The sequence below is a fragment of the Cedecea neteri genome, from assembly GCF_000758305.1.
GTDB classification, from domain to species: domain Bacteria; phylum Pseudomonadota; class Gammaproteobacteria; order Enterobacterales; family Enterobacteriaceae; genus Cedecea; species Cedecea neteri_C.
Genome location: NZ_CP009458.1, coordinates 2,064,024 through 2,294,709 on the forward strand (window position 1 = coordinate 2,064,024; position 230,686 = coordinate 2,294,709).

Consider the following 230,686-nt stretch of genomic DNA (forward strand, 5'->3'; position numbering starts at 1 on the left):
AACACAGCTGTGCGATCTCCTTGCTGGAATAGCCCTGAATAAGCTGCTCCAGTATCTCTTTTTCCCGCGTGGTAAGCGTGGCCAGCTTTTCCTGCAGCGGCAGCCATTGCTGCCGGGCTTCAACCTTCGCTTTTTGTTGTTCCATTGCCGCGCCGACAACCTCGAACAGCAGATCGGCATCAACCGGCTTGGTCAGAAACTCAAAGGCACCGTTCTTAAAAGCCCGGCGGCACAGATCGATGTTGCCGTGCCCGGTCATGATTATCACCGGCAGCGCCAGGCCTTGCTGCGTCCACTCCTCCAGCAGCGTCAGCCCTGTTTTCCCGGGCATGCGGATATCGAGCAGCATGCAGCCGTCGAGCTGGCTGATGTCTCCGACACTGTGCTGAAACGCCTGGGCGCTGTCAAAAGCCTGGGTTTGCCAGCCGACGGTGGCGAGCAGCAGACTCAGCGAGTCGCGAATGGCGGCGTCATCGTCAATCAGCCAGATACACGGGGCCATTATTTCTCCTCATCCTTGAGCGGGAACCACAGGCGGAAGCAGGCCCCGCCCACTGATGTGTTGCTGGCCTCAATGGTGCCGTTCAGGCGCTGTACCAGCGTGTCCGCGAGCGCCATCCCCAGCCCGACGCCCTGCGCGCGGGTGGTAAAGAACGGGATAAAGACTTGTTCCAGCGCCTCAGGAGAAAGCCCCGGCCCGCCGTCGGTCAGCGTCAGCGTGATGCCGCTATTGTCCGAATTGGCCTCCAGGTGTATCCAGCCCGGGCTGTTGGTCTGGGCCTGAATCGCGTTGCTGGCGATGTTATGCAGGATCTGCTCCACCCACAGCGGCGGGGCATACAGCGGCGGTAGATCATCGGCAAAATGGCTGGTGGCGCGAATTTTGCCGCTGCTCAGTTCGTTATCCAGCAGTTTGCACACGCGCTGCCAGAGCGGCGGGAGATCGACCCGCTGGTACTCGGCGCGTTCGCTGGTGAGCTTCTGGCGGAACTGGCTGAGCAGGGCGTCGATGCGCTTTATCTGCAGCACGGCGGCGTCCAGCAGTTCTGGTACCTGGGACGGATTTTGCTGTTTGATAAGCCGTACGGCTGCCTGGTTGTAGCTCATGATGGCGCTCAGCGGCTGGTTCAGCTCGTGCACCATGCCGGCCGCCAGTTCTCCCATAGTATTGAGGCGCGTCAATTCGGCATAGCGGGCGCGCAGGTCGGCAATGTCCCGGCGGCGTTTGTTGGCCTGATATTGTGTCAGCAAGTAGATAACCAGCGCCCAAAACAGTGCCGGGGACGCTATCAGCCACCAGGGCAGTTTCGCCCATGCCGGGCTGTCGCTGACCGAAACTAAAAACGGCTGCGTCGGGCTGGCCACGGTTTTATCCCATTGCCAGTAACCCTTGTTGGCGCTGCCCTGTTCGCAAAGAATGGTGTTATTCCAGCTGATGCTGAGGTGTTGAAACGTCTTTTTCTCCCCCAGCGTGTCGAGCAGCGTCGGGAGATCGATCAGCAGCGAGAGGTTAGGGCGATTCAGCCAGTAGCGGCCATTGGCTTCCGGCACAATCGCCAGGCGAGGCTCCGGGTTATCATGCCGCCGCCACTCGACTACCTGCGGCAGAATGTGCTGCACCTCAATCGTGTTTTGGCTGACGGGTAGCAGGGGAATGATGGCATCGTGCTGGGACAGCTTGACCGTGATTTCGCGGTAAAGAATGCGGAAGTCGGCGGATTTGTCTTCGTACTGCTGTTGCAAAAACCACGCACCAAGTCCCGCACAGCTAAGCAGCGTGAGCAGGAGCCAGCTGATTATCCTTAACATGTGAAGTCCTTGCTTTGGCGTTGGCTGAAATGTGGCCTAAGTATGGGGGAACTTTGGGGCAAAAAAAAGCGGGCACCGTAGCGCCCGCCTTATTATCAGTATTCACTGAAATCAATGCTTGTTACAGCCCGCGCACTGTTTGTTCTGGATCTGCTGGAAGAAGTCGTTGCCTTTGTCATCCACCAGGATAAACGCCGGGAAGTCTTCCACCTCAATTTTCCAGATGGCTTCCATACCCAGCTCAGGGTACTCCACCAGTTCAAGGCTCTTGATGCTGTTTTGCGCCAGCACCGCCGCCGGGCCGCCGATGCTGCCGAGGTAGAAGCCGCCGTGTTTGTGGCAGGCGTCGGTCACCTGTTGGCTGCGGTTGCCTTTGGCCAGCATGATCATGCTGCCGCCGTTGGCCTGCAGCTGATCCACGTAGGAATCCATGCGGCCTGCGGTGGTTGGGCCGAGGGAACCGGAGGCGTAACCTTCCGGGGTTTTAGCCGGGCCAGCGTAGTAGATCGGGTGATCTTTCACGTACTGCGGCAACGCTTCGCCGTTATCGAGGCGTTCTTTCAGTTTCGCGTGGGCGATGTCGCGGGCCACGATGATGGTGCCGCTTAGCGACAGACGAGTGGACACCGGGAAGTCGGACAGCTGAGAAAGGATCTCTTTCATCGGGCGGTTCAGGTTCACTTTCACCGCTTCGCCTTCCCCGGCCTGGCGCAGCTCTTCCGGGATGTATTTGCCCGGATTGCTTTCCAGCTTCTCAATCCAGATGCCGTCTTTGTTGATTTTCGCCTTGATGTTGCGGTCGGCGGAGCAGGAAACACCCATGCCGATTGGGCAGGAGGCGCCGTGGCGCGGCAGACGAACGACGCGGATATCGTGCGCAAAGTATTTGCCGCCGAACTGCGCGCCCAGGCCAAGCTTCTGCGCTTCTTCCAGCAGTTCTTGCTCAAGCTGGACGTCGCGGAACGCCTGGCCGTGCTCGTTGCCTTCGGTTGGCAGGCCGTCGTAGTAATGGGTCGACGCCAGCTTCACGGTTTTCAGCGTGGATTCAGCGGAAGTGCCGCCAATCACAAACGCGACGTGGTACGGCGGGCAGGCTGCGGTCCCTAAGGTGCGCATTTTCTCAACCAGGTAATTTTTCAGCTTCGCCGGGGTGATCAGCGCTTTGGTTTCCTGGTACAGATAAGTTTTGTTGGCGGAGCCGCCGCCTTTGGCAACGCACAGGAATTTGTATTCGTCGCCGTCCACGCTGTAGAGATCAATCTGCGCTGGCAGGTTGGTACCCGTGTTCACCTCTTTGTACATATCCAGCGCGGCGTTCTGGGAATAGCGCAGGTTGTCTTCGATGTAGGTGTTGTACACGCCCTGAGACAGCGCCGCTTCATCGCCGCCGCCGGTCCAGACGCGCTGGCCTTTTTTACCCATGATGATGGCGGTGCCGGTGTCCTGGCAGGTCGGCAGAATGCCCTTGGCGGCAATGTCTGAGTTACGCAGGAACTGCAGCGCGACGTATTTGTCGTTCTCGCTGGCTTCCGGGTCGCTCAGGATATCCGCCACCTGCTGCTGGTGTGCCGGGCGCAGCATAAACGCCGCATCGTGAAACGCCTGCTGAGCGAGCAGGGTCAGCGCCTGTGGCTCAACTTTAAGAATGGACTGGCCTTCAAATTCGCTGACGGAAACGTGGTCGCGGGTTAACAGATAGTATTCGGTATCGTCATGCGCCAATGGGAAGGGATTTTGGTAAACAAAAGGTTTGTTCGACATAGCTCGTTACTCCATAAAAATAAACCGCCGGAGGTTGCCCTCCAGCGGCTTTAAATCAGAACATCAGGGACATCCACGGATAACCAATCACCAGCAGCGCGGCCAGGAACAGGCCACCGAAGATGGTGCCCAGGCGCCAGTAGTCTTTGGTTGGCAGGTAGCCGCTACCGTAGTAGATAGGGCTTGGGCCGGTGCCGTATGGGGTGATGATGCCCATGATACCCAGCGAGGTCACCATCAGCAGACAGAACACTTCCATATTCATGCCTGGAATAGTGGAGGCGATGGTCAGCATCGCCGGCAGCAGCGCGGTAGTATGCGCGGTGGTGCTCGCAAACAGGTAGTGCAGAAGGTAGAACGCCAGCAGCAGGACAATGGTCGCGGTGCCTGGGGCGATGCCGGTCATCAGCGCGCCGCCTTCTTTACCCAGCCAGGAGATGAAGCCGGTAGAAGAGAGGCCATCGGCCAGGGCAACCAGGGTGGCGAACCAGACGAAGGTGTTCCACGCCGCTTTGTTATTTGTGATGTCGTTCCAGTTCAGAACGCCGGTCCACAGCATCAGCACGATAACCAGCAGAGCCGCGAGCGCAGGTTCAATCCAGCTTGCCGCGAAGATCCACATCACCAGCGCGGAGCAGACGAACACCAGCAGCAGGATTTCGTTGCGGGACAGTTTGCCCAGTTTTTCTAATTCACGGCTCGCCCATTTTGGCACTTCGTCGTTCACTTTCACTTCAGGCGGGTAGAGCCAGTAAGCCAGCAGCGGCATGGTCAGCAGTAACAGCAGGCCCAGCGGCAGGAAGGCGAGGAACCACATCCCCCAGGAGATGTTGATGCCGACGATGCTTTTCACCAGCGCCAGCGCCAGCAGGTTAGGGGCCAGTGCAGAAAGGAACATTGAGCTGGTGATACAGGCTGCGGTGATAGCCACCCACATCAGGTAAGAACCGATTTTACGCGCGCTTGGGTCGTTAGGTTTTGAGCCGTACAGCGGCGGCAGGTTAGCGATAATCGGGTAGATTGTCCCGCCGCTACGAGCGGTGTTGGACGGGGTAAACGGCGCCAGCAGCAGGTCGGCGAAGGCAATGGCGTAGCCCAGCGTCAGGCTGCGACGGCCAAGGTATTTCACCAGAATCAGCGCCAGGCGGCGGCCAAACTGGGTCTTATCGTAACCGGCAGCAAACATAAATGCGCCGAAGATAAGCCAGACGGTGGAGTTGCCGAAGCCGCTGACCGCCCATTTAAAGGAGGCTCCCGCCAGCTTGAATTTCGGGGCGGCCATTTGCTCCGGGCTGAACAGCAGCCACTGGCTACCGAGCGAAATGACGACGATCCCGGTCAGGCCGATAACGGCGCCCGGCAGAGGTTCGAAGATAAGCCCGACGATGACGCCGACGAAGACAGCGAAGAAGTGCCAGGCGTACGGCGGCAGGCCGTCCGGAACCGGAACCAGCATCAGCAACAGCGCCACAATGATGGGCAGAGCCATCATCAGCCAACGTTTGTTGCTGCCTGCTTTTTTAGAGCTCTCTTTGAGCGGCGGTAGATTGGTGGTTATTACACTCATAATGACACCGTTATAAGGAGTTAAGGATTCGTTTTATATTTCCGCTTACTTTAGTTTTTAAACTTACTTTATTAATTAAATGTTCTTGGTTAGCGGTTGCGGAAATAGATATTCATCGCTTTTTATCGGCGGTGAATTAAATTTTATGGATAGTTATATATTGCGCTTTCGGGGTATATGACAATTGATCGAGATCAAAAAAATAGATTCTGGTGATTCTTTTCGTAAAAAATAATAGTTCGCATTTCAGCAGGGTTATTTACGGCCAAAAGTTATCAGTTTGATCATTAAAAATGCGGTTCTCAGCCTCTTTTTTATGATTTTTGCTGACTCGATTCCGCTTCGCGCAAGGCCTGGCGTGTGTTTGCGTGCTGCATCTGTTAGGTAACCAAAATGTTATATTAATTTAATAAGCTGTTATCTTTTATATTTTAATTAATAACACGTTGTGGGTAATTGTGTTATTACGGTTCTTCAATAGTTTTTAAACTAACGTAAATAGTTTGGTAACTAAAAATAGTCTTATATTGTTGATATGCGAAATGGCCAATAACCAGAACGAAAATAGTGCCAGCAACCGAATTCTCAGTTTTAAATTTTAAAGTTTGGAGTCGACATTATGAGCACCGACAAAAACATGTTAAGCCCATTTACTTTACCTAACGGTACGGCGTTAAAAAATCGCCTATTAATGGCACCGATGACCACCTGTACCGGGTATTTTGATGGCACCGTGACCGAAGAGCTGGTGGAGTACTACCGCGTCCGCGCCGGGAGCATCGGCACCATCGTGGTGGAATGCTGCTTTATCGACGATTTAGGCCTGGCCTTCCCTGGCGCTATCGGCATAGACACCGACGAAAAAATTGCTGGCCTGGCGAAAATCGCTAACGCGATCAAAGCCGAAGGCTCCAGAGCCCTGCTGCAGATTTACCACGGCGGCCGCATGGTCGACCCTAAACTCATCGGTGGCCGCACGCCGGTTGGCCCGAGCGCGCTGGCCGCACCACGCGACGGTGCGGCAACGCCGCGTGCCCTGACCACAGAAGAAGTGGCGGGCATGGTGACTAAATTTGGTGAGGCCGTGCGCCGCGCCATTCAGGCTGGTTTTGACGGCGTGGAAATCCACGGCGCGAACACCTACCTGATTCAACAGTTCTACTCCCCGAACTCAAACCAGCGTGACGATGAATGGGGCGGCAGCCGCGACAATCGCGCTAAGTTCCCGCTTGCCGTGCTGGATATCACCCATCAGATGGTGCGCCAGTACGCCGACGATGCCTTCATCATCGGATACCGTTTCTCCCCGGAAGAGCTGGAAGTGCCTGGGATTCGTTTCGACGACACCATGTACCTGCTGGAAAAACTGGCCGCGCGCGGCCTGGACTACCTGCACTTCTCGCTGGGTTACTCGCTGCGTCCGTCCATTAACGACACTACCGACCCGACGCCGCTTATCAACAAATACTGTGCAATGCGTTCCGACGCGCTGGCGCAGATCCCGGTGATGGGCGTGGGCGGCATCGTGAATGCTTCCGACGTGGAAACCGCGCTGGAGCACGGTTATGACCTGGTGGCCGTAGGCCGCGCCTGCATCGCCTACCCGGACTGGACTGCCCGCATCGCCAACGGCGAAGTGCTGGATCTGTTTATCGACAGCACCAAGCGCGAAGAGTTGACCATCCCTGAGCCGCTGTGGCGCTTCTCACTGGTCGAGGCGATGATCCGTGACATGAGCATGGGCGGTGCCTCTAAATTTAAACCGGGGATCTTCGAAGAAACCGTCAGCGACGACGTTAACCAACTGGTGATTAACGTCAGCCTTGACAGCGATCGCATCGCTGATATCGCGCTGGCCGCTGGCCCGCAGGACGACGTGGAGTTCACCACTAACTTCGAAGAAATTCGTACCCGTATCCTGACCGCCAACTCACCGTTTGTGGACGCCATTTCAGGTGCGACTTCCCAGAGCGAAGCGGTGAAAAAAGCCGTTTCTAAAGCGATGGTGAAATCCAGCAAACAGCAGGCCTTTGAAGAGAGCGGCGGCGTTAGCGCCCCGCAGAGCTACGACGTAGTTGTGGTCGGCAGCGGCGGTGCCGGTCTGGCGGCGGCGATTCAGGCCCATGACGAAGGTGCCAGCGTCCTCATCGTTGAGAAAATGCCGTCCATCGGCGGGAACACCGTTAAGGCATCTGCTGGCATGAACGCGGCGGAGACTCGCTTCCAGCGCGTCAAAGGCATCTTCGACAGCAAAGAGCTGTTCTATGCCGAAACCCTGAAAGGCGGCTACAACAAAAACAACCCAGAGCTGCTGCACCGCTTTGTGGAAAACGCCCCGCAGGCCATTGAGTGGCTGGCGGATCGCGGCATCATGCTGAACGACATCACCACCACCGGCGGGATGAGCATTGACCGTACCCACCGCCCACGTGATGGATCGGCGGTCGGCGGCTACCTGATCAGCGGCCTGCTGCGTAACATCAACAAGCGCAGCATCGACGTGCTGATGGAGACGGCAGTAACGGAAATCCTGTTTGACCAGGGCGCGGTGAGCGGCGTGGCGCTGCTGACGGACGAAAACGAAGCGCTGACCATCCATGCGAAAAGCGTGATCGTGGCAACCGGCGGCTTCAGCGCCAACAGCTCGATGGTGGTGAAATATCGCCCGGATCTGGAAGGCTTTGTCACCACTAACCACAAAGGCGCCACGGGTGGCGGTATAGCGCTGCTGGAAAAACTGGGCGCAGGCACCGTGGATATGGGCGAAATTCAGATTCACCCAACCGTGGAGCAAACTACCTCGTACCTGATTTCCGAATCCATTCGCGGCGGCGGTGCCATCCTTGTGAATCAAAAAGGCAGCCGCTTCTTCAACGAAATGGAAACCCGCGATAAAGTGTCGGCGCAGATTATCGCGCTGCCGGAGAAATACGCTTACATCGTGTTCGACGAGAACGTTCGCACCAAAAACAAAGCGGCGGATGAGTACATCGCCAAAGGCTTTGTGGTCAGCGCCGAAGGGCCTCGCGAACTGGCGGAGAAACTGGGGATGGATTACCACACCTTCCTCGCCACGCTTGAGCGTTACAACGGCTTCGTGGACAATCAGTACGACGAAGATTTTGGCCGTAAAACCGCGCTGCGTAACCCGATTAAAGATGGCCCGTTCCACGCCATCCGCATCGCCCCTGGGGTGCACCACACCATGGGCGGCGTGACCATCAACGCCGAAACCGAAGTGCTGGATAAACAGCATCAGGTTATCCCAGGCGCATTCGCGGCGGGTGAAGTGGCCGGGGGTATTCACGGCGGCAACCGCATCGGCGGTAACGCAGTGGCGGATATTATTGTCTTCGGTACCCTGGCGGGCCATCAGGCGGCAAGCTGGGCAAAACGCTAAGCCCAACTGCGCTCCGGCCTTTGCCGGGGCGCAACCTTTTCAGCAAAAGGAGCCCGCTATGTCACAACCCGAAGGTGTTTATGGCTACTCCGCCGTTTTAATGGGCTCGCCCATTCTCCTCAAGCTTTTCGAACCCAATGAAACCCTCGCCTCTCAGGTATTCCGCCTGATCAAACAATACGAAGATTTGCTCACCGTGAACCGGGCCGAATCCCAGGTGATGAGCATTAATCACGCCGCGGGCAAGCATCCGGTTGCCGTCAGTCGCCCGGTGTTTGAGCTGATCAAGTGCGCCAAAGCCGCCAGCCAGTTTCCCGACAGTATTTTTAATCTCGCCATTGGCCCGCTGGTGAAGCGCTGGAAGATTGGTTTCAAGGGCGACAGCGTGCCTCCGGCAGAGGACATTGCCGCGCTATTGCCGCGCACGCAGCCGCATCAGGTGGTGCTGGACGAAGCCGAAGGCAGCGTTTACCTGGCACATAGCGGGATGGAAATCGACCTGGGCGCGATAGCCAAGGGCTACATTGCAGACCGGGTTCGTGATTTTCTCCAGCGGCAGGGCGTGGCGCAGGGGCTGATTAACCTCGGCGGCAACGTGCAGACGCTTGGCTCGCCGGAAGGCGGCTGGTCTATCGGGCTGAAAAAGCCGTTTAGCGGCCCGGAAGAGATGCTGGGCGTGATTGAGGTGGCGAACAAATCGGTGGTGACGTCCGGCGTTTACGAGCGCTATTTCGAGCTGGACGGCAAACGCTATCACCATATTCTCGACCCGCGCACGGGCTACCCGCTGGATAACGACCTGGATAGCGTGACAATAGTCTCGACTGATTCGCTGGACGGGGACATCTGGACGACGTTGATTTACGGGATGGGCATCGAAAAGGGCTGTGCCGTGCTGGCGAATCGCCCCGATATCGAGGCGATTTTTGTCACCAAACAGCGAGAGATTATCCTCTCTTCTGCCAGCCAGTTCCGCTTTACGTTACTGGATGACAGCTACCAATTGATTACTGGCAGTACTGCTTGAGCAGGCCAAGCTGTTCGGCCTGCAGGCGATAGCGGTACACCGGGCGGCCGGTCATGCCGTAATGAATGCTGGTGAACAGAATATTAATCTGCGCCAGCCAGATCAGATACTTACGGCAAGAAACGCGAGAAATATTCACCGCCGCCGCCAGTTCGTCGGTGGAGAATTCTTCCGTCGGATGGGTGTCGATCCACTGGCAAATGGTGCGCAGGGTTTGCGGCGTCAGCCCCTTCGGCAGGCGCTTGGCGTCCGCCACCACCGGCGAGCCACCGTGCAGCAGCCGGTCAACGTCCGCCTGCTCGTAGTATTTATGGGTGCCCATCAGGTTTTTCTTTTCGCGCCAGTTGGTTAACGCTTCTTCAAAGCGCGGGAACTGGAACGGTTTGATCAGGTAATCCACCACGCCGTAGTGCATCGACTTCTGGATAGTCGCCGCGTCCGCCGCCGAAGAGATAACGATCACATCGATGGTTTTTCCCGCTTCACGCAGCGTCGGCAGCAGATCCAGGCCGTTGTCCTGCTGCATATACACATCCAGCAGGATCAGATCTATTTTTAACTCCGGGTTGCTAACCATCTCCCGCGCCTGTTTCAGCGTAGAGGCGGAACCGCAGCAGCTAAAGCCCGGGATTTGGCTGACGTAGGCGCGGTTAAGCTCCGCGACCATCGCATCATCATCAACAATTAAGACATTAATCACGCATTGTTCCTTTCACTATCCCAGGGTAACTGCACAAAGAATTGGGTGAAGACGCCGGGTTCTGACTCCACCTGAATGCTGCCGCCAAGGCGCTCAAGCTGCTGCCTCGCAAGGAACAGCCCCACGCCACGCTGCTCGCCTTTGGTGGAGAAGCCTTTGTCAAAAATAGACTGAATGTGGTCCGGCTCGATGCCCGGCCCGTCGTCGCTGACCTCGACGCTCAGCACGCCGTTCTGGTAGTGCAGCAGCACGCCCACTTCACCATCAGGCTGGTCGCCCATCGCGTCCAGCGCGTTTTCTATCAGGTTGCCCAGCGCGGTAATCAGCGCCATCACCTGAAGCTCGTTCGGGTTGTCCGGCAGTTGGCATTCATCGGCAAGCGCCAGATGGTGGCCCGCTTCCCGCGCGCGGTTAATCTTGCCAATCAGGAACCCGGCAATCACCGGCGACTTAATTTTGCTCTGCAGCGTGCCAATTTCCGTCTGGTAATTGCTGGCGGTTTGCAGAATGTACTCTTCAAGCTTGTCGTAATGTTTAAGCTGCAGCAGGCCAAGAATGACGTGCAGCTTATTCATGAATTCGTGTGAGCGCTCGCGTAGCGCGTCGACATAATTCACCATGCCGTCTACACGCTGGGTCAACAAATTGATTTCAGTTTTGTCGCGGAAGGTACTGATGGCGCCTATCACCTGATTATTTATACGAATTGGCACCGCATTACACAAGACCAGGCGCCCATAGCTGATGATTTGTCGGTCCTGAATCGGCGTGCCGGTGTGCAGCACTTCGCACAGCGTGGCCACCAGCGGCCCCGGTGGCACGGTTTTGCCGAGGCGGAAATCGTCGGGGGAGAGCAGCATTTTGCGCGCCGCGTGGTTGATGAGCGTTACCCGGCCTTCGCGGTCGACGGCAATTATGCCTTCTTTAACGGACTGCAGCATCGCCTGGCGCTGCTCGAACAGCGCGGAGATTTCATAGGGCTCGAAGCCGAACAGAATGCGTTTCAGCACCCGCACCAGCACCCAGGTGCCGAGCGAACCAAACAGGGCGCTGAACAACACCGTCCAGAGCACGCTCCAGCGGCTCTTGCTGATTTGCTCATCCACCTTGCTCAGCGAAATGCCGATGGCGACCACGCCTATCTGCTTGTGCTGTTCGTTATAGACCGGCGTAAAGACGCGCAGGGCTTCCGCCAGCACGCCGTGGTTGATAGACACATTCTCTTTGCCCTCCAGCGCCGGGAAAATGTCGTCGCCAATAAAATGCGAGCCAATATTGCCGGGTTGTGGATGCGAATAGCGAATGCCGTTCATGTCGGTCACTACCACGAACAGCAAGTCATTACGATCCTGCACGCGGGTGGCTACCGGCGGAATAATGTCTTTGCTGTGGGACTGCGTCAGGCCGTATTTGATCGTCGGATCGTCGGCCAGGGTTCTCGCTACCGCCAGCGCGGTGTCTTTCAGGCCGCTGCGGGTAGCGTTGCTGATCTGGATAAAGTACAGCGCGTAAACCACAAGCAGCACCGAGCCGATAACGGCGCATAGCATCAGCGTCACCGAGGTGCTGAGTTTCATCGGGCGTTTGGCCGTCGTTTGCGGGGGCTTTGTTTCGCTCATGGTTGTTCCGGTCCGGGGCGCAAACGGTGATTATCGCCGATGGAACCGGATTGTAAAAGCCGTGTCAGAGATAGCGGCCAATATACCTCTGTGGGGAAACGCCGAGCTTTTTCCGGAACATAGCGATAAACGCGCTACTGCTGGCGTAGCCGAGCGTGCTGGAAAGATTGCTGATGGTGGTGCCGCGCGCAAGGTGGCAGACGGCTTCCACCAGATGCATTTGTTGCCGCCATTCGGTAAAGCTGAGCTGCGTCTCTTCCCGGAACAGCCTCGCCAGGGTTCTTTCGCTCGCGCCGACCTGTTTGCCCCACCAGGCCAGGGTTTCCCGCTGGGAAAGGTCGCTGCACAGCGCATCGCAAAGCTGGCGAATACGCCTGTCGTGCGGGAGGGTGATATGGCACAGGGCAATATCCTGCAGGCGCAGCAGCTCATTGTGCAGCAGGTCGTGCAATAACTGACTTCGCTGCGGGTCGCCGGGTTTTTCAAGACCGGCGACGGTCAGGGACTGAAACAGCGGCGTGACGGCCAGGCTGCGGCTGTGGCGGTTGAACGCGTTTGAGGCAGCGGGTGTCATATACAGGTTGTGGGTCACCACTTTACCGATAGCCTCTAAGCCGTGAGGCAGGCGTCCTGGCAGCCAAAGCGCGTGGCCAGGGGCGACCACCCAGACGTTTTGCTCGCTGCGGATTTTTGCCACGCCGCTGACCGGGTAAATCAGCTGGCCTTGTTCGTGGGCGTGAAACGGTTCCTGGCTTCCTGCGCTATAATGGAGTTCTCGTACTTCCAGAAACGCTTCCTGCGGACTCTGCTGTGTGAATTGCTTTATCATTTGTTGCCTGCCGTTCGTCCGATTCTCGCCATTTCATGATGCAGTAGCGCGTAAAGACAATCTCTGTCCGCTTTACGATATCTCCCCATCCGATCGCGCTATTCTGCCACGGGTGCTCTTCTCTTTTAAAGGTGAATAATTATCATTTCGATCCTCTTCTTATAACATGATACGGTCGATATGAAACAGGGCGGATGGGTAAACGGGAACATGCCTTTAAAGGCGTTAAGTTGTGCGGTCTTTGCGGCGTGCGCGGGCTTTGCCCATGCAGCGGACAAACCGGCGGCACAGGACAGCACGATGGTTGTCACGGCCACGGCACCTTCTTCTTCCGGGCAGGAAGATGAAACCAATGTGGTGGCGCATGAGGCAGTTGCTGGCACGAAATCCAGCTCGCTGATTAGCCGCACGCCGCAGAGTATTTCGGTGGTGACCCAGGCGCAAATCGCGGCCATGGCGGCAAAAAATATTCCCCAGACGCTGCGCTACGTCGCGGGCGTCTCCTCGGAAGATGCCGGCCCGGATACCCGCTTTGACACCATCATGGTGCGCGGCTTTGAAGCCGACGAATATCTGGACGGCCTGCGCCTGCCACGCGAAGCTTGGTGGAGCCGCCCGGCGTGGGACCCGTTCCTGCTTTCCCGCATTGAAGTGGTCAAAGGCCCGGCTTCGGTGCTCTACGGCCAGGCCAACCCTGGTGGCGTGGTGAACCTTGTCAGCAAAACGCCGCAGGCCCAGCCGGGTGGCCAGGTTTATGTCAGCGCCGGAAATAACAGCCAGTTTGGCACCGGGTTTGACGTCACCGGCCCGCTGACCGACAGCAAAGAGTGGCTTGGCCGCGTGGCGGGCACCTTCTTCGACACCAAAACGCAGGTCGATCACACCCGCTACCAGCACTACGACATTGCGCCGTCCGTGACCTGGCAGCCAAACGATCGCACCAGCCTGACGCTGCTGGCCCAGCTACGCCAGGATCCTGACACCGGTTTCTACAACATGCTGCCGGTCAAAGGCACGCTGGTGAACAACCCGAACGGCAACATCGGCACCCATTTCTATGGTGGCCAGCCGGGCTTTGATACCTACACCCGCAGGCAGGGCAGCATCGGCTATCAGTTCCGTACCGAGCTGAACGATAACATTACGCTGCGCCAGAACGTGCGCTACATCAGCAGCAGCGCCGATTACCGCATGGTGTACCCGTTCGGGACGTACCCAACCCAGCCGCTGGTTGACCGTTATTCCATGAACCTCACCGAGACGATGAGCAACTTTGCGGCGGATAACCAGGGCGAGTTCCGCTTTGATACCGGCCCGGTGTCGCACACCGCGCTGCTGGGTGTGGACGTGATGCACTCCTCGGTGCGCAGCCAGGCGGGCTACGGCGACGCTTCACCGCTGAACTATCTCAACCCGGACTACAGCACCCCGGTGGAGATCCCGGCGTTTACCAGTAACAGCCATTCGACGATGGATCAAACGGGGCTGTACCTGCAGGATCAGCTGGCGCTGGACAACTGGGTGATGAGTCTCGCCGGGCGCTATGACAGCGCGCAGACCAAAGCCACCAACCTGCTGGACGGTACTCACCAGACGCGCAACGACTACGCCACTACCGGCCGCGCGGGGCTGCTGTACCACTTTGATAACGGCATTGCGCCGTACATCAGCTACTCTACCTCGTTTGTGCCAAGTGCCGGCACCGACTTTAACGGCAATGCGTTTAAGCCAACCAAAGGTAAGCAGACCGAAGTTGGGCTGAAGTACGATCCGGTCGGGATGGACGCGCTGTTTACCCTGGCATTGTTCGATCTGCGTCAAACCAACGTCGCCACGCCGGATCCCGATCATGTGAACTACAGCGTGCAAACCGGGGAGATCCGTTCCCGAGGGATCGAACTGGAAGGCAAAGTGAACGTCACGCCAGCCTGGCAGATCCTCGCGTCTTACTCGCTGACTGACCCGGAAGTACTGAAGGCGAACGACGGCAGCGAAGGCAAACACCCGACGGGCATTTCTCGCAACCTGGCTAAGCTCTGGAGCCAGTACGCGTTCAGCGGCCCGCTGGATGGTTTCTCCCTCGGCGGCGGCGTGCGCTATGTCGGCCCAAGCTATGCGACAACGGATAACTCGCTGCAGGTGCCGGGTGCCACGGTGTATGACGCCCGCATCGGCTGGCAGTATCGCCAGTGGCAGGTCGCCCTTAACGCCGCCAACCTGACGAACAAAACCTACCTCGCAGCCTGCCAGAACAACGGCTGTGAGTACGCGGTTAAACGTCAGTACGTGGCTACCTTAAGTTACCAGTGGTAAGCGAATGCTCTCACGCAGACGTTTACTGACCTTTGCGCTGGCCGCCCCGTTTATCGGGGCGGCTGGTGCCGTTTCCGGGCCACCGCAGCGCCTGGCGGTATTGGACTGGGGGCTGACCGAGCTGATTCTGGCGCTTGGCGTGACGCCGCAGTCGGTATCGGCCCCCGACTGGTATCGCAAGCTGATAGGCACGCCGGAACTGCCCGCCAGCGTGGTGGATATCGGCCTGCTGTTTCAGCCAAACCTCGAAACCCTGTATGCGCTGAAGCCCGATCTGATCGTTATCACGCCGGGGCATATGCTGCTTAAGCCGCAACTGGAGCGCATTGCGCCCACGCTGACGCTGCCGACCGGCAGCCTCGCCGAATGGCAAATTTCCCTCGATAAGCTGGCGGCTATACTCCAGCGGCAGGCGCAGGCTCGTGCGGTCACGGCGGCTTTTGAGCTGGCCGCGCTTCGTGCCAGGGAATCTGCCTCGACTTATCAACGCCCGCTATTTATCGCCACGCCGGTAGATGCGCTGCATATGCGGCTTTACGGCGCGGGCAGCCTCGCCGGAGATGTGCTGTCTCGCTGTGGTTTCAGCAATGCCTGGCGCGGTGGCGTTAACGCGCAGGGCGAGGCGATGGTCGAGCTGACGCGCATTGGCGCAGACAATGCCGGGCTGATTCTTTTGCCGGAGGACGGGCAATTGCCGCAGATCCAACGCTGGCAGAGTTCACTACTTTGGCAGCGCCTGCCGCTTACTTTTCAGACTCAGTTGGCTTTCCCGGCGCAAAAATTTAATTCCGGCGGCGCGCTGGTGACGGCCACGCGTATTGCCGAAGCATTGGGGCAAATCGTGGCGGGGTGGCAGCATGGCTGAGACGGGAAAAACGACGGCTGCCTGGCTGCTGATAGCCGTGCTTTGGCTGGCGAGCATCGTCATGGCGCTGCAAAACGTGGCGCAGCACGACGGGCTTCTGCACGGCCTGAGCGTGCTGTTTAGCTCGCAAATGTCTGACGCGCAGGCGGTGATCCTGCACTCCATGTGGTTCCCGCGCCAGGTGATGGCCATGCTCGGCGGCGCCGTGCTGGCCCTTTGCGGCTGGCTGATGCAGCGGGCGCTACGCAATCCGCTGGCGGAGCCCATTACCCTTGGAATGACTTCCGGCGCAACGCTGGCTTTGGGCGTGGCGTCGATGTGGTTCCCGGCCACGCTGCTGTCGGCGAGAACCGGGGTAGTGATTGCCGGGGAAGTTGTCGCTTTGCTGCTGGTGTTGCTGCTTTCCTGGCGGCAGCGCCTTTCGCCGCTGGTGATGATTCAGGCGGGGATGCTGGTCAACCTGTGGTGCGGCTCGCTGACGATGATCATGGCGGTGATCAACGACCGTTTTCTGCTGTCGGTGCTGATGTGGGGCGGCGGTTCGCTGGCGCAGCAGGACTGGGGCGGCGTGACGGCGATTCTGCCCTGGCTTGGCCTGTGCGGCCTGGTTTTGCTGCTGTTGCTGCGTCCGCTGGCGCTGCTCAGGCTGCCGGAGGCGATGGTGAGCAGCCTGGGTGCATCTCCGCTGCTGATCCGTTCGGCGGCGATGGCGCTGGCGCTGGTGATGAGCGCTTTAATCATCAACAGCGTCGGGGTGATTGGTTTTATCGGCCTGGCCGCCCCGCACCTGGCACGCTTAGGCGGGGCACGCACCACACGGCAAATGCTCTGCCACTCGCTGCTTATCGGGGCAGGTTTGCTGTGGTTCACCGACCTGTGCGTCAGCCGTATCACGCTGCTGGACGGGCAACTGCTGCCGGTGGGGATGTTAACTGCCCTGACCGGCGGACCGCTGCTGATCCTGCTGGCGGGCAAGGCCCGGTATCAGGTACTGGACACCACGCCTTCGGCTTATGAAGGCGAAGCGGGCGGCGTGCGCTTCCCGGCGGGCATGGCTTTTGCGCTGCTGCTGGTGGCTGTGGTGCTGTCGCTGTTTGTCGGCCAGGGGCTGCACGGCTGGCACTGGACGACCCTCGCGGAACAACCCGCTCTGCTGCCGATGCGCCTGCCGCGCCTGCTGGCGGCCTTGAGCGCCGGAGCTTTGCTGGCGGCGGCGGGCGTGTTGATGCAGCGCGTCAGCGGCAACCCGCTGGCAAGCCCGGAGATCCTCGGCATCGGCGGCGGGGCGGCGATGGGCGTGACGGCATTTCTGCTGCTGTTCCCGATGGGCGGGACGGGGCTGATGATCCTCAGCAGCGCCGCCGGGGCACTGATCAGCCTGCTGATAACGCTGTGGAGCAGCCGCCAGAGCGCTTTTAACCCGCAGCGGGTGCTGCTGAACGGTCTGGCGCTGAACGCGCTGTTCCAGGCCATCGCCAGCATCGTGATGCTGAATAGCCGCCAGGCCAGTTCGATGCTGCTGCAGCTGATGACCGGCAGCACCTACTACGTCAATAACGGCATCGCCATCGGCGTGTTCTTCGCCATGTTGCTGCTGCTGGCGGTTTCTCCGCTGTGCAAACGTTGGCTACTGCTGCTGCCGCTCGGGCAGGTGAGCGGCTCGCTGGGCGTGAATGTCGCCAGGGCGAGGATTAGCGTACTGGCGCTGGCCGCACTGATGACCGGACTGGCCACGCTGATCGTCGGGCCGGTGTCGTTTGTCGGGCTGCTGGGGCCGCACCTGGCGCGAAAAGCCGGCGCGAAACGCCCGATGGCGCAGTTGTTTACCGCCGCGCTGCTGTCCGCGTTGATTATGGTGCTGGCGGACTGGATGGGCCGCAATTTTCTGTATCCGCGTCAGCTGCCCGTAGGGCTGGTGGCGTCGCTGGTCGGCGTACCGCTGCTGGTATGGCCGCTGATCCGTAGCCGGGCGCATACACATCAACAATAGCGCCGGCAGAGTAATGTCGAAAAGGAAGTAACAATGTCTCTGTTAATGATGCTGTTCCGCCTGGTAGGCGGCTGGCTGGTGCTGGCGGCGTTTGCCAGCGTGGTCAGCGGGCTAAGCAACGCCTCGCTGCTGGCGGTGATCAACCATAGCCTGACGCTGCCGCCCGGCGGGCTGGCCGATGTGGCACTGAAGTTTGTGCTGCTGGCCGCGTTAATGCTGGGCACCCGCGTGCTGGCCGAAACGCTCTTTATGTGGCTCGGGCAAAAAGTGAAGGCCACGCTGCGCAAAGACGTGGTGGATCACGTCAGCGAAACCGCCTGGGCGCAGCTGGAGAAAACCGGTATGGCAAAGGCGGTGTCCATTCTGACCCAGGATCTCGACACGCTGGTGGTCTTTTTCGTCAGCCTGCCGGGGTTGCTTATCTACGGGGCGGCGATTGTCGGCTGCCTGATTTACCTCGGCACGCTATCGTGGCAGGTCCTGCTGCTGGCGCTGCTGGTGCTTGGCCTGGGGGCGATGGGCTACCGCGCCGCCCACGGCAAAGCGCTGGGGCTGCTGCGTAGTTCCCGGCAGCGGGAAGATACGCTGATTGCCCAGTGTAAAAAACTGTTCGATGGTGGGCGCGAGTTCCGCCTGAATCCGCTGCGCAGACGGCACTTTGTCGATGGGCCGCTGAGCGAGAACATCGAGGCGGTGCGCATCGAACGCACTCGCGGGTATGTATTTTACGGCCTGGCGAAGAGCTGGGGCAGCGTGCTGTTCTTCGCGTTTATCGGCGTGGTGCTTTACTGGCTGCGAGAGTCACTGGCGCTCAGCTCGGCGGTGATGACCGGCTACACGATGATTTTTCTGTACATGATTGTGCCGGTGGAAGGCGTTTTGTCGGCGCTGCCGACCGTGACCAGCGCCCGCATCGCACTCCAGCGAATCGCCCAGCTTAAAACCGACCTGCCGCAGGAAAAACTGCTGCCGCTGAAAAGCCTGCCCCGTTTTGACAGCCTCGAGCTGGCCGATATTCGCTACGAATATCAGGGTGAAGAGGGGGAACGTTTTACCCTCGGGCCGCTAAATCTTCGTTTCACCCAGGGCGAGCTGGTCTTTCTGGTGGGCGGCAACGGCAGCGGGAAAACCACGCTGGCCAATTTGCTGGTGGGCCTTTACCCGCCGGACAGCGGCGAGCTTCGGCTTAACGGCAGGCTGATAACGCCCGAGCAGCGGGAGATCTACCGCCAGCATTTCGCCGTGGTATTTAATGATTTCTTCCTGTTTGATGACGTGGATAACGTCCACGAGCGCACGGCGGACCAGGTGAACAAGCTGCTGCATCTGCTGAAGCTCGACCACAAAGTAGCCTTCCGGGATGGGCGTTTTTCAACCACCGCGCTTTCTCAGGGGCAGCGTAAACGGCTCGCGCTGCTGCAGGCGTGGCTGGAGAATCGGCCTTTTTATCTGTTTGACGAATGGGCGGCGGATCAGGATCCCGGCTTTAAAGAGGTGTTCTACAAAGTGCTGCTGCCGATGCTGAAAGCGGAAGGCAAAACGGTGCTCGCCATTACCCACGACGACCGCTATTTCCCGCTGGCGGACAGGCTGATTAAGCTGGAGTCCGGGCAGGTGGTGGCAGACAGCGTACTCAGGCCGCTGTCTGCCTGAATTGCAGAGTTACACCAAATGACACGCGACGCGGTGAGCATCGCCCACTTCCCGCAGCGCCGGGACTTCCTGGCGGCAGCGGTCGGTGACCTGCGGGCAGCGCGAAGAGAAACGGCAGCCGGAGGGCGGGCGAGAAGGATCGGGGATTTCGCCCTGAATGGCTGCCACCGGCTCGCTGTCTGGATCCAGCGTCGGGACCGCGGCTAGCAGCGCCTGCGTATAAGGGTGCAGTGGTTGGCTGAAAAGCGTGTCGCGGCTGGCGGTTTCCACCAGTTGACCGAGATACATCACCGCGACGTCGTCACAGAGGTGTTCGACCACGCCGAGATCGTGCGAGATAAACAGAAACGTCACGCCGCGTTCGTCGCGCAGATCGGAAAACAGATTGATGATCTGCGCCTGAATGGAGACGTCGAGCGCGGAGATCGGTTCGTCCGCAATAATAAAATCGGGGTTAAGGATCAGCGCGCGAGCGATACCAATGCGCTGGCGCTGGCCGCCGGAAAACTCATGCGGGAAGCGGTTGTAATGCTGCGGTGCCAGCCCGCAAATCTTCATCACTTCCAGCACCTTGTCACGCAGCTCGGCGCGGGTGCACAGCTTGTGCTCCAGCATCGCTTCGCCGATGGCGTCTCCTACGCGGATGCGCGGGTTTAGCGAGCTGTAAGGATCCTGAAAAACGAGCTGGATTTTGGGGCGCAGCGCCCGCGACTCTCTGGCGCTCAGCTCACTCAGTTCTTTGCCGCGATACTTCACGCTACCGGCGGTTTTGTCGTACAGGCCAAGCAGGGTACGGCCGACGGTGGTTTTCCCGCTGCCGGACTCGCCCACGAGGCCGAAAATGGTGCCCTGGCGAATGTTAAAGCTGACGCCGTCGACCGCGCGCAGTTCGCCGGTTTGCTGGCCGAAAAGCCCGTCGCGCAGCGGGAAGTGTTTTTTGAGCCCTTCGACTTCAATAACGTACTGAGTGTTCACGATGCGGACTCCGCTAACTCACTGTAAAAACAGGCGGCCTGTCGCTGCTGGCCGAGAAGCGCCGGAATGCCCTGACGGCAGCGCTCGGTGGCGCGTTCGCAGCGATCGGTAAAGGCGCAGTAAGGCGGCAGGGCAGCTAAATCAGGCACCTGGCCGGGGATCGAATAGAGCCTGCGGCGGCGCTCGCCTGGGATTGGCCGGGAAGCGATCAGCCCTTTGGTGTACGGGTGCAGCGGATGGCGGAGCACCTCCGCCGTTGGCCCCTGCTCGACGATGCGCCCGGCATACATCACCACGACGTGTTCCGCCATCTGGGCGATGACGCCTAGATCGTGGGTGATCAGCATCAGCGCCATACGGTGCTGGCGCGCCTGATCCCGTAATAGACGCAGGATCTGCGCCTGAACGGTGACGTCCAACGCCGTTGTCGGCTCATCGGCGATCAGCAGCTTTGGCCGGCAGCTCAGCGCCATGGCGATCATCACCCGCTGTAACATTCCGCCGGAAAGCTGGTGCGGGTAGCTGGCCATCAGACTTTCCGCTCGCGCCAGCCCGACGTCGGTCAGCATTTGCGTCGCCAGCAGCCAGGCTGCTTTGGGCGTTTCCCCCCGGTGGCGGATCAGCGGCTCGCAAAGCTGGTCGCCGATAGTCAGCACCGGGTTCAGGGCGGTCATCGGCTCCTGGAAAATCATCGCCAGTTCGTTGCCGCGCAAATCTGCCATTTGCGCAGGCTTCAGCCCCAGCAGGTTTTTCCCCTGAAACCGAATTTCCCCACCGTCGATACGCGCCGCCTGCGGAGGCAGCAGCCCCATCAGCGACATGGCGGTCACGCTTTTGCCGCAGCCGGACTCGCCGACGACGCCGACGGTTTGCCCGGCGTGAACGGTAAACGACACGTCCTGCACGGCGCGCACGCGCCCCTGCTCTCCGGCAAAGGAGAGGGAAAGGTTGTTGAACTCAATCAGCGCTTCGTTCATTTCGCGCCTCGCTTCATTTTCGGATCCAGCGCATCGCGCAGGCCGTCGCCCAGCACGTTTATCGCGATCACGGTGATAAAAATGGCGATGCCCGGTGGCATCCACAGCCACGGGCGACGCTGGAAGTCGATCAGGCTGTTGGCGCTGTCCATCATGTTGCCCCACGAAGGCGTGGGCGGCACGACGCCGAGGCCGAGGTAGCTCAGCGCCGATTCCATCAGGATTGCATTGGCTACAGCCATCGTTGCCATCACCACCAGAATCGGAATGGTGTTCGGCAGCAGGTGCCCGAACAGGCGGCGGCGGGCGGAAAGGCCTAATACGCGGGTTGCCAGCATAAAGTCGCGCTCGCGCAGGGAGAGGATTTGCCCGCGCACCAGACGTGCCAGCTTCGGCCACTCCAGCAGGCTCAGCATGATAACCACCATGTAAATGCGCGAGTCCGGCGAGAAGTCGAGCTCTGACAGCATCGCGCCCGCGACAATCAGCAGCGGCAGGCTGGGAATGGTCATTACCAGATCTGCCAGGCGCATAATCAGTTTGTCGGTCCAGCCGCCGAGATAACCGGAAACCGCCCCGAGCAGGTAGCCGAGGGTGACCGAGAGCAGCATGGTCAGCAGGCCGATAATGAGCGAGATGCGCCCGGCCAGCAGCAGGCGGGTGTAGACATCACGCCCGAGGAAGTCGGTGCCCAGCCAGTGGATTTCGCCCGGCGGCTTGTTGATCATCAGGGCGTCGGTGGCGTCGTCCTTCCACGGCGACCAGAGCGGCCCCAGGGCGCACCACACCGCCATCACGATCAGCAGAATCAGGCAGAACATCGCCAGGCGGTTGCGCCTCAGCGCCTGCCAGGCCTGATGCCACGGGGAAGGCGTCACCTGTGCCAGCGCCGGAATTTCGGCTTTGCGCAGGCGGCGGTTAGTAGAAAACAGAGAACTGAGCATCACGACCTCACCCGAATGCGCGGGTCGGCCCACGCGTAAAGCACGTCGGCAATCAGGTTGCCGAGGATTGTCAGTACCGCCAGAAACAGCGTGAAGCCCATCAGAACCGGGTAATCGCGGGCGGCGAGGGAATCAATATGAATGTGGCCGGCGCCCGGCCAGTTAAAGACTTTTTCGGTAATGATTGCCCCGGAGAACAGCCCCGGCAGCTCAAAGCCGAGCAAAGTGATGATCGGCAGCAGCGCATTGCGAAGGGCGTGTTTAAGAATAACGGTGCGTTCGCGTAGCCCTTTGGCGCGGGCGGTGCGGATAAAGTCCATCTTCACCACGTCCAGCATGCTGGCGCGGAAGTAGCGCGTCAGGCTGCCCGCCTGCAGCATCACCAGCGCGAGTACGGGTAGCACAAGGTGGGCGGCAACCTGGACGACGTAGGCCCAGCCGGTGGCGTCGCTGCCGGTGTTGGTCATGCCGCCGACCGGCAACCAGTGCAGATCCACCGCGAACCATTTGATCAGCAGCAGGCAGAGGAAAAAGGTCGGGAAAGACATGGCGGCGAACACCAGCACGCTCACCAGATGGTCAAACAGCGAATTCGGCCTCATGGCCGAAACAATCCCCACCGCCAGACCAATCCCCCAGTAGAACACCAGCGCGATGGAGGCCAGCAGGAAAGAGTTCCAGATGTACTGGTTCAGCAATTGGCTAACGGGAATTTGGTACTGCAGAGAGAAGCCTAAATCTCCCGTCAGCAATTGCCCGAGCCAGTGGAGATAGCGGGTGAACAGCGGCTGGTCGAGGCCGTAAATTGCTTTGAGCTCGGCGGCGCGGGCGGCGGTCAGCGTAATATTGCCGTCGATAAAGTCACCGGGCGTTTTCGCGAACAGCATAAAGATAATAAACGAGGCGAGCAGCAGCATCGGCAGGGTTTGCAGCAGGCGGCGCAGAATAAAATTTTTCATCACGTTCTCACTGCCGCCGCCCCGGCGAAAGGGCGACGGCAAGGGTTACTGCGTTACTTAACGATTTTCACATCCGGCAGGCTGCCGGTCAGGCCGTTGTAGATGTCTGGCTTAAAGCCGGTGACGCGGGCGCTGCTGGCGGACAGGATCTTGCGGTTGCCGAGCAGAATCGCCGGGGGATCTGCCGCCAGCACTTTATACAGCTCGTGGTAGATAGCCTTACGCTTCTCTTCGTCGAGGGTCGCGTTGCCTTCGTTAATCAGCTTGTCCACCTGCGGATTGTTATAGCCGGACTCTTTGGCTTCGGTGCTGTAGTAATCCCACACGCCGTCGTGCGGATCGTTCAGCGTGCTGGTGCTGAAGGAGGCCAGGTCGTAGTTGCCCGCTTTGCGCTGCGCCATCAGGGCATTGAAGTCGACAACCTGCGGCTTCAGCTGCACGCCGATCTGCTGCCAGTTCTCTTTGGCGATAGGGATCAGCGCGTCGTTCAGCACTTTTTTGCTGACCAGCAGCGTCAGCTCCAGGCGTTTGCCGTCCTTCACGCGGATGCCGTCCGGGCCAGGCTTCCAGCCCGCTTCATCCAGCAGTTTTTTCGCCTGTGCCTGATCGAATTTGTACGGGTTCACGCCCTCCGGGTTATAGGCCCAGGAGATCGGCGAGATTGGCTCGTTGGCGACCGTGCCGTAGCCCTGGTAGACCACGTCGATCAGCTTCTGGCGATCCAGGCCGTAGATCAGCGCCTGGCGAACTTTTACGTCCTGCAGCGCCGGGCGGCGAACGTTGAATTCAACCTTGCTATAGTCGCTGGAGCCGTAAAGGTTGATATTGGCGAAGCCCAGCAGTTTTAGCTGCTCGATATCGTCCGGGCGGGAGGTAAAGGAATCGTAATCCGTCTCGCCGGTCTGGAACAGCTGGAAGTTGGTGGACGGATTAGTCACGCGGTAAATAAAGCGTGGCGTTGGCGGCGTGCCGCGATAGAAATGGGTGTTGGCGTGGAAACGAATTTCCTGGCCTGGAATGTATTTCTCATACACATACGGGCCGTTGCCCAGCGGTTTGCCGTGCAGGGTACGCAGGTAATCCAGGTTGCCGCGCTGGTAGTCTTTGCCGTAGTACGCCTTCGACAGCACCGGGCCGCCGATCTTGCCCAGCGTGGTCGCGCCCGGCTGGGTGGTTGTGACCTGCAGCGTGAGCGGATCAATCACCTTCAGGCCGCTGACGCTGTCGGCTTTCCCTGCTTTGTATTCGGCACCGCCCGCGATGTTGGCAAGCGTGATGTCGGTATCGCCGTCATATTTCGGGTCATACAGCACGGTGAGCGTGAACGCGACATCTTCGGCGGTCAGCGGGGAACCGTCGCTAAAGGTCAGGCCAGGGCGCAGTTTGATGGTATAGACTTTGCCGTCCGGGCTGACCGTCCAGCTTTCGGCGAGGCCAGGGACCAGATTGCCGTGGCTGTCCCAGTCAATCAGGCGTGAGAAAATGACGTTGGTGACATTTTCATCCCAGCCGTTAACGAAGAAGTAAGGGTTGAAGATGCCCTGAGGTTCAGAAATCCCGGCGACCACGGTGTCTTTGCGCAGCTTGGCCGTGGCCGGGATTTGGCTGGCATCGGTGGCCGGCGTGATGCCCTCTTTTAAGATGTCATCGGCCGCCGCCGCGCCGGAGAAAACCACCACGCTGCTAATCAGGGCTGCCTGTAAGGCCAGGCGAAAGCGCGTGGGTTTTGTTTGTAATGCGTCAAGTAACCTGGCCAATAGCATTCCCTCAAGATTTTTTGCTGTAAAATTTACAAATCATGACGAAAGATAAAAGCCCAGATCTTGCCTGTCTAACAACGAAAAGCTATGCCTTATAGCGATTTATTCCTTTGCCCCTACAAAGCATATTAGTTGTGCTGGAGTAGATCCCAGCGGTTGCCATAGAGATCCTCAAAGACTGCAACGGTGCCGTACTCTTCCTCTCGTGGAACTTCGCAGAAATGTACGCCGTTGGCGGTCATCATGGCGTGATCGCGCCAAAAATCATCGGTATGAAGGAAAAGGAAAACTCTGCCGCCGCACTGATCGCCAATAGCGGCCTGCTGGCGCTCGTTGGTGGCTTTGGCCAATAGAAGATGGCAATCACTTTCCGGGTTTGGCGTGACCACAACCCAGCGTTTTCCCTCTTGTGGGATGTCTTCTACAAGCGTGAAGCCCAGCTTTTGGGTGTAGTATTCAATCGCTTTGTCGTAATCATCCACGACGATAGCCACGCAGCCCAGCGCGCGTTTTTGCGTTTTCAATGCCTGCTCCTTTCCTCTGGTGATAAACGGGCATGAGCATAACATTCACCAGGGATTATTTCCGAAGTGTAACCATTCCTTGCCACTCTTAGCTTCAGGTGTTAAAAGGTGCCCCTTTGACAAATCACAAAGGAGCAGGGCGTGAAAAACACGTCAGTCGCCTCTGAGCCACAGGGCCAGGGTGCGGGGCCGGAGGATGGCCATCAATTACAGCGCGGCTTGCAGAACCGCCATATTCAGCTGATTGCGCTGGGCGGTGCGATTGGCACCGGACTCTTTCTCGGCATTGGTCCGGCGATCCAAATGGCGGGGCCTGCCGTCCTGCTGGGCTACGGCGTGGCGGGGATCATCGCATTTCTGATCATGCGCCAGCTCGGTGAGATGGTTGTTGAAGAGCCGGTTTCCGGTTCGTTTTCCCATTTTGCCTATAAATATTGGGGGCCGTTTGCTGGCTTCCTGTCCGGCTGGAACTACTGGGTGATGTTCGTGCTGGTCGGCATGGCGGAGCTGACCGCCGGCGGCATTTATATGCAGTACTGGTTCCCCGAGGTGCCGACCTGGACCTGGGTGGCGTTGTTCTTCGTGGTGATCAACGCTGCGAACCTCGTGAACGTGCGCCTATACGGCGAAATGGAGTTCTGGTTTGCGCTGATTAAGGTGCTGGCGATTGTCGGCATGATCGGCTTCGGCATCTGGCTGCTGGCTTCCGGACACGGCGGTGAGCGGGCGGGCGTGAGCAACCTCTGGCAGCATGGTGGCTTCCTCGCCACGGGTTGGCACGGGCTGATTTTGTCCCTCGCGGTGATCATGTTCTCGTTCGGCGGGCTGGAGCTTATCGGCATTACGGCTGCTGAGGCGCGTTCGCCGCAAACCACCATTCCGAAGGCGGTTAACCAGGTGGTGTATCGCATTCTGCTGTTTTATATCGGCTCGCTGGTGGTGCTGCTTTCGCTCTACCCGTGGCTGGAGATCAAGTCCAACAGCAGCCCGTTTGTGATGATTTTCCACGAGCTGAACAGCAATGTGGTTGCCTCGGCGCTCAACTTCGTGATTCTGGTGGCTTCGCTGTCCGTTTATAACAGCGGCGTGTATTCCAACAGTCGCATGCTGTTCGGCCTCTCCGTGCAGCGCAATGCGCCAAAATTCCTGGCGAAAGTCAGCCGTGGCGGCGTGCCGGTGAATTCACTGCTGCTGTCTGGCGCGATAACTTCGCTGGTTGTTGTCCTCAACTACGTGCTGCCGCATGACGCCTTTGGCCTGCTGATGGCGCTGGTGGTGGCGACGCTGCTGCTGAACTGGATCATGATCTCGCTGGCGCACATCAAGTTCCGCCGCGCTATGCGCAGTCAGGGGCATGAAACCAGCTTTAAGGCACTGCTTTACCCGTTCGGCAACTACCTGTGCATCGCTTTTATGATGATGGTGCTGGGGCTGATGTGTACCATCGACGGGATGCGCGTGTCGGCCATGCTGCTGCCGGCCTGGATAGTATTCCTCTTTATTGCCTTTAAGCTGCTGCGCCGTAAAACCCACTAAAGTCCTCCTCAAATAACGCCAGCTGCTTTTAATAGAGTTGGTGTTATTTATTTCTAATTAAGTTTCAATTAGGTTTTTATTTATTGGTGAGTATACTCGCCAATGGCGATTTTTTTCAGAGCTTGAAAGGCTAAATATCAACGAAGAGGTTATGTTTCATTAGTTATTATATTTAAGGATGTGAGGTCTGGGTAATATAATTCTGATGAATGAAATAAGTGGCTGTATAAATTAAATCTCATCCATCAAACAAGGAGTGTAAAGCGATGAGCAAGCGGAGTGATATAAAGGGCGGAGCGAGAATTGATGAAGTTACCTATGGCTTAGTTTATACCGAGGTGCTGGGGTGGGTTGATTTAGGCCATGCGCAGGGGACGGATATACGGAAGTTGTTGAGTGACATTGACTCGGGTGAAAGGCTGGGGAAAGAATATTACGATGTGAGCTACTCACAGTCTATGACCAGCCCGGGCCGACTGATTAAAATGGGCAAATTTATTAAATGGCGAATTAAACGTGGCCGCACCCTGCTTGAGCGCAGAAGTATTGCGCTGGCAATGATGATGTCATTGGCGCGCAAGTTCGAAGGGCTGCAGGCGTCATTCCCCGTTAGCCTGGTGACGGACAGTGGATTCAGCGGCGAGGATTTGGTGTCAGATTTGCTGGGGTTTTATCGGGTTGTTTCGATCCGTGAGCCTTTTCGTATGCTACGAGTAGTTAGCCGAGAAAAAGCCCTTAAACGTTGGGATCATTACGGTAAAATAGGCGGCTGGAAAAACGAGTCATTCCGGCCACTGTTGTTTCCCGATCCCGATATCTTCCCCAACACCAGGCCCTATAAAGGCAATTTGCCAAATTTTATGCAAACCGTCAGGCCGTGGAGTGATTTCCACTCAGGTATTGTCAGGGTTGCCAGCGCCGATGGCTCATATCTTGATAATGGAAGAGATGGGGTACTACCTTATGCGTAACTCTTTAAAAATTTTCACCGCGGTCGTTGTGGTGATTACCGCCGGGCTGGTGTGGGCGTGGCCTTATATAACAATGGAGTTCGCGGGTAGCGCCCACTATACCGAGCAGGACAAGCGGGAATATGAATATTATACCCCCGATATCCTGCGAGAAATGCCGCGTATTTCACCCCGCTACGACTTTGATTATGTGAACGTTACCGGGCCAGGGGCATTTATTCACGCAGTCAGCTTCTATGATATTGATGATTCCAGTCGGGTTGATGCCTATCTGGAGATAAAGGGATATACAAAACAAAAAGAGTGCCATATTAAAGCTGTATGCTGGCAGGGGAGCGATTCCGAGGAGACGATTACGGTAAGCAACCTGAAAGAAGAAAAAATTATCCAGGTCGCCATCATTTATGACTACTGATAGCCGCTGATTATGCTGCGGCGGACGTTGGCAACCGCATTGTCCGGCACCTTATCCTCCCGAATTTACGCTATCATACTGCCCTTAAGAAACGGGCGTTAAAAGGGCAGGGGAATGAGCGTTAGTCGGAAAGGGATGCTGTATGTGTTGTTTGCGGCGGTGCTGTGGGGAAGCTCCGGGGTTTGTGCGCAGTACATTATGGAGCAAAGCCATATTTCCTCGGCATCGCTGACCATGCTACGGCTGCTGTTCTCCGGTCTTATCCTGCTAATGCTGTCGTTCATGCACGGGGACAAAATCTTCGCCGTGTTTAAGCAACGAAACGACCTGATTTCTCTGCTGATTTTTACCCTCTGTGGCGCGTTGACGGTGCAACTGACCTTCCTGCTGACCATCGAACAGTCCAACGCCGCGACCGCGACGGTGCTGCAATTCCTTTCGCCGACCATTATCGTGGCCTGGTTTGCCTTTGTGCGGAAAAAGCGTTCCGGCAAACTGGTCTATGCCGCGATTGGCACCTCGCTAATCGGGACGTTTGTGCTGGTGACCCACGGTAATCCTGCGTCGATTACCATATCCGGCAGCGCGTTGTTCTGGGGCATCGCTTCCGCGTTTGCCGCTGCGTTCTACACGACCTATCCCTCGAAGCTGATTGCGCGCTACGGCACACTGCCTGTCGTGGGCTGGAGTATGCTGCTGGGCGGCGCGGCATTGCTGCCGTTTTACGCCAGCCGGATCGGCAGTTTCAGCGCCACTGGCGGCACGTTGCTGGCCTTCTTCTACCTGGTGATCGTCGGCACGGCGATCACTTTCAGCCTCTACCTGACCGGGGCGCAAATGATTGGCGGGCCAAAGGCCAGCATTCTTAGCTGCGCGGAGCCGCTGAGCAGCGCATTACTGTCGGTACTGCTGCTGGGCATTAGCTTTACGCTGCCGGACTGGCTGGGGTCTCTGTTGATTATCTCTTCGGTGGTGCTTATCTCTCTGGATTCCCGGGGCAAGCTGCATTCACACTAAGCCGCTACATTTTGCAAGGTTTAATTACCGGCAGAAATATCATATTTTGAGGGGTAGAAGTTGCCGTTGTGATACGGTAAAAAGTGCGCTTCCCGGCGCAAGTCTGCACCTCCGATAAAGGTATTTCAGTGTGATGATTGATAATCTAATTGAGCGTATCTCTTCCGCCTTAGACGCCGAATACACCCTGGAAGGTTTGGTCAGACAGCTGCTGGAAATGCTGGAGCTGGTGACCAACATGGAATCCACCTATCTGACCCGCATCGACGCGGAGGGCAGCCAGCAGCATATTGTTTTCTCCCGTAATACCAAGGCGATGAATATCCCGGAAGGTCTCTCCGTCCCGTGGGAAGATACACTTTGCAAACGCGCTTTAGACGAGGGCCGCCGCTATACCTGCGATGTCGCAAGCGTTTGGGGTGACTCCGAAGCGGCAAAGGCGCTGGGGATTGTGACCTACGTGAGCACACCCGTCACCCTTGCCGATGGCTCGCTCTACGGCACGCTGTGTGCCGCCAGCTCCGAGCAGCGCGTGCTAACCGATCACAGCGAACAGGTTTTACAGCTGTTCTCTCAGCTGATTGCTCAGCAGATCCAAAATGAGCAACTGATGAAGAAGCTGCAGCAGGCCAACGTCGCGCTGACGACCGCCAGCTACACCGATGAATTAACCGGATTGCCTAACCGCCGCGCGGTCTTCGATCAGCTGCCTCGTCTGTTCTCCCGCGCCAAAGATGACGCCCGCTACGTGCTGGTGGCCTTTGCCGATTTGGACGGCTTTAAGCAGATAAACGACCTGCACGGCCACGAAACCGGAGATGATTTCCTTTGCGCTATCGGCCAGCGGCTGAAAGAGGGCGTGAGGGGGGACGAAATATTAGGCCGGCTTGGCGGCGATGAATTTATTGTTGCCGGGGCGGGGCCAACGGAATACAGCGAAGCCCTGCGAGCAACCACCGCTTTTCGCGCCAGGCTGTCAGAGCTGCTGAGCGGAGAGTATGAGCTGAAGTCCTGCGTGATTGATTATGCGGGGCCCAGCATTGGGGCTATCGCCGTCAACCCGGCGACAACCACGCCGGACGACGCCCTGCGCGAGGCGGACACCCTTATGTATGTGGATAAGAAGCGCCGTAAAAATGGCGCGGCGGTCAGCTAAACGCCGCGCGCAATTTTCAGGATGCTGGGGTTTCTGCTGCCTTATTGCCGCTGAGTTCAGTCACCAGATCGTTCACGCCGTCGCTCATGTTGACGAAGCGGGTTAGCGGCGAGCGCGTAACCACCACAAAAACGCCCACGTTATTCTGCGGCACCATCGCCATGTAGGTGATAAAGCCGCCGCCGCCGCCGGTTTTCTGAATAATACCCGGGCGGCCCTCTTTCGGTGACATCCAGACCCAGCCCATGCCCAGCGCGTCGGCTTTCCCCGGCACATCCATGCCAATGACCTTATGCAGCTGGCTGCGCTGATAAATCAGGGTTTGCATTCTGTCTGCCTGGCTGCCGCGATGATGGAAGTCGGATGAGAGGAATTGCTGCATCCAGCGCATCATGTCGCCGGGCGTCGAATAGACGCCGCCGCTGCCCACCGCCGCCAGCGTATTATCGCAAGGGCTGGCACCTTTCTCGGCGACCATCAGGCGTTTGCACTGGTCTGGCGAAGGGGTAAAGGTGGTGTCTTTCATGCCCAGCGGGCGGGCGATTTGCTCGTCGAACAGGTCGGCATACGGCCTGCCGGTTGCGCGCGACAGGGCATCGGCCAGCAGGTCAAATGCCAGGTTTGAATAAGCGGCCACTGTGCCTGGGGCGGCTTTCAGCGTAGCCTGCGAGAGCCAGTTCCAGCGCTGATCCCGCGTCGGCCAGGTAAACACGGTGCGGTGCGCTGCGCCGCCGGGCTGTTCGCGCGGCAGGGAGCTGGTGTGAGTAGCCAGGTTAATTAAAGTGATTGGCTGGCCGTTAAAGGTCGGTACCCTTGCGCCGGGAGGCGCATATTTGCTGAGCGGATCGTTGAGCTGGACTTTGCCCTGATCGAGCATTTTTACCAGCATTTCGCTGGTCATCAGCTTCGTCAGTGAGGCGATGCGGATCACCGAATCCAGCTGCGGGCGGACGTTATTGCCCGGTCTGGTGTCACCGAAGCTGCGAAATACCCGCTGGTTACCGTCGATAACCACGATGGCCATGCCGGTGGCTCCGCTGCCGTAATAAATATGGTTGGCATAGCGATCGACTACGTCGGCGGCAAATTCAGGTGCCGGAGACGGTTGCGCAAAACTAAGCGCCGGCAGCAGCGCAGCGGCCAGCAAAAGAAGACGAGGAAGACGAGTTTTCAACGCAAAAATCCAGTTTAAAAAATAAGGCGGTATTGCAGGTATTTATACTACTCTGCGCCCTTATGCAAAGCGTCAATTCAGCCTTTACGGCCTGAAAAGCGTAACCGTGCGTTACATCACCAGATGGCGCACAAAAGTTTGTCAGTTGCGGCTTAATAAAGCATTTTTTGCCTGTTTTTACACTTCGGCTGGCGCTGTTGCCCGGTGGTTGCAAAGAAAGATCTTAAATAAGATTAAAGACCGATGATTTCGCTACGCTGCTTTAGCAAAAAGTGCGTATTATCCTGCTCGTTATTAACGGTCTGAGTGCAACTATTACTGAACCCTGGAATCTTAGTAACGGCTTAAGGCGTACCGCGATTGATTCAATTCTTTATGCGATACATCATCCTCTCGCATCAAAGAAGTGAATATGTCTAGTAAACCGCTGTTTTATAAGTGTCTCTTGCACCCTCGCTATTGGCTGACCTGGTTTGGGCTCGGCGTGCTTTGGCTGTGGGTTCAGCTTCCTTACCCGGTATTGATGAAAATGGGCGACCTGATTGGCCGTTTCTCGATGCATTTTCTCAAGCGTCGGGTCACCATTGCCCGCCAGAATCTTCACCTTTGCTTCCCGCACTACAGCGAAGAGCAGATTGAGGCCATCGTTCAGCAAAACTTTGCCTCCCTCGGCATGGGGTTGATTGAAACCGGCATGGCCTGGTTCTGGCCGGATGCGAGAGTGCGCAAATGGTTTGACGTGCGCGGCCTGGAGCACATCAATGCCGCCTGCGACAAAGGCAAAGGCGTAATGGTTATCGGCGTGCATTTTATGTCGCTGGAGCTGGGCGGGCGCGTAATGGGGTTATGCCGCCCAATGATGGCGATGTACCGGCCGCACAACAACAAAGTCATGGAATACGTGCAAACCCGTGGGCGCTCGCGTTCCAACAAAGCGATGCTCGACAGGCGCAACCTGAAGGGAATGGTGAAAGCGTTGAAAACCGGTGAGGCGGTGTGGTTCGCCCCGGATCAGGACTATGGTCCGAAAGGCAGTTCCTTTGCGCCTTTCTTCGCGGTCCAGCAGGCTGCAACAACCAACGGGACCTTTACCATTGCCCGCCTGGCAAAACCCGCCATTCTGACCACGGTTTTGATCCGCAAACCCTGCGGGACGGGCTACCAGCTGGTCATCGAGCCGGAGTTCTGTGATTATCCCGGCGAAGACGAACAGGCCGCCGCAGCCTATATGAACCGTAAGATTGAGCACGAAATTATGCGCGCGCCGGAGCAGTATCTGTGGCTGCACCGCCGTTTTAAAACCCGGCCTTTTGGCCACGCCAGGCTTTACACGATTTAATCTTCAGGCAGGTGTGCTACGCTTTTTTCTTCTTATTTGAGGAGAGTTAGCATGCCTGCATCGCGCATTGTGATGGTCATCGATATGCAAAACGGTGTCCTGGAGTCCCCCCGCCACGCCCGCGAACAAACTGCCGCCAGAATTAATCAACTCATTGATGCCGCCGATAAAGTCATTTTTATTCAGCATAATGAGGCGGAACTGCAGCCGGGCAGCGATGCCTTCGACATTATTCCTGAACTTCATCGCCCGGAAGGGGCGCTGTATGTGACCAAAACGGCGTGCGACGCGTTTTACCGCACCGAACTGGACTCGCTGTTAAAACAACATGGGATAAATGCGCTGGTCGTATGTGGCTGCGCCACGGATTACTGCGTGGATACCACCATTAAAAATGGCGTCAGTCGGGGCTATGCGATGACGGTTGCCAGCGATGCCCATACCACGGCTGACCGTGCATCGGTGAGCGCCGAAGCGCTGATTAATCACCACAACGAGGTTTGGGCTAACCTGTCGATTCCGGGCAATACGCTGGCGGTGAAAACCACCGAGGCTATTCTCGACGGCTGGCGCTAAGTTATGTAAGCCTCTCTCACTCCTTGATACAACATTCTGCAAGCATTATCGTAGAACGTTCGCTATAACCGGCAGATATAACAACAAAAAGTCGTATCAGGAGTGTTGTCATGTTCAAATCTTTTTTCCCGTCGCCGAAGCTGTTTTTTCTTTCGGCGGCAATATGGGGACTACTCGCAGTCATATTCTGGCAGGCCGGTGGCGGCCTTTGGTTAGAAAACCTTGTGGGAGCCAGCCAGCAAATACCGATTAGCGCGGCACGTTTCTGGACGTTAAAAGCATTTGTTTTTTATGCTTTTTATGCTGTTTGTGTGGGTCTTTTTGCCGGTGTCTGGGCGCTGATTAGCCCTCATCCGTGGCAGCGCTGGTCGATTCTCGGCTCCTCGCTTATCGTCTTTGTGACCTGGTTTATGGTCGAGCTGGGCGTGGCGATCAACGCCTGGTACGCGCCGTTCTTTGATCTTATCCAAACCGCGTTAGCGTCCCCGAATAAAGTCCCGCTGCAGCGATTCTATAGCGAAACCGGCGTGTTTCTTGGTATCGCGCTGATTTATGTCACCGTCGGCGTGCTGAACAGCTTCTTTATCAGCCACTACGTATTCCGCTGGCGCACGGCGATGAACGACTACTATATGGAGCACTGGCAGAAGCTGCGTCATATCGAAGGGGCGGCTCAGCGTGTGCAGGAAGACACCATGCGCTTTGCTTCTACGCTTGAGGACATGGGCGTGAGCCTGCTGCAGTCGGTGATGACTTTGATAGCCTTCCTGCCGATTCTTGTCGCACTGTCTCCACACGTGAAAGAACTGCCGATTGTCGGGGCGGTGCCTTATGGCCTGGTGATTGCGGCGATTATCTGGTCGCTGATGGGAACCGGCCTGCTGGCCGCGGTCGGGATAAAGCTGCCGGGGCTGCAGTTTAATAACCAAAAAGTTGAGGCCGCCTACCGTAAGGAACTGGTTTATGGGGAAGATGACGGCAGCCGTGCTACCCCGCCAACGGTAAAAGCGCTGTTTGGCGACGTGCGGCATAACTATTTCCGCCTCTACTTCCATTACACCTATTTTAATATTGTGCGCATTCTCTATCTGCAGATAGACAATGTGTTTGGTCTTTTCCTGCTGTTCCCTTCTATTGCCGCAGGCGCGATTACCCTGGGGCTGATGCAGCAGATCACCAACGCTTTTGGCCAGGTGCGCGGCTCGTTCCAGTACCTGATCAGTTCCTGGACCACGCTGGTTGAGCTGATGTCTATCTACAAACGTCTGCGCAGCTTCGAGCGAACGCTGCAGGATGTGCCGGTGCCGGGCACCGAAGAAGCCGTCTGAGGCTAAAAGAAAAGGGATGGCGTAATGCCATCCCTTTTTGATCAATGCCCTGCGGAAGGGGCACCCGGCGCGCCGGCGCGCACAAACGGCGGACGGGCAAACCAAATCACCACAATCAGGGCCATAAAGCCCCAGCCCAGCAGCCAGAAGTAGTCGATAGTCGACATCATATAGGCCTGCTGCTCAATGGTTTTATCCACCACGGCAAGATGCTGCTGCGTGGCGCCGCCCATCTTGTGCAGGTAATCCACCGCCGACGGATTGTAGGCTGAGACGCTCTCCGTCAGGTTGGCATGGTGATAAACCTCGCGGCGCGACCAAATCCAGGTGGTCAGCGACGAGGCAAACGACCCGCCGAGCACACGGAAGAAGGTGGCCAGGCCAGAGCCTTCCGCGACCTCAACGCCGTGCAGGTTCGACAGCACAATGGTGGTGATCGGCATGAAGAAGAACGCCACACCAATCCCCATAAACAGCTGCACTTCGGCGATGGTGCGGAAATCCACGTTGGTATTGAACTGCGCCCGCAGCAGGCACGAAGCGCCCATAGTCAGGAACGACAGCGTGGCCAGCAGGCGCATATCAACCTTGTTGGCGTAGCGCCCGACAATCGGCGTCAGCAGCAGCGGTAGCACACCCATTGGAGCGGCGGCCAGCCCGGCCCAGATGGCGGTGTAGCCCATCTGGGTTTGCAGCCACTGCGGCAGAATAATGTTGATGGCGAAGAACGCCGCGTAACCCAGCGTCAGCGATAGCGTCCCGATGGCGAAGTTGCGGTCGGCGAACAGCCGCAGGTTAACTATCGGGTGGCGTTCGCCCAGTTCCCAAATGACAAACGACACCAGCGAAACCGCAGAGATAACCGACATGGTGATGATCTCTGGCGAGGCGAACCAGTCGAGATCGTTCCCCTTATCCAGCACCACCTGCAGCAGCCCGACGCCCAGCACCAGCAGCGCAATCCCGATGTAATCGATAGGGGCGATGGTGGTCGTTTCTTCACGCTCGCGTAGCTGTGTCCAGACCACGATGGCGGCAAATATCCCGATCGGCACGTTGATGTAGAAGATCCACGGCCAGGAATAGTTATCGGTGATCCAGCCGCCGGTGATTGGCCCGACAATCGGCGCGACAACCGTCACCATCGACAGCAGCGCCAACGCCATACTTCGCTTGCTGGACGGGAAGATAATCAGTAACAGCGTCTGGCACATCGGGAACATGGGGCCGGCGAAAAAGCCCTGCAGCGCGCGGAAGATAATCAGCTCGGTCATGCTGTGGGCAAAGCCGCACAGGAACGAGGTGAGGGTGAACAGCGCCACGGAGCCGACGAACAGCTTGAGCTGCCCGAACCGGCGGGTAAACCAGCCGGTCAGCGGCAAGGCAATGGCGTTACACACCGCGAACGAGGTGATAACCCAGGTGCCCTGGTCAGCGCTGACGCCGAGGTTTCCGGCGATCGTCGGCAGCGCCACGTTAGCGATGGTGGAATCCAGCACCTGCATAAACGTCGCCAGCGATAGCGCGATCGTCGCCAGCAGCAGGCTGGGAGGCGTAAACGCCGCCTTATCTTGCATAACGTCTCTCTTAGCGGTTGGCTGACGCTACCGGCTGGCTATTGTCATGAAGGATTTTGGTGACCAGTTTGTCGGCTTCGTCCAGCGCGTTCTGGTAAACGTCGGTGGTGAAGCGCGGCGCGGCGACGGTTTTTTGCGGCAGCAGGTGGCCGTCTGCATTGCGAATATCAACGCGAGCGAACATCGACAGGCCAACCCGTAGCGGGTGTTTCTGCATGTCGTGCGGGTCAAGCGTAATGCGGACCGGCAGGCGCTGAACGATTTTGATCCAGTTGCCGCTGGCGTTCTGGGCCGGTAACAGCGAGAAGGCGCTGCCGGTGCCGATGCCAAGGCTTTCAATGGTGCCGTGATACTCCACATCGTCCCCGTAGAGATCGGCGGTGAGCGTCACTTTCTGGCCCAGGCGCATGTCCTGCATCTGGCTCTCTTTGAAGTTGGCGTCTACCCAGACCTGGTCCAGCGGCACAATCGCCAGCAGGGTGGTGCCGGAATCAACACGCATCCCCAACTGAACGGCGCGTTTAGCGACAAAGCCGCTCACCGGCGCAACGATAGTGCTGCGGGCGTTGTCGAGGAAACGCTGGCGCAGCGTGGCAACGGCGCTTTTAATTTCCGGGTGGCTGTCGATAACCGTGTCATCCACCATCGCTAAATTAGTGCGCAATGCCTGCTGGGCGGCGACTAAATCACTTTGTGCGCTGGTGACGGCATCGCGATAGTGGGACAGGTCTTCAGCGGCAATGGCGCCGGTGGCAAAAATCTTCTGGCGGCGAGCGTAGTCGCTTTGTGCCGTTTGCAGCGCAACTTGCTTCGCGGCGACCTGGGCCCGGTAGTTATCCGCGGTGCTGTAAAGCCCACGTACCTGACGCACGGTATTCGCGAGGTTAGCTTCCGCCTGCTGGAGCGCGATTTCGGTGTCGCTTGGGTCGAGCTGCACCAGCGGCTGCCCTTTTTCGACGTAGTCCCCTTCATCGACGCTGACCTGCGTTACCGTGCCGCCGATTTGCGGCGTCAGCGTGACCTGGTTGCCGTTGACGTAGGCGTCGTCGGTGGTTTCGTAGTAGCGCGCGTAAAGCATGTACCACGCCACGCAGCCTGCGCCGATCAGCAGCAGGATAATGAGAAAAATGGCGAAGTTACGCTTGCGCTTGCTCGGCGCGCGTTCAACCTGCTCGGTAGAGGTTTGCATTTTTATGTGGCCTTAATTAGAAAGCTTAGAGGTGGCGCTCGGTGATCTCATCCGGCAGCATTTTGATCAGCAGTTCATTGAGCTGCTTCGCTTCTTTAGGCGTCAGGCGTTCGGTAAGGGTGCCGATAATCGACGCCAGTGCGTCGTTCTGAAAAGCCTCGCACAGTTCTTGCCCTTTCTCGGTCAGCGCCAGAATGACCTGGCGTTTATCTTCGGGATTCACGTTTCGCACGATCAGATCTCGCTTCACCATTCGTTCAAGCATGCGGCTCATGGCGCCGGTATCCATCACCAGATTTTTGCTGACTTCTACCGGGCTGTTAAAGCCCTTAAAGATGCTTATCAAGACTTTGAATTGCGCACCGGTAATGCCCATCGGCGAAAAGTACTGGGTGATGAGCTGGTCTTTGAACTGGTTCGACAGGTGAATCAGCAGGCCAAGGTGCAGTTTGGAATAGGGATTACCCGTAGTGTTACTCATGGTATTTGCCTGGTCAGTAGTTGCAAATGAAATTACTGACCAGGCATCTAGTTGTCAATCGGTGATTTCCAGTAGCGCACAAACTGAAAAACAGGCAGGGTGGTGCGGTTGATGATGAAAGGGAAAGGAAATTAACATGGTGGGTTCTCTCTCTCCGGCCCGGCGGCTTGCCGTGCCGGGGCTGCTGGCGCTGCTTGTACTGGCCGGCTGTACAACCAAAACCACAACGCCGGGCACCACGACAACGGCGGCAAAACCAGTGGACATCGAAACCCTGGCCCAGCGCAAAATCCCTGATGGGGTGAAGGACCGCGCGGGGCTGGCAAAAGATCTGCTGACAACCCTGAAAAGCCAAAATCTTGAGCAGAGCGAAGAGAATATCTGTTCGGTGCTGGCGGTGGCGCTGCAGGAGTCTAATTTGCAGGCCGATCCGGCGGTGCCGGGGTTGAACAAAATTGCCTGGAAAGAGATCGACCGTAGGGCGGAGAAAATGCACATTCCGCCGCTGCTGGTGCACACCGCGCTGCGCATTAACTCCCCTAACGGCAAAAGCTACAGCGAGCGGCTGGATAACGTCAAAACCGAAGGGCAGCTCAGCGCTATTTTCGATGATTTCCTGACGATGGTGCCGATGGGACAAAAGCTGTTCGGCAGCTTTAACCCGGTACGTACCGGCGGCACGATGCAGGTCAGCGTGGCCTTTGCCGAGAAACATACCGATGGTTACCCGTGGAAAATAGAAGGGACGGTGCGGCAGGAAGTATTCACCCGCCGCGGTGGACTTTGGTTCGGGACCTACCATTTGCTGAATTACCCGGCTAACTACACAAAACCTCTTTATCGCTTCGCCGACTACAACGCGGGCTGGTACGCCAGCCGCAATGCGGCTTTCCAGAGCGCCGTGAGTAAGGCGGCGGGCGTGAAGCTGGCGCTGGATGGCGACCTGATTCTGTACACCAGCGATAAACCAAGCAGCACCGAAATGGCGGTACGTAAGCTCTCTAAGCAGTTGGATATGAGCGACAGTGAAATCCGTCGGGCGCTGCAAAAAGGCGACAGCATTGGATTCGAAAAAACCAGCCTTTACAAACAGGTCTTTGCGCTGGCGGAGAAAAAAGCGGGGCAGCCGCTGGCCAGAGAAATCCTGCCGGGGATCGTGCTTGAAAGCCCTAAAATCACCCGTAATTTGACCACGGCCTGGTTTGCAAAACGCGTGGACGACAGGCGGGCAAGCTGTATGCAGAGGTGACGATAGTGGGCGGAAGCGCTAAAGCTTCCGCCTTTTTGATCAGTAATACCAGGCGGAGTGGCGGCGGTTTCTCAGGCGTATCGTCAGGGCGACAATGCCGATGGCGACAGCGCCAAGCAGGAAGGGAATCAGCCCGAACACGGTGCTGACCGCCAGGCCCATCTCAATGCGTGGGCGGCTGGCATCGTTGCCTTGCGCCAGATACTCCAGTAGCCCGGGCGCCTGCACAATAAGATTCAGCATTTGGGTGGCAACCCAAAAACAAAAGAGAACGAACAGCGCATAGGCAATATTGCCCGGCACCGATCTTTCTGATTTTGCTGTCATTATGACCCGAGTAGCCGGAATAACGGCTTTCGACAATGAAATATCAGGCATCACGACCTCCCGTAAACGCAATTTGAACCCAATGTGTGGCATCTTATAGCGCGAATTTTGGCAGGTGATAGGCGTTGTCAATATCAGATTGCTGGTAATTTGAAGGCCAGAATCCTCCTGGATTTGCATTTTTTGCTCAAGTTCACATTTTGGTAACTTAAGGTAAATCTCGTTAACATTATGCTAGCGGAGTGCGTGGCAATCGCGCGTTTCTCTGCCGCCGATGTGCGACAATGCCTGTAGGCTTATTTTTGAATGCGTGAGGCGGCTATGTTAACCCTGAAAATGCGTCGGGACTGGCATTACTATGCGGTGGCGATTGGGCTGATTTTTATTCTGAATGGCGTGGTCGGTCTGCTGGGCCTGGAAACGAAGGGCTGGCAGAGCTATGCGGTAGGGCTGGTGACCTGGGCGATCGGTTTCTGGCTCGCGGGCTTTATTATCCGCCGTCCCCGGGAAGAGTCGGACACGGCGGAGTCTTAAGCATTAAGACGTGATTGAGCTCTTCAGCGCGCAGTCCTGCTGGTGGCGCTCAAGGGCCAGCTCGATAAGGCGTGTAATCAACTCCTGATAGCTGATACCGCTGGCCTGCCACAGCTTGGGATACATGCTGATGTTGGTAAAGCCCGGCAGCGTGTTGATCTCGTTGATGATGACATCGTTATTTTCCGTCAGGAACACGTCAACGCGGGCCATGCCGCTGCATTCCAGCGCCTGATAGGCACGAACGGCGATTTTACGGATTTTGTCGTTAACGTCGGCGTCGAGCGCCGCCGGGACGACAACCTGCGCCGCCTGCTCATCAATGTACTTGGTGTCGTAAGAATAGAACTCGCTGTTCACCACGATCTCGCCGCAGGTGCTGGCCTGCGGGTAATCATTCCCCAGCACGGCGCACTCAATTTCACGGCCTTTAATGCCGGTTTCAACCACCACTTTATGGTCAAACTCAAAGGCTAACGCCACCGCCGCGTGATATTGCTCTTCGGTGCTGGCTTTGCTGACGCCGACGGAGGAGCCCTGGTTGGCTGGCTTCACAAACAGCGGCAGACCCAGCTGTTTTTCGATCTCGGCGAAGCTGATTTTGGCGCGGTTAGCGCGAGTTAGCGTGATGAACGGAGCAACGTTCAGGCCCGCGTCGCGCAGCAGGCGTTTGGCTACGTCTTTATCCATGCTGACCGCTGAGCCCAGTACGCCGGAGCCGACAAACGGCAGATTGGCAACGCGGAGCATGCCCTGCAGGGAACCGTCTTCGCCCAGCGTGCCGTGCACAATTGGGAAAATCACGTCGATTTGGGAAAGCTGCTCTGCGGTGCTGGTTTCAATCAGCTGGTGTTCGGTCTGGCCAGGGACCAGCGCCACGTTTTTCTCTGACCGGTTCAGGGCAATAAGCGCCGGGTTATTGGCGTTCAGCAGGTAGCTGGACGCATCGTTGATATGCCACTGGCCCTGTTTATCAATGCCCAGCAGCACAACATCAAACTTCGACTTATCAATGGCGTCGACGATATTTTTTGCCGACTGCAGCGACACCTCGTGTTCTGCCGACTTTCCACCAAACACGATACCAACCCGCAGTTTTGCCATGCCTTTAATCCACCCATAAACTTTACGAAAGGGGACAACATAGCACGCTCATTCCGGGGATTCATGTGGTTCCTGCAACTACCTGTCCGGTCGGGCAGGATATGTGCTTTAGTAAGCAATCATGTCTGGATCGTAATGACAATGCCTGGGCGCTGACGGCAATATTCATTAGTGTGATAAGCTTTCCAGAAATCGTTCTGTTCTGGTTGCATCCCCTTTGAAAAAGCGCGCTATGGAGTCCTGGAAGGTCAATCTCATTTCGGTCTGGTTCGGCTGTTTTTTTACCGGCCTTGCGATCAGCCAAATTTTGCCTTTTCTTCCGCTCTATGTTGAGCAGCTTGGCGTCACTTCCCACGAAGCCCTTTCCCTTTGGTCCGGCCTGACGTTCAGCGTCACGTTTTTGGTTTCGGCCATTGTTTCTCCGATGTGGGGCAGTCTGGCTGACCGCAAAGGGCGTAAGCTGATGCTGCTTCGCGCTTCGTTTGGCATGGCGGTGGCGATTCTTCTCCAGGCTTTTGCGACCAACGTCTGGCAGCTGTTCCTGCTTCGCGCGGTGATGGGTTTAACCTCGGGCTATATTCCTAATGCGATGGCGCTGGTGGCCTCTCAGGTGCCACGCGAACGCAGCGGCTGGGCTATCAGTACGCTTTCAACCGGGCAAATCAGCGGCGTGATTGTGGGCCCGCTGCTCGGCGGCTTTATGGCGGATCATCTTGGGCTAAGGCCGGTTTTCTTTGCCACCGCCGGGCTGCTGATGGTCAGTTTCCTGGTAACGCTGCTGCTGATTAAAGAGGGCGCTCGCCCGAAAATCAGTAAAGATGAGCGCCTGACAGGGAAAGAAGTTTTCGCCACGCTGCCTTATCCCTGGCTGATCCTCAGTCTGTTTATCACCACGCTGGTGATCCAGCTCTGTAATGGCTCGATTGGCCCGATTCTGGCGCTGTTTATCAAACAACTGGCCCCGGACAGCAACAATATTGCGTTTATGAGCGGATTTATCGCCGCCTTGCCGGGCATTTCCGCGCTCTTTGCCGCGCCTAAATTGGGCAAACTGGGCGACAGGATTGGCACTGAACGTATTTTGATGGCGACGCTGTGCTGCGCGGTGGTGTTATTCCTGGCCATGTCTTTTGTCACTTCGCCGGTGCAGCTTGGCATTTTGCGCTTTTTGCTGGGCTTTGCTGACGGGGCAATGTTACCGGCGGTGCAAACGCTGTTGCTCAAGTACTGCAGTGACCAGGTCACCGGGCGCATCTTTGGTTATAACCAGTCGTTTATGTATTTGGGGAATGTCGCCGGGCCTTTAATGGGGGCCGGAGTTTCCGCAATGGCCGGTTTTCGTTACGTTTTTGCAGCAACCGCCGTGGTTGTGCTGCTCAATGTCTGGCAGTTGGCGGTGGCTCTTAAACGCAAAAATGCCCGTCAGGCGCTGGCCGGCAAAAGCGCTTAGCCACTGGTCAGTTTCTCTGCGTGGGATATTATTGAGCGAAATATGAAGATTGATTTCGACTTATTATTCATTTAGTCCACCACGACAGATTTAGAGAATAATATTCCATTATTCTTTTTTTGTGGTGCAAAAAATTCGTTGTCGGGATTATTATCAGACGGAATCATTTTAATATTGCCGCTATTTGATTTGATGCACATATTTAACCTGGGATATTGCTCTCAGGTGGATCTGAGTGTTAACGTCATGCCTTAACCCCGCAGGGACTGAGAAAATGAAAAATCTTATTGCTGAGTTATTGGTTAAGCTCGCCGAAAAGGAAGAAGAATCGAAAGAGCTGGTTGCTCAGGTTGAAGCGCTGGAAATAGTGGTCACAGCCTTATTGAGACGCCTTGAACAGGGAGAACGTTCGGCACTGGTTGCCAGCATTGAAGGGGCGTTAGATGATGCCTCCCCAAAGACGGCAGTGCCGGTACAGGATACCGAATTACTCCGACAATATTTAAAAAAGCTCCTTATCCATCCCCGTAGTTGAATCAAATTTTACTGTCATATTAGTGTCATAAGTCATTTTTATACTCGCTCTGTTTTTATTTATATTCAGTAGTTACTACATGGAGAAAATAAAGTGAAACAGAGCGTAATTATCGCCAGCCTGCTGCCTTTGCTGCTTGTCAGCGCCCCATCAAAATCACAAGAAACATCCTCTTCCCCTCTGGAAAATCGCGCCGCTCAGGGAGATTTAACTCAGCCGGGTGGTGCTCGCCGTATTACTGGCGATCAAACTGAAGCGATCCGTGCCTCGCTCAACAATAAAACAGCGAAGAACATTATTCTGCTGATTGGTGACGGTATGGGTGATTCGGAAATTACCGCCGCCAGAAACTATGCCGAAGGGGCAGGTGGTTTCTTTAAAGGGATTGATGCTTTACCGCTGACCGGACAATACACCCATTATTCTTTAGACAAGAAAACGAAAAAGCCGGATTACGTCACCGATTCTGCTGCTTCTGCCACGGCGTGGAGTACCGGGGTGAAAACCTACAACGGCGCGCTGGGCGTGGACGTTGACGGGAAAGATCATGTAACCATCCTCGAACTAGCGAAAGCGGCCGGAAAGGCGACGGGCAACGTTTCCACGGCAGAAATTCAAGATGCCACGCCAGCGGCGCTGGTTTCCCACGTGACGGGGCGTAAATGCTATGGCCCAAGCGCGACCAGCGAAAAATGTGCCACTAACGCGCTGGAAAACGGGGGCAAAGGCTCCATTACCGAGCAACTGCTGAATACTCGCGCCGACGTGACGCTTGGCGGTGGGGCAAAAACCTTTAGCGAAACGGCAAAAGCCGGTGAATGGAACGGGAAAACGCTGCGCGAGCAGGCTGATGCCCGTGGCTATCAGTGGGTGGATAACGCCGCTGGCCTTGCGGCGGTGACAGAAGCTAACCAGCAGAAACCGCTGATCGGTATGTTCGCCGACGGCAATATGCCTGTGCGCTGGGAAGGGCCGAAGGCCACTTACCACGGGAATATCGATCAGCCAGCCGTGACCTGTACGCCTAATCCGAAGCGTGACAGCAGTGTGCCGACCCTGGCGCAGATGACCGAAAAAGCTATCGACCTGCTGAAAGGCAACGAGAAAGGCTTCTTCCTGCAGGTCGAAGGCGCTTCTATTGATAAACAAGATCACGCCGCTAACCCTTGTGGGCAGATTGGCGAGACGGTCGATCTCGATGAAGCCGTGCAAAAAGCGCTGGAGTTTGCCCGTAAAGACGGCAATACCCTGGTTATTGTTACCGCAGACCACGCCCATTCCAGCCAGATTGTGGCGCCGGACACCAAAGCTCCAGGCCTGACTCAGGCGCTGAACACCAAAGACGGCGCAGTGATGGTCATCAGCTACGGCAACTCCGAGGGGGAATCTCAGGAGCACACCGGCACCCAGCTACGCGTGGCAGCCTATGGCCCACATGCAGCCAATGTGGTGGGGCTGACCGATCAGACCGACCTGTTCTACACCATGAAATCGGCGATGGCGCTGGAGTAAAGGCGCGCATACGTAACAGGTAAGAAAAAAATGCGGCGGAAACGTCGCATTTTTTTTGCCTTAGGCCAGGCTTTAAACGTCACAATAAAAAAGGAATAAGGTATGAAATTTTCATTATTAGCGGTGTTACTGGTAGGGCTGGTTGGGTCAGCAACGGCGGCGGATAAAACGATGACGCCGCAGCAGCAGCGGATGACCACCTGTAATCAGCAGGCGGCTTCACAGTCCCTGAAAGGGGACCAGCGTAAGAGCTACATGAGTAGCTGCCTGAAAGGAGAAGCGCCTGCCGCAGCGGGGAAAACCCTGACGCCTCAGCAGCAAAAAATGAAGGACTGTAATGCGGATGCCGGGAAGCAATCGCTGAAGGGCGACGCCAGAAAAACCTTTATGAGCAATTGCCTGAAGAAAAAGTAAGTTGTTTTGAATGACCCTAACCCCGGCCCTCTCCCTGAGAGGGAGAGGGGGAAATCGAAGATTTATGCTCGATTCAGAGCCCTCTCCCCGTCGGCAGAGGGCTTTTATTTTGGGTTTTGATGAAGGAATTTATGCTCAGTCTAATCCCCTCTCCCCGTGGGGAGAGGGTTAGGGTGAGGGGCTTTGTCAAAATCAGGACTTCCCGAGCAGCTCCGACTTCGCCATACACTTCACCATCGCTTCCATCACTGCGGCGCGGAAACCTTTCTCTTCCAGCACTTTGACCGCTTCAATGGTGGTGCCACCAGGGGAGCAGACCATGTCTTTCAGCTCGCCCGGATGGGTACCGGTTTCCAGCACCATCTTCGCCGAGCCCATCACCGCCTGAGCGGCAAACTGATAGGCCTGTTTGCGCGGCATACCGCCCAGCACGGCGGCATCGGCCATAGCTTCGATAAACATAAAGACGTAGGCTGGGGCAGAACCGCTGACGCCCACGACAGGGTGGATCATCGCTTCGCTTACCACTTCGGCCTGGCCAAAGCTGCGGAAAATGCTCACCGCATCGGCAATGTCTTCCGGCGTGACAAGGGCGTTTGGCGTGACTGACGTCATGCCCGCGTTCACCAGTGCCGGGGTATTCGGCATCGCACGGATAATTTTCCGGTCATGGCCCAATACTTTAGCCAGGGTTTCCAGCGTGATACCCGCGGCAATAGAGATAATCACGGTGTCTTTGTTCAGGTCGGAGTTAACTTCGCTCAGCACCTTAAGCATGATGTTTGGCTTCACGGCGCCAAAGACGATGTCGGCTATCTGCGCGACTTCCTGCGCGCTCTGCGCCGGGTTAATGCCGTATTCTTCGCACAAAGCCTGAACTTTGTCCGGCGACGGGGTGTAGATCCAGATATTGCCGGCAGGCACAAGGCCGCTGGAAATCAGGCCGCCGAGGATGGCTTTGCCCATGTTACCGCAGCCAATAAACCCTATTTTCTTGTCCATAGCATGACTCCATGGTGATGTGTTTTGTTATTTGATGGTCATAGCTTAACGCGCTTTTTACCGCTTAGGCTATGTTTGCACTCAACGGCGAGCGGAGCGGGGTGGAAACAGATAAATTTTGCCATTCGGCAAAAGCACGGCAAAATCGCCCCCATTCCCACCGAAAGTCAGGAGCCATAATGCAAATTTGGGTGGATGCCGATGCGTGTCCAAAAGTCATCAAAGAGGTGCTGTTTCGCGCGGCAGATCGTGCTCAGGTTATGGTCACGCTGGTGGCCAATCAGGGGATGAAAACGCCGCCGTCGCGGTTTATTCGCAGCCTGCAGGTTGCCTCTGGATTTGACGTGGCGGATAACGAAATTGTGCGTCGCTGCGAGAAAGACGACTTGGTTATCACCGCAGATATTCCACTGGCGGCGGATGTGCTGGAGAAAGGGGCTGTGGCGCTGAATCCCCGGGGCGAGCTATACACTCCCGCAACCATTCGTGAACGCCTGACGATGCGTGACTTTATGGATACCCTGCGCGCCAGCGGCGTACAAACCGGCGGGCCGGACAGCCTGAGCCAGCGCGACCGCCAGCAGTTTGCCAATGAGCTGGAAAAGTGGCTGCTGAAGGTCGCGCGGGCACAAAAGCCTTAAATGAAGCTGTCGTCGTCGTCGCCGTAATCGTCGCCGCCAAAATCATCGTTACCGTAATCGGTATTGTCCTGGGACTGCCAGCCGCCCTGGTTCAGGAACTGACGATCGTCGACCTGGTTGTAGTCGTTGACCGAGTCGAATGAACTGTTGTCGAAGGTTGGCGCCGGTTCATTGATAATATTGACGATCTCTTCCGGCTGGCTGCGGTGGAACATGCTGGTCAGCATTTCTGCCACCACAACACCACCGGCTACGCCCGCTGCGGTTTGCAGCGCGCCAGATAAGAACCCGCCTCCGGCACGCGGAGCGCTGGCTGGGGCAGCCTGCTGCTGCGGTGCGCCATACCCGGCAGGAGCGCCGTATCCGCCCTGTTGTGGCGCGCTGTAGCCTGGCGCAGAAGAGGTGCCATAGTTCTGGCTACCCGGAATCGGATCGGAGCCGCGAGCAGTATTATTACTGTTGCTGCCGCCGCCACCGAACAATCCGGCAAGGAAACCGCCGCTGCTTTGCTGCTGGCGAGATTTCTGCTCCAGCTCGCTCACCTGTGCTTCCAGGGCCTGAATTTTGCCATTCAACTGCTTCATGGCCGCTTCCTGAATAAGGATCGTCTGCGTCATGTAGTAGGCGGCACCTGGCTGCTGGCTGAGGTGTTGCGCAATCCGCTGTTCGGCGGCCGCATCGCGGGTGGCACTTTGGCTTTCGGCCTGTTTCAGACGGTCAAAAAGCCCGTCAATAAGACGCTGCTCTTCAGATTGCATGGTTCATACCTCTGTCATGATGAAATCTTAAAACGAGTCTGGATCACATTCAGCGTAGGTGAAACGCCTTAATCGTAAAGCTAACCATAAATGTGTTACCGAATCTCAGATTAAGGGTTGTCATTGGCCTGGCGTTTAAAGTATTGTGGCGCAGTTAGCAGGTGGTGGATTTAGTTTACACTTGTTACGTGTCAGTTAATGCCGTTATAGCTGGGTTTTTAGCGATAGATTTTATTTTTGTAATTATAAGTTTACACTTGTCGCGTACTAGTTTAATGGTATTATCGCACTCTGTTTTCCTGCTTTTGCCCCTTGTGGCCTCAGGCCCGCATTTCCGAGGATTATCTTTGATGACTCAACCCCTATTCTTAGTCGGCGCGCGCGGCTGTGGTAAGACGACCGTTGGTCACGCATTGGCGAGAAAGCTGGGTTACGCCTTTGTCGATACCGACAGTTTCCTGCTGAACCACACCGGCAAGAGCGTGGCGGAGATTGTGGCCGAAGAGGGCTGGGAAGGGTTTCGTGCTCGTGAATCCGATGCGCTGCAACGCGTAACGGCTCCGGCGACGGTTGTGGCGACCGGTGGCGGGATGGTGCTGGCTGAGGGCAACCGCCAGTTTATGCAGGAAAATGGTATCCCGGTTTGGTTACATGCCCCGGCTCAGATTCTGGCTTCGCGCCTGAGCGCTTCTCCAGAAGAAGGGCAGCGCCCAACGCTGACCGGTAAAGGCATTACCGACGAAATTGTCGATGTTCTAGCCGCTCGCGAAGGGCTCTACCGGCAGGTTGCCCGTCATATTGTGGACGCTACCCGCTCTCCTGATGCGGTAGTGGAATCTATCCTCAGCGCATTACAAATGGCCCGCGCCAGTTAGCCTATACTTAACGCTCATCCATAAGAAATTAAGGACGAGCGATGGCCATTTCACCGCTTTCCTTCAAGATCCTGACGGGTCTTTTAAGGCGTACGCCATGCGTGCGACCTCCTTCATAAGAGAAACTTTTATCTCATTCATTTAGCTAAAATATATTCTATTAGAGATGTTGCTCAGTAGTTGATGTTTCGTTAAGGATTTCGATATCGCTCAGGTTGTATGCTGCAGATTGTGGCGATCAAAAAACGATCGACCCCGGCGAGTTATTTCATAGCGGATGTGGAGCAGTGCAGCGAAGAGGGTGGTAACTGAGTAATAGCGGAGCGAAGCATGAAACCAACTGTAGCCATTCTCACCGTCGGCAAAGTGTCAGTCAGTGAGGTTTTACCTTTTTTAACTGAACATATCTCTGAACAACAAATCTCCCAGGTCAGCCTGTTGGGCAATCTCTCTCCCGATGAGGTTCGCCGTCAGTTTTCCCCGTCTCCCGGCGAAGAGACGCTGCTTACGCTGTTAGCGGATAATACCATTACGCCAGTCGGGCGGGACAAAATCTCCATTGCGATGCAGGGCATCATTGAACAGCTGGATAATCAAGGCTACGAAGTTATCCTGCTGATGAGCACGATGCCGCTGACGGGTTTAAGCGCCCGCAATGCCATCCTGCTGGAGCCTGAGCGTATTATTCCGCCGCTGGTGGCGTCGATTGTGGATGGCCATCAGGTAGGGATCATTCTGCCGGTTGCCGACATGATTAAGTTCCAGGAGCTGAAATGGCGCAAGCTGACCCATCCGCCGCTTTACGCGCTCGCGAATCCGGTACACGGCAGCGAAGCCGAACTGCTGGAGGCTGGCAGAAAACTGATGGCGGAAGGGGCGGATGTTCTGGTCCTCGACTGTCTTGGTTACCATCAAAAACACCGGGATTTACTGCAAAAGCAGCTGGATGTACCGGTGCTGTTATCCAACGTGCTGGTGGCCCGATTAGCTGCGGAATTGCTTATCTGAACGGAATTAACAATTTGCGTGACAGGCCGGAGAGTTCGCCTCTATAGTGGTTTTTTCACTAATGTCGATAAAGGGCCTGTCCATGCTTCAGAGTAACGAGTACTTCTCCGGGAAAGTAAAATCCATCGGTTTTACCAGCAGCAGCACTGGCCGTGCGAGCGTTGGGGTGATGGCGGAGGGGGAATACACCTTCGGGACCGCCCAGCCGGAAGAAATGACCGTAGTGAGCGGCGCTTTGCACGTTTTGCTGCCGGGGGAAACAGAGTGGAAAACCTATGCTGCGGGCGAAGTTTTTAACGTTCCAGGCCACAGCGAGTTTCATCTGCAGGTTGCCGAGCCAACGTCCTACCTTTGCCGCTACCTGGCCGATAAATAACTGACTTTCAGGCCCCTCGTTTCACCGCGAGGGGCTTTTTTATGCGTCAGCCACGGCAATTAGCGCTGTGCTTCCCCGCCGAGGGCTTCTACCAGGTTAGTAATCAGCGCCGACAGCTCGCCGGTCATCAGAATAAAATCGGCGTCGAAACGCCCGCCAAAATCTTCCCGGTCGATATCGTCGTTTTGCTCACGCAGGATATCAGCAAATTTCAGGCGCTTGACCGAGCCATCGTCCGCCAGCACGAACTGAATGCGTTCCTGCCAGTCCAGCGCCAGCTTGGTGACCACTTTGCCAGTTTCAATATGGGCGGCAATTTCATCGCATACCAGCTCTTGCTGCTTGCAGCGGATCACGCCGCCGCCTTCAAGGATCGCCTTGAGTTCAGCTTCGTCCATCAGCGCAAAGCCTGCCGGGACATCGCCTGAACGCACCCACTCGGTCAGCGTCAGTTCGATAGGGTTTTCCAGCGCCAGCGGGACCACCGGCAGAGAACCCAGGCTTTTACGCAGCAGGGCCAGCGTATCTTCCGCTTTTTTGGCGCTGGCGCAGTCAACCATGATCAGGCCGTTGACGGTGTCTATCCACATCATTGTCTGGCTAAAGCGGCTGAAAGCACGCGGCAGCAGGGAGTGCAGCACTTCGTCTTTCAGGGAATCTTTCTCGGTCTTTTTCAGCTTGCGGGCCTGTTCCGCTTCCAGCTTATTGATTTTGGCTTCAAGAGCCTGTTTGATGACCGGAGCGGGCAGAATTTTTTCTTCTTTACGGGCGCAAATCACAATCTGGCCGTTGGCAACATGGGTTAATGCATCGCTGTGCGAGCCCATCGGCGACACCCAGCCGGTTTTGGCCATGTCCTGGCTGCCGCAAGGGGTGAAGGTGAAGGCGGCTAACTGTTTTTCCATTGCATCCGCCGTCAGCGTGATGTCACGGCTTAAACGATAAACCATTAAATTTTTAAACCACAGCATGATTCTGTCCCAGGTTGTCAGTTAAACGCAGCGGGCATGATAACGAATTGACGGCCTCGTTTCATTGTCTTTGCTTGGCCTGCATTTTAGGTAGTTGATAATTATCACCAAATGAGGAAGTTCTTGTGCGCATAGGTATCGATCTCGGTGGGACTAAAACAGAAGTGATCGCGCTGGCAGACGACGGTAAACAGCTTTATCGCCACCGTTTGCCCACGCCTAAAAACGACTACCAGGCTACCATCAAAAACATTGTTGAACTGGTGCGGCTGGCGGAAGAAGCCACGGGCGAGACCGGTACGGTAGGGCTTGGGATCCCGGGATCGATCTCCCCTTATACCCGGGTGGTGAAAAATGCGAACTCAACCTGGCTGAACGGGCAGCCGTTTGACAAGGATCTTAGCGTGGCGCTCAAGCGCGAAGTCAGGCTGGCGAACGATGCTAACTGCCTGGCGGTGTCGGAAGCTATCGATGGTGCTGCCGCAGGGGCGCCGATCGTCTTCGCGGTGATCATCGGCACCGGCTGCGGCGCGGGCGTGGCGATCAATGGCCGGAGCCTGATCGGTGGCAACGGCACCGCGGGCGAGTGGGGGCATAACCCGTTGCCCTGGATGGATGAAGACGAACTGCGTTTCCGGGAAGAAGTGCCGTGCTACTGCGGCAAGCAGGGCTGCATTGAGACTTTTATTTCCGGCACCGGTTTCGGCACGGACTACCAGCGCCTGAGCGGAAAAACGCTGAAAGGGCATGAGATCATCAGCCTGGCAGAACAGCAGGATCCGCTGGCGGAGCTGGCTATCAGCCGCTATGAGACGCGTCTGGCGAAGTCGCTGGCGCATATCGTCAACATTCTGGATCCAGATGTGATCGTGCTGGGTGGCGGAATGAGCAACGTGGAGCGTTTATACCGGACGGTGCCGCAGCTGATCAAACCGTGGGTGTTCGGCGGCGAATGTGAAACGCCCGTTCGCAAAGCAGTGCACGGAGATTCCAGCGGCGTTCGCGGTGCGGCGTGGCTGTGGCCGATAGAGAAGTAAATCGCCCCTCACCCCGGCCCTCTCCCCGAAGGGGCGAGGGAGAAAACAACAGGTCAGAACGGCAGGCAATCTATTCGCTCTCCCCGAAGGGGCGAGGGGGAAAAAGCTGGCGGAGAGCATTGTCTATTCCCTCTCCCCATGGGGAGAGGGAAAAAACAACAGGTCAGAATGGCAGGCAATCTATTCCCTCTCCCCAAAGGGGCGAGGGGGAAACAGGTGACGGAGAGCACTGTTTATCCCCTCTCCCTTTTAGGGAGAGGGTTAGGGTGAGGGTCAATCGACCGCAAAAGCCTTATCCAGACGGCTTACACCTAACCCGTTAATCTTCTTCACTTTAATCTGCACCGGGATCCGCTCCTTCATCGCCTCAACGTGGCTGATCACGCCGATGGTTTTGCCACTGGCGTTCAGCGTATCCAGCGCGTCGAGTGCGGTATCCAGCGTCTGCGCGTCCAGGGTGCCAAAACCTTCATCCAGGAACAGGGAATCAATGCGGGTTTTATGGCTGACCAGGTCGGATAACGCCAGCGCCAGCGCCAGGCTCACCAGGAAGCTTTCGCCGCCGGAAAGCGTGCGGGTATCACGTACCGCATCGGCCTGCCAGGTATCGACCACCTGTAATTCAAGCGCTTCGCTGTCTTTACGTTGCAGCAGGTAGCGCCCGTGCAGGCGGTTGAGCTGGTTGTTTGCCAGCCAGACGAGGTTATCCAGCGTCAGACCTTGCGCAAACTTACGGAACCTATCCCCTTCTTTAGAGCCGATAAGCGCGTTGAGGTAGCCCCAGTCTTCCGCCTGCGCTTCACAGGCTTTTATTTCCTGCATCAGCATTTGCTGGCGAACCCGGTTTTCCTCGTCGTGCCGCAGCTGCTGGGTAATTTGACCCTGTTGTGAAGCATTCTCGCGCAGCTGGAGGGCAAGCGCTGAAATTTGTGCCTCCAGTGCGCCAGGGGCTGTTTCTTCATGCAGATTTTCTGGCCGCGTCGATAAGTGCTGAGCCAGCGCATTTTCAACCTGTTCCAGCAGAGTGACCTGCTGCTGATGCTGGCGCTCCAGAAGCTGTTTACGCTGTTCCAGCTCAAGGCGTTCGGTTTCTTCCAGCAGGGCGCTGCGGAAATCGGCTTCATCGCTGAACTGGCTGGCAGAAAGCGCATTCCTGAACTGCATCTGCGCCGCAGTACTTTCTTCTTCGCTTTGCTTCAGTTGCTGTTGCAGGGACTGGCGCTGCCCTTCAAGCAGGTTGCAATCGTTATGCAGCGCTTGCCAGTTTTGCAGCGCGGCCTGGTGCTCGTGCTCATCCAGCGGCAGTGGGTTGGATCCATCGTCTGCAAGGGTTGAGAGCAACATGTCGAGCGCGGAGAGCTGCTGGCGAAGCTGCGGCAGTTTCTCCTGCTGCTGCTGCCATTGCTGAGACTCCTTGTGGCGAGCCTCAAGCCAGGTTTGCTCTGCGCCCGGCTCAGGGCGCTGAAGACCGGCCTGCTCCAGCCCCGCTTGTAGCGAAGCGCGCTGTGCCACAAAATCTGCGAGCAGTTTTTCATGCTGCTGACTGTCGCGCTGGTATTGCGTCTCCAGCGCCTGCCGATCGCCAAGCTGGCGCAGCTGCAGCTCGCGCTGTTCCTGCTCGTCAAGCCAGGCGCTGAGATCGTCCTGAGGCGTTAAAGCGATAGCGAGTTCCGCGCACTGCTGCTGCCAGCGGGCTGATAGTGCAGTTTTTTCAGCTTCAATGGCGGTGCTGGCCTGCGCCAGTTTTTCGCGCTGCTGGCGCTGAGTATCAAGCTGGCCTTTAAGGGCAAAGCCAAGCTCTGCGAGTTTAGCCACTTCTTGCTTAAGGGCGGCCAGGCGCTGTTGGTTCTCCCCTGGTTCGAGAGCCTTATACGTCTCTACAGCCGGGTGTTGGGTTGAGCCGCAAAGCGGACACGGCGAATCAGGCTGCAGGCGTGCGCGCTCGGCTTCAAGACTTTGGATGCGCTTTTCCTGCTCAACGACTTTTTCCAGGTCCGCTTCGTGCTGGCGTTTGTCTTTGTATTGCTGGCGCTTTTGCCCCAGTTCAACGTCACGCTCGGCGATCTGTTTATCCAGTTCGATAAGCTCGCGCTGTTGCTCGGTTTTGCGTTTCTCCAGCGTGGCAAACTGTGGCTGCAAAGTGGCCAATAGCTGGCGGGCAGGCCGGGTTGCCTGCAGTCGCTGTAAGTGATCGCTCACTTCATCAGGAGAAAGGCTAAGCTTTGGTTCCGGCAGCGCCTGCAGTTTTTGCCGACTGGCCTCGAACGCCTGCTTTAGCTCAGTCAGCTGTTTTTCGTCGCGTTGCTGCTGCGTGAACGCCATGCGCCAGCCCGTCAGTTCGGCAGACCAAAGTCGATAACGGTCATTCGCCGCGAGCCAGTCTTCGACCTGCTGAGCTTCATTCTTCAGCCGCTGGGCCTGTTCGGCGGCCAGCATTCGGGTTTGCTGTCGGCGGACGGAAAGCTGCTGTAAGCGGGTATTCACTTTCTCCGCCGCCTCGCTGTTTTGCTTCAGCGACTGCTGCTTTTCCTGCAGCCGCTGCCAGTCAGGGCGAAGTTTTTCGGCAGGCAAGGCTCGGGTCAGTTTCGCCAGCATCGGCTCTGCGTCTTTGAGCGACTGATTGGCTGCGTTCAGCGCCTGCTGCTTTTGGGTTTTGTCGGCAGAAAGTCGGGCTAGCTGAGTGAGCCACTGCTGGTGTTGCTGCTGTTGTTGGTGCTCTGCGGACAGCTTTTTCTCTTCAACAGTGAGTACCTGCAAACTCTCGGCAAGTTGCTGTTGCTGCTCTGCGGTTAATAGTGCGACGCCGGAGGCCTGAGCCAGCAGGTTTTCAAGGCGGCTTTTGATTTGCTTATGATTTTCAAACACCGCGGCGGAAACGGTGCCGTAAATCTCCGTGCCGGTCAGCTCTTCAAGCAGCGAGGCGCGGTCGTTGGCATCTGCGTTTAAAAAGGCGGCAAACTGCCCCTGGGAGAGCATCATCGAGCGGGTGAAGCGGTCGTAGTCCAGGCCGGTGAGGGAGGCGATAATCTCCAGCTTGTCTTTGATTTTATCGGCGAGAATTTTGCCATCTTCGATTTGAGCCAGCTCCACGCGCGGTGCCTGGAGATTGCCGTTCGCCGCGTTGCGGGCGCGATTCTGGCTCCAGAAAGCGCGGTAGCCCGTGCCTTTTACCTCAAACTCGACTTCGGCCAGGCATTCTGCAGTGTCCCGGGTCATTAGGTCGTTTTGCGACTGCGACACGGTGTTGAGGCGCGGGGTCTTGTGGTACAGCGCCAGGCAAATGGCATCCAGCAGGGTGGTTTTGCCCGCGCCCGTGGGGCCGGTGATAGCAAACAGCCCGTTGCTGGCGAAAGGCTCCTGGGTGAAATCAATCTTCCACTCGCCTTTCAGGGAGTTGATGTTTTTTAACCGCAGGCTGAGGATCTTCATGCCTGTTCCTCCTGCTGGTGCAAATCTGAAAGGGTTTGGGCAAACAGCGTTCTTAGCCTGGCGGCGCGTTCCTCGCTGGTTTCTTCCTGACTCAACCGGCGCTCAAAAACCTCTTCAACGCTTAACTCGCTCAGCGTCTCTTTATGCTGGCTGGCAATCACCCGTTCGCGCTGTTCGCGGCTGCGGCGCAGCAGAACGACTTCAACCGGTAAATCGTCGGTCAGCGCCTGTACCTGGCGCTGCATGTCATGCAGATATTCGTCGGTGGCGATTTCGATATCCAGCCAGACTTTGGGTTCAGCAGGCGCGTTTCGCCACTGTTCTAGCTGCTGTTCGATTTCGCGCAGCGACCCTTTCACGATGGCCAGCGGCTGGCTGATGGGGACTTCCAGAGGCTCGACGGTGGTTAGCGCTCCGCCGTTGAATGTCACCAGAAAAACGGTTTTGGCTTTGCCGGTTTCGTCGAAGCTCAGCGGAATCGGTGAGCCGCTGTAGCGAATATGCTCCGTGCCGCCAATTTTTTGCGCGCGATGAATATGCCCGAGCGCAATGTAGTCAGCGGGCGGGAAGTGCTGCGCCGGGAAAGCGTCCAGCGTGCCAATATAAATGTCACGCACCGCATCGGATTTCGTCACGCCCACCGTGGTCAGGTGCCCGGTGGCGATAATCGGTAGTGGCTGGTCACCGCGAAGCGCCACGGCGGCGGCATAACATTGCTGATAATGTTCGCTGATGGCTTCCATTAAAGAACGCTGTTTTTCATGGCCGGACAGCCCCGCCTGGCTGCTTTGAATATCGCGAGGGCGCAGGAAAGGAATAGGGCAGAGAATCGCCCCCGGCGTGCCGTCTTTTTGGTTGAGCACCAGCGCCTGTTCATCTTTGTTATGGCGAGCGCTGGCAATCACTCGGGTATTCAGGCAGGCCAGCAGTTCGCGGGATTCGTTCAGGGTGGCTACGGAATCGTGATTCCCCGCCAGCACCACGAGCTGGCAGCCGGTGCTCTGTAGCTGCACGACAAAACGGTTATACATTTCACGGGCGTAGCTCGGCGGCGAGCCGGTATCAAAGATATCTCCCGCGACGAGGATCGCATCCACCTGATGTTCGACTGCGGCGTTTAACAACCAGTCGAGAAAGGCCTGATGTTCAGAAGCCCGGCTTTTGGTATAGAAGTTTTGGCCGAGGTGCCAGTCTGATGTGTGGAGAATGCGCATAACCTGTCCCATGGCAAAGAGGCGAATTACCGATTATAAGCTATTGAGCTGGCAGCGTAACCGTCAGTAAAAATCCGTGGCTGTCATAATTCAAAAAGGTGAAATATCTGGCCGTCATCTTTTTCATAAATCTGTCACAAATCTGACGCATACTGGCGCACAATTAATAAGAGATGGTCTCTTTTCAACAGGGTAAATCATGGCGAGACGCATTTTAGTCGTAGAAGATGAAGCTCCGATTCGTGAAATGGTGAGCTTTGTGCTCGAGCAAAATGGCTTCCAGTCGGTAGAGGCGGAAGATTATGACAGCGCGGTTAACCTGCTGATTGAACCTTTCCCCGACCTGATCCTGCTGGACTGGATGTTGCCAGGCGGTTCTGGGATCCAGTTTATCAAGCACCTGAAGCGCGAAGCGCTGACCCGCGAAATCCCGGTGATGATGCTGACCGCGCGTGGCGAAGAAGAAGATCGCGTGCGTGGCCTTGAAGTCGGTGCCGATGATTACATCACTAAGCCATTCTCTCCTAAAGAGCTGGTGGCGCGTATTAAAGCGGTGATGCGTCGTATTTCCCCGATGGCGGTGGAAGAAGTGATTGAGATGCAGGGGCTGAGCCTTGACCCGTCCTCACACCGCGTGATGACCGGCGAAGATCCGCTCGACATGGGGCCAACTGAATTTAAGCTGTTACACTTCTTTATGACCCACCCGGAGCGCGTTTACAGCCGTGAACAGCTGCTTAATAACGTGTGGGGAACGAACGTTTACGTTGAAGACCGTACCGTAGACGTGCATATTCGTCGCCTGCGTAAAGCGTTGGAAACAAGTGGTCATGACAAAATGGTGCAAACAGTTCGCGGCACGGGTTATCGTTTTTCAACCCGTTTTTAATATGCTGACAGGAGCGTGACGCGTGCTGGAACGGCTGTCATGGAAAAGGCTGGTACTGGAGCTGGTGCTCTGTTGTATGCCAGCGGCAATTCTCGGATTGATTTTTGGCCACCTGCCGTGGTTTTTACTGGCGGCAGTGACCGCCCTGCTAAGCTGGCATTTCTGGAATTTACTTCGTCTCTCCTGGTGGCTGTGGGTTGACCGCAGCATGACCCCGCCGCCCGGGCGGGGAAGCTGGGAACCTCTGCTCTACGGGCTGCACCAGATGCAGCTACGTAATAAAAAGCGCCGCAAAGAGTTAGGCAACCTGATCAAACGCTTCCGAAGCGGGGCAGAATCTCTGCCCGATGCGGTCGTGCTGACCACCGAAGAAGGCACCATTTTTTGGTGTAACGGCCTGGCACAGCAGCTGCTTGGCCTACGCTGGCCGGACGACAGCGGCCAAAATATCCTCAACCTGCTGCGTTACCCTGAATTCTCGCAATACGTGGCGAAGCAGCAGTTTGGTCGCCCGCTGACTCTGGTGCTGAACAATGGCCGTCATCTTGAGTTCCGCGTGATGCCTTACGCCGACGGGCAGTGGTTGATGGTGGCGCGTGACGTCACGCAGATGCACCAGCTTGAAGGCGCTCGCCGCAACTTCTTTGCCAACGTCAGCCATGAGCTACGCACGCCGCTGACCGTGTTACAGGGTTATCTGGAGATGATGCAGGATCAGGCTCTGGAAGGGCCGCTGCGGGACAAAGCGCTGCATACCATGCGCGAGCAAACCTCTCGCATGGAAGGGCTGGTGAGGCAACTTCTAACGCTGTCGCGCATTGAAGCCGCCCCCACGCTGTCGATGAATGAGAAAATCGACGTGCCGCTGATGCTGCGCGTGGTGGAACGCGAGGCGCAGACGCTAAGCCAGCAGAAGCAAACGCTCACTTTTAACGTTGAGCCAGGGCTTCAGGTTTACGGCAACGAAGAACAGCTGCGTAGCGCGATCTCAAACCTCGTGTATAACGCGGTGAATCACACGCCAGCCGGGACGCACATCACTGTCACCTGGCGCAGGCTGCCTCACGGCGTCGCGTTCAGCGTGAAGGATACCGGGCCGGGGATCTCCGCCGAGCACATTCCGCGCCTGACGGAGCGTTTCTACCGCGTAGACAAAGCGCGCTCCCGGCAGACCGGGGGCAGCGGGCTTGGGCTGGCTATCGTGAAGCATGCCCTTAGCCATCATGATGCACGGCTTGATATCGAAAGCGTGCCGGGGCAGGGATCGACGTTTTCGTTCATTCTGCCCGAGCGCTTAATCGCCCATGAGTCAGCGGTGGCTGCACATTAATTCACCGCAACCGTCAAGTTCGCTTTCCACAGGCCAGTTTTCTGGCCTTTTTGTTTGTATTTTCATCACTCGTTAAGTGATGAATATCGAATTGATGCTTTTTTGTCCGAATGATAAGCCATAACAAAAGCGTATAATCAACTTTATTCACTGCTTATGCGTATTTTTAAAGGATATATTTCTGGTTTCCCGATCCCTTCTTGTCTTCAAACGCTATAAGCGTTTTAATTGCCCCCCTGTTATTACCAGACCGACTGAAATTGCGTGGTAATTCGACTAACTATTCTTCGCCACCGATCCGGAGAAGCATATTCCGCTGTCGTTACCGGTAATAACCGCGTTTTTACCGAACGTTATTTGGACTTAACGTCGGTTTAAAAATTTGAGTATTTTCAACACCACACATCCACAGGCTGCTTTATTTTATGACCTATCATTTGAAATCTCGTGACATCATCGCTCTGGGCTTTATGACCTTTGCGCTGTTTGTGGGCGCGGGCAACATCATTTTCCCTCCTATGGTTGGCTTACAGGCTGGCGAGCACGTCTGGACGGCGGCGCTTGGCTTCCTGGTCACGGCGGTAGGTTTACCCGTTCTGACTATCGTGGCGATTGCCCGCGTGGGCGGCGGTATTGACAGCCTTAGCTCGCCGATTGGCCGCCGCGCCGGTATTTTGCTGGCGACCGTCTGCTATCTGGCCGTAGGGCCGCTGTTTGCCACGCCGCGTACCACCACCGTTTCCTTTGAAGTGGGGATTGCCCCGCTGACCGGCATGGGCGATATGCCGCTGTTTATCTACAGCCTGGTGTACTTCGCGCTGGTGATCGGTATTTCTCTTTATCCTGGCAAACTGTTGGATACCGTGGGCCACGTGCTGGCACCGGTGAAAATCATCGCGCTGCTTATCCTGGCGGCCGGGGCGGTGCTGTGGCCAGCCGGTGGCCTGAGCACGGCGACCGAAGCCTACCAGAACGCGGCGTTTTCTAACGGCTTCGTGAACGGCTACCTGACGATGGATACGCTGGCGTCGCTGGTGTTCGGGATTGTTATCGTGAATGCCGCGCGCTCTCGCGGTGTGACCGAATCACGCCTGCTGACCCGCTACACTATCTGGGCTGGCCTGATTGCCGGTATCGGCTTGACGGTTATCTACCTGGCACTGTTCCACCTCGGTTCCGACAGCGCGAATCTGGTCGATCAGAAAGCTAACGGCGCGGCAATCCTGCACGCTTATGTGGCACATACCTTTGGTGGCGCCGGTAGCTTCTTCCTGGCGGCGCTGATTTTCCTGGCCTGCCTGGTGACCGCCGTTGGCCTGACCTGTGCCTGCGCGGAGTTCTTTAGCCAGTATTTGCCGCTCTCTTACCGTTCGCTGGTGTTTATCCTGGGTCTGTTCTCGATGGTGGTGTCCAACCTGGGCCTGAGCCACCTGATTCAGATTTCGATCCCGGTGCTGACGGCAATTTATCCGCCTTGTATTGCCCTGGTGGTGCTGAGCTTTACTCGTCCGTGGTGGAACAACTCCACCCGCGTTATCGCCCCGGCGATGCTGATAAGCCTGCTGTTTGGTATCATTGATGGCATTAAGGCATCGGCCATCAGCGACATGCTGCCTGGCTGGGCGGCGAAACTGCCGCTGGCGGATCAGGGACTTGCCTGGCTGCTGCCGACCGTTGCGATGGTGGTGATCACCGCCATCTGGGACAAAGCAGCAGGGCGCCAGGTCACCTCCGCCGCCCACTAAGTTTTTGATTGCTAACTAACCACGGAGTCGTCCTCCGTGGTTTTTTTATTGTAAAGCGTGGTACTTGGATTCATGGAAAACACCAACAAGCTCAAGCGCGGTTTGAGCACCCGGCACATTCGATTTATGGCGCTGGGGTCGGCGATTGGCACAGGGCTGTTTTACGGTTCGGCGGACGCTATCAAAATGGCGGGGCCGAGCGTTCTGCTGGCGTATATCATCGGCGGCGTGGCGGCGTATATCATCATGCGCGCGCTGGGCGAAATGTCGGTGCACAACCCCGCTGCCAGCTCGTTTTCCCGCTATGCACAGGACAACCTTGGTCCGCTGGCGGGCTACATTACCGGCTGGACCTACTGCTTTGAGATTCTGATAGTCGCCATTGCCGACGTCACCGCGTTCGGGATCTACATGGGTATCTGGTTCCCGGCGGTGCCGCACTGGGTCTGGGTGCTGAGCGTGGTACTGATTATCTGCGCCATTAACTTGATGAGCGTGAAGGTGTTCGGCGAGCTGGAGTTCTGGTTCTCGTTCTTTAAAGTAGCCACCATCATCATCATGATTATTGCCGGGATCGGCATTATCGTGTGGGGGATTGGCAACGGCGGCCAGGCGACCGGCATCCATAACCTGTGGAGCAACGGCGGTTTCTTCAGCAACGGCTGGCTGGGCATGATCATGTCCCTGCAGATGGTGATGTTTGCCTACGGCGGGATTGAGATTATTGGCATCACCGCAGGTGAAGCGAAAGATCCGCAGAAATCCATTCCACGCGCCATTAACTCCGTGCCGCTGCGTATTCTGGTGTTCTACGTGGGGACGCTGTTCGTCATCATGTCCATCTATCCGTGGAACCAGGTGGGTACCGAAGGCAGTCCGTTTGTGATGACCTTCCAGCATATGGGCATCACCGCCGCAGCCGGTATTCTGAACTTTGTGGTTATCACGGCTTCGCTCTCGGCGATTAACAGCGATGTATTTGGCGTGGGCCGCATGTTGCACGGCATGGCCGAGCAGGGTAGTGCGCCTAAAATCTTCGCTAAAACCTCCCGTAACGGTATTCCGTGGGTCACTGTTGTGGTGATGGCCTGCGCGCTGCTGCTGGCGGTGTACCTGAACTACATCATGCCGGAGAACGTCTTCCTGGTGATTGCGTCGCTGGCAACCTTCGCCACCGTTTGGGTGTGGATAATGATCCTGCTGTCGCAGATTGCCTTCCGCCGCCGCCTGTCGCCGGAAGAGGCGAAAGCGCTGAAATTCCCGATCCCTGGTGGCGTGGCGACGACCGTGGTGGGTCTGGTGTTCCTGGTGTTTATTATCGGGCTGATTGGCTACCACCCGGATACCCGTATTTCGCTGTACGTGGGCTGTGGCTGGATTGTGCTGCTGCTTATAGGCTGGGTTGTTAAGCGCCGGCTGAAGGCGCAGTCAGTGCCAGTTTAGTGGCTGATTCGGCTAGAACGTCGTGTCTGGTTTTTACCCTCACCCTAACCCTCTCCCTGGCAGGGAGAGGGGATAAATAGAGTTCTCCGCTGCTTCTTTTTCCTTTTGCCTGGAAGGGAGAGGGGATAAATAGCGTTCTCCTCACTCGTTTTTTCCCCTCGCCCCTCTGGGGAGAGGGTCGGGGTGAGGGGAATAATTTCTCCCCTCTCCACCCCTCCTGTCCTCCCCCAAATTAACCCGGAATGATGAGTGATAAAGCCTTATGCTGTGGCAAGGTGGCGTCATTTTTAAGCGATGGGAAAGTTACTATGTTGAATGCCTGGCACCTGCCGGTGGCACCGTTTATCCAGAAGCGGGAACGCAGCCTTGTCATCACCCTGTGGCTGGCGGGGGACGACCTGCCGGAAAAAGTGATTCTGCGCGGCGAAAAAGATAACGAAGAGATTTCTCTGGTCATGGTGCGCCAGAAACTCGCTCCCCTTGAGGGCGTAGTCGCCTGGAAAGTCACTCTTGATACCGCTGAAGGACAACCACGCCGTCGCTACAGCTTTAAGCTGCTCTGGCAGAACAGGCAGCGCTGGTACACGCCTCAGGGTTTCCAGAAAACGCCGCCGGCCCGGCTGGAACAGTTCGCCTTCGATACGCCGGATGAGGGGCCGGACTGGGTGCAGGATCAGGTGTTCTATCAGATCTTCCCGGATCGTTTTGCGCGCGGGGCTAATCGCCAGCCGGAGCAGGATAACGTCTATTTTCATCATGCGGCCGGGCGGGAGATCGTCCGCCGGAAGTGGGATGAGCCTTTAACCGGGGAAGCCGGAGGATCGACCTTTTACGGCGGCGATCTGGACGGCATCAGCGAAAAACTGCCGTACCTGAAAAAGCTCGGCGTGACGGCGCTTTACCTGAACCCGATTTTTACCGCACCCAGCGTGCATAAGTACGACACTCAGGATTACCGGCAGGTGGACGAGCAGTTTGGCGGTAACACCGCTTTCCTGCGGCTGAGGGAAAATACGCGCAAACAGGGCATGAAGCTGATGCTGGATGGCGTTTTTAACCACAGCGGCGATACCCACGGCTGGTTTGACCGGCATCAGCACGGTGAGAACGGCGCCTGCCATAACCCGCAGTCGCCGTGGCGCGACTGGTACAGTTTTTCTGATGAAGGGCTGGCACTGGACTGGTTGGGCTACTCCAGCCTGCCTAAGCTGGATTATCGCTCGGCCACGCTGGTGGACGAGATCTATCGCGGTGAGCAAAGCATTGTGCGGCACTGGCTGCGGGAGCCCTGGGGCATTGACGGCTGGCGGCTGGACGTGGTGCATATGCTGGGCGAAGGTGGTGGAGCGAAAAATAACCTGCTGCACGTCAGCGGTATTACCCGGGCGGCAAAAGAAACCAAACGGGAGGCGTACGTCCTGGGTGAGCATTTCGGCGATGCCCGGCAGTGGCTACAGGCCGATGCAGAAGATGCCGCCATGAACTATCGCGGGTTTACTTTCCCGCTGTGGGGGTTTTTGGCAAACACCGATATCTCCTACGAGCCACAGGATATTGACGCTCAAACCTGTATGGCATGGATGGAAGAGTATCGCTCGGCGCTTTCCCATCAGCAGCAGCTGCGGATGTTTAACCAGCTCGACAGCCACGATACCGCCCGCTTTAAATCGATTCTTGGGAAAGACGTTGCCCGCTTGCCGCTGGCCGTCATCTGGCTGTACGCCTGGCCCGGCGTGCCTTGTATTTATTACGGCGATGAGGTGGGGCTGGATGGCAACAACGATCCTTTCTGCCGCAAGCCTTTCCCGTGGAATAAGCGAGATCAGGATTCAGATCTGCTGGCGCTTTATCAGCGGCTCGGCAAGCTGCGTAAGCAAAGCCGGGCGTTGCGTCAGGGCGGTTGCCGGGTCATCTACGCTGAGCAGGACGTGGTGGTGTTTGTGCGGGCTTATCAAAACGAACGTGTTCTGGTGGCAATCAACCGTGGCAATGCAGCTCAGGTCACCCTTCCGTGGGATGCCTTGCTAAGCGGCAGAGCCTGGACGCAGCTCGAAGGCGAGGCGGCGCTAAATAACCGCGAGCTGAACTTGCCTGCCGTCAGCGCCGCTGTCTGGCGCAGTCTTTAGGTCGTCTACCCGGCGGGGAGAGGTTTAGCTCTCCGTCGGGGGCTGATAAAGGGCATTGACCAAATCCCCTTCAATGATCTTTTCTCGCCACCAGCGTGCGGCCAGGCCTTCGCCCCGGTTATGCCAGCCGATGTAGGTCACGTCCGTCTGGCGGAACGACACAACCGGTTTTTCAATCAGTTTGCCGCTGTTCAGGAGTGGTTGGGCGATGTGGCGGGGTAAAAATCCACAGGCCAGGCCTGAAACCAAAATAGCGACCTTGCTTGGGAAGTCGTACACCACCACGCGTTCTTGCTCTTCAATGTAATTGGTGTTGATTGGCTGGCAGTAACGCGCCGTATCGCCAATGATGGCCGCACGATGGCGGCAAACTTCGTCGCTGGAAAGCACATGTTCCACTTTTGCCAGCGAGTGATTGGGGGAGACGACAAACACGTTGTCCAGCGTGCCGAGCATCTTGTAGGAGTACTCGGATGACGTCGGCGGCTCGTTAATCGCGCCGAGAATGATATTCGCGCCGTTGTGGGTCAACTCTTCCCAGGCACCCGCCAGCGTATGGTGGGTAAAATTAAGCGTGGTCTGCTGGTCGAGAGCGTAGAACTCGTTCATCAGCGGTAGTAGGAGGTGGAAGGGAAATGAACCGTCCAGCGCAATGGTCAGTGTTTTTTCCCAGCCGGAGGTGGAGCGCAAAGCCTGGCTTTCCAGATCCTTCGCGGCGCTGAGCACCATCCGCCCTTTTTCCAGCACAATCCTGCCGGTATCGGTGAATTTGGCCCGATGGCCCGAGCGATCCAGCAGTTTAATATTCAGATCGTTTTCCAGCTTCTGCACCATATAACTCAGCGCGGCTGGCGTTTTAAACAGCGATTCAGCGGCGGCGGCAAAACTGCCGTGCTTGTCTAAGGCATCAAGAATAAGCAGCACATCTAAATTCACGCGCATAGTAATAGTCCGTTCGGGGCTTTGTCCTTGCAAAAGTCTATCACCAAAAAATTAAATAAGACGTTAGAAAATTCCGGCTATCAACCCTGCGGGAGTATGCAGAAAATAAAGGCGTCATCCAGAGATGGATACCTTAATAACTCATTGATAGCTGAGGGAATAAAATGTCTATTCGTGAACTGATCGACCCAACTAACTCCGCCCTTATTTTTATCGATCACCAGCCGCAAATGGCTTTCGGCGTGGCGAATATCGACCGCCAGATCCTGAAAAATAACACTGTGGCGCTGGCAAAGGCGGGCAAAATATTTAAGGTGCCGACGATTTATACCTCCGTCGAAACCAAAAGCTTCAGCGGCTATATCTGGCCTGAATTATTAGCCGTTTATCCTGAAATTAAGCCCATTGAGCGTACTTCCATGAACTCCTGGGAAGATAAAGCCTTTGTTGAGGCGGTGAAGGCGACGGGCCGTAAAAAACTGATTATTTCAGCGCTGTGGACCGAAGTGTGCCTGACCTTCCCGGCGCTGATGGCGCTGGAAGAAGGCTTTGAAGTGTATGTGGTGACCGACACTTCCGGCGGGACTTCTGCGGATGCCCACGAACGCGCCATTGACCGGATGGTGCAGGCCGGTGCCGTGCCGGTGACCTGGCAGCAGGTTCTGCTGGAGTACCAGCGCGACTGGTCACGCAAAGAAACTTACGACGCGGTGATGAACCTGGTTCGTGAGCACAGCGGGGCTTACGGCATGGGCGTCGACTACGCTTATACGATGGTTCACGGCGCGCCCGAACGTAAAGCCTGATGGATCACACTCGGGGCGGGTTCGCCGCTCCGTTTTCCTCCCCATTCTGACTCAGGAATTGCGGCATGGCCGACAACAATACCGTTACGCTGGTGATCACCCACGCAATCCGGCCCGGCGAGGCCGCTCGCTATGAGCAATGGCTGGAAAAGATTATGCCGACCGCCGCTCGGTTCCCTGGTCACCTTGGCGTCCATGTGATTCGCCCCACGGCCGGGAACGACACCTATAACGTGGTGATTCGCTTCGACACGCTCGAACATCTCAATGCCTGGACTGATTCCCCCGAGCGCCATCGCCTTGTGGCAGAGATCAAATCTTCGCTTGCCGACGATGACAAAGTGCAGGTGCACACCGAAACGGCCTTCTGGTTTACGCCGGAAAGCGCCACGGTGAAACGTCCGCCGCAGTGGAAGCAGTTCCTGATCACGCTGCTGGTTATTTTCCCCAGTACCAACCTCGTGCCGTGGCTGACGGGTATGTTGTTCCCTGGTTTACGCGGCACGCTTCCCGGGCACTTGCTTAACGATGCCTGCGTGGTGGCGCTGGTGGTCTGGCTCTGGATGCCGATGGTGACGAAGCTATTTGCCGGTTGGCTTAAAAAAGCATGATTTCTCAGGAGTCCCTGATTATGTCTCAACATGCCTCACTGATTTTGACTCATGGCCAGTTTCACACGCTGGATAAAGAGAATCCGCTGGCCGAAGCGGTAGCGATTAAAGACGGTAAAATTCTGGCGGCAGGCAGCACCGCTTATGTGATGAGCTTTGCCGGAGAAGGTACTCAGGTCGTCGATTTGAAAGGCCATACAGTAATCCCGGGCCTGAACGATTCGCACCTGCACCTGATTCGCGGTGGACTGAACTATAACCTTGAGCTGCGCTGGGAAGGTGTGCCTTCGCTGGCCGATGCTCTACGCATGCTAAAAGAACAGGCGCTGCGTACGCCGTCCCCGCAGTGGGTTCGCGTGGTAGGTGGCTGGACAGAGTTCCAGTTTGCCGAACGGCGCAGGCCTACCATCGAAGAGCTAAACGAAGCTGCGCCTGATACGCCGGTATTTGTTCTGCACTTGTATGACAGAGCCTTGCTCAACCGGGCCGCGTTGAAAGCGGTGGGCTACACCAAAGAGACGCCGAACCCGCCGGGCGGCGAGATTGTCCGTGACGGCAACGGAAATCCAACCGGAATGCTGGTGGCGAAGCCTAACGCGATGATCCTTTATTCCACGCTGGCAAAAGGACCAAAGCTGCCGCTGGAGATGCAGGTGAACTCAACTCGGCAGTTTATGCGTGAGCTGAACCGCCTGGGCGTGACCAGCGCGATCGATGCGGGTGGTGGTTTCCAGAACTACCCAGAGGATTACCAGGTTATCGACGAGCTGCACAGCAAAAAGCAGATGACGGTGCGCATTGCCTATAACCTGTTTACCCAGCGCCCTCAGCATGAGCTGGAAGATTTTGAAAAATGGACCGATATGCTGACGCCGGGGCAGGGGACCGACTTCTATCGCGCCAACGGGGCTGGCGAAATGCTGGTGTTCTCGGCAGCAGACTTTGAAGACTTCCTGCAGCCACGCCCGGATTTGCCGGACGGTATGGAGCAGGAGCTGGAGCGCGTGGTACGCCACCTGGTTGAACACCGCTGGCCGTTCCGATTACATGCCACCTACAACGAGTCCATCAGCCGTATGCTGGACGTGTTCGAAAAGGTCAATCGCGATATTCCGTTCAACGGTCTGCACTGGCTGTTTGACCACGCGGAGACGATTACCGAACGCAACATCGACCGGGTTAAGGCGCTGGGCGGTGGGATTGCAGTTCAGCACCGCATGGCTTTCCAGGGTGAATACTATGCGGAGCGCTACGGGATTGAAGCGGTGAAACAAACGCCGCCGGTGGCGAAAATGCTCGCGGCGGGCGTACCCGTGGGGTTAGGCACTGATGCCACGCGCGTGGCCAGCTACAACCCTTGGACGGCGCTTTACTGGCTGGTGTCCGGGCGCACGGTGGGTGGGATGCAGATGTACGACGAGAATAACCGTATGTCCCGCGATGTCGCCCTTGAGCTTTGGACTGCGGGCAGCGCCTGGTTCTCTAACGAGCAGGGCAAGAAAGGGCGGATTCAGGCCGGGCAACTGGCTGACCTGGTCGTGCTGTCTCAGGACTACTTCAGTGTGCCGGAAGAGGCTATCAAAGGGATTGAATCGGTGATGACCGTGGTGGATGGAAAAGTGGTTTATGCCACTGGTGCGTTCACTCCTCTGGCTCCGCCTGCCATTCCCGTTTTGCCAGACTGGTCGCCTGTGGTGAACGTGCCGGGGCATTACCGTTCCGCGCCGCCTGCAGCGGCAAAAGTGGGGATGATGGCAACGGTACATCAGTGCTGTGGCAGCTGTAACGTCCACGGGCATCAGCATGACGTGGCGCGTAAATCCTCGATTCCCGTCGGCGATGAGACGGCGTTCTGGGGCGTGATGGGCTGTTCCTGCTTTGCCTTCTGACAAAAACAAAAAAGGCCGCAATCGCGGCCTTTTCTTCGAGCTTGCTTAGCGATTACAGCTTAGCAACGTTCTCGCTCAGGTACTTAGCAACGCCGTCCGGAGACGCGTTCATGCCTTCTTTCCCTTTTTCCCACTGAGCCGGGCACACTTCGCCGTGCTCTTCGTGGAACTGCAGCGCGTCAACCATACGCAGCATTTCGTCGATGTTACGACCCAGCGGCAGATCGTTCACAACCTGGTGGCGAACGATACCGGCTTTGTCGATCAGGAAGGAGCCGCGCAGCGCAACGCCCGCTTCCGGGTGTTCGATGCCGTAGGCTTGCTGGATTTCACGTTTGATGTCAGCAACCATCGCGTATTTCACTTCGCCGATACCGCCTTTATCAACAGGGGTTTTACGCCATGCGTTGTGTACGAACTCGGAGTCAAAAGATACACCAACGACTTCTACGCCACGTTTCTGGAATTCTTCGTAACGCTTGTCGAACGCGATCAGTTCAGACGGGCAAACGAAGGTGAAGTCCATCGGCCAGAAGAACACAACGGTGGCTTTACCGTTGGTGTGTTTTTTGAAGTTGAAGTTTTCAACGATTTCGCCATTGCCCAGAACGGCAGCAGCGGTAAAGTCAGGGGCTGGACGAGTAACCAGGACCATATGTACTCCTGTTAATTTTGTTAAAGTGAATGTTAACGCAACGGGGGGAGTATAGGGGCTCCATTCCATGTAGCTCAATGGCATCTTGCCAATCAATCAGATAGGTTTTGGCTATCAAAAAGACGCTTATGTTGATGCCGGTAACCAAGATAGCCCTTTTTCTAAAAAGGGCAAGTTGTTCTAACGTGAACCGCGAACGATCACAAACTTTTTTGTTCCGCCATCGCCATCATGCGCGGGTAGAACTGCCAGAACAACTCCTCCAACTGGTCATAATGGGCGTCGAGATCGTGCCAGGAATCTCGCAGGGCATCGAGTTTTGGTCTACGGCTTGCCATCCCATTGAGAACGTTAGCAATAAAGTCCATATCCTGGTAACGCTCCAGCCAGCGTTCGCGCCACAAATAGTTATTGAGATTAATGAAACGCGGCGGCGTGTCGTCAAGCTTTGGCACAATCTGGCCGCGAGCATAGGCGACAAAATCTTCAAGCTCGATATCGGGGCAGACTTTATCCCAGTGGCGCGACAGGAAGTGGTCCCACATCACGTCCAGCGAAATAGGCGACACGCGACGCGTTTTAGGGCCAAACCAGCCTCGCGCAAGAGCCACTTCCGGCAGCCCGTCCGTCAGGACATCGACTCTGCGGTGCATATAAATTCCGGCCACGACCTCGGGCGAAAAGCTGTCGTCCGGGCTGCCGCGCACGAAATCCGCCAGCAAATTTCCCAGCAGTGAACTTTGGGCCAGATGTGCCAGATGCAGGTGGGCGAGAAAATTCATCGAATAGTTATTCCATTTATGGCGTTAAAACGGCCTGAGCGGGGTAAACGTGTTGCAGGGAAAGCCCCCTGCCACTAGACTAAGCCGCCTGTTTTTAAGTCTGAGTGCTATACCATGCGCGTTGCTGATTTTTCCTTTGAACTGCCTGAATCCCTGATTGCTCATTATCCGCAAGCCGAGCGCAGCAGCTGCCGCTTGCTGTCGCTGGACGGGCCGACGGGCGCATTGGCGCATGGCACTTTCACCGATTTGCTCGACAAGCTCAACCCCGGCGACCTGCTGGTGTTCAATAACACCCGCGTTATTCCGGCTCGTCTGTTTGGCCGTAAAGCCAGCGGCGGGAAAATTGAAGTGCTGGTCGAACGAATGCTGGATGATAAACGCATTCTGGCACACATTCGCGCTTCTAAAGCGCCAAAACCCGGTGCCGAGCTGCTGCTGGGTGATGATGAAAGCGTACACGCCACCATGGTTGCGCGCCACGATGCGCTGTTTGAAGTCGAGTTTAACGACGAGCGCGCCGTACTGGATATTCTGAATAACATCGGCCACATGCCGCTGCCGCCGTACATCGACCGCCCGGATGAAGAAGCAGACCGCGAGCTTTATCAAACGGTTTACAGCCAGAAGCCAGGGGCCGTTGCTGCGCCGACAGCGGGTCTGCACTTTGACGAGCCGTTGCTGGAAAAACTGCGTAATAAAGGTGTTGATATGGCGTTCGTCACGCTGCACGTTGGGGCGGGGACGTTCCAGCCGGTGCGCGTGGACAGCATTGAAGACCACATCATGCACTCTGAGTATGCCGAAGTGCCTCAGGACGTTGTGGACGCAGTGCTGGCCTGTAAAGCGCGGGGCAACCGCGTTATTGCGGTAGGAACCACGTCGGTACGTTCGCTGGAAAGTGCCGCTCAGGCCGCAAAAAACGACCTGATCGAGCCGTTCTTCGGCGATACCCAAATCTTCATCTACCCGGGCTATCAGTACAAAGTGATCGACGCGCTGGTGACGAACTTCCACCTGCCAGAGTCTACGCTGATTATGCTGGTCTCCGCGTTTGCCGGTTATAAAAATACAATGCACGCTTACCACGAAGCGGTGAAAGCGGAATATCGCTTCTTTAGCTACGGCGACGCGATGTTCATTACTTGTAATCCGCAGGCGATAAACGAACGCCCAGGGGCGTGATTGCCCCTCACCCTAACCAGGTCTTCTTTTCCCCCTCTCCCTTCCAGGGAGAGGGCCGGGGTGAGGGTAACCCACCCCAGCTTATTCCGCCGTGAGCACCGCCCACGGCGTTAATTGACTCACCAGACTGTTTCTCTGGTGCTGGAGGAAATGTGAAATTTGAATTAGATACCACCGACGGCCGCGCACGACGCGGTCGCCTGGTCTTTGAACGTGGCACCGTCGAAACCCCGGCTTTCATGCCGGTGGGCACTTACGGCACCGTAAAAGGGATGACGCCGGAAGAAGTTGAAGCCACGGGCGCGCAGATTATCCTGGGCAATACCTTCCATTTATGGCTGCGTCCAGGCCAGGAAATCATGAAACTGCACGGCGACCTGCATGATTTTATGCAGTGGAAAGGCCCAATCCTGACGGACTCCGGTGGTTTCCAGGTGTTCAGCCTGGGCGACATCCGTAAGATCACCGAAGCGGGCGTGCATTTCCGCAACCCGATCAACGGCGATCCTATTTTCCTCGATCCTGAAAAATCCATGGAAATTCAGTACGATCTGGGTTCCGATATCGTGATGATCTTCGACGAATGTACGCCGTACCCGGCGGACTGGGATTACGCGAAACGCTCCATGGAAATGTCCCTGCGTTGGGCGCAGCGTAGCCGCGATCGTTTTGATTCCCTTGGGAATAAAAATGCGCTGTTCGGCATTATTCAGGGCAGCGTTTACGAAGATTTACGAGATATCTCGGTAAAAGGTCTGGTAGAGATTGGCTTTGATGGCTACGCTGTCGGCGGCCTGGCGGTAGGTGAGCCGAAGGAAGACATGCACCGTATTCTGGAGCACGTCTGCCCGCAAATCCCTGCCGACAAACCACGTTACCTGATGGGCGTAGGTAAACCGGAAGACCTGGTTGAAGGGGTACGCCGCGGGATCGACATGTTCGACTGCGTCATGCCAACTCGTAATGCGCGTAACGGTCACCTGTTCGTGACGGATGGCGTAGTGAAAATCCGTAATGCTAAGCATAAAGATGACACCGCCCCGCTCGATGCCGAGTGTGATTGCTATACGTGTCGCAATTATTCACGTGCCTACTTGCATCATCTCGACCGTTGCAACGAAATACTGGGCGCGCGTCTCAATACCATTCATAACCTGCGCTATTACCAGCGTTTAATGGCTGGTTTACGTCAGGCCATTGAAGAGGGTAAATTAGACCACTTCGTGACGGATTTTTACGAGCGGACAGGTAAGCCGGTTCCACCTTTGAACGTTGATTAATTTAATAATGAGGGAATTTTAATGAGCTTTTTCATTTCTGATGCGGTAGCTGCAACAGGTGCTCCATCGCAGGGTAGCCCGTACTCTTTGATTCTTATGCTGGTGGTGTTCGGCCTGATTTTCTATTTTATGATCCTGCGTCCGCAGCAAAAGCGTACCAAAGAGCATAAAAAACTGATGGACTCCATCTCCAAGGGTGATGAAGTGCTGACCAACGGTGGTCTGGTTGGCCGCGTAACCAAAGTAGCTGAAACTGGCTACATTGCTATCGCGCTGAACGATACCACCGAAGTGGTTATCAAACGTGATTTCGTAGCTGCCGTTCTGCCGAAAGGCACCATGAAGGCGCTGTAATTTTCGTTTTCCCTAAGGGAACTACACGTGTTAAACCGTTATCCTTTGTGGAAGTACATCATGCTGATCGCCGTACTGGCGATTGGCCTGCTGTATGCGCTTCCCAACCTGTATGGTGAGGATCCGGCAGTTCAGTTAACTGGCGTGCGCGGTGCCGCCGCCAGTGAACAAACGCTGATCCAGGTCGAAAACACCTTAAAACAAGAAAATATCACCGCTAAGTCTGTGGCGCTGGAAGAGGGCGCTATTCTCGCTCGCTTCGACTCTACCGATACCCAGCTCCGTGCGCGTGAAGCGCTGATGAGCGTAATGGGCGACAACTATGTCGTGGCGCTTAACCTTGCTCCTGCTACCCCTCGCTGGATGTCGACTATCGGTGCGAACCCGATGAAGCTCGGTCTTGACCTGCGCGGCGGCGTCCACTTCCTGATGGAAGTCGATATGGACACAGCGCTGGGCAAGCTCCAGGAACAAAATATCGATGGCCTGCGCAGCGACCTGCGTGACAAGGGCATTGCTTATACCAACGTGCGTAAAGCCGACAATTACGGCGTAGACATCGTATTCCGTGATTCAAGCGCGCGCGACTCTGCAAGAGATTACCTCTCCTCCCGCCATCGCGATCTGGTGTTCTCCAACCAGGGTAGCAATACGCTGCGTGCGGTGATGAGCGATGCTCGCCTGAGCGAAGCGCGTGAGTACGCGGTTCAGCAGAACATCAACATCCTGCGTAACCGTGTGAACCAGCTTGGCGTCGCCGAACCGCTGGTGCAGCGTCAGGGTGCTGACCGCATCGTGGTTGAATTGCCGGGTATTCAGGACACCGCGCGTGCGAAAGAAATCCTGGGCGCAACCGCTACGCTGGAATTCCGCCTGGTAAATACCAACGTGGATGCCTCTGCGGCAGCGTCTGGCCGCGTGCCGGGTGACTCCGAAGTGAAGCAGACTCGCGAAGGCCAGCCGGTCGTGCTGTACAAGCGCGTGATTCTGACCGGGGACCATATCACTGACTCCACGTCCAGCATGGATGAATACAACCAGCCACAGGTAAACATCTCCCTGGACAGCGCTGGCGGTAACATCATGTCTAACTTCACCAAAGACAACATCGGCAAGCCGATGGCGACCCTCTTTGTGGAGTACAAGGACAGCGGTAAGAAAGACGCGAATGGCCGTTCCGTCCTGATGAAAGAAGAAGAAGTTATCAACGTGGCGAACATTCAGTCTCGCCTGGGTAACAGCTTCCGTATCACCGGGATCAGCAATCCGAATGAAGCTCGCCAGCTCTCTCTGCTGCTGCGCGCGGGTGCGCTGATTGCGCCGATTCAGATTGTTGAAGAACGTACCATCGGCCCAACGCTGGGTCTGGAAAACATCAAGCAGGGCCTGGAAGCGTGTCTGGCAGGTCTGGTGGTCTCTATCATCTTTATGGTCTTCTTCTATAAGAAGTTTGGCCTGATTGCGACCTCTGCGCTGCTGGCTAACCTGGTGCTGATTGTGGGGATCATGTCCCTGCTGCCAGGGGCGACGCTGACCATGCCGGGTATTGCGGGTGTCGTCTTAACCCTTGCGGTAGCGGTGGATGCCAACGTACTGATTAACGAACGTATCAAAGAAGAACTGCGAAACGGGCGTTCGGTACAGCAGGCCATTGATGAAGGCTACAAAGGCGCGTTCAGCTCCATTTTCGATGCCAACATCACCACGCTTATCAAAGTTATCATCCTGTATGCCGTGGGCACCGGGGCGATCAAAGGGTTTGCTATTACCACCGGTATTGGCGTTGCGACCTCGATGTTTACCGCAATCGTCGGCACCCGTGCCATCGTGAACCTGTTGTACGGCGGCAAACGCATCAACAAGCTGTCTATCTAAGGAGTGCGTTGTGGCACAGGAATATACTGTTGAACAATTGAACCACGGCCGTAAAGTCTATGACTTTATGCGCTGGGACAACTGGGCCTTCGGCATCTCCGGCATTCTGCTGATCCTTTCCGTCGCGATTATCGGCGTGAAAGGCTTCAACTGGGGCCTGGACTTTACCGGCGGTACGGTAATCGAAATCGGGCTGGAAAAACCAGCCGAGCTGGACACCATGCGCGCCGCGCTGCAGAAGGCGGGCTTTGAAGAGCCGCTGGTGCAGAACTTCGGCAGCAGCCGTGACATCATGGTGCGCATGCCGCCTGCTAAAGGCGAAACCGGCGGCCAGGTGCTCGGCAGCAAGGTTGTGAGCGTGATTAACGAAGCAACCAGCCAGAATGCGGCAGTGAAACGTATTGAGTTTGTCGGCCCAAGCGTGGGTGCGGATCTGGCTCAAAACGGTGCGATGGCGCTGCTCGTCGCGCTGCTGTCTATTCTGGTGTACGTAGGGTTCCGCTTCGAGTGGCGTCTGGCTGCCGGTGTGGTTATCAAGCTGGCGCACGACGTGGTGATTACCATGGGTGTGCTGTCGCTGTTCCACATTGAAATTGACCTGACCATCGTCGCGTCGTTGATGTCGGTTATCGGCTACTCGCTGAACGACAGCATCGTGGTTTCGGACCGTATTCGTGAAAACTTCCGCAAGATCCGCCGCGGGACGCCTTACGAGATCTTTAACGTCTCCCTGACCCAGACGCTGCAAAGGACCTTGATCACTTCCGGTACCACCTTAGTGGTTATCCTGATGCTGTATCTGTTCGGTGGGGCGCTGCTGAAAGGCTTCTCCCTGACGATGCTTATCGGTGTCACTATCGGTACCGTGTCTTCTATCTACGTCGCCTCTGCGCTGGCGTTGAAGCTGGGCATGAAGCGCGAGCATATGCTGCAGCAAAAGGTAGAGAAAGAAGGGGCGGATCAGCCGTCCATTCTGCCGTAATAGCGTTAAGCGTTTGATAAAACCGCAGCCTTAGAGCTGCGGTTTTTTTTCGCCCGGTGTTTTTCTCCTGACAGTATGGTGTCAGGAGGGGGTCAGTAGACTCGTGGTTACTGACAACACTGGAGAAACACAATGAGCACACTCATCAACTGGTTTGAGATCCCCGTTACCGATATGGCGCGAGCGGTCGCTTTTTACCAACGTGTACTGAACGCTGAATTTCGTCGCGAAACGATAGCTGGCGTGGAGAATGCGGTATTTTCGTATAACCAACCTGCCACCGGCGGCTCTTTGGTGAAGGGGGAGCGGTTTGTGCCTTCAGAGACAGGCGCGGTGATTTATCTTTATACGCCCGATATCGTTAAAGCATTACAGCAGGTAGAAGTGGCGGGAGGCCGGCTGGATTTTGGTCCGCAGGTGTTGCCCTATGATATCGGCACGATTGCGTTAATGATCGACAGCGAGGGCAATCGCATCGGGTTGCATCAGCCGGTTTAAGTCTTAATACTGACGCTAAAGCCTGCCGCCCGGGCAGGCCTTATTTTCCCGGAACGCCCATGAGCCGAAGAGCCGATCGATTATTTCAGATAGTGCAAATCCTTCGCGGCAGGCGGCTGACGACGGCTGCACAGCTTGCCGAACGGCTGGAGGTCTCGGAGCGAACTATCTACCGCGACATTCAGGATCTCTCCCTCTCCGGCGTGCCGATAGAAGGGGAGGCGGGCTGTGGCTATCGCCTGCTGGCAGGGTACGATCTTCCTCCGCTGATGCTGACGACCGGAGAAGTTGAGGCGGTGATTGCGGCGCTAAGAATGGTGCAAACCTGGAGCGGGGAATCGCTGGCCAAATCTGCCGAGTCCGTGCATGAAAAACTCCTCGCTGTGCTCACCCCGGAAAAGCGCCGGGTTGCCGAACGTAGTCGTATAATTTCGCCTAATTTTAATAAGTTTCCGCAGGTGAAAGCCCGGTTCGATCTGTTTCATGCCGCCATCGACAAATTCCAGGTTGTTCATCTTCTTTATGAGGATGAAAAAGGGGAATTGACGGAGCGGGATATTCACCCTCTGGGGCTGTCATTTTGGGGAGAGGTCTGGCTGCTGGTGGCCTGGTGCGAGGCTCGGAATGATTATCGTAGCTTCAGGCTGGATCGCTGCCGGGATATTCATTTAACCGGGCGGGTGTTTCAGGAGCGCCACGATCGTTCTCTGCAGGCTTTTATTGCGCTTCAGAAGGCCAAAGGCTATCTGCCTGAGAAATAAAAAAACCGGCCAGTTGGCCGGTTTTTTACAGGTGGCGGCGATTAGAAGTTGTAACCTACCACGAAGTAGCCGCCCCAGCCGGTTGCGCGAACGGTTTCAGTCATCCAGTTCAGCTGGGTGCCGTCGTTCCACTGGCCGCCGTTATGGAAGTAACGGGCCACGATGGAGTAGTGCAGGTGATCGTAGTTCAGCGACAGGATGTGGCTGGAAGCGATGGAGTTGCTGGTACGCTGCTTCAGACCGTTAGTGCCGTAGCCGCTGTCTTTGCCCAGATCTGAACCCCAGTCAAAGTTGGTGAAACCGATATAGCTCAGGTTACCGCCCCACAGGGAGGTAATCGGCACGAAGTATTTCACCTTGAAACGGTAGCCGTCCCACTCGTTTTCGTTGCTCGCTTTATAGTTCTGCCACTGGTATTTGGCATACACGTTCATCGACAGGCTCATCGGCAGGCCGGTATCGATGTCGGTACCCAGACCCATGTACCAGGTGCTTTGGCGACCCGTCGCGTTACGGCCCATATCGTAAATGTAGTTGTTCGCGAAGTACCACTCTTTGAACGGACCAAAGCTCAGGTCGGTCCCGGTCAGCTTATCGATGGAGAAGCGAGGTTCGATTTCCATAAACAGTGGGGAACCGTGGTTCCAGATCCCTTTCGCCTGGGTGTTACCGCCGAAGAAGACTGGCGCATCCACGTAGCCGTAGAAATCGAACCAGTCTTTTTTGGCGAATGCTTCATATTCCAGGTAGGTATCGTTGCGCAGCTGAGGCCCGAAACGGGTGTGATAGCTGCCGACAACGTTAACGCTCTGGTGCCACCAGTCGGAGAGGTATTCGCTGTTTTTTGCTTCTTCTGCGCTGGCAGAGAAAGAGCTGGAAAGCGCCAGAACGGTGCCGGCTGCCAGAATAATTTTTTTCATATTTTTAGCCACTGTTTACGTAATTTTGGTGCGATGCGGATGTGAGATGTCATCCCTGGCCGCCGGTCTCAGGGGAAGGACCTTTGCAGCGCGACTATTATAGAAATCCCTGCTCACAAAAATATGTTCTATTTCACATTCTTCTCATATGCGTAATCGATTGCGTTCACGTTTGCGCACATTAAAAACGGCGTGATTGTACCTGCTTCGTCAAATTACGCAAACGTATGCCGGGTTGTTACATCTAAATGTGATGTGGATCACTCTAAGGGCGAAGTGATAATAGTGGGGCTGCTTCACATATTGTGCGGGGCGTGTGAAAGAGTGTGACAAGCTCTCTCGTCGAAAAATGTCTCTTAGTCATCTTTTTGTTTCATCGCTTTCGGGAGTACGGGGTGGCTTCGACCCTCACCCCGGCCCTCTCCCAGAGGGAGAGGGGGAAAACCGCCGATGATTGATTTCCTCTCCCAGAAGAAGAGGGGGGGAAACCGACGATGATCTCTTCCCTCTCCCAGAGAGGTTGAGGGAAAACCAGCGGCGGGGGATTTTTATTCCCTCTCCCAGAGGGGGAAAACCAGCGATGGGGGATTTTTATTCCCTCTCCCTTTTAGGGAGAGGGCCAGGGTGAGGGTAAGAAGCGAATCTGTGGTTGAAGCGAGCGTTGGGCAAGGAGCGAAAAACTTATTGCGCGGCCATTGGCTGTGCGGCAGAAACTGGCTGAATATCGTGTACGCGCACAAACCCTAATTGATCGGGCGTGATACCGGACAGGCGAAGCGGAATCGACACGTCACTCGGGGCGAGGATGCTGGCCGGAGCGTCTATAGATTGTGTTTGCACGTTAACTTCCTGGAAGTTGTCCGTGGTCCCCTGGATCTGCCCCCATTCCACTTTGCCGCTGAAGGCCGGCAGCGGATCGTTCGATTCCCCCTGAATCAGCAACGTGGCGCGGGTGCCGTTGGCTTCAGCCGCAACGTTAGTCAGCGACATTTTCAGGTTACCAATCTGGCTGTTAAGGCGTGCAGCCGTGTTTGAACCCGGCAGAAGGTAAACGCCGCTGGTCGACTTCGCGTTCAGAGCATTCTGCTGGGTCAGCTTCACCGTTTGCTGGCTAAGTTTGGTCATTTCCTGATTTAAGGAACCAATTTGACTGCGCATCTGACGTACTTCAGTTTGCTGGGCGCAAGCGGTCAGGCTCATCAGACTTGAAACCAGGATAATTCTTAAGTAAGTCTTTGTCATGGTTGGTTTTTCCTCGTTAAGGTTCGCTGATTTAAGCGTAGTTCTTCGTATTTGGAAAGTCATATTTGACGTCGCAGCGTCGGCGCTGTCTTTGTACTCCCGCAACTTCGCGGTAAACTATTGTTCATCTTTATAATCCCAGCAGGAAACGCTATGCATTGCCCATTCTGTTTCGCCGTGGACACCAAAGTTATCGACTCTCGCCTGGTGGGTGAAGGTTCCTCCGTACGCCGTCGGCGCCAGTGCCTGGTTTGTCACGAACGCTTCACGACTTTCGAGGTTGCGGAGCTGGTGATGCCGAGAGTGGTGAAGAGCAATGAGGTGCGCGAGCCGTTTAACGAAGACAAACTGCGCAGCGGCATCCTGAAAGCGCTGGAAAAACGTCCGGTCAATTCTGACGACGTGGAAATGGCTATCAGCCATATTAAGTCGCACCTTCGAGCAACCGGCGAACGCGAAATCCCGAGTAAACTCATCGGTAACCTGGTGATGGAGCAGCTCAAGAAGCTGGATAAAGTCGCCTATATTCGCTTTGCTTCGGTTTACCGTAGCTTTGAAGATATCAAAGAATTTGGTGAAGAAATCGCCCGTTTACAGGATTAATGCCGATGTCCCTTGATGAACAGTTTATGGCTCGAGCGCTTGAGCTGGCTAAGCGCGGGCGTTTTACCACTGCACCGAACCCGAATGTCGGCTGCGTGATAGTTAAAGACGGCAAGATTGTGGGGGAAGGGTTCCACTTTCGTGCCGGGGAACCTCATGCGGAAGTTCACGCTTTGCGCATGGCAGGCGAGGAGGCCCGGGGCGCAACGGCTTACGTTACGCTCGAACCCTGTAGCCACCATGGCCGCACGCCACCGTGCTGCGATGCCCTGATTGCCGCAGGCGTTTCTCGAGTGGTTGCCGCCATGCAGGATCCTAATCCGCAGGTTGCCGGTCGGGGCCTCTACCGTTTGCAGCAGGCGGGCATTGAAGTTAGCCACGACCTGATGATGAACGAAGCCGAAGCGCTGAACCGCGGGTTCCTCAAGCGTATGCGTACCGGATTCCCGTACATTCAGCTTAAGTTAGGTGCCTCGCTGGACGGCCGTACCGCGATGGCAAGCGGAGAAAGTAAATGGATTACCTCTCCCCAGGCGCGTCGCGACGTGCAGCGCCATCGCGCGCAAAGTGCCGCTATTCTTTCCAGTGACGCAACTGTATTGGCAGATAACCCGTCATTAACTGTCCGCTGGGATGAACTGGATAGTGCCAGCCAGGCAATTTATGCCGAACAGGATTTGCGCCAGCCGATTCGTATTGTGCTGGATCGTCAAAACCAGGTAACACCGCAGCACCAAATTATTGCCAATCCGGGGCAAACCTGGCTTGCCCGCAGCCAGGCGGATGAACAACCCTGGCCTGAGGGCGTTGAGCAACTGCTGGTGCCTGAACATAACGGCCATCTTGATTTGGTCGTGTTAATGATGCAGCTTGGCAAACGCCAGGTGAATTCTGTCTGGGTGGAGGCAGGGGCAACGCTTGCCGGGGCGCTGTTGCAGGCGGGCCTGGTAGATGAACTGATTGTCTACGTCGCGCCAAAATTATTAGGCAATGATGCCCGCGGTTTGTGCGAGCTTCCAGGCCTTGAAAAACTTGCTGATGTGCCGGAGTTCCGCTTTAGCGAAGTCCGCCAGGTCGGCCCCGATTTGTGCCTGCATTTGACGCCCATTTACGGACGCCAGTAAAACGTAAGCAGTCACGAAAAGATTATGATAAAATCCGCCCCCCTGCGGGGCTAAACAGAACCCGTAAAGGAAGATTATGAACATTATTGAAGCTGCTGTTGCTACTCCTGACGCTCGCGTCGCCATCACCATCGCGCGTTTTAACAACTTCATCAATGACAGCCTGCTGGAAGGTGCTATCGACGCCCTGAAACGCATTGGTCAGGTGAAAGACAAAAACATCACCGTAGTTTGGGTGCCGGGCGCTTACGAGCTGCCGCTGGCCGCTGATGCTCTGGCAAAAACCGGTAAATACGATGCTGTTATCGCGCTGGGTACCGTGATTCGCGGAGGCACTGCACACTTCGAATACGTTGCCGGCGGTGCCAGCAACGGTCTGTTAAGCGTAGGCCAGGACAGCGGTATTCCCGTTGCCTTCGGCGTGCTGACCACCGAAAGCATTGAACAAGCCATCGAACGCGCTGGCACCAAAGCCGGTAACAAAGGTGCAGAAGCTGCACTGACCGCGCTTGAAATGATTAATGTATTGAAAGCCATCAAGGCCTGATTTTTGTAAGGGGAAATCCGTGAAACCTGCTGCTCGTCGCCGCGCCCGTGAGTGTGCCGTCCAGGCGCTCTACTCCTGGCAGTTGTCTAAAAACGACATCTCTGATGTCGAATACCAGTTCCTGGCGGAACAGGACGTCAAAGACGTTGACGTTGTCTACTTCCGCGAGCTGCTGAGCGGCGTGGCTACTAACAGCGCGTATCTGGATGGGCTGATGAAGCCTTACCTGTCCCGTCTGCTTGAAGAGCTGGGCCAGGTGGAAAAAGCGGTACTGCGCATTGCGCTGTTTGAATTGTCCAAACGTGATGATGTGCCGTACAAAGTGGCCATCAACGAAGCGATTGAGCTGGCGAAAACCTTCGGCGCCGAAGATAGCCACAAATTCGTTAACGGCGTTCTCGACAAAGCCGCTCCAGCTATCCGTCCCCACAAGAAGTAATCTCCTGGCCGGGTTTTCCCGGCCTTCTTTTTTCCTGCAACTGACATTCCTGAGGTATCACGCATGGCATGCGGTGAGTTTTCCCTGATTGCCCGTTACTTCGATCGCGTTACAAGTTCTCGTCGTGATGTGGAAGCCGGTATTGGCGACGACTGTGCGTTGCTGTCGGTACCTGAAAAACAACTGCTGGCAATCAGCACCGATACGTTAGTGAGCGGTAATCACTTCCTGCCGGATATCGATCCGCGGGATTTGGGTTACAAGGCGCTGGCGGTGAATTTAAGCGATCTGGCCGCAATGGGCGCAGATCCGGCCTGGTTAACGCTTGCGATAACGCTCCCGGAAGTGGATGAAGCGTGGCTGGAGGCATTCAGCGACAGCCTGTTCGAACAGCTGGATTATTACGATATGCAGCTGATTGGCGGCGACACAACCCGCGGTCCACTTTCCCTGACGTTGGGCATCCACGGCATGATCCCTGCCGGACGAGCGCTCAAGCGCAGCGGTGCCAAAGCCGGGGACTGGATCTATGTCACCGGCACGCCGGGCGACAGCGCGGCGGGTCTGGCAATTCTGCAGCAGCGTCTGCAGGTTGCGAATGCACAGCATGCGGATTACCTGCTTAAGCGACATCTGCGCCCAACGCCGCGCGTTTTACACGGTCAGGCGCTGCGCGATCTGGCCAATAGCGCCATCGATCTTTCTGACGGTCTGATTTCCGACCTCGGCCATATCCTGAAGGCCAGCGAGTGCGGGGCGCGTATCGATCTCGATTTGCTGCCGTATTCCGAAGCGTTGCGCGAGCATGTTGAACCAGAGCAGGCGCTGAAATGGGCGATGTCCGGCGGCGAAGACTATGAGCTGTGCTTCACCGTGCCGGAGCTAAACCGTGGCGCACTGGACGTGGCTATCGGCAATCTGGGCGTGCCTTATACCTGTATCGGGCAGATTGTTTCTGCGTCGGAAGGGTTACAGTTTACCCGCGAAGGGAAGCCGGTGACGCTGGAGATGAAGGGTTACGATCACTTTTCGTAGTGGATGACCCTCACCCCAACCCTCTCCCTAAAAGGGAGAGGGAGCCAAAACAATAAAGTCTCCTCTCGGTCTTCAAGATAAGGGGACTTAAAGGCGGGAACGGTTTCCCCCCTCTCCCTATGGGAGAGGGCCGGGGTGAGGGTAATTATTTATATCCCGCCACCGGATGCCGCTGATACGGCGTCTCCAGCTCGGCAATTTCCTCAGACTTCAACGTTAAATCTACCGCACCAAGCAGGTCGTCCAGTTGCTCCAGGCGTGAAGGCCCGACAACCGGCGCGGCGATTCCCGGTTTGCTTAGCAGCCAGGCCAGTGCTACCTGTGCGCGTGAAACGCCCTTATCCGCGGCGATGTTTGCCAACCGCTCGGCGATAAGCGCGTCGTTTTCGTTATTGGTCTGGTACAGCGATTTTCCCACTTCATCCGAGACTGATCGCGCCGTGGTGTCTCCCCAGGGGCGAGTCAGCTTGCCGCGTGCGAGCGGGCTCCAGGGGATCACCGCAATTTTTTCTTTGTAGCACAGCGGGAACATCTCCAGCTCTTCTTCACGGTAAATCAGGTTGTAGTGATCCTGCATGGTGACAAACCGCGCCCAGCCTGCCTGAGACTGCAGGGCGAGAGCCTGAGCAAACTGATCGCTGCGCATTGAAGAGGCGCCGATATAGCGTGCTTTCCCGGCCTTAACCACGTCGTTAAGTGCCTCTAGCGTCTCTTCAATGGGCGTGTTGTAGTCCCAGCGGTGGATTTGCAGCAAATCGACGTAGTCGGTACCGAGCCGCTTCAGACTATCGTCAATCGAACGCAGGATCTGTGGGCGGGAGAGTCCCTGAGGCAGATCGCCAACTTTGTTGTAAACCTTCGTGGCAACCACAACGTCCTGGCGGCGAGCGAAGTCGCGCAGCGCGCGGCCTAAAATCTCTTCGCTGCTGCCGTCGGAGTAGTTATTTGAGGTGTCGAAGAAGTTGATCCCTTTTTCCAGCGCGTGGCGGATTATTTCCCGGCTGCTCTCTTCGGGAAGTGTCCAGGCATGGCTGCCGCGGTCCGGTTCGCCAAAGGTCATACAGCCGAGGCAAAGGCGGGAGACGTTAAGGTCGGTGGTACCTAAAGGATTGTATTGCACGATATCGCTCCTGCTTATGTAGGAATATCTATTAAGCATAGCAGGAGCAATAAGAGGGATTAGTTGAGCCAGCTCCGGATCTTAGCTTCGATCCCGGCCGCATCAAGGCCGATTTCCGCGCGCGCTTCTTCCTGAGTGCCCTGAGGAATGAAGAAATCAGGCAGGCCGAGGTTAAGCACGGGAACCGGTTTGCGATGTGCCATCAGCACTTCGTTCACGCCGCTACCGGCCCCGCCCATAATGGCGTTCTCTTCAATCGTTACCAAAGAGTCGTGGCTGGCGGCAAGTTCGAGAATCAGGGCTTCATCCAGTGGCTTAACAAAACGCATATCGACCAGCGTGGCATTCAGCGCTTCGGCTGCCGCGGCGGCTTCCGGCAGCAGAGTACCGAAGTTGAGCAGCGCAATTTTTTCGCCTTCGCGTTTCACAACGCCTTTACCTATTGGCAGCTCCGCGAGCGGTTCCAGCTCAGCGCCGGTTCCGGTTCCGCGCGGGTAACGCACGGCGCTTGGACCTGCGCTGTAGTGGTAACCCGTATGCAGCATCTGGCGGCATTCGTTTTCGTCGCTTGGGGTCATGATAACCATGTCCGGAATGCAGCGCAGGAACGAAATATCAAAAGCGCCCTGGTGCGTCTGGCCGTCTGCTCCGACAATGCCTGCGCGATCGATGGCAAACATCACCGGCAGCTTCTGAATCGCTACGTCGTGAATCACCTGGTCGTAAGCGCGCTGCAGGAAGGTGGAGTAGATCGCAACCACTGGCTTATAGCCGCCAATCGCCAGGCCCGCTGCGAAGGTCACCGCGTGCTGCTCGGCAATCGCCACATCAAAGTACTGGTCAGGATACTGGCGCGAAAATTCCACCATGCCGGAGCCTTCACGCATGGCAGGCGTAATGGCCATCAGTTTGTCATCGTGGGCTGCGGTTTCGCACAGCCAGTTGCCGAAAATCTTCGAATAGCTCGGCAGGCCGCCGGTGCTTTTCGGCAGCGTGCCGCTCTGAGGATCGAACTTCGGTACCGCGTGGAAGCTGATCGGATCTTTTTCCGCTGGCGCGTAGCCGCGCCCCTTTTTGGTCATGATATGCAGGAACTGCGGGCCTTTCAGGCTGCGCATATTCTTCAGCGTATTGACCAGGCCAATCACATCGTGGCCGTCGATAGGCCCGATATAGTTAAAGCCGAGTTCTTCAAACAGCGTGCCTGGCACCACCATGCCTTTGATGTGCTCTTCGGTGCGCTTCAGTAGCTCTTTAATCGGCGGTACGCCGGAGAAGACTTTCTTGCCGCCTTCGCGCAGCGTGGAGTAAAGCTTGCCGGAAAGCAGCTGCGCCAGATGATTGTTCAGCGCACCGACGTTCTCGGAAATCGACATTTCGTTGTCGTTCAGTACGACCAGCATGTCCGGGCGAATATCGCCGGCATGGTTCATCGCTTCGAAAGCCATCCCGGCGGTGATAGCGCCATCGCCAATCACACAGACGGTTTTACGGTCTTTTCCTTCCTTTTCAGCGGCAACGGCAATCCCGATACCTGCGCTAATGGAGGTGGAAGAGTGGCCCACGCTCAGCACGTCATACTCGCTTTCCGCGCGCCACGGGAACGGATGCAGGCCACCTTTTTGGCGAATAGTGCCAATTTTGTCGCGGCGACCGGTCAGAATTTTGTGCGGATAGGCCTGGTGGCCAACGTCCCAGATGAGTTGATCAAAAGGTGTGTTATAGACGTAGTGCAGCGCCACGGTCAGTTCGACCGTGCCGAGACCGGAGGCAAAGTGCCCGCTGGAGCGGCTTACGCTGTCGAGCAGATAACGGCGTAGCTCATCGCAAAGCTTAGGCAAGCTCTCTTTAGGCAGCACTCGCAGGTCCGGGCTGGCATCCACCAGAGCGAGGGTCGGGTATTTGGCGATATCAAAACTCATCAGAAATCTAAACTCATCGTTGTTATACGTTATTTATCACGGTGGATAATGTAGTTTGCTAACGCTTCCAGTGCCGCTGTGTTCAGCGACAGCTCAGAAAGTTCGGCCAGAGCCTGCAATGCTTCCTGATAGAGATCCTGCGCTTTTGCCTGCGCCTGTTCAAGCCCCAGCAGCGCCGGATAGGTACTTTTGCCCAGTTGCTGATCGGCGCCCTGGCGTTTTCCTATCGTGGCGGTATCGCCGACAACGTCCAGAATGTCATCCTGAACCTGGAAAGCCAGGCCGATGCTTGCAGCATAGCGGTCCAGAATCGGCAGGGCTTTTCGGCCTGCTTCACCGGCACTCAGCGCGCCCAGGCGAACAGCGGCGCGAATCAATGCCCCGGTTTTATGGCGGTGAATACGCTCCAGGGAAGCCAGGTCAACTTGCTTGCCTTCAGCTTCTAAATCCAGCGCCTGGCCGCCACACATGCCTGCCACGCCGCTGGCGGTGGCGAGTTCTGAAACCATAGCTAAGCGATCGGCAATATCAACGCCGGGCATCGGCGCATCACTCAGTATAGAAAACGCCAGCGTTTGCAGGGCATCTCCGGCCAGAATGGCATTTTCTTCGCCAAATTTAATGTGGCAGGTCGGCTGGCCACGACGTAAATCGTCGTTATCCATGGCCGGTAAGTCATCATGAATCAGCGAATAGGCGTGAATGCATTCCACTGCCGCGGCAGGGGCATCGAGTGCTTCATCGGCGACGCCAAACATTTCACCGGTAGCGTACACCAGGAACGGACGCAGGCGTTTACCGCCCAATAGTGCGCCATAGTGCATCGCTTCAACCAGTGGACTGTTCTGAAACGGCAGCGGCGCCAGAAAGCGCGCAATAGCGTCGTTAACCCGTACAACGTGGGCCTGAAGCTGTTGGTTAAAATCCATATTACTCGGCGTCCGGGGTAAAGGGAGTCAGAGGGGCGTCTTCGCTGTCGCTCAGTAAAATCTGTACGCGTTGCTCAGCCTGCTGGAGTTTCACTTGCCCCTGGCGAGCCAGCTGCACGCCGCGCTCAAATTCGTTTAACGCCTCTTCAAGGGCGAGATCGCCGCTTTCCAGACGAGTAACTATTTGCTCCAGTTCGACCAGTGCGGTTTCGAAGCTGGCCGGAGATTCGGTTTTTTTCGGCATGGTGAATGTCTGACTCTGTTTTAATTCGACGCCGACATGGTAGCGGAGTCAATGTGATTATCAAGCTAGCTCGTACAAGTCGGTTAAGGTGCGCAGTCTTTGTGGGATGGTGATATACTTGCGCGCCTCGGATGCAGGTGGCATGACGCCGCTGCAAGTACTTCTTTCTACGCCCGCGTGCTGCGCAGCCAGCCCGGCTGACTAAACGAACCCTTACCGCCATGAAGTTTATCATTAAATTGTTCCCGGAAATCACCATCAAGAGCCAATCTGTGCGCATACGCTTTATTAAGATGCTCACCGGGAATATTCGTAACGTTTTAAAACACTACGATGAGAGCCTGGCGGTTGTTCGCCACTGGGACAACATTGAAGTTCGCGCCAAAGATGAAAACCAGCGTATCGCCATTCGTGAAGCGCTGACCCGCATTCCGGGTATCCACCACATTCTTGAAGTTGAAGATGTGCCGTACACCGACATGCACAATATCTTTGAGCAGGCGTTAGAGCTGTACCGCGACAAACTGGAAGGTAAAAGTTTCTGCGTGCGCGTAAAACGCCGTGGCAAACACGAATTTAGCTCCATTGAAGTTGAGCGCTACGTTGGGGGCGGCCTGAATCAGCACATCGAATCCGCTCGCGTTAAGCTCAACGATCCGGATGTGACAGTTAATCTTGAGATTGAAAACGATCGCCTGCTGCTGGTTAAAGGCCGCTACGAAGGCATCGGCGGTTTCCCGATCGGGACTCAGGAAGACGTGCTGTCGCTGATTTCCGGCGGCTTCGACTCCGGCGTGTCCAGCTACATGCTGATGCGTCGCGGCTGTCGCGTGCATTATTGCTTCTTCAACCTGGGCGGGGCTGCTCATGAAATCGGCGTGAAGCAGGTGGCGCATTATCTGTGGAACCGCTTCGGCAGCTCTCACCGCGTGCGTTTTGTTGCCATTAACTTTGAGCCAGTGGTCGGCGAGATCCTGGAGAAAGTGGAAGACGGGCAGATGGGCGTGGTGCTGAAACGTATGTTTGTGCGTGCCGCCTCTCAGGTTGCCGAGCGCTACGGCGTTCAGGCTCTGGTGACCGGCGAAGCGTTAGGCCAGGTGTCCAGCCAGACGCTGACCAACCTACGCCTGATCGACAATGTTTCCGATACGCTGATCCTGCGCCCGCTGATCTCCCACGACAAAGAGCACATTATCGATCTGGCCCGTGAAATCGGTACCGCTGATTTCGCTCGTACCATGCCAGAATACTGCGGCGTGATCTCGAAAAGCCCGACCGTGAAAGCGGTGAAGGCGAAGATTGAGGAAGAAGAGCAGAAGTTTGACTTCTCGATTCTGGATCGCGTGGTTGCCGAGGCGACCAATATCGATATCCGCGATATTGCGACCCAGACGAAGCAGGACGTTGTGGAAGTCGAAACGGTTAATGCGTTTGGCGCCAACGAGGTATTGCTGGACATTCGCTCCAACGACGAAGTCGATGAGAAACCTTTTGCGCTGGAAGGCGTTGAGGTTGTGGCGCTGCCGTTCTACAAGCTGAGCACCAAGTTCGGCGATCTCGACCAGAGTAAAACTTACCTGCTGTGGTGCGAGCGTGGCGTGATGAGCCGCCTGCAGGCGCTGTATTTGAGCGAGCAGGGCTTTAAGAATATTAAGGTTTACCGTCCGTAAAGGACTGACCCTCACCCCGGCCCTCTCCCTAAAAGGGAGAGGGAGAATTCAGGGGGAGTGCTCTCTTCCTAAAAGGGAGAGGGAGAATTCAGGGGGAGTGCTCTCTTCCTAAAAGGGAGAGGGAGAATTCAGGGGGAGTGCTCTCTTCCTAAAAGGGAGAGGGAGAATTCAGGGGGAGTGCTCTCTTCCTAAAAGGGAGAGGGAGAATTCAGGGGGGAGTGCTCTCTCCCTAAAAGGGAGGGGGAGAATTCAGGTGAAGTGCTCTCTTCCTAAAAGGGAGAGGGAGAATTCAGGGGAAGTGCTCTCTTCCTAAAAGGGAGAGGGAGAATTCAGGGGAGAGCGCTCTCTTCCAAAAGGGAGAGAGTTCTGGTTAGCTCGATTTCTCGAAAGAAGAGGGAGTACACCGTTTTGGTTCCCTCGCCCCTTTGGGGAGAGGGTTAGGGTGAGGGACCCTTACTGGTAATCCCTGAAGCTATAAATCCCCGCCGCCAGCACCAACTGCTGCGACACTTCATGAGCCTTTTCGCGGCTCACCAGCAAATCAATAATCTTCAGTGCAAAATCAATCGCGGTTCCTGGCCCCTGGCTGGTGAGCAGGTTAACTCGCGGATCCCAGACAACGCGTTTATCCTGCCATTGCCCTTCGGGAATAGTGTCCTTCAGGCCTGGGAAACCGGTCATGTTACCTATCGGGAACAGCTCGTGCGGGACCAGAACAGTGCCCGCCGCCGCGCAAATGGCAGCCACGATTCTGCCCGACAGATGAAACTGACGCACGGTCTCGACCAACAGCGGGCTGTCGCGGAAGCATTCGGCACCTTTCAGGCCGCCGGGGAGCACCACGATGTCAAAATCGCCGTCGGCCACTTCAACCAGTGGTGCATCCGCCAGTAATTTCACGCCGCGTGAGCAAACAATTTTCAGGTCTCCGTCGGGGGCAACGCTCGCCGTTGTCACCTTGATCCCGGCGCGGACCAGCAAATCGATAGTGGTAACTGCTTCGGTCTCTTCAGTGCCAGGTGCCAGGCAGACCAGCGCTTGTGCGCTCATATTCATTCTCCTTACGTTTAACCTGCTCATAGAGCCGGGCATTCACCGGCACAGGGACGCCGTGAGCTCTCGCTCTGCGCAGCAGGTAGCCGGTGATATAGTCAATTTCCGTGTGGCGCTCCAGGCGGATGTCCTGCAGCATCGATGAGGTATTTTCAGCCGTGCTTTCAATCACCTGTCCGACATAATCCAGCAGGCTTTCGGGTGAGGTATGGTGACCCTCGCGCGTCATCACCTGGGCCACTTCCTCACAAATGCTGGCCACCTCATCGGGATGATGCTTCAGCTCGCCGTTAGTGCAGTTGTACAGCGCGGTCAGCGGGTTTATCACGCAGTTTACCGCGAGTTTGTTCCAGCTCGCCGGCTGAATATTGTTGTGCCAGGCCACATCGGGCAGCGCGGCATGGAGTGTATCTGCAAGGTAGCTGAAGTCGCTGGCTTTAGCGTTCCCCGGGCCAACGTGAGTTATGCCGGAAGCGACGTGCACAATCACGTTTCCGTCTCTTTTCGCGGCCTGAGTGGTTAGCCCGAGTAACAAAGGCTGAGGCAGGCCGTTTAGCTCATCCAGCGTGCCCATTCCGTTATGCAGCAGCAATATCGGGCAGCTCGAAGGCAGTTGGGCTGCCAAAGTGCGCACGGCATCGGAAACCTGCCACGCTTTGAGCGTCACGAGCAGGAGATCGCTGGTGGCGAGAAATTCGGGATCGTTAGCCGTGAAGGACTCGTTAAAGACGCTGCCATCGGTGTTATCGAGCAGATTGACGTAGCAATACGGCTGCGGCACCCGCAGCCAGCCCTGAAGCTCATGCCCTTGCTTGTGAAGTGCGGTCAACCAGAGCTGACCCAGCGCACCGCAACCCAGCACGGTGATTTTCATTATTGCCTCCCCATTCGCACACTACGCGAATGCTAAACTTACTTTCTATTATAGCGTTATCGGCTTTCCGGCTCTTTAACAGGTTGTTTTGCGCAGCCCAGCGGGTATTATGCAACGCAAACCAGAGAGGGAGAAAACACATGCCATCTTTTGATATCGTTTCTGAAATCGACCTGCAGGAAGTGAACAACGCGGTAGAGAACGCCGAGCGCGAGCTGGCGACCCGTTTTGACTTCCGTAACGTACCGGCAAGCTTTGAGCTGAATGAAAAAAATCAGACCATCAAAGTTGCCAGCGAATCCGACTTCCAGGTAAATCAGTTGCTGGATATCCTGCGCGCTAAGCTGCTTAAGCGCGGCATCGAAGGCAGCTCTATTGATGTGCCTGAAGAGTTTGTTCACAGCGGCAAAACCTGGAGCGTGGAAGCTAAGCTGAAACAGGGTATTGAAGCAAGCGTTGCTAAGAAAATCATTAAGCTGATTAAAGACAGCAAGCTGAAGGTTCAGACCCAGATTCAGGGCGAAGAGATCCGCGTGACGGGTAAAGCTCGCGATGATTTACAGGCTGTAATGGCGCTGATTCGTGGCGGCAATCTGGGGCAACCGTTCCAGTTTAAGAATTTCCGCGACTGATCTATGCCCTTTCCTTAAAAAGAGAGGGGACGCTGCTTAATCCCTCACCGCATCAGGTGAGGGATGTTCTACCCTTTAACCACCTGCTCAATCTCATATCTGTTCGTCAGCTTGCTGTCGATTTTCACATACGCGCTGCGTTCTTCCGGAATGATGTTCGCTTCACTCACGCCCGGCTGAGCCAGTAGCCTTTCACGCAAATGCTCGTCGTTCGCGCTGCTTTCTGGCAGTTCAATACGCAGGCTGCTGACGTAAGGTGGCTCCTGCATTGTCCAACTGACGAACAGCCAGACCATCGCCAGCACCGCGCCTGCCAGGAAGACGGTTTGCGAATCAAACAGCCCGTTCAGCCAGCCGCCAAGCGACCCACCGATGGCCACGCCAATAAACTGGCTGGTGGAGTAGATGCCCATAGCGGTGCCTTTGTAGCCTGCTGGGGATTCTTTGCTGATAAGTGAAGGCAGAATCGCTTCCATCAGGTTAAAGGCGAGGAAGAAAAGCTGCACGCCAATCACCAGATCCCAGAAGTGTGGGCCCGCGCCCCAGAGCACGATCTCGGCAATCAAAAGCACCGCTACGCAGCCTACAAAGACGTGCTTCATGCGGCGTTTAACTTCGGCATAAATAATGAAAGGTACGACCGAAACAAACGAAATCAGCATGGTACAGAGATAGACTTTCCAGTGCTGAGCCGCCGGGAAGCCCGCTTGTTCAAGCTGGCCCGGCAGGGCGACAAAGGTGGACATCAGCATGATATGCAGACACATGATGCCGAAATTCAGCTTAAGCAGCTTCGGCTCCATCATCACTTTGCGGAAGCAGCCTTTGACCATCCCCGACTCGCGGTTAAGCACATGCGTTTTGGTATTAGGTACTACCCAAAGAGTGATCAGAATGCCGCAGGTGGCTAAGACGGCAATCATCCAGAACAGCGCCTGCAGGCCAAGTGCCTGAGTAATGATCGGGCCGAGCACCATCGCGATGGCGAAGGTTACCCCGAAACTGACGCCGATAAACGCCATCGCTTTCGTTCGGTTCTGTTCACGGGTTAGATCGGAGAGTAGCGCCATGACAGCGGCGGCGATTGCGCCAGAACCCTGCAGCGCACGGCCTAAAATGACGCCCCAAATGGAGTCGCTCAGAGCGGCAATCACGCTGCCGAGTACAAAGATGGCCAGCCCGCCAACGATAAGCGGCTTGCGGCCAATACGGTCAGAAAGCAGGCCGAAAGGGATCTGGAAGACAGCCTGCGCCAGGCCATAAATCCCGATTGCCAGGCCAATGAGCGCTTCGCTTGCGCCCTGCAGCGCCATACCCCAGGTGGTAAGAACCGGCAATACCATAAACATACCCAGCATACGCAGGGAAAATACAGTGCCTAAACCCCACGTCGCACGCAGCTCGACGGGCGTCATTTTGTAATCGTTCATTACCACCTCAGATAAAAAGTCGGCCTTAGTGTAGTGCGAGGGCAGGGGAGGGTAAATCGTTAGTTATTTAGCAGATATTACAGGGCAGGTGCTTTGATGATACTGATAAAAAAGGGCACCGAGGTGCCCTTTTATGCTTTTCGCGACTTACCAGACGTAAGTCAGCAGATTATGTGAGTCTGGCACCATAAAATCGACCGACATCATAACGCTCAGCGAGGTAATGGCCACGATAGAGAAGATGAACAGCTTGCGCGCCCAGACCTTATCGTCTTCCACTTTATAGCCCCGCAGCGCCATGCCCAGCCACCAGACGCTGACCGCCGCGGCGACGATCAGGTATTTGTATCCGGCATAGCCGCCAAGAGAAAGCATCAGCGTTGCCACCGCAAAAGCGATGATGTACAGCGTGATGTGGTTCTTGGCGACGGAAATGCCTTTTACCACCGGCAGAACCGGAATATTAGCGGCCTGGTAATCTTTAAAGCGGAAGATGGCAATCGCGTAGGAGTGCGGCATCTGCCACAGGCTAAAGATAGCCAGCAGGATAGCGGCGCCGGTGTCAAACTCGTTGGTCACGGCGCAGTAGCCGATAACCGGAGGAGCCGCACCGGACAGGCTGCCAATGAGCGTGCCGTAGACCGAGTGGCGTTTCATGTAGAGGCTATATACCCCGACATACACCACGAAGCCCATCACGGCCAGCCACATCGCCAGCGGATTAGCACCAAACCACAGCAGCATGAAGCCAGCAATACCCAACACGGTGGCGTACACCAGCGAAATTTTCGGTGAAATCAGGCCTTTAACCAGCACCCGATTTTTCGTTCTCTCCATCTTCTGGTCGATATCGCGGTCGATAAAGTTGTTGTAAACACAACCTGATGCGACCACCAGTGACACGCCAACCAGCGTATAGAGGAACAGTGGGTAATTAATGCTGCCCTTCGAGGCCAGTAAAAATCCCCCAATGACAGAAATTAAATTACCGAAAATAATTCCTGGTTTCGTTACTTGCAGGTATTGCTTAATCATACATGCCGCTCTTAGTGAACCATCATGTTCAGGTTGAGGTTCCACATAATCCAGATCGAGCCAATCACCAGAATGGCAATAATCAGCACCGTAAAGGCGAAGGCCACCAGGTTCCAGCGCTCACTCGAAGAGGTGTTCAGATGCAGGAAGCACACGAGGTGCACCAGAATCTGGACGACTGCAGTCACCAGGATCACGGCCAGCATAGTGCCGTGAGAGGCCGTGCCTTCCATTACAATCCAGAACGGGATAGCCGTCAGGATGATAGACAGGATAAAACCTGTCATGTAGGTCTTCACGCTACCGTGGTGGGCGCCGCTATGTTCAGTTGAATGACTCATTACATTGCCCCCATCAGATAGACTACAGAGAATACGCAGATCCAAACCACGTCAAGGAAGTGCCAGAACAGGCTCAGACACATCAGACGCGCACGGTTGGTGCTGGTCAGGCCGCGACGGGAAACATGAATCATCATGAATGCCATCCACACCAGACCGGAAGTTACGTGCAGACCGTGGGTACCGACCAGCGCGAAGAACGCTGACAGGAAGCCGCTGCGATCCGGGCCGAAGCCTTCTTTGATCAGGTGATGGAATTCATAGATTTCCATCCCAACGAAGCCTGCACCGCACAGGAAGGTCAGCGCCAGCCAGGAGATAACCTGGCTTTTGTTGCCTTTGTTCATGGCAATGATCGCCATGCCGTAGGTGATGGAGCTCACCAGCAGCAGGGCAGTTTCAACGGCCACGAACGGCAGTTCAAAGATGTCTTTCCCTGCCGGGCCACCTGCGGTGCCGTTCACCAGAACGGCATAGGTCGCGAACAAGCAACAGAACAGAATGCAGTCGCTCATCAGGTAGATCCAGAAACCAAAGACCTTATTGGTTCCCGCATCGTGGTGCCCGTGCTCCGCGGCGTGGGCGTTATTTACAGTCTCAGTTGCCATTTTTCAGCCCTGCTTTGGTGAGTTCTTCGAAATGCTGATTTTCCAGTTTTTCGACTTCAGCCACCGGAACATAGTAATCCACATCTTCGTCGAAGCTTTTCGCAATCCAGGTGATAACAATGCCGGCAAAGCCAACAATCGCCAGCCACCAGATGTGCCAGATCATGGCAAAGCCAAACACGGTGCTGAATGCAGCGATGATGATACCGGCTGCGCTGTTGCGCGGCATATGAATCTCTTCATAGTGCGCAGGCTGCTTGTACGCTTCACCTTTCTCTTTCATCTCCCAGAATGCATCACGCTCGTGAACGTGCGGCAGGTGGGCGAAGTTATAGAACGGAGGTGGGGAAGAAGTTGCCCACTCCAGCGTACGACCGCCCCATGGGTCACCGGTCAGATCGCGGTTCTGCTCGCGGTCACGGATAGAAACGTAGAACTGAATCAGCTGGCACAGAATGCCCAGAGCGATCAGCGCCGCACCACAGGCTGCAACAACCAGCAGGGTGTGGAACTGTGGATCGATCTGCTGGCTCAGACGACGGGTCATGCCCATGAAGCCCAGCACGTACAGCGGCATAAATGCCACGAAGAAACCGATAATCCAGAACCAGAAGGCGCGTTTGCCCCAGGTTTCGTTCAGCGTGAAGCCGAACGCTTTTGGCCACCAGTAGGTCAGACCTGCGAAGCAACCGAAGACCACGCCGCCGATGATAACGTTGTGGAAGTGTGCAATCAGGAACAGGCTGTTGTGCAGCACGAAGTCCGCGCCCGGTACCGCCAGCAGAACACCGGTCATCCCACCGATAGAGAAGGTGACGATAAAGCCAATGGTCCACAGCATCGCGGAGTTAAAGACGATACGGCCCTGATACATGGTGAACAGCCAGTTGAAGATCTTCACCCCGGTCGGGATGGCGATAATCATAGTGGCAATACCGAAGAAGGCGTTTACGTTCGCCCCGCTGCCCATGGTGAAGAAGTGGTGCAGCCAAACGATGAACGACAGAACGGTAATCGCGATGGTCGCCCACACCAGAGAGGTGTAACCGAACAGACGCTTTTTAGAGAAGGTTGCAACCACCTCAGAGAACACACCAAACACCGGCAGCACCAGGATATAAACTTCCGGGTGGCCCCATGCCCAGATGAGGTTGATGTACATCATCATGTTGCCACCCATATCGTTGGTAAAGAAATGGGTGCCAAGGTAGCGGTCAAGGGTCAGCAGCGCGACGGTCACGGTGAAGATTGGGAACGCGGCGATAATCAGTACGTTAGTACACAGCGAAGCCCAGGTAAACACCGGCATTTTGAACATAGTCATACCTGGGGTACGCATGTTCAGAATGGTCACGAAGAAGTTAATACCGGTCAGTGTCGTACCGATACCGGATAGCTGGAGACTCCAGATCCAGTAATCGACCCCGACGCCCGGACTGTACTCAATCCCCGATAGCGGAGGATAAGCCACCCAGCCGGTCTGAGCGAATTCGCCCACCCCAAGGGAGATGTTAACCAGCACCACGCCGACAACGGTGAACCAGAAGCTCAGGTTGTTCAGGAACGGGAAGGCAACGTCACGCGCGCCAATCTGTAAAGGCACAACGATGTTCATCAGGCCGATAACAAAAGGCATCGCCACGAAGAAGATCATGATAACGCCGTGGGCGGTAAAGATCTGATCGTAGTGGTGAGGCGGCAGGAAGCCTGCTTCGCCGGCCGAGGCCAGCACCTGCTGGCTACGCATCATTACTGCATCGGCAAAGCCGCGCAGCAGCATGACGATAGCAAGAATAACGTACATCACGCCGAGGCGTTTGTGGTCAACGGAGGTTAGCCACTCTTTCCATAAATATTCCCACTTACCGAAGTAAGTGATAGCCGCAAGCAGCGCCAGTCCCCCGACGATGATTGCCGCAACCGTAACCATGACAATTGGCTCATGGTACGGGATTGCATCCAGTGTAAGTTTTCCGAACATCGTATTATTCCTCGGCCCCTTAGTGAGAGGTTTCCGCGTGACTCATGTCCATGCCTTCCATACCTTCCATGCCTTTCATATCGTCATGGGAAGCCTGTTCACCTTCCGGCTTGGCCATGTGCATGCTCCCGTGTCCCATAAATTTGTTAATAACGTCTTTAAACAAATCAGGTTTAACACTGGAGAAGTATTCGACTTTGTTGTATTCGCTTGGCGCGGCCAGTTTCTCGTAGGTCGCCATATCGTTCATGACTTCTGGAGACTGTTTCGCTTTAGCCACCCATTGGTTAAAGGTGTCCATGTCCGGCGTGGCGATAGCCTTGAACTTCATGCCGGAGAAACCTTTACCGCTGTAGTTTGACGAAATACCGTCGTAGGTGCCGGCTTCATCTGCAATCAGGTGCAGTTTGGTCTGCATACCTGCCATTGCGTAGATTTGGCTACCCAGGCGCGGAATAAAGAAGGAGTTCATCACCGAGTTAGAGGTGATTTTGAATTCCACTGGGGTATTGGCCGGGAAGGCGATTTCATTCACCGTAGCGATACCCTGCTCCGGATAGATGAAGAACCATTTCCAGTCCATAGCGATAACTTCGATGGTCACCGGCTTCGCTTCATGTTCCAGCGGGCGGCTAGGTTCAAGCGAGTGGGTGGTTTTCCAGGTCAGTACCGCGAGGAAGATAACGATAAGGATAGGAATCGTCCAGACTACAGCTTCCACTTTGTTCGAGTGCGACCAGTTAGGGCTGTATTTGGCGTCCTTGTTAGATGCCCGATATTTCCAGGCAAAACCGATAGCCATTGCAATTGCAGGGATAACGACAATCAACATCAGGCCGATGGCCGTCAGTATCAGTGAACGTTGTTCCAGTCCGATCTGTCCTTTGGGATCCAGGAGTGCAGAATCACAGCCACTGAGTAAAAAAGCGCCTGCGATTAATGACAACCATCCCAAACTTTTATTGTATTTCCTGAGTCTCATTTAACGACCTCAATTCCAGGGAGCTCTATTGTCGTTTAAAGTGTGCCGGCATTTTACGGGAAGGTTACATTACTGTAAACATGAATGGCTCAGTGTCAGTAGGGTGTTACCGGGTTCTGCCGACGATGTCACACAGAATGCAACAAACTGTAAAATCTAGCGTTGGTGCGCGGGGCCGTAGGTTATAACGAAAACCTATGTTGGCGGAAATAGTCCGGGAAAATGAGTATAACCAGTCAAATTAAAATACATTTAATTAACAATGCGGCAGCATTTGTCACATGTTTCCAACAAATATTAATTTCGCACCGGGCTGAATCGTTAAGGATAATCTTTTAATGCTTATTGAACAAAGTAATTAAAGAAAACTGTATTTAATTACGATAAATAGTCCTCGGTGGTAACACTTAACGACCTGGGTAATTAATAGACAATAAAAGTAACTGCCCGGTATTAATTACTTCATCTTAATGAAAAACATTGATGCATTCGGCGGGTTTAAACCCGTTGAATATCCATCACACTTCTCAGGGATAAGGCAATGACAGGACACACATCACCCATTATTGGCATCGATCTCGGCACGTCCAATAGCGCCGTGGCCTGGTTTAGTGACGCGGGAGCTGAGTTAATCCTGGGCCGTAACGGTGAGCGTTTAACGCCTTCCGTGGTCGGGCTGGATGACGAAGGGCACCTGCTGGTTGGCGAGGCAGCAAAGGCCCGACTGGTTAGCCATCCTCATCTAACGGTCGCCAGTTTCAAGCGCTATATGGGTACCGATAAAGTTTTCACCCTGGGCCAGCAGTCATTTCGTGCTGAAGAGCTTTCCGCGTTAGTGCTGAGAAAATTAAAAGCGGATGCCGAAGTCGCGCTTGGCTGCAGCGTCACGCGCGCGGCCATTACCGTGCCGGCTTATTTCAACGATACCCAACGCAAAGCGGTGAAAGCCGCAGGGCAGCTGGCCGGGCTGGAGGTTGAGCGTCTTCTTAATGAGCCCACGGCAGCTGCGCTGGCCTACGGGCTTGCCGACAGCCGTGAGCAGAAATTTCTGGTCTTCGACTTAGGCGGTGGGACGTTTGATGTCTCTATCGTCGATATGTTCGAAGGGGTGATTGAAGTCCGGGCCAGCAGCGGTGATGCCTGGCTGGGCGGCGATGATTTTACCGAGGCCCTGCGTCAGTGGATGCTGAGCCATTATTCTCAACTCACGCTTGATGATCCAGCGTTTGCCGCAGAACTGACCCGCCAGGCCGAATCGCTAAAACAACAGCTCAGCAGTCAGGAAAAAGCCACTGCGAAGCTGGAGTACGGCAGTGAGGCATATGAATGGGAGCTGACCGAAGAGGCCTTCCAGATGTGCTGCAGTGCGCTGCTATCCCGGCTGAAAAAACCAGTGGTTCAGGCGTTACAGGATGCACAGTTTGACGTTGCGCAACTCGATCACGTTATTCTGGTTGGCGGCGCAACGAGAATGCCGCTGGTTCGCCAACTGGTGACCCGTATGTTTGGGCGCTTCCCGCGCAACGAACTGAATCCTGACGAAGTGGTGGCGCTCGGCGCTGGCGTTCAGGCCGGGCTTATCGCGGAAGATAAAGCGCTGGACGATGTGGTGCTCACCGATGTGATGCCTTATTCACTGGGGATCGAAGTCGCCCGCAGTCATGGGGACAAAATAGAAGCAGGTTTTTTCTCGCCGCTGATTGAACGCAACGCCTTCGTACCGGTTAGTGTGATGCAGACTTTCAGCACCGTAAATGATAACCAGCGGAAGATCGATATTGAGGTCTACCAGGGGGAGTCGCGCAAAGTGAGCGACAACCTGTTGCTGGATAGCATGTCGATAAATATCCCGGCCCGTAAAGCGGGTGAGGTTAGCGTGGATGTGCGTTTCACCTATACCCTCGACGGCATTCTGGAAGTGGAATGTAAGGTAAGCGGCGAGCAAACCGCGTCGACAATGGTGATTGAAAAAGCGCCGGGAACCCTCAGTGCTGAAGATATTGCAAACCGCTTAAAACAGCTGGACGCCCTCAAACAGCATCCCAGGGATGTGCCAGAAAATCGCCAGCTGGCTGCCGAAGCGGCAAAACGCTATGAGCAAACCTTGGGTGAAAGACGCCAGATTATCGATCATTACGCTACGCAGTTTGAACAGGCGCTGGATCGCCAGGACCTGCGTGTTATTGCTGCCGCGCGGGATGAACTGCGCCGGGTGTTAGACCAGCTTAACGACGGACTGTAAACATGGCGACAATATGGGATGTGCTGGGCATTGAGCCTACAACTGATGAAAGCGAAATCCGCCGGGCTTATGCCCGCGAGTTAAAGTTGCGGCGTCCGGACAAAGATCCGAAGGGCTTTCAGGCGTTGCGCGAGGCGTTTGATAGCGCCAAACGCTATGCCAGTTCGGCGGTCATTCTGAACGACGAAGATGAGAGTCTCCCGGATAAACCCGAGCCTACGCCTATGGTGGATTATGTTCGACAACTGATGCAGGAGCAGACACCTCAGCCACAAACACTCTGGAGCAAAAATGAACTCTGGGAACAGGCGCAGTCAATTTCGACCTTGTTAATCAAGGATGAGCTTGAGGGACTGGGGGCACTGCACCGTTACCTTGATAATGAAATCCCCGATGCGCTTGAAGCCAGACATGCGTTTAGCCTGATGCTCGCTGAAGCGCTAAGCGAGCAGAAGTGGCTCAACCGCAGCCTGTTAAATGAAGTTTCAGCGGTGATGGACTGGCAAATTGACAGCTATCGCTCATCTCAGCTACCCGACTGGCTAATGCATGCCCTCGAGCAGCAGATTGACATAACGAATCGGGAAAACTACTGGCAGTATCTGGCTCGGCAATATGGCGGCAGTCGTTATGGGCAGTTGAAATGGCGCTTGCTGACGGAAAAGGGGATGGTGATTTCATGGTGGGTGAGGCTGATACCCGATCTGCTGTCGCAACTTGCGAAGCAAGTAGGGGAGTTACGCCAGCAGTCGCCCGCATTGTTGGAGCGCCTTAATCCTTCACTCCTTGATGTGCTGCAAAAACCAACCCTGGCACTAAGCTGGGGAGCCATCATCGCCGTACTTTTCTGGGGATACACAGCCTGGTTAGTGGGCCATGAGTCACCGAAAGCCGCGCTTCAGTCTGGCGTCATGCTGGGCGTCGTGGCGACTTTTCTCTGGGGATATCCATTTCTTGAGCGTCGGTTTGAACCCGGAGGAGCGGCAAGCAAATGCGTGCATACTTTTTTCTGGCTGGCGTCGGGACTGCTTCTTGCGATAGCGTTTTATAGCGTCTGGCGTGGGGCGAGCGCATGGCAGGGCAAAGATGCTATAACGATGCGGGCGCTGGTTATCCTGCTCTTCCTTGTTATCCCGGTAGGATGGGCGCTTTGGCAAAGGCGTGGCGATTGGCGTAACTTGCCTATCAGGATTGTGGTTGTTGTCCTGATGTTCCCGGTTTTATTTATTCGCCAGCTTCCTCCCCTGGTGAATCTATTGGGCATGATGTTGCTGCCCATGCTTTACGGCATCATTATCCAAATGGTCTACTTCATAAAATAAAAAAGCCCCCGGTTTATGCCGGGGGCTTTCGCATCAAACGTTGTGCATCAGAACATCAGTACCATCCACGGGTAGCTGATAAGCATCAATGAACAAAGGAAGATGGCGCCAAAAATGGTACCCATTCGCCAGTAATCTTTGGTTGGCAGGTAGCCGCTGCCGTAGTAAATCGGGCTTGGGCCAGTGCCGTACGGGGTGATGATCCCCATCACGCCGAGCGAGGTCACCATCATCAGGCAGAAGACCGGCATATTAATACCCGGAATGGATGCGGCGATGGTCAGTGTGGCCGGCAGCAGGGCGGTGGTGTGCGCCGTGGTGCTGGCAAACAGATAGTGCAGCAGGTAGAACGCCACCAGCAGCATCACCGCCGACACCTGCGGGTCGAAGCCGTGCAGCAGCGCGGCACCTTCTTTACCCAGCCAGGCAATAAAGCCCACGCGCGCCAGGCCATCGGCCAGCGCCACCAGGGTGGCAAACCAGGCGAAGGTATTCCAGGCTGGTTTATTGCTGATGATATCGTTCCAGTTCAGAACCCCGGTCCACAGCATCAACACGATAACCAGCAGGGCGGCCATCGCAGGTTCAATCCACGCCGCGGCAAAAATCCACATCAACAGGGCGCTACACACGAACAGCAGCAGCAGGATTTCGTTGCGCGACAGTTTGCCCAGCTTTTCCAGCTCTGCGGCGGCCCATTTCGGCACTTCGTCATTCACCTTCACTTCCGGCGGATAGAACCAGTAGGCCAGCAGCGGCATGGTCAGGATCAACAGCACGCCCAGCGGCAGGAAGGCAAGGAACCACATGCCCCAGGAGATCTCAAAGCCGATGATGCTTTTCACCAGCGCCAGCGCCAGCAGGTTTGGTGCCAGTGCGGAGAGGAACATCGAGCTGGTGATACAGGCGGCGCTGATCGCCACCCACATCAGGTAAGAGCCAATTCTGCGCGAGCTTGGGTCATTGGGCAGAGAGCCATACAGCGGCGGCAGGTTAGCAATAATCGGGTAAATGGTGCCCCCGCTGCGCGCTGTGTTAGACGGAGTGAACGGGGCGAGCAGCAGGTCGGCGAAGGTGATCGCGTAGCCCAGCGTCAGGCTGCGTCGACCCAGGTACTTCACCAGAATCAGCGCCAGACGGCGGCCAAACTGCGTTTTGTCGTAGCCGGCGGCAAACATAAAGGCGCCGAAGATCAGCCACACGGTGGAGTTGCTAAAGCCGCTGACCGCCCACTGGAAGGACTGGCTCGCCAGCTTAAATTTAGGATCTGCCAGCTCGGCCGGGCTAAACAATAGCCACTGGCTGAACAGCGCGATAACCACGATGCCCGTCAGCCCGATAACGGCCCCTGGTAAGGGTTCGAAGATCAGCCCGACAATCACGCCGACGAAGATGGCGAAGAAGTGCCATGCGTAGGGCTCTAATCCGGCCGGAACCGGAAGCAGTAATATAATGATGCTGATAAGGATAGGTAAAAATAGCAATATCAAGCGCTTTTTATTCCCCGCATCCGGGGGCGATGCTTTCGCTGTCGCGCTTATTGGTGAGGTGTTAGTCATAGCCTGTGCCTTAAAGTTATCATGATGAATTCGATTAATATTCCCTGCAAAACCTGTTTCCCGACTTTTATTTCCACCTCATCTTTTATAGGCAGAATTTTATGCATTCATGATAGTTTTTTTAACCGGTGCAAATCTGACCGCTCATCGCACCCGCTCCCTGTCTCCCTTTAACCTCATATTTATTGAGTGATAAGCGATTGTTTCTTGAATCCTTCATCATACTGAAACAATGGGAGATTATCCCTTTTTTTGCGCTCCTGCTGGCCGTGCCAGGTATTTGATTTTGGTTTCTGAATAGCAAAAAGCCAACGATTTTATTTAGCTGTAAAATTCGCTTCATTTATATCCATAGTCTTTAGGTGGTTAAAGATCAAATCGTAACCTGATGTAAATAAGCCGCTTCGCTGATTGCCACCGACTATTCAGTAGAAGCAAAGTGATATAAAACCTTTTGTTATTTATGGTTATTATTTGTATTTGCTTTTTTTAAGGCGTTGACTAACATTCGAAAAATATATTCCGCAAAATTGCCGTTTCTGTTCCCTAATTCAAATTACGTTACTCCTGATAATTGTGTTGCCTGCCGGGGCTATTCATTGAGTGCCGGACAATGTCGACCTCACCTGCTGGAATGATAAAGAATGAACTCCAAAACTCCGATCCTGAAGCCACTCACCTTGCCCAACGGCGCGGTGCTAAAAAACCGCCTGATCATGGCGCCGATGACCACCTGTACCGGTTTTTACGACGGTAGCGTGCCGAGCGATTTGGTTGAGTATTACCGCGAACGCGCCGGCACGATCGGCACCGTTATCGTCGAATGCTGCTTTATCGATCCTAAAGGTCCGGCTTTCCCTGGCGCGCTGGCTATCGACAGTGACAACAAAATTCCTGGCCTCGCGCGCATTGCCAGCGCGATTAAATCCCGTGGCTCTAAAGCAATCCTCCAGATTTATCACGGTGGCCGAATGGTTGAGCCGGAGCTGATTGGCGGCAAGAAGCCCGTCGCGCCAAGCGCCATTGCCGCGCCGCGTGAAGGGGCCACCACGCCAGAAGCCCTGACAGCCGAAGAAGTGGAGGTGATGATCACCAAGTTTGGCGATGCCGTTAACCGTGCCATCAAAGCTGGTTTCGACGGCGTGGAGATTCATGGCGCAAACACTTACCTGATCCAGCAGTTCTATTCACCAAACTCCAACCAGCGTGACGATAAGTGGGGCGGTAGCCGCGACAACCGGGCTCGCTTCCCGCTGGAAGTGCTGGAAATCACCCACAAAATGGCCAGCCGCTTCGCCGATGCTTCCTTTATTATCGGCTACCGTTTCTCGCCGGAAGAGATTGAGGTGCCGGGCATTCGCTTTGACGACACCATGTACCTGCTGGAAAAGCTGGCGGAAAGGGGCGTGGATTACCTTCACTTCTCCGTGGGTTATTTCAAGCGTGCTTCGATCGTCGATACCAAAGACCCGACCATGCTGATCAACAAGTATCTGGCAATGCGCTCTGAAACGCTGGCGAAAGTGCCGGTTATCGGGGTAGGCGGAGTTGTTAACCGCCGCGATGCCGAAGAAGCGCTGGGCCTGGGTTACGACCTGATTGCCGTCGGTAAAGCCTGTATTGCTTATCCGGACTGGGCCGATCGCGTACTGAAAAATGAAACTCTCGATCTGTTCATCGACAGCACCAAGCGCGAAGAGCTGCTGATCCCCGAGCCGCTGTGGCGCTTCTCGTTGGTCGATGCCATGATCCGCGACACCAGTACGTCTGGCCGCAAATACAAAGCCGGGGTCTTCCAGGAGAAAGTGGAGGCCGAGGCGCTCAAACTCAAAATCAGCGTTACGCTCGACACGGACCGTATCACCGACATTACTCTGGTGCAGGACGATTCGGTGGATGTCGACTTCACCCCAAGTTTCGAAATTTTGCGCTCGCGTATGCTGGTGGCCAACAGCCCGTATGTTGATGCGGTGACCGGGGCAACGGCGCAAAGTGAGGCCCTGAAGAAAGCGGTCTCCCGCGCGATGACCACGTCTAGTAAAGAACACGTTATTGAAGAAGGCGGCAATCCGGATGCGCCTCAAAGCTACGACGTGGCGGTAATCGGCAGCGGGGGCGCTGGTCTGGCGGCGGCTATTCGTGCTTCTGACGCCGGTGCCCGCGTGGTGATCATCGAGAAGATGCCAACCATCGGCGGGAACACCATCAAAGCCTCCGTGGGCATGAACGCCGCGGAAACGCGTTTCCAGGCGATGAAGGGCATTAAAGACAGCAAAGAGCTGTTCTACGATGAGACGCTGAAAGGCGGTAAATTCAGAAACAATACCGAACTTCTGAAAGAGTTCGTTGAGCGCGCGCCGGGTGCCATTGACTGGCTGGCAAGTCTGGACATCGTCCTGAACGATATAACCATCACCGGCGGGATGAGCATTGACCGTACGCACCGCCCGGCAGACCGCTCGGCTGTCGGTGGCTTCCTGATAAGCGGCCTGGTCAACAACGTCAACCAGCGCAGCATCGACGTTCTGCTGGATACCACCGTGGAAGAGATCCTGCATGAAAACGGCGTGGTAACTGGAGTTAAGGTTGCTAACGAATATAACGAGCACCATATTCTGCTGGCGAAAAGCGTGGTGGTAGCCACCGGTGGCTTCAGCGCCAACCGTAAAATGGTGGTTCACTACCGCCCGGAACTGAAAGGTTTTGTGACCACCAACCATAAAGGGGCGACCGGGAGCGGTATTGCTCTGCTGGAGAAAATCGGCGCTGGCACGGTAGACATGGATCAGATCCAGATCCACCCGACCGTGGAGCAAACCACCTCTTATCTGATCTCCGAGTCCATTCGCGGCGGCGGGGCTATCCTGGTCAGTCAGGAAGGGCAGCGCTTCTTCAATGAGCTGGAAACCCGTGACAAGGTTTCCGCAGAGATTATCGCCCTGCCGGAAAAAAGTGCCTGGATCCTGTTTGATGAGCAGGTACGGCAGAACAACAAAGCGGCGGATGAATACATTGCCCGTGGGTTTGTGATCAGCGCCCCAACGGCGGAAGAGCTGGCGGTGAAGCTGAATATGGATGCGCACGCGCTGCAGCAAACGCTGGACCGCTACAACGGCTTTGTGAAGCAGAAAAAGGACGAGGACTTTGGGCGTACCACCGGGATGCGTTTCCCGCTGGACACCGGGCCATACTATGCGATCCGCATTGCGCCGGGGGTTCACCACACGATGGGCGGTGTCACTATTAACACCAGCGCAGAAGTAGTGACTGAGCAGCATCAGGTGATTCAGGGCGTCTGGGCTGCGGGTGAAGTGGTGGGCGGCATTCACGGTGCCAACCGTATCGGCGGCAACGCCGTCGCCGATATCATCATCTTCGGTACGCTCGCCGGGCAAAACGCAGCGGCACACGCGCTGGCTTAAGGCGATAAAAAAGCCGGCAGGAATAACCTTGCCGGCTCTCTCAGGCCGGGCGGTCATCCGCCCGGTTTTTTATTCTTATCAGATAAGTGCTGTTTTGCGCAGGGCGAGGAAGTCCAGCAGGCCACCAAACAGAATCCCGCCGATGGCAAACAAAGCGCCCCATTCCAGCAGCTGTAACCCAAACGTCCATTCGGTCAGCCCCAGCGCATTGCAGATAATCACCAGCAGCCACGCCGCCAGCAGCAGGCAGCCAAAGCCCAGTATACGCAGCGCCAGGCGGTAAGCCGGGGCAAATTCGCTACGTGACATGAAGGTTTCGTTTTGCTGGGTGAATTCCAGAGTGCGCTTACAGACTAGCAATAACAGGATCCCCGGTACTGCTGCGACGACAGAGAACAGGTAGAACGTCGGCCAGCCGTGGGCTTCCACGAACCAGCCCGCAATCGGGCCGACATACACGCGGCCCACGGCGGAAAGCGCGGAAAGCAGCGCGAACTGGGTGGCTGAAAATGACTTATTGCACAGCGTCATCAGCAGCGCCACGAAGGCCGCAGTGCCCATGCCGCCGCAGAGGTTCTCGAAGAACACCGCGCTCGCCATGGTCATCATGTCTTTATCCGTTACCGACAGCAGCCAGTAGCCGGCATTGGACACGCCCTGCAAAATGCCGAAGATCAGCAAGGCGCGGAACAGCGTCAGCTTTTGCATCAGCATCCCGCCAAGTAGCGCACCGAAAATAGTGGCGCACAGCCCCAAAGTTTTATTCACCACGCCGACTTCACCGGCATCAAAGCCAACGCCGCGGATCAGGAACGTGGTGGTCAGGCTCATGGCAAAGGCATCACCCAGCTTATAAAGCACAATCAGCAGTAAAATTAGCCAGGCATTGTTGCGGCCAAAGAAGTCACGCAGCGGCTCAACGACGGCGCGCTCCAGGCTTTTAGGGACGGGAACTGCATCGGTAGGCTCTGGCGCTAACAGCGTAGCGATAATACAGGGCACGAGCAGGGCAGCCATCAGCCAGTAAGTAGCCTGCCAGCCCAAATAGCGGTCCGCCAGCCAGAGCGCAAGGCCGCCGGAAACCAGCATTGCCAGGCGATATCCCAGCACGCTGATGGCGGCACCGGTCCCGCGCTCCTCGGCAGACAGAACGTCGGTTTTCCAGGCATCAAAAACAATGTCCTGAGAGGCAGAACAGAAGGCGATAATCACCGCCAGGGCAGCCATCCAGCGCAGCTGCGAGGAGGGTTCAAGGAATCCCATGGCGGCAATTGCCACCAACAACAGAATTTGCGTAATCAATAGCCAGCCACGACGACGCCCAAGCAGTGGCGGGGTGTAGCGGTCCATTACCGGCGACCAAAGAAACTTAAAGACGTAGGCCTGGCCCACAAGCGAGAAGAAACCGATGGTTTTCAGGTCGATGTTTTCGACGGTCATCCAGGCCTGAAGCGTCCCTGAAGTCAGGGCTAAAGGCAGGCCGGAGGCAAAGCCCAGAATCAGCAAAATGGCTGATTTCGGCTGCTGAAAGATGCGCAGATAATGATTGGACATAGGGGAATTGTACAAACTCTGTTGTTGGCCCGCGTGAGCAGGCCAACGGGGTAAAAATTAACGAGCGTTCTGCTTAATGAAGTCGTGAACGCTGGTGTCCTGAGCCATATCCGCAATGGTATCGGTCAGCACGGAGTTAACCGCGGCAGCGATATTTTTATTGGTGGCCTGGAACGCACCTTCAACGTTATAGCTGGAGCGGTAGTTCTTGGTCATCTTGTTACCGTTCTTCGCGGTAGCAATGATGGAGATATCCGCTTTGGTCGCGATGTTGTAGCGCACGTTACCCTGGGAAACGTCGGCATACAGTTGGTTAACGATGATCTGCAGGTCAACCGGACTGTTTGGCCCGATCATATAGCCGCGAGCGGTCATCTGCTTCTCCAGCACTTCCTGCAGCAGGAAGCGCAGATCGCGGGATGGCGTCAGCGTGACGAGCTGATTGTCGCGGGTCACTTTCGCCAGCGCCTGGCTGGTACGCTGATCGGCACCGTTGATGCTTAGCGTAACGCCCATCAGGCTTGGATCCTGTTGTGGCAGGGTGATCTTTGGCGACACTTCAATGGTGGTTGGCGGTGTTGCGCAGCTGGCCAGCATAAACATGGCAACCAGCGGGAAAAGTAATTTTTTTAACATGTTCGCTTTCTCAATGTACTCAAAGGGCAGGCTGATAAAAAATCACGCCATCATAACACTGCGGTCGTGCAGGGGAAGTGCTTAACGCACGGAATTTCATCGCGTTGCCATTTTTCCGGGCTTCAGCAAAACCTTCTGACACTTTTCATTCGGTTTAGTGCCTTAACCCTATGAACGTTCTGATAACCGGGTGAAGAATGGCCCACGAAAGTTAAATTTTTGTTGTGTTCAAAGCAAAATCTGGCTAAAAGCGGCTAACATTTAAAGGGATGAGTGGCATCTCTACGTTGTCGAGGAGAAAGTTCATGCTGATACGCGAGCAGATAGAAGAGAAGTTAAAAGCCGCCTTTACCCCCGCGTACCTGGAAGTCGTGGATGAAAGCTATCGTCACAATGTCCCGGCGGGTTCCGAAAGCCATTTCAAGGTCGTGCTGGTTAGCGATCGTTTTACCGGCGAACGCTTTTTAAACCGCCATCGCATGATTTATGGCACATTAAGCGAGGAACTGGCAGGCCCGGTACACGCGCTGGCGCTGCATACTTACACCGTCAAAGAGTGGGAAGGACTGCAGGATACCGTGTTCGCCTCCCCGAACTGCCGTGGCGCGGGCAGCATTGCCTGATTAACCGCTAAGCGTTTGCAACTAAGGGAACTTTTCCGTTATGTTGCGGTATGTATACTGCGTTTCCAAAAACGGCCTGCGGGCCGTTTTGTTTTGTCTGCCTCTTTAAGGGCGCTGGCAAAAAAGAATAAATGACAAAGAAGTGTGAAAAAGGCCGCAGCCGAGCGCTATTGCCGTTCTCGACTCACCCCAGCGATGCCGCTATAATGCTGCGTCTTATTTTTTGAATGTCTTCGGGATGATTCTGACGACAGGGAATGTGTTTCTGATTCAGAGAACATCCTGGTTCTGTGAAGCCAACAGGGCTTCCAGAGTTGACCGAGCACTGTGATTTTTTGAGGTAACAAGATGCAAGTTTCAGTTGAAACCACTCAGGGCCTTGGCCGCCGTCTCACGCTTACCATCGCTGCAGACAGCATCGAAACCGCTGTAAAAAGCGAGCTGGTCAACGTGGCTAAAAAAGTACGTATCGACGGCTTCCGTAAGGGTAAAGTGCCGATGACCGTAGTTGCTCAGCGTTATGGCGCATCTGTACGCCAGGACGTGCTGGGTGAACTGATGAGCCGCAACTTTATTGATGCGATCATCAAAGAGAAGATCAATCCGGCTGGCGCACCTAACTATGTGCCGGGCGAATACAAACTGGGCGAAGACTTCACCTACGCGGTAGAGTTCGAAGTGTACCCAGAAGTTGAGCTGCAGGGTCTGGAAGCCATCGAAGTTGAAAAACCGGTTGTTGAAGTGACCGACGAAGACGTTGATGCGATGCTGGACACCCTGCGCAAGCAGCAGGCAACCTGGAAAGACAGCGACGCTGCAGCGACCGCAGAAGATCGCGTTACCATCGATTTCACCGGTTCCGTTGACGGCGAAGTGTTCGAAGGCGGCAAAGCCTCTGACTTCGTGCTGGCAATGGGTCAGGGCCGTATGATCCCTGGCTTCGAAGACGGTATCGTTGGCCACAAAGCGGGCGAAGAGTTCACTATCGAAGTGACCTTCCCGGAAGAATATCACGCTGAAAACCTGAAAGGGAAAGCGGCGAAGTTCGACATCGTGCTGAAGAAAGTTGAAGCACGTGAGCTGCCAGAATTCACCGAAGAGTTCATCAAGCGTTTCGGCGTGGAAGATGGTTCCGTGGCTGGTCTGCGTACCGAAGTGCGTAAAAACATGGATCGCGAACTGAAAGGCGCCGTGCGTAACCGCATCAAATCTCAGGCAATCGACGGTCTGGTTAACGCCAACAACATCGACGTGCCAGCTGCGCTGATCGACGGCGAAATCGACGTTCTGCGTCGTCAGGCTGCACAGCGTTTCGGTGGCAACGAGAAACAGGCTCTGGAACTGCCACGTGAACTGTTCGAAGAGCAGGCTAAACGTCGCGTAGTTGTTGGTCTGCTGCTGGGCGAAGTGATTCGTACCCACGAGCTGAAAGCTGACGAAGAGCGTGTGAAAGGTCTGATCGAAGAAATGGCTTCTGCCTACGAAGATCCGACTGAAGTCATCGAGTTCTACGGTAAAAACAAAGAGCTGATGGACAACATGCGCAACGTTGCGCTGGAAGAACAGGCTGTTGAAGCTGTTCTGGCTAAAGCGAAAGTGTCCGAAAAAGCGACCACTTTCAGCGAGCTGATGAACCAGCAGGCATAAGTGCTTTTTGGCTAATTAGCCAAAAACTGCAGCATCAGGCCCGTCACCTTTTGGTGGCGGGCTTTTTTTATTGCTAAATCACACGATAAGCCATCAATAAATCCCCATTTCAGGGTTAGCGTAACAACAAAAGGTTGTTATGCTTGAAACAGGGCAAATCATCCCCATTATTCGGGTGAGGTTCCATTAACAATCCCTGACTGACTCCGTCCAGAATCGGCGCAAGGAACATAGTCAATATCCTGCGTCTCAAGTAGAATCAGTACAGTAGGCTTAATTACTCCAGGAGACGGACATGTCATACAGTGGCGAACGAGATCAATTAGCACCCCATATGGCCCTGGTGCCGATGGTTGTTGAACAAACATCCCGCGGCGAACGTTCATACGATATCTATTCTCGTCTGCTTAAGGAGCGCGTCATCTTCCTGACCGGTCAGGTAGAAGATCATATGGCTAACCTGATTGTGGCGCAGATGCTGTTTCTGGAAGCAGAAAACCCGGAAAAAGATATCTATCTTTACATCAACTCTCCGGGTGGCGTAATTACGGCCGGGATGTCGATTTACGACACCATGAAGTTTATTAAGCCGGACGTCAGCACCATTTGTATGGGCCAGGCTTGCTCTATGGGTGCATTCCTGCTGACCGCTGGGGCAAAAGGTAAGCGTTTCTGCCTGCCGAACTCCCGCGTCATGATTCACCAGCCGCTGGGCGGCTATCAGGGCCAGGCGACGGATATCGAAATCCACGCTAAAGAGATCCTGAAAGTGAAAGCACGTATGAACGAGCTGATGGCGGAACATACGGGCAAATCGCTTGAACAAATCGAGAAAGACACCGAGCGCGATCGTTTCCTCTCCGCAAGCGAAGCGGTAGAGTACGGTTTAGTCGATTCGATCCTGACTCACCGTAACTAATGCCCGAAGCTTTAGGCCGCTATACTATAGTCAAAGTCGCGGCCTGACTTAACGCTTCACTATCGGCTGCGCCGTAGAATGGCACTTGTGCTACCGGTGGTAGCACACAGAAAAGAGAAGAGGTTTTACTGATGACAGATAAGCGCAAAGACGGTTCAGGCAAACTGCTGTACTGCTCTTTTTGCGGCAAAAGCCAGCATGAAGTGCGCAAGCTGATTGCCGGGCCGTCAGTGTATATCTGCGATGAGTGTGTCGATTTATGTAACGACATCATTCGCGAAGAGATTAAAGAAGTTGCGCCGCACCGTGAACGCAGCGCGCTGCCAACGCCGCACGAAATTCGCCACCATCTTGACGATTATGTTATCGGTCAGGAGCAGGCTAAAAAAGTGTTGGCGGTTGCGGTTTACAACCACTACAAACGTCTGCGTAACAGCGACACGTCCAACGGCGTTGAACTGGGTAAAAGTAACATCCTGCTGATCGGCCCAACCGGTAGCGGTAAAACGCTGCTGGCAGAAACGCTGGCTCGCCTGCTGGATGTGCCATTTACCATGGCCGATGCAACCACGCTGACCGAAGCAGGTTACGTTGGCGAAGACGTTGAAAACATTATTCAAAAGCTGCTGCAGAAATGCGACTACGACGTACAGAAAGCCCAGCGCGGCATCGTGTACATCGATGAGATCGATAAAATCTCCCGCAAATCTGATAACCCGTCCATCACCCGTGACGTGTCCGGTGAAGGCGTGCAGCAGGCGCTGCTGAAACTGATTGAAGGCACCGTGGCTGCCGTTCCACCTCAGGGTGGCCGTAAGCATCCACAGCAGGAGTTCCTGCAGGTTGATACCTCCAAGATTCTGTTTATCTGCGGTGGTGCATTTGCAGGCCTGGATAAAGTTATCGCTAACCGCGTGGAAACGGGTTCTGGTATCGGCTTCGGCGCAACGGTAAAAGCGAAGTCTGAGAAAGCCAGCGAAGGCCAGCTGCTCGGCCAGGTTGAACCAGAAGATCTGATCAAATTCGGTCTGATCCCTGAATTCATCGGTCGTCTGCCGGTTGTCGCAACCTTAAGCGAACTGAGCGAAGACGCGCTGATCCAGATCCTGAAAGAACCGAAAAATGCCCTGACCAAACAGTATCAGGCATTGTTCAATCTGGAAGGCGTAGAGCTGGAATTCCGTGATGAAGCGCTCGACGCGATTGCGAAGAAAGCGATGATCCGTAAAACCGGTGCTCGTGGCCTGCGTTCCATCGTGGAAGGCGCGCTGCTGGACACCATGTACGATCTGCCATCTCTGGATGACGTGGAAAAAGTGGTGATTGACGAGTCCGTCATCGCTGGCCAGTCCAAGCCGCTATTAATTTATGGTAAGCCGGAAGCGCAACAGGCATCCGGTGAATAATTCGCCAGAATAACCAGTCAGTTAATAAGAAAATGGGGGATTTTATCCCCCATTTATTTTTCCTGCATTCCCACAGTTGAATGTCCAGGAAACAGCCCCATATACTGATTTACTTGTTGGTGGAGCGAGAAGCGTTCACCAAATCACCTGGCGGACATTAAACTAAGAGAGAGCTCTATGAATCCTGAGCGTTCTGAACGCATTGAAATCCCCGTATTGCCATTGCGCGATGTGGTGGTTTATCCGCACATGGTTATTCCACTGTTTGTCGGGCGTGAAAAATCCATTCGCTGCCTGGAAGCTGCAATGGACCATGATAAGAAAATCATGCTGGTGGCGCAGAAAGAGGCTTCGACGGATGAGCCAGGTGTTAACGACCTGTTCACTGTAGGTACCGTTGCTTCAATTCTGCAGATGCTGAAACTGCCTGACGGTACGGTAAAAGTACTGGTAGAAGGGCTTCAGCGCGCACGTATCACCACGCTGTCTGACAACGGCGACCATTTCTCTGCGCAGGCGGAGTACCTGAACTCGCCGGCGATTGAAGAGCGCGAGCAGGAAGTCCTGGTTCGCACCGCAATCAATCAGTTTGAAGGCTACATCAAACTGAACAAAAAAATTCCACCAGAGGTACTGACGTCGCTGAATAGCATCGACGATCCTGCACGTCTGGCCGATACCATTGCCGCCCATATGCCGCTTAAGCTGTCGGACAAGCAATCTGTGCTTGAGATGTCCGATATCAACGAGCGTCTTGAATACCTGATGGCGATGATGGAGTCGGAAATCGATCTGCTGCAGGTTGAGAAACGCATTCGCAACCGCGTTAAAAAGCAGATGGAAAAAAGCCAGCGCGAGTACTATCTGAATGAGCAAATGAAGGCGATTCAGAAAGAACTGGGCGAAATGGACGATGCGCCTGATGAAAATGAAGCGCTGAAGCGCAAAATTGACGCGGCGAAAATGCCGAAAGAAGCGCGCGAGAAAACCGAAGCCGAGCTGCAGAAGCTGAAAATGATGTCGCCGATGTCTGCGGAAGCCACCGTGGTTCGCGGCTACATCGACTGGATGGTGCAGGTTCCGTGGAACGCCCGCAGCAAGGTCAAAAAAGATCTGCGTCAGGCGCAGGAAATCCTCGATACCGACCATTACGGTCTGGAACGTGTGAAAGATCGCATTCTGGAATACCTCGCAGTCCAGAGCCGCGTGAACAAGCTGAAAGGGCCAATTCTGTGCCTGGTTGGGCCGCCGGGGGTAGGTAAAACCTCTCTGGGTCAGTCCATCGCTAAAGCCACGGGTCGTAAATACGTGCGTATGGCGCTGGGCGGCGTGCGTGATGAAGCGGAAATCCGTGGTCACCGCCGGACTTACATTGGCTCTATGCCGGGTAAACTGATTCAGAAGATGGCCAAAGTCGGGGTAAAAAACCCGCTGTTCCTGCTGGATGAAATCGACAAGATGTCTTCCGACATGCGCGGCGATCCTGCATCTGCGCTGCTGGAAGTGCTTGATCCAGAACAGAACGTGACGTTTAACGATCACTACCTGGAAGTGGACTACGATCTCAGTGACGTGATGTTTGTGGCGACCTCTAACTCCATGAACATCCCGGCGCCATTGCTGGATCGTATGGAAGTGATTCGCCTGTCCGGCTATACCGAAGACGAAAAGCTGAACATTGCCAAACAGCACCTGCTGCCGAAGCAAATTGAGCGCAATGCCTTGAAAAAAGGCGAGCTGAAAGTGGATGACAGCGCCATTGTGGGCATTATCCGCTACTACACTCGCGAAGCGGGCGTCCGTAGCCTGGAGCGTGAAATCTCCAAGCTGTGCCGTAAAGCGGTTAAACAGCTGCTGCTGGACAAATCACTCAAGCACATCGAAATCAACGGCGACAACCTGAAGGATTACCTTGGGGTGCAGCGCTTTGATTACGGCCGTGCCGACAGTGAAAACCGCGTAGGGCAGGTGACCGGGTTGGCGTGGACGGAAGTGGGCGGCGACTTGCTGACCATCGAAACCGCCTGCGTGCCGGGTAAAGGCAAGCTGACTTATACCGGTTCCCTCGGTGAAGTTATGCAGGAGTCTATCCAGGCGGCGCTGACCGTCGTTCGTGCTCGTGCGGAAAAACTGGGTATTAACGGTGATTTCTACGAGAAACGTGATATTCACGTTCACGTGCCAGAAGGGGCGACGCCGAAAGACGGCCCAAGCGCCGGTATCGCAATGTGTACCGCGCTGGTGTCCTGCCTGACGGGGAACCCGGTTCGTGCCGATGTGGCAATGACAGGTGAAATTACCCTGCGTGGCCAGGTGTTGCCGATTGGTGGCCTGAAAGAGAAACTGCTGGCAGCGCACCGTGGCGGCATCAAAACCGTGCTAATCCCGGACGACAATAAGCGCGATCTGGAGGAAATTCCGGACAACGTGATTGCAGACCTGACTATTCATCCTGTGAAGCGTATTGAGGAAGTTCTGGCCCTCGCGCTGCAGAATGAGCCTTCTGGCATGCAGGTTGTCACCGCAAAATAGTGACCTGACGCAAATACAGTCAATAAAATTAGGGCTGGTAAGTGAATTGTCACTTGCCAGCTTTTTTTTGTGTCGCTAATTTAGTTGCTGGCTGAGCTTATCGTCCACAACTCCTGTTGTAAGGGCATGACGAGCCTGTTATAACTGCTGCGCGGTCGCGCCTGAGGGATATCAGGTGCGATATAAATTATAAAGAGAGGAAGAGAAGAGTGAATAAATCTCAACTGATAGACAAAATTGCCGCAGGTGCTGATATTTCTAAAGCCGCGGCTGGACGTGCGTTAGATGCTGTTATTGCTTCTGTTACTGAATCTCTGCAGTCCGGGGAAGACGTAGCACTGGTAGGTTTTGGTACCTTTGCTGTTAAAGAGCGTGCTGCCCGTACCGGCCGCAACCCTCAAACCGGTAAAGAAATCACCATCGCCGCAGCAAAAGTACCAGGCTTCCGTGCTGGTAAAGCGCTGAAAGACGCTGTTAACTGATTTATTAGCCCCGACTGACTGGGGTAGATGGTGTCAGGTATCGCAGGGGCGCATCGTTTGATGTGCCTTTTTTATTGCCTGAAGCCGAATTTTACGCAGGTGTTGATGATTTGCAGCGGGTTTCTTGTCACAATACGCCCTTGCGCGCAGCACAGGGCAGCTTGAGTCATTAGGGATGCCAGCTTAGCGCCTGCGCAGGTTTACCAAGTCATACTACAGCGGAGTGTTGTTACACCATGATGGACAATTTACGAGCGGCGGCTAACCATGTCGTGCTCAAGATCATTCTGGGTTTGATTATCTTGTCATTCGTTCTGACTGGCGTGGGTAGCTACCTGACTGGCGGTAACAATAATTATGCCGCAAAAGTAAATGGCCAGGAGATTGGTCGTGGTCAGTTCGAAAATGCCGTAGCGAACGAACGTAATCGCCAGCAGCAGCAACTGGGCGATCAGTTCTCCGTTCTCGCCGGTAACGAAGGCTACATGAAGCAAATGCGTCAGCAGGTGCTCAACCAGCTGATTGATGAAGCGCTGCTTGACCAGTACGCCAAACATCTGGGCCTCGGCATCAGCGACGAGCAGGTGAAAATGGCTATCTTCAGCCAGCCTGCCTTCCAGAATAACGGTAAATTCGATAACGCTCGCTATAACGCCATCATCGGCAACATGGGATTAACTGCCGACCAATATGCACAGGCGCTGCGTAATCAGCTCACCACCGACCAGTTGATCAAAGCCGTGGTCGGCACCGACTTTATGCTCACTGGTGAAACCGACGAGCTGGCAGCATTGGTCTCTCAGCAGCGCGTCGTGCGTGAAGCCACTATCGATGTGAAAGCGCTGGCCGCGAAGCAAGACGCTTCCGAGCAGGAAATTAACGCCAACTACGAGCAGAACAAAAACCGCTACATCACCCCTGAACAGTTTAAAGTCAGCTACATCAAGCTGGACGCTGCTTCCATGCAGGAAGAGGCCAGTGATGCAGACGTTCAGGCTTACTACGATCAGCACAAAGATGAATTCACCCAGCCGCAGCGCAACCGCTACAGCGTGATTCAGACCAAAACCGAAGACGAAGCGAAAGCGATTCTCGACGAGCTGAACAAGGGCGGCGATTTTGCCGCGCTGGCGAAGGCCAAATCGGCTGATATTATCTCTGCCCGCAACGGTGGTGACATGGGCTGGCTGGAAGCCTCCACCACGCCTGACGAACTAAAAAATGCCGGCCTGAAAGAAAAAGGCCAGCTGTCCGGCGTCGTGAAATCTTCCGTTGGTTTCCTGATTGTTCGTCTGGATGATATCCAGCCAGCCGTTGTGAAGCCGCTGGCGGAAGTCCGCGACGGCATCGTGGCGAAAGTGAAGCAGGAAAAAGCCGTTGATGCTTACTATGCGCTGCAGCAGAAAGTCAGCGATGCCGCGAGCAACGACAACGAATCTCTGGCAAGCGCCGAGAAAGTCGCGGGCGTTAAAGCGGTTGAAACCGGTTGGTTTGGTCACGACAACCTGCCTGAAGAGCTGAACTTCAAACCAGTTGCCGATGCTATCTTCAGCGGCGGTCTGGTGGGTGAGAACGGTTCGCCGGGCAGCAACTCAGACATTATCACCGTTGATGGCGATCGCGCTTTCGTACTGCGTGTTTCCGAGCACAAAGCCGAAGCAGTTAAACCTCTCTCTGAAGTGCGTGACCAGGTGATTGCTGCCGTGAAGCAGCAAAAAGCTGAGCAGCAGGCGAAGCTGGATGCCGACAAGCTGCTGAATGCGCTGAAACTGGGCAAAGGCAGTGACGACATGAAAGCCGCTGGCCTGAGCTTCGGTGAAGCGAAAACCCTGAGCCGTACCGGGCAGGATCCGATCAGCCAGGCCGCCTTTGGGCTGCCTTTACCGGCGAAAGACAAGCCGAGCTATGGCGTCGCCAATGATATGCTGGGCAACGTAGTGCTGCTGTCTCTGGATGAAGTGAAAGCAGGCTCAATGCCGGACGAGCAGAAAAAAGCGATGGTGCAGGGGATCACCCAGAACAATGCCCAGATTGCTTTTGAAGCGCTGATGTCCAACCTGCGTAAAGAAGCGAAGATTAAACTGGGCGATATCATCGACCAACAGCAGTAATCCTCGCAAATATTTGCAACGCAGTGTAATACCTGAAGGCCGCTTTCGCGGCCTTTTCCACATTTTAAATCCGGTGTTTGTTCCTGATTTTTATCCTCGCTATGGTGACCGGGCTGTCAACATACATGGAGGACACAGCATGACATCAGGCATCAAAGCATTTTCACTTTCACTCGTTCTGGCCGGTTTACTTGGCTGCGCCCCGGCGCATGCCGCCGCAGAAAAAGCGGGTTCGGCTCCGGCCAGCACGGCAGCAACGCAGCCTAAAACTGCCCCTGCCAAAACGGCGGAGCAAGGTGAGGGGCTGGTGAGTATCAATAGCGCCCCGGCGGAAGAACTTGCCCAGAAAATGAACGGTGTGGGATTGAAAAAGGCACAGGCCATCGTCAACTACCGTGACGAATTCGGCCCGTTTAAAACGCTCGATCAGCTGCAGGAGGTCCCGGGCATTGGCGCATCGCTGGTGGAACGTAACCTGGCTCGCATAAAACTTTGAGTTTACGTGCTCAGGCTTCCACCTGAAGAAGAAAGTTTGCTACGCTGAGTTAGAGGTCATACCAGTTTCTGGGGTATGACCTCGCTTACCTTCACCCGATGACAACAAAAACAGAACAAGGGCTTCGCGCTATGCAGACACATATCAAAGTTCGTGGATACCACATGGATGTCTACCAACACGTTAACAACGCTCGTTATCTCGAGTTTCTCGAGGAGGCCCGTTGGGAAGGGCTGGAAAAAACGACAGGCTTCCAGTGGATGACGGAACACAACATCGCTTTTATCGTAGTGAACATCAATATTAGCTACCGCCGTCCGGCGGTGCTTGGGGACCTGCTGCGCATTGACAGCAAACTCCAGCAGATTAACGGTAAAAGCGGTGTGTTGAGCCAGGTGGTAACGCTGGAGCCTGAAGGCGAAGCCGTGGCCGATGCTCTGCTGACCTTCGTCTGTATTGATTTAAAGACGCAAAAGGCCGTTCCGCTGGAAGGTGAACTGCGTGAGAAACTGGAACAGATGATGAGTGCCTAAAATTGCTGACAAAGAGGGAAAAAGCGTGGTTTTTCCCTCTTTGTGATTATCAGCCGAAAATCAATAAATTGATTTTCCTGTCTTTTTTACAAACCGTCAGGTATTTCTTCTATCGACAGAGGCTTGTGACCACGCCGTTATGTTTTATTTGAGGCCAGTTTTTTGCTTCATTGCAGCCATGACTGCGGGTTTGTTGGCCAGATAGTGATTCAGGCCATTAGCTCGCAGGTTGCAGGCGGCGCATTCGCCACAGCCGTCACCCTGGATGCCGTTGTAGCAGGTCAGTGTTTCCTGACGGACCGTTTCCAGGCTCTGCCAGTAATCGGCCAGTGCCCAGGTTTCCGCTTTGTCCAGCCACATCAGCGGCGTTTCAAAGCGGATATCTCTTGCCATCCCGAGGCTAACCGCGTGGTTCAACGCTTTGACGAACTCGTCGCGGCAGTCAGGGTAGCCAGAGAAATCCGTTTCGCAGACGCCAGTTATCACGGATTCCGCTTCAACCTGGTAAGCGTAAATCGCCGCCAGAGTCAGGAACAGGATGTTGCGGCCCGGTACGAACGTGCTTGGGATGCCTTTATCCTCTGGGTTGTAACCCGGCACCGGAATGCTGTCTCGCGTCAGGCTGCTCACCGCCAGTTCGTTCAGCAGGGTAACGTCCAGGACTTTATGCGCACGGGCGCCAAGCTTTAACGACAGCTTTTGGGCCACATCAATTTCTGCCCGATGGCGCTGGCCATAATCAAAGGTCACGCAGTGGACTTCGTCGTACTGCTGTAAGGCCTGAATCAGGCAGGTGGTGGAGTCCTGTCCGCCGCTGAAAACCACGACTGTACGTTTCATTCTCTATCCTGTCGTTCATAAGGGTGTCTGGAAAAGGGTATGGTAACGCCCTGCCAGGGTGTGAGCCAGCTTCTTCACGCCATTCCCGGCGGCGGGAGCCAGGCTTCACAAAAATCAAACCAGCCCCAGGCGTTCAGTTCAATGCCATTCACGCCGGGTGGGGCGCTTATCTGGTAGCGATAATTAAACAGCGGCGTGACCACGGCCTCCCGCATCAGGCCATGAAAAACTTCTTTCAGAGCTTCATTACGTGTATGGGAAGGAGGGGACGCCTGCACGGCATCCAGCGTGGCCTGCAGGTGCGCGTAATGCCCGGCGCTTAATAAATTGGGCCACAGTACATCGCTGCGCAGCCATTGCTCAAGGGTGTATTCCGGGGCCTCACCAATCAACCTGTCGCCCATCACGATATCTGCCTGGACTAAATCTTCGCAGCCAGCCCAGGTTTTGGCGTCATGAAAAATCACCGTCAGTTCGCAGCCGCGCTCTGCCAGATAGTGCCTCAGCTGAAGAGCCATCGCATGAAGCTCGACCGGCAAATGGTAAACCAGCGTCAGTTTTTTCGGTAACGTGACGGCTGTGTGCGTATCCCAGCCGGGAATCTGCCAGCCAGGGATCATCTCCCGATTAGGCGTGATCAGCTCACTGTTAAGCGGCAGCGTAGCGATCATCTCCGGCTCCCGGACAATCTGCATGATTGTTCTGGCCTGCTCTGCGCTGAGCCTTCCCTGTGGCCTGATCCCCAGATAGCAAAAACCCAGGCTGATGCTATTACTAACCGGGCGCAGGTTCTCCAGCTCATCCTGCTGGCCGATGGCGATTTGCACCGGATGCAGGCAGCTTGTGCCGAGCGTGGTTTCGAAGAGCTGTGGGGTGATCCAGTATTCGATGGCTTTCAGCAGCGGGTGTTTCAGATGATAGCTTTCAAAGCTTTCCAGTCGCACCAGGTTCGGCTTGAAGCTGACAATGCGGAATGGGCCGCAGCCCAGCTGTGTATCCTGCGGGTGGGCCAGGCGGCTGCAGTAGCTCGCCAGACGATGCGCGAGCCAATAGTCCGGCCGATGCAAAATAAAGCGCAGGCACTGCGCGTGAGGGATCTCAATACGTTTGACGCTGATAAACAGCCGCCGCAGGGTGGGCAGCTCCAGCAACATCATCAGTCGCTGTTGAAGCTGATGGGTTTCTACGGGCTCGCCGTTGTGCCAGTGCAGGGTCGAGCGAATAAAAAAGTCCCAGCAAAGACCATTGTTGGATATTTGCCAGTGATGGGCGAGGTCAGGCTGGGGCTCCGGGCTTTCACGGGTAAAACGCGTGAGGCCGGAAAACACCTGCCCGGCGAGATGCTGCTCGGCCCGACCCGGCAGAAAACCAGGGGCGACGGGATCGAGAGGGCGGTAATAAGGAATACGCAGCGTCGGGACATCGTTTTGCCACTGGCCGCCAAGGAACGGCTGTAATAGCTGGCGAAGCTGTTCCGGCGCAAGCTGGGCCAGCTCCAGCGCGTTCTGATGCTGGCCCTTATCCAGAACTTGCTCCATCATGCCGGAACGGACATTTTCCGGTGAAACCAGAAACGTCAGGTCACCGCGTTTGCCGCGGCCAGACTGTGCGCGCCAGCGCAGCCAGCCCGCGTCTTCAAGCTGATTAAGCAGCGTCCTGACGTGACGATCGCTACAAAAGCAGCGCTCGGCAAGCTCAGCAACGGTCACCTGCTGCGGTTCCCCGCCGGAAGGCTGCCATAAACGCTGGAACTGATTGAGCCGATTCAGAAGTCGCATAATAAACCCGGAACATTTTTTCCCAAGTATTCACTATTAGTTCCGTATATTCCAGAGGATACTTTTGCCTGTCACGATCACTTCTGGAGTAACCATGGCTCGTCTGGCTGCATTTGATATGGACGGCACGCTGCTGCTGCCCGACCATCACCTTGGGGAAGCAACCCTGAATACGCTGAAGCGCCTGCGTGAAGAGCGCCAGATAACCCTCGCTTTTGCAACCGGCCGCCACGAGCTGGAGATGCGCCATATCCTCGGCAAGATCGATCTGGACGCTTTCCTGATCACCGGCAACGGCACACGTATTCACAGCATGGAAGGTGAGTTAATGCACCGCAACGATCTCTCGCCGTGGGCGGTAGAGACAGTGCTGCACGGACATTGGGACACGGAAGCGAGCATGCATGCCTTTAACGATTCAGGTTGGTTAACCAGCCATGAAATCCCGGAAATGCTTCACGCACACGTATACAGCGGTTTCCGGCCACATATCGTCGATCTTCGTACTTTACCGGCGCACGAAGTCACCAAGATCTGCTTCTGCGGCGATCACGACGATTTGTGCCGCCTGCGCATTCAGCTCAATGAAGCGCTGGGCGATCGCGCATTTCTTTGCTTCTCGGCCATGGACTGCCTGGAAGTGCTGCCGGTGGGCAGCAACAAAGGCGCAGCGCTTGGCGTACTGAGCACCCACTTAGGTTTGACTCTGCAGGATTGCATGGCATTTGGCGACGCGATGAACGACCGCGAAATGCTCTCGGCGGTTGGGCACGGCCTGATTATGGGCAACGCCATGCCGCAGCTGAAAGCGGATTTACCCCATCTGCCGGTTATCGGCCACTGCCGTAACCAGGCGGTCTCGCACTATTTGACGCACTGGCTGGACACTCCACATCTCACCTATTCCCCCGAATATTGAGACCTTACAGCACCGGGCATTTAGCCCGGTTTTTTTATTTAATCAAACAGCCAATCTCAGCCTTAAACGGAGAAAGATCGCCAATATGATCGTTGACCCAGGCTGAATTGTAGTAGGACTCAAGGTAGCGTTCGCCGCTGTCGCAAAGCAGCGTCACAATTGAACCGCTCCGGCCTTCCTCACGCATTCTCGCGGCAAGCTGCAGCACGCCCCACATATTGGTGCCGGTTGAGGCGCCCACTTTACGGCCAAGCTGGGATTCCAGCCATTGCATAGTGGCGACGCTGGCGGCGTCCGGTACGCGCATCATCTCGTCAATCACATCAGGAATAAACGAAGGCTCGCAGCGCGGGCGTCCAATACCTTCGATTTTACTGCCGACATCGCTTTTCAGGCCGCAGTCGCGCTGCTGCCAGTAATCAAGAAATACTGAATTCTGGGGGTCGACGACCACCAACTTTGTGTTGTGGCCCTGGAAGCGAAGATAACGACCAATGGTGGCGGAGGTGCCGCCGGTCCCCGCGCTCATCACGATGTAATCCGGTACCGGATGCGGCTCATGGGTCATCTGGCGGAAAATACTGTCGGCGATATTGTTGTTTCCGCGCCAGTCGGTTGCCCGCTCGGCGTAAGTGAACTGATCCATATAATGGCCGTTCAGCTCACGGGCAAGCATTTCAGAAGCGGCGTAAATTTCGCAGGCGCTGTCTACAAAGTGGCAGCGGCCGCCGTAGAATTCGATTTGTTCAATTTTGCGTTTTGCTGTGCTGGCGGGCATCACGGCAATAAACGGCAAGCCAAGCAGGCGAGCAAAATAGGCTTCTGACACCGCCGTTGAACCAGAGGAGGCTTCGATAATAGTAGTGCCTTCTTTAATCCAGCCGTTACACAGCCCGTACAGGAACAGAGAGCGCGCGAGACGGTGCTTCAGGCTGCCGGTCGGGTGGGTGCTCTCATCCTTCAGATACAGCTGAATACCCGGAAAAGCGGGCAAAGCCAGACGGATAAGATGCGTATCCGCAGAGCGTTGATAGTCGGCGTTGATCTCGCTGATGGCGTTGGTTACCCAGGTGCTGGTCATGGAAAATTCTCATTTATCAATTTGTGCTTAGCGTAATCCAAAGTCCGGATAAAAAAGTTGCCATTTTGCCTGTTTAGCGTTTCCATTAGAGAAAATATTTCTCTCTGGTGGTCTCATGATAGATAAAATTGACCAAAAGCTGCTGGCGATGCTGCAGCAGGACTGTACCCTGTCTTTGCAGGCGCTGGCGGATGCCGTTAATCTGACCACCACCCCGTGCTGGAAACGCTTAAAACGCCTGGAAGACGAAGGCTATATTCGCGGCAAAGTGGCGCTGCTGGACCCGGAAAAACTTGGCCTGGGCCTGACGGCTTTTGTGCTGATTAAAACCCAGCAGCACAGCAGCGAGTGGTACTGCAAATTTGTCTCGGTGGTGGAAGCCATGCCCGAAGTACTGGGGTTCTGGCGCATGGCTGGCGAATACGACTATCTGATTCGGGTTCAGGTGGCCGACATGAAGCGGTACGACGACTTTTATAAGCGGCTGGTGAACGGCATCCCGGGATTAAGCGATGTCACTTCGAGTTTTGCCATGGAACAGATAAAATACACCACAGCATTACCTCTAACTTCCTGATTCCGCACTGGCGGAACAGTAGCCTTCACTCTTTTGCCCTGGCCGGCAGGCAGCATTTCAGGATCTAAACTTCGTGCGATTATTTGCTCAATTAAGCTGGTACTTCACCCGCGAGTGGCGACGCTACCTCGGCGCGGTGGCATTGCTTATTATCATCGCTATTTTACAGCTCGTGCCGCCAAAAGTGGTGGGCGTGATTGTGGATGGCGTCGTGCAGCAGCGTCTCTCCTCTCAGCAGGTGCTGATGTGGATTGGCCTGATGCTGCTTATTGCCGTAGTGGTTTATCTGGTGCGCTATGTCTGGCGTGTTCTGCTGTTCGGGGCGTCTTACCAGCTTGCGGTTGAGCTGCGGGAAAACTATTACCGCCAGCTAAGCCGCCACCACCCTGAGTTTTATCTCCGCCACCGTACCGGCGACCTGATGGCGCGCGCGACTAACGATGTCGATCGCGTGGTATTCGCCGCGGGGGAAGGGGTGCTAACGCTGGTAGACTCGCTGGTCATGGGGCTGGCGGTGCTGATCGTCATGTCCACTCAAATCAGCTGGCAGCTCACTCTGCTGGCGCTTTTGCCAATGCCGATCATGGCCGTGGTGATCAAACGCGACGGTGCCCGTTTGCACGATCGCTTCAAAGTGGCGCAGGCTGCGTTCTCAGCCTTAAACGATCGTACTCAAGAAAGCATGACCAGCATCCGCATGATCAAGGCGTTCGGCCTTGAAGACAGGCAGTCGGCGCTGTTTGCCGCCGAAGCTCAGGATGCCGGGGCGAAGAACATGCGCGTTGCGCGTATTGATGCCCGTTTTGATCCCACCATTTATGTGGCGATTGGGGCCGCAAACCTTTTAGCCATCGGCGGCGGAAGCTGGATGGTTATCGACGGCGCGCTTACCCTGGGGCAGCTCACAAGCTTTGTGATGTACCTCGGTCTGATGATCTGGCCAATGCTGGCGCTGGCCTGGATGTTCAATATTGTCGAACGAGGAAGTGCGGCCTACAGCCGTATCCGCGCGATGCTGGAAGAAGAGCCGGGCGTGGTCGACGGTGATAAAACGCTGCCGGAAGGGCGGGCTGAACTGGTGGCTGCGATTCGACAGTTCCACTACCCGCAGACAGCTCAGCCGACGCTGCAAAACGTCAACTTCACCCTTAAACCGGGTGAAATGCTTGGCCTGTGCGGGCCAACGGGGTCCGGTAAAAGCACGATTCTCGCGCTGATCCAGCGTCATTTCGACGTGGAAGAGGGCGATATTCGCTACCACGATATTCCGCTCACGGCGCTGAAAATTGACGGCTGGAGAAGCCGCCTGGCTATCGTGAACCAGACGCCATTCCTGTTCTCTGACACCGTAGCCAGCAACATTGCGCTGGGTAAGCCGGGTGCAACGCAGGAGGAGATTGAGCATGTCGCTCGCCTGGCCAGCGTCCATGAAGATATCCTGCGCTTGCCGCAAGGGTACGACACCGAAGTGGGTGAGCGTGGGGTCATGCTTTCCGGCGGGCAAAAACAGCGCATTTCTATTGCCAGGGCGCTGCTGCTTGATGCCGAAATCCTGATCCTGGATGACGCGCTTTCCGCAGTAGATGGCCGCACCGAGCACCAAATTCTGCACAACCTGCGCGAGTGGGGCGAACATCGCACGGTTATTATCAGTGCCCACCGCCTGTCGGCATTAACGGAAGCCAGCGAGATCCTGGTGATGCAGCACGGACATATTGCCCAGCGCGGCAGCCATGACGCGCTGGCGTCTCAGTCGGGCTGGTATCGGGATATGTACCGTTACCAACAGCTGGAGGCCGCGCTGGACGAAGCGCCGGAGCAGGAAGAAGTCAGGGAGAACGCCAATGAGTCGTAAACAACAGTGGCCTACCATTAAGCGCCTGCTGGCTTACGGATCGCCGTGGCGCAAACCGCTGGGCGGAGCGATGCTCATGCTTTGGGTCGCGGCTGCCGCTGAGGTTTGCGGCCCGGTATTGGTGAGCTATTTCATTGATAACCTGGTGGCGAAAAACCAAATGCCGCTTGGCCTCGCGGCCGGACTGGCGGTGGCTTATATCCTGCTGTCAATCAGCGCCGCAGGACTGCACTATCTTCAGGCGCTGCTGTTTAACCGGGCGGCGGTGGGCGTGGTGCAAAAACTGCGTACCGATGTCATGGACGCTGCACTGCGTCAGCCGCTGAGCGCGTTTGACACGCAGCCGGTAGGGCAACTGATCTCGCGCGTAACAAACGACACCGAAGTAATTCGCGATCTGTATGTCACCGTTGTGGCAACGGTACTGCGCAGCGCGGCGCTGATTGGCGCTATGCTGGTGGCGATGTTCACGCTTGACTGGCGCATGGCGCTGGTGGCGATAACTATCTTCCCGGCGGTGATCGCCGTGATGTTTATCTACCAGCGCTACAGCACGCCGATTGTGCGCCGGGTCCGCGGCTATCTGGCGGACATTAACGACGGGTTTAACGAAGTTATCAACGGCATGAGCGTGATTCAGCAGTTTCGCCAGCAGGCCCGCTTCGGCGAACGCATGGGGCAGGCAAGCCGTTCTCATTATCTCGCACGCATGCAAACCCTTCGGCTCGACGGCTGGCTTCTGCGGCCGCTGCTGAGCCTGTTTTCGGCGATGATTCTGTGCGGCCTGCTGATGCTGTTCGGCTTCACCTCGCGCGGCACCATCGAAGTTGGCGTACTGTATGCCTTTATTAACTATCTTGGCCGCCTGAACGAACCGCTGATCGAGCTGACTACCCAGCAGTCCATTCTGCAGCAGGCGGTGGTGGCCGGGGAGCGCGTGTTTGAGCTGATGGACGGCAAACGACAGGATTACGGCAATGACAATCGGCCCCTCGCCAGCGGCGCTATCAGCGTCGATAACGTCTCATTTGCCTACCGGGGCGATCGCCTGGTGCTGCAGGACATTAATCTGGAAGTGCCTTCGCGCAGCTTTATTGCCCTGGTCGGGCATACCGGCAGCGGGAAAAGCACCCTGGCCAACCTGCTGATGGGCTATTACCCGTTAACGAAGGGTGAAATACGCCTCGATTGCCGGCCGCTGGACTCCCTCAGCCATGAAACGCTGCGTCGCGGCGTGGCGATGGTGCAGCAGGATCCGGTGGTGATGGCCGATTCGTTCTTTGCCAACGTAACCCTGGGACGGGATATTAGCGAAGAAATGGTCTGGCAGGCACTGGAGACGGTTCAGCTTGCCGAACTGGCGCGTGCACTGCCGGAAGGCATTCATACCCGCCTGGGTGAGCAGGGGAACAATCTCTCCGTTGGTCAGAAGCAGCTGCTTGCTCTGGCGCGCGTGCTGGTTGAAGCGCCGCAGATCCTGATTCTTGATGAGGCTACGGCAAACATCGACTCCGGGACCGAGCAGGCGATCCAGCGGGCGCTGGCGGCGGTACGTCAGCACACAACCCTGGTGGTGATTGCCCATCGTTTGTCCACTATTACCGACGCCGACACGATTCTGGTGCTGCATCGCGGTCAGGCCGTGGAACGCGGCACGCACAGCGAACTGCTGGCGCAGCAGGGCCGCTACTGGCAAATGTATCAGCTTCAGTTAGCGGGCGAGGAACTAGCCGCCTCTGCACAGGAAGAATCGCTCACGGCCTGATGCACCACAACCATGCAATGGGCCGCATAAAAACCTTCGCTTCTCCGCGTTGGTGCAAAATGAAAACGCATCCTGCACTGCAGTGGTGCGTTTTTTCTTTTCAGACTAATCCCGCCCGATCTCACTCCCTGACCCGGCTTTCCTGTAACCCGCCTGAAGCCTGAAAACGTGCTGAATCACCCTGATTTTCTATTCCTGGCATGGGCTTTGCTTTGCTCTCTACGTGCAGGTAACGACCTAATTCTGAGTGGAGAGAATTTATGAAGCTGGTAACCGTGGTAATCAAACCGTTCAAGCTTGAAGACGTGCGTGAAGCGCTCTCTTCAATCGGTATTCAGGGGCTTACCGTGACCGAAGTTAAAGGTTTCGGCCGCCAGAAAGGCCATGCGGAGCTTTACCGTGGTGCCGAGTACAGCGTCAACTTTCTGCCGAAAGTAAAAATCGATGTTGCTATTGCTGACGACCAGCTCGATGAAGTTATCGACGTGATCAGCAAAGCCGCCTACACCGGCAAAATCGGTGATGGGAAAATCTTCGTTGCAGAACTGCAACGCGTTATTCGTATTCGTACCGGCGAAGCCGACGAAGCCGCTCTGTAACTGCTGGCAAGCCTTGATTGGGATGGGAAAAATGAAAAAATTAGCTGCACTCCTTGGTTTAGGCGCCCTGGCTTTATTGCCGACGCTCGCCTTCGCTGCGGACGCGCCTGCGGTCGCGGACAAAGCCGACAACGCCTTTATGATGATATGCACCGCGCTGGTGCTGTTTATGACCATCCCAGGCCTTGCGCTTTTTTACGGCGGTCTGATTCGCTCTAAAAACGTGCTGTCGATGCTGACGCAAATCTCCGTCACCTTCGCCCTGGTTTGCGTGCTGTGGGTCGTGTACGGCTACAGCCTGGCGTTTGGTACCGGCAACAACTTCTTCGGCAGCTTTGACTGGGTGATGCTGAAAAACATCCAGTTGAAAGCGCTGATGGGCACTTTCTATCAGTACATTCATGTGGCGTTCCAGGGCTCCTTCGCCTGTATTACCGTTGGACTGGTGGTAGGGTCGCTCTCCGAACGCGTGCGCTTCTCTGCGGTAGTGATTTTTGCTGCCGTCTGGCTGACGCTCTCTTATGTGCCAATTGCGCACATGGTCTGGGGCGGCGGTATTCTGGCTACGCACGGCGCGCTGGACTTCGCGGGCGGTACCGTGGTGCACATTAACGCCGCTGTTGCTGGCTTAGTAGGTGCTTACCTGGTGGGTAAACGCGTTGGCTTCGGCAAAGAAGCATTCAAGCCGCACAACCTGCCAATGGTGTTTATCGGTACTGCAATCCTGTACTTCGGCTGGTTTGGCTTTAACGCCGGTTCCGCAAGCGCGGCAAACGAAATTGCAGCTCTGGCGTTCGTGAATACCGTTGTTGCCACTGCTGCGGCGATTCTCTCCTGGGTCTTCGGCGAGTGGGCACTGCGCGGTAAACCTTCTCTGCTGGGCGCCTGTTCAGGTGCTATCGCAGGTCTGGTCGGTATTACCCCTGCGTGTGGCTATGTTGGCGTGGGCGGCGCGTTGCTGATTGGCCTGGTTGTTGGTCTGGCTGGCCTGTGGGGCGTGACGACGCTGAAAAAATGGCTGAACGTGGATGACCCATGTGATGTGTTCGGTGTGCACGGCGTCTGCGGCATCATCGGCTGCATCATGACCGGTATCTTCGCGGCAACTTCTCTGGGCGGTGTGGGTTATGCAGAAGGCGTGACTATGGGGCATCAGCTTCTGGTTCAGCTTGAAAGCGTGGCTATCACCATTGTCTGGTCTGGCGTGGTGGCGTTCATCGCGTTCAAGATTGCTGACCTGACCGTAGGTCTGCGCGTACCAGAAGAGCAAGAGCGCGAAGGCCTGGACGTGAACAGCCACGGCGAAAACGCGTACAACAACTGATTCGTTATCAAAACCTCGCCCGGTTGGGCGAGGTTTTACTTCTCTCTGAATGCCACCTGTTATGCAGGTGGTTTTTTTATTTCAGCGTTAACTACCCGCGATGGCGCATGACGCCTTCCTGAACCGTCGATGCGACCAGTACGCCATCCTGCGTATAAAACTCCCCACGAACAAAGCCGCGAGCGCTTGACGCGGAGGTGCTTTCCACGCTGTACAGCAGCCACTCGTTCATGTCGAACGGACGGTGGAACCACATGGAATGATCGATAGTCGCGACCTGCATCCCCGGTTCGAGGAAACCGACGCCATGCGGCTGTAAGGCAACCGGCAGGAAATTGAAGTCGGACGCATAGCCGAGCAGATACTGATGCACACGCAGATCCTGTGGCATGCTGCCGTTAGCGCGGATCCAGACCTGGCGAGCCGGTTGATCGACATGACCTTTCAGCGGGTTATGGAACACGACCGGGCGAATCTCCAGCGGCTTTTCACTCAGAAACTTCTCTTTCGCCTGCTGCGGCAGGAATTTTTCCAGCGAGCGCGCAATCTCTGTCTCGGATGGAAGCGCATCCGGTTTCGGTGCCGCAGGCATCTCTTTTTGGTGCTCATAACCAGGTTCAGGTGCCTGGAATGAAGCAGTCATGTAGAAGATAGGTTTGCCGTTTTGCACCGCAGCAACGCGGCGAGCGCTAAAACTGTTGCCGTCGCGCAGGGTTTCTACGTCATAAACAATGGGTTTTTGGCTGTCGCCCGGACGTAAAAAATAGCTATGGAAAGAGTGAACAAGGCGGTCTTCAGGCACGGTTTCTTTTGCCGCGTAAAGCGCCTGGCCGACCACTTGCCCGCCAAACACCTGGCGCAGGCCTAAATCCTCGCTTTGGCCACGGAACAATCCCTCTTCAATTTTTTCCAGGTTAAGTAACGCCAATAAATTGCTGAGCGCCTGACTCATAAAATGTCCTCAATAAAAGGGAATGTGGCAAATTTCATCGATTATAACATGCCCGTAAACGGCGTATTTGATGAGCTGATGCTGGGAACATTCCTGGTTTTGAGCAGAATTCAGTGATCTGTGCCACACTTAAGCCGTTAAGCGCGTTTTTCAGCGGGGTTCGTCCCCGGCGCTACATTGATAATAAGGAGAAAAAATCAATGAAACTTGTGCCTATGTTAAGTGCTTTGGCCATCGCGGTTGCTGTTGCAGGTTGTTCACATAAGAGTGCTGATGTGCCGACTCCTGCGCCGAGTGCCTCCGCCGGGGCCGCATCTGCCCAGCAATCTAACATCGCAATGCCTAACGTCTCCGGTACGGCATGGATCCGTCAGCGGGTTGCTCTGCCGCCAGATGCGGTGCTGACCGTTACCGTTTCCGATGCTTCACTGGCCGATGCCCCTTCTAAAGTCATTGCCCAGAAAGTCACGCGTACCGAAGGTAAACAGGCGCCTTTCAGCTTCGTGATCCCGTTCAATCCGGCTGACATTCAGCCGAACGCACGTATCCTGCTAAGTGCCGCCATCACCGTGGACGGTAAGCTGATGTTTATCACCGATACCTTCCAGCCGGTGATCAACCAGGGCGGGACGAAGGCCGACCTGACGCTGGTGCCGGTACAAAATACGGCGATTCCGCTTCAGCAAGGCGGCGGGGCGGCAACAACGGTGCCATCCACCTCGCCAACTCAGGTGACGCCATCTTCGGCGGTGCCTGCGCCAACAACGTACTAAAGCGAAACGCCCCCGAATGGGGGCGTTTTAATATTTCCAGCGGTAACGCAGCATATCGATATGCCCGTCGCCTGACACCATCACCCCTTCAGAAAGCAGCGCCTGGCGCTGACGCTGGAGATCGGGGCCCGTCAGTGAAATCACACCCTGCCGGTTCACCACCCGATGCCACGGTAAACGGCTGCCTTCGGGCAGTCGCTTGAGCACGCCACCCACCTGGCGGGCAGCCCGGGGCGACCCGGCCAGCGCGGCAATTTCGCCGTAGGTGGTAACGTAACCTTCGGGAATGGCGGCAACAATTTGGTAAACTCGCTGAGGAAAGGAATCGTGCTTATCCATAGAGAACTCCTGGCAAAATCGCCCCTAAGGATAATCGGCGATGGAGAAAGCACCAAGTTAAACCGTTGATGCGCAATAAACCAACACCTGACAGCCGCTGGCTTGCAATTCGCGGGGGGGATGTGGATAATGCGCCAGCGCGTTGGATAACAACGCTCTCAATGGGGGCCCTGTTGGTTCTCCCGCAACACTAACTTGTGAACTCGGTCAGGTCCGGAAGGAAGCAGCCGCAGCAGGCGACGTGTGTGCCGGGATGTAGCTGGCAGGGCCCCCACCCATTTCAGGCTACCCCTTAGCCAGTACTGTTTTAGCTCTACGCTTTTCTCCCCAGCCTAAATTGATCCCTGCCGCAGCCAGCAAAATCATTGCGCCGCCGAAAAACTGAATCGGGCTCAGGCTGTGATGAAAGACAAAGCGATCCACGATCACCGCCACGATCGGGTAGATAAAAGAGAGTGAGGCGGTAATTGACGTCGGCAGCTTTTGAATCGCGCCGTACAGCAACTGGTACATCATGCCGGTATGGAGTATGCCCAGCGTGGCTACAATTCCCCAATGCGTGAACGTCATGCGCTGCTGGAAATCGACCAGCGGCAGCAGCATCAGCGTGCCGACGACTACCTGGACAAGGGCAATTTGCTGTGCGGGCACGCCTTTTAGCTGGCGAATAATCAGCGCCGTCAGGGCATAAAAGAACGCGGCACCCAGCGCCATCGCAATCCCGGTAAGCCAGCCGTTGCTGCCGCCATGGTTAAACCCGCTAGAAAACACAAGCAGCATGCCGGTAAAGGACGCGCCCAGCCAAAGCCACTTGCTGCGGCTGACTTTCTCTTTCAGGATAAAAACGCCCATCCCGACCAGCATCAGCGGCTGCGTATTGTAGAGCACAGTGGCAAGGCCAATGGATGTTCGTGAATAGGCGGCGAACAACAGCAGCCAGTTGATGACTAACGCCACGCCGCTCAGGGCGGCAATCAAAACAACCCTGCTGTTCAAATGGCTGCGCCAGTTACCACTCATCAGGCCCAGGATGAACAGCGTGACAGCGGCAAAGATGCAGCGCCAAAACACGACGTTGGTAACAGGTTGCTGAGAAAGCACCACCAGTGCGCCGATAGTGCCGGAGATGAGCATCGCCGCAATCATTTGCAGGCTGCCGGTTCTTATCTCACGAGTCATTTTGTTTCTCCAGAATAAAGAGCTTTATTCTGGGCACTGTGGCCGGGACGTTGAAGTGGTAAAATTAGCTCATTCCATTCTTTTGCCTTTATAAATGAGATAAAAATGAGTCATTCCCTTCTCGATGAAATAGACAGGCATATCCTGACTGTTCTTACGGCCGATGCCCGTATTTCGTTGAAAGTGCTGAGCGGAAAAATCGGGCTTTCCTCACCGAGTACGGCAGAAAGAGTGAAACGCCTCGAGGAACGCGGTGTGATCAACGGCTACACCACGAATGCCAACTTGCAGGCCCTGGGCTACACCATGCAGGCGCTGGTTCGCATGAAGCCTCTGCCGGGGATGCTGCAGAAAGTAGAGAAGATGATTCAGGCCATTCCAGAATGTATCGAATGCGACAACATTACCGGAGAAGACTGCTTTATTATTCGCCTGGCGCTTCGTTCGGTGGGGCAACTGGATGATATTCTTAATGGGCTGACTGAATTCGCCCAGTGCAATACGTCAATCGTCAAAAGCATGCCGGTGAAGCGAAGGCTACCGCCTTTGTAAAGAAATAAACCAGATATATTTTCCGGTTATTTGAATTATGACAGAAATATTAAATTTATCGCACTGGCTGGATCTTATTTATTCTCTATAGTATTAAACACAAACCTCTGTTTAAGCACTAAGGATTTGCAATGACGACGGCTACGTTGAACGTAAAAATAAGCATCGAGTTAAAAGAGAAGATTCGTCACTATGCGGAAGAGAATAGTGAAACCCTGGCAAGCGTAACGGAGCGACTTCTGTCCAAAGCCTTTGACGATCTCGACAGCGACGTGGGGGTCGATGAAGATGATGTGGACAGCCAGCATACTTCTGAAGCTCGCGTGACGCCACTAAACGATCGCGAGATCAAGGCATTGCGTAAACTGCTGAAGAAGAAAAAATGAACGCCGGTACGGACAGTACCGCCTACGACTATCAGCAAGCCTGTGAATTATTGCGTTCAGGCTACCTGAAAAAAGTGAAACTGGGCTGGAATATTGGCAGCGATGAGTTTTTCCGCATCGCTTCAGACTGGTGTGATACCGGGGCCAGTATTAAAAAAGAGGGTGAATATTTCACCATCACCCTAAAAGGGTTTGCCATTCCTCGAATTTCACAGCATTAATTTTTAGCACCGACTTATTGCTATCCTTACAGAATAATATTTCCCTCTTTTATTTTAGAGGGAAATATTTCGCTTTCTAAAATACCATTCCCCGCAGACTTTCATTTCTTGTTGCCGCCAGATGTTGCCAGAGCGGCTGCAGCCGCTGCAGGGCAAGCTGCATCTCTGCGGGTTCAAGGCTGAAGGGAAGGCGTAAAAAGCGCTCAAAAGCCCCTTCGACCCCAAACCGAGGCCCGGCCCCTATCCGAATTCCCTGACTCTCGGCGGCGGCGGCAAAAATCGTGGCCAGCGGCTTGGGTAACTCCACCCACCACGACAGCCCGCCTTCCGGGGGCGACGTTTGCCAGTCCGGGAACAACGTTTGCATGGTGGCAAAGCTGGTTTCGCAGCGTTGACGAAGCATCTCTCTACGCTGAGGCAAGAACTGCGCCGCGTCGTTAAACAATTGCGTGGCGGCCAGCTGCTCCAGCAAAGGCGTCCCTAAATCAAAGGTATTACGGATTTGTATCAGCGAATTGATGGTTTTGCCTGAGGCCCTTATCCAGCCCAGCCGCAGCCCACCCCAGAAACTTTTCCCTGCGGAGCCGAGCGAGATGGTGTGTTCTTCCGGGCCAAAAGCGGCCAGGGGAGGCGGCGGCGGTGCGTCAAACCAGAGATCCGCCATCGTCTCATCCACAACCAGCGTGGTGTGGCTACGGGCGGCAATCTCGTTCACTCTTTGGCGCGTGGCGGTATCCATACAGCGGCCTGTGGGATTATGAAAGTCGGGAATTAAGTAGGCCAGGCGGGGAGATGTCTGGGCGATAGTCGCCGCTAAACCGTCAACATCCCAGCCGCTCTCGGGCAGACTGACCGGCACGGGGCGGCAGGAGGCTCCGCGAATAGCCGCCAACGCCATCGGGTAAGTAGGATGGTCAACGACCACGCGATCGCCCGGGCCGGTGAACAGTCTAAGTATCAGGCCCAGGCCGCTGACGGCACCGTTGACCACCATGATTTGGTCAGGCGTGGTGGGTAACCCTCGTGATGCATAATGCCGCGCAATCGCTTCTCTCAGCTCCGGCAAGCCCTGGCTGTCATAACCGGTTGAGGACAAATGCTCCGGCAGAAAAGTGAGCGCGGTGGAATAGGCCCGATGAATTTCCGGCCCGGCGCTGAGGGCGGCGGTAGAGAGATCCAACACCGGGGCATTGCCGGGTAACGGGGAGATGGCCGGGCTGCTCTCGGGCAGCATGGTGACAGAGCCTGAACCCTGCCTGCTCAGCAGATAGCCTTCTTCCCGGAGCAGCGTCAGCGCGGAGGCCACCGTGGTACGGCTCACGCTCAGGGCGCCAGAAAGCTCTCTTTCTCCCGGCAGCCTGCTGTCGAGCGGTAGGCGGCCATCAAGGATCAGCAGCCGCAGCCCGTCCGCCAGTTGACGATAGACCGGCGAACGGGATGACGCCTGATGCCAGTGGCCAAGCAGGCGGGTTAAAGATGAAATTCCAATTCTGCGCAGCGTCATAGCAGTCCACTTTCTGATAACTGGACCTTAATACTAAGTCCATTTTGCGAGAGGGTATAGCCATAAAAACACAATGAGGATCTTTGTCATGATGGCTCGTCGCCTGCTGCAGCTTTATACCGGCCTGGTCTTTTACGGCATTTCAACTGCCATGTTCGTTCGTGCCGATTTGGGCGCGGACCCGTGGAACGTTTTCCACCTCGGCGTGGCGAGGCTTTTCTCGCTCAACCTTGGGCTGGTGATGATTATTGTAGGGGCGCTGGTGTTGCTGCTGTGGATCCCGCTGCGCCAGCGGCCAGGGCTTGGCACCATCAGCAACGTGATTGTGTTAGGTCTGGCGGCGGATGCCACGCTGGCGCTAATGCCGCCGCTGGAATCGCTTCTTGCGCGTTCCGTTTTGCTGGTCGGCGCTTTGGTGGTTAACGCCCTGGCGACGGGGATGTATATCGGCGCAGGCTTTGGTGCCGGGCCTCGAGATGGCCTGATGACCGGGATCCATGCCAGAACAGGCTGGTCGGTGCGCAGCGTGCGTACCGCCATCGAGGTGACCGTACTGATCTCCGGCTGGTTGATGGGCGGCAGTTTTGGCGTGGGGACCGTGCTTTATGCGTTAGCTATCGGGCCTCTAATTCAGCTTTGCCTGCCATGGTTCCGCGTTAAGCCGTTGAATAACACAGCGACCGCTGCACCGGAAGCTACATCATGACCCCGTAACTGTGCTAAACAGTCTCTTCCGGAGAATAATATTCGCTTAAAACGGGAGAGAGCATGCGGCACGAGATTGCGAGTAAACCAGCTCTAAACTGGAACAGCTTTCAGCTGGCAGAGATATTAACCCACTGTTTTGAACAGTACGTGGTGCCTTTTCGTCTGGAAGGCGAAACCTTCGGCTGGCGTTTTGTCTCTGAAGATTTTTTCCCAGGCGACAGCCCTATCTGGCTTTACCGTGGGGAACCCAAAGCGATGGCGCTGATTACCCGACGCGGGCAAACCTGCCGCCTGGCCGCGTTTGCGATTCGCCCGGAACTGCGAGGGCAGGGATTAGGCAAGATCTTCATTCAGCAGCTCATTGATGCCGCGCGCGCACGTGGGGATAAGCAATTTTATCTGGAAGTGATTTTAGGCAACGAAGGCGGACTGGCGCTCTACGAGCGAATGGGCTTTGTGCCCCAGCAAACGCTGGTGGGCTTCCAGTCCTCCGGCGTGCCTGAAGGTGAAGTTGACGGCGAGCTGCTGGAAATCGATCCACTACAAATGACCCGAAGAATGATAGCCGCTAACGATGGACCGCTGCCGTGGCTTTGCGCGGCCGAAACGCTGTATAAGCTGCCCGGTAAGGCTTTTGTACTGGATGAAGTGGCTTACGCGATGGTCGTTCCCGGCGAAATACCGAAGCTCAGAGGGCTGTTTGTTGAGCCGCATGCGCGACGTTCGGGGAAGGCAAAAAAACTGCTGACGTTGTTGCAGCATCGTTTCCCGGGCTTATCCACTATTGCCAGTTTGCCTGAAACTGTTTCGCCGGTATTTTTAAGCAGCGGCTTTACCCTGGATAAGATCCGACAGTACGAGATGAAGCTTACCTTGTAGACAGAGAAGGTGAGGGCGAATGCCCTCACCCTGCAAGTTACAGCACGCCCTGAGCCAGCATCGCGTCCGCAACTTTTACAAACCCGGCGATGTTTGCGCCGCGAACGTACTGGGTTTGTTTTCCTTCGCCACCGTAATCCACGCAGGCCTGATGAATATCAAGCATGATGTGGTGCAGGCGAATATCCACTTTTTCGGCCTTCCAGCCCAGACGGGCCGCATTCTGCGCCATTTCCAGCCCGGATGTTGCCACGCCGCCTGCGTTTGCCGCTTTGCCTGGTGCAAACAGCACGCCAGCCTCCACAAACAGATCCGTCGCAGCAATTGTGGTTGGCATATTTGCCCCTTCGGCGACTGCCTTCACGCCGTTGTTAATAAGCGTTTGAGCAGCATCGATGTCCAGTTCGTTCTGTGTTGCACAAGGCAGAGCGATATCGACCGGCACGCTCCACGGCTGCTGGCCTTCCAGATAAGTCAGGCCAAATTCTCGGGCATAGTCGGCGACGCGGCCATCGCGGCTGGCTTTGATTTCGCACAGGCGGGCCAGTTTCTCTGCGTTAAAGCCTGCTTCATCTACCACGGTGCCGTTGGAGTCAGACGCCGTGACCACGCGAGCGCCGAGCGACATGGCTTTTTCAATCGCATACTGAGCGACGTTGCCGGAGCCGGAAACCGCCACGCGCATGCCTTCAAAGCCCAGTCCGTGGCGCTGCAGCATGGCATCGGTGAAGTAGATCAGACCGTAGCCGGTCGCTTCCGGGCGGATCAGACTGCCGCCGAACGACAGCCCTTTGCCGGTAAACACGCAGGCAGTGTTGTTGGAGAGTTTTTTCATCATCCCCGCCATGTAGCCGACTTCGCGACCGCCAACACCAATATCCCCCGCCGGGACATCGGTATCCGGGCCAAGGTGGCGATAAAGCTCCAGCATCAGCGCCTGGCAAAAGCGCATGATTTCGCCTTCGCTTTTGCCCTTCGGATTAAAGTCGCTGCCGCCTTTGCCGCCGCCCATCGGCAGCGTGGTGAGGGCGTTTTTAAAGGTCTGCTCAAAGCCGAGGAATTTGAGGATCGACAGATTAACGGAAGGGTGGAAGCGCATTCCACCTTTGAACGGGCCAATGGCTGAGTTGAACTGCACGCGCCAGGCCCGGTTCACCTGCACCTGATTGTTATCATCCACCCAGGCGACGCGGAACTGAATCACGCGCTCCGGCTCGACCAGACGTTCGAGCAGCGACTGCTGGCGGTATTGCGGATTGTTTTCCAGAAACGGCCACAGGGTGCTCATCACTTCGCGAACCGCCTGAGCGAATTCTACCTGGTGCGGATCGCGGGACTGTACTGAGGTTAAAAAGTCTTCGAGAGAGAATGTTTGAGCCATCAGAGGTAACTCCTTGTTGAAGATTGTGTTGTCGGTCTTTTTTTGGGTTATTTTTCGACTATAACATTTTCTTATGAACGGGCATCAAGCGATTTTTTCACCGGGAAGGCAATAAAGAAGGGAAGCGTTTAGTCGGGCTATTAACCCTAAAAAAATCTAAATTTCGGTCTAATAACAGACAATAAATTGTTTTCTCTGTTTTTCGGCGGTTGGCGATCAATTTGGGAGGCTTATTAGCCTCCCAAACAGAGCTTAGAAGTGCGTGTTGATGCTCATATAGTACGTGCGGCCAGACTCGTTGTAAGTCTCCGCGCCAGCGCCGTACATGTAGGACTTGGTGGTGTCATTCCCGGTGGTCTGGGCGTTACCCGCGCGCCAGTGGCGCTTATCCAGCAGGTTGTCGATCCCGGCGGTGAAGCTGACGTTTTTGGTCGCATCCCAGGTCGCGCTCATGCCAAGGATGCTATAAGGGCTGACCTCGTTGGTATCGCTGCCGGTGACAGGATCTCCCTTATAGTTGTACTTCTTCGGTGCCTGTTTGCCGTACCACGTCAGGGTGCTTTGCAGCGAAATGTCCGGGCGAACCTGCCAGCTCAGCGTGGAGTTAAGCGTGTATTCAGGGATGATCGACAGGCGATCGCCCGTTTCCTTGTTTTTGCTTTGCAACATGTAAGTCAGGTTGTTATTCCAGCTTACGGTCTCCGTCAGCGGCAGATTAATCGTGCCTTCAAGACCTTCCACCACCGCTTTAGGCACGTTGCCCCACTGGTAGATGTCGGTTTTCTTGCTGTTAGAGGCAATAGGCGAATAGCCGGATTCAATTTTGTTGCGATAGTCGTTCCGGAACCAGGTAATCCCAGCCTGATAGCCGTCGCGCTTGAACTCCAGGCCAATTTCTTTGTTGACGCTGGTTTCGGCTTTTAGATCCTCATTCCCCATCAGGTAACACGCCCCGGCGCTGGCCGCGCAGCCCTGACCGCGGCTGTAAAGAATGTAGTTCGGGTTGGTCTGATACAGACTTGGCGCTTTATAAGCCCGGGCAATACCGAGTTTCAGCGTCAAGTCTTCCACCAACTCCTGGCTCAGATTCAGCGACGGGCTCCAGTTATCCCCCACGATGGAGTGATGATCGAAGCGTAGCCCCGGCGTCAGCATGGTGCTGCTGGTTAGCTCCATATTGTTTTCGGCAAACAGAGAGAAGATCTCTGCTTTGGAATAAGGGCTTCGGCCGGTGGATGAGAGCCCCGGAATCGGCCCGCCTTCACTTAACGACTGGGTGTTGGACGTACCGTCTTTCATGCGCTGCTGATTCCATTCGCTACCGACGGTGAGGTTTTGATTCACCAACAGGGTAAACGGAATGCTTGCTTCGCTGTGCAGCATGACATCGCTGAGATCGATATCTGAGAACTGGTTGTTGGAGAAAATCCCCTCCGTGCCGCCAGCCAGGCCTTCATTTATGCGCGAGTTACGGGTGTGTTCGTATTGTGCATAGGTGTTGGTGGTGACGCCGTTGTCCCAGCCGCCGGTCCAGGTGACGGCATAGGTCTGGCGGTAGAGGCGGTTGGTCTCTTTGCCGTAGTTATCCTTCACCAGCTGGCTGGTATTTGTATTTTGTGTATCACCTGAGTAAAGGTTGCCCTGGCGGCTGTAGCCGGTTTCAAACTCCAGGGCTTGCATCGGGGCGAATTCCCAGCGAATCATCCCGTTCAGGTCTTTATGGATAACGCCTTCGCGGCCCGCAGGCAGCGTGTTAGCGTAAGAGCCGGTGCGCAGCGACTGGTGCCCCTGGTTGATGTCCCAGGCGTCCGCCTGCGTTTTATCGAGGTTGCCGTAGAGGCGGAAACTCACGTCGTCACCGAGCGGCCCGGTCAGGCTGAAGTTGGTGCGCTTCGTTGCGCCTTCATCTTTATGCTCCGGGGCATTGAAATAGGTATTCCAGCTGCCGTGGAACTCGTTGCTGCTGCGTTTGGTGATGATATTCACCACGCCGCCTGCAGCCCCGTTGCCGTAGCGGGCCGCTGCCGGGCCACGCAGGACCTCAATGCGTTCGATCATTTCCGGTGGAACCCAGGAGGCATCGCCGCGGGTATCACGCTCGCCGCGCCAGCCCAGTCGCACTGAATTACGGCTGGTAACCGGTTTCCCATCAACCAGAATCAGCGTGTTTTCTGGCCCCATGCCGCGAATGTCGATCTGGCGACCGTTGCCGCGCTGCCCGCTGGTGGAGTTGCCGGTCAGGTTAACCCCCGGCATGGTGCGAATGATCTCTGAGACATCTCGCGCGACCGGGTGCTTCTTTAGTTCGTCGGAAGTAATCACCGACACGCCGGGCGCCTGCAGCGTTTGCTGGGCTGCGGTGACGACTAGCGTATCTTCGTTTTCAGCGGGGGTTGCCTCTGCTGCTGCCGCTGAAAAAGCGGTGCCGTAGAGGCCCAGACTCACCAGTGTGGCGAGGGAGTACGATAATGTATTATTCATTATTTATCCTGAGTGTCACCGCCTGCGTCCCTGAAGCTCCTTTCCCAAACGAGGAAGGACGCGGCAAAAGTGCCTGGAGTTGAAAGTGCGGAAACACGCTATTGCAAATGAAAACAATTATCAATATCTTTCTCGATTGACATTTAAAACCAATTAATTCCGCTAATTAATCATCCATGGTTATCAATCTCCGCGTTAACCATTCACCAACCTGATACTCCACAATTGACCTGCCGACTTTACGGTTGCGATACATATTTAGGTGATCTCATTAACAAACTGAGGTAAATGCCCCGCGTTTTGCCCCCTTCCGATTGTGAGAACCGCTATTCCAGGCTAGATACAAAATGTAACAACTCTCGGTATCCACTTAGAAAACGGACAAAATTGATGGATAGATTTGGGAAACACCTCGTCTGGGTCGTGCTTGCTTTGATAGGCGCATTCGCCCTCGGCTATATCGCACTGAATCGCGGTGAACAGATAAATGCGCTGTGGATTGTTATTGCCTCAGTTTGTATCTACCTGATTGCCTATCGTTACTACGGTTTGTTTATCGCTAAACGCGTGCTGACGGTGGATGCCACGCGCATGACGCCGGCCGTGCGAAACAATGACGGTCTTGACTACGTCCCAACGGATAAAAAAGTGCTGTTCGGCCACCATTTTGCCGCTATAGCCGGGGCTGGCCCGCTGGTGGGACCGGTGCTTGCCGCACAAATGGGTTATCTGCCGGGGATGCTTTGGTTGCTGGCTGGCGTGGTGCTGGCGGGCGCCGTGCAGGACTTTATGGTGTTGTTTGTCTCCACGCGTCGCAACGGGCGTTCTCTGGGTGAGTTAGTAAAAGAAGAAATGGGCAATACAGCGGGAGTTATCGCGCTGGTCGCTTGTTTTATGATTATGGTGATTATCCTCGCCGTGTTGGCAATGATCGTGGTGAAGGCGCTAACCCACAGCCCGTGGGGGACTTACACCGTGGCCTTTACCATCCCGCTGGCGCTGTTTATGGGCGTTTACATTCGCTATTTGCGCCCGGGGCGTATCGGTGAAGTGTCGGTGATTGGCCTGGTGATGCTGGTGTTTGCCATTATTTCCGGCGGTTGGGTGGCGGAGAGCCCAACCTGGGCACCGTACTTTGACTTTACGGGCGTGCAGCTCACCTGGATGCTGGTAGGGTACGGTTTTGTGGCCTCGGTGCTGCCGGTGTGGCTGCTGCTGGCCCCGCGTGATTATCTCTCCACATTCCTGAAAATCGGTACCATCATCGGGCTGGCGATCGGCATTTTGATCATGCGCCCGACGTTGCAAATGCCATCATTAACAAAATTCATCGATGGTACCGGCCCGGTCTGGAGCGGCGATCTGTTCCCGTTCCTGTTTATCACCATCGCCTGCGGGGCCGTTTCCGGTTTCCACGCGCTGATTGCTTCCGGCACCACGCCGAAAATGCTGGCGAACGAAAATCAGGCCTGTTTCATTGGCTATGGCGGCATGTTGATGGAGTCCTTCGTGGCGATCATGGCGCTGGTGGCGGCCTGCGTTATCGACCCAGGCGTCTACTTTGCGATGAACAGCCCAATGGCGGTATTGGCGCCTGCTGGTACGGCGGATGTTGTGGCTTCTGCCGCGCAAGTGGTGAGCGGCTGGGGCTTCCATATCACCCCGGAAACGCTGACCAACATCGCTAACGAAGTGGGCGAACAGAGCATCATCTCCCGCGCCGGTGGGGCACCAACGCTGGCCGTTGGTATGGCGTATATTCTGCACGGCGCGCTCGGTGGGTTGATGGACGTCTCGTTCTGGTACCACTTTGCCATCCTGTTTGAGGCGCTGTTTATTCTGACGGCGGTGGATGCCGGGACTCGTGCGGCGCGCTTTATGCTGCAGGACCTGCTGGGCGTGATCTCTCCGGGGCTGAAACGGACGGACTCACTGCCGGCCAACCTGCTTGCCACCGGGCTTTGTGTACTCGCCTGGGGTTACTTCCTGCACCAGGGCGTGGTCGATCCGCTCGGCGGCATTAACACGCTGTGGCCGCTGTTCGGTATCGCCAACCAGATGCTGGCGGGTATGGCGCTGATGCTGTGTGCCGTGGTGCTGTTCAAAATGAAGAAGCAGCGCTATGCCTGGGTTGCGCTGATGCCGACCGCCTGGCTGCTGGTGTGCACTTTAACTGCGGGCTGGCAGAAAGCGTTCAGCTCGGATGCAAAAGTGGGCTTCCTCGCCATTGCCAATAAGTTCCAGTCGATGATCGACAGCGGCAATATTCCGGCGCAGTACACGCAATCGCAGCTCAGTCAGCTGGTGTTTAACAACCGCCTGGATGCGGGGCTGACGATCTTCTTTATGGTGGTGGTTGTGGTGCTTGGCTGGTTCTCGCTGAAAACTGCGCTTAAGGCGCTGAAGTCTGAGCAACCGACGTCGAGCGAAACGCCGTATGAGCCGATGCCGGAAAATTATCAGGCGATTGTGGCGCAGGCGAAGAGCGTGCACTGATTTTTACCCTCACCCTAGCCCTCTCCCTGGAAGGGAGAGGGGACTGAATCAGAACGTGGCGCAGGCGAAGAGCGTGCACTGATTTTTACCCTCACCCTAGCCCTCTCCCTGGAAGGGAGAGGGGACTGAATCAGATCGTAGTGCAGGCGAAGAGCGTGCACTGATTTTTATCCTCACCGTGGCCCTCTCCCTGGAAGGGAAAGGGGATAAGTCGAGCTTTTTTATTTCCCCCCTCTCCCCTTTGGGGAAAGGGCCGGGGTGAGGGGCAACCCACTGGAGGCACCATGTTCGACACTCTGTCGAAAGCCGGAAAATACCTTGGCCAGGCCGCAAAACTGATGATTGGCGTACCCGACTACGACAATTACGTACAACACATGCGCCTGACTCATCCTGAGCAGACGCCAATGACCTATGAAGAATTTTTCCGCGAGCGGCAGGATGCACGCTACAGCGGTAAAAGCGGCGGACGCTGCTGCTAAAACTTTGCATTTAACAAAAATGTGACATTTAGCTCGTTTTTTAGCGGACAGAAAAAATCCTGTTGTGCGAAACCGGCGAGTATGATTTTATCAATATCGACTTTTAACCTTGATTCAGGAAACCCATGACTCATTCCCTGCAGACTTCGACCCTACTAGTTACCGCGCTACCAGCCGCGGTGGTCGTCGTGCGTGTGGTGGTGGTCGTCGGCAATGCGCCGTAGGGACTGAATCAACGCATCGATTCCAAACCCCGCCGGCGCAAACCGGGCGGGGTTTCTTGTTTTAAGTGCCTGCCCAGAAGCGAACCGGCTAATTAGAAGGACTGGAGCATGGCAATTTCGGACACACCCTCACAACGCATCACAGGCGCCCAGCTGATTGTAAAAATGCTGGAACATCATGGAATTACAACGGTTAGTGGCATTCCCGGTGGCACCGTTCTGCCGCTCTACAATGCCTTGAGCCAAAGCCCCCGCATTCGCCACGTACTGGCTCGCCACGAGCAGGGCGCGGGATTTATGGCGCAGGGCATGGCGCGTACTAGCGGCAAACCAGCAGTCTGCATCGCCTGCAGCGGGCCGGGTGCCACAAACCTTGTCACTGCTATTGCCGACGCGCGGCTCGATTCCATTCCCCTGGTTTGTATTACCGGCCAGGTACCGACTTCAATGATTGGCGCCGATGCTTTCCAGGAAGTGGACACCTACGGTATTTCGATTCCTATCACCAAACATAACTACCTGGTGCGCAGTATTGACGAGCTGCCACGGGTGATTACTGACGCGTTCCGTATCGCGCAGTCCGGCCGCCCTGGACCGGTTTGGATCGATATTCCTAAAGATATTCAGACCGCTGAAATCGACATCGCCGAACTGCCGGAGGTAGCTGCGCCTTCCGCTGCCCCTGCTTTTGACCACCAGGATATCGCCCGTGCGGCGGCGATGATCAACGAAGCCAAACGCCCGGTGCTTTATCTGGGCGGCGGCATTATCAGCGCTGGAGCAGCGGAACAGGCGCGCGAACTGGCGGAACGTGCCGGGCTGCCGACAACCATGACGCTGATGGCGCTGGGGACGATCCCCGCCCGGCACCCACTTTCTTTGGGAATGCTGGGAATGCACGGCGCGCGGAGCACCAACTTTATCCTGCATGAAGCAGATCTTCTGATCGTGCTTGGCGCTCGCTTTGACGATCGCGCCATTGGTAAAACGGAAGAGTTTTGCCCGAATGCCAAAATTATCCACGTTGATATCGATCGCGCCGAGCTGGGCAAAATTAAGCAGGCGAATGTGGCGATTCGCGGTGACGTGCGGGAAGTGCTGAGCCAGCTTATTCCGCAGACCAAAAACGCCCAACGCAGTGAGTGGCTGCAAACGGTAGGCGATTTGCAGCGCGAGTTCCCGTTTGCCACGCCGGGGGCGGATAACCCGCTGATGCCTTACGGGCTAATCAAAGCCGCTGCGGCCTGCGTAGACGATGAGGCTATTGTTACCACCGACGTAGGCCAGCACCAGATGTGGGTGGCTCAGGCTTATCCGCTCAACCGTCCGCGCCAGTGGCTGACGTCCGGCGGCCTGGGCACCATGGGTTTTGGCTTACCGGCAGCGGTTGGTGCGGCGCTGGCCGAACCAGGCCGTAAAGTCCTGTGCTTCTCCGGCGACGGCAGCCTGATGATGAATATCCAGGAGATGGCGACGGCGGCGGAAAACAATCTGGATGTAAAAATCATCCTGATGAACAACCAGGCGCTGGGGCTGGTACATCAGCAGCAAACGCTGTTCTACCAGCAGAATATTTTCGCCGCGACTTACCCTGGCATGACGGATTTCCTGACCATTGCCCGTGGCTTTGGCCTGGCAACCTGTGACCTTAATCAGGCAGAAGATCCGCAGGCTGCACTTCAGGAAGCGATTTCTCGCCCCGGGCCTTGCCTGATTCACGTTCGTATCGACGCCGATGAAAAAGTCTATCCAATGGTACCGCCGGGTGCCGCCAATACTCAGATGATTGGAGAGTAAGTTATGCAGCAATCTATCACTAAACAACCAACCGTCATTCTGGAGTTAACGGTGCGCAACCACCCGGGCGTGATGTCACATATCTGCGGCCTGTTTGCCCGCCGCGCATTTAACGTGGAAGGTATCCTTTGTTTACCTTTGCCTGAAGGCGATCAGAGCCGCATCTGGTTGCAGGTAGCGGACGATCAGCGGCTGGAGCAGATGGTCAGCCAGGTCGATAAGCTTGAGGATGTGGTGCAGATCATTCGCCACGCCGATGACCCGGGCATCTTTAACCGCCTGACCGCATTTGTGCAGTAAATAAACCAGGGGCTTTCACGCATATTTTTGAAAGCCCCGCATTCGAATGCATAACTCCCCGGAAGCCGTGTCGTAAACCCCGCATATCAAAGAACGATTTCAACCAACCTCAAGTAAGAATCCGTTAGCCTGCCCTGAGAAAAATAAGCGCGATTAAATTTTGTTCGTGCTTGTCTGTTGCTTTAAAGCTACAATTAGGGGGCAAGGATGAACATGATTACGTTCTTCAAAACGAAAGAAGGAAAAACGCCGTTCAAAGCCTGGCTAGAGGCGTTAAAAGATGCGAGAGCAAAAACCAAAATAGTCATGAGGATTGACCGACTTTCCTTTGGTAACCCTGGCGATCATAAACCCTGTGGACAGGGCGTATGGGAAATGCGTATCGATGAAGGGCCAGGCTATAGGGTGTACTACGCCCAGGACGGCAAAGCAGTCTGGCTGCTGCTGGCGGGGGGAGATAAACGCAACCAACAGGCGGATATCGAACGTGCAAAAGAATGGTGGCTTGAACATCAAGGGAGAAAAAATGAAATTTAGCGAATTTGATCAAACGGTTATTGATATGCTCCGCGACGATCGTGCCTTCGCCGTGGAGTACCTGAAAGAAGCTTTTATTGGGCTGGACTGTGACGACGGCGAGGCGGTGTTTCTTATTGCCATGCGCCGGCTGGTGGAAGCCAGAGGGGGTTTTGCGGAGATTGCCAGAGCGGCAAACCTAAACCGAGAAACGCTGTACCGCACGCTGTCCGAGCGTGGAAACCCCACCATCAAAACCACCAAAAAGGTTCTGCACGCGGTGGGGATTCATTTTTCAGAGATTGCGGGCTAACCGCACGTTATAAACCCTGGCGAACCAGCAGCTCAGGTGTGATTTCGGCAATCGATTTTGCACCGGTGAGCGTCATCGCCACGCGCATCTCTTTCTCCATTAAATTCAGTAGATTGCTGACGCCAGCTTCGCCGTGAGTGGCGAGCGCATAAAGGAAAGCGCGCCCCAGCAACACCGTGTCCGCGCCAAGTGCAATCATACGCACCACGTCCAGGCCGTTACGGATGCCGCTGTCCGCCAGAATGGTAATATCGCCTTTTACCGCATCGGCAATGGCGGGCAGGGCGCGGGCGGAAGAGAGCACGCCGTCCAGCTGGCGGCCGCCGTGGTTAGACACTACGATCCCGTCGGCGCCAAAGCGCACCGCATCACGCGCATCTTCCGGGTCGAGGATACCTTTAATCACCATCGGGCCATCCCAGAATTCTCGAATCCACTCCAGGTCTTTCCAGGAAATGGACGGGTCGAAGTTATTGGCCAGCCAGCCAATATAATCCTCCAGCCCGGTCGGTTTGCCGAGATAGGTGGAGATATTGCCCAAATCGTGAGGGCGGCCGTTTAAGCCAACATCCCATGCCCACTGCGGGTGCGTCACCGCCTGGAGATAACGTCGCATCGCGGCATTAGGGCCGCTCATACCTGAATGTGCATCCCGATAGCGCGCGCCGGGCGTCGGCATATCGACGGTAAATACCAGCGTGGAGCATCCGGCGGCTTTGGCTCGCTCCAGCGCGTTGCGCATAAAGCCGCGATCCTTCAGCACATAAAGCTGGAACCACATCGGGCGGTTAATCGCCGGTGCGACTTCCTCAATCGGGCAAACGGACACCGTAGAGAGGGTGAATGGAATGCCTTTTGCTGCGGCCGCTTTTGCGGCCTGAACTTCCCCCCGGCGGGCGTACATCCCACAAAGGCCCACGGGGCCAAGGGCTACGGGCATGGAGAGCGTTTCATTGAATAGCCGGGTTTCCAGACTCAGCGCCGACATGTTTTTCAGGACGCGCTGCTTGAGCGCCACCTGGGCCAGATCTTCCACGTTGCGCTTCAGCGTATGTTCGGCATAGGCTCCGCCGTCAATGTAGTGGAATAAAAAGGGCGGCAGAATGCGCTCGGCGGCGGCACGGTAGTCGGTTGCTGCGGAAATAATCATCGTTTCTTTTCCCTTATTTCATCACTTGCTTCGTCCGGGAGGCGGGTAATACGTGCCTGACGGGCTTCGTCTTCCTGCAGAGTTTTGATGGTGGCGTGGACGTAGCCGAGATGCGACTGAGCGGCTCGCCTTGCGCGCTCGGCGTCTCCGGCCAGAATCGCCTGCAATAATTCGTCGTGCTGCTCTGTCAGCCCGGCAAAAATGGCCGGGACGGTGTACATGCGTTGGCGGCTATGCAGCACCGAAGATTGCAGCAGGTCGAAGAACCCGCGCATGGTCTGCAGCAGCACGATATTGTGGGAGGCTTCGGCAATCGCCAGGTGAAACCTGACGTCGGCCTGGGCGGCTAAATCCGGATCATCGCTCTCTTTAAATTTGAGCGTGGCATCGAAGCAGGTAATCAGCTTTTCTTTGTCGGCCTGAGTTGCCCGCATGGCGGCATACCAGGCCGTGCTGCCTTCAATGGAATGTCTCGCTTCGAGGATATCCAACTGGTAATTAGGGTCGCCCTCGACCAGCGTTTTCAGCGGCTGCACGATGCGCTGTTCCGACCATTGTTCGGTCTGGTAGCGCAGATAGGTGCCGCCGCCGCGTCGGCTGGCCAGCAGGCCTTCGCCAATCAGCTTTTGAATCGCCTCGCGTAAAATCGAGCGTGAACAGCCCAGTTCTGCGGCCAGCTGGCGTTCGGCAGGCAACCGCATGCCCGCCTCCAGGTTACGTTCTTCAATCAGCGCCTTAACACGCTCAACCATCTGGTCGGCAAGGCGCGGCACAGCTTGGGTCATGGGATCATCCAGGTTAAAACATAGGCCTGCAGCGTGGTAATTACCCCCACCATGCAGGTGAAAATCAGGCTGTGCTTCACGGTGAAGCGGAACAGGTCTGACTCTTTCCCGACCAGTCCCACCGCCGCACAGGCAATGGCTATCGACTGCGGCGAAATCATCTTCCCGGTTACGCCGCCGGTTGTATTGGCCGCCACTAACAGCAGGTCCGACACGCCAATCTGCTGCGCGGTCGTGGCCTGCAGCGCGGCAAACAGCGCGTTAGACGAGGTGTCCGATCCGGTGAGAAACACGCCCAGCCAACCAAGGAACGGCGAAAAGAAAGTAAAGGCGTGGCCGGTATGCGCCAGCGCCAGGGCCAGAGTCGCCGACAGCCCGGAATAGTTGGAGATAAAAGCAAAGGCCAGCACCATACCAATGGAGTAAATCGGTAGCGCCAGCTCCTTGAGCGTTTCCCCAAAGGTCGCCAGCGCCGCTTTCGGTTTCATGCGCAGGTAAACAATGGAGATCAGCGCCGCGACAAGAATTGCCGTACCAGTGGCTGACAGCCAGTCGAACTTAAACACTGCGGCGTAAGGCACACTGGCGGCAACGACCGGCGGCATTTTGGCGACCAGGTTATCCAGGAACGGCACCGGGAAATTATAGACCCAGTCCGCCATCGCGCCGCCTTTGGCGAACAGCGCTTTAAACGGCGGAATGCTCCACAGCGTAACCGTGGCCGTTAAAAACAGGAACGGCATCCAGGCTTTGACAATCTGCCCGGTCGTGTATTTCTGCGCAGACTGCTCCTGTACGGTTGCAGCCGCGTCCTCGCTATCAAAGCGGAAAATGCGCACCGGCTTCCAGACCCGTAGGAAAGCCGTCAGGCACACCAGCGACACCAGCGAAGAGATGATGTCCGGCAGCTCGGGGCCGATAAAGTTAGAGCTGAGATACTGGGCGATAGCAAACGAGCCGCCAGCCACGATCACCGCAGGCCAGGTCTCTTTGATTCCGCGCCAGCCGTCCATAATCGCCATGATCCAGAACAGCACAATGATCGTCAGGAACGGCAGCTGACGGCCTACCATCTGGCCGATTTCGAAGCTGTCCAGGCCGGTAACCTGCCCGGCAACAATAATTGGGATCCCCATCGCGCCGAAGGCCACCGGCGCGGTGTTGACGATCAGACACAAACCCGCAGCGTACAGCGGCTTAAACCCGAGGCCGACCAGCAGGGCTGCGGTAATGGCAACCGGCGCACCAAACCCGGCCGCCCCTTCCAGAAACGCGCCAAACGAGAAACCGACGATCAGCATTTGCAGGCGCTGGTCCGGGGTAATCGACAGAATGGAGGAGCGAATAATGTCGAACTGCCCGGTTTTGACCGAAATTTTGTAGACAAACACCGCGGCAACAATAATCCAGGCGATGGGCCACAGGCCGTAGAAGAACCCGTACACCACCGAGGCAATCGCGCGATCCACCGGCATGCGGTATAAAAACAGGGCAACCAGCAGGGCGATAAATACTGTGAGCGTTGCCGCTTTGTAGCCCTTCATCCGTAGCTTAATCAGCGCGAAGAAGAAAAACAGAATTGGGAGCGCGGCAATCAGGCTCGACAGCCAGATATTCCCGAGCGGGTCGTAGAGTTGGGGCCAGACTTGCATGCAGGTGTTCTCCAGGGTGAGGCGTTTATCGTTTTTTATTAGATTGGTAGGACCAATTTTGCTTTGTAGAGCAAATGATGGCTAATGGTTAATCTTGTGTTAACGGATGGCAACGGCCTGGCGAGTGTTTATCGGCGTTTTGTAGAAAAGGGCACGTTTTTAGTTGGATTGGTAGGACCAAAAAACTGCTCTTCCTGGCGGGAGAGCAGTGAAGGGAGAAAGTGATTGCCAGGGGATGGCAACGCAGGTTTCGCTGCTTATTTTTTGTATTGTTCATCGCTGACTTTTTCCAGCCACTCCACGGGGCTGCCGTTTAAGGACTCGGCAATGGCAATATGCGTCATTGCCGTCTCCGGTGACGCGCCGTGCCAGTGTTTGACCCCTTCGGGGATCCAGGCGATATCGCCCTGATTCAGTTCCTGAATTTCCTGGCCCCATTCCTGTAGCCACCCACGCCCCTGCGTCACGATCAACGTTTGGCCAAGCGGATGCGTATGCCAGGCCGTCCGTGCGGCAGGCTCAAAGGTGACAATTGCTCCGCCAACGCGGGCGTTTTCAGTGCCGCTAAAAGGCGAATCAATGCGTACTGTGCCAGTGAAATAATTCTCTGGGCCCTGCTGTGAAGGTTGTGAACCGCTGCGGATAATTTTCATCAAATGCTCCAGTCGAGAAGGTCATAATGCGTTGTCATACGGTAGTCCCGAACGTTGTAGAGAACTAGCCGGGGAAAAGTACAAGAGCTTATGAATCCAGTTCATGAATCTCGCTATACTGGGGATATTCCGTTCCTTAGTGAGGCTTGTTTCGGCCATGCTGAAAGAAAATTTCAACGATCTAATGTCATTTATTGAAGTGGCTCGTGAGCGCAGTTTTACCCGAGCAGCGGCAAAACTGGGTGTGTCCCAGTCCGCGCTCAGCCACGCGATCCGTGGCCTTGAGGAGCGTCTTCAGCTGCGTTTACTTACACGCACCACGCGCAGCGTCGCGCCAACTGAAGCGGGTGAAAAGCTGCTTGCCAGCTTGTCGCCTCGATTTGCAGATCTTGAGAACGAGCTGGTTGCGTTGAGCGAAATGCGCGAGCGGCCGGCTGGGAACATTCGGCTGAACGCGGCGGAACACAGCATGCAGTCGGTTTTATGGCCGGTGTTGAAAACTTTCGTGGTCGACTACCCGGATATCAACGTGGAAATCAGTGTGGATAACGCCCTGACCGATATTGTTAGCGGGCAGTTCGATGCCGGGATTCGTCTCGGTGAGCAGGTGGCAAAGGATATGGTGGCCGTGCGCGTTGGCCCGGAACTCTCTATGTCGGTCATTGGTTCCCCGGCCTATTTTGCGAAGCATGGCTACCCGGCAACGCCGCAGGATCTCCAGCAACATAATTGCATCAATATGCGGCTGCCGACACGGGGGGGACTGTATGCGTGGGAATTCGAAAAAGACGGGCGTGAGCTAAAAATTCGCGTGGACGGGCAGTTAACGTTCAACAGCCTGCGTCAGCGCATTGATGCTGCCCTGCAAGGGCTCGGCCTGGCATTTGTGCCGAGCGACACGGTTTGCGATGAGCTTGCCGAAGGGCGGCTGGTCCGGGTTCTGGAAGCCTGGTGTAAACCTTTCCCCGGTTATTACCTTTACTACCCCAGCCGCAAGCAGCACACAACCGCCTTCTCCCTGTTGGTGGATGCGCTGAGATACTCTTCCTGAGCAGATGGTGATAAGCGGATTTTATTCTGGTTCAGCGATACCAAAGCCTGAAAATGCGCAGACCCTTTTTTTAGCTTTCTTCGTAACTTATTGATTTATCAATTCAGCGGCGTCTTGTCCAAAAAAGGGTATCAAGGGTAAAAGAGATAGCTTTATCTTTTACAACAAAGTGTTAGCTGTGAAAAGCTCTTGTTCACTGCCGTACAGGCAGCCTTATGTCGCGGAAATCGCCCCTACACAGAACATTTCTCAAGCGTAAACTGGATAAAGCGGTCCAGTTTCGGCACAACGTTTTTCTTCATTGGGTAGAGTAAATGCACGGGGCGTGGTGAGGGAAGGTAGTCCTCCAGCAGAGCAACCAGCCTGCCCGCTTTAATATCTGCCTCAATTAAAAATCGTGGCTGCATCAGAACGCCGTTATTTTTTAGCGCCGCCTCCCGCAGGGCATAGCCATCGTTGCTGCGCATGACCCAGCTATCAGGCCACGGAATTTCCTGGCCATCATGCCGCAAGCGCCAGGTGAAATTATTGTTCCACGTCGAGTGTGAAAGCAGGCGGTGGTGGTGCAAATCATCAGGCGTCTGCGGCACGCCATACTCTTCCAGATACGCAGGCGTGGCACAAATCGACATAGAATAATTAAGCAGTGATTTAGCAACCAGGGCGTAATCGCGTAAATAGCCAATACGAAATGCGCAGTCGTACCCCTCAGAAATCAGGTCGACAGGGTGATTATTCAGGATCAGCTCAACCTGAATCTTCGGATACAGGCTCATAAATTCAGCCACAATCGGGGCGACTATCTCTTTCCCCAGCGTCATCGGGGCGCTGACGCGAAGCAGCCCCTGAGGCTCGGCCTGCAAACCTTCTATCACCTCGTAGCTTTCATTCACTTTGGCGATGATGGACAAGGCATATTCATAGAATATTTGGCCGGGGTGCGTCACCGTCATGGTGCGGGTTGTGCGCTGTAATAGCTCAGTTTTTAGTTCTTTTTCAAGCGCATGAATATATTTCGTTACCATGACAACCGAAATTTCTAATTTCTTTGCTGCAGCAGTAAACGTTTTCTCTTCAACGACGCAGGTAAAAATCTCCATCGCCCTAAATTTGTTCATTTTTAACCTCTGGTTAAATCAGTATAAATTTTGTATGGATTTATTTTTTCTTCGTTTTTGGTTATTTTTCTCGGCGAGTTTTTAAGCGTGGTAAAGAAAAGTGCGTTCTTATGAATCCAGAGTGAGTAACATGTTTTTTATTAAGGTTATGTATTTGCCCTGTGATTTGTCAAGCATATCTGCTGAGGTGTTTACTGATTATGTCTAAATTCACTTTTCCTGGAAAGAAAAAATTAATTGATAGCGTAACACCGATTATCAGACTGAATAATTTTGAGCGTTCACTTGACCTTGTTCATGATGAAATAAAAATATACGTCAAACGAGATGATTTGACAGCCTTAGGCGGCGGCGGGAATAAAACAAGGAAGCTTGAATACCATTTGCATCAGGCTGCATTAACAGGAGCGACAAGAATCGTCACAACCGGAGGATTGCAGTCAAACCACGCGCGTTTAACCGCGGCGTGCTGTGCTCACCAAAACATTCCTTGTACATTGATTCTTTCGAACAACGTCGCCATTCAGGATGATGAGTACCAGTCGAATGGTAATCTTCTGCTTGATTCATTATTTGGTGCTGAAATCATCAAGGCTTTACCGGGTGATAATTTCGGGGAGTTAACTGAATCAGTTATTTCTCAATATGAACAGGCCGGGGAGAAGGTTTATTTTATTCCGTTAGGTGGATCTACAGCGGTGGGCTGTATGGGATATGTTGATGCTGCGATTGAAATTGCTGAGCAAGAGCGCGAGATGGACACGACATTCACACATATTTATGTGGCGAATGGCAGTTCCGGGACGCAGGCAGGGCTTATCGCGGGTTTTACGCTTTTATCTAACCCTGTTTATATCAAAGGGTACTCTGTATTGTTTGATAAAGTTGTGACCCAACAAAATACGAAGCGATTGGTGACAGAAACGCTTGCCTTACAGGCATCGGCGTCAAGCGTATTTAGCGTAAACATTGATGATTCACAGCTAGGAAAGGGTTATGGCTTGATCACCAAAGACATGCGTGACGCATTGGAATGTTTAGCCAGAACGGAAGGGCTGTTGTTAGATCCTGTCTATTCGGGTAAGGCCTTTGCCGGGTTGATGCACGATCTCAAGGCAAAAAAAATTGCCCGAGGGGCAAATGTTCTTTTCGTTATGACGGGTGGCACTCCTGGCTTATTCGCCTATTCTCGCTATCTGCAAAATTAATTCATTGTTAAATTATCAGGAATAAAAAATGAGTGTAATGACTCGTCTGTTCTCCATTTTATTGTTGGCGCTTTCTCTTTCTGCCTGCCAGGGCTCACATACTGAAAGTAACAAGGCAGCAACGGATTATGCCGCTGAACTTGACAGCAGCGCAAGCTTTAGCCATCAACTATTATCGCTGTCTAAAAATAACATTATTTATTTTCCACTGGATAGTAGCGTGATAGCTGATGAATATACCGAGTATTTAAAAGCTACAGGAACGTTTCTGGCGAATAATCCAACGGTAGGTGTTGTTATTGAAGGACATGCGGATGAGCGCGGCACCCCGGAATATAATATCGTGCTGGGCGAAAAAAGAGCAAGGACGGTCGAAAGCGTTCTGATAAGCTATGGCGTTCGTGCAGAACAGCTGGATATTGTTTCGTTTGGCAAATCACGCCCGGCTGTATTAGGCCACAATGAAACGTCCTGGAGCATGAACCGGCGCGCGGTATTAGATTTCCAGGAACTTCCTGAGTAACAAGGTTTGTCTCTTTTGTATCGGGTTACCGTATTACGCACTTTTTATTTTCTGTGGCTGGCTTATTGTTCTCCCGCGGTGGCAATGCAGCAATATGTGCTTGATTGTCCCGGCCGAAACTTGATGACGGTAACGGTGACGGATTATGTGATTACGACGCTACACTGGGACAATGAATTTATCGTCGCTCCCCGAGCGATCAATACCGTTGATAAAAATCATGAAGCGTTGTCTGTGTATTTATTTGTGAATCAGGACGTGCTGACCATTAATCGTAGCCAGAATTTGTACCGTTTTGCATACCATAGCCAGCGAGTAGTGACCTGCCATAAGGTCAGAGATATTTCTGTCCGTGTCTGGAACCAGAAATAGGTTGTTGATGTTGTTTTGCCGGGCCCCCCGTTATGCCCGGCTTTTTTTTTACTTTTTCAGGTCAATGTTCTACCCGTTCCTGGGCTGAATGTTTGCAGACCCTTTTTTCAGCCTTCTTCGTAACTCATTGATTTATAGGTTCAGCAGAGTCGCTTCCCAAAAAAGGGTATAAAAGGTAAAAGAGACAGCTTTATCTTTTACAACAAGGCATTAGCTGTGAAAAGCTCTTGTCCACTGCCGTACAGGCAGCAGGCGAGGCGCTATAGTTTAAGTGCCTCGCCTCTCTTTTCTCACGCCAGCCTCAGAACCCTGTCCAGCGACCAGCGGCCTGCACCACGGGCGATAATTGACAGCAATAACCCGCCCCAGATCAGGTGCGTGGGCCATGCGTCCGGGTAGACAAAAATTTCAATCACCAGGGTCATAAACAGCAATCCCGCTGCGGCAAAGCGTGAAAACAATCCCAGCACCAGCAGAACAGGGAAAGTATGTTCGGCCAGCGTGGCCAGGTGCGCGGCGATATCATAGGGGATAAGCGGTAGCGCGTATTCGGTGCGAAACAGTTCGTAGGTGGACGGTTTTAACGTCATAAATCCCGTTACTTTTGTGCGGCCGGAAAGGAAGAACACGGCGGCAACGCCCACGCGGGCTATCAGCAACAGCACATTGTCGCTAACGCTTCTCTCTATGCGATTCCAAAGTCTATTCCACAGCGATCTCACGCCTTGTTCCGTCATTTTTTGTTCAGATACTTTCATCATTTAGCCTCAAAAAGTGTGATTAAGATGTGGCGAACACGCCGCTGCTAAGCAGGTTGCTGAAAAAAGGGCCCAGGGCGAGGGTTGGCTCGGCAGCCAGGGCCTGCTCGCTAGCCTGATCGAGGGTTGCCCCCAAACGGCAGGCGGTCAGGAAGGCCGATCCGCCCTGGCTTAAGGGGGCGGCAAAAATGCGCTGCTGGCGGCGAACCAGCAAAGCGCCTTCGCCCTGCCAGTGAATCGTCTCCGGCGCGGCTGTTTGTTCGCGGTTGAACTCCCAGAGCGTGAACACCGGCAGCGTGGGGTGCCAGTACCAGCGAACGCTGTCCCGCAGCCGCAATGATGTGCTGCCCAACTTGTCCGCCGTGATGTTTGCCAGCGCATGCACATCCAGCGGAGCCGAGGCAGGGGCGCAAAACACCTCCAGCCACAGCTTGTCCAGCTCGGCCACGGCGCTTAAATAGGTCAGTTCTCTGGCCGGAGGATAAGCGCTAATGAAGGCGGGGAAGGCGTCGCCATAGCGAACCAGTTCACCTTCGTTCGTGGGGCATTCAAGCGCATAGCCACGCGCCATTTCACGGAAAAAGTCGCTGCCGGTAAGCCTGGAAACGCTGGGGAAATTAGCCTCCAGGGCATCAACGCAGGTTTTGATCACGCTGTTGCGGTAAACGGCAAGGCCAGGCTGATGCTGAAGATGGCTTAGTTCGGATCTCGCCTCACCGTATAACAGGCCAATAAATGCCTCGTGGTAGCGGCTTAAGTGCGTGGTCATACGGCGGCTCCCATTGCGTCGAGGATGCGCTGCGCACGCTGTTGTTCGGCCAGCAGCACGCTGAATGCAGGCAGATTGTCATCCCTTTCGATAAGCGTGGGTTTTGCTCCCGCCTGTTGAATAAATTGCGTATACAGCCGCCAGACATCCTCAGATATCGACTGGTCGTGGCTGTCGATCAGCAAATTACTGCCCCCTTCGTCGGCGCTAAAGCCCGCCAGGTGGATCTCCGTGACGCGTTCGACCGGGAAACGGCTCAGCCAGGCTGCGGCCTCAAAGCCGAGGTTGTGGGCACTGAGCCAGACGTTGTTCAGATCCAGCAGCAGGCCGCATCCGCTTCGGCGACTGACTTCGTCGAGAAATTCGATTTCGTCCCACTCATGCTCCGGCATCTGCAAATAGTGCGTGGGATTTTCCAGTGAAATCTGGCAGCCCAGCGCATCCTGCGTGCGGTTAATGTTGTCGATAACCCGGTGCATCAATCGTGTTGTCCTCGGTACCGGCAGCAGATCGGGGTAATAAATCCCGTTCCACCGCGACCATGCGAGGTGCTCGGAAACCAGCGCCGGTTTAATGTCAGCCACTAGCGCTTTTAGCTGCGCGAGCAGTTGGGCGTCCGGTGGCTCGTCACCGGCCAGTGAAAGCGAAACGCCATGCAGTGAGATTGGGTGCTGCTGGCGGATGGCCGCCAGCCACTCTCTGCGCGGGCCACCCGCCATGAGATAATTTTCACTGTGAACCTCGAACCAGAGGGAGGATGGACTGGCCCAGGCGTCGGCGTAATGCTCGGGCTTAAGGCTTAATCCGGCACCTAAAGAGTGTGTCATCGTCATGGGAGTGGCCCTTGTATTAGCTTTCGGTCAGCGAGCCGTGGCCATTTGGCGTTTGGATCGCTGTGCAGGTACCCGCCGGCACCATCTTGTAGGCATTTTTCTGGTAATCGACTTTGGATGTGCCTGCGCAGGTGGTGCCGGCCCCGGCCTTACAGTCGTTATCTGCGGCTTTGGCGATACCAAAACAGCGCTCAAGGTTTGGCCCGGTTAATTCAGCTGCAAAAGAAGCCGCGCTGAAAGAAACCAAAGACAGGGCAATCGCGGACATAGCAATACGGTTCATCGTGTTCTCCAGATAATTAAAATGAATTTAGGATTGGTAAATAATCGGCTATTTATTAAGAGTGTTATTTCCTCCTTATTGAATGAGCAGCGTTAATTTCCCGACGTAATGTTCACGGCTTTAAATATCGTGCGGGCGACATTTTTCGGGTCGTACAGCATCGGCACATGGCTGACTGGCAGTTCGGTGACGTGGGCGTGAATTTTCTTCGCCATCGCTCGCTCCAGGTCCGGGTTGATCATCCGGTCGTTGCTGCCGACCAGGAACCAGCTTGGTTTTTGCTGCCAGGCGGCGGTGGTCACTTTCTCGGTGAAGCTTGCGGCGGCGATTGGCATCTGGGTGATGCCAATAATGTTCTGCGCTTCAGGCGTCGCATCCTGGGCAAAATCGGTGGCGACGGCCTTTGGGTCGAGGCTCAGGAAGCCGTCCGCGCCCTTGATGATTTTTGCGCTGCCGGGCGGAGCAGGGAAACTGTTAGCCAGATCTGCCGTTGACTGGCCCGGCGATGGCGCAAAGGCGTTGATATACACCAGACCTTTCACTTTCGGATCGTTACCCGCCTCGGTAATCACCGTCCCGCCCCACGAATGGCCGACCAGAATAACGTCGCCTTTAGCTCGGGCGATGGCGCGTTTAGTCGCCGCCACGTCGTCTGCCAGTGAAGTTAATGGGATCTGCGCGGTGATGATTTCGTAGTGCCGCGTTTGCAGCACGGGGATCACCTGCTCCCAACTACCGGTGGCGTCGGCGAAGGCACCGTGCACTAATACGATGGTGTGCTGAGTTTCCGCCTGGGCGGCAAACCCGGTCATCAGGCCAGCCGCGGCCAGAGCCAGCAGCGTTTTACGCGTGGATTTCATTTCATGTTCCTGTTTTAGGGGGAGGGAATAAATCAGCGGTAAATATCGGCGCTGCCGAAGTAAGTGTTGTTGCCGCCCGCGGAGACCACTCGCCAGGCGCTGGCCCCGGCTTTTTCAGCTTTTGCAGCCAGTTTTTCATTGAGCTGGTCGAGGGACAGCGTGGTGCTCTCGCTTTCAGTGACGGTGCCAATTTTGACCAGGCCCTGAGCGCTGTGGACTTCTTTGGCAGCAAAGGCAGGCGCTACAGCAGCGGCCAGGACGAGCGGGAGAATAACGTTGCGGAAAAGTTTCATCATAAGCCTCACATATCAGTCGTTGAACACGTTGCCGCCAGTAGGTGGCGGATGCGCTTATTTAACGCCTGGTTTGTATGTGGGCTGTGTCAGGGGGAAGGGGATTTGTTTTGTTGTTTAGCCGTGGGCGGTGTGGATACAAAACAACACAATTCTTTTGCGCTGCGGCGGGATAACCCCTCTTCCTGGGCAGGAAGAGGGGAACGGGCTGTTATTTCAGACCTTCTCGATTCTCTGTTTTGGCTTCTTCGGCCTCGATGGCGCGATACCAGCGCGGGTGGTGCTTCTTCGCCCAGCGGCGGCTGACCTTGCCGACGATCATGCCCTTAATTGACCCTTTCACCCAAAACGCCATGTACATATGGATCAGGATGGCGTGGATCAAAATAATGGCTGAAGCCGCGTGGATCAGCAGGCTGTAGCGAATCATCCACATTGGGAAGTAGTGCGCAAACCAGGGCCGCCAGATAATAATCCCGGTTACCAGCAGCACGAAGATCATGCTCATAATGCTCCAGAACATCATCTTCTGCCCGGCGTTGTACTTGCCCACGTCCGCGACTTTATGCTCGTTGCCTTTCAGCACCTCAACAATGCCCTTCAGCCAGGGGAGATCCTGCTTGTCGGGAATGTTGTGATGCACGAAGCGCACGAACATAAACATCAGCGCCACAAAGATAGCCACGCCAAAGAACGGGTGCAGAATGCGCCCCATCTGCGGCGTACCGAAGGTTTCCGTCAGCCATTGCAGCGTCGGGAAGAACAGGGCGATGCCGGACAGAGACACGAGGAAGAAGCAAATCACCACCGTCCAGTGGCAGGCACGGTCGATGAATTTGGTTCTGACGATCATCTTACTCATGCTTGTCCTCCTCATCTTCGTCCACCTCTTCGTTCGGCCCGATCCCGACATAGTGGAAAATCAGGGCCGCGAAGGTGGCAACAAACCCGGCAGCCGAGAGCGGCTTCAGAATGCCTTTCCACAGGTTGATTGGAGTATCAATCTTCGGCTCTTTAGGCAGGTTGTGGTACAGCTCCGGCTGGTCCGCGTGGTGCAGCACGTAAACGACGTGCGTGCCGCCCACGCCCTGCGGGTTGTAAACGCCCGCATGTTCAAAGCCGCGTTTTTTCAGTTTTTCAACGCGCTGCTCTGCCATGTCCAGCATCTCTTTGCGAATACCAAAGCGAATCGCGCCTGTCGGGCAGGTTTTCACGCAGGCAGGCTCCTGGCCGACGCTGACGCGGTCAACGCACAGGGTGCATTTATACACGCGGTTATCGTCTTTGTTCAGGCGAGGGATGTTGAACGGGCAGCCCGCGATGCAGTAACCGCAGCCGATGCAGTGCTCCGACTGGAAGTCCACGATACCGTTGGCGTACTGAATAATTGCCCCGGCGGACGGGCAGGCCTTGAGGCAGCCCGGATCTTCGCAGTGCATGCAGCCATCTTTGCGGATCAGCCATTCCAGCTTGCCGTTTTCACGGGTTTCTGAAAAACGCATTAGCGTCCAGGACTTGGCGCTCAGGTCGGCGGGGTTGTCGTATACCCCCACGCAGTGGCCAACTTCGTCGCGGATGTCGTTCCACTCCGAGCAGGCCACCTGGCAGGCCTTGCAGCCGATACAGCTTGTGACATCGATGAGCTTGGTGACTTCTTCCTTGAAGTCACGCGCCCGCGGCGGCGGGGTGAAACTGTTGGTCGCCGAGCGTTTGATAATATCCTGAGATTGCATGGACATTGTTTCCTCCCTTACGCCTTCTCAATGTTGACCAGAAACGCCTTGTACTCCGGCGTTTGCGAGTTGGCGTCGCCTATCGACGGCGTCAGGGTGTTGGCGAGATAGCCCTTGCGTGCCACCCCTTCAAAGCCCCAGTGCAGCGGAATGCCGATGGTTTCGATTTCCTGCCCGCCAGCCCGCAGGGTTTGCAGGCGCGGCGTCACCACGGCCACGGCTTTAATAAAGCCGCGTTTGCTGCTGACTTTCACCCGGTCGCCGTGCGCAATGCCTTTCGCTTTCGCCAGCCCTTCGCTTATTTCAACGAACTGCTCGGGCTGCACGATGGCGTTCAACCGCGCGTGCTTGGTCCAGGTGTGGAAGTGCTCAGTCAGGCGATAAGTGGTGCCGACATAAGGGAACTGCTGCCTGTTACCCATGCGTTTAGCGTCCGCTTCGTACAGGCGCGCCGCCGGGTTGGAGACCACGTTCGGGTGCAGCGGGTTGGTGCCCAGAGGCGTTTCAAACGGCTCGTAGTGCTCCGGGAACGGCCCTTCGGCAAGTTTGTCGAGGGCGAACAGACGGCCCAAACCTTCCTGCTGCATGATAAATGGTCCGACGCCGCTGTCAGGGGCGGCGGTGCTGAAGTCCGGAATATCGTTCCCGACCCATTTCGTGCCGTTCCACTCAATCAGCATACGTTTGGCATCCCACGGTTTGCCCTGCAGATCCGCCGAAGCGCGGTTGTACAGCACGCGACGGTTCATCGGCCACGCCCACGCCCAACCCAGCGTGTTGCCCAGGCCTGACGGGTCGGCGTTGTCGCGGTTTGCCATCTGGTTGCCTTTGCTGGTCCAGCTCCCGGCGTAAATCCAGCAGCCGGAGGCGGTGGAGCCGTCATCCCGCAGCAGTGCGAAGGAGTCCAGCAACTGGCCCTTCTTCACCAGCAGGTTGCCGTTGGCGTCAAACAGATCTTCCAGCGCGTAGCCGTTGCTCTCTTTGGCGACCTCTTCGGACTCAGGATGATCGGGCTGTTCGTAGTGCCAGCGCATTTTCAGCAGCGGCTCAATGCCTTTGCCGCCTTCGGTCTGGTACATCTGGCGCAGCCGGTGGTAAAGCCCGGCCAGGATCTCCCCATCATTCAGTGCTTCACCCGGCGCATCCGCGCCTTTCCAGTGCCACTGCAGCCAGCGGCCTGAGTTGGCAATCGAGCCGTCTTCTTCCGCGAAGCAGGTGGACGGCAGGCGGAACACTTCGGTCTGGATTTTCGCCGGGTCAACGTCGTTCATCTCGCCGTGGTTTTGCCAGAAGTTGGAGGTTTCCGTCACCAGCGGGTCGATAACCACCATGTACTTCAGCTTGCTCAGGCTGGCGACAACCTTGTTTTTATCCGGGAATGAGGCAACGGGGTTAAAGCCCTGGCACAGATAGCCGGTGACGAGGTTGCGATCCATCATGTCGAAGTACTTCAGCACATCGTAGGCCTGATCCCACTTCGGCAGCCAGTCAAAGCCCCAGCCGTTCTCTTTCTGCGCGTCGTCGCCGTAGAAAGTTTTCATCAGGCTGACGAAGAACTTCGGATAATTCCCCCAATAGTTCACCTGGCCCGGCAGCGTCGCTTTTGGCGTGTTGGCGGCGAGATAGCCATCGACCGTGGTTTGCTTGTCGGACGGTAAAGAGAGATAGCCCGGCAGGCTGGTGGACAACAGGCCGAGGTCGGTCAGGCCCTGAATGTTGGAGTGGCCACGCAGCGCATTGACGCCGCCGCCCGCCATCCCCATGTTGCCCAACAGCAGTTGGATCATCGCCATGGTGCGGATGTTCTGCGCGCCCACGGTGTGCTGAGTCCAGCCCAGTGCGTACAGGAATGTGGTGGTGCGATCGACCGCGCTGGTCGAGGCCAGCACTTCGCAGACTTTGAGGAAATCGGCCTGCGGCGTGCCGCAGATATGCTCGACCACGTCCGGCGTGTAGCGGGCAACGTGCTCTTTGAGCAGGTTCCAGACGCAGCGCGGGTCGGTTAACGTGTCATCTCGCTTCGCAAAGCCATTTTCGTCGAACTGATAGTTCCAGGTGGTTTTATCATACTGGCGCTTTTCTTCGTCGTAGCCGCTGAACAGGCCGTCTTCGAAGCCAAAGTCCTCGTGCACCAGCAGGGCCGCGTTGGTGTAGTGTTTGACGTATTCAGCGTTGATTTTGTTGTTGGAAATCAGGTACAGAATCACGCCCGACAGGAAGGTAATGTCGGTGCCGGAGCGGATAGGTGCATAGATATCTGCTACCGATGCCGTACGGGTGAAGCGCGGATCGACCACAATCAGCGTGGCGTCGTTGTTGTTTTTGGCTTCCATCGCCCAGCGGAAACCAACCGGGTGGGCTTCAGCGGCGTTGCCGCCCATCACCATCACCACGTTGGCGTTTTTGATATCAACCCAGTGGTTGGTCATCGCACCGCGACCAAATGTTGGAGCAAGACTTGCTACCGTTGGTCCGTGTCAGACGCGCGCCTGGTTATCTACCGCCAGCATGCCCAGCGAGCGGGCAAACTTCTGGGTTAACATGCCGGTTTCGTTGCTGGCCGCCGAGGCGCACAGCATCCCGGTGGAAAGCCAGCGGTTAACCGTCACGTCTTGTTCATTTTTCTCGATGAAGTTGGCATCGCGGTCGTCTTTCATCAGGCGGGCAATGCGGGAAAACGCCTCGTCCCAGCTGATGCGCTGCCATTTGTCTGACCCAGGCGCGCGGTATTCCGGGTAGCGCAGGCGATTATCGCTGTGAATGTAGTCGAGCAGCCCCGCGCCTTTTGGGCACAGCGCGCCGCGGTTGACCGGATGATCCGGGTCGCCTTCGATATGAAAAATGCTGGATTTGGCGTTTTTCGAGCCATCTCCGAGGCTATACATCAATAAACCACAGCCAACAGAACAGTAAGTACAGCTATTGCGCGTCTCTTTTGCACGCAGCAGCTTGTAGTTGCGCGTTTCCGCCAGCGCGGCTTTTGGGGCAAAGCCCAGCACCGCCGCCGTTGTACCTGCCATTCCGCCGGCGCAGATTTTGAAAAACTTCCTGCGACTGACGTTCATCGTCACCTCATTGTTACGACGTTTTTAGTGCGGGCGAAAATAACAGCTACAGCTATTCAGATATTGCGTGAAATCAATTCGATAAACATTGGGTAGAGGATTACCCCTTTAGTATTAGAGGTTATTTGGCGGAGATAACACCGGCGTGTGGCAGGGGAAGGGGCAAGGGGAGTAAAACAATGTTGTCAGAGGCGATGCCGTTTATCGAGGAAACGGCACGCTGCGGGCTTTGAGTCAGATGCGGGTGATCGAGAACCAACGGCGCCAGATAAAACGCAGCAGGTAATATTCAACGGTGCCCAAAGCAAGGAACCAGATGCAGAACAGGATCACGTAAAGCTGGCTGAGATCGACCAGGTGGAAAGTGTCGATAAGCTTTTGCGCCAGAGTCAGCGTTAACGCCGGGGCCGGGAGCAGCAGGCATGACAGAAAGGCCAGCAGCAAAATGCCGCCCGCGCTCAACAGCGCTTGATGTGGATGGTTCATGACGTTGTTAGCCTGAGGTTAAAAGGCTATTGTCCGGGAAAGTGTACCCGGGTGTAAACCATTTGAGAAAGGGTAAAAAAGCGGCCCCTGCGAACAGAGGCCGTGTGAATCAGTTAAACACGTTGTTCAGCAGCGTGTACATCTGCGTGAAAGCGCGTTTTGTCACTTCCGGATGGTATTTCGCCACGCCTTCAACGTTCGCGCTCGGGTCTGTGAATGAATGCACGGCGCCGGCGTAGCTCACCAGCTGCCAGTCTACCGATGCGGCGTTCATTTCGCTGACAAACTTGCTCAGCTGTTCGCGCGGCACAAGCGGATCTTCCGCGCCGTCCAGCACCAGAATCGACGCTTTGATCTCGCCTGCAGCGTGGGTTTTCAGGGTATCCAGCGTGCCGTGGAAAGAAATCGCTGCTTTGATATCCGCGCCGCTTCTTGCCAAATCAAGCGAGCAGTGCCCGCCAAAGCAGAAGCCCGCTACCGCCAGTTTGTTGCCGTCGACGGCTGCGATTTCCTGCGTAGCAAGCGTGTCCAGCGCGGCCTGCATACGGCCTACTTCCGCTGGAGTGTCTTTCACGCCCATCATCAGGGCACCGGCTTCATCGGCGTTGGTCGGGCGCTTGCCCTGGCCGTAAAGATCGGCAACCAGTACGACGTAGCCCTGAGCGGCGATCCCTTTGGCCTGTTCAACCGCTCCGGCGCTGACGCCCATCCAGTTGGGGGCGATCAGGATGCCTGGCCGCGCAGCGCTTTGATTTTCCTGGTAGACCAGCGCGCCTTCAAAGGTTTGATTCTCGACTTGATAAGTAATGGCTGTTGAAATAATTTCTGACATAAGAATTAACCCCTAAATAAAATTTATTGGTCTGCAGGTGAGCCTTAATTAATTTCACATCGATAACGAATTAGCAATTAATTCAATTTACAAGCGCATGAATTGCTATTTAATTTAATTTAAAAAGCGTTTATTTGTTAGCGATAAATAATTTCTGTGAATAATTGTAATTAACCTGTTTCACGCTGACCATACCCATTTTATCTATAAGCCTTTATCTATAATAAGGAATCACGCTGTGTCATCGGCAGCAGGCGAGAATCCTCCAGCGCCGCCGTGCGATGGCCAATCCCCTGGAGATAAGCCTCATTATCCACAAAGGCCAGAAAAGCTCCCGCACTGCTCTGCCGCACGAGCATGGCGCAGTCCCAGCGTTCATCCTGCGGGCCAATCAGCCAGCTGTCAGCGGCACCAAGGAAAATAATATCTCCGCCGCTTTTATGTAAAAACGGCAGCGTGTGCTGTATATAGCGCTGAAAAGCTTCCGCGCCGCTAATCGGGCTAAGAGGCATTAATTCCGGCGTGGTTGAGTAATCCGCTACTTCCCGAAAACGCAGGAGGTTGAGCATATAAACCTCCCCGGATATTTGTTTCATCACAAAATGTCGCCCGGCCTGCGGGGTAGGCTGCAGGTAAGGCGTCGCGTTTGAGGACGTGAACATAATTATTCCTGTTATTTCCCGGCCGCAAAATGAGCGAGAAGCAGGGAAGCCACTTCTTCTTCCAGCGCAGGAGGAATTTCATGCCCCATGCCTGCAATGAGCTGCAATTTTGCGGCGGGGATCGTCTTAGCAATGTCCTGCCCGGCTTCTACTGGGAAGAGCGGATCTTGAGTGCCGTGGATCACTAGCGTGGACGCCGCTATTCGTTTTATCTCCTGGCGAAGATCGCCACTGGCCGCCATCGCCGCAATCTGGCGCAGCATGCCGGGCATTGAACTGGCGCGTACCAGCGAGGTTTTTAACAGCGCGGTGTAATACTCCTCGTCAAACGGGAGGTGCGTTGAGGCAATGCGCCTGAAGAACGTGAGTTGCTGCTCAAGCCAGGCGCTTTGGTGCGAATGCGGATCCGGCTTCGGCCCCATTAGCATTGTCATCACATCGGGGGCCGGAGGCGGGAGCTGAGGATTCCCTGTGCTGGACATGATGACGCACAGAGACCGCGTTTTTTGCGGATATTGCACGGCAAACAGTTGGGCGATCATACCGCCCATGGAACGGCCAACGATGTGCGCGGCTGAAATACCGGCTTTTTCCAGCGTGAGCGCAACGTCTGCCGCCATGTCCTGGAGCGTATAGGCGATGGGGATCCTTTGGCCCTGGGAGAGTGCCTGCAGGTCGGGCACGCCCGCGTGGTTTAACGTGGGAGACAGCCCGCAGTCGCGATTATCGACCCGTAAAACATAGAAACCTGCGTCGGCCAGCCGCTGGCAAAAGCGCTGTGACCAGCTGATGCTCTGGCTTCCCAGCCCCGGTAGCAGTGCTATGGCCGGGTTTTGCTTAGTACCGAAGGCGTCGAAATAGAGCGAAACCGGCAGGTTAGTAGCTGTGTTCATGGGCGATCCTCAGTTTTTGCTGCCAGGTTTCCAGCAGCTTCTCCAGCGCGGCTTTAACGTTTTGTTCATCCGGTTTGACCTTTTCGAGTACGGTGAACTCGAAAGCGGGCTCGCCATACTGGTTCCAGGCCTGCTGCAGCGCCTTATTGCGGTGCTGCCCGAACTTAAGTTCAAACAGATGGCGGTTTAACACACCCTGAGCATTTGCTGCGCTGGCGAGCAGCTTGTGGCCAGTTTGCGTATTGGCGATCAAATAGATGCCCGCTGTTGTCGGGCTGTCTTTATAGCTCTGCTTCAGATCTTTTTTGTTTATTGCCTCAGTCATTTTTGGACTCCTGCTTGCCAAAAGCTAACGTTGCCGCATAGCGGCGAATATCCTGCGGCCAGCCTTCCATCGCGGCATTGAAGGCCACTTCGTCATCAGCGAATAGCGCGCGCAGGCAAGTTTCGTACTCCGGCAGATCGCCCGCCACCTCGTGCATAAACTGGTAGGCGCTTTCGTGCCTGCGGCGTTTGTTGTCCGCCGGTTCGCTGGCTTTTCTGGCCTGTTCGATCAGTCGACGTAAAGTTGCAGAGGCGCCGCCCGGCTGCGTGGCCAGCCACTCCCAGTGGCGCGGTAGCAGGGTGACCTCCTTCGCCGATACGCCAAGCTTTGGCCTGCCGCGAGTTTTAACCGCAGCGGCCTCTTCGCTTGGCTGTTCGGCCAGCTCCGGGTAAGCCGCAATCGCGCTGGCTTCATCCCCTTGCACGTGGATATCCAGCCGTTTGCCGGTCTGGTCATTGAAGATAAACACCGGCTCGTTGCCGATTGGCGTGGCCTTTAGCTGCCGCAGCAGTTCGCTCAGGTTGCCGTGGGCAATCTGTCGTCGCTGTAGGAAGGCTGTGAGAGTAACAGGAGGCATGTGTGATACCTATTTTATCCGGGTAAAAATAGTAGCCTATCGGGAGGCGCTAACGTTGTCAATTATACCCGGGTAAAATAGGTGGGCGAGGTCAGGCCTGGTGCATCAAGTCCTGATACAGCTCTGCGAGCACGCCGCCGGGGCGAAATTGCTGTTTAATCCAGCGGGTAACCTGGCCCGTCGCCGCGTGCTGCGTGGCAAGCAACATGCGGGAATGCTGGCGTGGGTTATGGACCTGGCGGATCGTCAGCAGGCCGTTTTCTACCTCGCTACGCGCCATGTAATCCGGCAAAAAACCGATGCCGTCGCCCAGGATCTGGCACTGACATTTGGTCGGGAAGTCCGGTACCACCACGGTATCCTGGCCGTGCAGCAGCCAGCCCACTTTTTTATTAAGGGTAGAGGCCGTATCTTCCACCATGATATTCGGGTAAAGCCTGAGCTGGCTTTCAGGGATGGGTTCCTGTGCCGTGGCGAGGGGGTGATTTGGCGCGACCGCGAATGCCCAGTGAATGACGCCAATCTCCGTATAATCAATGCCACCCCCGCCCAGCAGGGCATCGGGCGCGCCGATAGCAATATTCACCTGATTGTTGAGCATCGCATCCCAGACGCCGTTGTATACCTCAGTGGTGATGGCAATCTGGCAGCCGGGGAACTGCTTTTTCAAAATATTCAGCAGTCTGGCCGTATGGTGAGGCGTGTACAGCAGATGGTTAATGCAAATCCTGACTTTCGCTTCGATGCCCTGCGAAATGGTCTCAATGCCCAGCCGGATCCCTTGAAAATCATTCAATAAGTCGCTGGCCTTGCGGTAGAGATAGATCCCGGATTCGGTCAGCTCGATGCTGCGGGTGTTGCGGATAAACAGCGGTGCATCGAGCCAGGTCTCCATACGCTTTATGGTGTAGCTGATAGCGGAGGTGGTTACACCCAGCTCTTCGGCGGCACGGCTGAAGCTGCCGTAGCGGGCGGCACAGGTAAAGGCCTGCAGGTTTTCTTCGGTAAAGATGGAGTTCATTCCGTGCTCCCTTCGATGACGCGCGATGCGGGGGAGTTTGACATATTTTGAAAAGAATTATTAAAACACATTCAACAATAGCGGCATCAGCGATGAATCTTTTTTAAGCGGATGTTTTTCCCGCCAGGGCGTTGTTATTCTCGAATTTCGGCCATAACCGCGAACGACAGGAGAACATGATGTCTGACAACGAGCTGATAACCGGGTTTTTGACGGCGGCTTTGAACGGGGACGTGTCAACGCTGAAAGCATGCCTGGCGCAGGGCGTGGATATTAACGCCAGCAACCGGCAGGGCAGAACGGCGATAACCCTTGCCAGCCTGAAGCAAAAATACGACTGCGTGGCGCTGTTGATTGACGCAGGCGCGGACGTTAATCAGCAGGATGAAACCTGTTTTAACCCCTTCCTGATTAGCTGCCTGAATAACGATCTCAAGCTGTTGCGCCTGTTGCTACCCACTAAGCCTGACCTGACTCGCTTAACGCGTTTCGGCGGGGTAGGCATTACGCCTGCCAGTGAGAAAGGCCACGTTGAGATTGTGCGCGAGCTGCTGGCTCACACCGAGATTAACGTCAACCACACCAACTTCCTCGGCTGGACACCGCTGCTTGAGGCCATCGTGCTGAACGACGGCGGCAAAAAGCAGCAGGAGATTGTCTCGCTGCTGCTGGAAAACGGTGCCAACCCGCATATGACGGATAAATACGGCAAAACGCCGCTTGAGCTCGCCGAAGAAAAAGGCTACCGCGAAATCGCTCAGCTGCTGAGAGACGCGGGCGCATAGCCGCTGTATTCCTGACAACCACCATCACACTCTGGGTAGAAAAATAATAATGACTGAGATTGAAAAAAGCCGTCGCGACTTTATCAGCGGAAGCGGCAAAGTTGCCGCCGCCTGTGCGCTGTTTGGGGCGAGCGGCAGCGCAGCCTGGGCCGCTAAAACACCTACAACTGCCAGTGAGAGCAGCCGCCAAATGAATGCCATCAGCGAAAAACACTATTACCTCGACAATGTGCTGCTGGAAACCGGGTTTAATTACGAAGGCGAAACCGCCGTCAGTACCCGCACCGAACTACATACGTTAGAAATCAAAGACGGAAAAATTGCGGCAGTTCGCGCCAATAAATCGCACCCTGACGGCACGCTGCATAGTTATGACGCCGGGAGTAAGCTGTTGCTGCCGGCGATGCGCGATATGCACATCCACCTGGACAAGACGTTCTATGGTGGCCCGTGGCAGGTGCATAACCGCCCGGAAGGCACCACTATCATGGATATGATTGCTTACGAGCGTAAAATTCTGCCGGAGTTACAGCCCTACACCCGAGAACGCGCCGGAAAGCTTATCGATCTTATCCAGTCCAAAGGGTCGACCATTGCCCGCAGTCACTGCAACATTGAGCCGGTTTCCGGGCTGAAAAACCTTGAAAACCTGCAGACGGTGCTGGCAGAGAGAAAGTCAGGCCTGAACTGTGAAATCGTGGCGTTTCCGCAGCACGGTTTGCTGCTTTCAAAATCTGAACCGCTGATGCGGGAAGCGATGCAGGCGGGGGCGCACTACGTGGGTGGCCTGGACCCAACCAACGTGGATGGCGCGATGGAGAAGTCGCTCGATACCATGTTCCAGATAGCGCTTGATTACGACAAAGGCGTGGATATTCACCTGCATGAAACCAGTCCGGCGGGCGTGGCGGCGGTGAATTACATGGTGGAAACGGTTGAGAAAACTCCGCAGCTTAAAGGCAAACTTACCATCAGCCACGGTTTTGCGCTGGCCACCCTTACGCCGCAGCAGGTGGAGGATATTGCCACGCGCATGGCTGCCCAGCAGATCAGTCTCGCCTCTACCGTGCCCATCGGAACTTTGCATATGCCGCTGAAGCAGCTCCAGCAAAAGGGCGTGCTGGTGATGACTGGCACCGACAGCGTGATCGATCACTGGTCGCCGTACGGGCTGGGCGACATGCTGGAAAAAGCTAACCTGTATGCGCAGCTCTACGTTCGCCCGAGCGAGCTTAGCCTGTCGCGTTCGCTGGCGATTGCCACCGGCAATATTTTGCCGCTGGATGATAAAGGTAAACAGGTTTGGCCGAAGGCGCAGGATGAGGCGAGCTTTGTGCTGGTGGATGCATCATGCTCAGCGGAAGCGGTGGCGCGTATTTCGCCGCGTACCGCGACCTTCCATCAGGGCAATTTAGTCTGGGGAAGCGTGATGTAATGCGAGGGAAAATAGCCTGCAAAAGCAGGCTATTTAATTACACCTTACCGAACAACAAAGACCGGGAAGCGGGCGTGACGAATAATACTGGAGGCGTTAGATCCGAGCAGATGAGTGGAAATAGACGGGTTCTTCGAGCCAACAATAATGACATCCGCATGAATGTCCTGCGCGACTTCGTTCACTTCATCCCGTACCGAGCCGTAGCGAATCTCCAGCACCACGCGTTCTTTAGGCAGTGAGAAGTGCCCGCGCAATTCTTCCATCTTTTCTTCGGCGTTTTTCTTCAGGTACTCGTCGAATTTACGGATGTCAGAGGAAAAACCGTGGGTATTAAACAGCGGGGATTTAGGCAGAACGTACAGAAGGTGGATTGTGCCCTCAGACTCTTTCGCCAGATATTCCGCATGGCGAATGGCTTTATCCGTGAGCTCCATTTCAAAAACATCCACCGGCATTAAGATGGTTTTATACATCGTTCATCTCCTTTGGGTTACGTTTGATTCATCCTGGCACTAAGTGATGGGAAAATCAGTTTAATTTTCCCGAGTTTGCGACCGCTATATTCATTTATACCGCTTAAATTAGTGACTACCAAAATGGGTGCAATTATTTGTATTATATGTCGGCCTGGCAGCTTTGCTTGGCGTAAAAAAATATCAAATCAATACCGAGGATAATTCTGGATGGCTACAAAAATCCTGATGCAGAATGCCCGTACTGGTGAAACGGTTACGGGGTTCTATGGTTTTTCATGGACTACACTGTTTTTTGGCTCTTTCCCTGCGCTGTTCCGTAAGGACTTCATTACCTTCATCGGCATATTTGTTGTGCTGTTGATTTTGGGGGTCTTTACTGCAGGCATTGGCTCAATGATCGCGATGATCGTTTGGGCGTTTATGTACAACAAGTATTACACCGTTAACCTGGTTAAAAAGGGCTTTGCCTTTGCCGGTACACACACTGAAAACCAGGTTGCTGCCAGCCGACTGGGGTTAATTCTCAACGCGGATAATTGCAAAACATTTGCTCAGTAATGACCGACTTGATAGTAAAAAAGCGCCTTTGAGGCGCTTTTTCTGTTTTACCGGATGGGTGTTTTAGTTGCGACCCGCCATCACGCCACCGTCAACATCCCACAACGCGCCTGTTACCCAGGTGGTATTCTCGGACAGCAGGAAGCTAACCACTTCGGCAACGTCGCGTGGGGTGCCGACTCGGCCAATCGGGTGGAAGCTATCAAAGCTGCCCATCACGCCCGCCACATCTTCTTTAGGAATGAAGCCTTCATAAATTGGCGTATGCACCACCGCCGGTGAAACCGCATTGACGCGGATACCGTGCGAACCCAGTTCAATAGCAAGGTTCTTCGTCAGCGCATGCAAACCGGCTTTCGCCATGGAGTAGGCGGAAGAAGGCGTGGCGCCGATGGCCTGCTGCGCCCACATGGAACCGATGTTGACGATTGAGCCTTTGATCCCGGCGGCAACCATGTTTTTCACCACTTCACGGGTAATGAAGAAGGTCGCGCGGTTGATGTTCATGTACATGTCGTAATCCGCCTCTTCGTGTTCGGTAAAGGCTTTCGGGAAGAAGACCCCGGCGGCGTTCACCAACAGGCTGATATCGCGGTGCTCCGCGTTAATCACGTCCATCACTTTGTGCATTCCTTCGCTGCTCATCAGGTCCGCGACGATGACGGACACTTCACCGAGGGCAGACAGTGCCTGGCGTGCCTGTTCGGCTTTCTCCGCGCGATTCCCGACCAGCACAACTTTCCCGCCGTTTTCCAGCACCTGACGAGCACTTTCCAGACCCATACCGCTGGTGCCGCCAACAACTAAAAGTTTCTTACCTGCGAATGATGTAGACATGATGACCTCGTTTCTCGTTGCTTAATAAGATGAAGCTGCCTGCGTGGCGCTTCGGAATGGCGACAGAATGCCAAAACCATTTGGGCCTGACGAAGCATAAGAACTTGCATATCGAGAAAGAAAAACTATCTTGTCGGTATGTCGTCTTTTGTCGAAGAGAAAATATGAGATCGTTGAATCGCCTGAAATGGCTGCACGCCTTTGAAGCCACGGCGCGCCACGGCAGCTTTACCGGCGCTGCGGAGGAACTGGGCGTAACACCCGCCGCCGTGGGGCAGCTTGTTCGTTCCCTGGAAGAGTGGGTTGGCCATCCGCTGCTGCACCGCACCCGCAGCGGGAAAGAAAGACTTACTCTGGTTGAGGAAGCAAAGGAGGCGCTGCAGGACATTACCGTTGGGCTGGATAGCCTGGAGCAGGGGCTGAATAAGCTGCGCGGTGCCAGAGCCCGCGCCGTGGTGGTGATTACCGCTTCTCAGGTGCTAATGATGAACTGGCTGATGGAGCGCCTCAACCGCTTTTCCGAGCAGCATGACAGCATCGACCTGCGCCTTAACGTCACGGAAAAACTGACCGATGTGCTGCACGGCGAGGCCGATGTCGGCATTCGCTGCGGCCCCGGCAACTGGCCGGGTTTGCAGTCAACGTGGTTAATGGATGAGGAGGCGGTAATTGTTTGCAGCCCGCAGTTGCTGACCGGCGTCACCGAAGCGGACTGGCTGTCGAAACAGAAGCTTATCTACGATGACACGCCGCATCCCGGGGCGAACTTCCCGGACTGGGAAACGATTTCTCAGGGCATCGGCGTACCGTTGTGCGAGCAAAATGGCCTGCACATTAACTCTACGTCAGCCGTTATTCTGGCTGCGCTGAGCGGGCGTGGTGTGGCAGTTGTGCGCAAAGCTCTGGTTCAGCAACTGATCGACCTGGGGCAACTGCGCCAGCTTTTCCCGCAGCACAAATGGCCGCTGACCTGGTCCTATTTTATCGTGCGTTCAGAGCGCTCCAGCCGACGCCCGGAGGTTACTCTGTTCCATGACTGGCTGGTGGCAGAGACGGGCGCTACGCTTAAGTAATGGAAAAACTCACCGAATTAAAGCGCGCCAAACGGCTGGCGCTCTCACTTTTGCTGATTGCTGCGGCAACGTTTGTCGTGACCTTATTTTTGCCACCCAGTTTCTGGGTCAGCGGCCTGAAAGCGATTTCTGAAGCGGCGATGGTCGGCGCCCTGGCGGACTGGTTTGCGGTAGTGGCGCTGTTTCGTCGGGTACCCATCCCGTTTATTGCCCGGCATACGGCCATTATCCCGCGTAATAAAGATCGTATCGGTGAGAATCTTGGCAAGTTTGTGCAGGAAAAGTTTCTGGACACCCAGTCGTTGGTTGACCTGATTCGTCGCCACGAGCCGGCGCAGATGATGGGGACCTGGTTCCGGCAGCCCGAAAATGCTCAGCAGGTAGGGCGGCACATGCTCAAGGTGATGGAAGCGTGGCTGTCTCTTACCGATGACATGCGGATTCAGGGGCTGATTCGCCGGGCGGTGCACAAGGCCATTGATAAAGTCGATCTCAGCTATTCCAGCGCGCTATTGCTGGAAAGTTTGACCAAAAATAACCGCCATCAGGCGTTGCTCGACTCGGTGATCGCGCAACTGCTGGCGCTGCTGGAAAAACCGGCCAGCCGGGAATTTATTGCCCGCCAGATCGTCCGTTGGCTGGAAACCGAGCACCCGGTTAAGGCCAGGGTGCTGCCTACCGAATGGCTGGGCGAGCAAAGCGCAGAGCTGGTATCCGACGCCGTGAATTCTCTGCTGGATGACGTGAGCCAGGACAAAACGCACCAGCTTCGCCGGGCGTTTGACCGTGCCGTACAGCGGCTTATCGACAGTCTGAAAAATGACCCGGAAATGGCCGCCAAAGCGGAAACGATCAAAAGTTATCTGAAAGAGGATGAGAAGTTTAATCTCTACCTCGGCGAGCTTTGGAATGACCTGCGGGGCTGGCTGAAAACAGACATTGCCAGCGATGATTCGCGGGTGCAAAAGCGCATTGCCGAAGCGGGGCAATGGCTCGGGGAAACGCTAACGGCCGATGCTTCGCTGCGGGCCTCGCTGAATGAGCACCTTGAGCAGGCCGCCCGGCATATTGCGCCGGACTTCTCTGCGTTTCTCACCCGGCACATTAGCGACACGGTGAAAAGCTGGGACGCGAAAGACATGTCGCGGCAGATTGAACTCAACATCGGCAAAGATCTGCAGTTTATCCGCATTAACGGCACGCTGGTGGGGGGCTCGGTCGGGCTGGTGCTCTATTTGCTTTCACAATTGCCGGGCGTGATTGAGGGCTGGGGGCTGAGGTTTTAAGGCACAGGGCGCGAGGCCCCGTGCCGCGTGGTTAGCCCTGATGAGGCATAAGTTTCGGATCACCGGCGAAAGCAGGTTTGTTGCTGCTGAGTGCCTGTTCATCAGCGCCTGGCGAGCCGCTGTTATCCGCCCAGACGCCTTCCTGCGTTTTGCTGATGGCCTGATGTTGGCCGTTAAGGTTTTGCCCCATGGCGGCGATGTGCTGGCTTTCGGTTCCACCGCTGTTGTCGGCCCAGGGAATGACGGGGTCGGCCGCTGCGGCGAATAAAGGCAAGCAAATCGAGCTGGCAAGCAGCATTTTGATGGCTTTATGCATGTTATTCACCTGCTGACATTAGCGTTTTGGGTGCCCGCTCCGTTAGGAGATGGCGGTACCGATAAGTCTACTGCGGCGTGAAGTGTGAGCGGGGGGAGAAAAGTAAAAGAGCGTGTCATTTGCCACAATTGCTTACCAGCGATCTCTCTATAATCAATAGGATATAAATCAATTTCATTTACAATGAAATAATTAATCTGCTAATGATAATAACTGTAATTTATTGAGGCACCGATCTCCAGGCTGCCTGACAAGACCCATGAAATTTAATTAGATATACTTTCGTTTTATTTTCAATCGGCTATTACAGCGGTAACTTATGACGCTTAACCCTTTCTGCTATTTTCTGCTGCTGCTTACCGCGGCGGGCAGCATTTTTATTCCTTACTCATTGATCATGTGGTTTGTACTGGTGAATGTACTCACTCTGCTGGTTTACGGCGGTGACAAACTGGCTGCGATAAAAGGCTGGCAGCGTGTGCCGGAGGCAACATTGCTTCTCTTTGGGCTGACAGGCGGCTGGCCCGGGGCAATTCTGGCCCAGCAAAGTTTTCGCCATAAAACACTGAAGCAGCCGTTCAGACGCTGGTTTTTTATTACCGTGATAATAAATTTAATTGCTGTCTTTGCCATTGTATATGAATTTTATTTACCCAGGTAATATTAACTTTGTATATCTGGTGAGATAATGCAATGAGTTTTGCTATGTGTTTTTATTTTTTCAAGTGGCTTTGTTAAACTGTTAATGTTTTTAATGAATTAATAATCCCTTGCTTAAAATTAAATTGATTTTAAGTGTGTGTGATAAATTAGATGATCAAATGTTAATGAAGCCCTGAGGGGCGCATCATTTGGCCTTAATGGTTTTAATTAAGCTCTTTTTAGGTGTGCCTGGATTCTCACTATGCTTAATTGTCGGGGCTGATTTGATAGTGATTGCGTAGTGGTCTGGTCTTTAGGTTACGATGCGTTATCTGAACTTTCATTTTAAGCATGTTAATCATGAGGTACCGGTCAATAGCAGGTGCCTTTATTACTGTTGGCAAATAACATGGTCTGTGTTCTAGATATTTATTTATAGACATTAAATAATGGAATAAACCATTGTGCCGGATAAAAGGCAGGTAGCCCTATGACTATTTTAAATCAATTTGGAATGATTAATTATACGGTGAAAAGAAAAGGGAGTTATCTTCCCGCGTTTTTATCACTTTGTTTATTTAGTCCTGTTGTGTTGGCAAATAATGTAGAAGGTGGTGCGGCAAGTAATGTCGATGTTCAGCAGTTTTCCGTCAAGCTAGGAGCAAATCGTATTATTTACGATCCGGCAAAGTCCGGGGCCATGCTTTCCGTTGTGAATTCACAAAATTATCCGATGCTGGTGCAGACGGATATTTTTCTTGAAGATAAAACCACCAAAGCGCCTTTCACGGTCACGCCTCCGCTTTTCCGCCTGGACGGCGGGCAGACCTCGCGCCTCCGTCTCATCCGTACCGGCGGTGATTACGCCACAGACCGCGAGTCGCTGCACTGGGTTTGCGTAAAAGGTATTCCACCTAAGGCAGACGATCTCTGGGCGAAGGACGAGAAAGGAAGCGATGAGTCAAAAGTAACCTCTTTTAGCGTCAAATTCTCGGTCAATAGCTGCATCAAAATGTTTATCCGCCCGGCAGGGGTAAAAGGCAAACCTGATGATGCCGCTGCAGCGCTTAAATGGCAGAAGTCGGGCGATAAGCTGAAGGTAACCAACGGCTCGCCGTTTTATATCAACCTCAGCCAGCTCACGGTAGGCGGAAAAGAGGTGAAAGACAAGCGCTACATTGCGCCACTATCTTCTGAAACATTTACATTGCCAGCGGGCGGTAATGGCACCGTGGAATGGAAAGTTATCAACGATTTCGGCGGCGAGAGCGTTCTGTACAGGGAGAAAAACTGATGTACTCCCCCTTAACTCGCCCGCACCTTTCCCGCGTCTTTAAGAGAACAGCGCTGGCATGTGTTTGTTTATCTGCTCTGCCGGGTAGCCTGCAGGCACGAACGTGGTCTTTCGACACCACAGCGTTAGGCCAGGATGTTGATGTGTCCGTGTTCGAGCAGGGTGGGCAGCTACCGGGAATCTACCCGGTCGAGATTTTGGTTAACGGCGTGCGCCAGGATATCCGGAACATGGATTTTCGGTTAGCAAAAGATTCTGACGGCAACAACCGACTTCGCACCTGTCTGACGAGAACTCAACTGATGCAATACGGTGTGAAAGTGAAGGACTGGCCGGGGCTGTTTAAGGGGGAGGAGACGGTTTTTCCGGAGAATGAATGTGCCACGATGTCGGTCATTCCTTATGCTTCTGAGCAGTTTGATTTTAACCGAATGGAACTACAGATCTCTGTGCCTCAGATTGCGATGTGGCCGGTTGTGAAGGGGATCGCCCCGGAAGGACGATGGGACGACGGCATTCCCGCTTTCTTGCTCAATTACCGAACCAGCATTCGGGAAATGGAGTACCGAAATAGTGGTACATCAAGCACCTCTGGCTCTGCGCAGCTAGAGCCAGGCTTGAATCTGGGTGCTTGGCGCTTTCGAAACCTGCTGAGCTGGCAAAAAACAAGCGGCCAGGATGGTAAATGGGAACGAGCATATTCGCGCGTGGAACGTGGGCTGAATGACTTCAAGAGTCGCCTGACGTTCGGGGAGTATTATACCCCCTCAGATGTTTTCGACAGCGTGCCGTTTCGAGGCGTGATGGTCGGTACGGATGAAAGTATGGTGCCATTCAGCCAACGTGCATTTGCCCCACAGGTCAGAGGTATTGCCCGAACCAGGGCAAATATTGAGGTGCGCCAGAATGGCTATCTTATCTACAGCACCACGGTGGCACCCGGCGAGTTCGAACTAACGGATCTGGCAATTACCGGCTCTGGAGGGGACCTGGAGGTGACGGTGCTGGAGTCCGACGGCAATAACCAGGTCTTCTTGGTACCCTGGACGACACCGGCCATTGCCGTGCGGCAGGGCTACTTAAAATATAACGTTTCTGTGGGTGAATATCATTCGTCAAACTCGGCTGTGGAACAGACCCCAGTCGGCCAGTTGACGGCGATATACGGTTTGCCGCTGGGCCTGACAGTGTTCGGTGGCGGGCAGTTTGCCGACCATTATCAGGCGGCATCTTTTGGGCTTGGGCTTTCTGCCGGAAACTATGGTGCCGTTTCGCTGAATGGTATTCATGCCCGCGGGCAGAAAAAATCGCAGGAATCCACTCAGGGGGCTCTTTGGGGGCTGCGCTACAGCAAAACGCTGGACACGACAAACACCGGCATTTCATTTTCTCATTATCGATACACTTCGCCTGACTACACAACGCTTTCAGACGTTCTGAATACCTGGAGAAAAGACGGTTACAGTGGATACTATTCCAGCGGGGACTCGGTGAAGAACCGGACTAGCCTGACGCTCAGCCAGTCACTTGGCAGCATTGGCAGTTTCAGCCTCAGCGGGACGCGCAATACCTACCGAAACGGCAAGGCGGATCAGGACTATCTTTCTGCATCTTTTGGCTCTTCATGGAAAGGTGTTTCCTGGTCTCTTAGCATGACGGAGCAAACCGTATCGCGTTATGGCGGCGGCAACCGTAATCACAATCGCAAGGAACAGCAATATGGGCTGTGGGTGAATATCCCTCTTTCTACCTTCGACATGTGGGCATCTACTCAGGTACAGGGTGGAACCGGGCGCGACACCAGCTATGTGGCTGGCCTGAACGGACGTGCATTTGACCGCCAGCTGAACTGGAACCTGCGTCAGAATATTACCCAGGGCGATTCTTCTGCCCAAAGCAGCAGCGTGGATATGGACTGGAGCGGCGCTTACGGCAATATCGGCGGTGGCTATAACTACAGCAAAAATTCCCGACAAATGAACGCCCAGCTCAGCGGTGGTGTCATTGCCCATCGCAATGGCGTGACGTTTGGGCAAACGTTAGGTACCACCACTGCACTGGTCGAAGCGCCGGGTGCCAGCGGCGTGGCTGTGAATAACTGGACGGGCGTCAGAACAGATTTCCGCGGTTTCACCACGCTGGGTTATCTCTCGCCCTACCAGGATAACACCGTCACGCTGGATCCTGTCTCCCTGCCTGAGGATGCTGAAATTACGCAAACCGATACTCGCGTGACGCCGACAAAAGGTGCCGTAGTGCCCGCAACCTTCCAGACACGCATCGGCGGCCGAGCCTTGATTGCTTTGAGCCAGCCTGGTGGTAAGCCCGTACCGTTCGGCGCCGTTGTCAGTCTGGAGGGCAACGAAAACGCCAGAGCGACCGGTGTAGTGGGTAACGAGAGTGAAGTATATATGTCTGGTTTACCTGATAAAGGCTCGCTGCTGGTGCAGTGGGGAGAGGGGAAACAGTGCCGGGCAAACTATCAACTGCCGAAAGAGAAAGGTCTGGCGGGGGTTTATCTCAGCCAAAGCCAGTGCAACTGAATACAGGGATAGAGCATGATGCAGAAAGGTCAAATGATGGGGTTTATTACTGGCGTTTTGCTGGTAATGGCGTCCGTGCCACTAAAGGCGGCTGAGCTGGATATTCGCCTTCAGCCAAAAACGATGTTTGTGAAAGCGATAAATGTTGGGGATGAAGTTGTATCAGGGCAGTTTAGTTGCCGGGGTAAGCATCATGTCTGGCTTAATGCCGAAAAAGTTGATGATGTGGCAAATACCTATATTGTTCGAGGCAAACATAATCAAGGCAATATTATCTACGTGACGCTTGGCGGACAGGGGTGGATAGTGGATGACTCCGCCGAAAGAAAAGGTGTCACGACGGTAGACACGTTAAGCGATACGCGCTTTACCATTTTCGCTAGCGTGAATCAGACGCCACGCCCTGATGTGTATACTTTTAATGTTGCCGGTGAATGTCTACCGGTTGATGCATAAAACAGGATATATAAATTAAGAAATCTAAATGCCATGTCGATAATGCATGGCATTTTTTTGGGCAGGGGCGTATTGAATGAAATGCTTTGATGATTGTTCATGTTTTTAATGTTAAAAAACCTTAACTCCAATTAAGTTAAGGTTTTTTCTTTGGGTGTTGTTTTTTTTGATTAAATCCCTTCCTCCATTTTTAATAGCAGAAATTTACTTTTTAATCCTTCAAGTTTGGCTGAAAGCACGTACAGCTGCGCCGGTGGTATCTGTCGATTGTTCTCTTTTAATAACTGGATCTGATTAAGCTGATTTTCTACCATGGTGTTTTGCCGATGAACGGTTTCGCGTAATTGATAGACTGCTGTTTTTAATTCTGAAATGGTCATGTAGGCCGTTTTTTTTTGTTCCGCTTCTAAAAGCCGTTTTTCAATCGCTGTAAGTTGTGAAATAAGCTCCTCATAGGTAGTGTTCGCCGGCGCAGATTTACTGGCAATCACCTGCTTTTTTTTCCATTGGGTGACCAACGGATTATCTTTCCAGAACGTGTTGGTCATCCGCAACACCTCGGGGTTATCGGTGCTTTGGTAAAGGATTAAAATGCAAACAGCAAGGGCCGCGCCAGTGGCGCACCAGCAAAACTTATTGAGCCAGCTTAATGGCCGGGATTCTGGAAGCTGCAGGTGCATTATTGTGGGTTCTGGCTTAGGGGCTGCCGGCGCGGGTGCTTTGAGCTGCTGGGTTTGTTGTTGCAGCATTTTGATGTTCATTTCCAGCCATAAAGAGAGCTGCCGGAATGCATCTCCCTGGGATGACTGTAGCTCGGTGGTCAGGGCTTCTAACATGCCCGAGGACATCAGTAACTGCTCCATCGCCGGGATGTTGTCCGTCTGTAAAGGCAGACAATAAATTAAAGGTGTCAAATAACGGCAGTAGTCATCAATCATTTGGCGACGCAGATCGAGCGCGGCCAGCGGGGGCCAACAGGGGGGATGCTGTTTGGTAAAGCCGCTGGTAAACACCTGGGTTCCACTGGCAACGCCTTTCCAGCTATTTCGATGGCAGGCAATCAGGCAGTACCACAAGCCAGTTTGCAGATCATAGCCAAATTTCTGAAATAACAGATTGCAGTCCTTTTCCCGTTCACGCCACCAGTTTCCGTCGTCTGAATAGATCTTCCAGCGGTGCATGTCATTGCTGAACTGGAGAAAAGCCTGATGACCACGAGGATCGTGGCTATTGATTTTCAGAGTGCGGGTATTCTCGGTATTAATGGGCTCGCTCATGCTGTGACCTTCTCAGTGCGCAGGGTGAGGATTTTTTTACTGACGTCGATTTTAAAGGTGGTTCCCGGCGCGCTGTGTAATGCGCTCTCGGCCATCAGTGGAAGCAGGTGCTGATTTAATACCTGATCGATATCGCGTGCACCACTTTGAGCCACACGGCAGCGTTCGGAAATCCAATTTATGGCTCTTTTGCTGTAGCCCGGTAGCGTAGTAGTCTCAGTTGCTTTCTGATAGCGTTTGCACAAACGCTCCAGTTTAAGAGCAATGATGTTATACATCGCATCAGAAGAGAGTGGCATGTATGGCGTTAGTGTCATGCGCCCCATGAGTGCCGGGCTAAATACACGCTCAAATTCCGGTCGAATGGCATCACACAGCACTTCCGGGGCGGTATTCCCTGAATCATAGGTCGCCATTAGCGTCCCGCTGGCCAGGTTGGATGTCATAATAATGAGCGTGTTGCGGAAGTTGATCTGCTGACCTTCCGCATCCTCGATCGTGCCTTTATCAAAGATTTGATAAAACAGTTCCATAACGTCCGGGTGTGCTTTTTCTACTTCATCGAGCAAAACAACAGAGTAAGGGTTGCGGCGAACGGCTTCGGTAAGAATGCCGCCCTGGCCGTAGCCCACGTAGCCTGGCGGGGATCCTTTCAGCCCGGAAACTGAATGTGCTTCCTGATATTCGGACATATTGATTGTCACCAGACTTTCCTCGCCGCCAAACAGCAATTCAGCCAGCGCAAGCGAGGTTTCGGTTTTACCAGTACCAGAGGGGCCCGCAAGCATATAGACACCCATGGGCTTGAGTGGATCGCTCATGCCCGAGCGACTGATGCGTATCTGCTGCGCGATCTGCCTGAGAGCATGATCCTGACCTATTACCCTGCCCGCCAGACGATCAAATAAGGCGTCGATTTGCTGGTGCTCTTTCTCCAGCATTCGCCCCAGCGGAATACCGGTCCAGTCGGCGACAACATCTGCAATACAGGTTGCATCGACGCATTCAAACACCATGGCATGTTGCTGATGGCGGGTCGATAATGTCTCCCGAGCCTGGGTAATGAATGCGGTATCTTTGCTGTTCAATAATTGTTGAACCAGGGCACTTTGTTCTTTCCACTCCTGCATAAGGACTTCAAGCTTTTGTTGTAAATCCTCTGTTTGCCGCGTTAAGGCTTCAAGGCGTTTCGGCGCTGTGTTCTCTCGCTTCAGGGCTTCGCACTCGCTGTTAATTGCACGTAGTTGGACGTTAATTGCTTCAATTTCTTTTGGTTCGTGGGTTTGAGAAACGGCGACTCGGGCACAGGCGGTATCCAGCAAACTGACGCATTTGTCTGGCATTTGTCGTCCGGCGATATAGCGATTTGAAAGCGTCACCGCCGCATGGATTGCGTTTTCTAAGACGGGGACACCGTGGTGCTGCTCCATCGCCGGAGTCATGGCTCGAAGCATGGCTGTGGCATTTTCGATATCCGGCTCGGCTACTTTTACGACCTGGAAGCGGCGGGTCAATGCGGCATCTTTTTCGAAATACTTCTTATATTCAGCCCAGGTCGTGGCGGCAATGACGCGCAATTCGCCGCGAGCCAGGGCTGGTTTCAGGAGGTTGGCAGCATCGTTTTGTCCCGCCTGGCCACCGGCGCCGATCAGCATATGGGCTTCATCAATAAATAAAATAATGGGCTTTGATGCACGCGTGATTTCTTTCAGCAGCGCCTGAAGGCGGTTTTCGAATTCACCTTTTACGCTGGCGCCGGCTTGTAGCAACCCTAGATCCAGGGTTAGGACTTCCATTGCTCTCAGTTCAGGGGGCACCGTGCCGTCTGCAATACGTAACGCCAGACCTTCGGCGAGAGCTGTTTTACCCACCCCTGGTTCACCTGTTAAAATCGGGTTGTTTTGCCGACGTCGCAGCAGGATATCAACCATTTGTCTGATTTCAGACTCACGCCCCAGCACCGGGTCCAGGCTGCCGTTTTGAGCCAGTTCGCTAAGATTGCGGGTGTATTTCGTGAGTAAAGTCTGTGCGCCGCCGTGGTCATTGTTTTTTGGGCTATGAGCTGGCACAGAAGCACGAAGGAGGGCGTTAATTTTGTCCGTTTCGCAGTGCAGGGCATGCTGAACTTGTTTAGTGAACAGCGGTTTGACGCTGTCGCTGCACGCGCTGGCAATCAATGCTTCAGGCGTAAGTGAGTCGTTTCCCCATTGGGCACTAGCCTGCATCCATCCATTCATTAACCACTCTACCAGTTCGGTGGAAAATACCGGCGTGGGCACTGGCGCTTTATTCGCCTGTGAAAGCGAATGCTGCAGAGCGCTGAACAGCTGGCTGACGGGCAAACCCGTTTGCAAACCTAACATTTCAAATAATGTACTTTGCTGCTGAATCATGGCCAACAGCAGGTGTTCTGGCATGACATCCGTATGCTGCTGGGATGCTGCATGACTCACTGCGGCATCGAGTGCGCTTCGGCTATCGGTATTAAGTTTGCTGATAACTGACTTTAAATAATGGTTCATCATTTTTCCCAATAGGTATTAATTACACTGCGCTATATCGCCGGGCAGCGCTGAAATAGGGGTGCTAGTGTGTTGTTCTGAACGAAATGCAAGGTCGGCAATTTGCGTGTTGAGTTCGTCAATGTTTTGCGCTCGTGCGTACCAGGCCTGCCAGGCAGTTTCAAGCTCGTATGTATCTGAGAGGGAAAACCGAACCAGCAGGTTTTTGATACCAGTCTGCTCAAGCAAATCTGCATCGTCGCCAAATTCACTGTTTTGGAATAATGCTTCCCCGGAGGTAAAGCGGCGGATGAAGGTCGGCCAGGCGTCTTCACCGTAAAGGCGGTGGTGGACGGTAAACCCTGGGAACATGACGCTGACGCTAACATCTGTGCAATGGCCGGGCTGCCAGCTAAAGCTTTGTGTATCGGCAAAATTCATACTGGTAAATTTCTGTTCGCCATTCTGGCAGCTCAGCGTTAACTGCGTACCGATTGGTACCAGCTGTGCGCCACCCGGTACGGTAGCCGGCATGCTACTGATATTGAGCTTCCAGCTTTTTTTCGACAGCGCATTTTGTTCGGTTTCCAGGGCCGTTACTTTTGTCACTAATGCGGTGATTTGGTCTTCGTCTCGCGTTGACTCTCGCTCCTGGATATCCAGCAGCTTTTCAGCCGGATAGCCGTGCCTTACGAGGTGGATAAACTCCGCCGTCAGCGGGGCATGTATGCCAGCAAAACTCACCGCACTCAGACCACTTTTATCTTTTTCCAGAAAAGCATTGGCCGGTCCGCGAAGAAAATCACCTATCAACTGCTGGCTCAAAGCCTGTTGTTGTTCATAGCCACGGGTATCGTTATTTTTCCCAAGGGGCCAAATAACCGATCGCTTCCATTGCGCGTTAAGCCAGCAGGTACTTTGGTGGATAGCATTCGCCGCTAAACGCTGAGCGTCGTTTTGATAAAACAGCCAGACGGCATTGACTCCGGCGTCAGTATTTTGGGGGGTTATATGTTCCTGAAGTGCAGTGAGTGCAGGTAATAAATCGGTTATAGGGTTACCGTCGCCGTTCTCATTTTTTGCAAAAAGAGCACGGGTCAAGTGTGCATCTGGGGCACCTTGTGATACGGCTTCTTTGACGGCTTTGTTTCGAACTGTTTGCCAGTGAAGCCATGCTCGGTCGGCGGGCGCAGCGCTGTCAGGCATTTTGCTATCCCTGTTGCCTTGCAGCCAGTCGGTGAGAGTCTGGCGAACCTGCCTGTCGATTTGTGTGGTGCGGCGTACAATGGTACTTGCGTTTGCCTCTGTCGACAGTTGCTGAAGCTGTCGAAGCGTCTGCAGCCAGGGCTGCGCCTGAGGCGCTTTAATGTCCTGAAGCTCGTTCAGCGTACGGTGTACAAATTGCATTGCTGAACTTTTATTCTGCCCCATCGCCACGAGATGGGGGCGTGCTAGCTTTGCGGGCGTGATGTGAGACAAATGGGCGCTCACCTCAATCAGGTATTGTCGCCATGCATCCTGCCGCTGTGTTGGCCAGCGCGTTTTCTCCTGCGTGAGGATCGGCAGGGGATGAGAGACTGCTTTTTCCAGGGTGCTTATCCAGCCGAATAACTTTTTTTCGCCTTCAAGTGTCCAGAGGCCTGACAGCATTATCGAGTCGGGTAGCGATGGCCACCAGGCAGCGGCCTGGAGCGGAGGAAGCAGAGCGCCTGGCGCAACAAGCCACTGTAGGGCAGGATCGTGATTTAGCAAACTTTCCAGCAGACGACGGGCCGTAAGCAGCCACTTTTCCCCGTCGGAGCTGAGCATGAAGTGGCGCTCAATCGCCATAATGGAAAGTGGGGAGAGTGTTCGTGGATATTCTCGCTGCAGTAAGGCTTTTTTTACCGGCGGATTTTTTTGAAGCGCGTCAAGCGTAAAGCCATCCCGCATTTGCTGCCAGGTAATCACCGCATCGGCGAGAGAGAGGATAAGATCGCGCTGCTCCTCCGGTGCCGCACGCAATACCTGCCATTGATAAGCATCCAGGGCGATCTCTGGTTGGCGTTTTTTTGAAGGCGTTTGCAGTAGGTGTGCTTCAGTTTTCTGTCGCCTTGCTTCAAGTAAAGGGAAAAATGGCAGATAACGAGGTGACAGAAAATGTCGCTGCTCATCTTTGGCTAAAAATGCGGCCAGGCCGTCAGGGGCAGATTGCGATTCCGTTGCCTTTAAGTAGTCAAAACTTAGCCATGCGCTGACCGCTATCCAGAGGGCAGCAAGGGCAAGCGTCGCGGAACATATCTTTCTTACGTGCGGACGCTCCAGCCAGCGCTGGTTGCCCCGACGGAGACCAAGATCTTTTAAATGATTAGCCAGCAGATGATGAACAAAAAGGCCCGCCCGGCGGCTGCGGTTTTCTTCTAACGGTTCCGTCGCACAGAACCATATGCTGCTGAGACTGGTATGCCTGAAGTACGCGTTCGGTTCGCATAATGACGCCACAGCATAACGAAGCGCAGGTTCCAACCGCGAGAATTCCTCCGGGAAGTTAAGCAGCGTTGTGTCTTCAGTTGCCGTGAGTTCGACAGACCGCCCCATGCTGAGTCGAACATGCGACATCCCTAGCTTCAACGCTGAAAATAGAGGGTGCAGGATTTGTTCATCTTGCCCATCGATATGTGGGGGATGGCTCCAGGTGTAGCCTAACGGCTGTAGGCGTTGCTCGTCTGAGAGTTGCTGAGCCCAAAGGCTGAAGCCGGGAAAGCGATCGCATTGTGTGATGACAATATGGAGTGGCAGCTGTTCACCAAAACGACGGACAAGCGGCTCCAGAAGTGCTCGTTGCTGGCGGATAAGTGCATGAAGTGCGCTAAGATCCGCGTTTAGCAGCGATGTCACCGGAATCGCAATAATCACTCCCGCCGGGGCAGGCATGCTTGTGCACCATTGCACCAGTCTTTTCCATGCCTGAGCAACAGCCGGAGAACCGGAAAGAAAATTACTGGAGACGTCCAATACGCAGAGTTGGCGGAAGAACCACCAGCGCAGTGTCCTTGTCGGTCTGATTAAGGTGTCATCGGCGTTGTTATAAAATGTAGGCAAACCGGCGCTGGCTAATAGCGTGCTTTTTCCGCAGCGATCGCCCAGCAGGAGAAATAAAGGGAGCTTCTCTCGCTGGCGCCGTGCCCGCTTGATAATACTGGCCCCGGTTTTCCAGTGAGCTTTCAGCACAAATTCACGGCGGGAAAGGCGAAATTTTTCGAAGAGGCGGCGCCCTTTTTTACCCTTTATAACCAGAACAAGAGCATGCCCAACGCACCATAACAAAACGGTCACGAGCAGCATCAACAGCCAAAAGACCAATATTGAGGATGTGCGCCAGTCTTGCCATAGGCCAAGGGTAAAGCTAAACAACAGCGACAAGCACAGAACCAACAGCCAACCAGTAAAACAAGCTAATTTTTTAAGCATAGTATTCAGGACATATTGTAAAGGGCAAAAAATAGAATCGAATAAAGCAGGAAAATGCCCAGGGCGGCGATAATGAGTGGGCGTAACCGCTGCGACATAGATGTCGACTTTGGAATACGTTCAGGCATGATTTCCGCCTCATTCGGCCATTTTTGCCATTGTTCGGGTAAGCACATTGTTCGCTGTGCTTCGATCACGGCATGAAGCTGCTGTTTGTCTTCAGATGTGCTGTACTGGCCCTGAAAACCCTGCTGCAGGCAAAAGAGAAAGACTTTTCTTGCCTCGTCATACGCAGCGTCGAGCTTTTCAAGCTGAGTAAAAAAAAGCTCGCCTGCGGTCGTGATATTCAAATACTTCCGCTGTAGCAGTTCACTTCTCCAGTGATGCCGCCAGGGAAGCTCAGAGCTCAGAATCACTTCATCAAGCCAGGCAATAACAGCGATACGTGCTGCTTCTTTTTCATCCGCGCAGGCATCCTGTAGTGCAGCCTCTTGCTCTGCTTTTTCAAACAGCGCGATGCAGAGCTGCCGGCTTGGTTCATAGTCGGTAGGGTCTTCTCCGCCGGTAATGTGTAATACCTGTTTGAAGACCGGGAGGTAGCTGTCGAGGAGCTGCATTATTCCGCCCCCATAAAGATCACCTGGACCAGAAGATCATCGGGTGCATCGTCCCAGTAGAAGACAATATTTTTTTGATTTTCAACACTTTTCCAGAGATTGTCTTGCTTCTGTATCATGAAGTAATAAGCATCCTTGCGGTTAGGAACACCCCGAGGGGTTGGAGTGAGGCGGGTGACCGGGATGCCCGGAAGGGCGTGCTGAATCAATGTGTGAATGGCTGATTTCGCGGCGACTTTGAAATTTGAACTGTCTATGTTGGACATCGTTTCTGAACTCAGCATTAAGAGAACATTGCCGGTTTTTTCCCAGGGCAACGTCTGCAAATCGCCAGAAAAGACCCGCTGTTCGTCTGCCACCAGTGATACCCAAGTGTTGTCTTCTAATGTCAGGTTGTTCAGAAGGGCGAGAATGAATTTTCGAGCGCTGCTAAAACAGGCGCAGAGGTTGAAATGATCGTAAGGCAGTAAAGGCGTTTCGCCTTCCCACTCGCCATTGAATGAACATTGTTCACTAAAGCTGGACAGTTCTCCGATAAGCTGCAACAGCTGCCCATAAATGGGCCACGGGTGCATGGAGGTAACTCGGCAGCAATGCTGTAAGAGGGGAAGAGCGCGGTTTAAAGAGCGCATGACTAGCAGCTGGGTCATGTCTCCTCTGCTGGCATTCTTGAGTTGATCCGAACGTTTGTATTCAGCCAACTGATGTGCACGGTTAGCTAGCTCAGCATACAGTCCGTCCAGCATTGTTTTCAGAACCGGCGATCCGTTCAGCGTAATGACGGGCGGAGCAAAATTTGGATCACTGACAACCCTGTCGTTCTCATACCGGAGCCTTAATAAAGGTAAAAACTCGCAGTCAACGACGGAGTCTTTTTCTTCGTCACTCAGAATTTGAACATTGTAAAGGATCCTGGAAACGCTACATTCCGGGCCGTTGAAGTACACGTCTTTCATGACGTCTTCCTGGCGGGGGTTTAACCATCGACTGTTGGGGGAGTCACCGACATTGGCGTGGCCAGGATCGAACCGCCGTAATGCCAGCCAAAGCGTGAATGGTTTTTCAATTTGCTTCCAGGCATCCCGGAACATACGAGGCTGTAAAAAGCAATTTCCTGGATATTCCAGATAATCACCAGAGGGCAGTATAGCCTGCAGCCTGTCAATTTTTAGGGTGAAGTCCACCAGCGTTTCAGGGTTGAAATCGCAGTGAATAAGACCGGTGTTCCACGGCTGTGATAGCTGACGGTGCCGAGCCAGCATGTAATTGTGGTGTAAATCGACCGACTGAAGATGCTGCGGTTGGAGGTACACACCGGAGTACCAGTAGATCTGTTGTAATTCAGGATACACGTTACTCTCCTGTGTCCGTTAGCGCGGTGCTACTGAGCGTGAAGGGGGATTTTTCTGCGCCAGAGAACTGAGTGATGCTGTCGCTGCCAAGCCGAATATCCAGCGTGACTGGAGCCAGGTGTGCTTGCCAGGCTGGCATCAACCAACCAGAATTTGTACTGGCAACGGGCACGGGCACGATGGCCATATGCTGGCTCTGCGGGAAGGGGTAATAGCCAGCTACGATGGCAAGAAAGCGCGTATTTTCGCTGCGGTCTATATGCAGAGTGGCGCTTTGCCCCGGCATGGCGGCGTAGCGATCTATTTTGAGTATGTCGTCATGACTACCTGCTGCCCGGAACATATTTTTTAACGTTAGAGGCGTTGAAAAAAGCTGCGCGAGCGTCTCAGCTTTGTTCGCCTGAATAACCAAAACGGTACAGCTGTTTGCAATACCGTTCAGCGTATTAAGGTCGGGATCCGCCATAAGCTGAACCGTGATAGCGCCTGGTGCGAAAGGTGCCTTAACCTGTTCAATTGCCTGTTTTTCCGTTGCTTGCAATTCGGTATCCGCAGCACAGCCGCTTAACAGTAAGGCTGAAAGGAGTATGATCAACGTTGTTGCACGGCGCATCAGTTAACTTTCCCCGTAAGTACGTTATTGATTTCTCTGATGCTACCGCTGTCCTCAATCATTTCCTGCAGCCAGTCCGTTATCGTCATGTTTGCCCAACGTGCCGCTCTCTCCATCAGGAAAGGAACCGGGCTGGAAGGTTCGGATTGGCGAAAATAGGCTGCAATAGCCAACATCTGGCTAATAGCAAGCTCGCGACTCATTGTCTGAGGGGAATGGCGCACCGGTGTTTCTGCTGACTGAGGTTGTGTTTCTTCGAGAGCGGGCGTTAAAACGATAGCCTCATCCGAGACGGGGATTGCGCGCTGTGTGAGGCGCTGAAGGTAATCATTAAGGTCGTTCAGCGTTTGGCGGGTTAAGCTAAATAATCCTTCTTCAGGATCCTGGCTTAGTGAAGCATAACGGCTTTCCAGTAACTCTAATAACGTTGTTATTTGTTCTACCCGCGCGGCCTGCTGGCTGATTTCAATAGAGGAGAACCCGGTGGCCTGTTTGTCAAATGTGGCCATCGTCAGATCCCCTTCTCGTGCTAACAGCTCATCAAAGGTCCTCGGGTGAGTATTGATTTTGTGTTCAAACGCGAGAATCTGCCGCCATCTGGCCAGCGTTGTGTTCGCCTGGCGCAGCATCGGCAGATTAAGTAAAATTTTATTAAGTTCGCGATCCAACCGTACCAGCTTGCTTCTGCGGATGGTGAGACCTTCTTCTTCCAGTGACGGCCAGCACTGGTACCAAAAACGTGTGATAAACTCGCTCAGAAAATCAATACCACCCAGCAGGCCTTCCAGCCCTTTTTGATGGGATGCTGCTTCGACAAACCAGCATGCCAACTGTAGGTCTTTACTTTCCTCTGTCAGCGCTCGTTTGCTCAAGGACAGAACCAGCTCCCAGTCCGCCTTACGAGGCTCGCTGACGGCCCAATCTCCTTGGGGAAGCTCGTCGTCATCGCTTTCACGTGCCTTGTGAATTTCGTGGAATACAGATTCATACTCCAGGTTATTTCCTGCGGGAGTATCGAGCGAAATTGGAGCCAGCAGAGTTGAAAAATCTGACTGCATAGAGAACCTCAATTATCCAATTAATACTTTGGGGCAACCAGCAACAATGGTGCCGCCGTGGGCGCAGCTATCGCCCATACGCGCTGCTGGTTTCTTGCCGATCAGCACTTTCGTGCTGCCCATTACAATGGAGTCCACCGGACCAACGCAGGTGGCCATCGAACCCACCGTTGCTGCGGGTAATCCGCCGATCAGCACGGTAGGAACGCCGGGCGGTAAAATGGGACCGCCTACATGGGGTAAAGGAGGAACTCCCGGGGCGATCATTGGGCAGACATGCATGTCTGAGACGCGGGCTGCGGGCTGGGCCATTACAAGGTCTCCTTAGGTTGGCAACGCATCATCAAATTTCGGGTGCCTTCAACAGGGTTTTCACCTAGCCCGACGGCAAGCATAACGACCGCACAGTTGAGCATTTGCGACGCCAGTTTCGGATCGGGGTAGACCGCAGGGAGATCGTCCGGGCTCATGCTGCCACTCGCCCAAAACAGCGATAACGCCAGAGCACCGGTTGGAGTATTAAGCTCCTGCTTTTGAGCCTGTTCGAAAATTCGCCAGCGGCGTGCGTTGTCGTACTGGCAGTATTGCTGGTGCATTTCACCCAGCAGTGGATGGATGTCTGCTGGTGTGATTTCGCGCAGGAGTGAGACAAGCTGTATGCCCAGTTGACTGACCGGAAAGGAATAGGTCCACTGATGCAGCGCCTCTTCCCACCGATTTTCCCCCAGCAGCTTGTCTGGATTGAATCCGTTTTGTGTCATGGTTTGCTCTTATCCAATGTTAATAATTCCGCCAGAGATAGTGGTCATGCCGCTGCCTTCAACTTTTACCATTGCGCCTTTGAGTTCAGCCGTGCCGCTGCCTTCAACTTTCACCATTGCGCCCTTAATTTCAGTGCTGCCGCTGCCTTCAATTTTCATGGTTGCCCCTTTCATTTCCGTCCCGGCGCTGCTTTCGAGTTTGAAGGTGGTGCCGTTGATAGTGATCCCGCTGGTGGAGATGGCGATTTTGTTATCGCCCACTTTTAGTTCTATGGATTGTGTGGACTCAATCGTCAGGGCTTTCTCCGTTTTGAGGTCTCCACCTCCGCCTGTGACATCGAGGCTATAGCTGCCGTCTTTAATTTTTGTGGCCACGTCACCGCTGATCTCTTGCTGCCAGTTCCCTTTTTCCAGCGTGAGGCTCAGATCGCCCTCTTTTAGCAACAGCAGGTCGTTACCTTTGGTGAGCTCCGTATTACGATTGGCTGCAATGGTGCTCGTAACATCATTTTTGACGGTGAGCGCCAGGTCTTTTTGCGCGACAATGGTCAGTAACTCTTCTCCCTTTTTATCGTCAAAGCTCAGACGGTGGCCTTCCTCAACGCTTCCTTTGGTTGCACTACGGGTGATGAATCCGCTCTCTGTTTTTTGGGCGGGGAGATCGAAAGGTGGTTTGTTCTGACCGTTGTAGACCGTGCCGGTTACCAGTGGATAATCGGGATTACCCTGAATAAAACTCACCAGCACTTCACTACCCACCCTTGGAATAAATTGCGCGCCAAACTTCCCACCAGCCCAGCTTTGTGCAACCCGCACCCAGCAGGAGCTGGTATCGTCGTTTTTGTTTTCTTTATCCCAGGGAAATTGGATTTTTATACGGCCATACTCATCGGTATGGATCTCTTCCGAATCGGGTCCGACAACGGTTGCTGTGAGTATTCCTGGAATTTGAGGCTGACGGTGTTTAAAAGGGGGATGCCAGGGTTTGTCGGCATGCATCGCTTCAATAGAGCAGAAACAGCTGCTGCTGCTGTTATCAAAATTATTGGATGCTTCCAGAGACACCGTATGGATACGGAATTTTTTTTCATCGGCAGGATGTTCTTTCAGATCAAACGTTTCGCCAGCGCTTAGCCAGTGAGCAAGCACGATGGCATCAAAGCGGCGGTTATTGGCTTCGTATGCCGCAAGGGTGTTTTGTGCTTGCTGGGCAATCAGCGAACGTTCGCCCTGCGGCGTGATGTCGGTAAACATCGCCGAGTCGATACTGGCTTCTTGCGCGTTGGCTTTTTTAATATCTTCAATGGCCGCAGACTGCTGCATATTGATACCTTGCAGCGTTACGCCTGCCGGCAACAGAGTTGTTACGGACGCCAGCTTTTTGAGGCTGGCTTCAGAGATATTTTCTCCCTGGTGGTGCCAGAGTAAAGATTCCCCCTGGATAGGGGAGTGGCCGCCAGCGTGATCGGTGAGGACTAATGTGTGCCCGGTTTCGCTATGTTTGAAGTAATAGTAAATCCCTTCTTCTTCCAAAAGTCGTTGGATAAAGTGAAGCGCCGACTCCCGGTACTGCACGCAATATTCGCGCTTTTCATAAGAGCCGTTTAGCTGGAGTTCTAACAGGCTAATCTTGTGTTCATTGAGTAAGTCATGCACCAGGTCCGGTACACTTATGTTTTGCCAGATACGCATTTCCTGACCCAACATCAGTTGAGAAAGCAGCGGCTCTACAGTGAGGATGCATTCGGCTTCTTCAGGCGTGCGTTGGGCATAACAAATTCGAGTCACAATGCCGTGCAAAAGGCGCTGGGGAAGTTCGTTGATACCGTCTCCAATCTGGCAGGAGACTTCCTGCCCGTGCCAGCGAAGTAATTCTGATTCTTTTTTATGCGTAACCGAGCGAAGTTCATACTTATAAGATGACGACAATGACTCAGCACCCTTCAGGGTAATGAGCAGCATGTCATCAGCAATATCCCCATTCCATCGAATGAAGTGATTTTGCTGATCTGTTTTGAGTTGAGTGCTGTTTAACATGAGAATCATCCTGATGAGAAGACAGGGGCAGGGAGCCGCACCTGATGCAGGTGCGACCCGTTAGTGTGTCCAAGGCAAAGGTCCAGGCCTAATGCCGCCATCCCCAATGAGCGAGGCGCAAGGTTGGCGCTGCTGATGACCAACGACACAGAAAAATCCACCACGGGCCCGACATAATCACGAATGCAGGACCAGACAGCTTCTCTGGCTTTTCCTGAGGGGATAAACTGGCGTGATGTTTCGGGGGACATAGGACCAAGAATCACATCAAAATGGGAATGTACTTCAAGGCGTGCGCTGCCAATCATGGGGGCAGTGGCGAGCGTTTGATTGGGGTTACTCAGCTGGCAATGCTCTTCTCTTTCTACCGTCCTCCATCCGCCAGTAAAGGGCACAATGGTTGCCGCAACGCCGAATCGTTGGCTGAGCCAGCGTTCAAGGTTAACCATAGAGCGAACGGGTGACGCAAAGAGTGGGGCATGCATCGCGAGTGCCGGCGAGTTGGCGTCGGCAAGCAGACCCGTTAATGCCAGAATGGCAACCTGTAACGGCTTCTCCTCCTGAGATTCCGCAAGGGCATAAAGGTGGTGTTTTTGCCAGGCGAGATAGTCGAGACAATAAAGGCGGTGACCGAACAGATCGATAAATGCCTTCGCACTGCGATCGCTGTAACGATACTGGCGTTCAATCAGCCATTCGGTGTAGGCCGTAGGAAGCGTGCCCATTGCGCCCGTTAACCCGTTGAACCCGGTGGTAACCTGCACGGGAGCATCGTGGTTTTCCTGGCGAAGGGTTTCTATTTGCCCGTCAGGTGCGTCAATAGATAGCGTCGATGAAATGTGAAATTTTTCATCAAGCAAGATGTCATCAGAGACAGTGTTCTTTCTCAACTTACGCAGCATTACACGGATTTGCTGGTAGAAACTGAATTTGCTCACGATGGGAATCAGAGCCATGACAGCCTCCCGGCGCGGACAGGCCAGATACGCGTTGTTTGCGCTTCTTGCTCTATTGATGTTGTCAGGCGGGTGAAACTGTTCACCGGTGCGTAAAGCGCCAGAAGACGGTCGAGCAGGCAGCAAAGCAGGTAATAATCAGGCTCCCGCAAGGCATCGTGGCTAAACGTCAGGGATATCGATATTCCACGTGCAATGGAGTGCGGGTCGTTACTGATGAGCCTGGCCGTTACGGGTTCGCAGGATAGATTTTTTATCATACTAACCAGACGTGCTTTTTCGGTATCCCCGGCGATATTGTAAAGCGCCAACATATCCTTCAAACGCTGAGCGCCTTGCTTCCCATCAAGTAACTGATGGTTGAGTGAAAGCTGTGAAAGGAAATGCCAGCGCACGGCGCTTTTTTCCAGAGGATTTACAGGACTACTTGGATGAGTCAGGCTGGTAATATTCAAACCTGCAATTGGCGCTGATGAATCAAAATCGCCGTCCGGGTGGCCATACTTCAGCTGGCGTGGCAACTCGTGATTTGTACAGGTCATATTAATTGTGACGATTTCAGGGCTTGAAGATAACGGGCGTGCTTTATGCTCGCTGAAAGCGATAAAGTGCTTTAATTCCAGCCCATTTCCAGAAGGGATTTCACGACGTAAGACCTGCCAGTTGAGACCAGAATCATGCTCGTTGGCGGAGGAAATATGGCTTTCCAAAAGAGGAAGCACAGGGATATGCTCAATACTATTATTCACTTTGCGTTGCACGGAAACCTGGTGAACCGCCCATACATGAATTTGATTCTGATGGCGAACATCAGGCACGATGGGGTAATCCGGCATGCTATTTGTCAGCGTAATAGGCTCTGCTCGCTGCGGAAATAAGTTAACTGCAGGCGTACAATTGAGTCGGAAAAAATTTTTGTCGACTAAGACGGCCATTTTTTCCAATCGCTCAGTTAATGCATTTCGTTTTAATACAACCTCTAATTCAAATTCACCATTGGCCTGAACGCTGAAACCTTCAGGAAGCTGAATATCGATAAAAGAGAATTTTTGTGGAAACCAAAAATAATCCATTAATAAGATATGAATAGGGGCGATGCGAGGATCTGGCGTGAGTAGAGCTTCATCCACTGCAAATCCCACTGAGGACAGTGCATTGGGATCTAAAGAAATACTGATGTCATTCTGGCGGAGTATGAGCCGCTCAACCTCTGAGCAGAGCAAAGTATAAAGCGTATTTACAGCATTAACCGGGCCGTGAAGAAAAAGGCGTACTCGCTCATTGAACAGCTTTGCACCGGGCCAAACCTGGAAAAACAATCGTAGCTTCCAGCTTAATTCATCGCTATCAAAACAGAGCGTTGCTTCGTTAATCGATATAGGCAACAACGTTACCGGGTAGACAGTTTTAAATTGATAAGGTAACTCTGGATTTTGTCGTGTAAAAAGAAACGTGCCTGCATCAAACAGATTTTTGTCTGTGATCCCTGAGCGCAAGATATCCGGTGTGATTGTCACAATACACGCTGAAGGCAGCGTGCGTAAAAATTGGGGTGCGAGGGTACTGAGCAAGGCATCAACAACCTCGGGAATGTCATCATCCAGGCGCTGGTGAATACGGGACGTTAATAGCGCAAAGGACTCAATGAGGCGACTGACATGAGGATCTTCTGATTCACCTTCAACGAACCCGAGACGACGTGCGATTTTCGGGAAACGGCGGGCAAAAACCTTTCCGTGTTCCTTTAAAAATCGGAGCTCTTTCTGATAATAAGAAAGCAATTTATTCATGGAGATAAAATCTTCCGTTACAGTCATCCCACTCCAGCTCGAAGAGCACTGGGTATTGAGCGTAATATCCTTGCAGCGTGAAAATGATGTTTTGGTTTTTGCCCGTATGGCTTGCTACCGACATGTCTGTCAGGCGGGGCTCAAATCTGGCAATGGCATTCATTAAGCGTTTTTCTATTGTTGATTTACGTTTATTCACTTCACGTACTCTGCTGAATGATTCGTCAATGCCGTAATTCAATACCGATGCATTAACATACTGGATGTCTTCGATGTCCGGTGTACGAGTACGGGACATCAGCATCATCATCAGTTCTTTTAATAATGTTTCCTCTGGTTTTTCTTCACAGTGATAATTATCCTCAAGCTCACAAGGATGATTATCACTGAGTCTGGAAAGAAGCGAAGGTATCATTATGGGATTCCTGTTCCCACCCATAGAGTCTATGGGTGGGAGCATTTTTATTTCAGCATTTTTTCAGGGATGCTATATTTAATTGGCCCAATCTTATCGAGGCCGGTTCCTGTCGCATTTGGAACGTTAAAGACAACTTCGATCATTTTTTCAACCGAGAATGTCACGCACATGAACATTTGTTCGTCACGCTTTTCAATATTAAGGCTCTGAATGTCACAGGAGTAATATGTCGAACGTTGTACTTCATAGTTTTGGTCATATTTGTCAGAACCACGATGAACCACAGTAATGTCAATTTTGTTGTAACCACGTTTCAGGTAGTATTCATAAAAGGCGCTGGTTTCCTTCGTTGCCAGAATGGCAATTTGAATGGACTCAAAATATGTGCCATCAGGGCCGGAGAAGCTATTTTGGCCAGCTGATGCGTAACCTTCCATCCATCCTTTGTACTTCTCTTCTTCTGAAGAGCCTTTAATAACATCATCATCAATCTTAATTTCAATAAATTGGCAATCTCTTAACTTAGCCATAAATAACTTCCTCTAGTGGTATTAATAACGTGAAATAATTAGCCTGCAGCAGACGGTAATTCAGCCACCAGGCGTAGGGACATAGTTAACCCCTCAAGCTGGAAGTGAGGTTTTAACCATGCAATCGCTTTGTAAGAGCCTGGTGATCCAGGAACTTCTACAACATTAATTTTTGCTTCACGGAGTGGGTAGCGTGCTTTAGTTTCAGGGCCTGCATTATCTGAAGCGACGACATATTGCATGATCCATTTCTGCAAATATTCTTCACATTCGTTGCGAGACATAAAGCTGCCGACTTTGTCCCTGACAATAGATTTGAGATAATGCGCAAAGCGCGATGTCGCAAGCAAATAAGGTAATTGGCTTGACAGACGCGCGTTGGCATTTGCTTCATCGGAGTTATAAAGAGGGGGTTTGTTGATAGACTGCACGGCAAAAAAGGCCGCATAGTCGGTGCCTTTACAATGCACCAAGGGAATAAAACCAAGGTCGGACAGTTCTTTTTCACGACGATCGGAAATGGCTACCTGCGTTGGGCACTGCAGAGTACGCTCTCCGCTTTCAGAAACATAGGTGTAGGCTGGCAGAGATTTAACCAGCCCGCCGCCTTCAACCCCACGGATGGATGCGCACCAGCCATATTCCTCAAATGATTCAACGATACGACCGGCCAGTTCCCAGGCTGAGTTCATCCATAGATAGTCCTTCCCTGCGGCATCTTCGCTAATGGATTCTTCAAAAGTGAATGTTTCTGCTGGGATTGTCTTCGTACCATAAGGGAGTCTGCCAAGGACGCGAGGCAGCGTGAGGCCAATATAGCGGCTGTCATCATTTTGGCGGAAAGAACGCCAGCGCGCGTAGTCGGTGGTGTTGAACATTTTCGCGAGATCGCGTGGGCGTGGGATCTCAGAAAAATCGTTCATCGACAACATCCCTGGGGCGACTGCGCTGAGGAATGGCGCATGTGCCGCAGCGGAAACGTGTGAGATTTGCTCCAGTAAAGAAATATCCTGAGGGGTATTGTCGAACTGGAAATCACCGACGAAGGCAGAAAATGGTGTACCACCAAACGTACCATATTCACTTTCGTAGACACATTTAAAGAGCATTGACTGGTCGAAATCACTCGCAGATTTAAAATCTTTAATCAGATCCTGCTTGGTGCATTGCAACAAGCGAACCTGAGTGTTTTCAGTCACGCTGGATTGGACGAGTTTATGCAAACCGCGCCAGGAGGATTCTTTTTTCTGAAACTCCGGAGCATGAATAATTTGGCTTACTTGTTCAGACAGCAGGGCATCAATGGCGGCAATTCGTTGTTCGATACTACCAATAAGATCGCTTGAGATAACGACGTCACCGGAAAGGACTTCGGACAGGAAGTTATTCAGCTGCGATTTCATACGATCGCGGTCGGACTCTCGACGAATGGCCTGAGTATTATCGATAACCTGATTAAGGTAATCATCGCTAAACGTAGACTCTACCGCTGTTTCTTGTATTTGTTCGGTACTCATTCTTGGTCGTCCCCGTCTATATCTATTTTACCTGTTAAGGTATTTTGTTCTATGGCCATTGCCATAAGTTGTTCTTTTAAACGTTCATTACTTGCAGCTCGGTTTTTGAGGTCGCTGAGTTGCTCTCGTAAATCCATGAGTTTTTTAAGTGGCTCGACCTGGAGAACAACATTGTCCGGGGAAAAATCATCCATACTATTGAAGGTCAGCGAGACGGCTAATTTCCCATCCGTCCCTGTAAGCTTATTATCCACCAGGAACTCAGCTTCCGGCTTCATTGAGTTCATCACTTCATTAAAATTGTCTTTATCAACACTAATGAATTTACGATCCTTCAACGAGTCTGTGCTTTGGGTGAAATCGCCCATCACCCCAATAACTAGCGGTAATTCCTTTGCTGCTTGTGCATCGCCTATTTCAACGTCATAGGTTATTTGGACTCTCGGCGGGCGTGCCTTATCTAATTTATGCTGTGTATTACTCATGAATTCATCCATTAAACAAACGAGTTAGTGTTAAAGCATCATTTAGCGAAATGCCATATGGTTAAATTAGAGAGCGCCAGGTAAGCTCCTTGCTTAAATGAGTTGTTATAAAAAATAACATCTACAAAACAAACCATGATTTTAATAAGCTTACACTCTCTGTAATTTATGAAACCCGCATCAATAGGGTGTGGAGCATGCTATATTGAAAGCCGGTGGCGCGGTTTTCAGTTGCCACCTTTATGCACGGTAAGTATAACCGCCTCTATTCACTACTCGGCAAATTAGACATGAGACAGTATTTGCTCGCAATAAAAAAGCAATTAATTAATCATTATTAATCAAAAAAGTGATGATAAAGATAAGAATCTTAATATTCACATTCTTAATTAAGATGAATCTTGACTTGTTTAGATCTTTGCCTTTGTATTAAGATTGTTGTTTGGGTATCGTTCCGTTTCCGGTGCTGTAGATAATCATAATTTATCGTATGTTAAATAGCCCGTGAGTTGAATACATGCCTATTGGAGACTAAGGATGAGTGGAAATGGAGCAGTGTAGCTCAAGTGATTCATATAACTATATGATAAATGATGAGATAATCTTTAATCCTGAAAAGAGGGTTTTGTTTCGTGTGGATGATGAGACAAACGTTGAAACCCTTAATACTCCCACAACAAAGTGCTTTCTTTTACTGATATCACGTAACGGGATTGTCGATCAGGCAACGATATATTCGTATGTCTGGGGTGAAAATGAGAGTATGATCACACCTAATAATCTATATCAAAACATTTCACTCATACGCCGTGCGTTATCAAAGTTAAGTCCTGGCCTTAATTTGATAAAAACAATCCCCAGAATCGGTTTTTCCATTGATACTGAAATAAAAATTGAAAAAATTTCTTCAGAAAAAAAATGACGTCAGGAAAGAGATAAGGGCCACAATGGCGCAAGCAATGAGAAAATGTCTAGCTCTAATGAAGTTCCAGTGAGCTCTGTAAAAAAGACATCATTGCATCGCCAGATCATCATTTCACTATTCATGTTGTTCGCGGTTGTCTCAATCATCTTTGTCTCCAGTACATCTCGTCAGTCGCCATACTTCCTTAACTACCAGGCACTCTTTAACAAAGATGGTTGCAATATATATACCTCAATTGCAACAAAGAGAGATATAAAATTTGTTACAGATGAGTTAATGAAAAAATGCGAAGTAACACCGTGGCATTATGTTTCTTACAACAATGCCTTTTCTGATATTTCTGTTATCTCATGCAAAAACCCTCTGGATGACAGCAATGAAAAAAATGACTGCAGGTCAGCTTATTTTTTTATGGGGGGTGACGCGTGAGCACTAGACTTTATTTTTTTATTATATTGTTCTCCGTTGTTTGCCTTATCACCACTGCCTCAGTGGTGGGTTTAAGACGTTATAATGCTAATCACTTCAGCTGTAATGGAATATACTCAGCCACATATAATGATGCTGTACTTCATGCTAATGCACGAATGACTTTTTTTGGCGGAGAGGGTACTGTGGTTCTAAGAGGGGTGTTTGAAAGTAAGTCTAAAAAAGTCAGCAATCTTGTTCTTTCTACGATGTTTACCTTTAATAGAATGAATAACTCCTTCGTATTGACGTCAAAAAAAAATACCGTTGAGATGAATTATGAGAAAGAAACACTGAAAAACATCCTCCCGGAGTTTTATTATAAACAAGGTGTTGATGTAATCTACGACATCCTTCCTCAAGGAAAAGATTATCTCTTTTTAAGAGGGGGTATTCCAGTATTTATGTGCCGACGGTGATGTGTGGCTGATTGTTTAAATATAAATTATATTTATTCACCACCTCTAACGGAGGTGGTTTGTTTTTTTAACATGTAAGATAATTTTCTTTTTGTTCTGTAATTTCTTTTTGGAAGCGGTGGTGTTGCTTAATATTAAATCCAGTGTATTTTTTTTATGTCTATTGTGTTGTTTTTTTTAAGTTGTGCTTGCGTAATTTTTTACATTGAAGTCGGTGCGCCAAAATAATATCCCTGCATGTAATTCACTCCACAATTCAATAGCAAGTCCTTCTGTAATTTTGTTTCAACACCTTCAACAACGAGTATCGTGTTTACCAGAGAGGTTAAATAAACGAGTGATTTTATGGTGTTCTCATAAATCAACGTATTATTATGTGTAAGGGACAGTTCTCTGCCGAGTTTTAGCATGTAAAACCGCATGGCTTCAATGTATTTTATGGATATGGAATTATTGGAGAAATCATCAATTGCAATTTCTATATTGTGTTTTGATAATGTGCTAATTGTATTGATTATATCATCTGTCAGACTCGAGCGATTGTTATCAACTAGCTCCAGAACGAGTTTGATATCCTGCCTTATCTTTTTCCTGAATGAGATTAAGTATTTGATGAACGATGCAGACAGCAGTTGCTCCGCAATGATATTGAAACTGATAAAACCATTGTCTGGTAGCTTTTCTGTAAGCTCCTCAATCCGCTCATTGACGTGATGCATCAAACATATTGTTAAGTGGTTGTACTCAATAGTTGACTTGAAGGTGTGTAACAGAGAATCCGGAGATAGATAATTTTTTATGGGGGTTTCCTTTGTCACTTTGAGTAATATTTCAAAACCAATGATACATCCTGTGTTGCAATCGGTTATGGGTTGTGAATATGGTTCTATAACATATTTAAACACTATGGGCCTTTATAAATGTATTGAATCTAATAGAAAGTAATACAGCATGATTTCCCTTCAATAAGTTTCCAGTTGATGCTTGCATATATATGCTGGTGAGAAATTGTTGTGGATAATCTTATGTTCACGACATGATTGACTCCTTTTCATTATAATGTCTAAGCAAAATGGGATTTTAACGTTGTTTTTTTACCAGTAAACTTAAACAAGTTTAATTCATCTTGTTTAGTCTTAATGTTTTTAGGCCTAATTAGATCTTGAGCGTGACTCAATAGGAGGGAGGGCAAAAAACTCAATATTTAAACAATGCTAAGATGTAATATTTCGGTTTTTTACTGCGCCATATGGGCTTAAAAAATGCCAGTATATTGATATGAACAGAGGCTTGAATGACTGAGGATAGTATGAAAATAGATTTTTAATCTATGGCGCGGTTGAAGGTATTTAATCGTTGGATTATTTTCTCTTAATTAATGTGGTTTATGTTTCACGTTTATAATGAATTGGTGAGTATTGTTTTTTTAACAGGAGAGACAATTATGGAATATCTGGATGGCGAGAGCTACACAAGTGAAGATTATACTATGCTGGGTTATAAGCAAACCTATGCTCAGTCTTGTGGCGCTGCTGCGCTTTTATGTGCAGCCGGTGAGTTTGGATTAATAGAAACGCGAGGCCAAACAGGACGTACGAATGAAAAAAATATTTACACCTCTATAGTTAAGCCCAAAAAAAACACAGATCCTAACACTTGGGGGATATCTAAACCTTCAGACATCGTATGTGTCGCCAGGGAGATGGGTATGAATGCACAAGTTGTTGTTTATAAAACATGGTCTGCGGCAATACAAAAGTTTTTTTTCCCTACTGAAATGTCGAAATTGAGGGGGTTAAATGCTTATACCAAAATGTCAGCTACACATAGCAACCATATACTTAATCGAGGGGAACGTGAATTAAAAATTATGGCGCAGCGTTCGTTGCGTTATGGTATGGCAATGCATTATGTCATGGTCAGGCCTGACGGTTCGGTGATGGATCCGGGCGATGGAAAAAATGATTATAATATTAAAGTGATAAAGGACTACTATAAAGCACATGGCATTGGTGTATCGATTATTTTGAGTCGTGATACGTCAGCATAAATAACCTAAGCGAAACCTATTTATACCTCATTGTTTGGATGCCTGATTGTTCCTGACCATCGTCACAACCAGCATTAATATTTTATCTGGTGCTGGTTTATTCAACAAAACCAGGGCATAAGCTAAGGAAGGCGTAAGCACCTTCCAACTACCTTATCCACTGACTATTTTGAACGTAAAAACCGCTAATTTTTACTAAAAACAGATGCATGTCCCCTGGCTTGCTTTACACTATGTGGCAAACAAAGAGCTTTGTCCGATAGGGAAAAAGATGGCGACATTGAAAGACATTGCGGTTGAGGCGGGCGTCTCGCTGGCGACGGTTTCACGGGTGTTGAATGACGACCCGAGCCTGAATGTGAAAGAAGAGACCAAGCGGCGGATCCTTGAAATAGCGGAAAAGCTGGAATACAAAACCAGCAGTTCGCGCAGGATGCAGGCTAATCCCGTTGGCCATCATCATTTTTTGGCACTTTACAGCTATCAGCAAGACCTGGAAATAAACGATCCCTACTACCTGGCTATTCGCCACGGTATTGAGATGCAATGTGAGAAACTTGGGATCGAACTAACGAATTGTTATCTCGGGCATTCTCTGCCTGAGATGAAAAAGGTGACCGGCGTCCTGGTGGTGGGCCAGCCTTCTGACGTGACACGCGAAACCTTACGCGCGATGACCGATAATCTCTGCTTTATTGACTTCCATGAGCCGGGCAGCCAGTACGATGCCGTAGACATTGATCTGGTACGGATTGCCAAAGAGGTGATCGATTTCTTTATTGCCCGGGGCATGTCGCGCATTGGTTTTATTGGCGGTCAGGATAGGCCGGGAAAAGCCGATATTCGTGAGATAGCATTTGCTGAATATGGCCGCCTGAAGGGGGTTGTGTCCGAGAGCGACATCTGGCGCGGTGGTTTCTCAAGCTCATCGGGTTACGAACTGGCAAAAGCGATGCTCGCCCAGGAAGATTACCCCTCTGCGCTATTTGTGGCATCTGATTCCATCGCGATTGGCGTATTACGTGCCATTCATGAGCGCGGACTAAAGATACCGGACGATATTTCGCTGATCAGCGTGAACGATATCCCCACCGCACGTTTTACCTTCCCACCGCTTTCCACGGTGCGCATCCATTCCGAAATGATGGGCAGCCAGGGCGTTAATCTGCTGGTTGAAAAAGCCCGTGATGGCCGAGCCCTGCCGCTCAATGTCTTTGTTCCCAGCGTGCTTAAACTACGTGGTACCACGCTCTAGCTTCCTTACACGCCGGAGAAAAATCGTTTTCCGGCAGCCTCTCTGACCTGTTGATACCTCCCTGTTCCCAACGCTCATTTTGTGATCGAGTTAAAGCAAATCGCCCCTGATCGTTTTATTTAGTAAAAATTTTACTAAAATTAAGCGTAATTATTTAGTCAGTACAGGGAGGCGAGATGAATCGCTGGGAAAATCTGCAACTTACTCATGAAAACAGGCTGCCGCCGCGCGCCTATTTCTTCGCTTATGATTCACTGGCGAAGGCCCGTTCGTTTGTACGTGAAAACAGTAGTCAATTTTTGTCCCTCAGCGGGCAGTGGAACTTCCGCTTCTTTACCAATCCGCTGTTAGTGCCGGAAACATTTAGCTCAGCGTTGATGGCGGAGTGGGGCACCATCACCGTGCCGGGAATGTGGCAGATGGAGGGCCACGGCCAGTTGCAGTATACCGACGAAGGTTTTCCTTTCCCTATTGATGTGCCGTTTGTGCCGACGGATAACCCGACGGGTGCGTACCAGCGCATGTTTACGTTGGGCGAAAACTGGCAGGATAAACAGACGATTATCAAATTTGATGGCGTAGAAACCTATTTTGAAGTCTACGTGAATGGCCAGTACATAGGGTTCAGCAAAGGGAGCCGCCTGGCGGCCGAGTTCGATATTAGCGCGGCGGTGAAAACCGGCGACAACCTGCTGTCCGTTCGGGTAATGCAGTGGGCTGACTCGACTTATATTGAAGATCAGGATATGTGGTGGACGGCGGGGATTTTCCGCGATGTTTACCTGGTGGGGAAACATTCCCTGCATGTCCAGGATTTCACACTGCGTACCGAGTTCAGCGACGACTACCACGATGCGACGCTTGCCTGCCAGTTGGTGCTGGAAAACCTCACAGCTCAGGCTGCCGGAGCCACGCTGGAATACACCTTGTTTGATGGCGACACCGCGCTTTATCACGGAGTAAAAGAGCATTTAACGGTTGATCGGCAGTGCAATACCGACTTTTCGATTGACGTTAAAGCACCTCAGCAGTGGTCGGCGGAAAATCCTTACCTATACCAATTGGTGATAACGCTAAAAAATGCGATGGGTGAGGTGCTTGAAATCATTCCCCAGCGCGTGGGATTCCGCGATATCAAGGTGCGCGATGGCCTTTTCTACATCAACAACCAGTATGTGATGCTGCACGGCGTTAACCGCCACGACAATGACCACCTCAAAGGTCGGGCCGTGGGGATGGATCGCGTTGAAAAAGATCTGCAGTTGATGAAGCAGTACAACATCAACTCCGTGCGAACGGCACACTATCCAAACGACCCGCGCTTTTATGAGCTGTGCGACATCTATGGCCTGTTCGTCATGGCGGAAACGGATGTCGAATCGCACGGTTTTGCCAACGTCGGTGACCTGAGCCGCATCACGGACGATCCCGCCTGGGAGCACATCTACATCGAGCGCATTGTGCGTCACGTCCATGCCCAGAAGAACCACCCGTCGATCATCATCTGGTCACTGGGAAATGAGTCTGGCTACGGCTGCAACATCCGAGCGATGTATCGCGCCACAAAGGCGCTGGATGGCACCCGGCTTGTGCATTACGAAGAGGATCGTGATGCCGAGGTCGTCGATATTATCTCGACCATGTATACCCGCGTTCCGCTGATGAATGAGTTTGGCGAATATCCCCATGCCAAGCCACGCATAATCTGTGAATACGCCCACGCCATGGGCAACGGCCCCGGTGGGTTAACGGAATACCAGAATGTCTTTTATCAGCACGAAAGTATTCAGGGTCACTACGTCTGGGAGTGGTGCGATCACGGTATTCAGGCCACCGATGAAACTGGGGCGGTGCGGTACAACTACGGCGGTGACTACGGCGATTACCCTAACAACTATAACTTCTGTCTGGACGGCCTGATTTTCTCAGATCAAACGCCGGGGCCTGGGTTACAGGAGTACAAACAGGTCATTGCGCCAGTTAAAGTCCGGGCCGAAGATCTTCCGCGCGGCATGCTGCACGTTGAAAATAAACTGTGGTTCTCAAACCTGGACGATTACACCCTGAACGTCGAAGTTCGCGCCGAAGGCCAGACACTTTCCAGCCAGCGGCTAAAAGTTGAGGGGCTGGCGGCCAACAGCGGCCGCGATGTGGCCATAACATTGCCGATGCTCGATGAACGCGAAACCTTCGTCAATATCACCGTGACCAAAGACTCCCGCACGCTCTACAGCGAGGCCAACCACCCGATTGCGGTGTATCAGTTCCCGCTCAAAACGAGCACGCTGGTAAAAGTACCCTACTGCAATACCAGCGCTACGCCGCTGCAAATCGTTGACGACCGCCTGAGCTATCGCGTCATCGGCCACAATTTCCAGGCTGTGTTCTCAAAACTCAGCGGCAAGCTTACGGCATGGCAGGTCAACGGGGTCGAACAGGTGACCCGTGAGCCGAAGATTAACTTCTTCAAGCCCATGATAGATAACCACAAGCAGGAATTCGAAGGGCTGTGGCAACCGGCACATTTGCCGATTATGCAGGAGCATTTACGCGGGTTCAGCGCTGAAATGCACGGCGATGCTGTGACGATCGTAACCCAGACCATCATTGCCCCGCCGGTATTTGATTTTGGTATGCGCTGTACCTACCGCTGGCAGGTCACCCCGCAAGGCCATATTAATGTCGAAGTTCAGGGCGAGCGATATGGTGATTATCCGCATATCGTGCCGTGCATTGGCTTTACGTTAGGCATTAACGGCGCGTTTGAACAGGTGGATTATTACGGCCGGGGGCCGGGCGAGAACTACGCCGACAGCCAGCAAAGCAACATCATTGACCTCTGGCGTACCACCGTCGACGACATGTTCGTCAATTATCCCTTCCCACAAAATAACGGCAATCGCCAGCATGTGCGCTGGGCTTCATTGACCGATCGCCACGGCAGCGGCCTGCTGGTGGTGCCGCGTCAGCCTGTCAACTTCAGTGCCTGGCATTACACCGCTGAAAACCTGCACGCCGCGCAGCACTGCAATGAGCTGCAGCGCAGCGACGACATCACGCTAAACCTTGACGCTCAGCTGCTAGGACTCGGCTCTAACTCCTGGGGAAGCGAGGTGCTGGACAGCTGGCGCGTGTGGCTAGACGCCTTCAGCTACGGTTTTACGCTGTTGCCGCTGGAAGGTGGGCGTAACACCTCGCAGGCACTGGCTAATCACGATTTCGGTGCAGATTTCTTTTCTCCTGTTTCACATAGCGAGGCTGAACAATGAGAGTTCTCGAGAATTTAGAACAGTTTAAGCAGATCTATCACAGCGGCCGGAAGTGGCAGCGCTGCGTGGAAGCCATCAATAACGTCGACAACATTCGTCCCGGCGTGGCCCATTCCATTGGCGATTCCCTCTCATACCGGGTGAGCACCGACAGCTGCACCGACGCGCTGTTTGTGGGGAGCCGTCGCTATTTTGACGTGCACTACTACCTGCAGGGGCGGCAAAAAATTGAGTTTGCGCCGAAAGAGCAGTTGAAAACAGTGGCCTGCTACCGGGACGAAACCGACCGGGAATACCTGAAAGGCATCGGCGACATTGTGACGGTGACCGAAGGGCAGATGGTGATCTGCGACCCCGAAGAAGCCTACCGTTTCATCAGCGACGAGTGGGTAAAAAAAGTGGTCCTCAGAGTCACGATTGAAGACGGCTATTTCCTTAATAAATAACGCCAGTTTCGATGCGTACCACGGCCAGCGGTAGACCCCGCTGGTTTTCCCTGTACCTTCCCCATGGTGGGGATGTGAATTTTCGGAGGACGTATGTCCACATCCATTCGGGCAAAAATAGGCAAGTTTGCCCTGCTGTCGATGGCGTTTACGGCGGTCTTTAACGTACGAAACATCGTCAATAACAACATTGAGTTAGGCCTAAGCTCTGCGCCGATTTTCTTATTTGCGACGGTGGTTTATTTCATTCCCTTTGTCTTTATCATCGCCGAATTTGTCTCGGCAAATAAAAATTCTGAATCAGGCATGTATGCCTGGCTGAAACAGCCGCTGGGCACGCGGGCGGCCTATCTGGGGTCGTTTCTGTACTGGTTTGTGAATCTGTTCTTTTTCCTGTCACTGCTGCCAAACGTGGTGGCCTACGCCTCCTACGCCATCATGGGCTACGCCATTCCGTTCTCACCGATGATCACCTCGCTGATTTCGATTGTGCTGTTTGCGATGGCGACTCACATCTCGACCAAAGGGGCGACGTGGCTGGGGAAAATCTCAGAGTGCGTGGCCTATGGCGTCTTCGCGCTGTTTGCTATCTACGTGGTTGGGGCATTAACGGCGTTGGGGAGCGGGCACGTTCCTGCGCAGCCGATCACCCTGGAAGCGATGGCCCCGACCATTAACTGGGCCACCCTCGGCATCATGTGCTGGATTTTCCAGGCGGCAGGTGGGGCGGAAACCGTCGCGGCGTATCTGAATGACACCAAAGGGGGCCAGAAATCCTTCATCAAAGTGATCATTACCGCCGGGGTGCTGATTGGCGGCATGTACGCGCTGGGCTCGCTGTTGGTTAACGTTTTCGTGGCGCGCGAAGATCTCACCTATGCGGCCGGCATGGTAGAAATCTTCACCGGCCTGGGCGCGTATTTCCATGTTTCTGAAGCTCTAATGGGGCGATTTGTCGGCATTATTCTGTTTATTGCCATTTTCGGCAGCATGATGATGTGGACCGCGGCGCCGGTCAAAATCCATTTCTCGGAAATTCCGGAAGGCATTTATGGCAAGAAAACCACCGAACTGAATGAGCACGGCGTGCCGGTTCGGGCAGCCTGGTGGCAGTTTGTCTTCGTGCTGTTAATGCTCATCGTTAATGGCTTCGGCTCTGCCAGCGTGCAGCAAATGATGAACACGGCCATTAACCTGACTGCGGGCACGGCCATGCTGCCGCCAATATTTATTATGGCGGCCTATTTCGTCTTCCGCTGGAAGCACGACGACACACCGCGAGATTTCCGTATGGGCTCGAGAAAAGTGGGGATGGGCGTCGTCTCCATGTTGATGCTGATCTTTGTCGTCAGCATGACCGCCTCGGCATTCCCACCGGGGGTCGATCTGGTCAACGCGTTCTTTATTAACGTCTTTATGACGGCGGTCTTCTCGGGCCTGGCCTGGTGGTGGATCAGCCGCTTTGAGAATAAACAGAAGGCAAAACGGCAGAGCAGCCCTGATTTCGCCTCCCGAGCATCGAAATAATTCAGCCCCTGGCCAGCCGTTTTGCGGCTGGCTAAACATGCACCTTCCCGTCGCGGTGCGCCGTACAGCCATTTACGCGATCGTGCTAAATCAAGCTGATGATTTACTAAATTTTTACCAAAATAAATTCTAAAAATTAACGTCCTCTTCCCTACAAAAGAACGCAGCCCTGAAGACTGCGTGGAGATGTGTTATGTCTGAGAAAAAGCGTAATACTATCGGTAAATTCGGTCTGCTCTCCCTGACGTTCGCGGCCGTGTATAGTTTTAATAACGTCATTAATAACAATATCGAGCTTGGGTTAGCGTCGGCGCCGATGTTTTTCCTGGCCACGCTGCTTTATTTCATTCCGTTCTGTTTGATCATCGCCGAGTTTGTTTCGCTGAATAAAAACTCTGAAGCCGGGGTCTATGCCTGGGTGAAAAGCGCACTGGGGGGGCGCTGGGCTTTTATTACGGCTTACACTTATTGGTTTGTGAACCTGTTCTTTTTCACTTCTCTGCTGCCGCGTGTTATCGCCTATGCGTCCTACGCGTTCCTCGGGTATGAATACATGCTGACGCCGGTCGCCACCACGGTGCTGAGCATGGTGCTGTTCGCCTTATCAACGTGGGTTTCAACCAATGGGGCAAAAATGCTGGGGCCAATCACCTCGGTGACATCTTCCCTGATGCTACTGCTGACGCTCTCTTATATTTTATTGTCAGGGGTGGCGCTGGTGGGCGGCATTCAACCGGCAGACCCCATCTCCGTAGAGGCGATGATCCCTGACTTTAACTGGGCATTTCTTGGGATCACAACCTGGATATTTATGGCCGCGGGCGGGGCCGAATCAGTGGCCGTGTACGTCAACGACGTGAAAGGCGGGTCAAAATCCTTTGTGAAAGTGATAATCCTGGCCGGAATATTTATCGGCGTGCTGTATTCCGTCTCCTCGGTGCTGATTAATGTTTTTGTCAGCAGCAAAGAGCTGAAATTTACCGGGGGATCGGTGCAGGTATTCCACGGCATGGCGGTCTACTTCGGCCTCCCGGAAATTGTAGTCAACCGCTTCGTTGGCCTGGTGTCATTTACCGCAATGTTTGGGTCACTGCTGATGTGGACGGCAACGCCGGTGAAAATTTTCTTCTCGGAAATCCCCGGCGGTATTTTTGGTGAGAAAACCGTGGCGCTAAATAAAAACGGCGTGCCCGCGCGTGCCGCCTGGATTCAGTTCCTGATCGTGATCCCGCTGATGATTATTCCCATGCTCGGCTCCAGCACCGTCCAGGATTTAATGAACACCATAATCAATATGACAGCTGCAGCTTCCATGCTACCCCCGCTGTTCATCATGCTGGCATACCTGAATTTACGCCGTAAATACGATCACCTGCCGCGCGATTTTAAAATGGGCTCACAAAGAACCGGCATTGCCATCGTCTCAATGCTCATTGCGATTTTCACCGTCGGTTTTATCGCCTCCACGTTCCCAACCGGCGGCAATATATTGACGATCGTTTTCTATAACGTCGGCGGGATCGTTATCTTTCTTGGTTTTGCATGGTGGAAATACAACAGATACATCAAAGGATTGACCACAGAAGAGCAAGTAAAGGAAGCCAGGCCGGTGGTGCATTCGGTCTGATCTCAACGGCACGTAATAGCAGACGCAGGCTTCAATAAACGCTGGATTGCCCCCGGCCAGAATAGCCGGGGGCAGGGATCACTTATCATTCAAGAGTTTTACCAACTGGTTAATGCCGTCCAGCGACTTTTGCCAGCCGGGCATTCCGTCCCAGCACGCCGGAGCGGGGGTGGTTTTGACATACAGGGTCGGAACATCATTAATCAAAAAACCGCCGCTGCGCAGGTAAAAGCCCTGTAGATCGCAAATGCGGCTGTACTTACCCGCTCCTGGCGTCATGAAGCTGGCAATTTTTTGCAGGTCCGTGCGGGTGGCTACCAGCCCTCTTGCTGAGGTAGTACTTTTTATCTCATCAGCCACCTGCGCAATGGTGCCTGCCTCGATAGCGTCATCCAGGTTGACGAATTTCCCCTGGCTTACCCAACTGGCCAGGTAGCCTGTACAGGTTTTGGCTTTTTCAGTGGCACAGTTGAGCGGCGCCAGCAGGTCGGGGCGAAAATCGACCGTCGCCAGGCCGGACTGTTTCACCTTTGTCAGGTTGCTAACTTCCTCTTTAATCAAGGTTTCGCAACTCTTGCCGTCATAGTCGGTATTCTGGCAAACCAGCAGGGCAATCGTAGGGATACTGGCTAGCTGGCAGGCCATTTTATCCTCACCTTTGGGGGTGGCGGAGCAAAAGGAGGCATAAGGAATATTGGGTTTTATTTTGTCTATTTTGGCGGCGGCCTGGGAGAAATCGTCGGCATAGCTGTTACTGACGGAGGCAAACAGCAGTGCGGCGATGCTGGCGGGCAAAAAGTACCGGGTATTCATCGTGTTGCTCCTGTAACTGATGTTTCGTGGAAAGTGCCAGCCCCAGGGCTGGCGGCGCGCTGTGCATGATGAGTGCAAATGGCTTTGATCACCTGCTCAACGAGAATATCGGGTGCAGTATCTGGGGAGGATAAAGCGGGGCTAATCGCCTGTTGCTCCGGCTGTGTCACTACGCGCAGCGCTTCGCCATACATCGCGTGAAGCCGCTGTGCGAGTACGGTGTGCTCGGCCGGGCAAACTATCGTCACGCTACCGTCCCAGGGGGCAGAGTACTTCGCGGGCGGCGGGAAGTGCTGGCTGAAAGCTGCACCATGGCGAACCATGCGGAGTTGTTGCAGCCGCTGGACGTTCTGCGAGTAATACGGATTGGCGGCAATATGTTCCTGCTGGCGACAGTAACCGGCACTCAGGGGATGATAAAGATGCCAAAGTGGGCGCCCGGTGTCGTGGGTGAAGGCCGCGGTGCCCAGTACGCTGGCCTTGTGGAACCAGGCATTATCCTCGCCCCCCCAGCCAACAAACGTCTCATCCATGCCGCCGTGGCGCAGGACAAAATCAGTCCGCGCCAGCACGGCACCACCCTGTGCGCCACTACGTTGCTGGAACACCGGCGAACAGGCTTCCGGTCGACGTTGTTCAGCCTGCACCTGCCGGCTTTCTTCCTCGCTGAGGAAATTGATCGTACTCCAGGGGATCAGGCAGTCGAGTTGCCGCCTCTCGCACTCCTGCCAGGCCAGGCGGATAAAATCTTGCGGCAGCAGCAAATCCGCATCCAGCCACAGCAGGTAGCGGGTGTGCACAAAAGGTAAGGCGATGTTCAGGGCTCGCGCTTTGCTAAATGGCGATGATGTACAGGCGAACAGGTAATCGTCGGCAAGTTCCGTCGCAACGGCCTGTGCATGAGGCTGGTTATCCAATTCGACGACCAGCACGCGGCGCACGTCAGGCTGCTGTTTGAGTCCGGTTAACATACATTGCAAAGCCGCCAGCCGGTGCTCTCCGGCGAACGGCACGATCACGCTCACACCCTCATCTAGCTCTGCGGGAGCCGACAGATGCGGCATGGCGGGCGCGTGGTGAAGTAGCGGCGCTCGTGGAGGCAGAGAAGAATGTGTATTACCCAACAGAGCCTGTATCGCCGGTAACCAGAATTGCGGCCACTGCTCGGCAAAATCCCAGTGTTGTTGTAGCCAGGCCCGGTTTTGCAAGCCTCGCTCGCGCAGGTGCTGTGCGCCAAGTTCTATCAGCTCGCTGAGGACATTTTCCAGCGTATCCAGACTGGCGCAAACAAAAGGGGAGCTGGCGTCAGGGGTGCAGCGCTGTAAAACGGCGGCGATGTCGGGTTTCAGCCCCAAACCGTTAACCACGACCGCACCTGCCGCCAGGCCTTCCAGGCTGTTGCGATGGTAGCTGCCGGTGACACACTCATCGATAACGATATGGGCGCGGCGTTTCATCTCCATCGATTGTGTAAAATCTACCTGCCCGGCTTCCAGCGTCAACAGGCGTAGCGGATAGCGCTGTGCCAGTCGCCTCAGGATAGCCATTGTTCGTTGGTAACCTTTGCCGTGCCAGTACAAACGATGATTGGCCGGGTACTCGTCATGTTTCACGCTCGGCGTGTAAGCAATGGTCACCGTGGCCTCTTTTTCGGCATCGTCAAAGAGCGGATTCCACAGTGGCACCGGGTTCGGTACCGCCTGCCACTGGGCGAATTCTTCCAGCGAGGCCTGATACTGCGCTACCACCAGCCCTGGCATACCGCGCGCGACAAACTGTCGATCGACATTGCTGATGTAATTATGGGCGAGGGTAATCACCGGTTTATTCGCCAGCAATGCCTTGTGCTGCGGCGCGGTAAAACCGTTATGCACGATCAGCAGATCGGCCGTCTCCAGCAGGGCGCAGGCGATATCCGGCTGCTTTTCCCACTCCACTTCACGCTCAAACCGCACGCCATTGCCATAGTGATTTGTCGCCCATACGGTGCGGCACCGATGCGGGGTGCAATGCTCAATGCACTCGCTCAACAGTTTGGGCACTCCGACAACTGGCGTGGTGGCATAAGAGACGATATTCAGGGATTTGGTGCTTTTTGCCTGGTGGCTGAAAGCGGAAAGCGGCTGGTACGGTAAGGTATCGACCGCACTCTGTTGACTGAGGTTGACCAGCTCCACGCCGTGACGTGCGGCGGCATCGACCAGTCGGGCGTACTCCTGGCGAATTCTCGGCAGTTCAGGGCTGAGCGAGTGACGCCCCGTTTGTGCGAAGAAGTGGTGATCGGTGAAATCCATGCCGATAAAACCGACACGTTTAGCGCCCATGAACATGGCCAGGCACGCCGCAACGTAGGTGGAGTTACGGGTGTAGGGCAACGAATGGCGGTCGTTTATCTCCACGCCGCCGTATTGCCCCAGCATGAAACGCACCATCCCCGGATGCGCAAAATCCAGCGCAAGGTGGCTGAATATCGCTTTCGCCTGCGATTGCTCGATATGAGCAAAGCGCTCGGGGGTGAACTGATGGCGTGAGTTGAGCACGACCAGATAATCCGGATGAAATTTACGGCCAATGTCGTTTACGCCAATGGTCAGGAAGTGCTCCGCGTCGTGCAGCTGGTTAAGGGAGTTACCGCAGCCGCACACCAGCACCGTTTCGCCGGCGTGGCGCTGATAATAGTCCGCGAAGTTTGCCGGCAGGGCGGGCGGTTGAAATAGCGACTGGGCACTTTCCATCGGATTTCCTTGTTTCTCAGCCAAAAATCACGGGGATATTGTTGATTTGCACCAGCGGTAACTGCTGGCCGTCGACGGAGCCAAACAGGGTCAGGGCGAAGGACATCCTGGCCGCCGTTGAGGGCTGCAGCGCGGCGTGCTGATACCACTGCCAGACTTCTGCCGCAATCTGGTCGGCAAGGGGCTGCGGTGACGTATTATTTATTTCCAGCGCGTTAAGCATCAGCACCGGGGACTCCACCAGAAGATCCGAGCCGGGACGCAGTGGCCAGGCGTAATTCACCTGCAAATTAATCACCGGATCGATGCCCAAATTACCCACTTTGGTTAGCGGCGTGATGATCTGCTGGATCATCTGCTGCAGGACATCGAGGCTAATTGCCCCAACGTGAACCGCTGGCAGGCTATCCCGTTCAATCAGAGGAATCATTACGTCGGGGAAGCGCAGCGTATCGGTTTGATAGATGAATAAAGTGTTCGTTTGTTCGTCACTCACCAGTTCGTCGTTGCGAACGCTCCAGGCGGAGAACTGGATGCTCTGGCAGCTAAGAATAGCCAGCGGTTCCCAGCGCAGCACCGTGGTGGTGAAATCCGGTCGTTGTTTTAGCGTGTAGCTGATTTGCCACCATTCACCCTGTCTTGTGGCTTTGCTACGGTCTGGTGCCCACTGGACATTCCCCGTCAGTTGCAACGTGGGCCAGATAGCCGGGTTCTGCCCGCCGTTATCCGTGCGGCCACGGAGCTGCAGCGTTTTGCCGCTGAAACTGAGGCAGAAGTGATCGATTTCGCGCACATCAGCCATCAGGGACATAGGCTGATGCCAGTTAGTCGGCCAGCTTGTGGCAATGCCGCAGGTCAACGTGCAGAACTCCTGCAGAATCGCGTCGGCATCCGGGGCGGGAGAATCTGAGCTACTGGACGACTGCAACAGGCTTTCCAGCTTTGGTGCCAGGGCCGGCCAGGCCTCGGTAAAATGCGCCAGCGCGGCGAAAAGACCATCCAGGATTGGGCCGGTTTGCTGATGGTGGTTCAGCTTCAGCGGCTGCCGGGCCAGCACGTTACGTTCGACGTCAAAATAAAAATCATCCTGATCCTGCAGATCCAGCGAAAGCTGAGTCTGATAACACCACTGCAACGCCTGGGCGATTTCATCAGCCAGTGAACCAGGGCTGCCGGCGGGGGAATGCATCGCGACGCCCAGACCCTGCTGTGAAGCTAATACCGGCAAGGGGGGCTCAAACGGCAGCGGAATCGGGATCACAACGTTGTTTGCAGGCGAGGTGAGATCGGTGATCGGCATCGTCAGCGGTGAGGTGTCCGGGAGCACGAATTTAAGCCAGGCGCTGGGGATGTAGCCTTGCTGCTCTTCACTCACGGCAAAATCGTGCTGCAGGTAGCTGACCTGGTATTCCAGCGGGAGCGAAATAAAGGATTGATCGCCCGGTTTCGCCACCGTCAGCAGGCTGGTGGCCCATTGTGTGCCGGAAGCCAGGTCCAGCGTCACTGGCGTAAACTGATACAGATTGTTGCTATTGCCTGCCTGGAGCGGTGAACCTGACGCGGGCTGTTGCAGAATGCCGTACAGCTGCGGGGCTTTCTGGGGGCTGGTGTCATCGGCGATTCCATTAACCTCAACCTCGGCTGGGAACTGGACAATCGTCGACACAGTGTAAGCACTCGACAGGTTTTCCAGCAGCGCCTGCTCCAGCCTCTTCTGCGCGGCATTAACATCGCCGCCGTGGTCGATATCTTTTTGCAGCACCGACACCAGCCCGAAAGGAATCGATTTTGCCAGCAACTGCCTGGCATGCATCAGTTGGTTGTAACTGTCAGCATCAAGCCTGGCAATCGCCACGCCCATCTGTGGAGACATCACGGTATCGAAGGCGTTGAAGAAGCTTTTTGCCCATGCATCCATATCGACGTCGTTGTACTGAACGCCGTCCACGAGGCTGTTACGTGGGCTGGTATTCAGAGGGCGCAGCGCAAAATAGCGTGGATCGTTGGCGAATTGCGCGGTGAATCCGAGGCTGCTGGCGAAGCGGACCGACCACAGATCCTGGGAGGCATCACCGCTATCACCGACCTGGGCCCCGGCGCGCTGCGCCAGTTTGAGCTGGCCTCCCTTACCGTCAATGTTGCAGAAAGCCTGCTCGAAACTGCGGGCAAAAGGCGTGATATTTCCGCCATCATGCTGTGGGCTGGCCTCTGGCGAAAGCTGTGCCAGTAGCGGGTAGATAACCTCAATGGTCTGCGGCAGCTTTTGCGAGACGTTGCTGTCGACGCGAGCGGGATCGCGCCAGGCGCGGGCGCTGACGCCAATCGCCACGATATCGTGTTGCTGCTGAGCCAGCAGGGTAAACGGAATGGTGAAATCCAGCGACCACTGCATTTCGCCGTCGGGAGAATAATGTGCCGGGCTGCCTGTCGCCTGGGCATTTATATAGTCCAGAATCTGTTGCGCTGCCGTCAGCAAAGGACTTTGTAAATCACCCGGTATCGCCCCCTGAATCAGACTGCAGGTCAGGGCATATTGGGTTCCATCGTCCGTCAACTGCTGGCAAATGCGGCGGTATTTATCCCCCATTCTGCGCCACTGTTCGCGAGGGTCACTGCCTTGAGATGCCGCGCTGTCAACGATATCCGGGTTAAAGGCCAGCTGGATTTGCAGACAGGCGCTTTGTGCGGTGCCCGGCACAAAGAAGAAAGTGCTCTGCAGCCCAGGCCATTCTCCCAGCGCAATCAGCGGGTCGCTGTAGAGCGGCGTAAAGCTGTCGCTGTGCCCTTCGGTCAGCGGGTTGCCATACATATCACACAGACGGAATGCCAGATTCACCGTCTGGCCGATAAGCGCATAAGGGTTTGTGCCTGGAAGCCCGCTGAACGGCAGAAGTGGCACCTGCTGTTGAAGCTGCCATGTGGCCGCTGGCGAAGTGGTTTCGCCGTTTTCCGTCGGGCCAACCGGCAGGCTCCACACCGAACCACGCCACTGCGGGCTGGCTTCAGTAATACGGTACTGCATCAAATGGTAAAGATGATGCACCGGGATTGTTGCCGTCGGAGATGTATCGCCAGCCGGTGTCCAGCTGGCGGTAAAGCCAATATTTCCAGGTGCAAGCGTGGATTGCCAGACATACAGCGGCGTTCCGGCACTGTCATATGCCCGGCAGTTCAGGGCGGCGAGATCGTGCTGGGCCGTTATCCAGAGGCTGTTGTGGTATGACGCCAGCACCAGCGTCCCGGCAGGCTGGGTGTCAAAATCAACGACGATCATAAAATCGGCAGTGCCGGCGGAAGTACCGTCCACGGCCTGCTGGTTTGGATCATTAGGGGAACTGTTTGACGCCGCGGTATCTGCGAACAGCGAATCCGGTAATCCCTGACCATCTGTAGTCTGGTAATAAAGGTAATAACCCGGCGCCCGTACGACGCTCAGTTCCCAGACGAGCTGCAGGAAATTCTCTACATCACTCAGGCGTGCGGTATCGCTGTCGGGGGTAAAAGTAGCCCGCATCATCGTATGCATCTGGCTAACCTGCGCGACCTGATTCAGGGTCGACAGGTTCATTTTCGCCAGCAGGACATCCGGCGAAAGCGTGTCTGATACCCATTCAGATTTACCCGGTGGCAGGTAAAGCAGACGCAGTGATGCATTGGAAAGATCGGCGTTTTGCAGCGCCTGATAGATAAGCTCGCGGGTTGTTTCATCGGTGCCGTTCAGTTGATAGATCGGCGCTGTCTTTGCATGGTCTGGTGATGCAGGCGAACCTGGCGTTTTGCCCCGGGGCGTGGCCACCTGTGTCAGCGACAGGCGGATTTGCAGCGAGGCAAATGCATTGATTGGCGCATCGTCCGTGTCAGCATCATAACTGCTGGCTTCAGGCACCAGGCGTAGGGAGTCACCGGCCAGCGTTTGCAGGCGGTTAAGCAGCGGCTGCGGGAAAATAAACAGCGTGCGCAGCGCGTCCGGGCTTTGCCAGGCCAGGCTGTTTTTCAACTGATACCCGAGCGGAGCCGCGATAGCGCCGGGCAAGGGCTGAATCAGCAGTGTACCGGGGGCGACCGGCGCAGGTGACGCAGGTGTGGCGTCAAAAATCCAGTGAGGATCGGGGTTATTCGGTAACGTTGCTGGCACCGTGAACTGAGTGGTGGCGTTCTGTGGGCTTCCGTTGCCAAAACGCAGCCAGTCGACCTCGAGGCCGGGGGTAAAACTGAGCGTGGCCTGCGCATCCTGTGGGCTGCCGCTGACGGCAAACTGTTGCCCGGAAAGCACATACAGCGAAGAGGTTGGCAGGCTGGTGATATTTTCTGGCGTGACGACTGGCGGAATGTGCGACGGATCGGGCAGTTGCAGGCCGGACATCAAATAGCGTGAGCCAAACCCGGCGATGCTCCAGTACGCCAGCTTGTCGAGCAGTTCGCTGAGTTCCTTTGTCGGATTATCTGTGAGCCAGGCGAGATCCTGCGCATCCTGAGCGATTAGCGGATTTTGCGCATCCATACCGGCCAATGTCGCACGCTTGGCCCAGCGGCGGAGTGCGGTCTCCTGCTGCTTCTCGTACTGCTTTGCATCCTCAATCAGGGTCGAGAGGGTGTAGCGCGCGATCATCAGGAAATAGTCGCCGAACAAATAGCTGGCCATACTTGGGCCGTCGGGCGGGGTATCGGAGGCCCGCAGGCTGGCCTTCTGTTTGCCGTCCGGGAGGGCCGGCCCTACCAGGCCGACATTATCAAAATAGATTTTTACCGCATCCGTGTAGTTATTTGGGGTCAGATTGAAGCGGGAGAAATCAATGTCTATGCCGCTGGCCTGCAGATGTAATGCGTCAAACATTGGCAGCATTGCCGCCGTATCAAAGGGCACTTTTCCGGCATCCAGCCCGCGGACGATGAAACGCAGACGAGAGGCAAAAAAGGCGTTCAGTTTGTCAAGGAACCCCTTTCTGCCGCCGAACACTGGGCCAGGCTGGGCGCTGCCGTTGCCGAGCATATCGGCCACCTGCTGCAGCGTGGCTGACAGCGGTTGATCTCCGCCGCTATCCGGCGCGAAAGTCAGCAGCCATTTCACCAGGCGAATGATCATCTCTTCGTAACCGCTGGCGGTCGCTGGTGAAGCCAGCGGTGGCTGGCCTGGCGAAGGGCAATCCATCACCAGCGTGGCAATCAGATTGACGGCGGGCGGCTGTGTCTCCTGCCACACAACCGTAGGCTGTAAAACAAAAATCACCTCAAGCTCAACCTGCGTGGCGTCATCGGTCTGCCAGCGCATCCAGGGTGCCGGTGCGGCACGAAAACGCGGAGGTTCGCGCACGTCGTGCAGCGGGCGAAGCGTATCGAACAGTTGGGAACGCTGCAGCGCGGCCAGCGATTTGGCGCGTGAGAACAGCGCCTGCCATTCCTGCGAATCGTTTGATAATGGACTTAGTCCTGGCGCAAGAGGGCCGTTGAGCGAGGCCGGTGTCCCTTTACCGATATGAAACGTGTGGTGGACGGTGGTGTGGAATGAAAGATGGATAGTAAAGAACACCACTTTCAGCGACACGCTGACTCTTACCGAAGCGGCAATCGGGATTATCGTCTGATAACCGCATTCAAAGGCAACGCCAGCGCTGACGCTGAAACTGACCAGTACAGAGGCTTTGATGATAGCCAAATCGACACAGCCCTGCAGCACGACGGAAATTGACGCGCTGCCGGCGAACCAGTAGTGATCCGGCTTATTGGCTATCGAGCTCCCGCTGGCTTTCCACGCCAGCAGGCCCTGGAAACTGGCGGAGAGATTGACCTCCAGACTGGCGCTGAGAGGCCCGGCATTAATACTGATCCCGGCCGTGACCGCGACGCCGATACCAAATTCAAGGATGGGGTTGTAGTTGACGCTCGGCAGCGCGCCGGGGTTATCGCCACTGCGTAATTTGGCAAAGTAGAACCCCGCCCAGCCGGTAAGAATATCGAAAGAAACGCCGATAGCGTTATTCGGCGTGACCGGCCAGCCGACGTTAATGCGGAAGTCGCCATTGGTATAAATCCAGGCGGAAAAACCGGGCAGGATGAGAATAAACCCTTCCAGCGGAATCCGTCTCATGCCGTAAGGCAGGCTCAGCGCGCCGTAGTAGACCCCCAGATTAGGCCCCAGTTTTTGGTAGAGGATTTCAAACAGCAGGCCGCTGAAAAACGACGGTGGGCTGGTCATCGGAATGCTGATTTCGAGACCATACATCGCCGGATCGTTAAACAGCATCCGCAGACGCAGCTCGCGCAGCCGCATATCCGCCGCGATAAACCAATCGCGATCCGGTTTGTAAAATGTTTTTGCCAGCTCGGTAATAATGGTTTCGGGATCGCTGCCCACCAGTTGCGTTTCCAGCTGATTAAAAATGATCTCCATCGGGTTGCCGCTGGCAGGAAGTTTCACCGTAGGGCCAACTCGCTGGCCAATCCCAAGGTAGTTCAACTCGAATGAAGAGAGAGAGTTCTGGGCGGGCAGCGGGAAGGGGAAATTCACCAGCTGTTCTTTGCTTTTTTCTGGCGTCGGGCTGCCCGTTGCGAGCAGTGTATTACCGCTGCTGACCGTGGTTTTGATGCGTGCTTTTACCGTCAAGCCGTCGCCTGCGCCGTCGTAGCCGATCATCAGGCCGAGAATCGTAATATCCGGCTCGATAGTGATGTCAAAAGGCCCGGCGTTATAGTGCGTTCCGAGGCGCAATTCTTCTGCAAGCGTGAGCTGTAAAAACGAGCTTGTATTGCCAGTGCTACGATCTGGCGTGACCCACAGCGAGGGAATAATCCCCACGTCCATTATCTTCTGCCATGGTCCGGGGGGGATCTCTGGCAGGCCCGTTCCAATCACTGTTTTCAACTGGCTACTGAACAGATCCCAGATATCATTCAGGGAGATAGGCTCGGCGGTACTAAGCGAAAACGAGACTGGCCCGCCAGCCACCCGCAGGGCGACGTCCATAGGCACCTTAAAGGCGCTCCCTGTAATTTTTAGAATGATATCAGTCATGATCGGCCCATCAGTGAGTGGATGTGGGGATTAGATTCTCTGCAAGTCAGAACGACCAAACCTCGGCTTACGGGCTGGTCGGCACAGTTTCTACTGAACCGATTTCCACGCCGATGGTCTCCAGGCTCAACACATTCAGGATGTTGATCGGGGTCTGTGGCGTCATGGTGACGCCAAAGCGGTACTCACCGCTGGCGGTATTGACCGACAGTACGGTTATCGTGATGGCGGCAGCCAGAATTCCGTTTAGCGCATCTTTGATGTTTTTGATGACCAGCGGTGAGTCCGGGAGCTTGTTGATCATATCTCCCAGATCCTTCGAGGTCAGCGGCACGCCAAAGGTGTCTTTTAGCCAGTCGAGAAAGTTATTGATACTGCCCAGCGTCACCGGCTGCGCGAGCTGGAAGTTAATCCCTTTCTTGACGTTATCGATATCCTGGCTGCTGATCGCCACCGACTGCCCATTGATAAGAAAGGAGCTGCTGATCGCTACCGTAATAGGATTTGTGGGAGGAGAGCCCACCACCGCCAATCTAGTCATCTTGCGTTCCTCTTGTGATTGAAGGGGTACTGCCGGTTGTATCGGACTGGCGAATGACAATCCGAATCTGAGTCACGGTAAAACGGCTGCCTGAAAGCGGCTGCCAGTCGCCCTCGACGTCAATGCTTTGCGGTAGCGGCGCGTCATCGGGCAATTTATTGACCGCTTTTTGCCACAGGGCGACCACCGAACGGCTCCAGCCCGCCAGCGGCAACAGCGGTAAAGCGAGGCCGTATTTCTGGTTTAACCAACTCATCACGTCGTTGACGACGTGGGGTGTTAACTTCATCGCTGCCTCCTTCCTTCCGCTTATGGGCTTTTTTTCTGCGGCTGTGCGCTGAGAAACCAGGCCAGATTATTGGTATTGGTTGCGACTTTTTGCCCCGGCGTTACGGCCCCGGCGAACACCAGAAAATCAATCAGCACGCCAGGTGGGAAGCGATAGCCAAAGACGCTGAGCTGAATGTTATTGAACAAAAAGGCGTACACCGTCTGCTGTTTATCCTTGAGATCCACCTTCAACAGATTCGCTGCGCCAAAAGTAGTCTTCAGGATCCCTTCGAGTTCGAAACCGCCTGCGCCTGCCGAAAGCTGCGGGAGTTGAACAAACAACGCTGCCGCGTCGTTATCCGGTACCGTCGAGGAAGGCCCCCAGCCAAGGATCACCTTGGCGTTAAGCCGGGCGTTGGCCCCTAACGCTCCCAATGAACCGAGCTGCATGTCATATTCCAGGCCATAGCGTGCGGAGCTGGTGGCGTAGGAAACCGGCAGGGCAGCGGCGGGTTGTGGTGGCTCGGGGGACGAGGGCGGCGGTAATGCGCCAGCAGCGGGCAGATGTCCTTCCAGTTGCAGAATATTGACGGTTGTCGCCCCCAGACTGCTGGCGTTGAGCGGCTTGCCGTCGGCAGCGCTCAGGAAGCGGGAAAACTTCAGCGGGATGCTGTAAAGCAGACTGTCGGGGCGGATAGCCTCATTTTTAGGCTGCGCCTTCAGCGTGCTCATATCCAGGGTGACTTTTTTACTGTCGGGAATACAGTTGCCGTCAGCATCGAGCGTGAATTCAATGTGGGTTGTCAGGCCTGAAATAGGCAGGCCTGTGTTCTCCAGCCCGTAGGAAAAAAGATCCAGTTCACCGCTGATGGGAAAGGGGGTGGCGTTGAACCACAATTGCCCGCCGAGTACGAACTGAGCTTTGACGTTGGTCCCTATATTCGGACTGCCGCCCGGCGTGCTGCTCACCGGCACCAGTGAGGCATTGTCAAACCGGGTCGTTTTCACCACGTGGGTGGCATCTTCACTGGCAGGGACGATGTCGTAGATAAAGCCCTTATCACTGGTAAACACCACCCTGCCGACGCCGTCACTGGTGGTTTGGTATTTCCCTTTAATACTCAGCGTATTAGGGTTGTTTGCTGTCGCAGGCGAGGCGTGAGGGCGCAGGGCAACATTGCGGCTGAACAGTTGGTTGAGCGTCAAACCTACGGTGGTATTGAATTGCGCTACCGCCGAGTGGCTAAACACGACAATTAATGTTTCCACCTCATAGTCAACGGCTTCCTGCTGCACCGCAGGGCTGGGAGGTGAGCTGTTTCCGTCATAAAAAATCACGCCGAACAGCGATGATTTTTTGATATCCAGTTGGGCAGGGGATGCGCGGTGATCGAACATATTGCCCTGGATGCCAACATGGTGGGCTCGCAGACCCCCGTTGATACCGCCGAGCAGCATTTGCAGGTCTGGGGGCATCCCGTTGCCATTGATGGCCGCATTGAAAAACAACACGCCGGTCCAGGTACTGTCATTCACGATGCGGTTGAAGTTTTCGAACGGATTGTCTGGCGCGTGAGCCTGGCTGCGGGCGAAGTCGATGGCTTTTATCAACGAGTCTGACACTTTAGCGGGGTCAGTGTTGTAACGCTGCGCCCCGGTCCACAGCGTGTGTTGTTGGCACAGCTCTGCCAGCGTGGCGGTGGTGTTGAATTTAAACACCATAATTGTTTGTTGCTCAGAGGCGTTGGGATCCTCTACGCCAAACGCCATGTTGAACTGGAAGCCGCCGAGCCAGGTCGCGCTGTCAAAAGCCCAGTCATCGCCCGGCACGGTGACGACATAAAAGAGCTGATTTTGCGTCAGGGTCAATGCCAGGTCGGTTGGTACGTGTGCCGGTGAACCTTTTGATGAAAAACGCAGGAAGCTCTGTGGCTCTGGCGGGCTGGCGGCAGGGTGAGCTTCCTCCATGGACAGCGTCAGGCTGCGCCAGCCGCCCTGTTCGTCGATATCAAATAATAAGCTCTGCGGAGTGGTGGCGCTGCGTAATCCTGGGTCGGCTTCGGTTGCGTTTTGCGGCATGAAAATCGGCCCGGCAGACTGTTCCGTTAACATGGCGTGACGCACGGCCCCGATAACGGTCGCCTCAAAACGCGTAAGATCGGTTCCGCTCCCGGCCAGACTTGCATCAAGCCCGCCATAGGGAACCCAGGGAAATAGCGCGCTGGTGGTGAATGTTTCCAGCAAGACATCAATGGCTATTGGAAACGCGGCCCCGGCAATGTCACCGAAAAAAGGGGCGGAAGCTGGCTGGCCGTAATATCGCGCCTCTGCAGGCAGGGAATACCACTGCGCCCACGAGGTCGTATAGGTCGCGTCGAGAATATCCCTGGCATCATGGGCGAGAGCATCCGGCGTTAGCTGGAGCGTAAAAGCACCCGCTCGGGCAGGCTGATCGGCGACAAAACGCAGGATGTCGCCGCCGCTAATGCGAAAATATTCACGGGTAAACAGCCCGGGCATGACCTGTAACGCGCTGGTGGCTGCCGGGGACTGAAGTCGCGTAACCCGGTAATCACCGACCGGAGAAAGATAGAGTTCTCCGGGGGAAGGGGGGGATGAAACAACGGGGCGCCAGGAGAATGCAAACCCAGCCCCGACGGTATCTGGGGCGGGCGTCCCCGAGGCCCACGGGTCGACAGGCTGTAACCGCAGCGTAGCCCCGTCGTTGGCGTAGAAGTAATCAGATTTCAGCTGAGAGGCCTGGTTTTGCCAGCTGATTTTGCCGATCCGCCCCGTGGTGTCGAGCTGAAAGCGCGTGGCGCTGGTCTGGCGTGGCAGCAGCGGATTAAGCCAGATCTCAAACGCGCAGTAACTTCCAGGCTGGAATGGCGTGGGGTCGTAGAGTGGATAGGCGAGCGTCTTATTCAACTGCGTGCCGGGCACGTAATGAAAATCCCCGCCGAAGTTGCTCAGCAACTGTGGGATGTTTAAGCCCACGGAGAAATTAAAGCCGCCGGCCGCAGGGCCATCCAGCCAGATGTTAACCAACCAGCCTTCGCTGCGGTAGCCGAGCGTCTGGGGAACCTGATAATACTGCAGGCCAATCAGATCGATATCGCTGGGGTCGCTGGTGCTCAACTGCAGCGACGGATAGCCGTTCTCGACGATCAAGGCTAACGGTAATCCGCTCTGCATCGTCAGCGATAAGCCTGACCAATTGAACAGCGGTTCGTTAGTGACAACATCGAATTGCCCCACTTTTTGTGAGCAAATGCAGGGCAGCGTGGCTGTGATATAGTCCTGGCGGGCCAGCCAGACGATATTGTGCGCCACGACAGATGAATCTGACAGTGGAGGAAACCCCTTTCGTGCGGCACGAATAAAGGCGGGGGCCTGCTGCGGGCTAATGGCCTGCGGGGTGAAAAAATACCAGCCTGAAATCGAGTCCCAGGTGCTTTGCAAGGTCACCTCCGGGGCGCTTGCCGCTGCCGTTTTCTTTTTTCGTGTTTTTGCAAGCGAGCTGCCGCTGGTGGCCGTCAAAAAATAAACCCACAGCGGGCTGCCGCTGGTGTCTGACGATCCCGGGGCAGCAATTAAATAAAGTCCGGGATATATTTCAGGTAAGGGACTGGTGACGCTCGACATAAATGGCAAGCTCCTAAAGTGTTGCTATGTGTAGGAAATAAAATTACGGCAAGCTAATGGCTTTAATATATTGTCCGGCATTACACAGTACCGCGCCGAGATGAGTCGCGTCTTTCCAGAAAAGATATATTTGTATTGAGATGACACTAACGTCTTCTGGAACGTCAATATTCACAGTGCCTGCATATTGCGGGCCGCTGCTTACAGGATACATTGTCAATATATTATTACCCAACCCTAATCCGCCTTTGGGTGGGTTAAGTTGATTGTAAAAAACAGGATAATTAGCAGGGGGCAACGGTATCCATTGAAAACTTCCGCTGGTGTTGGGCAGTTTTATAAAATCACCATTGTTAATGCTGAACATTAACGACACGCTGCTGGTGTTGAATGTATAAACCTTTGCCATGCGCCCCCCTTTTTTATTGCATTCAGGTACTGAGACACTTACGCCTGAATAAATATTATTCAGGCGTTGTGCTTTCGGCGTAAACGATTTATGGCTAACTTTATTTCTGACTGGTTAATTTATTAAAAATAATAATTTAATGCATACACTGAATTTATGAAATATTAGCAGGAGAGACCTGGATAAACTGGCCGCCATTCAGTACCGCGAAAGAGACATCTTTGGCATCTTTCCAGAACAGGTACAACTGCAGTGAACTGACCGTAACATTGGTCGGAATATTTAGGGTGAAATTGGCACTGGAGGCCGGCCCGCTCGTGGAAGGGTAAAGGGTAATGGTGTTTGCGCCGAGGCCTAGCTGGCCGTTGCCAAAGTTGGTGTTATTCACAAATGTAGGCTGAGTTGCAGGGACGCTAGGTACCCAACTGGTACTGTCCGCCGCGTTTACGGACAGGAAACTGCCATTGTTAACGCTTACTGAAATGGCGACACCTGATGCATTGAAAATATATGCGTTTGGCATGAGATAATTACCTTGTTATCAGCGGTTGAGTGTTGACCATGACGCGGGTTTTTGCGCCATAGTTTATATTTACTACAACATGAGAGAGTATATTTAATCAGGCTTAAACTTCACGTTAAACAGGGCGTTTGCCAACCAGGATTAATCCTAAGTGGCCAACATCCATAAAAACTATAAGGGGGAAAATTATTTTTGCAAAATAAATTACAAATCAATTTTTATTTTACTGCCCGCCGAGGGTTGTGTTGGGTTCATGTTATTGTTTTCTGACGGATACTGAATGGCAGAGACGGCATTTAATAACACGCTTGTGGTTGCTTTGGTGATTATTACCGCCTGAAAGGGTTGTCCATCCTGCAGAACAATAGCCGCAACGCTGGTCGCATTTTTCCAAAAAAGATAGAGTTGTATCGAATTTATGGAAATATTTTCGGGGATGGTTATTGTGCAGGTTCCAGCCTCGGCTGGACCGGAAGTAGATGAATACGTTGTTATTATATTGTCACCCAGCTTCAATTGCCCGATGCCAGCCATAGTATTGTTTACAAACGTGGGCGGCGGGACGGCCTGGCCCGCCTGCCATGTAACTTGGGCTGCGGCATTTACTGTAAAAAAACTGCCATTATTAAGACTGACATAAATATCTGACTTGCTAGCATTAAACACTTCCAGCTGCGACATAATGTTGTCTCCTGAATGAGTTAGCGAAAATAAGCAGTTTAATAAGATGATTTCTGCTACGTAATATAATATAGCCACTCAGACTGAAGACAACGTTCGCATTTATAAACATGAAAGTGAATAGCCCGAAGTTTCTTCGTCATAACGTCTGTTCGGAAAGTGAAGGGGGAAACAGGAACGCAGCAACGTTTGCCGGGGAGGAAACGGGGCTGCATTCCCAATTTATGTGTTCAACCCGCTATCTATTTGACGGCTGCATTGCCCCCGTCAGCAAACAGCGCCGAACCCGCTACGAAGCTCGACATATTACTTGCCAGAAACAGCGCCGCGTTGGCTATCTCTTCCGGCTGGGCCAGGCGTTTCATGGCGTGCAGCCCGGCAGCCCAGGCTTTCTGGTCCTCATCACCTGCCATGCGGGTTTCGGTTCCGCCGGGCAATAAGGCATTGGCGCGAATGCCCTGGTCGGCATAATCTGCGGTGAGGCCCTTCACCAGTCCCATCAGCCCGGCCTTAGCCGCCGCATATGCCGCCATCCCCGGCAGCCCTACGCTGGTGCCGACAAAGCTGGAGATAAAAATAAGAGAACCGCCACCTCTTTGCTGCATTAAAGGGATCTGACTCCGGGCGCCGAGATAGCCGGCCGTCAAGTTAACGGCCAGCGTATGCTGCCATTCGTCAGGCGTGATCTCCGCCAGGGGGCGGATTGCCCCGGTTGTACCGGCATTATTGACGGCAATATCAATCCCGCCGAAGGCTTCATCCGCCAGGGCTGCAATAGCGGTATGCGTTTTCTCTTCGCCTGCATCCCCGACAAAAATCCTGACGTCGCTGCCCGTGGCGCGAAGCTCCGCCGCCAGTTCGTCCAGGGGAGCCTGGCTCCTCGCATTCAGAATCAACGCCGCGCCATGTTGGGCAAACAAAACGGCAATCGCCCGGCCGATCCCGGCCGATGCCCCAGTAATAACAGCGACTTTACCGGCAAGTAACTTCATAACGTTCCCCATTTCATGCATGAGATTCCGAATCTCAATATGCATCTTTCAGTTAATGTTCTTGATGTGTGTCGCCATTTGATTTCAACGGCTTATCCGTAAGCCTATGTTCGGGGCAGGCAATAAAAACCCTGGTTCTTGCTTTTTAATTCAATGCCGGGCCAAAAATAAAAAAGCACAGCCTGGGCTGTGCTTTTGGTGTTATAAAACCGCCAGTTTTTTCTGGATGCTGTACAAGTAGAAAAGCTGCTGAATGCTTTTGTACTTGGCTTTGCCCTTCATGTTGGCGATGTGGGTAAACAGCGTGGTTTTGGCGATGTTTAGCTCATCACAAATCTGTGCCAGGCTTCTGCCGTTGAACAGCAAGAAAGCGATGTCTTTTTCCTTCCGGCTGTAGCCAAACACGTTGCTTTGGCTCATGTTCTCAGGGAAGCGCTGGGTTTCCCCCGAAGTGATCAACGCAAAGATTTGCTCCTTCCCGGTGACGTAAACATTATGGCTGACCTTGAGCGCGCTTTTGGCGCAGGTGCACTGCATGTCGTAGACGATGACAAACCTCACGCCGCGGTTGCGGTTGATGATGTCAATGAAATCAACCCGCTCGTAAGCCAGCAGGAACCGGCTGTAGCTGATGATGATTGTTTTGATGTTTGACCGC

At 54.4% G+C, this 230,686-nt stretch carries 205 protein-coding genes and 1 other RNA gene (2 of these 206 only partly in view); 101 read left to right on the forward strand and 105 right to left on the reverse strand.

Annotation, left to right across the window (positions count from 1 at the left end):
• The 4 genes from LH23_RS09660 to LH23_RS09675 all read right to left on the reverse strand — a co-directional run.
• Positions 1-502 carry the 5' portion of a response regulator transcription factor gene (locus LH23_RS09660; RefSeq protein WP_039290614.1) on the reverse strand. It extends 116 nt beyond the left edge of the window, so the window shows 502 of its 618 coding nt (coding positions 1-502); it begins with the start codon at positions 500-502; the stop codon falls past the left edge of the window.
• Positions 502-1,809: a sensor histidine kinase gene (locus LH23_RS09665; RefSeq protein ID WP_039290616.1), complete on the reverse strand. Its 1,308-nt coding sequence runs from the start codon at positions 1,807-1,809 to the stop codon at positions 502-504. The genes LH23_RS09660 and LH23_RS09665 overlap by 1 nt, the downstream gene beginning before the upstream one ends.
• Positions 1,810-1,920: 111 nt before the next feature.
• Complete coding sequence (fumA, locus tag LH23_RS09670) at positions 1,921-3,570, reverse strand: class I fumarate hydratase FumA (protein ID WP_039290618.1); 1,650 nt, start codon at positions 3,568-3,570, stop codon at positions 1,921-1,923.
• A gap of 55 nt (positions 3,571-3,625) precedes the next feature.
• The gene (locus LH23_RS09675; RefSeq protein ID WP_039290620.1) at positions 3,626-5,137 is read right to left on the reverse strand and encodes a DASS family sodium-coupled anion symporter; all 1,512 of its coding nucleotides are present in this window, start codon (positions 5,135-5,137) and stop codon (positions 3,626-3,628) included.
• A 619-nt stretch (positions 5,138-5,756) separates the two neighbouring features.
• Between LH23_RS09675 and LH23_RS09680 the strand changes: the two genes are divergently transcribed.
• The gene (locus LH23_RS09680; RefSeq protein ID WP_039290623.1) at positions 5,757-8,537 is read left to right on the forward strand and encodes a flavocytochrome c; all 2,781 of its coding nucleotides are present in this window, start codon (positions 5,757-5,759) and stop codon (positions 8,535-8,537) included.
• A 58-nt stretch (positions 8,538-8,595) separates the two neighbouring features.
• A complete protein-coding gene (locus LH23_RS09685) occupies positions 8,596-9,564 on the forward strand; it encodes an FAD:protein FMN transferase (RefSeq protein ID WP_039290626.1) in 969 nt (322 codons plus the stop codon).
• Here the strand turns inward: LH23_RS09685 and dcuR are convergent.
• The 3 genes from dcuR to LH23_RS09700 all read right to left on the reverse strand — a co-directional run bounded on the left by dcuR (position 9,545) and on the right by LH23_RS09700 (position 12,712).
• Complete coding sequence (gene dcuR / locus LH23_RS09690) at positions 9,545-10,264, reverse strand: two-component system response regulator DcuR (RefSeq protein WP_008454417.1); 720 nt, start codon at positions 10,262-10,264, stop codon at positions 9,545-9,547. The genes LH23_RS09685 and dcuR overlap by 20 nt on opposite strands.
• Positions 10,261-11,883 carry a sensor histidine kinase gene (locus LH23_RS09695; protein WP_039290628.1) on the reverse strand — a complete coding sequence of 541 codons (1,623 nt, stop codon included), beginning with the start codon at positions 11,881-11,883 and terminating at the stop codon, positions 10,261-10,263. Before LH23_RS09695 ends, dcuR begins: the two co-directional genes overlap by 4 nt.
• A 64-nt stretch (positions 11,884-11,947) precedes the next feature.
• A complete protein-coding gene (locus LH23_RS09700; protein WP_039290631.1) occupies positions 11,948-12,712 on the reverse strand; it encodes an AraC family transcriptional regulator in 765 nt (254 codons plus the stop codon).
• A gap of 180 nt (positions 12,713-12,892) precedes the next feature.
• Here LH23_RS09700 and LH23_RS09705 point away from each other — a divergent pair, with 180 nt between their 5' ends.
• Genes LH23_RS09705 through LH23_RS09720 form a run of 4 tightly spaced genes read left to right on the forward strand, consistent with a single transcriptional unit; the run spans position 12,893 to position 19,533 of the window.
• A complete protein-coding gene (locus tag LH23_RS09705; protein WP_039290633.1) occupies positions 12,893-15,025 on the forward strand; it encodes a TonB-dependent siderophore receptor in 2,133 nt (710 codons plus the stop codon).
• Between the two features lie 4 nt (positions 15,026-15,029).
• Complete coding sequence (locus LH23_RS09710; RefSeq protein WP_039290634.1) at positions 15,030-15,890, forward strand: iron-siderophore ABC transporter substrate-binding protein; 861 nt, start codon at positions 15,030-15,032, stop codon at positions 15,888-15,890.
• The gene (gene fhuB, locus LH23_RS09715; RefSeq protein WP_039290637.1) at positions 15,883-17,880 is read left to right on the forward strand and encodes a Fe(3+)-hydroxamate ABC transporter permease FhuB; all 1,998 of its coding nucleotides are present in this window, start codon (positions 15,883-15,885) and stop codon (positions 17,878-17,880) included. Before LH23_RS09710 ends, fhuB begins: the two co-directional genes overlap by 8 nt.
• A gap of 33 nt (positions 17,881-17,913) precedes the next feature.
• A complete protein-coding gene (locus LH23_RS09720; RefSeq protein ID WP_039290639.1) occupies positions 17,914-19,533 on the forward strand; it encodes a cyclic peptide export ABC transporter in 1,620 nt (539 codons plus the stop codon).
• Between the two features lie 9 nt (positions 19,534-19,542).
• Here LH23_RS09720 and LH23_RS09725 read toward each other — a convergent pair whose 3' ends face one another.
• From LH23_RS09725 to LH23_RS09750, 6 genes are all read right to left on the reverse strand, one after another.
• Positions 19,543-20,508 carry an ABC transporter ATP-binding protein gene (locus tag LH23_RS09725; RefSeq protein WP_039290641.1) on the reverse strand — a complete coding sequence of 322 codons (966 nt, stop codon included), beginning with the start codon at positions 20,506-20,508 and terminating at the stop codon, positions 19,543-19,545.
• Positions 20,505-21,485, reverse strand: coding sequence for an ABC transporter ATP-binding protein (locus LH23_RS09730; protein ID WP_039290643.1), 981 nt, complete (start codon positions 21,483-21,485; stop codon positions 20,505-20,507). The genes LH23_RS09725 and LH23_RS09730 overlap by 4 nt, the downstream gene beginning before the upstream one ends.
• Positions 21,482-22,429: an oligopeptide ABC transporter permease gene (opp4C, locus tag LH23_RS09735; RefSeq protein WP_039290646.1), complete on the reverse strand. Its 948-nt coding sequence runs from the start codon at positions 22,427-22,429 to the stop codon at positions 21,482-21,484. Before opp4C ends, LH23_RS09730 begins: the two co-directional genes overlap by 4 nt.
• Complete coding sequence (locus LH23_RS09740) at positions 22,429-23,388, reverse strand: ABC transporter permease (RefSeq protein ID WP_039290647.1); 960 nt, start codon at positions 23,386-23,388, stop codon at positions 22,429-22,431. The genes opp4C and LH23_RS09740 overlap by 1 nt, the downstream gene beginning before the upstream one ends.
• Before the next feature lie 53 nt (positions 23,389-23,441).
• Positions 23,442-25,151 (reverse strand): ABC transporter substrate-binding protein, encoded by a 1,710-nt coding sequence (locus LH23_RS09745; RefSeq protein WP_419672747.1) that lies wholly within the window; start codon positions 25,149-25,151, stop codon positions 23,442-23,444.
• A 125-nt stretch (positions 25,152-25,276) separates the two neighbouring features.
• Complete coding sequence (locus tag LH23_RS09750) at positions 25,277-25,672, reverse strand: VOC family protein (protein WP_039290653.1); 396 nt, start codon at positions 25,670-25,672, stop codon at positions 25,277-25,279.
• A gap of 141 nt (positions 25,673-25,813) precedes the next feature.
• On the opposite strand from LH23_RS09750, the gene pheP reads away from it, so the two are divergent.
• The 5 genes from pheP to LH23_RS09775 all read left to right on the forward strand — a co-directional run bounded on the left by pheP (position 25,814) and on the right by LH23_RS09775 (position 30,767).
• Positions 25,814-27,208 carry a phenylalanine transporter gene (gene pheP / locus LH23_RS09755; RefSeq protein ID WP_039290655.1) on the forward strand — a complete coding sequence of 465 codons (1,395 nt, stop codon included), beginning with the start codon at positions 25,814-25,816 and terminating at the stop codon, positions 27,206-27,208.
• A gap of 266 nt (positions 27,209-27,474) precedes the next feature.
• Positions 27,475-28,179, forward strand: coding sequence for a hypothetical protein (locus tag LH23_RS09760; RefSeq protein WP_039290656.1), 705 nt, complete (start codon positions 27,475-27,477; stop codon positions 28,177-28,179).
• On the forward strand, positions 28,172-28,594 hold the full coding sequence (locus tag LH23_RS09765) for a hypothetical protein (protein ID WP_039290658.1): 423 nt from the start codon (positions 28,172-28,174) through the stop codon (positions 28,592-28,594). The genes LH23_RS09760 and LH23_RS09765 overlap by 8 nt, the downstream gene beginning before the upstream one ends.
• A 114-nt stretch (positions 28,595-28,708) precedes the next feature.
• Positions 28,709-29,611, forward strand: coding sequence for an EamA family transporter (locus LH23_RS09770; RefSeq protein ID WP_039290660.1), 903 nt, complete (start codon positions 28,709-28,711; stop codon positions 29,609-29,611).
• Between the two features lie 133 nt (positions 29,612-29,744).
• Entirely contained in the window at positions 29,745-30,767 is a 1,023-nt protein-coding gene (locus LH23_RS09775; RefSeq protein WP_039290662.1) for a sensor domain-containing diguanylate cyclase, read from the forward strand.
• Between the two features lie 16 nt (positions 30,768-30,783).
• Here LH23_RS09775 and ampH read toward each other — a convergent pair whose 3' ends face one another.
• Positions 30,784-31,941, reverse strand: a complete 1,158-nt coding sequence (gene ampH / locus LH23_RS09780) for a D-alanyl-D-alanine-carboxypeptidase/endopeptidase AmpH (protein ID WP_039290663.1) — start codon at positions 31,939-31,941, stop codon at positions 30,784-30,786.
• 412 nt (positions 31,942-32,353) lie between these two features.
• Between ampH and lpxP the strand changes: the two genes are divergently transcribed.
• The 3 genes from lpxP (at position 32,354) to sbmA (ending at position 35,184) form a co-directional block, all read left to right on the forward strand.
• Entirely contained in the window at positions 32,354-33,280 is a 927-nt protein-coding gene (gene lpxP, locus LH23_RS09785) for a kdo(2)-lipid IV(A) palmitoleoyltransferase (RefSeq protein ID WP_039290665.1), read from the forward strand.
• Between the two features lie 51 nt (positions 33,281-33,331).
• The gene (locus tag LH23_RS09790; protein ID WP_039290668.1) at positions 33,332-33,856 is read left to right on the forward strand and encodes an isochorismatase family protein; all 525 of its coding nucleotides are present in this window, start codon (positions 33,332-33,334) and stop codon (positions 33,854-33,856) included.
• Positions 33,857-33,966: 110 nt separating this feature from the next.
• A complete protein-coding gene (sbmA, locus tag LH23_RS09795) occupies positions 33,967-35,184 on the forward strand; it encodes a peptide antibiotic transporter SbmA (protein WP_039290671.1) in 1,218 nt (405 codons plus the stop codon).
• Positions 35,185-35,225: 41 nt separating this feature from the next.
• Here sbmA and LH23_RS09800 read toward each other — a convergent pair whose 3' ends face one another.
• Genes LH23_RS09800 through LH23_RS09810 form a run of 3 tightly spaced genes read right to left on the reverse strand, consistent with a single transcriptional unit; the run spans position 35,226 to position 38,431 of the window.
• On the reverse strand, positions 35,226-36,761 hold the full coding sequence (locus tag LH23_RS09800) for a DHA2 family efflux MFS transporter permease subunit (protein ID WP_039290675.1): 1,536 nt from the start codon (positions 36,759-36,761) through the stop codon (positions 35,226-35,228).
• A gap of 10 nt (positions 36,762-36,771) precedes the next feature.
• The gene (locus LH23_RS09805) at positions 36,772-37,950 is read right to left on the reverse strand and encodes an HlyD family efflux transporter periplasmic adaptor subunit (RefSeq protein WP_039290678.1); all 1,179 of its coding nucleotides are present in this window, start codon (positions 37,948-37,950) and stop codon (positions 36,772-36,774) included.
• 25 nt (positions 37,951-37,975) lie between these two features.
• Positions 37,976-38,431: a transcriptional regulator, SarA/Rot family gene (locus LH23_RS09810; RefSeq protein ID WP_039290680.1), complete on the reverse strand. Its 456-nt coding sequence runs from the start codon at positions 38,429-38,431 to the stop codon at positions 37,976-37,978.
• 136 nt (positions 38,432-38,567) lie between these two features.
• Between LH23_RS09810 and LH23_RS09815 the strand changes: the two genes are divergently transcribed.
• Complete coding sequence (locus tag LH23_RS09815; protein ID WP_039290682.1) at positions 38,568-39,680, forward strand: DUF1615 domain-containing protein; 1,113 nt, start codon at positions 38,568-38,570, stop codon at positions 39,678-39,680.
• A 39-nt stretch (positions 39,681-39,719) separates the two neighbouring features.
• On the opposite strand, the gene LH23_RS09820 is transcribed toward LH23_RS09815, so the two are convergent.
• Positions 39,720-40,058, reverse strand: a complete 339-nt coding sequence (locus LH23_RS09820; protein ID WP_039296508.1) for a DUF2755 family protein — start codon at positions 40,056-40,058, stop codon at positions 39,720-39,722.
• Between the two features lie 270 nt (positions 40,059-40,328).
• Between LH23_RS09820 and LH23_RS09825 the strand changes: the two genes are divergently transcribed.
• Positions 40,329-40,541 (forward strand): DUF2754 family protein, encoded by a 213-nt coding sequence (locus LH23_RS09825; RefSeq protein ID WP_039290684.1) that lies wholly within the window; start codon positions 40,329-40,331, stop codon positions 40,539-40,541.
• 3 nt (positions 40,542-40,544) lie between these two features.
• Here the strand turns inward: LH23_RS09825 and ddlA are convergent, their stop codons facing one another.
• Positions 40,545-41,645 carry a D-alanine--D-alanine ligase gene (gene ddlA, locus LH23_RS09830; protein WP_039290686.1) on the reverse strand — a complete coding sequence of 367 codons (1,101 nt, stop codon included), beginning with the start codon at positions 41,643-41,645 and terminating at the stop codon, positions 40,545-40,547.
• Between the two features lie 232 nt (positions 41,646-41,877).
• On the opposite strand from ddlA, the gene LH23_RS09835 reads away from it, so the two are divergent.
• From LH23_RS09835 to LH23_RS09850, 4 genes are all read left to right on the forward strand, one after another.
• Positions 41,878-43,095 (forward strand): multidrug efflux MFS transporter, encoded by a 1,218-nt coding sequence (locus LH23_RS09835; RefSeq protein WP_039290689.1) that lies wholly within the window; start codon positions 41,878-41,880, stop codon positions 43,093-43,095.
• Between the two features lie 274 nt (positions 43,096-43,369).
• Entirely contained in the window at positions 43,370-43,630 is a 261-nt protein-coding gene (gene iraP / locus LH23_RS09840; protein WP_038475168.1) for an anti-adapter protein IraP, read from the forward strand.
• 93 nt (positions 43,631-43,723) lie between these two features.
• Entirely contained in the window at positions 43,724-45,142 is a 1,419-nt protein-coding gene (gene phoA, locus LH23_RS09845) for an alkaline phosphatase (protein ID WP_039290692.1), read from the forward strand.
• Positions 45,143-45,244: 102 nt separating this feature from the next.
• Entirely contained in the window at positions 45,245-45,556 is a 312-nt protein-coding gene (locus LH23_RS09850; protein WP_039290695.1) for a PsiF family protein, read from the forward strand.
• A 192-nt stretch (positions 45,557-45,748) separates the two neighbouring features.
• Here LH23_RS09850 and proC read toward each other — a convergent pair whose 3' ends face one another.
• The gene (proC, locus tag LH23_RS09855; RefSeq protein ID WP_008454480.1) at positions 45,749-46,558 is read right to left on the reverse strand and encodes a pyrroline-5-carboxylate reductase; all 810 of its coding nucleotides are present in this window, start codon (positions 46,556-46,558) and stop codon (positions 45,749-45,751) included.
• A 179-nt stretch (positions 46,559-46,737) separates the two neighbouring features.
• Here proC and LH23_RS09860 point away from each other — a divergent pair, with 179 nt between their 5' ends.
• On the forward strand, positions 46,738-47,199 hold the full coding sequence (locus LH23_RS09860) for a YaiI/YqxD family protein (RefSeq protein WP_039290697.1): 462 nt from the start codon (positions 46,738-46,740) through the stop codon (positions 47,197-47,199).
• Here LH23_RS09860 and LH23_RS09865 read toward each other — a convergent pair.
• Positions 47,196-47,957 (reverse strand): DUF2076 domain-containing protein, encoded by a 762-nt coding sequence (locus tag LH23_RS09865; RefSeq protein WP_039290699.1) that lies wholly within the window; start codon positions 47,955-47,957, stop codon positions 47,196-47,198. The genes LH23_RS09860 and LH23_RS09865 overlap by 4 nt on opposite strands.
• A gap of 350 nt (positions 47,958-48,307) precedes the next feature.
• Here LH23_RS09865 and aroL point away from each other — a divergent pair, with 350 nt between their 5' ends.
• The 3 genes from aroL (at position 48,308) to ppnP (ending at position 50,216) form a co-directional block, all read left to right on the forward strand.
• Positions 48,308-48,832, forward strand: a complete 525-nt coding sequence (gene aroL, locus LH23_RS09870; RefSeq protein ID WP_039290701.1) for a shikimate kinase AroL — start codon at positions 48,308-48,310, stop codon at positions 48,830-48,832.
• Between the two features lie 330 nt (positions 48,833-49,162).
• Positions 49,163-49,840, forward strand: coding sequence for an AroM family protein (locus LH23_RS09875; RefSeq protein ID WP_039290707.1), 678 nt, complete (start codon positions 49,163-49,165; stop codon positions 49,838-49,840).
• Positions 49,841-49,922: 82 nt separating this feature from the next.
• Complete coding sequence (gene ppnP, locus LH23_RS09880; protein WP_008454495.1) at positions 49,923-50,216, forward strand: pyrimidine/purine nucleoside phosphorylase; 294 nt, start codon at positions 49,923-49,925, stop codon at positions 50,214-50,216.
• Positions 50,217-50,275: 59 nt separating this feature from the next.
• Here the strand turns inward: ppnP and rdgC are convergent, their stop codons facing one another.
• Entirely contained in the window at positions 50,276-51,187 is a 912-nt protein-coding gene (rdgC, locus tag LH23_RS09885; protein ID WP_008454497.1) for a recombination-associated protein RdgC, read from the reverse strand.
• A 125-nt stretch (positions 51,188-51,312) separates the two neighbouring features.
• Between rdgC and mak the strand changes: the two genes are divergently transcribed.
• Positions 51,313-52,224: a fructokinase gene (gene mak / locus LH23_RS09890; protein WP_039290710.1), complete on the forward strand. Its 912-nt coding sequence runs from the start codon at positions 51,313-51,315 to the stop codon at positions 52,222-52,224.
• A 273-nt stretch (positions 52,225-52,497) separates the two neighbouring features.
• Here the strand turns inward: mak and sbcC are convergent, their stop codons facing one another.
• On the reverse strand, positions 52,498-55,653 hold the full coding sequence (gene sbcC / locus LH23_RS09895; protein ID WP_039290713.1) for an exonuclease subunit SbcC: 3,156 nt from the start codon (positions 55,651-55,653) through the stop codon (positions 52,498-52,500).
• Complete coding sequence (gene sbcD / locus LH23_RS09900; RefSeq protein WP_039290715.1) at positions 55,650-56,867, reverse strand: exonuclease subunit SbcD; 1,218 nt, start codon at positions 56,865-56,867, stop codon at positions 55,650-55,652. Before sbcD ends, sbcC begins: the two co-directional genes overlap by 4 nt.
• Before the next feature lie 199 nt (positions 56,868-57,066).
• Between sbcD and phoB the strand changes: the two genes are divergently transcribed.
• The 5 genes from phoB to malZ all read left to right on the forward strand — a co-directional run bounded on the left by phoB (position 57,067) and on the right by malZ (position 64,400).
• Positions 57,067-57,756, forward strand: a complete 690-nt coding sequence (gene phoB, locus LH23_RS09905) for a phosphate response regulator transcription factor PhoB (RefSeq protein WP_008454506.1) — start codon at positions 57,067-57,069, stop codon at positions 57,754-57,756.
• Positions 57,757-57,778: 22 nt separating this feature from the next.
• A complete protein-coding gene (phoR, locus tag LH23_RS09910) occupies positions 57,779-59,086 on the forward strand; it encodes a phosphate regulon sensor histidine kinase PhoR (protein WP_039290717.1) in 1,308 nt (435 codons plus the stop codon).
• Positions 59,087-59,511: 425 nt separating this feature from the next.
• Complete coding sequence (gene brnQ, locus LH23_RS09915; RefSeq protein WP_039290720.1) at positions 59,512-60,831, forward strand: branched-chain amino acid transporter carrier protein BrnQ; 1,320 nt, start codon at positions 59,512-59,514, stop codon at positions 60,829-60,831.
• A gap of 72 nt (positions 60,832-60,903) precedes the next feature.
• Positions 60,904-62,274 (forward strand): proline-specific permease ProY, encoded by a 1,371-nt coding sequence (gene proY / locus LH23_RS09920; RefSeq protein ID WP_039290723.1) that lies wholly within the window; start codon positions 60,904-60,906, stop codon positions 62,272-62,274.
• 308 nt (positions 62,275-62,582) lie between these two features.
• Positions 62,583-64,400, forward strand: coding sequence for a maltodextrin glucosidase (gene malZ / locus LH23_RS09925; RefSeq protein WP_039296511.1), 1,818 nt, complete (start codon positions 62,583-62,585; stop codon positions 64,398-64,400).
• Positions 64,401-64,424: 24 nt separating this feature from the next.
• On the opposite strand, the gene LH23_RS09930 is transcribed toward malZ, so the two are convergent.
• The gene (locus tag LH23_RS09930; RefSeq protein ID WP_039290725.1) at positions 64,425-65,342 is read right to left on the reverse strand and encodes a LysR family transcriptional regulator; all 918 of its coding nucleotides are present in this window, start codon (positions 65,340-65,342) and stop codon (positions 64,425-64,427) included.
• Between the two features lie 164 nt (positions 65,343-65,506).
• Between LH23_RS09930 and LH23_RS09935 the strand changes: the two genes are divergently transcribed.
• The 3 genes from LH23_RS09935 (at position 65,507) to LH23_RS09945 (ending at position 68,648) form a co-directional block, all read left to right on the forward strand.
• Complete coding sequence (locus tag LH23_RS09935) at positions 65,507-66,148, forward strand: hydrolase (protein WP_039290728.1); 642 nt, start codon at positions 65,507-65,509, stop codon at positions 66,146-66,148.
• 65 nt (positions 66,149-66,213) lie between these two features.
• Positions 66,214-66,759, forward strand: a complete 546-nt coding sequence (locus LH23_RS09940; RefSeq protein WP_008454525.1) for an antibiotic biosynthesis monooxygenase — start codon at positions 66,214-66,216, stop codon at positions 66,757-66,759.
• 20 nt (positions 66,760-66,779) lie between these two features.
• Positions 66,780-68,648, forward strand: a complete 1,869-nt coding sequence (locus tag LH23_RS09945; protein ID WP_039296513.1) for an amidohydrolase — start codon at positions 66,780-66,782, stop codon at positions 68,646-68,648.
• Between the two features lie 52 nt (positions 68,649-68,700).
• Here LH23_RS09945 and LH23_RS09950 read toward each other — a convergent pair whose 3' ends face one another.
• Together LH23_RS09950 and acpH are read right to left on the reverse strand one after the other, a co-directional pair.
• Complete coding sequence (locus tag LH23_RS09950) at positions 68,701-69,303, reverse strand: peroxiredoxin C (RefSeq protein ID WP_008454530.1); 603 nt, start codon at positions 69,301-69,303, stop codon at positions 68,701-68,703.
• Between the two features lie 200 nt (positions 69,304-69,503).
• On the reverse strand, positions 69,504-70,085 hold the full coding sequence (gene acpH / locus LH23_RS09955) for an ACP phosphodiesterase (RefSeq protein ID WP_039290730.1): 582 nt from the start codon (positions 70,083-70,085) through the stop codon (positions 69,504-69,506).
• A gap of 114 nt (positions 70,086-70,199) precedes the next feature.
• Between acpH and queA the strand changes: the two genes are divergently transcribed.
• The 7 genes from queA (at position 70,200) to LH23_RS09990 (ending at position 77,020) form a co-directional block, all read left to right on the forward strand.
• The gene (gene queA / locus LH23_RS09960; RefSeq protein WP_039290733.1) at positions 70,200-71,270 is read left to right on the forward strand and encodes a tRNA preQ1(34) S-adenosylmethionine ribosyltransferase-isomerase QueA; all 1,071 of its coding nucleotides are present in this window, start codon (positions 70,200-70,202) and stop codon (positions 71,268-71,270) included.
• 152 nt (positions 71,271-71,422) lie between these two features.
• Entirely contained in the window at positions 71,423-72,550 is a 1,128-nt protein-coding gene (tgt, locus tag LH23_RS09965; RefSeq protein WP_039290735.1) for a tRNA guanosine(34) transglycosylase Tgt, read from the forward strand.
• Between the two features lie 21 nt (positions 72,551-72,571).
• Positions 72,572-72,904, forward strand: a complete 333-nt coding sequence (yajC, locus tag LH23_RS09970) for a preprotein translocase subunit YajC (protein ID WP_039290737.1) — start codon at positions 72,572-72,574, stop codon at positions 72,902-72,904.
• 27 nt (positions 72,905-72,931) lie between these two features.
• Complete coding sequence (gene secD, locus LH23_RS09975; RefSeq protein WP_071842707.1) at positions 72,932-74,779, forward strand: protein translocase subunit SecD; 1,848 nt, start codon at positions 72,932-72,934, stop codon at positions 74,777-74,779.
• A gap of 10 nt (positions 74,780-74,789) precedes the next feature.
• Positions 74,790-75,761 (forward strand): protein translocase subunit SecF, encoded by a 972-nt coding sequence (secF, locus tag LH23_RS09980; RefSeq protein WP_008454542.1) that lies wholly within the window; start codon positions 74,790-74,792, stop codon positions 75,759-75,761.
• Positions 75,762-75,893: 132 nt separating this feature from the next.
• Positions 75,894-76,259, forward strand: a complete 366-nt coding sequence (locus LH23_RS09985; protein ID WP_039290742.1) for a VOC family protein — start codon at positions 75,894-75,896, stop codon at positions 76,257-76,259.
• A 59-nt stretch (positions 76,260-76,318) separates the two neighbouring features.
• Positions 76,319-77,020: a helix-turn-helix transcriptional regulator gene (locus LH23_RS09990; RefSeq protein WP_039290745.1), complete on the forward strand. Its 702-nt coding sequence runs from the start codon at positions 76,319-76,321 to the stop codon at positions 77,018-77,020.
• Between the two features lie 41 nt (positions 77,021-77,061).
• Here LH23_RS09990 and LH23_RS09995 read toward each other — a convergent pair whose 3' ends face one another.
• Both LH23_RS09995 and LH23_RS10000 read right to left on the reverse strand, forming a co-directional pair.
• Positions 77,062-77,940: a nucleoside-specific channel-forming protein Tsx gene (locus LH23_RS09995; protein WP_039290746.1), complete on the reverse strand. Its 879-nt coding sequence runs from the start codon at positions 77,938-77,940 to the stop codon at positions 77,062-77,064.
• 681 nt (positions 77,941-78,621) lie between these two features.
• A complete protein-coding gene (locus LH23_RS10000; protein WP_039290749.1) occupies positions 78,622-79,182 on the reverse strand; it encodes a DUF3251 domain-containing protein in 561 nt (186 codons plus the stop codon).
• Between the two features lie 153 nt (positions 79,183-79,335).
• Between LH23_RS10000 and nrdR the strand changes: the two genes are divergently transcribed.
• The 5 genes from nrdR to thiL all read left to right on the forward strand — a co-directional run bounded on the left by nrdR (position 79,336) and on the right by thiL (position 82,930).
• Entirely contained in the window at positions 79,336-79,785 is a 450-nt protein-coding gene (nrdR, locus tag LH23_RS10005) for a transcriptional regulator NrdR (protein ID WP_008454553.1), read from the forward strand.
• A gap of 5 nt (positions 79,786-79,790) precedes the next feature.
• Positions 79,791-80,909, forward strand: coding sequence for a bifunctional diaminohydroxyphosphoribosylaminopyrimidine deaminase/5-amino-6-(5-phosphoribosylamino)uracil reductase RibD (gene ribD / locus LH23_RS10010; RefSeq protein WP_039296516.1), 1,119 nt, complete (start codon positions 79,791-79,793; stop codon positions 80,907-80,909).
• A gap of 76 nt (positions 80,910-80,985) precedes the next feature.
• Positions 80,986-81,456: a 6,7-dimethyl-8-ribityllumazine synthase gene (gene ribE / locus LH23_RS10015; protein WP_008454557.1), complete on the forward strand. Its 471-nt coding sequence runs from the start codon at positions 80,986-80,988 to the stop codon at positions 81,454-81,456.
• Positions 81,457-81,475: 19 nt separating this feature from the next.
• On the forward strand, positions 81,476-81,895 hold the full coding sequence (gene nusB, locus LH23_RS10020; RefSeq protein ID WP_039290751.1) for a transcription antitermination factor NusB: 420 nt from the start codon (positions 81,476-81,478) through the stop codon (positions 81,893-81,895).
• Positions 81,896-81,958: 63 nt separating this feature from the next.
• Positions 81,959-82,930: a thiamine-phosphate kinase gene (gene thiL, locus LH23_RS10025; RefSeq protein ID WP_039290753.1), complete on the forward strand. Its 972-nt coding sequence runs from the start codon at positions 81,959-81,961 to the stop codon at positions 82,928-82,930.
• A 145-nt stretch (positions 82,931-83,075) separates the two neighbouring features.
• Here the strand turns inward: thiL and LH23_RS10030 are convergent, their stop codons facing one another.
• From LH23_RS10030 to xseB, 4 genes are read right to left on the reverse strand one after another with little or no spacing between them, the layout of a single operon-like run.
• Positions 83,076-84,050 (reverse strand): aldo/keto reductase, encoded by a 975-nt coding sequence (locus LH23_RS10030; protein WP_039290754.1) that lies wholly within the window; start codon positions 84,048-84,050, stop codon positions 83,076-83,078.
• A 59-nt stretch (positions 84,051-84,109) separates the two neighbouring features.
• On the reverse strand, positions 84,110-85,972 hold the full coding sequence (gene dxs / locus LH23_RS10035; protein ID WP_039290757.1) for a 1-deoxy-D-xylulose-5-phosphate synthase: 1,863 nt from the start codon (positions 85,970-85,972) through the stop codon (positions 84,110-84,112).
• Positions 85,973-86,001: 29 nt separating this feature from the next.
• A complete protein-coding gene (gene ispA, locus LH23_RS10040) occupies positions 86,002-86,901 on the reverse strand; it encodes a (2E,6E)-farnesyl diphosphate synthase (protein WP_039290758.1) in 900 nt (299 codons plus the stop codon).
• 1 nt (position 86,902) lies between these two features.
• Entirely contained in the window at positions 86,903-87,145 is a 243-nt protein-coding gene (xseB, locus tag LH23_RS10045) for an exodeoxyribonuclease VII small subunit (RefSeq protein ID WP_039290760.1), read from the reverse strand.
• Between the two features lie 221 nt (positions 87,146-87,366).
• Between xseB and thiI the strand changes: the two genes are divergently transcribed.
• Entirely contained in the window at positions 87,367-88,815 is a 1,449-nt protein-coding gene (gene thiI / locus LH23_RS10050; protein WP_008454575.1) for a tRNA uracil 4-sulfurtransferase ThiI, read from the forward strand.
• Positions 88,816-89,268: 453 nt separating this feature from the next.
• Here thiI and yajL read toward each other — a convergent pair whose 3' ends face one another.
• Together yajL and panE are read right to left on the reverse strand one after the other, a co-directional pair.
• Complete coding sequence (gene yajL, locus LH23_RS10055) at positions 89,269-89,865, reverse strand: protein deglycase YajL (protein ID WP_008454578.1); 597 nt, start codon at positions 89,863-89,865, stop codon at positions 89,269-89,271.
• Complete coding sequence (gene panE, locus LH23_RS10060) at positions 89,825-90,742, reverse strand: 2-dehydropantoate 2-reductase (protein WP_039290763.1); 918 nt, start codon at positions 90,740-90,742, stop codon at positions 89,825-89,827. Before panE ends, yajL begins: the two co-directional genes overlap by 41 nt.
• 140 nt (positions 90,743-90,882) lie before the next feature.
• Here panE and LH23_RS10065 point away from each other — a divergent pair, with 140 nt between their 5' ends.
• A complete protein-coding gene (locus LH23_RS10065) occupies positions 90,883-91,374 on the forward strand; it encodes a YajQ family cyclic di-GMP-binding protein (protein WP_008454581.1) in 492 nt (163 codons plus the stop codon).
• Positions 91,375-91,442: 68 nt separating this feature from the next.
• Here the strand turns inward: LH23_RS10065 and LH23_RS10070 are convergent, their stop codons facing one another.
• From LH23_RS10070 to cyoA, 6 genes are all read right to left on the reverse strand, one after another.
• Positions 91,443-92,804, reverse strand: coding sequence for an MFS transporter (locus LH23_RS10070; protein WP_039290765.1), 1,362 nt, complete (start codon positions 92,802-92,804; stop codon positions 91,443-91,445).
• Between the two features lie 147 nt (positions 92,805-92,951).
• Positions 92,952-93,839, reverse strand: a complete 888-nt coding sequence (gene cyoE / locus LH23_RS10075; RefSeq protein WP_008454592.1) for a heme o synthase — start codon at positions 93,837-93,839, stop codon at positions 92,952-92,954.
• A gap of 11 nt (positions 93,840-93,850) precedes the next feature.
• Positions 93,851-94,180, reverse strand: a complete 330-nt coding sequence (locus tag LH23_RS10080; protein WP_008454594.1) for a cytochrome o ubiquinol oxidase subunit IV — start codon at positions 94,178-94,180, stop codon at positions 93,851-93,853.
• Entirely contained in the window at positions 94,180-94,788 is a 609-nt protein-coding gene (locus LH23_RS10085; RefSeq protein WP_008454595.1) for a cytochrome o ubiquinol oxidase subunit III, read from the reverse strand. Before LH23_RS10085 ends, LH23_RS10080 begins: the two co-directional genes overlap by 1 nt.
• Complete coding sequence (gene cyoB, locus LH23_RS10090; RefSeq protein WP_039290766.1) at positions 94,778-96,769, reverse strand: cytochrome o ubiquinol oxidase subunit I; 1,992 nt, start codon at positions 96,767-96,769, stop codon at positions 94,778-94,780. Before cyoB ends, LH23_RS10085 begins: the two co-directional genes overlap by 11 nt.
• 19 nt (positions 96,770-96,788) lie before the next feature.
• Positions 96,789-97,751: a cytochrome o ubiquinol oxidase subunit II gene (gene cyoA, locus LH23_RS10095; protein WP_039290768.1), complete on the reverse strand. Its 963-nt coding sequence runs from the start codon at positions 97,749-97,751 to the stop codon at positions 96,789-96,791.
• A gap of 541 nt (positions 97,752-98,292) precedes the next feature.
• Between cyoA and LH23_RS10100 the strand changes: the two genes are divergently transcribed.
• Together LH23_RS10100 and LH23_RS10105 are read left to right on the forward strand one after the other, a co-directional pair.
• Positions 98,293-99,993: a molecular chaperone HscC gene (locus LH23_RS10100; protein WP_039290771.1), complete on the forward strand. Its 1,701-nt coding sequence runs from the start codon at positions 98,293-98,295 to the stop codon at positions 99,991-99,993.
• Positions 99,994-99,995: 2 nt separating this feature from the next.
• Positions 99,996-101,315, forward strand: a complete 1,320-nt coding sequence (locus tag LH23_RS10105) for a J domain-containing protein (protein ID WP_039290773.1) — start codon at positions 99,996-99,998, stop codon at positions 101,313-101,315.
• A gap of 47 nt (positions 101,316-101,362) precedes the next feature.
• Here LH23_RS10105 and LH23_RS10110 read toward each other — a convergent pair whose 3' ends face one another.
• Positions 101,363-102,874, reverse strand: coding sequence for an anion permease (locus LH23_RS10110; protein WP_039290774.1), 1,512 nt, complete (start codon positions 102,872-102,874; stop codon positions 101,363-101,365).
• Between the two features lie 644 nt (positions 102,875-103,518).
• Here LH23_RS10110 and LH23_RS10120 point away from each other — a divergent pair.
• A complete protein-coding gene (locus tag LH23_RS10120; protein WP_039290779.1) occupies positions 103,519-106,296 on the forward strand; it encodes a flavocytochrome c in 2,778 nt (925 codons plus the stop codon).
• Between the two features lie 78 nt (positions 106,297-106,374).
• Here the strand turns inward: LH23_RS10120 and ampG are convergent, their stop codons facing one another.
• Both ampG and LH23_RS10130 read right to left on the reverse strand, forming a co-directional pair.
• Positions 106,375-107,850, reverse strand: a complete 1,476-nt coding sequence (ampG, locus tag LH23_RS10125; RefSeq protein ID WP_039290780.1) for a muropeptide MFS transporter AmpG — start codon at positions 107,848-107,850, stop codon at positions 106,375-106,377.
• Between the two features lie 57 nt (positions 107,851-107,907).
• The gene (locus tag LH23_RS10130) at positions 107,908-108,486 is read right to left on the reverse strand and encodes a lipoprotein (RefSeq protein ID WP_039290781.1); all 579 of its coding nucleotides are present in this window, start codon (positions 108,484-108,486) and stop codon (positions 107,908-107,910) included.
• A 305-nt stretch (positions 108,487-108,791) separates the two neighbouring features.
• Here LH23_RS10130 and bolA point away from each other — a divergent pair, with 305 nt between their 5' ends.
• The 9 genes from bolA to LH23_RS10175 all read left to right on the forward strand — a co-directional run bounded on the left by bolA (position 108,792) and on the right by LH23_RS10175 (position 119,235).
• On the forward strand, positions 108,792-109,109 hold the full coding sequence (gene bolA, locus LH23_RS10135; RefSeq protein WP_008454607.1) for a transcriptional regulator BolA: 318 nt from the start codon (positions 108,792-108,794) through the stop codon (positions 109,107-109,109).
• Positions 109,110-109,457: 348 nt separating this feature from the next.
• Positions 109,458-110,756, forward strand: a complete 1,299-nt coding sequence (gene tig, locus LH23_RS10140; protein ID WP_039290784.1) for a trigger factor — start codon at positions 109,458-109,460, stop codon at positions 110,754-110,756.
• Positions 110,757-111,051: 295 nt separating this feature from the next.
• Entirely contained in the window at positions 111,052-111,675 is a 624-nt protein-coding gene (gene clpP, locus LH23_RS10145; protein ID WP_008454616.1) for an ATP-dependent Clp endopeptidase proteolytic subunit ClpP, read from the forward strand.
• A 131-nt stretch (positions 111,676-111,806) separates the two neighbouring features.
• Entirely contained in the window at positions 111,807-113,081 is a 1,275-nt protein-coding gene (gene clpX, locus LH23_RS10150; RefSeq protein WP_008454617.1) for an ATP-dependent protease ATP-binding subunit ClpX, read from the forward strand.
• 177 nt (positions 113,082-113,258) lie between these two features.
• A complete protein-coding gene (lon, locus tag LH23_RS10155; protein ID WP_008454618.1) occupies positions 113,259-115,613 on the forward strand; it encodes an endopeptidase La in 2,355 nt (784 codons plus the stop codon).
• Positions 115,614-115,822: 209 nt separating this feature from the next.
• On the forward strand, positions 115,823-116,095 hold the full coding sequence (gene hupB / locus LH23_RS10160; RefSeq protein ID WP_008454620.1) for a nucleoid-associated protein HU-beta: 273 nt from the start codon (positions 115,823-115,825) through the stop codon (positions 116,093-116,095).
• Positions 116,096-116,331: 236 nt separating this feature from the next.
• Positions 116,332-118,206 carry a peptidylprolyl isomerase gene (gene ppiD, locus LH23_RS10165; RefSeq protein ID WP_039290786.1) on the forward strand — a complete coding sequence of 625 codons (1,875 nt, stop codon included), beginning with the start codon at positions 116,332-116,334 and terminating at the stop codon, positions 118,204-118,206.
• 139 nt (positions 118,207-118,345) lie between these two features.
• Entirely contained in the window at positions 118,346-118,702 is a 357-nt protein-coding gene (locus LH23_RS10170) for a ComEA family DNA-binding protein (RefSeq protein WP_039290788.1), read from the forward strand.
• Between the two features lie 131 nt (positions 118,703-118,833).
• A complete protein-coding gene (locus tag LH23_RS10175; protein ID WP_008454627.1) occupies positions 118,834-119,235 on the forward strand; it encodes a YbgC/FadM family acyl-CoA thioesterase in 402 nt (133 codons plus the stop codon).
• 144 nt (positions 119,236-119,379) lie between these two features.
• Here LH23_RS10175 and queC read toward each other — a convergent pair whose 3' ends face one another.
• On the reverse strand, positions 119,380-120,075 hold the full coding sequence (gene queC / locus LH23_RS10180) for a 7-cyano-7-deazaguanine synthase QueC (protein WP_039290790.1): 696 nt from the start codon (positions 120,073-120,075) through the stop codon (positions 119,380-119,382).
• A gap of 74 nt (positions 120,076-120,149) precedes the next feature.
• A complete protein-coding gene (locus LH23_RS10185) occupies positions 120,150-121,853 on the reverse strand; it encodes an SgrR family transcriptional regulator (RefSeq protein WP_039290792.1) in 1,704 nt (567 codons plus the stop codon).
• 94 nt (positions 121,854-121,947) lie between these two features.
• Here LH23_RS10185 and cof point away from each other — a divergent pair, with 94 nt between their 5' ends.
• Positions 121,948-122,772 (forward strand): HMP-PP phosphatase, encoded by an 825-nt coding sequence (gene cof, locus LH23_RS10190; protein WP_039290795.1) that lies wholly within the window; start codon positions 121,948-121,950, stop codon positions 122,770-122,772.
• Positions 122,773-122,806: 34 nt separating this feature from the next.
• Here cof and LH23_RS10195 read toward each other — a convergent pair whose 3' ends face one another.
• Entirely contained in the window at positions 122,807-123,853 is a 1,047-nt protein-coding gene (locus LH23_RS10195; protein ID WP_039290799.1) for a PLP-dependent cysteine synthase family protein, read from the reverse strand.
• A gap of 115 nt (positions 123,854-123,968) precedes the next feature.
• On the opposite strand from LH23_RS10195, the gene LH23_RS10200 reads away from it, so the two are divergent.
• The 5 genes from LH23_RS10200 (at position 123,969) to amtB (ending at position 129,973) form a co-directional block, all read left to right on the forward strand.
• Positions 123,969-124,430, forward strand: a complete 462-nt coding sequence (locus LH23_RS10200) for an Lrp/AsnC family transcriptional regulator (protein WP_039290800.1) — start codon at positions 123,969-123,971, stop codon at positions 124,428-124,430.
• Positions 124,431-124,503: 73 nt separating this feature from the next.
• A complete protein-coding gene (locus LH23_RS10205; RefSeq protein ID WP_039290802.1) occupies positions 124,504-126,285 on the forward strand; it encodes a SmdA family multidrug ABC transporter permease/ATP-binding protein in 1,782 nt (593 codons plus the stop codon).
• The gene (locus LH23_RS10210) at positions 126,275-128,050 is read left to right on the forward strand and encodes a SmdB family multidrug efflux ABC transporter permease/ATP-binding protein (protein ID WP_039290805.1); all 1,776 of its coding nucleotides are present in this window, start codon (positions 126,275-126,277) and stop codon (positions 128,048-128,050) included. Before LH23_RS10205 ends, LH23_RS10210 begins: the two co-directional genes overlap by 11 nt.
• A 260-nt stretch (positions 128,051-128,310) precedes the next feature.
• Positions 128,311-128,649: a P-II family nitrogen regulator gene (gene glnK, locus LH23_RS10215; protein WP_002891893.1), complete on the forward strand. Its 339-nt coding sequence runs from the start codon at positions 128,311-128,313 to the stop codon at positions 128,647-128,649.
• A gap of 31 nt (positions 128,650-128,680) precedes the next feature.
• Complete coding sequence (amtB, locus tag LH23_RS10220; protein ID WP_008454653.1) at positions 128,681-129,973, forward strand: ammonium transporter AmtB; 1,293 nt, start codon at positions 128,681-128,683, stop codon at positions 129,971-129,973.
• A gap of 91 nt (positions 129,974-130,064) precedes the next feature.
• Here amtB and tesB read toward each other — a convergent pair whose 3' ends face one another.
• Complete coding sequence (tesB, locus tag LH23_RS10225) at positions 130,065-130,925, reverse strand: acyl-CoA thioesterase II (RefSeq protein WP_039290807.1); 861 nt, start codon at positions 130,923-130,925, stop codon at positions 130,065-130,067.
• A 200-nt stretch (positions 130,926-131,125) separates the two neighbouring features.
• Between tesB and LH23_RS10230 the strand changes: the two genes are divergently transcribed.
• On the forward strand, positions 131,126-131,698 hold the full coding sequence (locus LH23_RS10230) for a YbaY family lipoprotein (protein ID WP_039290810.1): 573 nt from the start codon (positions 131,126-131,128) through the stop codon (positions 131,696-131,698).
• A gap of 27 nt (positions 131,699-131,725) precedes the next feature.
• On the opposite strand, the gene LH23_RS10235 is transcribed toward LH23_RS10230, so the two are convergent.
• A complete protein-coding gene (locus LH23_RS10235; RefSeq protein WP_039290812.1) occupies positions 131,726-132,037 on the reverse strand; it encodes an MGMT family protein in 312 nt (103 codons plus the stop codon).
• Between the two features lie 171 nt (positions 132,038-132,208).
• Here LH23_RS10235 and ffs point away from each other — a divergent pair.
• Positions 132,209-132,305, forward strand: an RNA gene (gene ffs, locus LH23_RS23395) — signal recognition particle sRNA small type.
• A 17-nt stretch (positions 132,306-132,322) separates the two neighbouring features.
• Here the strand turns inward: ffs and LH23_RS10240 are convergent.
• Positions 132,323-133,216 (reverse strand): DMT family transporter, encoded by an 894-nt coding sequence (locus LH23_RS10240; RefSeq protein WP_039290814.1) that lies wholly within the window; start codon positions 133,214-133,216, stop codon positions 132,323-132,325.
• Between the two features lie 105 nt (positions 133,217-133,321).
• Between LH23_RS10240 and LH23_RS10245 the strand changes: the two genes are divergently transcribed.
• From LH23_RS10245 to LH23_RS10255, 3 genes are all read left to right on the forward strand, one after another.
• Entirely contained in the window at positions 133,322-133,768 is a 447-nt protein-coding gene (locus LH23_RS10245) for an Lrp/AsnC family transcriptional regulator (protein WP_039290816.1), read from the forward strand.
• Positions 133,769-133,899: 131 nt separating this feature from the next.
• Positions 133,900-134,154 (forward strand): hypothetical protein, encoded by a 255-nt coding sequence (locus tag LH23_RS10250; RefSeq protein ID WP_039290819.1) that lies wholly within the window; start codon positions 133,900-133,902, stop codon positions 134,152-134,154.
• A complete protein-coding gene (locus LH23_RS10255) occupies positions 134,151-134,375 on the forward strand; it encodes a hypothetical protein (RefSeq protein WP_039290821.1) in 225 nt (74 codons plus the stop codon). The genes LH23_RS10250 and LH23_RS10255 overlap by 4 nt, the downstream gene beginning before the upstream one ends.
• Positions 134,376-134,451: 76 nt before the next feature.
• Here LH23_RS10255 and LH23_RS10260 read toward each other — a convergent pair whose 3' ends face one another.
• On the reverse strand, positions 134,452-135,879 hold the full coding sequence (locus LH23_RS10260) for a PLP-dependent aminotransferase family protein (RefSeq protein WP_039290824.1): 1,428 nt from the start codon (positions 135,877-135,879) through the stop codon (positions 134,452-134,454).
• Positions 135,880-135,970: 91 nt separating this feature from the next.
• On the opposite strand from LH23_RS10260, the gene LH23_RS10265 reads away from it, so the two are divergent.
• Together LH23_RS10265 and LH23_RS10270 are read left to right on the forward strand one after the other, a co-directional pair.
• The gene (locus LH23_RS10265; protein ID WP_039296519.1) at positions 135,971-136,585 is read left to right on the forward strand and encodes a YczE/YyaS/YitT family protein; all 615 of its coding nucleotides are present in this window, start codon (positions 135,971-135,973) and stop codon (positions 136,583-136,585) included.
• 62 nt (positions 136,586-136,647) lie between these two features.
• On the forward strand, positions 136,648-137,466 hold the full coding sequence (locus tag LH23_RS10270) for a GNAT family N-acetyltransferase (RefSeq protein ID WP_039290826.1): 819 nt from the start codon (positions 136,648-136,650) through the stop codon (positions 137,464-137,466).
• Between the two features lie 37 nt (positions 137,467-137,503).
• Here the strand turns inward: LH23_RS10270 and gdhA are convergent, their stop codons facing one another.
• Both gdhA and LH23_RS10280 read right to left on the reverse strand, forming a co-directional pair.
• Positions 137,504-138,847, reverse strand: a complete 1,344-nt coding sequence (gene gdhA, locus LH23_RS10275) for an NADP-specific glutamate dehydrogenase (protein WP_039290828.1) — start codon at positions 138,845-138,847, stop codon at positions 137,504-137,506.
• Positions 138,848-139,099: 252 nt separating this feature from the next.
• Positions 139,100-141,328 carry a TonB-dependent siderophore receptor gene (locus LH23_RS10280; protein WP_039290830.1) on the reverse strand — a complete coding sequence of 743 codons (2,229 nt, stop codon included), beginning with the start codon at positions 141,326-141,328 and terminating at the stop codon, positions 139,100-139,102.
• A 390-nt stretch (positions 141,329-141,718) separates the two neighbouring features.
• Here LH23_RS10280 and cstA point away from each other — a divergent pair, with 390 nt between their 5' ends.
• The 7 genes from cstA (at position 141,719) to LH23_RS10310 (ending at position 147,456) form a co-directional block, all read left to right on the forward strand.
• Complete coding sequence (gene cstA / locus LH23_RS10285; protein ID WP_039290832.1) at positions 141,719-143,824, forward strand: pyruvate/proton symporter CstA; 2,106 nt, start codon at positions 141,719-141,721, stop codon at positions 143,822-143,824.
• 284 nt (positions 143,825-144,108) lie between these two features.
• The gene (locus tag LH23_RS10290) at positions 144,109-144,306 is read left to right on the forward strand and encodes a YbdD/YjiX family protein (protein WP_039290835.1); all 198 of its coding nucleotides are present in this window, start codon (positions 144,109-144,111) and stop codon (positions 144,304-144,306) included.
• A 125-nt stretch (positions 144,307-144,431) separates the two neighbouring features.
• A complete protein-coding gene (ivbL, locus tag LH23_RS23945) occupies positions 144,432-144,530 on the forward strand; it encodes an ilvB operon leader peptide IvbL (protein WP_071842708.1) in 99 nt (32 codons plus the stop codon).
• 108 nt (positions 144,531-144,638) lie between these two features.
• On the forward strand, positions 144,639-146,327 hold the full coding sequence (gene ilvB / locus LH23_RS10295; protein WP_039290837.1) for an acetolactate synthase large subunit: 1,689 nt from the start codon (positions 144,639-144,641) through the stop codon (positions 146,325-146,327).
• Between the two features lie 3 nt (positions 146,328-146,330).
• Entirely contained in the window at positions 146,331-146,627 is a 297-nt protein-coding gene (ilvN, locus tag LH23_RS10300) for an acetolactate synthase small subunit (protein ID WP_039290839.1), read from the forward strand.
• A 207-nt stretch (positions 146,628-146,834) separates the two neighbouring features.
• Entirely contained in the window at positions 146,835-147,164 is a 330-nt protein-coding gene (locus LH23_RS10305; RefSeq protein ID WP_039290842.1) for a type II toxin-antitoxin system RelE/ParE family toxin, read from the forward strand.
• A complete protein-coding gene (locus tag LH23_RS10310; RefSeq protein WP_039290844.1) occupies positions 147,154-147,456 on the forward strand; it encodes an addiction module antidote protein in 303 nt (100 codons plus the stop codon). Before LH23_RS10305 ends, LH23_RS10310 begins: the two co-directional genes overlap by 11 nt.
• Positions 147,457-147,463: 7 nt before the next feature.
• Here the strand turns inward: LH23_RS10310 and lldD are convergent, their stop codons facing one another.
• From lldD to LH23_RS10330, 4 genes are all read right to left on the reverse strand, one after another.
• A complete protein-coding gene (gene lldD, locus LH23_RS10315; protein ID WP_039290846.1) occupies positions 147,464-148,606 on the reverse strand; it encodes an FMN-dependent L-lactate dehydrogenase LldD in 1,143 nt (380 codons plus the stop codon).
• A complete protein-coding gene (gene lldR, locus LH23_RS10320) occupies positions 148,603-149,391 on the reverse strand; it encodes a transcriptional regulator LldR (RefSeq protein WP_039290848.1) in 789 nt (262 codons plus the stop codon). The genes lldD and lldR overlap by 4 nt, the downstream gene beginning before the upstream one ends.
• On the reverse strand, positions 149,388-151,043 hold the full coding sequence (gene lldP, locus LH23_RS10325) for an L-lactate permease (RefSeq protein WP_039290851.1): 1,656 nt from the start codon (positions 151,041-151,043) through the stop codon (positions 149,388-149,390). The genes lldR and lldP overlap by 4 nt, the downstream gene beginning before the upstream one ends.
• 257 nt (positions 151,044-151,300) lie before the next feature.
• The gene (locus LH23_RS10330; RefSeq protein WP_039290853.1) at positions 151,301-151,696 is read right to left on the reverse strand and encodes a cupin domain-containing protein; all 396 of its coding nucleotides are present in this window, start codon (positions 151,694-151,696) and stop codon (positions 151,301-151,303) included.
• A gap of 157 nt (positions 151,697-151,853) precedes the next feature.
• On the opposite strand from LH23_RS10330, the gene LH23_RS10335 reads away from it, so the two are divergent.
• Positions 151,854-152,747, forward strand: coding sequence for a LysR family transcriptional regulator (locus LH23_RS10335; protein ID WP_039290856.1), 894 nt, complete (start codon positions 151,854-151,856; stop codon positions 152,745-152,747).
• A gap of 233 nt (positions 152,748-152,980) precedes the next feature.
• Here LH23_RS10335 and LH23_RS10340 read toward each other — a convergent pair whose 3' ends face one another.
• Positions 152,981-153,865, reverse strand: a complete 885-nt coding sequence (locus LH23_RS10340) for a LysR substrate-binding domain-containing protein (RefSeq protein ID WP_039290858.1) — start codon at positions 153,863-153,865, stop codon at positions 152,981-152,983.
• Positions 153,866-154,065: 200 nt separating this feature from the next.
• Between LH23_RS10340 and LH23_RS10345 the strand changes: the two genes are divergently transcribed.
• The 3 genes from LH23_RS10345 (at position 154,066) to LH23_RS10355 (ending at position 155,968) form a co-directional block, all read left to right on the forward strand.
• On the forward strand, positions 154,066-155,073 hold the full coding sequence (locus LH23_RS10345) for a D-cysteine desulfhydrase family protein (RefSeq protein WP_039290860.1): 1,008 nt from the start codon (positions 154,066-154,068) through the stop codon (positions 155,071-155,073).
• A 28-nt stretch (positions 155,074-155,101) separates the two neighbouring features.
• The gene (gene pal, locus LH23_RS10350) at positions 155,102-155,596 is read left to right on the forward strand and encodes a peptidoglycan-associated lipoprotein Pal (protein WP_052050165.1); all 495 of its coding nucleotides are present in this window, start codon (positions 155,102-155,104) and stop codon (positions 155,594-155,596) included.
• A gap of 147 nt (positions 155,597-155,743) precedes the next feature.
• A complete protein-coding gene (locus LH23_RS10355) occupies positions 155,744-155,968 on the forward strand; it encodes a hypothetical protein (protein WP_156108019.1) in 225 nt (74 codons plus the stop codon).
• 290 nt (positions 155,969-156,258) lie between these two features.
• Here the strand turns inward: LH23_RS10355 and LH23_RS10360 are convergent, their stop codons facing one another.
• The 16 genes from LH23_RS10360 to LH23_RS10440 form a co-directional block, all read right to left on the reverse strand.
• A complete protein-coding gene (locus LH23_RS10360) occupies positions 156,259-156,729 on the reverse strand; it encodes a DoxX family protein (protein ID WP_052050166.1) in 471 nt (156 codons plus the stop codon).
• Between the two features lie 19 nt (positions 156,730-156,748).
• Positions 156,749-157,495 carry a DNA-binding domain-containing protein gene (locus LH23_RS10365; RefSeq protein ID WP_039290865.1) on the reverse strand — a complete coding sequence of 249 codons (747 nt, stop codon included), beginning with the start codon at positions 157,493-157,495 and terminating at the stop codon, positions 156,749-156,751.
• On the reverse strand, positions 157,492-158,328 hold the full coding sequence (locus LH23_RS10370; protein WP_071842709.1) for a DUF692 domain-containing protein: 837 nt from the start codon (positions 158,326-158,328) through the stop codon (positions 157,492-157,494). The genes LH23_RS10365 and LH23_RS10370 overlap by 4 nt, the downstream gene beginning before the upstream one ends.
• A 16-nt stretch (positions 158,329-158,344) precedes the next feature.
• A complete protein-coding gene (locus tag LH23_RS10375; protein ID WP_039290867.1) occupies positions 158,345-158,611 on the reverse strand; it encodes a DUF2282 domain-containing protein in 267 nt (88 codons plus the stop codon).
• 92 nt (positions 158,612-158,703) lie between these two features.
• A complete protein-coding gene (locus LH23_RS10380; RefSeq protein ID WP_039290870.1) occupies positions 158,704-159,471 on the reverse strand; it encodes an alpha/beta fold hydrolase in 768 nt (255 codons plus the stop codon).
• A 32-nt stretch (positions 159,472-159,503) separates the two neighbouring features.
• The gene (locus LH23_RS10385) at positions 159,504-159,767 is read right to left on the reverse strand and encodes a DUF1471 domain-containing protein (RefSeq protein WP_311887703.1); all 264 of its coding nucleotides are present in this window, start codon (positions 159,765-159,767) and stop codon (positions 159,504-159,506) included.
• A 208-nt stretch (positions 159,768-159,975) separates the two neighbouring features.
• The gene (gene fdnI, locus LH23_RS10390) at positions 159,976-160,641 is read right to left on the reverse strand and encodes a formate dehydrogenase-N subunit gamma (protein WP_039290875.1); all 666 of its coding nucleotides are present in this window, start codon (positions 160,639-160,641) and stop codon (positions 159,976-159,978) included.
• Positions 160,619-161,503: a formate dehydrogenase subunit beta gene (gene fdxH, locus LH23_RS10395; RefSeq protein ID WP_039290877.1), complete on the reverse strand. Its 885-nt coding sequence runs from the start codon at positions 161,501-161,503 to the stop codon at positions 160,619-160,621. Before fdxH ends, fdnI begins: the two co-directional genes overlap by 23 nt.
• 11 nt (positions 161,504-161,514) lie before the next feature.
• Positions 161,515-164,562 (reverse strand): formate dehydrogenase-N subunit alpha, encoded by a 3,048-nt coding sequence (fdnG, locus tag LH23_RS10400; RefSeq protein WP_156108020.1) that lies wholly within the window; start codon positions 164,560-164,562, stop codon positions 161,515-161,517.
• Between the two features lie 234 nt (positions 164,563-164,796).
• Positions 164,797-165,048: a DUF1158 family protein gene (locus LH23_RS10410; RefSeq protein ID WP_039290884.1), complete on the reverse strand. Its 252-nt coding sequence runs from the start codon at positions 165,046-165,048 to the stop codon at positions 164,797-164,799.
• Positions 165,049-165,157: 109 nt separating this feature from the next.
• Positions 165,158-165,880, reverse strand: a complete 723-nt coding sequence (locus tag LH23_RS10415) for a dienelactone hydrolase family protein (protein ID WP_039290886.1) — start codon at positions 165,878-165,880, stop codon at positions 165,158-165,160.
• Positions 165,881-166,098: 218 nt separating this feature from the next.
• On the reverse strand, positions 166,099-166,542 hold the full coding sequence (locus tag LH23_RS10420) for a hypothetical protein (protein WP_039290888.1): 444 nt from the start codon (positions 166,540-166,542) through the stop codon (positions 166,099-166,101).
• A gap of 11 nt (positions 166,543-166,553) precedes the next feature.
• Positions 166,554-167,435, reverse strand: a complete 882-nt coding sequence (locus tag LH23_RS10425; protein ID WP_039290890.1) for an alpha/beta fold hydrolase — start codon at positions 167,433-167,435, stop codon at positions 166,554-166,556.
• Positions 167,419-167,760: a GIY-YIG nuclease family protein gene (locus tag LH23_RS10430; protein WP_039290893.1), complete on the reverse strand. Its 342-nt coding sequence runs from the start codon at positions 167,758-167,760 to the stop codon at positions 167,419-167,421. The genes LH23_RS10425 and LH23_RS10430 overlap by 17 nt, the downstream gene beginning before the upstream one ends.
• Complete coding sequence (locus tag LH23_RS10435) at positions 167,753-168,337, reverse strand: DUF2239 family protein (RefSeq protein ID WP_039290895.1); 585 nt, start codon at positions 168,335-168,337, stop codon at positions 167,753-167,755. Before LH23_RS10435 ends, LH23_RS10430 begins: the two co-directional genes overlap by 8 nt.
• 91 nt (positions 168,338-168,428) lie before the next feature.
• Positions 168,429-169,358 carry a LysR substrate-binding domain-containing protein gene (locus tag LH23_RS10440; RefSeq protein ID WP_039290898.1) on the reverse strand — a complete coding sequence of 310 codons (930 nt, stop codon included), beginning with the start codon at positions 169,356-169,358 and terminating at the stop codon, positions 168,429-168,431.
• Between the two features lie 179 nt (positions 169,359-169,537).
• On the opposite strand from LH23_RS10440, the gene LH23_RS10445 reads away from it, so the two are divergent.
• Together LH23_RS10445 and LH23_RS10450 are read left to right on the forward strand one after the other, a co-directional pair.
• Positions 169,538-170,143 (forward strand): ankyrin repeat domain-containing protein, encoded by a 606-nt coding sequence (locus LH23_RS10445; RefSeq protein ID WP_039290900.1) that lies wholly within the window; start codon positions 169,538-169,540, stop codon positions 170,141-170,143.
• A 49-nt stretch (positions 170,144-170,192) separates the two neighbouring features.
• Positions 170,193-171,578 (forward strand): amidohydrolase family protein, encoded by a 1,386-nt coding sequence (locus tag LH23_RS10450; RefSeq protein WP_039290902.1) that lies wholly within the window; start codon positions 170,193-170,195, stop codon positions 171,576-171,578.
• 44 nt (positions 171,579-171,622) lie between these two features.
• Here LH23_RS10450 and uspG read toward each other — a convergent pair whose 3' ends face one another.
• Positions 171,623-172,054 (reverse strand): universal stress protein UspG, encoded by a 432-nt coding sequence (gene uspG, locus LH23_RS10455; protein ID WP_008455928.1) that lies wholly within the window; start codon positions 172,052-172,054, stop codon positions 171,623-171,625.
• A 210-nt stretch (positions 172,055-172,264) separates the two neighbouring features.
• Between uspG and LH23_RS10460 the strand changes: the two genes are divergently transcribed.
• Positions 172,265-172,615 (forward strand): hypothetical protein, encoded by a 351-nt coding sequence (locus LH23_RS10460; RefSeq protein ID WP_039290906.1) that lies wholly within the window; start codon positions 172,265-172,267, stop codon positions 172,613-172,615.
• Between the two features lie 63 nt (positions 172,616-172,678).
• Here LH23_RS10460 and LH23_RS10465 read toward each other — a convergent pair whose 3' ends face one another.
• A complete protein-coding gene (locus LH23_RS10465; protein ID WP_039290908.1) occupies positions 172,679-173,452 on the reverse strand; it encodes an SDR family NAD(P)-dependent oxidoreductase in 774 nt (257 codons plus the stop codon).
• Between the two features lie 164 nt (positions 173,453-173,616).
• Here LH23_RS10465 and LH23_RS10470 point away from each other — a divergent pair, with 164 nt between their 5' ends.
• A complete protein-coding gene (locus LH23_RS10470) occupies positions 173,617-174,525 on the forward strand; it encodes a LysR substrate-binding domain-containing protein (RefSeq protein WP_039290910.1) in 909 nt (302 codons plus the stop codon).
• Positions 174,525-175,811: a DUF445 domain-containing protein gene (locus LH23_RS10475; RefSeq protein WP_039290913.1), complete on the forward strand. Its 1,287-nt coding sequence runs from the start codon at positions 174,525-174,527 to the stop codon at positions 175,809-175,811. The genes LH23_RS10470 and LH23_RS10475 overlap by 1 nt, the downstream gene beginning before the upstream one ends.
• A gap of 31 nt (positions 175,812-175,842) precedes the next feature.
• Here the strand turns inward: LH23_RS10475 and LH23_RS10480 are convergent, their stop codons facing one another.
• Positions 175,843-176,127: a hypothetical protein gene (locus LH23_RS10480; RefSeq protein ID WP_052050169.1), complete on the reverse strand. Its 285-nt coding sequence runs from the start codon at positions 176,125-176,127 to the stop codon at positions 175,843-175,845.
• 319 nt (positions 176,128-176,446) lie between these two features.
• On the opposite strand from LH23_RS10480, the gene LH23_RS10485 reads away from it, so the two are divergent.
• The 4 genes from LH23_RS10485 (at position 176,447) to LH23_RS10500 (ending at position 181,062) form a co-directional block, all read left to right on the forward strand.
• The gene (locus LH23_RS10485; RefSeq protein WP_039290915.1) at positions 176,447-176,788 is read left to right on the forward strand and encodes a DUF1294 domain-containing protein; all 342 of its coding nucleotides are present in this window, start codon (positions 176,447-176,449) and stop codon (positions 176,786-176,788) included.
• Between the two features lie 471 nt (positions 176,789-177,259).
• Positions 177,260-178,063: a fimbria/pilus periplasmic chaperone gene (locus LH23_RS10490; protein WP_039290917.1), complete on the forward strand. Its 804-nt coding sequence runs from the start codon at positions 177,260-177,262 to the stop codon at positions 178,061-178,063.
• Positions 178,063-180,606 (forward strand): fimbria/pilus outer membrane usher protein, encoded by a 2,544-nt coding sequence (locus LH23_RS10495; protein WP_081946069.1) that lies wholly within the window; start codon positions 178,063-178,065, stop codon positions 180,604-180,606. Before LH23_RS10490 ends, LH23_RS10495 begins: the two co-directional genes overlap by 1 nt.
• Before the next feature lie 15 nt (positions 180,607-180,621).
• Positions 180,622-181,062 carry a hypothetical protein gene (locus LH23_RS10500; protein WP_039290920.1) on the forward strand — a complete coding sequence of 147 codons (441 nt, stop codon included), beginning with the start codon at positions 180,622-180,624 and terminating at the stop codon, positions 181,060-181,062.
• A gap of 170 nt (positions 181,063-181,232) precedes the next feature.
• Here LH23_RS10500 and LH23_RS10505 read toward each other — a convergent pair whose 3' ends face one another.
• Genes LH23_RS10505 through tssB form a run of 16 tightly spaced genes read right to left on the reverse strand, consistent with a single transcriptional unit; the run spans position 181,233 to position 200,424 of the window.
• Positions 181,233-182,339 (reverse strand): VasL domain-containing protein, encoded by a 1,107-nt coding sequence (locus LH23_RS10505; protein ID WP_039290922.1) that lies wholly within the window; start codon positions 182,337-182,339, stop codon positions 181,233-181,235.
• Positions 182,336-184,861, reverse strand: a complete 2,526-nt coding sequence (tssH, locus tag LH23_RS10510; RefSeq protein WP_039296541.1) for a type VI secretion system ATPase TssH — start codon at positions 184,859-184,861, stop codon at positions 182,336-182,338. The genes LH23_RS10505 and tssH overlap by 4 nt, the downstream gene beginning before the upstream one ends.
• A gap of 18 nt (positions 184,862-184,879) precedes the next feature.
• Positions 184,880-188,290, reverse strand: coding sequence for a type VI secretion system protein (locus LH23_RS10515; RefSeq protein ID WP_039290924.1), 3,411 nt, complete (start codon positions 188,288-188,290; stop codon positions 184,880-184,882).
• Positions 188,291-188,295: 5 nt separating this feature from the next.
• Positions 188,296-188,907, reverse strand: a complete 612-nt coding sequence (locus LH23_RS10520) for a DotU family type IV/VI secretion system protein (RefSeq protein ID WP_039290927.1) — start codon at positions 188,905-188,907, stop codon at positions 188,296-188,298.
• The gene (gene tssK, locus LH23_RS10525; RefSeq protein WP_039290928.1) at positions 188,907-190,259 is read right to left on the reverse strand and encodes a type VI secretion system baseplate subunit TssK; all 1,353 of its coding nucleotides are present in this window, start codon (positions 190,257-190,259) and stop codon (positions 188,907-188,909) included. The genes LH23_RS10520 and tssK overlap by 1 nt, the downstream gene beginning before the upstream one ends.
• A 1-nt stretch (position 190,260) precedes the next feature.
• Positions 190,261-190,872 (reverse strand): type VI secretion system lipoprotein TssJ, encoded by a 612-nt coding sequence (tssJ, locus tag LH23_RS10530; protein ID WP_039290930.1) that lies wholly within the window; start codon positions 190,870-190,872, stop codon positions 190,261-190,263.
• A complete protein-coding gene (gene tssA, locus LH23_RS10535) occupies positions 190,872-191,930 on the reverse strand; it encodes a type VI secretion system protein TssA (RefSeq protein ID WP_039290933.1) in 1,059 nt (352 codons plus the stop codon). Before tssA ends, tssJ begins: the two co-directional genes overlap by 1 nt.
• A gap of 12 nt (positions 191,931-191,942) precedes the next feature.
• Positions 191,943-192,242, reverse strand: coding sequence for a PAAR domain-containing protein (locus LH23_RS10540; RefSeq protein WP_039290935.1), 300 nt, complete (start codon positions 192,240-192,242; stop codon positions 191,943-191,945).
• Positions 192,242-192,691 carry a DUF6931 family protein gene (locus tag LH23_RS10545; protein WP_039290937.1) on the reverse strand — a complete coding sequence of 150 codons (450 nt, stop codon included), beginning with the start codon at positions 192,689-192,691 and terminating at the stop codon, positions 192,242-192,244. Before LH23_RS10545 ends, LH23_RS10540 begins: the two co-directional genes overlap by 1 nt.
• Positions 192,692-192,700: 9 nt before the next feature.
• The gene (locus LH23_RS10550) at positions 192,701-194,728 is read right to left on the reverse strand and encodes a type VI secretion system Vgr family protein (protein ID WP_039290939.1); all 2,028 of its coding nucleotides are present in this window, start codon (positions 194,726-194,728) and stop codon (positions 192,701-192,703) included.
• A gap of 5 nt (positions 194,729-194,733) precedes the next feature.
• Positions 194,734-195,684 (reverse strand): type VI secretion system baseplate subunit TssG, encoded by a 951-nt coding sequence (gene tssG / locus LH23_RS10555; protein WP_039290942.1) that lies wholly within the window; start codon positions 195,682-195,684, stop codon positions 194,734-194,736.
• Positions 195,675-197,501, reverse strand: coding sequence for a type VI secretion system baseplate subunit TssF (gene tssF, locus LH23_RS10560; RefSeq protein ID WP_231560176.1), 1,827 nt, complete (start codon positions 197,499-197,501; stop codon positions 195,675-195,677). Before tssF ends, tssG begins: the two co-directional genes overlap by 10 nt.
• Positions 197,467-197,889, reverse strand: a complete 423-nt coding sequence (locus LH23_RS10565) for a GPW/gp25 family protein (protein WP_039290947.1) — start codon at positions 197,887-197,889, stop codon at positions 197,467-197,469. The genes tssF and LH23_RS10565 overlap by 35 nt, the downstream gene beginning before the upstream one ends.
• A gap of 47 nt (positions 197,890-197,936) precedes the next feature.
• Complete coding sequence (locus LH23_RS10570; RefSeq protein WP_039290950.1) at positions 197,937-198,422, reverse strand: hypothetical protein; 486 nt, start codon at positions 198,420-198,422, stop codon at positions 197,937-197,939.
• A 38-nt stretch (positions 198,423-198,460) separates the two neighbouring features.
• A complete protein-coding gene (tssC, locus tag LH23_RS10575) occupies positions 198,461-199,939 on the reverse strand; it encodes a type VI secretion system contractile sheath large subunit (protein WP_039290952.1) in 1,479 nt (492 codons plus the stop codon).
• A complete protein-coding gene (gene tssB, locus LH23_RS10580; protein ID WP_039290953.1) occupies positions 199,936-200,424 on the reverse strand; it encodes a type VI secretion system contractile sheath small subunit in 489 nt (162 codons plus the stop codon). The genes tssC and tssB overlap by 4 nt, the downstream gene beginning before the upstream one ends.
• Positions 200,425-200,971: 547 nt before the next feature.
• On the opposite strand from tssB, the gene LH23_RS10585 reads away from it, so the two are divergent.
• The 3 genes from LH23_RS10585 to LH23_RS23955 are packed head-to-tail and all read left to right on the forward strand — an operon-like array spanning position 200,972 to position 202,236.
• A complete protein-coding gene (locus tag LH23_RS10585; protein WP_052050171.1) occupies positions 200,972-201,346 on the forward strand; it encodes a winged helix-turn-helix domain-containing protein in 375 nt (124 codons plus the stop codon).
• A 45-nt stretch (positions 201,347-201,391) separates the two neighbouring features.
• Complete coding sequence (locus LH23_RS23950; RefSeq protein ID WP_156108021.1) at positions 201,392-201,778, forward strand: hypothetical protein; 387 nt, start codon at positions 201,392-201,394, stop codon at positions 201,776-201,778.
• Positions 201,775-202,236 carry a hypothetical protein gene (locus tag LH23_RS23955; protein ID WP_156108022.1) on the forward strand — a complete coding sequence of 154 codons (462 nt, stop codon included), beginning with the start codon at positions 201,775-201,777 and terminating at the stop codon, positions 202,234-202,236. The genes LH23_RS23950 and LH23_RS23955 overlap by 4 nt, the downstream gene beginning before the upstream one ends.
• 200 nt (positions 202,237-202,436) lie before the next feature.
• On the opposite strand, the gene LH23_RS10595 is transcribed toward LH23_RS23955, so the two are convergent.
• Positions 202,437-203,141, reverse strand: a complete 705-nt coding sequence (locus tag LH23_RS10595; protein WP_071842710.1) for an EAL domain-containing protein — start codon at positions 203,139-203,141, stop codon at positions 202,437-202,439.
• A gap of 539 nt (positions 203,142-203,680) precedes the next feature.
• Between LH23_RS10595 and LH23_RS10600 the strand changes: the two genes are divergently transcribed.
• From LH23_RS10600 to LH23_RS10625, 6 genes are all read left to right on the forward strand, one after another.
• Positions 203,681-204,286 (forward strand): hypothetical protein, encoded by a 606-nt coding sequence (locus tag LH23_RS10600; protein WP_039290960.1) that lies wholly within the window; start codon positions 203,681-203,683, stop codon positions 204,284-204,286.
• 271 nt (positions 204,287-204,557) lie between these two features.
• A complete protein-coding gene (gene ebgR, locus LH23_RS10605; protein ID WP_039290961.1) occupies positions 204,558-205,541 on the forward strand; it encodes a transcriptional regulator EbgR in 984 nt (327 codons plus the stop codon).
• Positions 205,542-205,717: 176 nt separating this feature from the next.
• Entirely contained in the window at positions 205,718-208,810 is a 3,093-nt protein-coding gene (ebgA, locus tag LH23_RS10610) for a beta-galactosidase subunit alpha (RefSeq protein ID WP_039290965.1), read from the forward strand.
• Positions 208,807-209,256, forward strand: a complete 450-nt coding sequence (locus LH23_RS10615) for a beta-galactosidase subunit beta (protein WP_008455981.1) — start codon at positions 208,807-208,809, stop codon at positions 209,254-209,256. Before ebgA ends, LH23_RS10615 begins: the two co-directional genes overlap by 4 nt.
• A 93-nt stretch (positions 209,257-209,349) precedes the next feature.
• Entirely contained in the window at positions 209,350-210,783 is a 1,434-nt protein-coding gene (locus tag LH23_RS10620) for an amino acid permease (RefSeq protein WP_039290967.1), read from the forward strand.
• Between the two features lie 193 nt (positions 210,784-210,976).
• Positions 210,977-212,410 carry an amino acid permease gene (locus LH23_RS10625; RefSeq protein WP_039290969.1) on the forward strand — a complete coding sequence of 478 codons (1,434 nt, stop codon included), beginning with the start codon at positions 210,977-210,979 and terminating at the stop codon, positions 212,408-212,410.
• 78 nt (positions 212,411-212,488) lie between these two features.
• Here LH23_RS10625 and LH23_RS10630 read toward each other — a convergent pair whose 3' ends face one another.
• The 11 genes from LH23_RS10630 to LH23_RS10680 form a co-directional block, all read right to left on the reverse strand.
• Complete coding sequence (locus LH23_RS10630; protein WP_039290972.1) at positions 212,489-213,223, reverse strand: hypothetical protein; 735 nt, start codon at positions 213,221-213,223, stop codon at positions 212,489-212,491.
• On the reverse strand, positions 213,220-215,958 hold the full coding sequence (locus LH23_RS10635; RefSeq protein ID WP_039290974.1) for a glycosyltransferase: 2,739 nt from the start codon (positions 215,956-215,958) through the stop codon (positions 213,220-213,222). Before LH23_RS10635 ends, LH23_RS10630 begins: the two co-directional genes overlap by 4 nt.
• A gap of 16 nt (positions 215,959-215,974) precedes the next feature.
• Positions 215,975-222,967, reverse strand: a complete 6,993-nt coding sequence (locus tag LH23_RS10640) for a hypothetical protein (RefSeq protein ID WP_156108023.1) — start codon at positions 222,965-222,967, stop codon at positions 215,975-215,977.
• Positions 222,968-223,034: 67 nt separating this feature from the next.
• Complete coding sequence (locus LH23_RS10645; RefSeq protein WP_039290979.1) at positions 223,035-223,508, reverse strand: hypothetical protein; 474 nt, start codon at positions 223,506-223,508, stop codon at positions 223,035-223,037.
• Positions 223,501-223,797: a hypothetical protein gene (locus tag LH23_RS10650; RefSeq protein WP_039290981.1), complete on the reverse strand. Its 297-nt coding sequence runs from the start codon at positions 223,795-223,797 to the stop codon at positions 223,501-223,503. The genes LH23_RS10645 and LH23_RS10650 overlap by 8 nt, the downstream gene beginning before the upstream one ends.
• A 20-nt stretch (positions 223,798-223,817) precedes the next feature.
• A complete protein-coding gene (locus LH23_RS10655; RefSeq protein WP_156108024.1) occupies positions 223,818-227,423 on the reverse strand; it encodes a hypothetical protein in 3,606 nt (1,201 codons plus the stop codon).
• Between the two features lie 43 nt (positions 227,424-227,466).
• Positions 227,467-227,832, reverse strand: coding sequence for a hypothetical protein (locus LH23_RS10660; protein WP_039290986.1), 366 nt, complete (start codon positions 227,830-227,832; stop codon positions 227,467-227,469).
• Positions 227,833-227,986: 154 nt separating this feature from the next.
• On the reverse strand, positions 227,987-228,355 hold the full coding sequence (locus LH23_RS10665) for a hypothetical protein (protein WP_039290988.1): 369 nt from the start codon (positions 228,353-228,355) through the stop codon (positions 227,987-227,989).
• Positions 228,356-228,559: 204 nt separating this feature from the next.
• On the reverse strand, positions 228,560-229,036 hold the full coding sequence (locus tag LH23_RS10670) for a hypothetical protein (RefSeq protein WP_039290991.1): 477 nt from the start codon (positions 229,034-229,036) through the stop codon (positions 228,560-228,562).
• 242 nt (positions 229,037-229,278) lie between these two features.
• Positions 229,279-230,028 (reverse strand): SDR family oxidoreductase, encoded by a 750-nt coding sequence (locus tag LH23_RS10675; protein WP_039290992.1) that lies wholly within the window; start codon positions 230,026-230,028, stop codon positions 229,279-229,281.
• Between the two features lie 201 nt (positions 230,029-230,229).
• Positions 230,230-230,686, reverse strand: the 3' portion of a protein-coding gene (locus LH23_RS10680; protein ID WP_039290995.1) for a LuxR C-terminal-related transcriptional regulator. It continues 128 nt past the right edge of the window; 457 of the gene's 585 nt are visible here — the last part of the coding sequence; its start codon lies beyond the right edge, outside the window; its stop codon occupies positions 230,230-230,232.

Excerpts from the sequence above, each read along its gene's own strand:
- LH23_RS09665 (WP_039290616.1), bottom strand. The coding sequence starts at position 1,809 with ATGTTAAGGATAATCAGCTGGCTCCTGCTCACGCTGCTTAGCTGTGCG.
- fumA (WP_039290618.1), bottom strand. The coding sequence starts at position 3,570 with ATGTCGAACAAACCTTTTGTTTACCAAAATCCCTTCCCATTGGCGCAT.
- LH23_RS09675 (WP_039290620.1), bottom strand. The coding sequence starts at position 5,137 with ATGAGTGTAATAACCACCAATCTACCGCCGCTCAAAGAGAGCTCTAAA.
- LH23_RS09680 (WP_039290623.1), top strand. The coding sequence starts at position 5,757 with ATGAGCACCGACAAAAACATGTTAAGCCCATTTACTTTACCTAACGGT.
- LH23_RS09685 (WP_039290626.1), top strand. The coding sequence starts at position 8,596 with ATGTCACAACCCGAAGGTGTTTATGGCTACTCCGCCGTTTTAATGGGC.
- LH23_RS09695 (WP_039290628.1), bottom strand. The coding sequence starts at position 11,883 with ATGAGCGAAACAAAGCCCCCGCAAACGACGGCCAAACGCCCGATGAAA.
- LH23_RS09700 (WP_039290631.1), bottom strand. The coding sequence starts at position 12,712 with ATGATAAAGCAATTCACACAGCAGAGTCCGCAGGAAGCGTTTCTGGAA.
- LH23_RS09705 (WP_039290633.1), top strand. The coding sequence starts at position 12,893 with ATGAAACAGGGCGGATGGGTAAACGGGAACATGCCTTTAAAGGCGTTA.
- LH23_RS09710 (WP_039290634.1), top strand. The coding sequence starts at position 15,030 with ATGCTCTCACGCAGACGTTTACTGACCTTTGCGCTGGCCGCCCCGTTT.
- fhuB (WP_039290637.1), top strand. The coding sequence starts at position 15,883 with ATGGCTGAGACGGGAAAAACGACGGCTGCCTGGCTGCTGATAGCCGTG.
- LH23_RS09720 (WP_039290639.1), top strand. The coding sequence starts at position 17,914 with ATGTCTCTGTTAATGATGCTGTTCCGCCTGGTAGGCGGCTGGCTGGTG.
- LH23_RS09730 (WP_039290643.1), bottom strand. The coding sequence starts at position 21,485 with ATGAACGAAGCGCTGATTGAGTTCAACAACCTTTCCCTCTCCTTTGCC.
- opp4C (WP_039290646.1), bottom strand. The coding sequence starts at position 22,429 with ATGCTCAGTTCTCTGTTTTCTACTAACCGCCGCCTGCGCAAAGCCGAA.
- LH23_RS09740 (WP_039290647.1), bottom strand. The coding sequence starts at position 23,388 with ATGAAAAATTTTATTCTGCGCCGCCTGCTGCAAACCCTGCCGATGCTG.
- LH23_RS09745 (WP_419672747.1), bottom strand. The coding sequence starts at position 25,151 with ATGCTATTGGCCAGGTTACTTGACGCATTACAAACAAAACCCACGCGC.
- LH23_RS09760 (WP_039290656.1), top strand. The coding sequence starts at position 27,475 with ATGAGCAAGCGGAGTGATATAAAGGGCGGAGCGAGAATTGATGAAGTT.
- LH23_RS09765 (WP_039290658.1), top strand. The coding sequence starts at position 28,172 with ATGCGTAACTCTTTAAAAATTTTCACCGCGGTCGTTGTGGTGATTACC.
- LH23_RS09770 (WP_039290660.1), top strand. The coding sequence starts at position 28,709 with ATGAGCGTTAGTCGGAAAGGGATGCTGTATGTGTTGTTTGCGGCGGTG.
- LH23_RS09775 (WP_039290662.1), top strand. The coding sequence starts at position 29,745 with ATGATTGATAATCTAATTGAGCGTATCTCTTCCGCCTTAGACGCCGAA.
- lpxP (WP_039290665.1), top strand. The coding sequence starts at position 32,354 with ATGTCTAGTAAACCGCTGTTTTATAAGTGTCTCTTGCACCCTCGCTAT.
- LH23_RS09790 (WP_039290668.1), top strand. The coding sequence starts at position 33,332 with ATGCCTGCATCGCGCATTGTGATGGTCATCGATATGCAAAACGGTGTC.
- sbmA (WP_039290671.1), top strand. The coding sequence starts at position 33,967 with ATGTTCAAATCTTTTTTCCCGTCGCCGAAGCTGTTTTTTCTTTCGGCG.
- LH23_RS09800 (WP_039290675.1), bottom strand. The coding sequence starts at position 36,761 with ATGCAAGATAAGGCGGCGTTTACGCCTCCCAGCCTGCTGCTGGCGACG.
- LH23_RS09805 (WP_039290678.1), bottom strand. The coding sequence starts at position 37,950 with ATGCAAACCTCTACCGAGCAGGTTGAACGCGCGCCGAGCAAGCGCAAG.
- LH23_RS09810 (WP_039290680.1), bottom strand. The coding sequence starts at position 38,431 with ATGAGTAACACTACGGGTAATCCCTATTCCAAACTGCACCTTGGCCTG.
- LH23_RS09815 (WP_039290682.1), top strand. The coding sequence starts at position 38,568 with ATGGTGGGTTCTCTCTCTCCGGCCCGGCGGCTTGCCGTGCCGGGGCTG.
- LH23_RS09820 (WP_039296508.1), bottom strand. The coding sequence starts at position 40,058 with ATGCCTGATATTTCATTGTCGAAAGCCGTTATTCCGGCTACTCGGGTC.
- LH23_RS09825 (WP_039290684.1), top strand. The coding sequence starts at position 40,329 with ATGTTAACCCTGAAAATGCGTCGGGACTGGCATTACTATGCGGTGGCG.
- ddlA (WP_039290686.1), bottom strand. The coding sequence starts at position 41,645 with ATGGCAAAACTGCGGGTTGGTATCGTGTTTGGTGGAAAGTCGGCAGAA.
- LH23_RS09835 (WP_039290689.1), top strand. The coding sequence starts at position 41,878 with ATGGAGTCCTGGAAGGTCAATCTCATTTCGGTCTGGTTCGGCTGTTTT.
- iraP (WP_038475168.1), top strand. The coding sequence starts at position 43,370 with ATGAAAAATCTTATTGCTGAGTTATTGGTTAAGCTCGCCGAAAAGGAA.
- LH23_RS09850 (WP_039290695.1), top strand. The coding sequence starts at position 45,245 with ATGAAATTTTCATTATTAGCGGTGTTACTGGTAGGGCTGGTTGGGTCA.
- proC (WP_008454480.1), bottom strand. The coding sequence starts at position 46,558 with ATGGACAAGAAAATAGGGTTTATTGGCTGCGGTAACATGGGCAAAGCC.
- LH23_RS09860 (WP_039290697.1), top strand. The coding sequence starts at position 46,738 with ATGCAAATTTGGGTGGATGCCGATGCGTGTCCAAAAGTCATCAAAGAG.
- LH23_RS09865 (WP_039290699.1), bottom strand. The coding sequence starts at position 47,957 with ATGCAATCTGAAGAGCAGCGTCTTATTGACGGGCTTTTTGACCGTCTG.
- aroL (WP_039290701.1), top strand. The coding sequence starts at position 48,308 with ATGACTCAACCCCTATTCTTAGTCGGCGCGCGCGGCTGTGGTAAGACG.
- LH23_RS09875 (WP_039290707.1), top strand. The coding sequence starts at position 49,163 with ATGAAACCAACTGTAGCCATTCTCACCGTCGGCAAAGTGTCAGTCAGT.
- ppnP (WP_008454495.1), top strand. The coding sequence starts at position 49,923 with ATGCTTCAGAGTAACGAGTACTTCTCCGGGAAAGTAAAATCCATCGGT.
- rdgC (WP_008454497.1), bottom strand. The coding sequence starts at position 51,187 with ATGCTGTGGTTTAAAAATTTAATGGTTTATCGTTTAAGCCGTGACATC.
- sbcC (WP_039290713.1), bottom strand. The coding sequence starts at position 55,653 with ATGAAGATCCTCAGCCTGCGGTTAAAAAACATCAACTCCCTGAAAGGC.
- sbcD (WP_039290715.1), bottom strand. The coding sequence starts at position 56,867 with ATGCGCATTCTCCACACATCAGACTGGCACCTCGGCCAAAACTTCTAT.
- phoB (WP_008454506.1), top strand. The coding sequence starts at position 57,067 with ATGGCGAGACGCATTTTAGTCGTAGAAGATGAAGCTCCGATTCGTGAA.
- brnQ (WP_039290720.1), top strand. The coding sequence starts at position 59,512 with ATGACCTATCATTTGAAATCTCGTGACATCATCGCTCTGGGCTTTATG.
- proY (WP_039290723.1), top strand. The coding sequence starts at position 60,904 with ATGGAAAACACCAACAAGCTCAAGCGCGGTTTGAGCACCCGGCACATT.
- malZ (WP_039296511.1), top strand. The coding sequence starts at position 62,583 with ATGTTGAATGCCTGGCACCTGCCGGTGGCACCGTTTATCCAGAAGCGG.
- LH23_RS09930 (WP_039290725.1), bottom strand. The coding sequence starts at position 65,342 with ATGCGCGTGAATTTAGATGTGCTGCTTATTCTTGATGCCTTAGACAAG.
- LH23_RS09935 (WP_039290728.1), top strand. The coding sequence starts at position 65,507 with ATGTCTATTCGTGAACTGATCGACCCAACTAACTCCGCCCTTATTTTT.
- LH23_RS09940 (WP_008454525.1), top strand. The coding sequence starts at position 66,214 with ATGGCCGACAACAATACCGTTACGCTGGTGATCACCCACGCAATCCGG.
- LH23_RS09945 (WP_039296513.1), top strand. The coding sequence starts at position 66,780 with ATGTCTCAACATGCCTCACTGATTTTGACTCATGGCCAGTTTCACACG.
- LH23_RS09950 (WP_008454530.1), bottom strand. The coding sequence starts at position 69,303 with ATGGTCCTGGTTACTCGTCCAGCCCCTGACTTTACCGCTGCTGCCGTT.
- acpH (WP_039290730.1), bottom strand. The coding sequence starts at position 70,085 with ATGAATTTTCTCGCCCACCTGCATCTGGCACATCTGGCCCAAAGTTCA.
- queA (WP_039290733.1), top strand. The coding sequence starts at position 70,200 with ATGCGCGTTGCTGATTTTTCCTTTGAACTGCCTGAATCCCTGATTGCT.
- yajC (WP_039290737.1), top strand. The coding sequence starts at position 72,572 with ATGAGCTTTTTCATTTCTGATGCGGTAGCTGCAACAGGTGCTCCATCG.
- LH23_RS09985 (WP_039290742.1), top strand. The coding sequence starts at position 75,894 with ATGAGCACACTCATCAACTGGTTTGAGATCCCCGTTACCGATATGGCG.
- LH23_RS09990 (WP_039290745.1), top strand. The coding sequence starts at position 76,319 with ATGAGCCGAAGAGCCGATCGATTATTTCAGATAGTGCAAATCCTTCGC.
- LH23_RS09995 (WP_039290746.1), bottom strand. The coding sequence starts at position 77,940 with ATGAAAAAAATTATTCTGGCAGCCGGCACCGTTCTGGCGCTTTCCAGC.
- LH23_RS10000 (WP_039290749.1), bottom strand. The coding sequence starts at position 79,182 with ATGACAAAGACTTACTTAAGAATTATCCTGGTTTCAAGTCTGATGAGC.
- nrdR (WP_008454553.1), top strand. The coding sequence starts at position 79,336 with ATGCATTGCCCATTCTGTTTCGCCGTGGACACCAAAGTTATCGACTCT.
- ribD (WP_039296516.1), top strand. The coding sequence starts at position 79,791 with ATGTCCCTTGATGAACAGTTTATGGCTCGAGCGCTTGAGCTGGCTAAG.
- ribE (WP_008454557.1), top strand. The coding sequence starts at position 80,986 with ATGAACATTATTGAAGCTGCTGTTGCTACTCCTGACGCTCGCGTCGCC.
- thiL (WP_039290753.1), top strand. The coding sequence starts at position 81,959 with ATGGCATGCGGTGAGTTTTCCCTGATTGCCCGTTACTTCGATCGCGTT.
- dxs (WP_039290757.1), bottom strand. The coding sequence starts at position 85,972 with ATGAGTTTTGATATCGCCAAATACCCGACCCTCGCTCTGGTGGATGCC.
- ispA (WP_039290758.1), bottom strand. The coding sequence starts at position 86,901 with ATGGATTTTAACCAACAGCTTCAGGCCCACGTTGTACGGGTTAACGAC.
- xseB (WP_039290760.1), bottom strand. The coding sequence starts at position 87,145 with ATGCCGAAAAAAACCGAATCTCCGGCCAGCTTCGAAACCGCACTGGTC.
- thiI (WP_008454575.1), top strand. The coding sequence starts at position 87,367 with ATGAAGTTTATCATTAAATTGTTCCCGGAAATCACCATCAAGAGCCAA.
- yajL (WP_008454578.1), bottom strand. The coding sequence starts at position 89,865 with ATGAGCGCACAAGCGCTGGTCTGCCTGGCACCTGGCACTGAAGAGACC.
- panE (WP_039290763.1), bottom strand. The coding sequence starts at position 90,742 with ATGAAAATCACCGTGCTGGGTTGCGGTGCGCTGGGTCAGCTCTGGTTG.
- LH23_RS10065 (WP_008454581.1), top strand. The coding sequence starts at position 90,883 with ATGCCATCTTTTGATATCGTTTCTGAAATCGACCTGCAGGAAGTGAAC.
- LH23_RS10070 (WP_039290765.1), bottom strand. The coding sequence starts at position 92,804 with ATGAACGATTACAAAATGACGCCCGTCGAGCTGCGTGCGACGTGGGGT.
- cyoE (WP_008454592.1), bottom strand. The coding sequence starts at position 93,839 with ATGATTAAGCAATACCTGCAAGTAACGAAACCAGGAATTATTTTCGGT.
- LH23_RS10080 (WP_008454594.1), bottom strand. The coding sequence starts at position 94,180 with ATGAGTCATTCAACTGAACATAGCGGCGCCCACCACGGTAGCGTGAAG.
- LH23_RS10085 (WP_008454595.1), bottom strand. The coding sequence starts at position 94,788 with ATGGCAACTGAGACTGTAAATAACGCCCACGCCGCGGAGCACGGGCAC.
- cyoB (WP_039290766.1), bottom strand. The coding sequence starts at position 96,769 with ATGTTCGGAAAACTTACACTGGATGCAATCCCGTACCATGAGCCAATT.
- cyoA (WP_039290768.1), bottom strand. The coding sequence starts at position 97,751 with ATGAGACTCAGGAAATACAATAAAAGTTTGGGATGGTTGTCATTAATC.
- LH23_RS10100 (WP_039290771.1), top strand. The coding sequence starts at position 98,293 with ATGACAGGACACACATCACCCATTATTGGCATCGATCTCGGCACGTCC.
- LH23_RS10105 (WP_039290773.1), top strand. The coding sequence starts at position 99,996 with ATGGCGACAATATGGGATGTGCTGGGCATTGAGCCTACAACTGATGAA.
- LH23_RS10110 (WP_039290774.1), bottom strand. The coding sequence starts at position 102,874 with ATGACTAACACCTCACCAATAAGCGCGACAGCGAAAGCATCGCCCCCG.
- LH23_RS10120 (WP_039290779.1), top strand. The coding sequence starts at position 103,519 with ATGAACTCCAAAACTCCGATCCTGAAGCCACTCACCTTGCCCAACGGC.
- ampG (WP_039290780.1), bottom strand. The coding sequence starts at position 107,850 with ATGTCCAATCATTATCTGCGCATCTTTCAGCAGCCGAAATCAGCCATT.
- LH23_RS10130 (WP_039290781.1), bottom strand. The coding sequence starts at position 108,486 with ATGTTAAAAAAATTACTTTTCCCGCTGGTTGCCATGTTTATGCTGGCC.
- bolA (WP_008454607.1), top strand. The coding sequence starts at position 108,792 with ATGCTGATACGCGAGCAGATAGAAGAGAAGTTAAAAGCCGCCTTTACC.
- tig (WP_039290784.1), top strand. The coding sequence starts at position 109,458 with ATGCAAGTTTCAGTTGAAACCACTCAGGGCCTTGGCCGCCGTCTCACG.
- clpP (WP_008454616.1), top strand. The coding sequence starts at position 111,052 with ATGTCATACAGTGGCGAACGAGATCAATTAGCACCCCATATGGCCCTG.
- clpX (WP_008454617.1), top strand. The coding sequence starts at position 111,807 with ATGACAGATAAGCGCAAAGACGGTTCAGGCAAACTGCTGTACTGCTCT.
- lon (WP_008454618.1), top strand. The coding sequence starts at position 113,259 with ATGAATCCTGAGCGTTCTGAACGCATTGAAATCCCCGTATTGCCATTG.
- ppiD (WP_039290786.1), top strand. The coding sequence starts at position 116,332 with ATGATGGACAATTTACGAGCGGCGGCTAACCATGTCGTGCTCAAGATC.
- LH23_RS10170 (WP_039290788.1), top strand. The coding sequence starts at position 118,346 with ATGACATCAGGCATCAAAGCATTTTCACTTTCACTCGTTCTGGCCGGT.
- LH23_RS10175 (WP_008454627.1), top strand. The coding sequence starts at position 118,834 with ATGCAGACACATATCAAAGTTCGTGGATACCACATGGATGTCTACCAA.
- queC (WP_039290790.1), bottom strand. The coding sequence starts at position 120,075 with ATGAAACGTACAGTCGTGGTTTTCAGCGGCGGACAGGACTCCACCACC.
- LH23_RS10185 (WP_039290792.1), bottom strand. The coding sequence starts at position 121,853 with ATGCGACTTCTGAATCGGCTCAATCAGTTCCAGCGTTTATGGCAGCCT.
- cof (WP_039290795.1), top strand. The coding sequence starts at position 121,948 with ATGGCTCGTCTGGCTGCATTTGATATGGACGGCACGCTGCTGCTGCCC.
- LH23_RS10195 (WP_039290799.1), bottom strand. The coding sequence starts at position 123,853 with ATGACCAGCACCTGGGTAACCAACGCCATCAGCGAGATCAACGCCGAC.
- LH23_RS10200 (WP_039290800.1), top strand. The coding sequence starts at position 123,969 with ATGATAGATAAAATTGACCAAAAGCTGCTGGCGATGCTGCAGCAGGAC.
- LH23_RS10210 (WP_039290805.1), top strand. The coding sequence starts at position 126,275 with ATGAGTCGTAAACAACAGTGGCCTACCATTAAGCGCCTGCTGGCTTAC.
- glnK (WP_002891893.1), top strand. The coding sequence starts at position 128,311 with ATGAAGCTGGTAACCGTGGTAATCAAACCGTTCAAGCTTGAAGACGTG.
- amtB (WP_008454653.1), top strand. The coding sequence starts at position 128,681 with ATGAAAAAATTAGCTGCACTCCTTGGTTTAGGCGCCCTGGCTTTATTG.
- tesB (WP_039290807.1), bottom strand. The coding sequence starts at position 130,925 with ATGAGTCAGGCGCTCAGCAATTTATTGGCGTTACTTAACCTGGAAAAA.
- LH23_RS10230 (WP_039290810.1), top strand. The coding sequence starts at position 131,126 with ATGAAACTTGTGCCTATGTTAAGTGCTTTGGCCATCGCGGTTGCTGTT.
- LH23_RS10235 (WP_039290812.1), bottom strand. The coding sequence starts at position 132,037 with ATGGATAAGCACGATTCCTTTCCTCAGCGAGTTTACCAAATTGTTGCC.
- LH23_RS10240 (WP_039290814.1), bottom strand. The coding sequence starts at position 133,216 with ATGACTCGTGAGATAAGAACCGGCAGCCTGCAAATGATTGCGGCGATG.
- LH23_RS10245 (WP_039290816.1), top strand. The coding sequence starts at position 133,322 with ATGAGTCATTCCCTTCTCGATGAAATAGACAGGCATATCCTGACTGTT.
- LH23_RS10250 (WP_039290819.1), top strand. The coding sequence starts at position 133,900 with ATGACGACGGCTACGTTGAACGTAAAAATAAGCATCGAGTTAAAAGAG.
- LH23_RS10255 (WP_039290821.1), top strand. The coding sequence starts at position 134,151 with ATGAACGCCGGTACGGACAGTACCGCCTACGACTATCAGCAAGCCTGT.
- LH23_RS10260 (WP_039290824.1), bottom strand. The coding sequence starts at position 135,879 with ATGACGCTGCGCAGAATTGGAATTTCATCTTTAACCCGCCTGCTTGGC.
- LH23_RS10265 (WP_039296519.1), top strand. The coding sequence starts at position 135,971 with ATGGCTCGTCGCCTGCTGCAGCTTTATACCGGCCTGGTCTTTTACGGC.
- LH23_RS10270 (WP_039290826.1), top strand. The coding sequence starts at position 136,648 with ATGCGGCACGAGATTGCGAGTAAACCAGCTCTAAACTGGAACAGCTTT.
- gdhA (WP_039290828.1), bottom strand. The coding sequence starts at position 138,847 with ATGGCTCAAACATTCTCTCTCGAAGACTTTTTAACCTCAGTACAGTCC.
- LH23_RS10280 (WP_039290830.1), bottom strand. The coding sequence starts at position 141,328 with ATGAATAATACATTATCGTACTCCCTCGCCACACTGGTGAGTCTGGGC.
- cstA (WP_039290832.1), top strand. The coding sequence starts at position 141,719 with ATGGATAGATTTGGGAAACACCTCGTCTGGGTCGTGCTTGCTTTGATA.
- LH23_RS10290 (WP_039290835.1), top strand. The coding sequence starts at position 144,109 with ATGTTCGACACTCTGTCGAAAGCCGGAAAATACCTTGGCCAGGCCGCA.
- ivbL (WP_071842708.1), top strand. The coding sequence starts at position 144,432 with ATGACTCATTCCCTGCAGACTTCGACCCTACTAGTTACCGCGCTACCA.
- ilvB (WP_039290837.1), top strand. The coding sequence starts at position 144,639 with ATGGCAATTTCGGACACACCCTCACAACGCATCACAGGCGCCCAGCTG.
- ilvN (WP_039290839.1), top strand. The coding sequence starts at position 146,331 with ATGCAGCAATCTATCACTAAACAACCAACCGTCATTCTGGAGTTAACG.
- LH23_RS10305 (WP_039290842.1), top strand. The coding sequence starts at position 146,835 with ATGAACATGATTACGTTCTTCAAAACGAAAGAAGGAAAAACGCCGTTC.
- LH23_RS10310 (WP_039290844.1), top strand. The coding sequence starts at position 147,154 with ATGAAATTTAGCGAATTTGATCAAACGGTTATTGATATGCTCCGCGAC.
- lldD (WP_039290846.1), bottom strand. The coding sequence starts at position 148,606 with ATGATTATTTCCGCAGCAACCGACTACCGTGCCGCCGCCGAGCGCATT.
- lldR (WP_039290848.1), bottom strand. The coding sequence starts at position 149,391 with ATGACCCAAGCTGTGCCGCGCCTTGCCGACCAGATGGTTGAGCGTGTT.
- lldP (WP_039290851.1), bottom strand. The coding sequence starts at position 151,043 with ATGCAAGTCTGGCCCCAACTCTACGACCCGCTCGGGAATATCTGGCTG.
- LH23_RS10330 (WP_039290853.1), bottom strand. The coding sequence starts at position 151,696 with ATGAAAATTATCCGCAGCGGTTCACAACCTTCACAGCAGGGCCCAGAG.
- LH23_RS10335 (WP_039290856.1), top strand. The coding sequence starts at position 151,854 with ATGCTGAAAGAAAATTTCAACGATCTAATGTCATTTATTGAAGTGGCT.
- LH23_RS10340 (WP_039290858.1), bottom strand. The coding sequence starts at position 153,865 with ATGAACAAATTTAGGGCGATGGAGATTTTTACCTGCGTCGTTGAAGAG.
- LH23_RS10345 (WP_039290860.1), top strand. The coding sequence starts at position 154,066 with ATGTCTAAATTCACTTTTCCTGGAAAGAAAAAATTAATTGATAGCGTA.
- pal (WP_052050165.1), top strand. The coding sequence starts at position 155,102 with ATGAGTGTAATGACTCGTCTGTTCTCCATTTTATTGTTGGCGCTTTCT.
- LH23_RS10360 (WP_052050166.1), bottom strand. The coding sequence starts at position 156,729 with ATGATGAAAGTATCTGAACAAAAAATGACGGAACAAGGCGTGAGATCG.
- LH23_RS10365 (WP_039290865.1), bottom strand. The coding sequence starts at position 157,495 with ATGACCACGCACTTAAGCCGCTACCACGAGGCATTTATTGGCCTGTTA.
- LH23_RS10370 (WP_071842709.1), bottom strand. The coding sequence starts at position 158,328 with ATGACGATGACACACTCTTTAGGTGCCGGATTAAGCCTTAAGCCCGAG.
- LH23_RS10375 (WP_039290867.1), bottom strand. The coding sequence starts at position 158,611 with ATGAACCGTATTGCTATGTCCGCGATTGCCCTGTCTTTGGTTTCTTTC.
- LH23_RS10380 (WP_039290870.1), bottom strand. The coding sequence starts at position 159,471 with ATGAAATCCACGCGTAAAACGCTGCTGGCTCTGGCCGCGGCTGGCCTG.
- LH23_RS10385 (WP_311887703.1), bottom strand. The coding sequence starts at position 159,767 with ATGATGAAACTTTTCCGCAACGTTATTCTCCCGCTCGTCCTGGCCGCT.
- fdnI (WP_039290875.1), bottom strand. The coding sequence starts at position 160,641 with ATGAGGAGGACAAGCATGAGTAAGATGATCGTCAGAACCAAATTCATC.
- fdxH (WP_039290877.1), bottom strand. The coding sequence starts at position 161,503 with ATGTCCATGCAATCTCAGGATATTATCAAACGCTCGGCGACCAACAGT.
- LH23_RS10410 (WP_039290884.1), bottom strand. The coding sequence starts at position 165,048 with ATGAACCATCCACATCAAGCGCTGTTGAGCGCGGGCGGCATTTTGCTG.
- LH23_RS10415 (WP_039290886.1), bottom strand. The coding sequence starts at position 165,880 with ATGTCAGAAATTATTTCAACAGCCATTACTTATCAAGTCGAGAATCAA.
- LH23_RS10420 (WP_039290888.1), bottom strand. The coding sequence starts at position 166,542 with ATGTTCACGTCCTCAAACGCGACGCCTTACCTGCAGCCTACCCCGCAG.
- LH23_RS10425 (WP_039290890.1), bottom strand. The coding sequence starts at position 167,435 with ATGAACACAGCTACTAACCTGCCGGTTTCGCTCTATTTCGACGCCTTC.
- LH23_RS10430 (WP_039290893.1), bottom strand. The coding sequence starts at position 167,760 with ATGACTGAGGCAATAAACAAAAAAGATCTGAAGCAGAGCTATAAAGAC.
- LH23_RS10435 (WP_039290895.1), bottom strand. The coding sequence starts at position 168,337 with ATGCCTCCTGTTACTCTCACAGCCTTCCTACAGCGACGACAGATTGCC.
- LH23_RS10440 (WP_039290898.1), bottom strand. The coding sequence starts at position 169,358 with ATGAACTCCATCTTTACCGAAGAAAACCTGCAGGCCTTTACCTGTGCC.
- LH23_RS10445 (WP_039290900.1), top strand. The coding sequence starts at position 169,538 with ATGTCTGACAACGAGCTGATAACCGGGTTTTTGACGGCGGCTTTGAAC.
- LH23_RS10450 (WP_039290902.1), top strand. The coding sequence starts at position 170,193 with ATGACTGAGATTGAAAAAAGCCGTCGCGACTTTATCAGCGGAAGCGGC.
- uspG (WP_008455928.1), bottom strand. The coding sequence starts at position 172,054 with ATGTATAAAACCATCTTAATGCCGGTGGATGTTTTTGAAATGGAGCTC.
- LH23_RS10460 (WP_039290906.1), top strand. The coding sequence starts at position 172,265 with ATGGCTACAAAAATCCTGATGCAGAATGCCCGTACTGGTGAAACGGTT.
- LH23_RS10465 (WP_039290908.1), bottom strand. The coding sequence starts at position 173,452 with ATGTCTACATCATTCGCAGGTAAGAAACTTTTAGTTGTTGGCGGCACC.
- LH23_RS10470 (WP_039290910.1), top strand. The coding sequence starts at position 173,617 with ATGAGATCGTTGAATCGCCTGAAATGGCTGCACGCCTTTGAAGCCACG.
- LH23_RS10475 (WP_039290913.1), top strand. The coding sequence starts at position 174,525 with ATGGAAAAACTCACCGAATTAAAGCGCGCCAAACGGCTGGCGCTCTCA.
- LH23_RS10480 (WP_052050169.1), bottom strand. The coding sequence starts at position 176,127 with ATGCATAAAGCCATCAAAATGCTGCTTGCCAGCTCGATTTGCTTGCCT.
- LH23_RS10485 (WP_039290915.1), top strand. The coding sequence starts at position 176,447 with ATGACGCTTAACCCTTTCTGCTATTTTCTGCTGCTGCTTACCGCGGCG.
- LH23_RS10490 (WP_039290917.1), top strand. The coding sequence starts at position 177,260 with ATGACTATTTTAAATCAATTTGGAATGATTAATTATACGGTGAAAAGA.
- LH23_RS10495 (WP_081946069.1), top strand. The coding sequence starts at position 178,063 with ATGTACTCCCCCTTAACTCGCCCGCACCTTTCCCGCGTCTTTAAGAGA.
- LH23_RS10500 (WP_039290920.1), top strand. The coding sequence starts at position 180,622 with ATGATGCAGAAAGGTCAAATGATGGGGTTTATTACTGGCGTTTTGCTG.
- LH23_RS10505 (WP_039290922.1), bottom strand. The coding sequence starts at position 182,339 with ATGAGCGAGCCCATTAATACCGAGAATACCCGCACTCTGAAAATCAAT.
- tssH (WP_039296541.1), bottom strand. The coding sequence starts at position 184,861 with ATGAACCATTATTTAAAGTCAGTTATCAGCAAACTTAATACCGATAGC.
- LH23_RS10515 (WP_039290924.1), bottom strand. The coding sequence starts at position 188,290 with ATGCTTAAAAAATTAGCTTGTTTTACTGGTTGGCTGTTGGTTCTGTGC.
- LH23_RS10520 (WP_039290927.1), bottom strand. The coding sequence starts at position 188,907 with ATGCAGCTCCTCGACAGCTACCTCCCGGTCTTCAAACAGGTATTACAC.
- tssJ (WP_039290930.1), bottom strand. The coding sequence starts at position 190,872 with ATGCGCCGTGCAACAACGTTGATCATACTCCTTTCAGCCTTACTGTTA.
- tssA (WP_039290933.1), bottom strand. The coding sequence starts at position 191,930 with ATGCAGTCAGATTTTTCAACTCTGCTGGCTCCAATTTCGCTCGATACT.
- LH23_RS10540 (WP_039290935.1), bottom strand. The coding sequence starts at position 192,242 with ATGGCCCAGCCCGCAGCCCGCGTCTCAGACATGCATGTCTGCCCAATG.
- LH23_RS10545 (WP_039290937.1), bottom strand. The coding sequence starts at position 192,691 with ATGACACAAAACGGATTCAATCCAGACAAGCTGCTGGGGGAAAATCGG.
- LH23_RS10550 (WP_039290939.1), bottom strand. The coding sequence starts at position 194,728 with ATGTTAAACAGCACTCAACTCAAAACAGATCAGCAAAATCACTTCATT.
- tssG (WP_039290942.1), bottom strand. The coding sequence starts at position 195,684 with ATGGCTCTGATTCCCATCGTGAGCAAATTCAGTTTCTACCAGCAAATC.
- tssF (WP_231560176.1), bottom strand. The coding sequence starts at position 197,501 with ATGACTGTAACGGAAGATTTTATCTCCATGAATAAATTGCTTTCTTAT.
- LH23_RS10565 (WP_039290947.1), bottom strand. The coding sequence starts at position 197,889 with ATGATACCTTCGCTTCTTTCCAGACTCAGTGATAATCATCCTTGTGAG.
- LH23_RS10570 (WP_039290950.1), bottom strand. The coding sequence starts at position 198,422 with ATGGCTAAGTTAAGAGATTGCCAATTTATTGAAATTAAGATTGATGAT.
- tssC (WP_039290952.1), bottom strand. The coding sequence starts at position 199,939 with ATGAGTACCGAACAAATACAAGAAACAGCGGTAGAGTCTACGTTTAGC.
- tssB (WP_039290953.1), bottom strand. The coding sequence starts at position 200,424 with ATGAGTAATACACAGCATAAATTAGATAAGGCACGCCCGCCGAGAGTC.
- LH23_RS10585 (WP_052050171.1), top strand. The coding sequence starts at position 200,972 with ATGGAGCAGTGTAGCTCAAGTGATTCATATAACTATATGATAAATGAT.
- LH23_RS23950 (WP_156108021.1), top strand. The coding sequence starts at position 201,392 with ATGTCTAGCTCTAATGAAGTTCCAGTGAGCTCTGTAAAAAAGACATCA.
- LH23_RS10600 (WP_039290960.1), top strand. The coding sequence starts at position 203,681 with ATGGAATATCTGGATGGCGAGAGCTACACAAGTGAAGATTATACTATG.
- ebgR (WP_039290961.1), top strand. The coding sequence starts at position 204,558 with ATGGCGACATTGAAAGACATTGCGGTTGAGGCGGGCGTCTCGCTGGCG.
- ebgA (WP_039290965.1), top strand. The coding sequence starts at position 205,718 with ATGAATCGCTGGGAAAATCTGCAACTTACTCATGAAAACAGGCTGCCG.
- LH23_RS10615 (WP_008455981.1), top strand. The coding sequence starts at position 208,807 with ATGAGAGTTCTCGAGAATTTAGAACAGTTTAAGCAGATCTATCACAGC.
- LH23_RS10620 (WP_039290967.1), top strand. The coding sequence starts at position 209,350 with ATGTCCACATCCATTCGGGCAAAAATAGGCAAGTTTGCCCTGCTGTCG.
- LH23_RS10625 (WP_039290969.1), top strand. The coding sequence starts at position 210,977 with ATGTCTGAGAAAAAGCGTAATACTATCGGTAAATTCGGTCTGCTCTCC.
- LH23_RS10630 (WP_039290972.1), bottom strand. The coding sequence starts at position 213,223 with ATGAATACCCGGTACTTTTTGCCCGCCAGCATCGCCGCACTGCTGTTT.
- LH23_RS10635 (WP_039290974.1), bottom strand. The coding sequence starts at position 215,958 with ATGGAAAGTGCCCAGTCGCTATTTCAACCGCCCGCCCTGCCGGCAAAC.
- LH23_RS10640 (WP_156108023.1), bottom strand. The coding sequence starts at position 222,967 with ATGACTGATATCATTCTAAAAATTACAGGGAGCGCCTTTAAGGTGCCT.
- LH23_RS10645 (WP_039290979.1), bottom strand. The coding sequence starts at position 223,508 with ATGACTAGATTGGCGGTGGTGGGCTCTCCTCCCACAAATCCTATTACG.
- LH23_RS10650 (WP_039290981.1), bottom strand. The coding sequence starts at position 223,797 with ATGAAGTTAACACCCCACGTCGTCAACGACGTGATGAGTTGGTTAAAC.
- LH23_RS10655 (WP_156108024.1), bottom strand. The coding sequence starts at position 227,423 with ATGTCGAGCGTCACCAGTCCCTTACCTGAAATATATCCCGGACTTTAT.
- LH23_RS10660 (WP_039290986.1), bottom strand. The coding sequence starts at position 227,832 with ATGGCAAAGGTTTATACATTCAACACCAGCAGCGTGTCGTTAATGTTC.
- LH23_RS10665 (WP_039290988.1), bottom strand. The coding sequence starts at position 228,355 with ATGCCAAACGCATATATTTTCAATGCATCAGGTGTCGCCATTTCAGTA.
- LH23_RS10670 (WP_039290991.1), bottom strand. The coding sequence starts at position 229,036 with ATGTCGCAGCTGGAAGTGTTTAATGCTAGCAAGTCAGATATTTATGTC.
- LH23_RS10675 (WP_039290992.1), bottom strand. The coding sequence starts at position 230,028 with ATGAAGTTACTTGCCGGTAAAGTCGCTGTTATTACTGGGGCATCGGCC.